We start from the raw sequence: 226,131 nt of genomic DNA on the forward strand, positions 1-226,131 counted from the left end.
CTGCACCGGCCACGGATCGCGCGCGCGGTCAATCTCCTGTTCGCGGCGATCCTGGCCGCCTCCGCGGTGCCCGCCGCGCGCCAGTCATGGCAGGGCCTGCAGGAAGTGCTGGACCGCCGGAGTGCTGCGCTCGACGATCACGTCGACGCCCTGGGCGGTGGGATGCAGCCCGTCCGGCTGGTTCAGCGCCCGGTCTCCGGCCACCCCGTCGAGGAAGAAGGGATAGAGCGGGATGCCGTGCTTGGCCGCGAGATCGGGAAAGATCGCGTCGTAGGCCTTCTGGTAGTCGGGGCCGAGATTGGGCGCCGCCCGCATCCCCATGAGCATCACGGCGATGTTGCGCGCCTGCAGCCGGGTGATGATGGCGTCGAGCGTCGCTCGGGTCGCCGACGGGTCGAGCCCGCGCAGCATGTCGTTGGCACCGAGCTCGAGGAGCACCGCCCGTGTGCCCTCCGGCACGGACCAGTCGAGCCGGGCGAGGCCCGAGGCGGCGGTGTCGCCGGAGACGCCGGCATTGTCGACGACCACTGCCGAGCCCCGCGCCGCCAGGGCTGCCTGCAGCTTGGCCGGATAGGCCTCGGACGCGTTGAGGCCTAGGCCGGCGGTCAGGCTGTCGCCGAGCGCGACCACGCGGAGCGGCTCGGCTGCGGCGGCCGGCGAGGACGCCGGCGCCAGCAGGACCGCGCCGAGCAGGAGCATGCGCGCTTGGCGGATGACGCGGGCCCACCCATATGTCGGCGATCGAGGCATGGCTGGTCCTTTGCAGCGGGCGGAAAAGAGTGGAAGCGGCGATCGAACTGACGGACGTCAATCTGAGCCTCGGCCGCGGCGCGGCACGCGTTCATATCCTCAAGGGTGTTTCGCTCAAAATAAGGCAGGGCGAGGCCGTCGGCCTGGTCGGTCCTTCCGGTTCGGGCAAATCGACCCTGCTGATGACCCTTGCCGGGCTGGAGCGGCCGGACACCGGCACCATTCGCGTCGCCGGCCAGGATCTCGGGGCGCTCGACGAGGACGGGCTGGCGCGTTTCCGCGGCCGGCATGTGGGGATCGTCTTCCAGTCCTTCCACCTCGTGCCGACCATGACCGCACTGGAGAACGTCGCCGTGCCGCTCGAGCTCGCCGGCCGTCGCGACGCCTTCGCCCGGGCCGAAGCCGAGCTCCAGGCGGTCGGCCTCGGCCTGCGCCTGTCGCACTACCCGGCCCAGCTCTCCGGCGGCGAGCAGCAGCGCGTCGCGCTGGCCCGCGCCCTGGCGCCCGACCCGAGGATCCTGGTGGCCGACGAGCCGACAGGCAACCTCGACGAGGCCACCGGATCCTCCATCATCGAGACCATGTTCGCCTTGAAGCGCGAACGCGGCGCCACGCTGGTGCTGGTCACCCACGACATGGCCCTGGCCGCCCGCTGTGACCGGATGATCCGCATCCGCTCCGGCCGTGTCGAGGCCGATACCCCGGCCGCGGCCGCGGCGGAATAGTCGCGGCCTCCCGACAGCCTCCCCGACCTGGAACGCTCCCGCCACGCCGTCGCCGAGGCGGCGCTGGACGGCGCTTGCATGATGCTTGACAATCCGATCGAAACGCAGCAGTTTGTTCTGAACAAAAGATATCAGAAAAATACAAGAGTGCAGAAAGCGCCCGGCGCTTCGGCGCCCGAGGGAGGATAGGCCGTTGTTGGATTCCAGAGGGGGGACCGGAGCTCGATGAGTGTTGCCGCCAGCACTGTACCGAGGGTGACGCGCTTCGCCCTGCCGCGTTTCCTGACATCCGAGCATCCGTTCCCGTGGTTGGCGCCCGTCACCGCCATGCTGCTGGTGTTCGGCGTCTATCCGCTGCTCTATTCGGTCTGGCTGTCGCTGCATAAGCGCAACGTCGTCCTGCGCAAGGACGTGTTCGACCCGCTGTGGAACTGGGGCAAGCTGCTCGCCGACGAGCGGGTCTGGGGGGCGGTCGGCACCACCTTCCTCTACACCTTCGTGGCTATCGTGATCGAACTGGCGCTCGGCCTGCTGATCGCGCTGCTGCTCGACACCGACCGCAAGGGCTATGGGCTCTTGCGCGCGCTGATGACGCTGCCCCTGGTGGTGCCGCCGGCGGTGACCGGCATGATGTTCAAGCTGATGCTCGACGGTTCGTTCGGCGTGCTCAGCCGCGGGCTCTACGCCATCGGGCTGGTGTCCTCGGACCACCCCATCCTGGCGACCCATGCCACCGCGCTCTACGGCGTGCTGCTCGCCGACATCTGGCAATGGACGCCCTTCATGGTGCTGATCATGATGGCGGGCCTGCGCTCGCTGCCGAAGGACCCCTACGAGGCCGCCGCCATCGACGGCGCCACCGCGACCCAGGCCTTCTTCAAGCTGACCCTGCCGCTGCTGTCGAAGGTGATCGCCATCGCGGTGCTGATCCGCGGCGTCGACCTCTTCCGCATCTATGACTACATCGCCGTCATGACCCAGGGCGGCCCCGGCACCGCGACGGAGACGCTCAGCTACTATGCCGGCGTCATCTACTTCAAGAACGGGGATTATCCCTATGCCTCGGCGCTGGCCGTGCTCGCGCTGGTGCTGGTGGTCGTCGTGTCGAACCTCTTCATCAAGCTCTTCAAGGTGAAGCTCTGATGGAACAGTCCCTGTCCAAGCGCGTGGGTCGCGACGTCCTCGCCGTCTTCACCGTCCTGGCCTTCATGTTCCCGCTGCTCTGGTGGGCGCTGGCCTCGATCAAGCCGATGTCGGCGCTGTTCGACAAGGATCGCGTCGTCTTCTTCGACTTCGTGCCCACCCTGATCAACTATGCCGTGACGCTGCTCGGCCGGTCGCGCGCCGATCTGGCGGTGGAGAGCGGCAACACCTTCGGCGTCGGCGGCGCCAGCTCATACGACAGCCGCCAGACCATCTTCGACTCGACGGTGATCGCCATCGGCTCCACGGCGTTGACCGTCGCCATCGCCGTGCTGGCGGCCTACGCGCTGTCGCGCCTCGAATTCCGCGGCCGGCAGGGCTATCTCAACTGGATCCTGTCGCAGCGCTTCATGCCGCCGATCGCCATCGTCGTGCCGGTGGTGTTCATGTTCCACGCCACGGGGCTGCGTGACACCCATCTCGGCATGATCCTGGTCCACAGCCTGATCAACCTGCCGATCGCCGTGCTCCTGCTGAAGTCGTTCTTCGACGACGTGCCCAAGGATGTCGACGAGGCGGCGATGATCGACGGGGCGACGCGGTTCCAGACCTTCCGCAAGGTGGTGCTGCCGATGGTGAAGGGCGGCGTCGCGGCGGCGGCCGTGCTGTGCTTCATCTTCTCCTGGACCGAGTTCCTCCTGTCGCTGTTCCTCACCGTGACGATCCGCACGCTGCCGGTGAAGATCACCACCTTCGTCACTTCGACCGGGTCGGAATGGGGCTTCATCTCGGCGCTCGGCACCTCGGCCATCGTCCCCAGTTTCATCTTCATTCTGCTCGTTCAAAAGCATCTCGTCCGCGGCCTGACCCTCGGCTCGCTCAAGGACTAGGCTGGCCGGACGGATAAAAGCCCGATCCATGGGAGGAACCCAATGAGCTTCAAAGAACACGACAGGAAGACCTTCATCGCCGACACGGCCAAGGCGTTCGGCGAGCGGCGCATCTCCAAGCGCGAGTTCCTGCGCAAGATGAGCCTGGCCGGCCTCGGCTTCTCGGCCTTCGCCGCCGGCATGCTCGGCAACAGCCGGCCCTTCCGCGGCAATGCGGGCCTGATCGGCGATGCCGCCATGGCGGCGCAGACGCCCGACGATGTCGCCAAGTGGCTCAAGGACGTCGGCAGCAAGTTCAAGGGGACCAAGATCCGCTACACCTCCGAATCGACGCCGCCGACGGTGGTGGTGAACCAGCTCAAGGGCGAGTTCACCGGGCTGACCGGCATCGAGGTGGAGGTCGAGATCGTCCCGCTCGAGCAGGTCCTGGCCAAGGCGACGCAGGACGTGCAGGGGCAGCTCGGCACCTACGACCTCTATTATCTCGACCAGTCCTGGGCCGCGACCTTCGCGCCCGACACGGTCGACCCGCTCGAGAAGTACAAGTCCAACGCCGAGCTGGCCATGCCGGGCTTCGACTGGGACGACTTCTCCAAGCCGCTGGTCGAGGGTCTCGCCATGTACAATGGCAAGATGGTCGGCATTCCCTTCGACATCCCGATCTTCATGCTGATGTACCGCAAGGACATCCTGGAGAAGCACAAGATCCAGGTTCCGACCACCTTCGACGAGTACCTGGCCGCCGCCAAGCTGATCACCGAGGCCGAGAAGGCCAACGGCGTCTACGGCGTGGCGCTTCAGGCCAAGTCCGGCCATTACTCGCTGGAGTGCGACTGGACTGCGGCGGTCTGGGGCCATGGCGGCTCGATCTTCAACAAGGACAAGAAGTTCTCCGGCAATGACGAGCAGGGCGTCGCCGGCCTGAAGTGGTACCAGGAGATGCTGAAATACGCGCCGCCGAACGCCACCGCCTCCGACTGGGACGGCCAGTTCCAGGCCATGCAGTCGGGCCAGGCCGCCATGGCGCTGAGCTGGGACGAATTCTTCCCGGGCCTCGACTCCGACGATTCCAAGGTCAAGGGCCTGTGGGAGCCGGCCAAGCCGCTGGTCGCCACGCCCGGCCTGCGCTCGCCGGCCGACGCCGGCTTCGGCGAGATCCCGAATGTCGGCCACCAGGGCGGCTCGGTCATGGGCCTGTCGCAGTACTCCAAGAACCAGGACGCGGCCTGGATCTTCATGCAGTGGGCCTGCTCGAAGGACATCATGACCCGCTGCACCGAGATCGGCGGCTTTGCGCCGATGCGCCTGTCCTCCTTCGAGGATCCGCGCGTCAAGGCCAAGAACCGCGTCGGCCCCGGCACCACGCGCCATCTCGACATGGTCAAGTGGGTGATCGACAACGCCATGGGCTCCGAACCCGACATGCCGCTCTGGGCCGGCTTCTCGACCAACGAGATCCCGACCGAGCTCGGCAAGCTGCTGACCGGCCAGGCCTATGACGGCGATCCGAAGAAGTGCATGGACGCCGTCGCCGTCATGATCGACACCAAGGTCAAGGACGCCGATCTGCTCTGATCGCAGCCCGACCCGCGGCGGAGGCGAGCGATCGCCTCCGCCGTTTCCTCCGGACGCGCCTTCGACTGACAGCGACTGATGCAAAAAGACCTGGTCATCGGCATCGATTCCTCCACCTCCGCCACCAAGGCCATCGCCTGGGACCGCGAGGGGCGCCTCGTCGCGCAGGGACGGGCCCAGATCCCGCTGTCGAATCCGCAGCCCGGCTTCTTCGAGCAGGATCCGGCCGACTGGTGGGGCTCGACCGTCGCAGCGCTGCGGGAATTGACCGCACAGATCGATCCGGCCCGTGTCGCGGCCGTCGGCATCTCCAACCAGCGCGAGACCTTCGGCGTCTTCTCCGGCGACGGCACCGCCCTTCGCCCCGGCATGGTCTGGCTCGACGACCGCGCCCGCCCGCAGCAGCTCCGCTTCGGCGAGAGCTTCGGCGCCGACCGCGTCCACGCCATCTCCGGCAAGCCGCTCGACGTCATCCCCTGTCTCTATCGCTTCATCTGGCTGGCCGAGGTCGAGCCCGAGATCTTCGCCCGCACCGAGCGCATCGCCGATGTGCACGGCTATCTCACCTTCCGCCTGACCGGCGACTGGGTCACCTCGACCGCGTCGGCTGATCCGACCGGCGCGCTCGACATGCGGCGCGGCATCTGGTCGCCGGAGCTGCTCGCGGCGGCCGGCGTCGACCCGGCCAAGATGCTGCGCCTGGTCGTGCCCGGGGAACCGACCGGCGAGGTCTCGGCCGCAGCCGCGGCGCAGACCGGCCTGGTCGCCGGCACCCGCGTCGTCGCCGGCGGCGGCGACGGCCAGTGCGCCGGCACCGGCGCGGGGCTGATCGCGCCCGGTGCCGCCTACATCAATCTCGGCACGGCCGTGGTGTCGGGCAGTTTCGGCTCCGCCTATGCCCATGACCGCGCCTTCCGCACCATGAACGCCATCGCCGACGGCGGCTTCATCTTCGAGACCTGCCTGCGGGCGGGCACCTTCCTGGTCGACTGGCTGGCGCGCGAAATCTTTTCGGTCGATCCGGCGCGGCAGCGCGAGGCCTTCGCCGCCCTGGAGGCGGAGGCAGCGGCCAGCCCGATCGGCGCCGGCGGCGTGGTGCTGGTGCCCTACTGGCAGGGCTGCATGACGCCGCACTGGGACAGCTTCGCCCGCGGCGTCATCGCCGGCCTCTCCGGCTCCACGCGGCGCGGCGACCTCTATCGCGCCCTGCTGGAGGGCATCGCCATGGAGCAGGCCAGCGCCACCAATGCGGCTGCCGCCGCCACGGGCGTCCCGATCAGCTCCTATATCGCCATCGGCGGCGGCGCTTCCTCCGATCTCTGGGCCCAGATCCTGGCCGATGCCTCGGCCCGGCCGGTGCAGCGCTCCACCACGGTGGAGGCCTCCTCGCTCGGCGCCGCCATGGCTGCCGCCAAGGGCGCCGGCTGGTTCGCCTCCATCGCCGAGGCCACCGCCGCCATGGCGAGCCGGCCGGCCCGCGTCTTCGAGCCGGATGCCGGGCGCTCCGCCCGCTATGCCGAGCTCGTCGCCATCCATGCCGATCTCTGGCCGACGCTCTCGGCCTGGAATTCCCGCCTTTCCGCCTTCGTGGAGGCCGCCGATGGCTGAGAGCCCGATACGCTGTCCGATCTCATCCTCCCTTTCCCTTTCCGCCGTTCCTTGGCCTCTTGTCTCCGCCCGGAATGCAAGACCGGCGGCAGTCGCGGAGACGCCTGATGCCTGAAGCCGTCAACTGGAACGAACGTATCGAGGATGTCGTCGCCGGGCGCTGGAAGGACCCGGAGACCGGCAAGCCGGCGACGCTGCCGTTCGAGGCGATCGACCTGTCGGAGACCACCGAGGGGCGCGAGGCCGAGCTGATCGCGCCGCTCAATCTCGGCCGGCGTCTTGCCGTCGTCTCCGACGAGAACACGGTCGAAGTGCTGGGGCGGCGGGTCGCCAAGGCGCTGCGCGGCATCGCCAGCATCGACGAGGTGGTGCTGCAGGGCAGTTTCGATTGCGACGAGGCCACCATCGCCCGGATCGGCGAGCTCACGCGCCACGCCGACGGCGTGGTCGCGGTCGGCTCGGGCGTGCTCAACGACAGCTGCAAGCACGCCACCTTCCTCGACGGCCGGCGCTACGCCGTGTTCGGCACCGCCGCCTCGATGAACGGCTACGGCGCCTCCACCGCCTCGGTGACGCTGGCCTCCGGCCTGAAGACCTCGCTGCCGTCCCACGCCCCGCGGGGCATCTTCCTCGACCTCGGCGTCTCGGCCGCCGCTCCGGCCTGGCTCAGCGCCGCCGGCCTCGGCGACAGCCTGTGCCGGCCGACGGCGCAGATCGACTGGTGGGCCTCGCACCGCCTGTTCGGCACCACCTATTCGGCGACGCCCTATGCCCTGCAGCAGGGCGAGGAGGAGCCGATGATCGCCTCGGCCGCGGGCCTTGCCGCCCACGACGTCAAGGCCGTCGGCGCGCTGCAGCGGGTGCTGACGCTGTGCTCCATGGGCGTCTCCTTCACCGGCGTGTCGCATCATGGCTCGATGGGCGAGCATCAGATCTCGCACTGGGTCGACATGTTCTCCGGCGACCACCACCCCGGCACCACCCACGGCCAGCAGGTCGGCGTCGCTTCGCTGGTGATGGCGCGCATCCAGGACCGGATCCTGGCCATGGAGACGCCGCCCGTGGTCAGGCCCACCGTGGTCGACGAGGCGGCGATGATGCGCCGCTACGGTGCCGAGCTCGGGCCGCTGTGCATCGCCGAAATGAAGAAGACCGCCCTCGACGCCGCCGCAACGCAGGCCTTCAACGGCAGGCTTGCCGAGATGTGGCCGCAGCTGCGCGATGAGCTTCGGCCGATGGCCCTGCCGGTCGAGCGCATGGCCGCGGCCCTCGCCGCGGCCGGCGGCCCGACCAGCGCGGCCGAGCTCGGCCTGCCCCGCCATGTCTGGCACGACGCCATCCGCTATTCCCGCGAGATCCGGGGGCGCTGGTCCTTCGTCAACCTGGCGGCCGACGCCGGGCTGCTGGAGGGCATGCTGGAGGAGGAGTTCTGAATGAAGCCTCTGTCGCAGCTCCCGCCCGCGGCGGCGCGTGATCTCGTCGGCGTGTTCACCGACATCGACGACACGCTGACCACCGAGGGACGCCTGCCCGCCGCCGCCTATGCCGCGCTGGAGCGGCTGCACGAGGCGGGGCTCCTGGTGGTGCCGATCACGGGCCGTCCGGCCGGCTGGTGCGACATGGTCGCCCGCTTCTGGCCGGTCGCCGGCGTGGTGGGCGAGAACGGCGCCTTCTACTTCCGCTACGACGCTCCCGCCCGCAAGATGGTGCGCCGCTTCGTCGCCTCCGACGCCGAGCGCGCCGAGAACCGGCGCCGGCTCGCGGCTCTGTCCGAACGCATCCTGCGCGAGGTGCCGGGCTCGGCCATATCGGCCGACCAGCTCTACCGCGAGGCCGATCTCGCCGTCGATTTCTGCGAGGACGTGCCGGCCCTGCCGCCCGAGGCGGTGGATCGCATCGTGACGCTGTTCGAGGAGGCGGGGGGCGTCGCCAAGGTCTCCTCGATCCATGTCAACGGCTGGTTCGGCGCCTATGACAAGCTGTCGATGACGCGCATCTTCGTGCGCGACGTCCTCGGCCTCGACCTCGACGCGACGCGCGAGCGCTTCGTCTTTTGCGGCGACAGCCCGAACGACGCGCCGATGTTCGGCTTCTTCCCCTATGCCTGCGGCGTTGCCAACGTGCGCGACTTCGAAGGGCGCATGGCCGCCGTGCCGGCTTTCATCGCCCCCTCGCGCGGCGGGGCGGGCTTCGTCGAAATCGCAGATGCAATCCTGTCGGCCCGCTCGCCGGGCGCGTCAATCGTGGAGGGATAGCCCGCATGGCGTCGGTCACTGTCAAGGACGTGCGCAAGGCCTATGGCGACATCGAGGTCGTGCACGGGCTGAACCTTGCCATCGCGGACGGTCAGTTCGTGGTGCTGCTCGGCCCGTCCGGCTGCGGCAAGTCGACCTTGCTGCGGATGATCGCCGGGCTCGAGCCGATCACCTCCGGCGAGGTCCTCATCGGCTCGCAGGTCGTCAACGGCGTCCACCCCAAGGACCGGAACATCGCCATGGTGTTCCAGAACTATGCGCTCTACGCGCATATGACCGTGTTCGACAACATGGCCTTCTCCATGCAGCTCAGGAAGGTCGCCAAGCAGGAGATCCGCAAGAAGGTGGAGTGGGCGGCCTCCATCCTCAACCTGACGCCCTATCTCGACCGCTATCCCCGCCAGCTCTCCGGCGGCCAGCGCCAGCGCGTCGCCATGGGCCGAGCCATCGTCCGCGACCCCGCCGTGTTCCTGTTCGACGAGCCGCTCTCCAACCTCGATGCCAAGCTGCGCGTGCAGATGCGCACCGAGATCAAGGAACTGCACCAGCGCCTGAAGACCACCACGGTCTACGTCACCCACGACCAGATCGAGGCCATGACCATGGCCGACGTCATCGTCATCCTGCGCGACGGCCATATCGAGCAGGTCGGCGCGCCGCTTGCCGTCTACGACAAGCCGGCCAACCTGTTCGTGGCCGAGTTCATCGGCTCGCCGTCGATGAACGTGCTGCGTGGCGAGGTCACGGCCGAGAACGGCCGTCCGGTGGTGCGCGGCCCGGGCGGCGTGGCGCTGCCGCTGCCGTCCGGCATCCGGGTAGACGCGGGACGCAAGGTCGCCTACGGCATCCGGCCGGAGCATCTCAAGCCCTCGACGGACGGGCAGGGCCTGCCGGCCAAGGTCTCGGTGATCGAGCCGACCGGGCCGGAAATCCATATCTATGCCGATGTCGGCGGCCAGGAAGTTGTTTCGGTCACCTCCGAGCGGCTCGATCTCGTGCCCGATGCCGAGGTTCGCCTGGTGCCGAACCTGCAGCGCGTCCATGTCTTCGACCAGGACAGCGGAGCCGCCATCCATGGCTAGGATCGTCATCCTCGGCGCCGGCGTGATGGGCTCCGCCATGAGTCTGCCCGCGGCCCATGGCGGCAACGCGATCGCGCTGGTCGGCACCCATCTCGACGAGGAGATCATCCGCTCCGTTGCCGGCAACGGCCTGCATCCACGCCTGGGCATCACGCTGCCGGCTTCGGTGACGGCCCATTCCCATCGCGAGTTCGGCAAGGTGATCGGCGAGGAAGCCGATCTCCTGGTCCTCGGCGTCTCGTCGGCCGGCGTCGGCTGGGCGATCGACCGCATCGTCGAGAGCGTCAAGGCGCCGCTGCCGGTGCTGATGATCACCAAGGGGCTGGCGCCGCGCGACGGCACCATCGAGGTGCTGCCGCATGTGGTGGCGCGCGAGGTCGAGCGCCGCACCGGCATGGTGCTGCCGGTGATGGCGGTCGGCGGGCCCTGCATCGCCGGCGAGCTTGCCGCCGGGCGCGACACCTCCGTGGTGGTCACCGGGCCGGACGACGCCGGGGTCGCCGGCGTCCTCGGCCTGCTGGAGGCGCCGTTCTACCATGCCCGTCCGTCCGCGGACGTGATCGGCGTCGAGATCTGCGCCGCCTTCAAGAACTTCTACACCCTGGCCGTGGGCACGGCCGCCGGCATGCTGGAGCGTGAGGGCAAGGCGGCGAACGGGGCGCTGATGCACAACCTCTCCGCTTCCCTGTTCACGCAGGCGCTGCAGGAGATGACCGTCCTGGTCGAGGCGCTCGGCGGCCGGCCGCAGACCGTGCTCGGCCTGCCGGGCTCGGGCGACCTCTATGTCACCTGCCAGGCCGGCCGGAACGGTCGTATGGGCCGGCTGCTCGGGCTCGGCCTCAGCTACAGCGCGGCCAAGGCCGATCATATGCCGACGGATACTGTGGAAGGCGCGCAACTTGCCCTCGACCTCGGGCCGACGCTGGAGGACATGATGGCGCGCGGTGCGTTGCCCGCCGCCCGCATGCCGCTGGCGGCGGCGATCGTCGCCGCCATCTGCCGCGATGCGCCGCTCGTCCTCGCCTTCGACCGGTTCCATCGTTGAGCGCAGGCGCATGACGAGGCTGACGAAAGGACGATAGGCATGGGAGCCGGGGCGCGCAAGCAAAGGGACGACCTGCGCGAGCCGGACGAGCCGCTGGACCGGGAAGAGCAACTGCTGGTCCGTGCCGCCTGGCTCTCCTATGTCGGCGGCCTCACCCAGGCGCAGATCGCCAAGCGGCTCGGGTTGAACCGCATCCGCGTCAACCGCATGCTGGCGCAGGCTCGCGACCAGGGCATCGTCCAGATCCGCATCAATTCCAAGATCGCCAGCTGCGTCGCCCTGGAGGAACGCCTGCGCGACCTTTATGGGCTGGATGAGGCGATCGTCGTGCCCTCGCCCCCCGACCCGGCGCTGGTGCCCCAGACCATCGCGGTCGCAGCCGGGCTGGCCCTGTCGGAGCGCATCCGCGACGGCATGTCGATCGGCGTCGGCTGGGGCCAGACGCTGCGCTACACCATGAGGTCGATCCCGGTGCGGCCGGTCGCTGATCTGTCCGTGGTGTCCCTGCTCGGCGGCTTGACCGGCGGCTCCGTGCTCAACGCCTATGAGAGCGCCTCGCGCCTTGCCGACCTGTTCTCCGCCCGCTGCTACTATATCGCCGCGCCGATCTTCGCCGACACCGAGGCCACGCGCGACCTGTTCATGCAGCAGCCGATCCTGCGCGAAGCCTTCGACCATGCCCGCCGGGTCGACATCGCCTTCGTCTCGGCCGGCAATCTCGCTCGCGACACCACGAATTTCCATCTCGGTGTCATCGGCGAGGCCGATCTGGCGTCGCTGAAGCGTGCGGGCGCGGTCGGCGACCTCTGCGCCCACTGGATCGACGCGGAGGGGCGGCTGGTCGACCATTCGTTGAACCGCCGGGTCATCGCCTTGTCGCCGGATGCGCTGCGCGACATCCGGACGGTGGTGCTGGCCTCCGGCGGCGCCGACAAGGCGCCGGTGCTGCGCGGCGCCCTGCGCCTTGGGGTCGTCGACGTGCTCGTCACCGACGAGAACGCCGCGGCGGGCATCCTGGACGGGTAGGGCGCGGACGGGTCAGCCGGCCGCCCGCAGCAGATCGTCGAGGTCGAGGCGCTGGGTGGTCATCGCCAGTTGCCCGCCGGGCGTCACCGGCCATTCCTCCGGCGGACGGTCCCAGTAGAGCTCGACGCCGTTCTGGTCGGGGTCGCGCAGATAGAGCGCTTGGCTGACGCCGTGGTCGCTGGCCCCGTCGAGCGGGATGCCGGCCTCGACCAGCCGCCGCAGCGCATCGGCCAGCGCCGCCCGGGTCGGGTAGAGGATGGCCGTGTGGTAGAGCCCGGTGGTGCCGGGAGGCGGCGGCGAGCCGCCACGGCTTTCCCAGGTGTTGAGGCCGATATGGTGGTGGTAGCCGCCGGCGGAGATGAAGGCGGCCTGCGTGCCGTAGCGCTGCATCAGCTCGAAGCCGAGCACGCCGCAATAGAAGGCGAGGGCGCGGTCGAGATCGGCCACCTTGAGGTGGACGTGACCGATCCTGGTGCCTGCGTCGATCGGGCGGGCCGAAGCTTGGGCCGGCGCCAGGCGGGGCAATGGTCCGGTGCTCATGGTGGTCTCCTTGAGGCGCGACGGTGGATCAGGCAACCTGGCCGCTGCTGCGCGTCAACGCCAGCGCGCCGTTGCCGAGCAGGGCCTGCACCAGCAGCGCCACGGCCCAGAAGGCCGGATATTCCCAGCCGCCGTTCGGGTTGGTGAAGAAGAAGCCGGCCGGGCCGTGTACGGTGACGATGGCACCGAGCAGGATCACGATGAGGCCCAGGGAGACGATGCGGGTCTGGAAGCCGACGATCAGGGAGATGGCGCCGAGCAACTCGGCTGCGATGGTGAGATAGGCGAGAGGGCCGGGCAGGCCGATGCTCTGGAAGAAGCCGGCCGTGCCGGCGGGCGTGAACACGAAGATCTTGAGCCAGGCATGGGCGAGGAACAGGAGGCCCAGCGTCACGCGCAGGACGAGGGCGGCATAGGGGGCGGTCTTGGTGTCGATCATGGTCCGTCTCCGAGAGCTCGCGGCGGAGCCCGGCTCCGGGCCGCGCCGTCATGGCCGCAAGATGGACCGGCGTCCGGCATTTGATAATCGGCGATCCTTAAATATGATCTCACGCTCTGGGTGTGAGGTAGCCTGATGCTCGACCGTGTCGCCGGGATGCAGGTCTTCGCGCGGGTGGCCGCGCTCGGCGGCTTCTCGGCCGCGGCGCGGGCGCTCGGCATGTCGCAGACCATGGCGACCAAGCATGTGGCGGCGCTGGAGGAGCGTCTCGGCGTCAAGCTGTTCCACCGCACCACGCGCAGCGTCACCCTGACCGAGGCCGGGCGGCGCTACCTCGAATCCTGCGAGCGCATCCTGGTGGAGATCGAAGAGGCGGAGGAGGCGGCGGCGGCCGACCGGGTGGAGCCGCGCGGCACGCTGCGCCTGGCCGTGCCGGTCGCCTTCGGAGTGCGGGAGATCGCGCCGCTGATCGCCGACTTCACCCGGCTCCATCCCCGGCTCGGCGTCGAGCTCGGCCTGAACGACCGGGTGGTCGACCTCGTCGACGAAGGCTGGGACCTGGCGGTTCGCATCGGCCAGCTCAGGGATTCCAGCCTCGTCGCCCGCCGCCTCGCGCCCTGCCGCCTCGCCCTGTGCGCGACGCCGGCCTATCTGGAGGCGCATGGCCGGCCGGCCACTGTCGCCGACCTCGCCGGCCATGATTGCCTGGGCTACACCCTGCCGACGCCGGCGACCGCCGAGCGCTGGCTGTTCGGCCTCGACGGCCAGATCGCCGTGCCGGTGTCGACGCGGCTGCGCGCCAACAACGGCGATGCCTTGCTGGCCGCGGCCCTGGCCGGACAGGGGCTGGTCTACCAGCCGACCTTCATCCTTGCCGGTGATATCCGCGCCGGCCGGCTCGTGCCGCTGGCGCTCGACCACCCCCTGCGCGCGGGTCTTGCCGTGCACGCGATGATGCCGCCCGGCCGCAACCCGCCCGCCAAGGTCCGGGCCTTCGTCGAGTTCCTGGCGCTCCGCTTCTGGCCGGAGCCGCCATGGGACAGGGGGCTGGATCTGCCATCCAGCCCCCTGACGTCGTCGGTTTGAGGCGCCGTCCGGCAGCGCCGGGCGCCCGATCCCGTCCTACAGCAGGAAGTCGCTCGCCTGCAGCGAGGCCAGGTGGTTGAGCTGGATCGAGAAGTCGGCGGCGCCGTCGCCGTTGGTGTCGCCGTAGACGTAGACATTGTCGTTCAGCACCTTGTAGCGCAACTCGCCGGCCGTGTGCGAGAACGCGCCGGTGCCGATGAAGGCGAAGGCCTGGTTGCCGCCGAGGGTGCTGTCGGCATCGATCGCGGACACGTCGATCTTGTCGCCCTGGGCGTGGCTGAAGTCGTAGATCACGTCGCGCGCGGCGGCGAGCGGCGTGCTCTCGGCCGTCGTCAGGAAGTGGAACGTGTCGGCGCCGGTGCCGCCGAACAGCTTGTCCGCGCCCGCGCCGCCGGTGAGGTGGTCGTTGCCGGCGCCGCCGTCGAGCCGGTCGTTGCCGGCCCCGCCATAGAGGCCATTGGCGCCGGCGTTGCCGGTGATGGCGTTGGCCAGGACGTTGCCGGTGCCGTCGAGGTTGCCCGATCCGACCAGGACCAGGTTCTCGACATTGCCCTTGGCACGGGCGGCGTCGCTGAGGTCGAACGAGATGGAGGAATAGACCTTGTCGATGCCGGTGCCGCCGAAGGTGAGCTCGTCGACGATGTCGCCGGCATTGTCGACGTAGTAGGTGTCGTTGCCGGTATAGCCGATCATGGTGTCGGCTCCGGTGCCGCCGACCAGGATGTCGTTGCCGGCGCCGCCGTTCAGCTCGTCATTGCCGGCGCCGCCGCTGAGCTTGTCGTCGAAGTTCGAGCCGAGGAAGCTGTCGGCGCGGGAGGTGCCGGTCAGCGTTACCGCCGACGTCGCCAGCGATGCCTCGACATGCAGCGCGATCGGCGAGGCGAACATGTTGGCGAAGTTCACCGTGCCGCCGGCGTTCTGCATGAACACGTAGAAGTCGCTGCCGCCGCCGGTCGGCACGATGCTGGAGAACTGGGCGAGCTGGGCCGCCGTGGCGTAGATGTTGCTCGTCGAGACGTTCAGCGTCTCGACATTGGAGAAGGTCACGGCGCCGAGCTCGTTGCCGTCGAGGAAGACCGTATCCGTGCCGGTGCCGCCGTCGATCGTGCCGGCCTGGGCCGAATCGATGTGGAACTCGTCATTGCCGCCGCCGCCGTCCAGCGCGTCGACCCCGCCGCCGGGGCCGGAGAAGATGTCGGCCCCGGATGTGCCGGTGAAGTTGTTGACGGCGGTGGTCAGCGTGAAATTGGCCATCGTGCCTCCCGAAGGACTGTCTGATGAGGGGGAGGTTGCAGACTGGCATGAGGGGAGGGCAGGCGGCGTGCGCGATCGCACATGGCACCAGGCCGGCGAAGGGGCTTGCGCGTCACGCGGGGGAGCGCAAACTGCCGGGGGCAATCCGGTCCGAACGTCTGTGACTCCGGTGCTTTTGGATTTAGGGTAGGATTCTGCCCGCGAGCGAAGGACGGGAACGATGGATCACTCCCTCGGTTATGAGGTGATATTCATCATCGCAATCGTCGTCGGCATCTATCGCATGGCCTTCGATACGTTCGCAAATCGGGCTGGCTATCCCAGGCCATGGGCTTACCTGAAACCAAGCGCGATCGTCGCTTTCATATCGGTTGCCGGATTCACACTTGCAGCCTTGATTTGGTGGGGTGCATGGGGCGAGTACGCGTTTCCCGCCACGATTGGCGCAGTCGCGATCACCGCCGGGCTGCTGTGGCAATTTCGCTTCAAGCGTCGCCGGTGACATGCGGAGCGACTCGCCGGCTCCATGGGTGAAGCTGGCCTGGCCGATGAAGACGAAGGCCTGATCGCCGGACGCACCGCCATCGGCGTCGACGGCGGAGACGTCGATCCTGTCGCCCTGGACGCTGCCGAACTCATGGACCACGTCACGCACGGCCACGGCCAGCGTGCTCTCGGCCGACCCGCGGTCGGCGCCCGCCCGTCCCGGTCAGAACTCCACGCCCTGCTGCGCCTTCACACCGGCGGCGAAATGGTGCTTCACCAGCGTCATTTCGGTCACCAGGTCCGCCGCGGCGATCAGTTCCGGCTTGGCGTTGCGGCCGGTGACGACGACGTGCAGGTCAGGCCGGCGCGCCGCCAGCGCCGCTACCACCGCCGCCAGCGGCAGATAGTCGTAGCGCAGGGCGATGTTGAGCTCGTCGAGCACGAGGAGACGGATGTCCGGATCGGCCATCATCGCCTGCGCCTCGGTCCAGGCGCGCCCGGCCGCAGCCACGTCGCGCTCGCGGTCCTGCGTCTCCCAGGTGAAGCCCTCGCCCATGGTCTTCCAGGTGACGAGGTCGGAGAAGCGCTCCAGCGCGGCCCGCTCGCCGGTCGACCAGGCGCCCTTGATGAACTGCACCACGCCGACGCGCCAGCCATGGCCGAGGGCGCGCAGCATGAGGCCGAAGGCGGCGGTCGACTTGCCCTTGCCGGCTCCGGTATGGACGATCAGCAGCCCCTTCTCGAGGGTCTTGGAGGCCACTTCCGCGTCCTGCACCGCCTTGCGCTTGGCCATCTTCGCCTTGTGGCGGGCCCCGTCGTCCGCTTCGCTCATTTCACCACCATCGGCAGGCCGGAGACCATGAACAGCACGCGGTCGGCCTGCCGTGCCACCCGCTGGTTGAGCCGCCCGGCCTCGTCGCGGAAGGCGCGGGCCAGGGCGTTGTCCGGCACGACGCCGAGGCCGACCTCGTTCGACACCAGGACCACGGGATGGGCGGCAGCGGCCAGGGCCGCCTCGAGCCCGGAGAAAGCCGGCTCGAGCGCCTGTTCGGCCAGCATCAGGTTGGTGAGCCAGAGCGTCAGGCAGTCGACCAGCACCGGGCCCGGCGCCGCGGCCAGGGCGGCGGCGAGCTCGAGCGGCGCCTCCTCGGTGACCCAGCGCCCGTCGCGCCGGCGCCGGTGCTCGGCGATGCGCTCGTGCATCTCCGCGTCGAAGGCCTGCGCCGTGGCGATATAGGTCCAGGGCGGGGGCAGGCGGCCGATCAGCGCCTCGGCATGCGCGCTCTTGCCGGAACGGGCGCCGCCGATGACCAGGGTGAGGCGATCGGGCAGGGCGGTCACGGCTTGTGCAGCGCGGTGACGTTGAAGCCGAGCACGTCGGCGAAGATGGCGATGCCGACGCCGATCGCCACCAGGATGACGCCGGCCAGGAAGAAGCGGATCAGCCGGTCATAGATCGCAAGATCGAGCGAGCTGACATAGAGCATGCCGGCCAGCGCCCGGATCTGCAGGCCGAGGCCGATGCAGATCAGGATCACGGCCGCGATGTCGAGCCAGTTCCAGTCGCCCGGCTGCGAGGCCCAGTTGCTGAGGAAGCCGAGGGAGAAGCCGACGACCACGCCGATCGCGGTCACCGAGCCGTTCCGGAAGGTGGAATCGATGCGCTCCGGCCTGTCGGCGGCCTCCGGCTTTTCCTCGCCGCTCATGTCCGTTGTCCCGTGCCGTGCATGGCTGCGCCGCCTGCCGGCCGAGGCAAGCCTGCGTCGCCTGTGCGATTGACAAGGCTTGTCGCACAGTCCTTTAGTCCGATCCAGACGGTCTCTCGTCCGAGAGTCAAAAGGGAATGCGGTGCGGGGCTCCGGCCCCCAGTCCGCGGCTGCCCCCGCAACTGTGAGCGGCGAGCGGCGCGCCAGGAGGCCACTGGAGCCATCTCCGGGAAGGCGGCGCGTCGCGGCGACCCGCGAGCCAGGAGACCTGCCGTTGCGCATGCCGGTCCGGGCGGGGCGCCCCGGAAGCAACCGGTGCCGGGCTGCCGCCGTCGCGGCGGCTGCAACCGCGCCCCGTGCCGCGCCGCGGCGCAAGGAAAGGCGCAAGGCCCGGCCGATGCGGGACGTCGTGATTCATGTCTGCGTCACCTGCCGGCGCGAGGGCGACGATCCCACCGCGCCGCGCTCCGGGGCACGGCTGCACCAGGCGCTGGCCGAGACGATACCCGCCGCCATGCAGCTCAACCCGGTCGAGTGCCTCGGCAATTGCCGCCGCGCCTGCACCGTTTCCCTGACCGCGCCCGGCGCCTGGACCTATGTGTTCGGCGACCTCACGCCGGACGCCGGCCCCGACATACTGGCCGCCGCCGGCCTGCTCGCCGCCTCCACCGACGGGCTGATGCCCTGGCGCGGCCGGCCCGAACCGTTCAAGCGCGGCATGGTCGCCCGCATCCCGCCCCATCCCTTCCTCAAGGACGCTGCCGAATGAGCACGCTGCAAAAGGTTCCCTGCACCATCGTCACCGGCTTCCTCGGCGCCGGCAAGACCACGCTGATCCGCCACCTCCTGGAGACGGCGAACGGCCGGCGCCTCGCCCTGATCGTCAACGAGTTCGGCGATGTCGGAGTCGACGGCGAGATCCTCAAGGGCTGCGGCATCGAGAGCTGCCCGGCCGAGAACATCGTCGAACTGTCGAACGGCTGCATCTGCTGCACCGTGGCCGACGATTTCGTGCCGGCGCTGGAGGCGCTGCTCGACCGGCCCGAGCGGCCCGAGCATATCGTCATCGAGACATCGGGATTGGCGCTGCCCAAGCCGCTGGTCAAGGCCTTCAACTGGCCGGCGGTGCGCTCGCGCGTCACCGTCGACGGCGTGGTGGCCGTGGTCGACGGCGCGGCCGTGGCGGCCGGACGTTTCGCCGACGATCCGGAGGAACTGAAGCGTCGGGCCGAGGGCGATGCCGCGCTCGACCACGACAACCCGCTGGAGGAGGTCTACGAGGACCAGCTCCTGTGCGCCGACCTGGTGGTGCTCAACAAGGGCGACCTGCTCAGCGCCGAGGAGGCGGCCACCGTCTCCGCCGATATCGTCCGCACCGTGCCGCGCGCCGTGAAGGTGGTGAAGACCGTCCAGGGGCGCATCGACGCCGCCGTGCTGCTCGGCCTCGCTGCCGCGGCCGAGGACGACCTCGCCGCCCGTCCCTCGCACCACGACGCCGAGCCCGAGCACGACCACGACGATTTCGACACCTTCGTCGTCGACCTGCCGGCCGTGGCCGAGCCGGAGGCGCTGGTGGCCCGGCTCAAGGCCGCGGCGGAAACCCACGACATCCTGCGCATGAAGGGCTTCGTCGCCGTCGACGGCAAGCCGATGCGCCTGCTGGTCCAGGGGGTCGGCGCCCGCTTCTCCCACCATTTCGACCGGGCTTGGGGCCCCGGCGAGCCCCGCGCCGGCCGCATCGTGGTGATCGGCGAGAAGGGGCTCGACCGAGCCGCGATCGAGCGGGCGCTGGCTGCCTAGCGGGTGTATGATCGCGGCATGATCCGCTGCGCAGATCGGACGGACCGGAGGGCGTCGCGACACGTCCGGATTGCCGTCGAAGCCTTGCCCCGACACGGTTGCGGCGCGCCGCCGGGCCGTTTGGGACAGGGCGCGTCGCTTCGGGGCAGGCGCTCGGCACGGCCGGCTGCCCCTTCTCCCCGAAGGCTCTTTTCCCGGGCGGCGCCAGGCCGCGGCTGTGCCGGGGGCCGGCAGGTCGCGCTGGTGCGGTAGGACACGATGCATCTTCTCCCGCAGGACACGCGCTCGCTCGACGCCGCCGAGGCGGCGGTCGATCTCGGCCAGGCGCCGGGCGACGTCGTCTTCCTGTCCTTCACCGACAGCGATCTGGCGCTGGCCGCCGCCGGCGGCCTGGAAGGGCTGCGCGTGGCGCCGCTCGCCAGGCTGCGTCACCCGATGTCGGTCGACCTCTATGTCGAGAGCGTCTGCCGTCATGCGCGCGCCATCCTGGTGCGCCTGCTCGGCGGCGTCGACTATTGGCGCTATGGGGCGGAGGAGCTGGGCGCCGTGGCCCGCCGGCACGGCATCGCCCTGGCGCTGCTGCCGGGCGACGGCCGGGCCGATCCCCGCCTCGCCGAGCTCTCCACCGTGGCCGCGGCCGATCTCGAGCGGCTGGAGGCCTATTGGCGGGAGGGGGGCGGCGCCAATGCGGCGGCCGCGTTGCGCCATATCGCCCGGCTCGGCGGCCTCGACCGGGGCGAGGCGCCGCCGCCCGTCGCCCTGCCCAAGCACGGCATCCATGCCGGCCTCCCCGCCGGCGGCGATGCGGCCGGGACCGCGGCAATCGTCTTCTACCGCTCCATCCTGCTTGCGGCCGACACGGCTCCGATCGATGCCCTGGCCGAGGCGCTCGCCGGGCGCGGGCTGGCGGTCACGGCGCTGTTCGTCGGTTCGCTGAAGGACGAGGAGACGGCCGGCTGGATCGAAGCGGAACTGCGGCGCATCCGCCCGGCGGTGATCCTCAACGCCACCGCCTTTTCCGCCCGGCGCGAGAGGGAAGGCTCGGCGCTCGATGCCGCCGGCTGCCCGGTGCTGCAGGTGGTGACGGCCGGCTCGGGCGAGGAGGCCTGGGAAGGCTCGAGCCGCGGCCTGTCCGCCACGGACCTGGCCATGCACGTCGCCCTGCCGGAGCTCGACGGCCGGCTGCTGGCCGGCGTCGTCTCGTTCAAGGCCGAGGTGGAGGAAGGCGGCATCGTCCGCACCGTGCATCGTCCGCACGAGGAGCGCATCGCCGCGGTCGCCGACCGGGCCGCCGCCTGGGCGCGCCTTGCCGCGACGCCGCGCGACCGGCGCCGGCTCGGGCTGATCCTCTCCAACTATCCCGGCGCCGACGGCCGCACCGCCCACGCCGTCGGCCTCGACGCCCCAGCCTCGACCCTCGCCATCCTCGACCGCCTGGCGGCCGAGGGGTACCGGATCGAGGGGCGGCCGAGGGACGAGCGGGCGCTGATGCGCGGGCTGGTTCAGGATGAGGCGCGTCCCGTTCTCGACGACCCCCACCCTCTATCCCTCCCCGCAAGGGGGAGGGAAGATGCGGACGTCGCGCCACCTGCCGCAACCGTCGGTCGGGGCCCTCCGGGGACATGTCTCCCGTCCCCCGCCCCCATCCTCCCCCTCGCCACCTATCGCGACTGGCTCGCCGGCCGGCCGGCGGCGGTCATCGCCGCTCTCGACGCGGCCTGGGGCGATCCGGCTGGCGACCCTGCCTGCCGGGACGGGGCCTTCCGCTTCGCGGTGCTCCTCGCCGGCAACGTCGCCGTCGCCGTGCAGCCCGACCGCGGCGCGGCGCTCGACCGCAAGGCCGACCACCACTCGCCCGACCTGCCGCCCCGGCATGGCTATCTCGCCTTCTATCTCTGGCTGCGGCAGCGCTTCGGCGCCGATGCCATGATCCATCTCGGCACGCATGGCACGCTGGAATGGCTGCCCGGCAAGGCGGCGGCGCTGTCGGCGTCGTGCTTCCCGGACGTGGCGCTGGGGTCGCTGCCGGTGCTCTATCCCTTCATCGTCAACAATCCCGGCGAGGCGGCGCAGGCCAAGCGCCGGCTCGGGGCCGTCGCCATCGGCCACATGACGCCGCCGCTCGCCGCCGCCGGCCTCAGCGGCGCGGCCGAGGAGGTGGAGCGGCTGATCGACGAATATGCCTCGGCCGACGGGCTCGACCGCCGCCGCATGGCGCATCTGCGCAGGGCGATCGTCGAGCGCGCCCATGAGGGCGGCCTCGCCGCCGAATGCGGCATCGCGCCGGGCGCCGACGAGGACGAGACCCTGGCCCGGCTCGACGCCTTCCTCTGCGACGTCAAGGAGATGCAGATCCGCGACGGCCTGCACGTCTTCGGCCGCGCTCCGCGCGAGCACGGCCTGCTGCTCGACGCGCTCGCCCGCACCGGCGGCGAGGAGCGGCGGCCGGCGCTCGCCGCCGCCCTCGACGCCACGGGCGAGGCGGAGATGGCCGGCCTCCTCGCCGGCCTCGACGGGCGCTTCGTGTCGCCCGGTCCGGCCGGGGCGCCGACCCGCGGCCGCGCCGACGTGCTGCCGACCGGGCGCAACCTGACGACGCTCGACCCCCGCGCCGTGCCGACCCGCGCCGCCGCCGCCATCGGCGCGCGGGCGGCGGAAGAGGTGGTCCGCCGCTATCTCCAGGATTTCGGCCAGCATCCGCGCCGCGTCGTCATGGATCTCTGGGGCTCGGCCGGCATGCGCACCGGCGGCGACGACATCGCCCAGGCCCTGGCGCTGCTCGGCGTGGCGCCGCTGTGGGACGACGCCTCCAACCGCGTCCGCGGCTTCGAGGTGCTGCCGCTCGCCCGGCTCGACCGGCCGCGCGTCGACGTGACCCTGCGGATCTCCGGCCTGTTCCGCGACGTCTTTGCCGGCCAGATCGTCCTGATCGACGAGGCGGTGCGTGCCGTCGCCGCCCTCGACGAGGAGGATGAATGGAATCCGCTCGCCGCCGCCCGCCGGGCCGGGGAAGCGCGGCCGCTGCGCATCTTCGGCGCCGCCCCCGCCGCCTACGGCGCCGGCATCTCCGACCGCCTCGCCCGCGGCGCCTGGCAGGACCGGGCCGATCTCGGCCGCGACTATCTCGCAGCCGGCGGCTATGCCTACGGTGCCGGAATGGACGGGCAGGCGGCCGAGGCGGCCTTCGCCGGCCGCGTCGCCGCCGCCGACGCGCATGTGCACGGCCAGGACCATCGCGAGATCGACATCCTCGACGACGTCACCTTCGCCGCCTTCCAGGGCGGCTTCGGCGCGGCGCTGGCGGCGCTCGGGGCCGAGGCGGCGCTCTACCATGCCGACCTCACCGATCCCGAGACGCCAAAGCTGCGCAGCCTCGCCGAGGAGGTGGCACGCGTCGTCCACGGCCGTGCCGCCAATCCGCGCTGGATCGCCGGCATGATGCGCCACGGCTTCGCCGGCGCGGCCGAGCTTGCCAACGCCACCGACAGCCTGTTCGCCTTCGCCGCCACGGCCGGTGTGGTCGGCAGCGCCGCCTTCGACCGGCTGCACGCCGCCTATGTCGAGGACGAGGCGGTGTGGAGCTTCCTGCAATCCGCCAATCCCGGCGCGGCGCGGGCCATTCGCGAGCGGCTGGCGGAAGCGATCCGCCGCGGCCTGTGGCAGCCGCGCCGCAACTCCGCGGCCCTGCTGCTCGATGCCGGCAGGGAGGCCGCCGAATGAGCGATCGCCGCCGAGGCTGGTGTCCGGGAGCCCTGCGCCCGATGCGTACGGGCGACGGACTGCTGGTGCGCGTGCGCATCACCGGCGGCGTTGTGCCTCCGGCCCTGGCGCAGGCGCTGGCTGCCGCCGCCCGCGACTTCGGCAACGGCCTCATCGACCTGTCCGCCCGCGCCAACCTGCAGCTGCGCGGCGTCGGGGAGGCAACGCTTCTTCCGCTGCAGGCCCGCCTCGCCGCCCTCGGCCTGCTCGACGCCGATGCGGCCGGCGAGACCGTGCGCAACGTGCTGGCGAGCCCGCTGGCCGGGCTCGACCCGGCCGCCCCGATCGATGCCGTGCCGTTTGCCGCGGCGCTGGAGCGCGAGCTCGCGGCCAATCGACGCCTGCACGCCCTGCCGGCAAAATTCCTGTTCCTGATCGACGGCGGCGGCGGCCTGCCGCTCGACGGCGTCGAGGCGGATGTGCGCTTCGTCGCGGCGGGCGGCGAGCATTTCGCCGTGGAGGCCGGCGGCGCGGCGCTCGGCCTCGTCGCCGCCGCCGGCCTCGTACCCGCGGCAGCGATGCTGGCCGAGGCGTTCCTGACCCTGCGCATCGGCGAGGAGCGGCGTTTCCGCGATGTGGTCGGCAGGGTGGGGGCGGGGCCGATCGAGTTTGCTTTCGGCAGTGCGGGACTCGCCGGTTCAGAACCTGCCGCGACGCTCGGGTCTTCCCTCCCCCTTGTGGGGAGGGATAAAGGGTGGGGGTCGTTGACGAAGGGCTCGCCTTGTCCTGAGGGACCCCCACCCCCTTACCCCTCCCCACAAGGGGGAGGGGAGCGGCCGGCGTCGCGCATGCAGCCGTTATCCGCCGCCGCTGTCCCGTCCATCGACCGCCTCGCCGGTTACATCCCCGCCGCCGGCTGCTTCGCCGCCGCCATTCCCTTCGGCCGCCTCACTGCCGCCCAGCTCGACGGGCTCGCCGCGCTCGCGGCCGAGCGAGGCTCCGGCCTGCGCCTGACGCCTTGGCGGGCGATCCTGCTGGCGCCGGTGGCGGAAGCCGACGCTCCCACCCTGGCCGAGGAGGTCGCAGGGCTCGGCCTGGTGGTCGATGCCACCGATGCGCGCCTCGCCGTCGCCGCCTGCCCGGGCCGCCCGGCCTGCGCCTCCGGCGAAGGCGAGACCCAGCGCGACGCCACGCTGTTTGCGCAGGCGCTGGCCCCGCATCTCGGCCCCGGCGTCACGGTCCACGTGTCCGGCTGCCCGAAAGGCTGCGCCCGCCGGGCGCCGGCGACGCTGATGCTCGTCGCCGGCGGCGGACGCTACGGCCTTGCCTTCCATGCCACCGCCATGTCACCCAGCGCCACACCGCTGATGCCGCCCGACGAGATGGCCGCCCATCTCGCCGGGCTCGATCCCTCGACGTTCACGCCCAGAAGCCCGAAGAATGCCAGACCGTGACTATATCCGCGACGGCGCCGAGATTTACCGCCGTTCCTTCGCCATCATCCGCGCCGAAGCCGACCTGTCGCGCTTCACGGCCGAGGAGGCGCCCGTGGTGGTGCGGCTGATCCATGCCTGCGGCATGGTCGAGGTCGCCGCCGACGTGGCGATGGCGCCCGGCTTCGCCGCCGCCGCCCGCGCCGCCCTCAGGGCCGGGGCGCCGGTGCTGTGCGACGCCAAGATGGTGGCGAACGGCGTCACCCGCGCCCGCCTGCCGGCGCAGAACGAGGTGATCTGCACGCTCGACGACCCGCGCACGCCCGGGCTCGCCGCCGGGATCGGCAACACCCGCACCGCCGCCGCCCTCGAACTGTGGCGCGACCGGCTGGCCGGCGCGGTCGTCGCCATCGGCAACGCCCCCACCGCGCTCTATCGCCTGATGGACATGGTCGATGCCGGCGCGCCGCCGCCGGCCGCCATCATCGGCATTCCCGTCGGCTTCGTCGGCGCCGCCGAATCCAAGGATGAGCTCGCCGCCTGGAACCGGGTGCCCTGGCTGATCGTGCGCGGCCGCAAGGGCGGCAGCGCCATGACCGCGGCTGCCGTCAACGCGCTGGCGAGCGACGTCGAATGAGCGGGAAAGGCCGTCTCTACGGCGTCGGCGTCGGTCCCGGCGACCCCGAGCTGATGACGCTGAAGGCCGCCCGGCTGCTGAAGGCCGCGCCGGTGCTCGCCTATTTCTGCAAGCAGGGCCAGCGCGGCCATGGCCGCGCCATCGTCGAGGGCTTTCTCGCCGACGGCGTGATCGAGGAGCAGCTTGCCTATCCGATGACCACGGAGGAGCCGGCCGACGGCGCGACCTATCAGGGTGCGCTCTCCGGTTTCTACGACGCGGCGGCGATCCGGCTCGCCGCCCATCTCGACGCCGGCCGCGACGTGGTGGTGGTGTCGGAGGGCGACCCCTTCTTCTACGGCTCGTTCATGCCGGTGTTCCACCGCCTCTCCGCCGCCTACGACACCGAGATCGTCGCCGGCGTGTCGGGCATGGCCGGCTGCTGGACCCGCGCGCGGACGCCGATCGCCTATGGCGACGACGTGCTGGCGGTGCTGCCGGCGACGCTGCCGCGCGCTGCGCTCAAGGAGCATCTTTCGCGCGCCGACGCCGCCGTGATCATGAAGCTCGGCCGCCACTTCTCCAAGACGCGCGCCGTGCTGGAGGAACTCGGCCTTGCCGGCCGCGCCGTCTATGTCGAACGCGGCACCATGGCCGGCGAAAAGGTGCTGCCGCTGCCGCCGGCGGGCTACGAGGGCGCGCCCTACTTCGCCATGATCCTGGTGCCGGGCCGGGGGCGCTGCCTGTGACGGGAGGATCCGGCCGCCTGATGATCGTCGGCCTCGGGCCCGGCCCCGAGCGTTGGCTGACGGACGAGGCGCGGGCGCTGCTGGCCGAGGCCACCGACATCGTCGGCTATGAGCCCTATGTCGCGCGCGTGCCGCCGTCCGCTGCCCGGCGCCATGCGTCCGACAACCGCGTCGAGATCGACCGGGCCCGCCACGCGCTCGAGCTGGCCGCCGCCGGAGGCCGCGTCGCCGTGGTTTCGGGCGGCGATCCCGGCGTCTTCGCCATGGCCGCGGCGGTGTTCGAGGCGGTCGAAGCCGGCCCGCCGGCCTGGCGCAGCCTCGACATCGCCGTCGCGCCCGGCATCACCGCCATGCTCGCCGCCGCTTCCCGTCTCGGCGCGCCGCTGGGCCATGATTTCTGCGCCATCTCGCTCTCGGACAATCTGAAGCCCTGGAGCCTGGTCGAGAAGCGCCTGGTCGCGGCGGCGCAGGCGGATTTCGTCATCGCCCTCTACAACCCTGCCTCGAAAGCCCGACCGCACCAGATCGCCCGCGCCTTCGACGTGCTGCGCGCCGCGGCGGGAGACCGGATCGTGGTGCTGGCCAAGGCGGTCGGCCGGCCCGACGAGGCGATCGTCCGCACCAGTCTTCTCACGGTCGACCCGGCCGAGGTCGACATGCGCACCCTGGTGATCGTCGGCTCGTCGCGGACGCGGCTGGTCGAGCGCGGTGAGGGCGAGCCCTGGGTCTACACCCCGCGCAACTGGGAGGAGGGGGCGTGAAAGAGCCTGCGCTCCGCAACCGCCGCTACCTCTCGTCCGGCCGTGCGAGACGCCACGCTTCCAGGCTTGCCGCGACGCCCGCGTCTTCCCTCCCCCGGCAAGTCGGATGTTTCCGACTTGCCTTCCTTGTCTGCCCATCTCGGGAACACCCGAGATGGGTGGGGAGGGATAAAGGGTGGGGGTCGTGCAGGATAGGACGAGCCCGACGCCAACGACCCCGACTCCCTTACCCTTCCCCACAGGGGGGAGGGGATCGGCCGGCGTCGCGCCTGAAGCTGTCATCCCCGAACGGGAGCTTCAGGGGCCGCTCGCCCGTAAGCGAGTCAACCTCAGCGTCATGGCCGGGCTTGACGGTCGAGAGGGAGTGCCCCAGGCGTAACGAAGCACGCGTTCCCGAACGAGCCCTTGGATCCTCACCCCGGCCGGGAGAGGCGCGCGCGCGCGACGACGCCCTCGATCCACGCCATCGCCTCCGCCACGGTCTCGACGGCCGCCGCCTCGCTCGCCTCGGGTCGGCGGATCAGCACCACCGGCAGGCCGAGGGCGCGGGCCGCCGCGATCTTGCCGTAGGTGGCGCTGCCGCCGGAGTTCTTGGTCGCCACCACCTCGATGGCCTCGTCGGCCAGCAGCCGGCGCTCCTCGTCCTCGGCGAAGGGGCCGCGCGCCAGGATCAGCCGCGACCGCGGCGGCAGGCTCTCGGGCGGATCGATGGTTCGGATGAGGTAATCGTGCTGTGGCGCAGCCAGGAAGGCGTCGAGTTCCAGGCGGCCGACGGTGAGGAAGACGCGTCGGGGCGCGGTGCCGAGCGCCAGCGCCGCCGCCCCCGCGTCCGCCACCTCGGTCCAGTGGTCGCCCTCGATCGGAGCCCAGGGCCGGCGGCGGAGGGCGAGGAGCGGCGTGCCGGTTTCGCGGCAGGCGGCGAGGGCGTTGGCCGAGATCCGCTCGGCGAAGGGATGGGTGGCGTCGACGACGCCGATGACGGTCCGCGCGGTGAGGAACGCGGCGAGCCCCGCCGCCCCGCCGAAGCCGCCGATGCGATGGGCGATCGGCGGCGTCGCCGGCTGGCGGGTGCGGCCGGCGAGCGAGAGCAGGGCCGCGATCTCCGGCCGTTGCGCCAGCAGGCGCGCCAGCGCCGAGGCTTCGGTGGTGCCGCCGAGGATCAGGATCATGGCCGCCGTGGGGTGTTGCGATGACCGCGTTGAACCATCCCGGCCGCTGGCTGTCCATCGTCGGCATCGGCGAGGACGGCCTTGACGGCCTGTCGCCCGCCGCCCGGGCCGTGGTGGCGGCGGCCGAGCTGCTGGTCGGCGGGGCCCGTCACCTCGCCTTCGTTCCCGCCGGCGCGGCCGAGCGCCTCGCCTGGCCGAGCCCGTTGACCGACGCCATCCCCTTGCTGCTCGCCCGGCGCGGCCGGCGCGTCGTCGTGCTGGCCTCGGGCGACCCGTTCCTGTGGGGCGTCGGCGCCACGCTGGCGCGCCATGTCCCGGCCGACGAGATCGCCTGCCTGCCGGCGCCCTCGGCCTTTTCCCTCGCCGCCGCCCGGCTCGGCTGGGCCCGGCAGGACTGCGCCGCCATCTCGCTGCACGGCCGGCCCTTCGAGGCGATCGCCCCCCACGTGCAGCCCGGCGCCCGCATCCTGGCGCTGACCTGGGACGGGACGACGCCGGCCAAGGTCGCCGGCCGGCTGGTCGAGATGGGCTTCGGCCCCTCCCGGCTGACCGTGCTGGAGGCGCTCGGCGGGCCGCGGGAGGCGATCCGCGCGGCCCGGGCCGACGCCTTCGCGCTCGCGGCGATCGATCCTCTCAACGTCCTCGCCGTCGAGGTCGTCGCCGGGCCGGGGGCGCGGCCGATCCCGCTCGCGCCCGGCCTGCCCGACGACATGTTCGAGCATGACGGCCAGCTCACCAAGCGCGAGATCCGGGCGGTGACGCTCTCGGCCCTGCGTCCGCTGAAGGGCCAGCTGCTGTGGGATATCGGCCTCGGAGCCGGCTCGATCGCCATCGAATGGCTGCTGCGCGACCCGGCCGCCCGGGCCGTCGGCATCGAGGAGAATCCGGACCGCGCCGCCCGGGCCGGCCGCAATGCCGCCGCCCTCGGCGTGTCGCGGCTCGCCATCGTCCAGGGCCGCGCCCCGGCGGCGCTCGCCGGGCTGGAGCCGCCCGACGCGGTGTTCCTCGGCGGCGGAGCCGGCGATGACGGCGTGTTCGAGGCGGCCTGGACGGCGCTGCGGCCGGGCGGGCGCTTCGTCGCCAATGCGGTGTCGCTGGAAACCGAGGCGCTGCTGGGGCATTGGTTCGCACGCCATGGCGGCGATCTCGTGCGCCTGTCGGTCGAGCGGATCGCCTCGATCGGCACGATGCATGGCTGGAAGCCGGCCATGCCGGTGACGCAGTGGAGCACGACCAAGCCATGACCATCGTTGCCGCCGGTTTCGGCTGCCGCAAGGGCTGCGGCGCGCAGGAGATCGTCGAGCTGGCCCGCCTTGCCATGGCGAAGGCGGAGCTGCCGATGGCGCGCCTGTCCGGCCTGTTCGCCCCCGCCTTCAAGCATGGCGAGACCGGCCTGGCCGAGGCGGCCCGGCTCCTCGGCCTGCCGCTTGTGCTGATACCCGAATCGGTGATGAAGCTCGCCGAGCCGCGCGCCATCACGGTCTCGGAGCGCGTGGTGGCGCTGACCGGCCTGGCCAGCGTGGCCGAGACCGCGGCGCTGGCCGGGGCCGGCCCCGTTTCGCGGCTCGTGCAGCCGCGCATCGCCAGCCGCAGCGCCACCTGTGCCATCGCCATGTCGGAGGATCGCCCGTGACCGTCCATTTCATCGGTGCCGGCCCCGGCGCGCCCGATCTCATCACCGTCCGCGGCCGTGATCTGGTGGCGCGCTGCCCGGTCTGTCTCTATGCCGGCTCCCTGGTGCCGCCGGAGATCGTCGCCCTCGCGCCGCCGGATGCGCGCATCGTCGACACCGCGCCGCTGACCCTCGACCTGATCATGGCGGAGATCGCCGCCGCCCATGCCGCCGGCCACGACGTGGCGCGGCTGCACTCCGGCGACCTGTCGATCTGGAGCGCCCTCGGCGAGCAGACCCGACGGCTCGACGCCCTCGGCATCCCCTACACCGTCACGCCGGGCGTACCATCCTTCGCCGCGGCAGCGGCCGTTCTCGGGCGCGAGCTGACCCTGCCGGAGGTGGCGCAGTCGGTGGTGCTGACCCGCACCTCCGGCAGGGCCTCGTCGATGCCGCCGACCGAGACGCTCGATGCCTTCGCGCGGACCAAGGCGACGCTGGCGGTGCATCTGTCGATCCACGCCCTCGCCCGCGTCGTCGCCGAAACCTTGCCGCATTACGGCCCTGCCTGTCCGGTCGTCGTGGTGTTCCGCGCAACCTGGCCGGACGAGCGGGTGCTGCGCGGCACGCTCGGCGACATCGAGGCCAGGGTCGCGGCCGAGCCGATCGAGCGCACGGCGCTGATCCTGATCGGCCCGGCGCTGGCGGCCGAGGACTTTCGCGAGAGCGCCCTCTACGACCCCGATTACCGGCGGCGCTATCGCGGATTCGAGGGCTGAGACGGCCCTGTCCCGGCTCGGTCCGGGCCTGGGAACTCCCGCGGACATCCCGGCGTTATCGCAGGGGCGGACCATCCGGGGCCGCCGTCTGGGGATGCTGCCCGATGCATGGACTCGCCGAGACGGCCGCCGACACGCCTGGGAATGGGGTCGAATTGCCGGCGGATGCGGGCATTCCCATCGCCGACGACTTTCCGCCCCGCATCGACAAGACGTTCGTCATCCTCAGCTGCCTCCTGGCCCTCGCCATATTGACGGTCGCCTATGTCGCCGCCGAGATCATCCTGCCGCTGGTGCTGGCCTTCGTGCTGAAGCTGCTGCTCCAGCCCGGCATGCGCCTGCTGGAGCGCCTGCGCCTCCCGCGGGCTCTCGCCGCACTGATGCTGATCGCCGCCCTGTTCTCCGTGATCGTCGGGCTCGGCGCCGCCGTCGCCGGGCCGGCTTCGAGCTGGGCCGAGAAGCTGCCGACCGGGCTGCCGCGCCTGGAGGAGCATCTGCAGGTGCTCAGTCGTCCGATCGCCACGCTGCAGTCCTTCCTGCGCGAGATCGACGGCGGCGGCGGTGCCCGCATCGGCCTGACCGAGACGCTGTTCAGCGGCACCCAGCATTTCGCCGGCGGCTTCTTCGAGACGATCCTGATCCTGTTCTTCCTGCTCGTCTCCGGCGACACCTTCCTGCGCCGCTTCGTCGAGATCCTGCCGCGCTTCAGCGACAAGCGTCAGGCCGTGGAGCTGTCGCAGCAGGTGGAGGAGAACATCTCCGCCTATCTCGTCACCATCACGCTGATGAACGCCGCGGTCGGCATCGCCGCGGGCCTGGCCATGTGGGCCTGCGGCCTCGGCGATCCCGTGTTCTGGGGCGTGCTGGCCTTCCTGCTCAACTTCGTGCCCATCATGGGCCCGGTGGCCGGCCTGGCGCTGTTCGCCCTGGCCGGGCTCCTGACCTTCGACGGCTTCTGGCCGGCCCTGCTGCCGGCGGCCCTCTATCTCGGCATCCATCTCCTGGAAGGGGAGATGATCACGCCGATGCTGCTGGCGCGCCGCTTCACGCTCAACCCGGTGCTGGTGATCATCTCGCTGATCTTCTGGTTTTGGATGTGGGGCGCACCGGGCGCCATCCTGGCCGTCCCCATGCTGGCCATCGCCAAGATCGTCTGCGACGGCACCCGGCCTCTCAATGCCATCGGGCATTTCCTGGAAGGATGATCCCGTCGCGGGCTCGGTCCATGAGCCTTTGAGATGGCCGACATTTGTGTGCCCGATGTCGCCTGAATCGGACGCGGCCCGTCGCATTTGGGATAGTTTGCGCCGCGTCTTGCGACATGGTGCGGGTTCCCGCCTTGCCTGGTTCGGACCGCGATGGCCCCTGCGAGCACTGCAATCTGGGGGGCGGGCCTGGCGCTCGCCGCCGGCGTGATGTTCTCCTTCGGCAGCATCACCGTGCGGCTGTCGCCGAACCTCGACGCGTTCCAATACCTGCTCTGGCGCTCCTTCGGATTGGTGCCGATGGTGTTCGCCATGGCGGCCTGGGGTCGGCGCTCGCCGCTGCGGCAGATGCTCGACAGCGGCTGGTTCGGCCTCGTCGGCGGCCTGGCGCTGACGGTCTCGGCGCTGTGCTTCATCTTCGCGATGAAGGCGACGACGGTGGCCAACGCCATGCTGTTCAGCGCCAGCGCTCCACTCCTCGGCGCCTTGTTCGCCTGGCTGTTCCTGCGCGAACGCGTCGGCATGGTCACCTGGGCGGCGATCGGTCTGGGCGGCCTCGGCCTGCTGGTGATGACCGGCAGCGAGCTCGGCGCCGGCAATATGGTCGGCAACGTGGCGGCGGTGTGTTCGGCGGTCACCTTCGCGCTCTATTCGATCGTCGCCCGGCTCGGCCGCGGCCGCGACATGTCGGGGGCGGTGGCCGACTATGCGCTCATGACCGCAGGAGCCATGGCCCTCGTGGTCTGGGCGAGCGGCGCGCCGTTCTGGACCTCGGCGTTCGAGAGCGCCATGGCCATGTTGCATGGTGCGGTCTTCATCGGCGTCGGCATCCTGCTCTTCAACATGGCCGCCCGCACCGTGCCGGCCAACCGCCTGACGCTGCTGGCCCAGACCGAGATGATCCTGGGGCCGATCTGGGTGTTCCTGATCTTCGACGAGCGGCCGCGGCCCGCCACAATTCTCGGTGGACTGATCCTCCTGGCCGGCGTGCTGCTCTCGGCCGTCGGGACGGGGCGGTCAGCCGCGGCGCCGCCGGTCGTCGAGGATGTGCCAGACCACGGCCGTGAACACGATGGCGCCGCCGACGATCGCAGGCCCGCCCGGGTTCTCGGCGAATAGCGCGAACACCCAGAGCGGCGACAGCACCACTTCCAGGGTGGTGATCAGCCCGGCCTCCGCCGCGGGAATGCGCCGTGCCCCGGCCAGGAACATGAAGAAGGCGAGGGCGATCGATGTGAAGGCGAAGGCCGCCAGCACCAGAACGTCAATCGGGCCGGCGCCGGCGGGATGGGAGAAGGGGAAGGCGAAGGCGGCCGCGAGCAGGCAGACCAGGAAGTTGACCGGCAGCATCTCCAGCTTCGGCCGCGCCCGGACCAGCACCGCCATGACGGCGAAGGAGGCGGCCATCAGGAAGGCCAGGCTGTCGCCGAGCAGCCGTCCGGCGGCGAAGGAGCCGGAGACCATGATGATCACGCCGACCAGGGCCATGGCGGCCGCGATCATCGTGCGGGCGGGCACCGCTTCGCGGAGCACCAGCCAGCCCAGCGCGGCGGCGATGAACGGTGTCGTGGAATAGATCACCGAGACGTTGGCGACGCTGGTGTAGAAGAAGGCGCCGATGAAGGACACCATCGAGACCGCGCCGAACAGCGCCATGATCAGGCCGATCCGGCCCATGCCGAGCAGGGCCGTGAGCCCGCGCCCGCGATGCACCGCCGCTATGCCGATCGCCATGTAGACGGCGCCGATGGCGGAACGCAGGCACACCGCCGTCCACACGTCGACGCCGGGACCGAGCAGGCGTGCGAACACGCCGCTGAGGCTCCAGGCCACGGCCGAGCCGGCGACCAGGATGACGCCGAGGCGGTGATCGGCGTCGGGCGTCGTCGGATCGGCGGCGGGCCGTTCGGTGGCACAGGTCATGGCGGGGAGACTGGATGAGACGGACCAGCCTTTGCACGAAGCCGGCTGCGCCGCCAGACACAAACCGACGCAGGCATGTCGCCTCGCGCTCTGTGGTGCCGGGTTGCGGGCCGGCGGCCATTCCGGGAAGATGGCTCGGCGATCGCAGGAGAACGTCATGCTGTTCATGGTCATCGAGCGCTTCCGCGACCGCGACGCCAAGGCGGTTTACCGCCGCTTCCGCGAGCGGGGTCGCCAGGCGCCGGCCGAGTTGCGTTATGCCGGCAGTTGGATCGAGCCGAGCTTCGAGCGCTGCTTCCAGCTGATGGAATGCGACGACATCGCCCATCTCCAGGCCTGGATCCTCGAATGGTCCGACCTCGTCGAGTTCGAGGTCGTGCCGGTGCTGCCGTCGCCTGAGACGACGGCTGTGGTCAACGCCGCGCTCGACCGTGAGGGGTGAGCGCCTGCCGTCCGCGCCGGAGCGGTGCGCGTGATGTCGCGCCCGGCCTCCTTCCTGTCGCTTGCCGCCATGGGATCGACCGCGCCAGCGGCTCTATTCGGGCAGGCAAACCGGAGGGACGGGCATGGCGAAGACGGTCGCGATCATCGGAACCGGCGTGATCGGTGCCGGCTGGGCGGCGCGGGCGCTGGCGCACGGCCATGACGTCGTCGCATGGGATCCGGCGCCGGAGGGCGAGGCCCGGCTGCACCAGGCGATCGACAACGCCTGGGGGGCGCTCGAGCGCCAGGGCCTGGCGCCGGGAGCAAGTCGCAGCCGCCTGATGGTGCTGGGCTCGGTCGAGGCGGCGGCCGCGGCGGCCGACTTCATCCAGGAGAACGCACCCGAGCGCGAGGAGCTGAAGCAGGATCTGCTGGCCCGCATCGATGCCGCCGCCCGTCCGGAGGCCTTGATCGCCTCCTCCACGTCCGGCCTGCTGCCGAGCCGGCTGCAGGCCCGGATGAAGCGGCCGGAGCGCTTCGTCGTCGGTCACCCGTTCAATCCGGTCTATCTTCTGCCTCTGGTCGAGGTTCTTGGCGGCGAGAAGACCGCCGCCGCCTCTGTCGCCGCCGCCATGGACTTCTACCGCTCCATCGGCATGCGTCCCTTGCACGTGCGCACCGAGATCGAAGGCTTCGTCGCCGACCGCCTGATGGAGGCGCTCTGGCGCGAGGCGCTCTGGCTGGTCAAGGACGGCGTCGCCACCACCGAGGAGATCGACGCCGCCGTGGTCTATGGCTGCGGCCTGCGCTGGTCGCTGATGGGGACCTTCCTCACGTTCCATCTTGCCGGCGGCGAAGGCGGCATGCGCCACATGCTGCACCAGTTCGGCCCGGCCCTGAAGCTGCCCTGGACCAAGCTGGTGGCGCCGGAGCTGACCGAGGACCTGATCGATCGGGTCGCCGACGGCTGCGAGCACCAGGCCGCCGGCCGCTCGATCAAGGCGCTGGAGCGCCGCCGCGACGATTTCCTGATCGAGCTGCTCGCCCTGGTGAAGAAGTACTGGCCCGAGGCCGAAGGCCTGCAGGGACGGATCTGACATGTCCTCGCCCATGCCGCTGCTGCGCGAGGTGGTGCGCGCCGAATGGATCGACTACAACGGCCATCTCTATGACGGCTACTACGCCGTCATCTTCGCCCGGGCCGTGGACGAGTTCCTGGAGCATGTCGGGCTCGACGCCGAGACGCGGGCCTCGACCCATCGCACTCTCTACACGCTGGAGACCCATGTCCGCTTCCTGCGCGAGGTGAAGCTCGACGCGCCGCTGCTGGTCTCTGCCCAGCTCCTCGAGATCGACGCGAAGCGGGCCCGGGTGTTCCTGACCATGCACGACACGGCGCGCGACATCCTCGCCGCCACATCCGAGCAGTTGCTGATGTCGATCGACCAGTCCGGCGAGCAGCCCCGCTCTGCCCCCTGGCTGGAGAAGACCGCGGCGATCCTCGACGACCTCGCCCGCCAGCACGCCGGCCTGCCGGTGCCGGACGCGGCGGGGCAGGGGATCGCGATCCGGCGATAGGAGCGGCGGGCATCACGGCCGGCGCGTCAGTCCAGCCCTGCGATCCACGGGTTGAACGTGGGTACGCGCGCTCGCTGGTAGTCTCTCGTATCGCGCGTAACGACCGTGAGACCGTGGTGGAGCGCCGTCGCGGCAATGATCAGGTCGGGCTGGGAAAAGGTATGGCCTGCTTTCCGGCTGTCTTCGACCAGCAATCGCCACTTGAGCATGATGTCCTCGCTGATGGCGAGAATGCGTCGATCGAACATCGGCCGCACCTTGTGGGTGAGCCAGTCGTTGAGATCGGCACGGCGATTGGCATCCTCGATGAGCTCGATGCCGAAGCGGATCTCGGCAAATGTCACGTCGCTGACATGGAGGCTGTCGAGAGGCTCGGCTGCGATGAACGCGAGAACGCTGGGCTCCGGCCTGGCGCGACGCAGCTCGGACAGAATATTCGTGTCGAGCAGCCACCCCGTCACAAGTCGACATCGCGCACGGGCAACCGTGGGCGCTCCGGTTCGATATCGAGGTCGTGATGCGGGGAAGCCTGCATGGCAGCGATCAATCCGCTGCCTGTCGGCTCTCCCTTGAGACGACGGAATTCCTCCACCGAGATGACGACGACTTCATCCCGCCCGTGAACGGTCACGAGCTGCGGCCCCTCGCTGTGGACCCGGCGCACAAGCTCGCTGAAACGAGCTTTTGCCTCTTGCAGCAGCCAGCTGCCAGGTCGACGGCCACGCGTCCGGTTCCGAGCCCTCGTGGAATCCGGGGGAGAAGGGGGGGAGATTCTAGTCATGCTGACCAGTTCATCACGTGCCTTGAACGGCTTAAGTGGAGAGCATCGTCGGATCGGCGCACCGGCATCTTGCGCCGCTCGGCCGGGCGCGGCCATGATGCCGCTCGCATCCGCAGGAGCCGGCCTTGATCCTCATCGGCCAGTATGATTCGCCGTTCGTCCGCCGCGTCGCCATCGCCCTTCGCCTCTATGGCCTCGCCTTCGAGCACCGCCCCTGGTCGACCTTCGCCGGCGGCGAGCGGGTCGTGGCCTACAATCCGCTGCGGCGGGTGCCGACCCTGGTGCTCGACGATGGCGAGGTGCTGATCGAGAGCGGGGCGATCCTCGACCATCTCGACGAGGTCGTCGGCGAGGGGAGGGCCCTGATGGCGGCCCGCGGCCCGGCGCGGCGGCAGGCGCTCAAGGTCTGCGCCCTGGCGACGGGCGCGGGCGACAAGGTCGTCTCCCTCGCCTACGAGCGCGCCTTCCATGGAGAGCCGGCACCGGCCCTGGTCGAACGCTGCCGCGCCCAGATCGGCGCGGCCCTCGACGCGCTTGAGGCCGACCGGGCAGCCCGGCCGACGCCCTGGTGGTTCGGCGACAGGCTCGGCCATGCCGACATCGCCGTCGCCTGCGTGTTCCGCTTCCTGCTCGAGGTGCATGCGGGGCTGTTCGACGCGGCGCGCTGGCCGGGCATCGTCGCGCACGCCGCCTGTTGCGAGGCCCAGGTGGCCTTTCGCGAGATCGCCCAGCCCTTCATCCCGCCGGCGTGACCGGCGGGGGCCGGCCTCCCGCCCCTCAGTCCGGCCGGGTGCCCGGCGAGGTCTCTGCCCCGTCGTCGAATTGCGACAGGTAGTCGAGCGCGATCGGCCGCCAGCGGGTCAGGCCCTTGTAGTCGATCAGCTCGGGCGGCAGGTCGCGCAGCACGCGGTGCATGCGCCGGGCCCATTTCGGGACGGTCACCAGCTCTTCCAGCTTGATCAGGTAGCAGCGGATCGGGAAGACGATGGCGTTGGAGCGGGGCAGGCGGAAGAAGGTCTGCAGCTCGACCCGCAGATGCACCTTGTCGCCGACATTCTCCGGCGTCACCGACATGCGGTCGACGCCCCATTTGTGATAGTTCTCCGGGCTGGTGTCGAGCCGAGGGTTGACCGTCATCGTCCAGTTGAAGCGGCGCACCGGCGAGCCCTGGCGCAGGTTCAGCATGAATTTCAGCGCCCGCTCGAACACGCCGATCTGGTGCGCCAGCGGCACGGGCCCGTGCCATTCCATGAAGTTCATGCCGATGTCGAAGTCGAGCGACCAGTCGGCCTGGGTGGTGACGATGCCGGCGTCCATCCACAGATTGCCGTCGCGCTGGTCGAGCAGGCAGAAATCGCCCTGGGACTGGCGGGTGATGTACTCCATCGGCCCATAGGGCAGCGTGGAGACGTCGCCGAAGGTGAAGGTGTCGTCGATGCCGAGCGGCCGGTTGATCCAGCGCCATGTGTCGCCGTCGCGGTGCAGTTCGAAATGCTCGGGATAGCCGAGCGCCTGCTGCTCCATCAGGAGCTCGAGCAGATCCCACCCCGCCAGCGTCATGTGCGGCAGCGACTGGCAGCGCAGCGGGTCTTCCTTCAGCACGATGGCCCGGTCCCGCATCTCCGAGACGTAGTGCTCGTCGACGTCGATCAGGTTCTCGTAGACCGATCCCTTCGGCCCCAGCACATGGGGCTCGATGTTCACGGCATACATGTAGTTGTCCTTGTCGAACGGAAACGGAAACCGGCGGATCGCCGCCGGGCTGTTGCGGAAGGTGAAGTCGTCGCGGAAGGTTTCCTGGCGAAATTCGATGCCCATCCTATCCCATCCTTCTCATCAAGCGTGTCGACGGCGGAGCGCGGGCGCGGTCACAGGTCGAGCACCAGGCTGCGGCCCTCGAAGCGGGAGACGCAGGGCATGATCTTGGTGCCCGACGCCTTCTCCTCCGCCGTGAGGTAGTGGTCGTTGTGCAGGAGCGTGCCGTCGCAGGACAGCACCCTGGCCTCGCATTGGCCGCAGGCGCCGCCGCGGCACATATAGGGCGCGTCGACGCCCGCGGCCTCGATCGCCTCCAGCATGCTCTGGTGCGAACCGACATGCGCCGTGCGGCCGGACAGCGCCAGCGTCACCTCGTAGGGCTGCCCCGAGGCCGGCGCCAGGAACTGCTCGGAATGCAGCGCCTGCTCCGGCCAGCCGCAGGCGCGGGCGGTCGACAGCACCCAGTTGATCATGCCGGCCGGGCCGCAGACATAGAGATGCGTGCCGAGCGGCTGGGTGCCGAGCAGCCGCTGCAGCGGGATCGCCTCGCCCTGGTCGTCGCAATAGACGTGGATGCGCTGGCCGTACCGTGCCGCCAGCTCCTGCAGATAGGCGCCGTGCGCCGTCGAGCGCACGGCGTAGTGCAGCTCGAAGGACCGGTTCTCCGCGGCGAGCTGGGCCATCATCGCCAGGAAGGGGGTGATGCCGATGCCGCCGGCGAAGAGCAGGTGCTTGCGGCCGCGATGGTCGACCGGGAACAGGTTGACGGGATGGCTGATCAGCAGCTCGCTGCCTTCCCGGACCTTGTTGTGCAGGAACAGCGAGCCGCCGCGCCCGACGTCGTCGCGCCGCACGCTGATGGTGTAGCTCTGCGTCTGCTGCGGCGGGCTCATCAGCGAATAAGGGTTGCGGCGCAGCGTGTCGCCGTCGCGCATCTCCACCACCACATGGGCGCCGCCCGAGAAGACCGGCATGCTGGCGCCGTCGCGCGCCTCGAAGCGGAAGCGCTTGATCAGCGGGGTGATGTCGGTGATCTCGGTGACGCGCACCGCGATTTTCGGCGTCTTGTCGCTCACGGGAAGAGCTCCTCGGTCGGCGGGATGACGCCCGGCTCCTCGGCGTCGATGCGCACGCCCTGGAAGGCGGCGATGCGGCGCGAGTAGTGGTCGCGGACCAGGAGCGTCAGGCCGCAATGCGCGCAGACGGCCGGCTGGGTGCGGACATCCTCGGTGATGCCCTTGCAGTGCACGCACTGCACGCGGCGCGCTTCCGAGCCGCGATGCTCGGTCTGGATCGAGGCATGGTCGACGCCGGCCTCGATCGCCAGCCGCATCGCCTGGCCGATCAGGCCCTCGGTGCCGGCGAGGTAGATCTGCGTGCCCATATGGGCGGTGGCCAGCGTCTGGGCGAGGCGCGGCAGCGCCGCCGCGATCGTCGGCCCCTGGTAGAACTGGTTCGGCGTCAGCGCCTGCAGCTTGGCGCCGTAGTCCTTGGGCGCCGCCCCGGCCGGCACGTAGATGATGTGCGCCTTGTCGAAGAAGCCTTCGGGCGCGGTTGCCGCCATGTCGAGGATCGCCTGCGCGCCTTCCGCGTCGGCGATGATCAGGTGCAATGTCCCGACCGGACTGGCCTTCAGCGTGCCGTAGACCGGCCGGCTCTTGATGCCGTGAACGAGCATGGAACTGTCTTCGTCTCCGAATTGCCGGGCGGCGTCGCCGCCGCCCGTGACCTGGCGCCGGCGGGGCGGGCCGGGGCCCGCCGCGCCGCGGGCCTCAGCCCACCGCCGTGCGCTTCTTCTTCTGCGGGTCGTCGAAGTTGATGGGATGGGCGATGGCCGAGCACGCGCCCCCCTTGCCCTTCACCTCCAGCTTGGCGCCCATGCGGGCCACGTCGACCGCCATGCGGGCAATCGCCATGGAGCGCTTGGTCAGGCGCGAATACATGCCGCAGGTGACGATGCCGACCTTCTTGCCGTCGGCCCAGAGCTCGTCGCCGGCGTCGAGCACCTTGTCGGTGTCGGCCAGGACGCCGAAGATCTTGAAGCGCTCCTTGCCCTTCAGGCGGGCATGCTCCTCGGCGCCGCGGAAGCCGGTCTTGCCGGGCGAGACCGTGAAGTCGAGGCCGAGCTCCCACAGCGTGTCGCCGGGGCCTTCGTTCTCGAACGGATACATCTGCGAATTGTCATAGGGGTAGAACAGCAGGTAGCTCTCCACCCGCAGCCAGTCGAGCGCGGTGAAGGAGGCGGGCACGATGCCCATCGCCTTGCCCTCGGCCAGGATCGTGTCCCAGATCTCGACGGCATCCTCGGCCCGGCAGAAGATCTCGTAGCCGCGCTCGCCGGTATAGCCGGTGCGCGAGATCATCACCGGCTTGCCGAACAGCGTCGTCTGCAGATGATGGAAATATTTGAGGTCGCGGATGCCCGGCACGTGCCTGGCGAGGTAGTTCACCGCCTCCGGCCCCTGCAGCGACAGATCCTGCAGGTCGTCGTCGAACAGCACGGCGACGTTCTTGCCGATGGTCTCGCGCCCCATGTCCTCCAGGCCGGTGCCCGAGCCGTAGACCGTCATCCAGGAGTTCGGACCGGTGCGATAGAGGATGCAGTCGTCGGCGAACTTGCCGCCGTCGGTCAGCACGGAGGCATAGACCGACTTGCCCGGGTAGATCTTGCGCACGTCGCGGGTGGTCAGACGCTGCAGCACCTGATGCGAATGCGGCCCGACCAGATGCGCCTTGCGCAGGCCCGACACGTCCATCAGCGCCGCCTTGGTGCGGATCGCCTCGTGCTCGTCGGGGAGATTGCTGGCGGTGTAGGTCCAGGCGGTCTCCATCCCGTTCCAGTCTTCCAGGCTGGAGCCCAGGGCCCTGTGCCGCCCGGCCAGCGGCGAACGCCGCCACGACATCACGCTCATCGATTGTCCCCTCGTTCTGGCGGGGCCCATGCGAGCCCTGCCTTGCTCATCCAAACCGGCGCCGCGACGGCGGCGTCTCCGGCGATTCATCCCCTCTGCCGGAGGGGCCGGCGTCCGGACCTGGGGCCGGATGCGCCGCGGAGGGGCGTTCAGGCCCGCACCCTGGTCTTGTCCGGGTCGTAATGCGACAGGCGCACCACCTTGGCCTTCAACCGCTTCTGGTGGCCGTCGAGCTTGCCGATCTCCAGCTCCGTGCCGATCGCGGCCGAGCCGACGTCGACGCGGGCGAGGGCGATGGTCTGGTCGAGGATCGGCGAACGCATGCCGGAGGTGACGACGCCCACCCGGGCCCGGCCGGCATAGACGTGGTCGCCGTGATGGGCGATCTCGCGTCCTTCCAGCACCAGCCCGACCAGCTTCCGCTGCGGCTCGGCCTTGCGCTTGAGCAGCGCCTCCCTGCCGATGAAGTCGCCTTTCTTCGAGACCAGCGGCACGGCGAAGCCGATGCCGGCCTCGAACGGGTCGGTTTCGTCGGAGAATTCGTAGTTGGCGAAGATCAGGCCGGCCTCGATCCTGAGCATGTCGAGCGCCTCGAGCCCCATGGGCGTGACGCCGAGCGGCTTGCCGGCCTCGAACACCGCGTCCCACAGCGCCACGCCGTCGCGGGGATGGCACCAGATCTCGTAGCCGAGCTCGCCGGTATAGCCGGTGCGCGAGACCACCACCGGCGGGCCGCCGGGATGACCGAGGCGGCCGATGGTCAGGCGGAACCAGCCGAGTTCCCCGACGCTCGGCTGGGCCGGCGGCGTGACGATGATCTTGGCCAGGAGCTCGCGGCTCTTCGGCCCCTGCACCGAGATGTTGTGGAGCTGGTCCGTGGAGGAGCGCACCCAGGCGTTGAAGCCCCTGGTCCGGGCCAGCTCGCGCAGATGCACGCCGACATAGGGATCGCCGCAGACCAAGCGGAACTGCTGCGGTCCGAGGCGGAACACCGTGCCGTCGTCGAGCATGCCGCCATGCGGATAGCAGATGGCGGTGTAGACCACCTGGCCGACCGACAGCTTGGTGATGTCGCGTGTCACGGCGAGGTCGAGCAACGCCTCGGCGTCGGGCCCGAGCACCTCGAACTTGCGCAGGGCGCTGAGGTCGATGACGGCGACCTTCTCGCGGCAGGCCCAGTATTCGGCCACGGCGCCGTCGGCCAGGAAGGAGTTCGCCAGCCAGTAGCCGCGATAGTCCGCCATCCGCCGGGACAGCGGCGCGATGCGGGCGTGGAACGCCGTCTCCTTGGTGAAGACGGGGGGAGAGTCGGGGGTCATGCGCGTCGCGATCGCCTTCGGGAATTCGTGCTTCGCGTCATAGACGCGGACCTGGATGTCGGTCGGGTTCCAGCCATTGGCCGGATCGACGTCGTCGGCGCAGGAGGATGAGGCGCAGACGAGGTCGGTCAGCGCCCGCATCAGCACATAGTCTCCCGGCCGCGACCAGGGCTCGTCCGCCCCGAGCGTGCCGTCATGGTTGACCGTGGTGTTGAAGAAGAAGTTGATCGCCGGCCAGCCCGGCCGCGTCGCGAGGCCGAGCGGCCCCAGCACCTTGTTGAAGTTCTCCGAGCAGGAGTCGTGGCCGGGATAGCCCAGGTCGTCATAGTACTTGGCGGTGCAGGCAAGGGCGAAGGTGTCGTGCCGCCCGCAGGTGTCCTGCACCACCTCCAGCATCGGCCGCATGCGCTGGTCGAAGAACTTCGAGAACAGGCCGGGACCGGGATAGGCCCGGCCCGTCAGGGTGCGGGTGGCGGTGGAATCGAGCCCGCATTCCACGCCCTCTTCCAGCAGGGCGGCGTCGAAGGCCAGGAAATCCGAGCACTGGCGGCCGTCGATATCCATGATCTGGATGTATTGCCCGGCCTTGACCCGGTAGGTCTGGGCGGTGGCCGCCAGGACGCGGATGTCGAGCAGCGGCTCGGCCAGCGGCGCCGCCGGCTCGCCGCCGCTGCGGGCTGCCCCTTCGGCGCGGGCGATCTCGACGGCATATTCGGTGGCCGGCGCCACCTCGTCCGCGGTGGAGGGCCTGGCCGGCACCACCAGGAGGCAGGTCAGGGCGTCGGGCGCGACCAGGGACAGCGCCTCGCCGGGCGCAGCCTGCGGACCGGAGAGGGCGACGCCCGCGGCCCCGGCGAGGTCGTGGCCGGTGAGGCGATGGCGCACGGCCTCGGCGTTCTCGTTGGCGGCGAGCAGATCCGGCAGGGCGCCGGCATGGTCGGCCTTGAGCCCGAGCACCGCCACCCCGTCCCGGCCGTCGGCGGCGAAGGCGTAGAACACGGCGCTCTGGCCGCCTTCGATGTCGATGGCGCGCAGGCGGTCGCCCTTGGCCAGGGCGAACACCTGCGCCGCGCCGCCGCGGACACGCACGACGTCGTCGGCGTTCGAGGGCGCCCTGAGTTCGGCGGAAGGCGGCGGGGTCATGGCGATTCTCCCAGCGAAACGGGCGGCTCAGGCGATTTCGTCGCCCAGCGAACGGTAGCGTCCGCGATAGAACAGCAACGGGTCGCCCTCGACATTGTGCTCCATGCCGACCACCCGGCCAACGATGATGAGATGGTCGCCGCCTTCATATTGCGCGTAGTGCACGCAGTCGAACGCCGCCATGGTGTCGGGCAGGATCGGCGCCCCGAAGCGGCCGGGCGTGAACGACACGCCCGACCATTTGTCCTCGCCCTGCCGGGCGAAGCGGCCGGAGAGCGTCTTCTGGTCTTGCCGGAGCACGTTGACGGCGAAGCTGGGGGCCTCGAGGAACACCGCCAGGCTGCGGGCCGCGTTGGCGACCGAGAACAGCACCAGCGGCGGGTCGAGCGAGACGGAGTTGAAGGAGTTGGCGGTGATGCCGATCAAGCCGGCGGTCGGATGCGACGCGGTGACGATGGTCACGCCCGTGGCGAACAGGCCGAGCGCGCCGCGGAACACCGCGGGATCGACGGTCGCATGGCTGGGAACAGAACCGTTGGTCATGGCGCGTACCGAGGCGAGATGGGTCATGGCGAACCCTCCGATTGGTGAAGCCTCGGGACGGCATCCCTCCCGCCCCGAGCGCCATTTGTCAGTCGTTCATCATCCGCCCGGCGGCGGTCAAGCGCTCTTCTTGGCCGGAGCCGGCGCCGCCTCCGACAGCAGCCGCTCGGCCAGGGCGCGCTTGGTCTCGGCGTCCATCTTCTTGATCTCGTTGTTGAGCACACGCTCGTTGATCGAGGTGTTCCAGTAATCGAGGGATTCGAAGCCGAGCAGCGAGGCCTTGCCGACGAACTGGCGCAGCACCTCGTTGGTCGGGCCCATCACCCAGCCGGCCTTGCCGTCGCGCAGATAGCGCTCGATCTGCAGTTCCGGCTTGTAGCCGGTGCCGCCGCAGGCGTGCAGCATCTTGTCCGAGACATGTGCGACGTTCTTGGCCGCGGCGAACTTGAGCTGCCAGAGCCAGTGCAGCAGGCCCGAGCGCGGCAGCACCATCAGGTCGTCCTTGTGGATCGACCAGTCGCAGTTGCCGGTAGCGTCGTCCAGGGCCTTGGCGATCATGAAGTCCATCGAGCGCACCACGTTGGTGTCGATGATGGCCTCGCCGACATAGTCCTGGATGGTCGGATAGTCGGCAACGCGCATGCCGACGTCCTTGTGGGTCTTGCGGGTGGTGTGCGCCTTGGCGATGTCGATCATGCCGAGCGCGATGCCGCTCCAGCAGGCCGAGGAGCAGAGCAGGAAGAACGGATCGACCACCTCGTCGTTGGAGCGGGCGCCGTCGCCGATCGGGCCGACCAGCCGGTTGCGCGGCACCACCTTGTTGATCTCGAGCGGGCCGGACTGGTTGCCGCGCAGGCCCAGGCCGTTCCAGTTGGCCGGATCGTAGCTCGCCTCGTCGCCCAGGATCAGGAAGCAGGAGAGATCGGCATAGTTGCCGTTGAAGTTCGGGCTGGTCGTCTGGACGATGTACCAGTCGGCGAAGCCGCCGGACGTGGTCCAGGAGGCCTTCTTCTTGACGTGCCAGCCGTCCTTGGTCTCCTCGGCGCCGGAGGAGATCGGGTACCAGAAATGCGAGCCGGTTTCCGGGTCGGAATAGGACAGGGTGCCGATCAGGCAGTCCTTGTCGATACGGCGCATGATGTCCTTGACCGCATCATTGTCGTGGTGGCGCAGCAGCGCGGCGGCGACGGCGCCGGTGTGCATGGTGTAGCACATCGCGGTGGAGGCACAGCCGTAGCGGGCGATGGTCTCGACCACCATCGCGGCGGCGGTGTGGTTCTCGCCCATGCCGCCCAGAGACTTGGGCACGATCAGGCCGAGGAAGCCATGCTTGGCCAGGACCTGGAAGTTCTTGCGCGGATAGATGCGGTTCTTGTCGCTCTCGACCGCATTGATGCGCAGATCGCTCTGGCACAGCTCGATCAGCTTGGCCTGGAGCTCCTTCTGCCGGTCGGTGAGGACCCATTGCGGATCCCACTCGAAGCCCAGACCCGAGAAGGGCTCCCCGCCCCATTGCTTGGTTGCCGACATCGACCAGTTCCCTTTCGATGGAGGTGAACGTCTTCTTGTCCGGAACTTCGTCCGTTTCCAGGTTGGAGAGTTTCCAGTGAAGAAACAAGTTTGTCCAGCAGGAAATTTTCGCAACCGACAGATTCGGCAACTTCCGGTTGTCATATTTCATAGTGCATGCAATGCGTGTGGAGGGGTGCGGCGTCGGCTGCGTGGCCATGTCGGCCCGGATCTGCCGCAGCGTCAGGTGAACAAAGTGTTTGACGGGCCGGATCTCTGTGGCAATCTTCACTCTCAGGAAAAAGACGGGATGGATGGTGAATCGGCGGGCTGTCGTCTCCTGCCGAAATCGGGTCGATCGCAACGATCGGGGGCCGGCCTGCGGGCCGCCGCCGGCGATTTGCGGGACGCCATCGCCCTGGCAAGCAACCAGAAACCGGAGCGACGGGCCACCCAGAAAGTCCCGCGGGGGCCGGAGGGACTGCGCAATCCGGCGAATCGAGATCAATGATCGAGGGGATCGTGAGCAATGACAGCAACAACCATCAGCGGAGAGGCTGACAAGCAGCTTCTCCGCCACATCGACTGGAAGGGCGCCTTCTGGGTGGCGAGCGGCGTGCCCGCACTCGTCCTGTTCTCGATCGGCGGCATCGCCGGCAACGCCGGGACGCTGGCCTTCCTGATCTGGACCTTGTCGATGATGATGGGCTTCATCCAGTCCTTCACCTATGCCGAGATCGCCGGCCTGTTCCCGAACAAGTCCGGCGGCGCCTCGGTCTACGGTGCCACGGCCTGGCTGCGCTATTCCAAATTCATCGCGCCGCTGTCGGTATGGTGCAACTGGATCGCCTGGTCGCCGGTGCTGTCGCTCGGCTGCTCGATCGCCGCCGCCTACATGCTCAACGCGGTGGCGCCGATCCCCGCCTTCACCGAGACCTCGCCGGAGGTGCTGCAATATATCGCGGCCCATGCCGGCACCGCGCCGGCCGATGCAGTGGCGGCGGTGACGGCGGCCGCGACGCCGGCGATCCGGGAGTGGTCGCTGTTCAGCCACACGCTCGGCCCGGTCGGCTTCTCGCTCAACGCCACCTTCTTCATCGGCGCGGTGCTGATGCTGATCACCTTCGCCATCCAGCATCGCGGCATTCTCGGCACGGCCAGCGTGCAGAAGATCATCGGGCTCCTGGTGATCGTCCCGATGCTGATCGTCGGCGTGGTGCCGATCCTCACCGGTCAGATCGACTGGGCCAATTATTCGCCTCTGGTGCCGCTGGCCGCCGCCGGCGTGGCCGAGCCCGGCTCCTGGAACATCACGGGCTGGACGCTCGTGCTCGGCGGCATGTTCATCGCCGCCTGGTCGACCTACGCCTTCGAGACGGCGATCTGCTACACCTCCGAGTTCAAGGATCCCGGCACCGACACCTTCAAGGCCATCTTCTATTCCGGCCTGCTCTGCCTGCTGCTCTATACCCTGGTGCCGTTCACCTTCCAGGGCGTGCTCGGGCTCACCGGCATGCTGGCCCCGACAATCGTCGACGGCTCCGGCGTCGCCGACGCCATGGGCAAGATGGTCGGCGGCACCGGGCTCGCCACCAATCTGATGGTGATGCTGATGATCCTGGCCCTGATGCTGTCGATCATGACCGCCATGGCCGGCTCCTCGCGCACGCTCTACCAGGGGGCGGTCGACGGCTGGCTGCCGCGCTATCTCACCCATGTCAACTCGCATGGCGCGCCGACGCGGGCGATGTGGACCGACCTGATCGTCAACCTGTTCGTCCTGGCGATCGCCAGCTCCGATGCGACGAGCTTCTTCTTCATCCTGGCCATCTCCAACTGCGGCTACATCATCTTCAACTTCCTCAACCTGAACTCCGGCTGGATCCATCGTATCGACAACGGCCATATCCGCCGGCCCTGGCGTGCGCCGACCTGGCTGCTCGGCGTCGGCACGATCTTCGCCTATGTGAATGCGGTGTTCATGGGGGCCGGCGCCAAGATCTGGAACCCGATCGCGCTCTGGGCCGGCCTGATCACGGCCGCCCTGATCATCCCGGTGTTCTGCTTCCGCCACTTCGTCCAGGACGGCGGCAAGTTCCCGGAGCACATGCTGGACGATCTCGGCCTCAAGCAGGAAGATCTCAAGAACAGGAAGGCGGGCGTTCTGCCCTACCTGACGCTGGTGGCCGGCCTGGTCGTGGTGCTGCTCGCCAACTGGTTCTTCGTGCTTTCCTGAGGCAAGACGCCTTGGGCCGGCGGCGCCGCCGCCGGCAGCGACAGGGCTCGGCCAGGCATGGCCGAGCCCTTTTCCGACGTCCCGGCCGCCACCGACCTCGGCCCTTGCCTCACCGGTCGGTCCGGCTCCTCAGGCACTGACGGGCGGCTCGGCTCTCGCCGGATGGTCCCGGGGGACGATGGCGATGTCACGCAGATCCGTGGCGATGATCCGGTCGATCAGCTCGGCGACGCCCGCGCCGTGATGGCCGGCGGTGACGATGTCGACTTCGTTACGCAGCGCCGGGATGGCGTTGGCGACCGCGGCGCTGCAGCCGCAGGCCTTGACGAAGGCATGATCGTTCTCGGCGTCGCCGACGCCGACCACCGCCTGCGCCGGCAGCGCCAGCCGTTCGAGCGCCGCCTTGAGACCGGTCGCCTTGTTGACGGTCGTCGGCAGCACCATGACCGCGCCCTTGTTGAAGATGATCTGCAGCTCCAGCCCGAGATCACGGATGGCCTGCAGCACCACGGCCTCGAAGGGCTCCCAGGTGGCGACGATGCAGCGGCCGACCGAGAGGCCCGGCGCTTCGGCCGCCCTCAGGCGCTCCACCAGCGCCGCGGACGGGGGCTCGGCCAGCGTGGTTTCCGTCTTGCTCGCCGGTTCGTAGAGCAGCGCGCCGTTTTCCGCCACGACCAGATCGAACAGGTCGAGCCGCGGGCAGACCTGCTTGAGGTCGTCGAGCTCGCGGCCGGTCACCAGGAGCAGCCGGCGCCCCGAGGCTCTCAGGCGTTCGAGCGCGGCGACGATCTCGCCGCCGAGGGCGCCGTCGGCGGCGATGGTGCCGTCATAATCCGTGGCGAGGGCCAGGACATGCATGACTTTGCCGCGCGGTTGCACGGCATGTTGTTCCTGCAGTGTCATCGCGTCTCCCTGTTGGTGTAGCAGGCGTTGCCGAGGCCGGTGCCGATGGTCACGATCGCCCAGCGGGGCACGTCTTGCATGAACGGCAGTTCCGACAGGCCCTGCACGACGGCGTCGTTGTGCATCACCACCATGGTCGCCTGTCCGTCGATCGCCGGAACCGCCTTGGTCAGGGCCGCGGGCAGGTTGAAGCTGTCGCTCTCCCAATTGCCGCCCGGCAGGTTCTGGCCGCCGCGGGCGATCGAGCCGTCCGCCTCGATCACGCCCGGACAGCCCATGCCGATCAGCGGCGCCAGGGTCAGCTTCTCGTCGGTGGCGGCCTCGATCAGGCCCTGCAGCATTTCGACCAGGCGATCGATCGCGGCGGTGCGGCTCGGCTCGTCGTCGGCATGCCGCCAGAGCTCGGATTTCCATACGGCGGCCTTGGCGAGATCGTCTGCCTTGCCGAGATTGAGCGTCACCACGCCGGCGCGGATATTGCTGCCGCCGATGTCGACGGCCAGCATGGCGTCGTGGCCGGTCAGCATCCAGCTCGGCATCAGATGCACCGCCCCGATCAGCCCGGCCTCGTCGGGGTGATGGCGGATCGGCACGAGCTCGACCGGATGGCCCCCGGTCTTCAGCAGCCCGGCCGCCCGGGCGATGGCGATCTCGCCGATCCGGCTGTCCCTGAAGCCGCCGCCGACGGCGATGCGCCGAACCTTGGCCCACCCTTCGGTGCGCAGGAAGCGACGGATGACTTCGGCCAGATCCTGCGCGAAGGCCTCGATCGCGCCATGCAGGGCGGCGGCCGCATCGGCATCGCCCTTGGTCAGCAGGGCGTCGAGCTGCTTCTTGCCGAGCGTGTCGGTCGCGGGCTTTCCCAGCGGGTCCGCGCCGGCCTTGCGCAACTGCTTGCGCAGGTCGTCGAGCTTGTCGGCGAAGGCGCCCTTGGTCGCCCGGTCGCCGATGAAGCCGGTCCGGTCGCGGAGCTCCAGATTGTAGCTGTCGATCCGTACCGTGGGCAGTTCCGTCGCGCCATGGACGACGAGATGGTCCGAGCGGGGGATCTTCGGTGCTGTCATCGTCATGCGGGCCTTGATGAGGGAGGGCGGATCGCCCCGGACCGGCACGGCGCACCGGCACCGCAGCGGGTATGGACGTCCATGGCGCAGCAACGTCGGTGCCCGAAGGGAAGTTCCTGAGGCGCTTTGCGATTTGACGGATCGCGCCAAGTCGCAAGGACGCGTCGAAACGAGGCGTTGGAGCAGGGCGTGTTTCCACCGAAACACGCTTTGCTCGAGCCATCTCGACCGGCCCAGCACCGGTTCGCAGCGGGCGCTCATCCGAACCAGGCGAGATAGGCCAGGGCGAGGACCAGCAGGGCGCCGATGGTTCCGGCCGCGACGACGTAAAGCACCCTGCGGCCTGCGGGTCCCTGGCGAGCGGTGTCCGCGGTCACCACGACGGGATCATCGCGGCCGTCACGCGGGGCGGGCTGGACCTTGTCGGGCTCGATGATCGGCGGGTCGACCTTGTCGATGACGGGCATGGCGGTCTCCTCCTTTCGGTCGGAGTGTCGGGATGCGAAAGGCCGTTGCCGGCGCCGACCGGCGTCGGTTGCGGCCGCTCAGCTGCGGATGGTCATTTCGCCTTCGGCAGGGCGCCGCGGGCGGCGATGGCCTTCTTGGCCTCGAGGGTATCGATCAGCCTCGCCGGCTCGCCGCCGCCCATGCCCTCGTCCTCGGCCCGCTGCAGCGCCTGGGCATCGATCTCCCACGTATCGAGAGCCTGTCTTTTCTGGCGCAGCGACAGGGAGGAATCACCCAGCACCTCGCGTGGCTTGGAGAAGTGCCGGATGGGGCTGTCGGTCTTGCCGGGACGGTGCGTGCGTTCCGTCATGGCTGCCCCCGGCGTCAGGCGTGCGCCCGCCGCTCGGCGTTGCGTTTGCGGGTGGCGGCGGCCTTCTTCGCCGCGGCCGACCGCGCCGCCGCCGACCGGCGCGCCGCCGCAGCGCCGCCCAGCTTGCCGCCCTTGCGTGCGGAAACCGTGGTGTCGGGCTTGCCGCGGCCGGAGCCGCTCTTGTTTCCGCCGCCGCTTTCCTTGTTCACGGTCGCCCAGGCCCGGCGCTCGGCCTCTTTCTCCGGCACGCCGCGTTCCTCATAGCTGTCGGCGATGTGGTCGGCCTTGCGGACCTGCTTGTCGGTGTAGCTGGACTTGTCGCCGCGGGACATGGCGGGCCTCCGTTCGTCGGGTCATGACGACGAAACGGCCGCAGGCGCCATAGGTTCCGCGGCGGGCGACCTGCGCGCGCCGGTGAGGTCGGGCGGAAAGCGCCCGACCGCCTATTCGGCGGCGGCCTGCGCCCGCTCCGCGCTTTCCTCGGCCGCGTCCTGCACCTTGAGCGCTTCGGGGTGCGGCATGGAGATGATGTTGTAGCCGGAATCGACGAAATGGATCTCGCCGGTGACGCCGGAGGAGAGGTCGGACAGGAGGTAGAGGGCGGCGCCGCCGACCTCCTCGATGGTCACGGTGCGGCGCAGGGGCGCGTGCCGGCGCTGGTAGTTGAACATCAGCCGCGCATCGGAGATGCCCGCGCCCGCCAGGGTGCGGATCGGCCCGGCCGAGATGGTGTTGACCCTGACGCCCTGCGGGCCGAAATCCGAGGCGAGATAGCGCACCGAGGCTTCCAGCGCAGCCTTGGCGACGCCCATGACGTTGTAGTTCGGCATCACGCGGGTCGAGCCGCCGTAGGTCAGCGTCACGATCGACCCGCCGGCCGGCATCAGCGCTGCCGCGCGCTTGGCGATCTCGGTGAAGGAGAAGCAGGAGATCACCATGGTGCGCGAGAAATTGTCGCGCGTCGTGTCGGCATAGCGGCCCTTGAGCTCGCCCTTGTCGGAATAGGCGATGGCGTGCACCAGGAAGTCGAGCGAGCCCCAGTTGGCGGCGACGCCTTCGAACAGGCGGTCGACCGAGGCGATGTCCTCCACGTCACAGGGGTAGAGCAACGAGGAGCCGACGCTTTCCGCCAGTGGCTGCACGCGCTTCTTCAGGGCTTCGCCCTGGTAGGTGAAGGCGAGCGTCGCGCCGTGACCCGCCAATGTCTTGGCGATGCCCCAGGCGATCGAATGATCATTGGCGACGCCCATGATCAGGCCGCGCTTGCCGTGCATCAGGCCCTGCATCCTGTCCTCGATGGTTCCGGGTTCGATCAGGCGTCGACGTGCTTCATCACCAGCGTCGCATTCGTCCCGCCGAAGCCGAACGAGTTCGACAGCACGCAGCCGAGCCTGGCATCGTCGATGCGGCTGCGCACGATCGGCATGTCCTCGAACGCCGGATCGAGTTCCTCGATGTGGGCGCTCTCGCAAATGAAGCCGTTGTTCATCATCAGCAGTGAATAAATCGCTTCCTGCACACCGGTGGCGCCGAGCGAATGGCCGGTGAGCGATTTCGTCGCCGCGATCGGCGGGCATGCGTCGCCGGAGCCGAACACCTCGCGGATCGCCTCGATCTCCTTCTCGTCGCCCACCGGGGTCGAGGTCGCGTGCGGGTTGATGTAATCGACCTTGGCCTTCACGCCCTGCAGGGCCTGGCGCATGCAGCGCACGGCGCCCTCGCCCGAGGGGGCCACCATGTCGTAGCCGTCCGAGGTCGCGCCATAGCCGGCGATCTCGCCGTAGATGCGCGCGCCGCGCGCCTTGGCGCGTTCGTACTCCTCCAGCACCAGCACGCCGGCGCCCCCGGCGATGACGAAGCCATCGCGATTCCGGTCATAGGCGCGCGAGGCGGTCGAGGGGCGGTCGTTGAACTTGGACGACATCGCGCCCATGGCGTCGAACAGCACCGAGAGCGTCCAGTCCAGTTCCTCGCAGCCGCCGGCGAACATCACGTCCTGCTTGCCGTACTGGATCATCTCGTAGGCGTTGCCGATGCAATGGTTGGAGGTCGCGCAGGCCGAGGAGATCGAATAGTTGACGCCCTTGACCTTGAACCAGGTGGCGAGGGTGGCCGAGGCGGTGGAGGACATCGCCTTGGGCACGGCGAAGGGGCCGACCTTCTTGCTCGATCCGGATTCGCGGGTCTTGTCGGCGCTCTCGACGATCACCCTGGTGGAGGGGCCGCCGGACCCCATGATGATGCCGGTGCGCTCGTTCGAAATGTCGTCCGCCTCGAGGCCGGCATCGCGAATCGCCTGGTCCATCGCGACATGGTTCCAGGCCGTGCCGCCGCCGTGGAAACGCATGGCCCGGCGATCGATCAGGCCGGACGGGTCGAGTGTCGGCGCGCCGTGCACCTGGCAGCGGAAGCCGAGCCTGGCGTAGTCCTCCGCCCGGCCGATGCCGGATTTCGCCTCGCGCAGGCTGGCCAAAACCTCCTGCGTCGAATTGCCGATCGACGACACGATGCCCATGCCGGTGACGACCACGCGTCTCATGACGGCCCCTTCCAAAGTCTACAGTGACGATCCCGGCGGTGCGGGACTTCGAGTAAGCCCGGGCACGGCTTGCGCCGCCATCCGGAAATCCCGCCGCCGGCCGAGGCCCGGCAGGACTGCGCGGACGAGAACCGAGGCCCGCGCCCAGGCAGCTTCCGCCACGATTGATTTTGCATTTTCAACGCAAAATCAATGCTGCTCAGAGTCACAAGCGCGAGCAGGTCCGGAAGTCCCCGCTCACGCCTGGAACAGGCCGACGCGCATGTCCTTGGTCTCGTAAATGGTGCGTCCGTCCGCCTTCAGCCAGCCGTCGGCGATGCCGAGCACCAGCTTGGATTTGAACACGCGTTTGAAATCGACGCCGTACTCCACCAGCTTGACGGTGGGCAGCACCTGGTCGGAGAACTTGACCTCGCCGACGCCGAGCGCCCGGCCGCGGCCGGGCTGGCCGAGCCAGCCGAGGAAGAAGCCGGTCAGCTGCCACAGCGCGTCGAGGCCGAGGCAGCCGGGCATCACCGGATCCCCCTTGAAGTGGCAGCCGAAGAACCAGAGGTCGGGCTTTACGGTCAGCGTGGCGCGCACATGGCCCTTGCCGTTCGCGCCGCCATCCTCGGAAATCTCGGTGATCTCGTCGAACATCAGCATCGGCGGAAGCGGGAGCTGCGCATTGCCGGGGCCGAAGAGCTCGCCGCGCCCACAAGAGAGGAGGGCTTCGTAATCGTAACTGGAGCGGCGATCCGCCATCGCGTCAAAGTCCTTCATCCGCCTGTCATATTCGAGCCGAAGGGTGGGCGCCGGCTGCGAAAACGCGGATCCCTTAACATATGGGACGCCGGGCCGGAAGCACGCAAGGCGCAAGATGGGGTAGGGAGCGCCACCCGCCCCGAATACCATCGGCAAGGGGGAATGCCCGCTTTGACACGCCGTGCGGCGCCCTTATCCTTCGCGCGAAGGAGGCGCCATGCCATTTTCATCGGAACTGCTGCATCCTCGGTCCGCCGAAGCCTCCCGCCTTGCGGCCGCCGCCATCCGCGACGCGGCGGGCGATGAGCCCGTCGCGCTCGGCCTCGTCCTCGGCACCGGCCTCGGCAGCCTGGCTGAGGAAGCGCAGGACGCATGCACCGTCCCCTATGCCGATATCCCGCATTTCCCGGCCGGCGGCGTCACCGGACATGCCGGCCGCCTCGTCGTCGGCCGCCTCGGCGGCCGGCGCGTCGCTATCTTCCAGGGACGTTCGCATTATTACGAGCACGGCGATCCCAACGCCATGCGCGTGCCGCTGGAAGCCTTGGCTCTGCTCGGCGCCTCGGCGGTGCTGCTGACCAATTCCTGCGGTTCGCTGCGGCCCGACATTCCGCCGGCGAGCGTCGTCGCCCTCAGCGACCACATCAACTGGTCGGGCCTCAACCCGCTGATCGGCGACCCCTCGGATACCCGTTTCGTCAACATGGTCGATGCCTATGATCCGGCGCTGCGGGCACGGCTGCGGCAAGCGGCCGCAGCGGCCGGCTTCGACCTGCCGGAGGGCGTCTATGCCTGGTATTCCGGCCCGAGCTTCGAGACACCGGCCGAAATCCGCATGGCGCGGATCCTGGGGGCGGATCTGGTCGGCATGTCGACCGTGCCCGAGGTGATCCTGGCCCGCCGCCTCGGCCTCAGGGTCGCGGCCCTCGCCATGGCCACCAATTTCGGCGCCGGCATGGACGAGCGCGAGACCATCTCCCACGCCCAGACCAAGGCGGTGGCCCTGCGGGGCGCGGCGAGGATGACGGCGCTGATTCGCGGCTTCCTGACGGACTTCCAGCCATGACCCGCCTCCCGCAGGAGATCATCCGCCGCAAGCGCGACGGCCATGTGCTGTCGGATGAGGAGATCGAAGCCTTCGTCGCCGGCCTGGTGTCCGGCGCGGTCACCCACGCCCAGGTCGCCGCCTTTGCCATGGCGGTGTTCTTCCGCGGCATGACCATGGCCGAGCGTGTCGCCTATACCCGCGCCATGACCCATTCCGGCACCGTGCTCGACTGGCGCGACCTCGACCTGCCCGGCCCGGTGCTGGACAAGCATTCGACCGGCGGCGTCGGCGACAATGTCAGCCTGATGCTTGCCCCGGCGGTGGCCGCCTGCGGCGGCTTCGTGCCGATGATCTCCGGCCGCGGCCTCGGCCACACCGGCGGCACCCTCGACAAGCTCGATTCGATCCCCGGCTATGCGACCCAGCCCGACAACACCCTGTTCCGCACGGTGGTGCGGCAGGCGGGCGCCGCCATCATCGGCCAGACCGCCGACCTCGCCCCCGCCGACAAGACCGTATACGCCGTCCGTGACGTCACCGCGACGGTCGAATCGGTGCCGCTGATCACCGCCTCGATCCTGTCCAAGAAACTCGCCGCCGGGCTGCAGGGCCTGGTGATGGACGTCAAGACAGGCTCGGGCGCCTTCATGCCGACGTTGGAGGGCTCGCGCGAGCTCGCCGGATCGATCGCCGGCGTCGCCACCGGCGCCGGCCTGCCGACCACCGCCCTGATCACCGCCATGGACCAGCCGCTGGCCAGCGCCGCCGGCAACGCCGTGGAGGTGCGCAACGCCATCGACTTCCTCACCGGCGCCCGTCGCGATCCACGCCTCCACGACGTCACCGTGGCGCTGGGCGCGGAGATGCTGGCCCTCGGCGGCCTTGCCGCCAGCCTGGAGGAGGGGCGGGACAAGATGGAGAAGGCCTATGCCTCCGGCGCCGCGGCCGAGCGCTTCGCCCGGATGGCGGCGGCGCTCGGCGGCCCGGCCGACATCGTCGAGCACCCCGAGCGCCATCTCGCCGCCGCGCCCGTCGTCCGCCGGGTCTGGCCCGAGACCGGTGGCCGGGTGGCGGCTATCGACGCCCGCGCCGTGGGCCTTGCCGTGGTCGCTCTCGGCGGCGGTCGCACCCGGCCGCAGGACGCTGTGGACCACGGCGTCGGTTTCACCGAGCTGGCGGCGCTTGGCGAGGAGGTCGGGGCCGACCGGCCGCTCGCTCTGGTGCATGCCCGCGGCGAGGCGGCGGCCGAAGCTGCCGCCGCGGCCCTGCGCGCAGCCTACGCGGTCGGCGAGGCTGGGGCGGCCGCTTTGCCTCCCGTCCTCGAACGCATCGAAGGATAGGATCGGCCATGGCGCGTGCCTTCGTTCTGGTGATGGATTCCTTCGGCATCGGCGCTGCGGCCGACGCCGCCGCCTATGGCGATGCCGGCTCCGACACGCTCGGCCATATTGCCGAGGCCTGTGCCGCCGGGCGGGCCGACCGTCCGGGCCTGCGCGCCGGGCCGCTTGCCTTGCCGCACCTGGCCGCTCTCGGCCTCGGCAAGGCGGCGCAAGCCTCCACCGGGCGCCTGCCGCCGGGCCTGGGCGGCGTGGCGACGGCCGGCCGCTGGGGCTATGCCGTCGAGCGCTCCAAGGGCAAGGACACGCCGTCCGGCCACTGGGAGATCGCCGGCTTTCCCGTGCCGTTCGACTGGGGCTATTTCCCCAGCACCGTACCCTGCTTTCCGCCGCAGCTCATCGCCGCGATCAGTGCCGAGGCAGGCCTGCCCGGCGTGCTCGGCCAGAAGCACGCCTCCGGCACCGAGGTCATCGCCGAACTCGGGGCCGAGAGCCGCGCCAGCGGCAAGCCGATCTTCTACACCTCGGCCGACAGCGTGCTGCAGATCGCCGCACATGAAGAGGCCTTCGGCCTCGAGCGCCTCCTCGACCTTTGCCGGATCGCCCGCCGCCACGTCGACGCCCTGAACATCGGCCGCGTCATCGCCCGTCCCTTCCTCGGCGCCGCCGCCGCCGGCTTCGAGCGCACCGCCAATCGCCGCGACTTCGCCGTGCCGCCGCCGGCCGACACCGTGCTCGACATTGCGACACGGGCCGGCCGGCCGGTCATCACCATCGGCAAGATCGGCGATATCTTCGCCCATCGCGGCACCGGCGAGATCGTCAAGGGGCCGAGCAACATGGCGCTCTTCGACAAGACGCTCGCGGCCATGGACCGCCTGCCGGACGGCGGCTTCCTGTTCGCCAATTATGTGGACTTCGACACGCTCTACGGCCACCGCCGCGACGTCGCCGGCTATGCCGCCGCGCTGGAGGCCTTCGACCGGCGCCTGCCCGAGCTTCTCGGCAAGCTGCGGCCGGGCGACATCGCCATCGTCACGGCCGACCATGGCTGCGATCCCACCTGGAGCGGCACGGACCATACCCGTGAGCATGTGCCTGTGCTGATGGCGGGGCCGGGCCTTGCCGCCGGCACGATCGGCCGGCGCGACAGCTTCGCCGACATCGGCGCGACGGTTGCCGCCCATCTCGGCGTGCCGCCGACGTCGGCGGGCCGGGCCTTCCTGTGACGGCCGCCGCGGCCGGACTCAGCTGTCCTTGCAGACGGTGGTCGAAGGGCGCGTCTCGCTGAAGGACGTCACCTCGGCGCTCCGGCGCGGCTTGGTGAAGAAGACCTCGCCCAGCTTGATCGGGAAGAGGTAGGGAACGATGTTGTCCCCGACGATCGGCTTGTAGTCGTATTCGACCTTCGAGCGGATGAGGGAGGAGCTGTAGGCGGAGCTGGAGCGCAGGTCGGCCGGGACGAGGGCGTCCGCGTCGCTGCCGGAAGCCAGCAGCAGGGGGCTCGAGGTGTTGCGGGCCGCCGGCGGAGTGCTGCCCGGCGCGGCATCGTAGCTCAAGGACCACACGACGCAGGCCTTGCCCTTGTTGTTGATGCGGATGCTGGACACGTTCATCCGCAGGATCTTTTTGTCGACGGAGTAGGGAGCCACGACGGCCGTCGCGGCGGCGAAGATTTCCTTTGCGTCGGCCTCGCTCAGGGCCGTGCCGCGGGCCACCAGGTCGGCCAGCGCGCCGCTGAGCAGGATGACCTTGCGGTCGGTCATGATGCCCTGCGTGATCGCGACGCCGCCGATATAGAGCAGCAGCATGACCGGCAGCACCATGGCGAACTCGACCATGGCGACGCCGTCGACGCCCCTGTGGAAGCGGCGGAGGATGCCGGACAGCCGGCTGGAATATCCTGGCCCGGTCATCGCATGCGGCTCACTTGAACGGTTCCGTGCGGAAGACGGCGGTCGCCATCAGCGACAGGGTGCCGTCCTTGAGGTTGGCCAGGCCGGCGCCGTAGAAATTGGTGTAGGTCGGCATGGGATAGACGGCGCGCACCACGACGATGTCGCCGGCATTGCCGGTCTGGAAGCCCGGCGTCCAGGCGACCTGGCCGCCAGTGACCGGCTGCTTCGTATTGCTGCTGCCGAACGTCGTATAGGTCTGCACGTCGATCTGCAGCTTGTCGCAGTTGATCAGAGCACTGCCTGTGTTGGCGCAGACCTGTGTCTTGAACTTCTCCATCTGGATCTTGTTCGCCGCGGTCGACGTTTTGTCGGTGCGCACCTGCCCGGTCATGACCTGCCGGGCAGCCTCCTGCACGGCGGTCTCCAGAACCTGACCGGTGAGGAAGGACAGAGACGTCTCTATGATCGCGAAGATCAGGGCGAAGAATGGCATGGCGATGAAGGCGAACTCGACGGCCGCCGCGCCCGACTCATCGCGGCGGAAACGCCCGGACCAGGCCGTTTTTCGCATTTGGCGACTGCGTTCCGTCATCGTGCCCGCCCCTGCTCGACAATCTGTAGTCAGGATATAGCCTGCGAGCCTGTCGCAGTTATGAGTGGCAAGTTTTGAGAAACGGTTACGTCAACGGCAGGGACCGGGTGCGCCAGGCCTGCCGAGCCGGCGGGACATGAGCCACGGGACGTCGTCGCACCGAACACAGGCTTGTTCCGGGCGCGGTGCGCTCCCAGGTCGCGACATGGCCGATTGCTTTGCCGGCTTTATGTTGCAAGGCAATCGACGCGGAGAAGGAACGTCCTCTGCTGGTTGTTACCCTGGGGGATTTTCGCTATTCCTTAAGGAATGGAGATAGATACACTCGATACATCCCCGTAGGGTTAAATATATTAAATTATTAATCAATATGTTTATCGATAATTATTGTAAATGCAGTGTCAAGGGAAGCTGAATTCTGGGAACGGGTCGTTAACTATCTTCCATATCCTATCGATACCTCAGTTTGACTGCGGTCGAATTAACTTGGTTGCAACGCTTGATACGTATGGTTGCCCTCAGTTCCACTGATCGACGGCACGGGCGGTCGGGCGAACACCGGTACTGTAAAAACAACCAAACTGGAGCACCACCATGACCTCCCTCCTCGCTCGTTTCGTGAAGGACGAGTCCGGCGCCACCGCCATCGAGTATGGCCTGATCGCGGCCCTGATCGCAGTCGTCGCGATCGGCACCATGACGGTCATCGGCACGCAGCTCGACGCCACCTTCAGCAAGATCGGCGAGAACCTCAAGCCGAAGACCTGATGCGGACGGAGGCGGCCGCAACGGTGACGCGGCCGGCCCTGCTTCTACGATCCCGGGGCCTCGCTTTCATGCGAGGCCTCGTCGTTTGTCGGAGCCCTATGCAGCGCAGGAACGCTGCGGCGGGTGGCTCTGCTCTGGGGGGATTGTTCCGAGCGGGAGGCGAGTCAGGGTATCCATAGGTGAAATTTCTCACACGTTTACCGGATGGCAATCGTCAAAATCGATGATTTGAGATTGATGATCCGCCACAAGAGTCAAGACATGACCGAAATCCTGGTCCTCCTCGTGTTTCCGGCGCTGATCGTCTACTCGGCCGTTTCCGATCTTCTGCGGATGACGATCTCCAATCGCGTCACGCTCGGTCTCTCCCTGGCTTTCTTCGTTGTTGCCGCGTTGGTTGGCATGCCACTTGAGCAGATCGGCTGGCATGCGGCTGCCGGAGCCGTTGTCCTGGTCGCGGCGTTCGCCTGCTTCGCCTTCGGCTGGATCGGTGGCGGCGATGCGAAGGTGGCTGCGGCAACGGCGCTATGGTTCGGCTTCGATCACGTCCTGATGTATCTGCTGGTCGGATCGGTCTTCGGCGGCCTGCTGACGGTCGGCCTGCTGCGGCTGCGTTCGATGCCCTTGCCGCAATTCGCCGCAAATCAACCTTGGATTGCACGCCTGCACGACCGCAGGACCGGCGTCCCCTACGGCATCGCGCTCGCCGCAGCGGCGTTGCTGATCTATCCCGAGACCGGATGGATGCAGGGCCTGGCGCACTGACGTTTCCAGATATTGCACGCCGTGGATACAACCTGTTAACCATGAATTGACCTTTGGCTGGTCCAATCGGTTCGACAGCGGCGCGTGCGCCGCCCGCCGACCTGGACCCCGCCGATGAAAACCGCGCAAATCGCCGTTCTGCTCATTGCGCTCGCTGCAAGCGGCGGGGCCGGTTACATCTTCCTGAGCTCGAATCCACCGCCGCGGCCACCGCCGCCCGAGCCCGTCGCCGCGCCTGTCCAGGCCACCAAGGTGCTCGTCGCGGCGAACGACATCAATATCGGCACGGCGCTCGGCGCCGGCGACATGCACTGGCAGGACTGGCCGGAGGCGTCGCTCAACCCGTCCTACATCACCGAAAAGGCCGACCCGAACGCGATCGACACCTGGAAGGGTTCGATCGCCCGCATGCCGTTCATCGCCGGCGAACCGTTGCGGGCCCAGAAGCTGGTCAAGGCCAACAGCGCAGGCTTCCTTTCCGCCATCCTGCCGGCAGGCATGCGGGCGGTCGCCACCAAGATCGCGGTCGACACCGCCGTCGGCGGCTTCATCCTGCCCAACGACCGGGTCGACGTCATCCTGACCCGCCGCGATCCGGAGACCACCAAGCAGACCGGCGTCGATGCCTGGACCAGCGAGATCATCCTGCGCAACGTCCGGGTGCTCGCCATCGACCAGAGCTTCGAGGAGCAGGACGGCCAGAAGGTCATCGCCGGCTCGACGGCGACGCTCGAGCTCACGGCGCCGCAGACCGAGGTGCTGGCCCTCGGCAAGGAGATGGGCTCGATCTCGCTGACGCTGCGTCCGCTGGCCGAGGCCAATCCCAGTGGACTCGAGGGCGCCGTGGTGCCCGAGACCGGACAGGGCGTCATGGGTGCCGGCACCGTCGTGCGCTACGGCATCACCAACGCCGCGCCTCGCTGATCCCCGATGCCCGCCGACAAGGAGAACAACACCATGGGTCCCAAGGGGCTCGACAGCAAAGGCCGAGGCCGCGGGATCGTGGCGCGCCTGTCCCTCCTGCTGGTCGCGGCCGCCCTGGCCGGCGGCGCCGTCGCGGCCTCTGCGGGGCCGGCCGGCGCCCAGACCAACATCCGCATCAGCGCTTCGGAGGGAGACCGCACCCGGCGCATCGACATCGGCCTCGGCAAATCGGTGGCGGTCGACCTGCCGCGCGACGCCAAGGAGGTGTTTGTCGCCAATCCGCAGGTCGCCAACGCGGTGGTGCGGTCGGCGCGCAAGGTGTTCGTCACCGCCGCGGGGGTCGGCCAGACCACCATCATCTTCATGGACGCCGTCGGCGTGCAGATGGCCGCGATGGACATCAACGTCCAGCGCGACATCTCTCCGATCAGCCTGGCGATCCAGGAGGCCATTCCCGGCAGCCAGATCATCGTGCGCCAGCTCAACGAAGGCGTCCTGCTCAGCGGCTATGCCGCGTCGGCGGAGGAGGCGTCACGGGCTGCCGCGATCGCGAGCCAGTTCCTGGGTAAGGACGGCGCCGTCGCCAACTCGATCTCGATCCGTGGTCGCGACCAGGTGATGCTGAAGGTGACGGTGTCCGAGGTCAACCGCGAGGTCCTCAAGCAGCTCGGAGTGAACATCAACGCCTGGGGCGGGAACTACAATCGCTTCGTCAGCGACAATCCGTTCGGGCTGGACGGCCCCATCACCAAGACCATCGGCCAGATCGGCAAGACCTATATCGACCCGATCACCGGAGCCACGACCTTCAGCGGGGTCAGCATGCAGGCCTTCGAGCGCGCCAGCGTCATGCGCACCCTGGCCGAGCCAACGCTGTCGGCCGTCTCGGGCGAGTCCGCCAAGTTTCTCGCCGGTGGCGAGTTTCCGATCCGGGGCAGCTTCAGCTGCATCAGCGGGGTCTGCACCGACGGCATCACGTACAAGCCCTTCGGCGTCGGCCTGACCTTCACGCCGGTCGTCCTGAACGAGGGGCGGATCAGCCTCAAGGTGGCGACGGAGGTGTCCGACATCGACACCAAGAACAGCGTGACCTCGGTCACCGGCATCACCGTGCCGGCCTTCACCGTGCGCCGCGCCGACACCACCGTCGAGCTGGCGTCCGGCGGGTCCTTCGTCATCGCCGGGCTGATCCAGCAGGGCATGCGCCAGGTCATCAACGGCACGCCGGGCCTGATGAACATCCCCATTCTCGGGCAGTTGTTCCGGTCACGCGACTACCAGCGCAACGACACCGAGCTGATGATCCTGGTCACCGCCTATCTGGCCAAGCCGATCGAGCGCAAGGACATGCCGATGCCGACCGACGGCTACGTCGACGCCTCCGATCCGTCGACCTGGCTGCTCGGGCGCTTCAACCGCATCTATGGCGCCGCCGGCGCGCCCGCGCCCACCGGCAAGCTGGTCGGGCACTACGGCTTCAACATCGATTGATCGGCACCCGATCCCGGAGATCCCCATGTCCGCCCCCCCTGCCCAGCGCCGCCCAGCCAAGGCCTGGCGTGCTGTCGTTCCCGGGCTGACGGCCACCCTCGCGGCCCTGGCCCTTTCCGCCTGCGCATCCGCGGACCGTATCGTCGCCGACACAGGTGAGCCGGCTAATTATCGCGAGGCGCATCCGATCGTGCTGACTCACGGCAGCCGTTCCATCGATATCTTCCTGGCGGGCGGCGTCGGGCAGATCGGGGCGCGGCAGACAGCCGACATCCGCGCCTTCGCGGCCGAATATCGCCGCTCCGGCGAGGGGCCGCTGCTGATCGGCCTGCCGACCACCGATCCGCAGGCGCGCCGGGCCCTGCAGGGCATCAGGACCGCATTGGCCGAGTCGGGCGTGCGCACGACCCGCTCCGGGAGCTATCGGCCTGCCGATCCGGAAGCGATCGCGCCGGTCAAGCTGGCTTTCACCATGCTGAAGGCCGAGGTGGACTCCCGTTGCGGACAGTGGCCGTCCGACATCGGCGGCGGCGGCGGCAATCTGGAGAGCTGGCAGAACAAGGGGCAGCCCTGGGAGAATTTCGGCTGCTCCTACCAGAACATGCTGGCCCAGCAGGTCGCCGACCCGCTCGACCTCGTCCGCGGCCGGCCGGAAGGTCCCTCGAGCGGCGCGCGGCGCACCACGGTCATCAACAAGTACAGCAAGGGCGAGGCGACCGTCACGATCTATCCGGACCAGGGCAGGGAGAAGATCTTCAGCGGCGTGGGGCAGTAGGGAATCGCGATGAACGCAAGCTCGCACGCTTCCTCCGAGGCGCAGATCGTCCCGCTGCCGCGGGTGTCGTTGCAGGCCTTCTGCGAGACCGCCGACTTTGCCCAGACGGTCCAGGCCGCCGCGGCCGACCGGCGCATGGACAAGGCGCATGTCAAGGTCCAGATGGGCGGCGTCGAGGCTGCGGCGGAGGCCTATCGCGCCGCGCCCACGCCGAACGTCATCCTGGTCGAATACACCCAAAGCCGCGAACAGCTCGTCGCCGGCCTCGACCGGCTGGCGGAATTTTGCGATCCCGGTACGAAGGTGGTCGTCATCGGCCACATCAACGACGTGCAGCTCTATCGCGAGCTGGTCCGCCGCGGTGTCAGCGAATACGTCATCGCGCCCGTCGCCACGCTCGACCTCGTGCGTTCGCTCTCCGACCTCTTTCGTGCCCCGGGCGCCGATCCTGTCGGACGCACCACGGCCTTCATCGGCGCCAGGGGCGGCGTCGGTGCGTCGACGATCTGCCACAACGTCGCCTGGGCGGTGGCCAAGTCCGTCGGCCTCGATACGGTCATCGTCGACATGGACCTGCCGTTCGGCACGGCCGGTCTCGATTTCAACCAGGATCCGCCCCAGGGCATCGCCGAGATCGTCTTCGCGCCCGACCGCGTCGACTCCGGCCTGGTCGACCGCCTGATGTCGAAATGCACCGACCACCTCAGCCTGCTGGCGGCGCCGGCGATGCTGGAGCGCGCCTATGATTTCGACGAAGGAGCCTTCGACGCCGTCGTCGACATCCTGCGCGGCAATGTGCCCTCGGTCATCCTCGACCTGCCGCATATCTGGACGGGCTGGTCGCGCCGGATCCTGGCAGGGGCGGACCAGATCGTCATCGTTGCAACCCCGGATCTCGCCAGCCTGCGCAATGCCAAGAACCTGATCGACACCATGAAGCAGGCGCGCCAGCAGGATGCTCCGCCCAAGCTGGTGCTCAACATGGTCGGCGTGCCGAAACGGCCGGAGATCAAGCCCGCCGACTTCGCCAAGAATCTCGAGGCGGAGATGGTCGCGGTCGTCCCGTTCGAGCCGGCGATGTTCGGCACCGCCGCCAACAACGGCCAGATGATCGCGGAAGTGAATGCGGGCTCGAAGACGGCGGAGATGTTCGTGTCCATCGCGCAGCTCGTCAACGGGCGCGCCGAGATGCGCCGGGCGCGCCGTGGCCTGCTCGCGCCGATCTTCTCGAAGCTGCAGCGCAAGAAGGCCTGAGCGGGGCCTGCCCGGATTGGCGGAGTGATGTGCGATGTTTGGTAAGCGCGGCAAGAGCGGCTCGACGCCGGCGCCCGGTTTCGCCGGGACGCCCCCGCCGCCCGCGCCGCCACCGAGGATGACGGTGCCCGAGCCGGCCAGGCCTGCGGCGTCGATGGCGAGGGGGGCCGAGCCGGGCTCGGCCCAGCCGGCGGAAATCCGCAAGCCCGACAAGTACTACGAAACCAAGAGCATGATCTTCGGCGCGCTGATCGATGCCATCGATCTGTCGCAGCTCGCCAAGCTCGACGCCGACAGCGCCCGCGAAGAGATCCGCGACATCGTCAACGAGATCATCGGCATCAAGAACATCGTGATGTCGATCGCCGAGCAGGAGGAACTGCTCGACGACATCTGCAACGACGTGCTCGGCTACGGGCCGCTCGAGCCGCTGCTCGCCCGCGACGACATTGCCGACATCATGGTCAACGGCGCCAACCGCACCTACATCGAGGTCGGTGGCAAGATCCAGCTCACCAATGTGCGCTTCCGCGACAACGCGCAGCTGATGAACATCTGCCAGCGCATCGTCAGCCAGGTCGGCCGCCGTGTCGACGAAGCCTCACCCATCTGCGACGCCCGCCTGCCCGACGGCTCGCGCGTCAATGTCATCGCTCCGCCTCTGGCGATCGACGGCCCGGCCCTGACAATCCGCAAGTTCAAGAAGGACAAGCTGACGCTCGACCAGTTGATGAAGTTCGGGGCGATCTCGGCGGAGGGCGGCGAGATCCTCAAGATCATCGGCCGCGTGCGCTGCAATGTCGTCATTTCCGGCGGCACGGGCTCGGGCAAGACCACGCTGCTGAACTGCCTCACCAACTATATCGACAATGACGAGCGCGTCATCACCTGCGAGGACGCGGCGGAGCTGCAACTGCAGCAGCCGCACACAGTGCGCCTCGAAACCCGTCCCCCCAACCTGGAGGGCTCCGGTGCGGTCACGATGCGCGACCTCGTGCGCAACTGCCTGCGTATGCGTCCCGAGCGGATCATCGTCGGCGAGGTCCGCGGACCGGAGGCCTTCGATCTGCTGCAGGCGATGAACACCGGCCATGACGGCTCGATGGGCACGCTGCACGCCAATTCGCCGCGCGAATGCCTGTCGCGCATCGAATCGATGATCACCATGGGCGGCTATGCGCTGCCCTCGCGCACCATCCGGGAGATGATGACGACCTCGGTCGACGTCATCATCCAGGCGGCCCGTCTGCGCGACGGTTCGCGCCGCATCACCCACATCACCGAGGTCCTGGGCATGGAAGGTGACGTCATCATCACCCAGGATCTGTTCGTCTACGACCTCCTCGGCGAGGATGCCAACGGCAAGCTGATCGGCCGCCATCGCTCGACCGGCGTCGGCCGGCCGCGGTTCTGGGAGCGCGCACGCTATTACGGAGAGGAGAAGCGGCTCGCCGCCGCCCTCGACGCCTCGGAAGTCGCCGGAGCGTAACAGGAGCCGGGCGCCCACGGGCCCGAACGATGGAGTGTCCGCCATGGACATGTCGATACCGGCCTTGGGTCTCGACCTGCCGGCGCTGAACATGCAGATGCTCGCCTTCGTCCTCCTGGTCGCGGTGGCGGTAGGGGGAGTCGCCTATGTCTTTCTCTTTCCGATCCTCTCCGGACAGGTTCGGGCCGAGAAACGCCAGAAGGCGATCCAGGGACCGGAGCGCAGCAGGCGCGCCGCCCGCGTCGCCGAGGTTTCGAAGCGCGACCAGGTGCTGCAATCGCTCAAGGAGCTCGAGGCCAAGCAGAAGAAGGCCAAGTCGCCGCCGCTTTCCGTCCAGATCGAGCAGGCGGGCCTCGAATGGTCGAAGCCCTTCTTCTTCACGGTCTCGCTCGTCTGCGCGGCGCTGCTCGGCCTTCTCGCCTTCATCGTGACCCGATCGCTGCCGACGTCGGCGGCCGCTCTCGCGGTCGGCGGGCTCGGCCTGCCGCGCTGGTATCTCAAGTTCCGCTGCCGCAGCCGCCTGAAGGGCTTCGCCGAGCAATTCCCCAACGCCCTCGACGTGATCGTGCGCGGCGTCAAGGCCGGGTTGCCGCTCGGCGATTGCATACGCATCGTCGCCGGCGAGACGGCCGAGCCGGTCAAGGGCGAGTTCCGGCGGGTGGTCGAGACCCAGGCGCTCGGCATTCCGCTCGGCGATGCGGTCCAGCGCATCTATGAGCGCATGCCATGTCCGGAGGCGAATTTCTTCGGCATCGTCATCGCCATCCAGCAGAAGGCCGGCGGCAACCTTTCCGAGGCGCTCGGCAACCTTTCCAAGGTGCTGCGCGAACGCAAGAAGATGCGGGCCAAGATCAAGGCGGTCTCGACGGAAGCGAAGGCCTCGGCGGCCATCATCGGCTCTCTGCCTCTGATCGTCATGCTGCTCGTCTACCTCACCACGCCGAAATATATCGCGCTGCTGTGGCAGACGGATGTCGGCACCATCATGCTGGCCTGCAGCGCCTTCTGGATGACCTGCGGCGTCCTGATCATGAAGAAGATGATCAATTTCGATTTCTGAGGCCGACGAGCATGCTGCACGACCTGATCGACCTCGCCCTGCGGGTGATATACGACCCGCGCCTGCTGGCCACGATCCTGATCGCCATCGCCGCGGGCGCGACGGTGCTGTCGTTCGCCATGCCGTTGCTGCAGAACGACGGCCTGGCACGCCGGATGAACAACGTGGCGCTCGAACGCTCGAAGATCCGGATACGCGAACGCGAGCGCGCCGCCCGCGGCGAGGCCGTGTCGCTGCGGCAGGCGCCGAACGCCATCATGAAGCAGCTGGTCGAGAAATTCGACCTCGGGCGCTGGTTGGGGACCGATGACGCCCGCAGCCGGCTGGTGATGGCGGGTTATCGCTCGCCGGCGGCGATGTTCACCTTCCTGACATTCCGGGCGCTGACGCCGCTGGCGCTGTTCGTGGTGGCCCTGGTCTATGTCTTCCTGGTGCTGAACCTGCACTACCCGCCGATGATCAAGCTCGGCATCTGCATCGGCGTCGCCTATCTCGGCATCAAGGCGCCGGAGCTGTTCCTACGCAACGCCATCCAGAAGCGCCAGCTCTCCATCCGCCGGGCCTGGCCGGATTCGCTGGACCTGTTGCTGATCTGCGTCGAGTCCGGCATGTCGATCGAGCATGCCTTCCGGAAGGTCAGTGCCGAGGTCGCCACTGTCTCCGTGCCGCTGGCCGAGGAGCTGAGCGTCACCACGGCGGAACTGTCCTATCTGCCCGAGCGCCGGGCGGCTTATGAGAACCTGGCCGGACGCACCGGGCTCGACGGCGTCAAGGCCGTCACCACGGCCCTGGTGCAGGCCGAGCGCTACGGTACCTCGCTCGGCCACACCCTGCGTGTTCTCGCCCAGGAGAACCGCGACATGCGCATGATGGAGGCGGAGAAGAAGGCGGCCGCCCTGCCGCCCATGCTGACCGTGCCGATGATCGTCTTCTTCCTGCCCGTCCTGTTCGTCATCATCATGGGGCCGGCCATGATTTCGGTGATGGGATGGAAATGACCGCGGGCGGAGCCGAGGCCCGGCAGGAGCTCAGCCCAGGTTCTCCGGACCGAAGCTCTCCGGCAGCAGTTCCGCGAGCGTGAAGCTGCGCCGAACGCCGTCCGGGCCGGCGACGTGGATCGGTGTCGCCGGCGCTGCGAATTCGCGAATGCGCTGGCGGCAGCCGCCGCAGGGCGTGGTCAGGCCGGGGGCGTCCGGATTGGCGTCGGTCCAGCCCAGCACCAGGATCTCGGCGATGGCCGTGTCGCCGGCGGCGATCATTGCCGAGATCGCGCCGCCCTCGGCGCAGGCTCCGACCGGATAGGCGGCGTTCTCGACATTGCAGCCGGCGTGGATCCGGCCCGAGCGCGCCCGGATGGCCGCTCCGACCTTGAAGCGCGAATAGGGGGCGTGGGCGCGCTCGCGCACCGCTTTCGCCGTCTCGAACAGGTCGTCCAGACCGGTCATCATCGCTCCTTCACATAGGGGATGCCCGATGCCCTCGGCGGGTTGGCCGAGCCGATGAAGCCGGCCAGCAGCACCACGGTGAGGATATAGGGCAGGGCGAGGATGAACTGCACCGGCACCTCGCCGATAAGGGGCATGCTCTTGCCCTGCATCTGGATGGCGAAGGCGTCGAGAAAGCCGAACAGCAGGCAGGCGCCGAGCGCCGGCCAGGGCTTCCACTTGGCGAAGATCAGCGCCGCCAGCGCCATGAAGCCCTTGCCGGCGGTCATGTTGGGCACGAAGGCGGCGGACTGGGCGATCGACAGATAGGCGCCGGCCAGGCCGCAGAGCACGCCGCAGATGATCACGGCGCGGTAGCGCAGCCACGCCACCGAGATGCCAGCCGTGTCGACGGCGGCGGGGTTCTCGCCGACCGCGCGCAGGCGAAGGCCGAAGCGCGTCTTGTACACCACCCAGGCGGTCAGCGGCACGCAGAGCAGCGCGACATAGACCAGGATGCTGTGGCCGGAGAGCGCCTGCGTGTAGACCGCCCCGATCACCGGGACGTCGCGGACGGCATCCGCAAGGGGCAGGTCGATGGGCTGGAAGCGGGCCGCGCCCGAGACGTTCGGCGTGCGTCCGCCCTGGCCGTACCAGACATTGCCGAGCAGCGCCGTCAGCCCCAGGGCCAGCATGTTGATCGCCACGCCCGAGACGATCTGGTTGCCGCGATAGGAGATGGCGGAAATGCCATGGATCAGGGAGAAGGCCACCGAGACGACGACCGCCGCCGCAAGGCCGAGCCAGGCCGAGCCCCAGCTCGCCGCCGCCACCGCGGCTGCGAAGGCGGCGGCCAGCATCTTGCCCTCCAGGCCGATGTCGACGACGCCGGAGCGCTCGGAATAGAGGCCGGCGAGGCAGCACAGGATCAACGGTGCCGACAGCCGCACCGTCGAGGCGAGGATCACCGGGATCTGGTCGAGGAGCTCCATCTCAGGCCCCCGCGGTCTGCAGCTTGCGGGGGCGGGCGAACAGCAGCGCCAGCTGCGGCTTGAACATGTGCTCCAGCGCGCCGGCGAACAGGATCACCATGCCCTGGATCACCACGATCATGTCACGGTTGATCGTCGGCTTCTCGAAGGCGAGCTCCGCGCCGCCCTGGTAGAGCGCGCCGAACAGGATCGAGGCCAGCACGATGCCGAACGGGTGGGAGCGGCCCATCAGCGCCACGGCGATGCCGACGAAGCCGGCGCCGGCGGTGTAGTCGAGCACCAGCCGCTGCTGGTCGCCCATCAGCACGTTGACCGCCATCAGCCCGGCGATCCCGCCCGACAGCAGCATGGCGACGATGGTGATGCGCGCCGGCGAGATGCCGGCATAGACGGCGGCGACCGGGTTCTGGCCGACGGTGCGGATCTCGTAGCCGAGCCGTGTCTTCCAGATCAGGACCCAGACCGCCACGGCGGCGGCGAGGGCCAGCAGGAAGGAAATGTTGAGCCGAGTGAATTCCAGGTCGAAGCCGAACGGCGTCCACAGGTCGTGGATCATCGGCAGGACGGCGTTCGGCGGGAACTGCGCCGATTCCGGGTTCATGCTGCCCGCCGGCTTCAGCACGTCGACCAGGAGATAGACCATCAGCGCCGAGGCGATGAAGTTGAACATGATCGTGGTGATCACGACGTGGCTGCCGCGCCTGGCCTGCAGATAGGCGGGGATGAGGGCCCAGGCCGCGCCGAACAGCATCGAGGCCAGGATCGCCAGCGGCAGCACCACCAGGAACGGCACGCCGGGCAGCGCCAGGCAGACCAGGGTCAGGCCGAAGCCGGCGAAATAGGCCTGGCCGTCACCGCCGATGTTGAACAGGCCGGCGTGGAAGGCCACCGCCACGGCCAGGCCCGTGAAGATGAAGTTGGTGGCGTAGAACAGGGTGAAGCCGATGCCTTCCGCATAGCCGAAGGCGCCCTGGATCAGGATCGACACCGCCTCCAGCGGGTTTTCGCCGATGATCAGCACCACCAGGCCGGATGCGAGGAAGGCGGCGGTGACGTTGAGCAGCGGCAGCAGGATGACGTCGGCCCAGCGCGGCAATTCATTCGGGCCGGTCATGCCGCCTGCTCCGTCACGCCCGCCATCAGCAGTCCGAGCCTCTGCTCGTCGGCCTGCTCGGCCGGGCACTCGCCGGATATCCGGCCGGCGCACATCACCAGGATCCGGTCCGAGAGCGACATCACCTCCTCCAGTTCCACCGAGACGAGCAGGATGGCCTTGCCGGCGTCGCGCATGGCCAGGAGCTGGCGATGGATGAACTCGATGGCGCCGATGTCGACGCCGCGGGTCGGCTGGCCGACGATCAGCAGGCCGGGATCGTGCTCGATCTCCCGGGCCAGCACGATCTTCTGGGCGTTGCCGCCGGAGAAGTTGGCGGTCTTGAGGCGGGGATCCTGCGGCCGGACGTCGTATTTCTGCATCTTGGCGGCGAGGTCGGCGATCATCCGGCCCTGGTCGAGGAAGGGGCCGGGGCCGAAGGCTTCGTCGCGGTGATAGCCCAGGATCGCGCTTTCATAGGCGGCGAAGGGCTTGACCAGGCCCATGCGCAGGCGGTCCTCAGGCACATGCGCCAGGCCCGCCTTGCGCATCTGCGCCGGGTCTGCGGCGCCGACGTCGCGGCCCGCGATCAGGATGCGGCCCCGGGCCGGCTTGCGGATCCCGGCGATCGCCTCCAGCACCTCGGACTGGCCGTTGCCGGCGACGCCGGCGATGCCGACGATCTCGCCGGCCCGCACCGTGAAGCTGACGTCCTCGACCCGGGCCACGCCCTTCTCGTCGCGGATGGTCAGGTTCTCCACGGTCAGCATGGTGCGGCCGGGATTGGGCGGCTTCTTGTCGACCCGCAGCAGCACGCGCCGGCCGACCATCAGCTCCGCCAGTTCGGCCGGATTGGTCCGGGCGGTCTCGACCGTCGCCACCATCTCGCCGCGACGCATGACCGAGACCCGGTCGGTGATCGCCATGATCTCGCGCAGCTTGTGGGTGATCAGCAGGACAGTCTTGCCCTGCGCTTTCAGCACCTTGAGGATCTCGAAGAGCTGGTCGGCCTCGGCGGGGGTCAGCACCCCGGTCGGCTCGTCGAGGATCAGGATGTCGGCGCCGCGATAGAGCGCCTTGAGGATCTCGACGCGCTGCTGGCTGCCGACCGCCAGTTCGCCGACGACCGCGTCCGGGTCGACGTCGAGGTGGTAGGCCGTCTCGAGCCGGGTCAGCTCGGCGCGCGCCTGCGCCTCGCCGCGGGCGAGAAGGGCGCCGCCCTCGGCGCCGAGCATGACGTTCTCGAGCACCGTGAAGGGATCGACCAGCATGAAGTGCTGGTGCACCATGCCGATGCCGGCCGCGATGGCGTCCTGCGAGGTGCGGACGGTCTTCTTCTCGCCGCCGACGAGGATGTCGCCGGAATCGGCCTCGTAGAAGCCGTAGAGGATCGACATCAGCGTCGATTTGCCGGCGCCGTTCTCACCGATGATGCCGTGGATGGTGCCGCGTTCGACGGTGAGGTCGATCGCCTTGTTGGCGTGCACCGGGCCGAAGCGCTTGTCGATGCCGCGAAGTTCAATCGCCGTTGTCATGGGGGCTGGACCCGTCCGGGAAGTTGGCGCCGGCCCGGGGCGCCGGCGAGTCGGGCTCGGCCCGGCCCCCTGGGGGCCACGGGCCCTCGCGGCCGATCGCTGCGCGGGAGCCGCCCGCCCGGAACCGGCTGCCGCGCGCGATGCGGCGGCCTCCTCCTTCGCCCGGACGGGACGGTCCCACCGTCATTGCGTGCTTCGCGCCGTGGCGCGCCTCACTTCTCGGGGCAATTGTTGTCCGTGTTGTAGTTGTGGACGGAGATCTTGCCCGCGATGATGTCGGCCTTCGCGGCCTCCACCGCGGCCTTGGCCTCGGGGCTCACCAGAGCCTTGTTGTTGTCGTCCATGGCATAGTCGACACCGCCTTCCTTCAGGCCGAGATTGTGCAGGCCGGGCTTGAAGGTTCCGGCAATGCCGGTGGTGAAGGCCTGGTAGGTCGCCTCGTCGACGCGCTTGACCATCGAGGTCAGGATCTTGCCGGGATAGAGCCCGTTCTGGTTGGAATCGACGCCGATGCCGAGCTTGTCGGAGTCGGCCGCGGCCTGCAGCACGCCAAGGCCCGTCTGGCCGGCGGCGGCGTAGACGATGTCCGCGCCCTGCGCGATCTGCGCCTTGGCCAGCTCGGAGCCGCGGCCCGGATCGTTCCACGCCGCCGGCGTGGTGCCGGTCATGTTCTGGATCACCTTGATCGACGGATTGCCGGCCTTGGCGCCGAGCACGTAGCCGCAGGCGAAGTTGCGGATCAGCGGGACGTCCATGCCGCCGACGAAGCCGATCGTGCCGCTCTTTGTCGTCTTGGCCGCCAGCAGGCCGACGAGATAGGAGCCTTCCTGCTCCTTGAACAGGTAGGAGGCGACGTTGGGCAGGTCGACCACGGTGTCGACGATGGCGAAGCTGGTCTTGGGATATTTCGCGGCAACCGCCTTCAGCGCGTCCTCATAGGCGAAGCCGACCACGACGATCGGGTTGTTGCCGTCGCGGGCGAAGCGGCTCAGCGCCTGCTCGCGCTGCGAGGCGTTGGTGATCTCGAACTCGCGATAGGTCTTGCCGCTTTCCTTCTTCCAGCGCTCGGCGCCGTTGAAGGCAGCCTCGTTGAAGGATTTGTCGAACTTGCCGCCCATGTCAAAGATCACGGCCGGGCCCTTGTCGGCAGCCAGCGCCGCGGTGGCCAGGCTCAGCGACAGCGCCAAACCCATCAGGATCGATTTCATGGAGCACTCCTGGTCTTGTTCTCGTCTGGATGGCTGGCATCGCCGATGCGCGCCCCACCCGCAGCATGGCACGCCACGCGCTCGCTTGAGAAGGGGGAGTCTCGGCGCCCCATGTGGATTGTCATCCCCTCATGACCGCGAGACCTGCCGGATGCTATCGGTACCGCAACGTTCCAGGGAATCGCAGGCATGACCGCACCCCGCCGTACTCTCGGCCTCGTCGCCCATGATCAGAAGAAGGACGAGATGGTCGACTTCGCCATGCAGCACCGGGCCCGGCTCGCCGGCTTCGACCTCGTCGCCACCGGCACGACCGGCGGGCTGGTGCTGGCGCGCTGCCCCGAGCTCACCCTTACCCGGCTCAAGAGCGGTCCGCTTGGCGGCGACCAGCAGATCGGAGCCATGATCGCCGAGGAGCGGATCGACGGCCTGTTCTTCTTCGTCGATCCGCTCTCGCCCCATCCCCACGACGTCGACGTCAAGGCGCTGATGCGGCTGGCTCTCGTCTACGACATTCCGACGGCCCTCAACCCGGCGACGGCACGGCTGCTGATGCGCTCGCTGGACTGACCGCGTCCCGGCGCGGCTTCGACACCCGGCGCAGCGTCAGGTTGATTCGCCCGCCGTCGCGCAGCAGCGTCGACGTGCCGGGGTAGAGGCGGTCGACGCCGTGGAAGGCGAGGCGGCTGTCGCCGCCCAGCACCAGGACGTCGCCGGACGCGAGGCGGAGGGAGCGGGTGGGGTCGCCGCGCCGAGGGCCGCCGATGCGAAACAGGCAGGTGTCGCCGAGCGAGACCGAGACGACGGGGGCGTCGAAGTCCTCCTCGTCGCGGTCCTGGTGCAGGCCCATGCGGGCCTCAGCCGCATAGAAGTTGACGAGACAGGCCTGCGGGGGATGCGGATAGCCGCCGACCTCCTCCCAGAGGTCGAGCAGGGCCGCGGGAATGGCAGGCCAGGGGACGCCGGTGACGGGATGGAGCGGCTGGTAGCGATAGCCGGCCTCGTCGGACACCCAGCCGAGCGGGCCGCAATTGGTCATCCGCACCGAGAACGGCGTGCCGGTGCGCGGCATGCGCGGCACGTAGAGCGGCGCGATGCGGACGACCTCGCGGATCGCCGCCACCAGCCCCTCCTGGCCGGGGCGGTCGAAACGGGCGGGAAAGAGCTGCATGTGGGCTCGTGCGTGGCGATGACGGGGCGGCAGGCACCGGTGCTTTGCAAGCTCTCGCGAGTAAAGCGCGGGGTCCCGGCGAAAACCATCCACGCATTCCTGCTCGGCGTGCAGATCGTGCCTTGCGGCCCCAAAACCTCCCTCTTATATACCCGCCAGCCCCGCCGAGAACGCGGGAAATTCCGATAGGGACCGGCCGGTTCCTAACGTTGGGTCCGGCTTCGGCGTCGCTGCTTCGGGGCGCGTCGGTCTGCTGACAAGGAAGGAACAGAACGAATGGCAAAAGTTATCGGCATCGACCTCGGCACCACCAATTCCTGTGTCGCGGTCATGGAAGGCGCGAATGCCCGCGTCATCGAGAATTCGGAAGGCATGCGCACCACGCCGTCGATCGTCGCCATCACGGACGACGGCGAGCGTCTCGTCGGCCAGCCGGCCAAGCGCCAGGCGGTGACCAATCCCGAGCGCACCTTCTTCGCGATCAAGCGCCTGATCGGCCGCACCTATGACGACCCGATGACCAAGAAGGACATCGGCCTGGTGCCCTACAAGATCGTGCGGGCTTCGAACGGCGACGCCTGGGTCGAGGCGGACGGCAAGACCTATTCGCCCTCTCAGATTTCGGCCTTCACCTTGCAGAAGATGAAGGAAACGGCGGAGGCCCATCTCGGCCAGCCGGTGACGCAGGCCGTCATCACCGTCCCCGCCTACTTCAACGACGCCCAGCGCCAGGCCACCAAGGACGCCGGCAAGATCGCCGGCCTGGAGGTTCTGCGCATCATCAACGAGCCGACGGCGGCTGCGCTCGCCTATGGCCTCGACAAGAAGAAGGCCGGCACCATCGCGGTCTATGACCTCGGCGGCGGCACCTTCGACGTGTCGATCCTGGAGATCGGCGATGGCGTGTTCGAGGTGAAGTCGACCAACGGCGACACCTTCCTCGGCGGCGAGGACTTCGACATGCGCCTGGTCGAGTACCTGGCGGACGAGTTCAAGCGCGAGCAGGGCATCGACCTGAAGAAGGACAAGCTCGCCCTGCAGCGCCTGAAGGAGGCGGCGGAAAAGGCCAAGATCGAGCTGTCCTCGACGGCTCAGACCGAGATCAACCTGCCTTACATCACGGCGGATGCGACCGGTCCCAAGCATCTGACGCTGAAGCTGTCGCGCGCCAAGCTCGAGAGCCTGGTCGATGACCTGATCCAGCGCACGGTCGAGCCTTGCCGCAAGGCGCTCAAGGATGCGGGCCTGGCGGCCGGCCAGATCGACGAGGTCGTGCTCGTCGGCGGCATGACGCGCATGCCCAAGATCCAGGAGATCGTGAAGCAGTTCTTCGGCAAGGAGCCGCACAAGGGCGTCAACCCCGACGAGGTCGTGGCCATCGGCGCCGCGGTGCAGGCCGGCGTGCTGCAGGGCGACGTCAAGGACGTCCTGCTGCTCGACGTGACCCCGCTGTCGCTGGGCATCGAGACGCTGGGCGGCGTGTTCACGCGCCTGATCGACCGCAACACCACGATACCGACCAAGAAGAGCCAGGTGTTCTCGACGGCCGAGGACAATCAGACGGCGGTGACCATTCGCGTCTTCCAGGGCGAGCGCGAGATGGCGGCGGACAACAAGGCGCTCGGCCAGTTCGACCTGGTCGGCCTGCCGCCGGCGCCGCGCGGCGTGCCGCAGGTGGAGGTGACCTTCGACATCGACGCCAACGGCATCGTCCAGGTCTCGGCCAAGGACAAGGCGACCGGCAAGGAGCAGCAGATCCGCATCCAGGCTTCGGGCGGTCTCAGCGATGCCGACATCGAGAAGATGGTCAAGGATGCGCAGGCCAACGCCGCCGAGGACAAGAAGCGCCGCGAGCTGGTCGAGGCGCGCAACCACGCCGACGCTGCGATCCACCAGGCGGAGAAGTCGCTGAAGGATCTCGGCGACAAGGTCTCCGCCGCGGACAAGTCGACGGTCGAAAGCGCCATCGCCGCGCTGAAGAGCGCGCATGAGGGCGACGACGTCGAGGCGATCCAGGCCCGCACCAACGAGCTGGTGCAGGCTTCGATGAAGCTCGGCGAGGCGCTCTACCAGGCCAATCAGGCCGCCGGCGACGCCGGTGCCGCGGGCGGCGCCAAGCAGGACGACGTGGTCGACGCCGACTTCGAGGAAGTCGACGACGACAAGAAGAAGCGCGCCTGATCAGGCCACGAGGCATGCGGCCCTCGCCGGAAACGGCGAGGGCCTTTGCACATCCCTGCGGGGATGGCGAGCGGGGCTCCTTCCGTCCGGAAGCGGAGCAGGATGAGGGGAATGAGCCTTTGATGACGCTGGCGCATCGAGCATTCCGGGCGGGGGCGTCTCGTCGCCGCGGCCGGAACCCGGTTTCCCGCCCCGGCCGGTCTTCTGCGGGAGACATTGCGGCGCGCCTTTCCATCTGTCCGGTCTGAACCATGGCGAAACGCGACTATTACGAAGTGCTGGGCGTTGTCCGCGAGGCGAGCGACGGGGAGCTGAAGGCAGCATTCCGCAAGCTGGCCATGCAGCACCATCCCGACCGCAATCCGGGCAGCCAGGAGGCCGAGGCCAAGTTCAAGGAGGTGAACGAGGCCTATGACGTCCTCAAGGACGGCCAGAAGCGCGCCGCCTATGATCGCTTCGGCCATGCCGCCTTCGAGAACGGCGGTGGCGGCGGGCGCGGCGGCTTCGAGGGCGGCTTCAGTTCCTTCACCGACATCTTCAACGACATCTTCGAGGATCTGGCCGGGCGCGGCGGTCGCGGGCGCGGCGGTTCGGCCGGGCGCGAGCGCGGGGCGGATCTGCGCTACAACATGGAGATCGAGCTGGAGGACGCCTTCAGGGGCAAGACGGCGACGGTGAAGATCCCGACCTCCGTCACCTGCGAGGCCTGCTCCGGCTCGGGCGCCAAGCCCGGCTCGAAGCCGCGCCAGTGCACCACCTGCGGCGGCCATGGCCGGGTGCGCGCCACCCAGGGCTTCTTCTCGATCGAGCGCACCTGCCCGGTCTGCCACGGCCGCGGCGAGACCATCGACGACCCCTGCAACTCCTGCGCCGGCGCGGGCCGGGTCACGCGCGAGCGCACGCTGTCGGTCAACATTCCGGCCGGCGTCGAGGACGGCACCCGCATCCGCCTGTCCAACGAGGGCGAGGCGGGCACGCGCGGCGGCCCGCCCGGCGATCTCTATATCTTCCTGTCGATCCAGCCGCACCCGTTCTTCCAGCGTGACGGCGCCGACCTGCACTGCCGCGTGCCCGTGTCCATGACCATTGCGGCGTTGGGCGGCGAGTTCACCGTGCCGACGATCGACGGCGGCAAGGCCAAGGTGAAGATCGACGAGGGCACCCAGACCGGCCGCCAGATCCGCCTGCGGGGCAAGGGCATGCCGGTGCTGCGCTCGCGCGACGTCGGCGACATGTATGTCCAGGTCTTCGTCGAGACGCCGAAGAACCTCACCCGGCGCCAGCGCGAGCTCCTGGCCGAGTTCGACACGGAATCCTCCAAGGACACCCAGCCCGAAAGCGCCGGCTTCTTCGCCAAGGTGAAGAATTTCTTCGACGATCTGGGCGGCCAGTGATGCGCCTGCTGGTCTTCGGCCTGGGCTATTCCGCCTCGCGGCTGGTGGCGTTGCACGGCGCCCGCTTCGGCGCGGCTGCCGGTACGGCGCGCAGCTTCGCCGCCGCCGCGGACCGGCAGGCGGAGCTCGGCATCGAGATGCTCGCCTTCGACGGCGAGACGGCCGGGCCGGGCCTGCGCCGGGCCGTGGCCGGCGCCACCCACATCCTCATCTCCATCCCGCCGGATGCGACCGGCGATCCCGTCCTGCGCCTGCTCTCGCAGGACCTCGCCGCGGCGCCGGCCCTGGAATGGATCGGCTATCTCTCCACCGTCGGCGTCTATGGCGGCTTCGACGGGGCCTGGATCGACGAGGACACGCCGATTCGCCCGACCGCCGAGCGCAACCGCCGCCGGGCGGAGGTCGAGCGGGACTGGATCGGGCTGGGCGCGCGCGCCGACAAGGCCGTGCAGGTCTTCCGCCTCGCCGGCATCTACGGGCCGGGCCAGAACGCCGTGCGCAGCCTGCGCGAGGGCACGGCGCGGCGTATCGTCAAGCCCGGCCAGGTGTTCAACCGCATCCATGTCGACGACATCGCCGGTGCGATCATGGCCGGCATCGCCCGGCCGGACGTCGGGCCGCTGATCAACGTCGCCGACGACGAGCCGTCGCCGCCGCAGGACGTGATCACCTATGCGGCCGGGCTGATCGGCCGGGAGCCGCCGGCGGAGATTGCCTTCGACGACGCCGACCTGTCGCCGATGGGCCGCTCCTTCTATGGCGAGAACAAGCGCGTCTCGAACCGCCGGCTGCGCCGGGAGCTGGGTTACGATCTTGCCTATCCCACCTATCGCGAGGGCATCCGCGCCTGCCTTGCCGATAGCTGAGGCCCGCCGCGGGACGCACCCTTAACGAAGCAGTAAGGTTAACCACTTATCACCGGGACAGATGTCCCGGACGCCGTCGCGTCCGGTTTGCCGCCGCCAGGGGGGCCGGAATGCGCCGTTCGAGATTTGCCGTCCTCGCTGCCCTTGCCCTGGCGCTCGGCGGCTGCAAGACATTGAGCGACAATCCGATCACCGGCTCGATCGGCAGGCCGGCCGCCATGCCCACCGCGAGCACCGAGCAGGGCTGGCGCAGCATCGCCGACCAGTGGCGCCCGGCTTATGAGAAGAATCCGTCCGACCCGAAGGCGGCCGTCATCTTCGCCCGGGCGCTGCGCGAGACCGGGCAGAACGCCCAGGCCCTCGCCGTGGTCCAGACGGCCGCGATCGCCAATCCGAAGAACAAGACGCTGCTCGGCGAATATGGCCGCGCCCTCGCCGCCAACGGCAATCTGGAGCAGGCGCTCGACGTCCTGTCGCGCGCCCACACGCCGGACCGGCCGGACTGGCGCGTCCTGATGGCCCAGGGCGCCGTGCTGGACCAGATGGAGCGCGGCGAGCAGGCCCGCGAATATTACGGCACTGCCCTGAAGATCGTGCCCGACGAGCCGGCGGTGCTGTCCAATCTCGGACTGTCCTACGCCCTGTCCAACAACCTGCCCCAGGCGGAACAGGTGCTGCGGCGCGCCTACGCCAATCCGCGCGCGGACATGCGGGCGCGCCAGAACCTGGCGCTGGTGCTGGCGCTCCAGGGCAAGTTCGACGAGGCGCAAAGGGTCGCGAGCCAGGATCTGACGCCGGACCAGGCCGCGCAGAACATCGCCTATATCCGCAGCATGGTCGCCCAGAGCAACAACTGGCAGAAGCTCAAGCAGCTCGATCGCAAGCCGAAGCGGATCGGCTGACCGGGCGGCGTCAGCGGCTGAGGAAGCGGGCCGGCAGCTCGGTCAGGAAGCTCGGCAGATTGTCGGTGACGTGGTGGACATGCGCCTCGCCCTGGCCGTTCAGCTCCCAGTCCTCGCGCTCCACCGCCTGGCTGCCGCGCGGCACCACCAGCACCGTGGTCATGCCCAGGCCGTGCGGCACCTCCAGGTTGCGCGACAGGTCCTCGAACATCGCCGCCTTGCGCGGGTCGACGCCGTGCCGGGCGAGAAAGCGCTCATAGGTGGCCTGTGCCGGCTTGGGCACGAATTCGGCCGAGACGATGTCGAACACGTCCTCGAACTGCGCCTCGCAGCCGAGCCGCCGCGTCACCGCCTCGGCGTGCTTGCGCGACCCGGAGGTGAAGATCAGCTTGCGGCCGGGCAGGGCGGCGAGCGCGTGGCCCAGCGACGGGTCGGGCTCGAGCGGCGAATGATCGATATCGTGGGCGAAGTCGAGGAAATAGTCCGGCGAGATGCCCTCGTCGATCATCAGCCCGCGCAGCGACGTGCCGTAGAGCTTGTAATAGTGCTTCTGCAGCGCACGGGCCGTCAGGCCGTCGACGCCGAAATAATCGGCGATCCAAGTGGTGATGCGGTTGTCGACCTGCTCCCACAGATTGGCATGGTGGGGGTAGAGCGTGTTGTCGAGATCGAACACCCAGGTCTCGACATGTGCGAAGCCGCACACCGTCGAAAGAGTGCCGGGCTGTACCGACTGGTTCATCTGAGGCGAAAGGCTCCCGGGACGTATGAGATCGCAGAGCCAGCTGAAGACGGACTTAAGCTGGGCACGTATGCTGCGCCGAAAGCTCGGCGCAGTCCAGTGCCCAGGGATACACATCGAACGGAAACATCATGACCCGGATTTCGGACTATTTTCTGCGCATCGCGGTTCTCGCCGGCCTCATCGGCATGGGAATGGGCATGGCCATGGGCATGGCCCAGGACTTCAGCCTGGCGCCCGCCCATGCCCATCTCAACCTGCTCGGCTGGGTGTCGATGGCGATCTATGCGCTGTTCTACCGGACTTTCCCGGCTGCCGCGACCGGCCGGCTGCCGCAACTGCACTTCCTGGTGGCCGTGGCGGCGCTGGTGGTGATGATCCCCGGCGTCGCCCTGATCGGCCTCGGCCATGAACTCGGCGAGCCGCTGGCGGCGGCCGGCGGCACCGCGATGCTGCTGGGCTTCGCGCTCTTCGGCGTGATCGTCCTGCGGGCGACGAGCCCGCGTCACGCCTGAGCCTGCACTCTAGCGGCGGATCAGCGTGCCGGCGCCGTGATCCGTCAGCAGTTCCAGCAGCACGGCATGCTGCACCTTGCCGTCGAGGATGACCACCGCCTCGACGCCCTGCTCCAGGGCGTAGATGCAGGTCTCCACCTTCGGGATCATGCCGCCCGAGATCGTGCCGTCGGCGATCAGCCGGCGCACTTCCTCGACATTGAGCTCCTCGATCAGCTGGCCGGACTTGTCGAGCACGCCCGGCACGTCGGTGAGCAGCAGCAGCCGCGTCGCCTTCAGCGCGCCCGCCACCGCCCCGGCGAAAGTATCGGCGTTGACGTTGAAGGTGCCGCCATCGGCCGAGGCCGCCACCGGCGCCAGGACGGGGATGATGTCGGACTTGATCACATGGTCGAGCACGGTGGTGTCGACCGTGTCGGGCTCGCCGACGAAGCCGAGGTCGATCACGCGCTCGATGCTGGAGTCCGGATCGATCACGGTGCGCGTCGCCTTGCGGGCGATGACCATATTGCCGTCCTTGCCGCTGAGGCCGACGGCCCGGCCGCCCTGGGCATTGATGAAGCCGACCAGCTGCTTGTTGATCGAGCCGGCCAGCACCATCTCCACCACCTCGACGCTGGCCGCGTCGGTGATGCGGTGCCCCGCGGCGAATTCCGACTTGATGCCGAGGCGCTTGAGCATCTCCGAGATCTGCGGGCCGCCGCCATGCACCACCACCGGATTGATGCCGGCCTGCTCCAGGAGGACGATGTCGCGGGCGAAGTCGCGCGCCACCTGCTCGTTGCCCATGGCATGGCCGCCATACTTGACCACGATGGTCGCGTCATCGTGCTGCTGCATGTGGGGCAGGGCTTCGGAGAGGATCTGGGCCTTGTCGTGGACGCTGACGGCGGGGCTCATGGCGGTTCTTCCAAACGGTCTGGTGCTTCGGCGGGCGTGTGCGGGCGGCCGGCCCGTGCACGCGGCTTGGAGCCTGCCCCGAAAATCGACGGGTCAGGCTCTTAGCGCATTGCCTGCGGCATGAGAAGCACGGGAATATGACGCAGGTTCCGGCACCCGGGCCTATTCGGCCGCAGCGCTCGCCTCGTGCACGCTGGCCCTGAGCGGGCGCTCCTCCATGGCCAGCAGCCAGCACAGCGACAGGGCGAGGCCGAGCGCCGCGGCGGCGAACACCCAGCGGAAGACGAGGGCGATGTCGAGGCCTCCGGCAGCGAAGCCGGCGCCGAGCGTCTCCATCGACAGGCCGGGCATGGCCGTGGCCGGCAGGCCGCCGAGAACGATGGCGCCGAAGCCCGCCACGATCAGCGCGCCGCCGAGCGAGCGAAAGAAGTTCATCGTTCCGGTGGCCGTGCCCATCTGGTGCGGCATCACCGCGTTCTGGATCGCCACCGTGCTGACCGGCAGCAGCGTGCCGAGGCCGCCGCTGGTCAGGGCCAGCAGGAGCTCGACGACGGCCAGCGGCAGGCCGCGCGGCATGATCGCCATGATCGTGAGGCAGGCGATCGACACGCAGAGCCCGACCGTCGGCAGGCGCTTGTAGTGGGTGATCCGGCCCATCAGCCGCCCGCTGGTCGTGGCGCCGGCGACGGTGCCGATCATCAGCGGGATCAGCGCCAGGCCGGACTCGCTCGCCGTCAGGCCGACGACCGCTTCCAGGTAGATCGGCATGTAGATCGTCAGGCCGATGAACACGCCCATGCCGAAGCAGGCCGAGAGCGTGCCCATGGCCACCACCGGATTGGCCAGCACCTCGGCGGGGATCAGCGGTTCGGGCGCCGTGCGCAGCCGCAGCGCGAACAGGAGCCACAGCATCGCCGACACCGCGAACAGGCCGAGAATCGGCGGCGAGCTCCAGGGATAGCGGATGCCGCCCCAGTTGAGCGCCAGCATCAGCAGCACCGTCGCCGCGGCCATCAGCACGGCGGCCGGGATGTCGAGCCGGTGCGGCCGCTCGTGGCGCGGCAGCTTGCGCAGCAGCGAGTTGGTCATCCACAGGGCGATCGCGCCGAGCGGCAGGTTGATCCAGAAGATCACCGACCAGTGCAGGTGTTCGGCGAAGAAGCCGCCCAGCACCGGCCCGGCCACGCTGGACAAGGCGAAGACGGAGGCGAAATAGGCCTGGTAGCGGGCCCGTTCCCTGGGCGAGACGATGTCGGCGATGATGGTCTGGGCCAAGGATATCAGGCCGCCGCCGCCCAGTCCCTGCAGGGCGCGCGCCAGGATCAGGGTGAGCATGGTCGGCGCCATGGCGCAGGCGACGGAGCCCAGGACGAAGACGCCGATGGCGACCAGCAGCGTCAGCCGCCGCCCGGCAATGTCCGAGACCTTGCCGTAGAGCGGCGTCACGGCTGTCGCGGTCAGCAGATAGGCCGTCACGACCCAGGGCAGGTGTTCCAGGTCGCCGAGGTCGTTTCCGATGGTCGGCATGGCCGTGGCGACGATGGTCTGGTCGAGTGCCGCCAGCAGCATGGCGAGCATGATGCCGATGATGATCGAACGGATCTCGGAATGGCTGAGCGCGGCCGGAACGGCGGCCGCGGATGGCTGATCGGTCATGATATTTGCGCGAAACGCCCGGCACGACGGCAGGGTCGAAGGGATGGCGTGGAATATGAGACGCAGGGGATCATATTCCCGCCCGGAATGGAAGCGCCGCTGCGTCGCGGTCAGCGGATGACGATGCGTCCCTCGATGCCGGTCTTCACCGTGCCCTCCGCCCGCACGAAATTCATCACCTCGCCGGCCATGAGCCGGCCGTCGGTGCCGCCGATCAGCACCTTGCCCTTGCCGAGGGCCGTGTAGCCGTCGCCGCCGGCCAGCATGAAGTCGTTCGAGGCGAGGGTGTAGGATCTGGACGGATCGAGCGGCGCGCCGCCGATCGTCACCGCGCCGATGCGCGACCCCGGCTCGGCCTTCGAGTCGACCTCGACCGTCATGCCCGAGACCTGCGGGAAACGCCCGCCGCGGCTCTCGAGCTGCGAGACGCCGTTCTCCAGGGCGGAGCGGATGTCGGCGCCGGTGATCCTGACCAGAACGCCGGTGTTGCCGAAGGGCAGCTCGGACAGGATGTCGCGCCGTCTCAGCCTGGTGCCGGCGGGATAGACCTTGTTGGCGCGGATGCCGCCGCCGTTGGTGATGGCGCATTCGGCCCCGGTGGCCGCGCGAATCGAGTCGGCGACGAGGTTGCCCATCGCCGTCTCCTGGGAGCGCACGCTGGCGGTGCGGCTGTCGAGCTCGACCGCGGTGACGCCGATCTCGACGTCCAGCTCCTTGGAAAGCTCCGCCTCCAGCCGGTCGACCACCGCCTTGACCTCCGGATCGGGATCGACGGTCATGCTGTCGTGCACGCGGAAGCTCGGCGTCCATGCCACCTTGCGGTCCTTGCCCTCGCCGTTGACGGCGACGGTGAAGTCGATGGCGGTGACGAAATTGCCTTCCTCGTTGGATTCCACCATCACCGTCCGGCCGTCATAGCCGATGGCGAGGTCGTGGTCGTGGCCGGTCAGCAGCACGTCGACCAGGCGCGAGCGCACGATCTGGTAGTCCATGGCCCGGTCGGTGTGGGAGACGCAGACCAGCATGTCGGCGCCGGCCTTGCGCAGGGCCGCCGCCTCGGTCTTCAGCGTGTCGAGTTCCGGCAGGAAGACGAGGTCGCCCGATTGCGACACCTCCGGCGTCGCCGCCAGTGCCAGCCCGACGACGCCGACCTTCACCGGGCCGAGCTCGACCAGCATGCTCGGCTGCATCCCCGGCACCGGCGTGCCGTCGGCCCGGCGCATGTTGGCGGCGAAGAACGGGAAGTTCGCGTGGCCCATATGCTTGAGGAAGACGTCCTTGCCGAAGTCGAACTCGTGGTTGCCGGGCACGAACACGTCCGGCCTGATCAGGTTGGTCAGCTCGATGATGTGGTCGCCCTGGTCGAAGCCGGACATCAGCGAGGGCGAGAAGCAGTCGCCGGCATGGCAGAACAGCATGGGCACGCCGCGCGCCCGCTCCGCCTTCACCACCGCCGCCAGCTTGGGAAAGCCGCCGCGTCCCCGGGTGTCGGACATCTTGTAGATGTCGTTGACCAGCAGCAGCGAGAAGCTCACCTGGGCCGGCGCGGCCTCGGCCGCCTCCTGCCCGCCGGCCAGCATGGTGACGGAAAAACCCGCGCCGAGGCCCAGACCCAGCGTCTGGCGGCGTGAGAACTTCGACATGGTGGTCTCCGTTGCGGTGTCGCCCCATGTTGGTGGACGGACATGGCGGCCGGATGAAGGTTGCGCCGGCCGGCGCGGCAGGGCAAGTCTGCCGCGCCCATCCGTCCGGAGAATGCCCCATCATGGCCGCATCGACGATCGACCCTGCCCACGAACCGGCGCCGCGGCGCGTCCTGGTCTTCGGCGACTCCAACAGCTGGGGCTATATCCCGCGCGGCGACGATCTGCCGTCCGAGCGCTTCCCGAAGGCGCAGCAATGGCCTTATGTCCTGCAGGAGGCCCTGGGTGCGGGGTGCGAGGTGGTGGTCGACGCCCTGTCCGGCCGCACGACCGACCATCCCGACCACCAGGTCCCGCGGCTGACCGGCGCCGGCCTCGACGGCAGCGCCGCCTTGCCGGCGGTGGTCGCGGCGCATCTGCCGCTCGACCTCGTGGTCATCATGCTGGGGACCAACGACACCAAGGCGGCGTTCGGGCGCTCGGCCTTCCGCATCGCGCTGGGGGCCGGCAAGCTCGTCGACATCGTCCAGTCCAGCGGCCAGATGTTCGGCGGCGGCTGGTATGCCTATCCCGCGCCGAAAGTGCTGCTGATGGCGCCGCCGCCCTTGGCAAAGGCCATGACCCCGCCCATGGCCGAGGAGTTCGCCGGCGGCTATGAGCGCTCGCTCGGGCTTGCCGAGGCCTATCGCGCCATCGCCGCGGCCGCGGGCGTCGGCTTCTTCGACGCCGGCAGCGTCATCGCGACGGACGGCGCCGACGGCGTGCATTTCACGGCCGAGACCCAGCGCAGGCTCGGCGCGGCCATGGCCGCGCCGGTCAGGGCGGCGCTGGTATAGGGACCACCGGGCGGACCGCCGGACTCCGGACTCCGGACCGCGGCCCGCGGGCCTCCTGGTATCCGCTTCAGGCCAGGGGGCCGGCGGACCGCCGGCCGTCCGGCTCGCCGCCGCCCGTCGGCGATGTCCGGCCGGGCCTCATTCCGCCGCCTGCTGCGTCTGCTGGGCTCCCAGGTCGAGCGGCAGGCGGCGTTCGGCCTCGGTGATGTAGTCGCGCGTCAGCGGCACGGCATGGAGGGACTTGGCCACCTGGATCTGGAACACCATGTGCCCGCCCCAGCGGAATGCCCCCTCGGAGGCGGCCAGGTAGAACTCCCACATCCGGCAAAAGCGTTCGTCGTAGAGCTTGCGGATGCGGTCGCGGTTCTGGTTGAAGCGGTGGCGCCAGTGACGCAGCGTCTCGGCATAGTGCAGCCGTAGGACCTCGACATCGGTGACGATGAGGCCGGCACGCTCGACGGCCGGCAGCACCTCCGACAGCGCCGGCGAGTAGCCGCCGGGGAAGATATATTTGCGGATCCAGGGGTTGGTGGCGCCGGGGCCGTCCGAGCGGCCGATGGAGTGGATCAGCGCCACCCCGTCATCGGTGAGCAGTTCCGCCACCTTGCGGAAATAGGCGTCGTAATGGTTGACGCCGACATGCTCGAACATGCCGACCGAGACGATGCGGTCGAAGCGCCGCGACTCCTGCCGGTAATCCTCGATCTCGAACCGCGCGCGGTCGGCGAGGCCGGCCGCCGCCGCCCGCTGGTTGGAGACGCGGTGCTGCTCCTGCGACAGCGTGATGCCGGTGACGTCGGCCTTGGACGCGCCGGCCAGGTAGAGGCCGAGACCGCCCCAGCCCGAGCCGATGTCGAGCACCCGGACGCCCGGCTTGAGCAGGAGCTTGGCGGCGATGTGGCGCTTCTTGAGGGCCTGCGCTTCCTCGAGGCTGGCGTCGAATCCCGGGAAATAGGCGCAGGAATATTGCCGGTCCCGGTCAAGGAACAGGTCGAAGAGTTCGTCCTTCAGGTCGTAGTGATGCGCCACGTTCTGGCGCGAGGCGCCGGCCGGGTTGTACTGCGCCAGGCGCCGCAGCCACTTGCGCGCCCGCCAGACGATCCCGCCCAGCGGGCCGACCGCCGGGGTCCAGCCCAGATTGCTCATGAAGATGGCAAGCATGTCGTAGACGTCGCCTTCCTCGATGGTCAGGCGCTCGTCCATGAAGGCTTCGCCGAGATCGAGCTCCCCGTCGATCGCAAGTCGCCAGGCGGTGCTGCGGTCCTTGAGCCGGATCGTCGCGCGCGGAGCGGCGCCGTCGCCGTAACGACGTCGCACGCCGTCGGCGTAGATCACCGTGAGACTGCCGGTTCGAACGAGTCGGTCGAGAAAGGAATGAAGAATGAACATGATGCGATGCCCCGTCACGGGCCGCGGTCGTCAGGAAAAGGCGGGGCTCCATCGGGCGGAGCCATCTCCTTTGGCCTTTGGCTGACGGCCCTTCTTCGCATACGGCCCGTCTTCGAATGGAAGATCAAAACTGTCGACTATGCAACGATTTTCATCGGGACCTGTCCGGACAGCCGTATCTGGCGGCCCTGTTCTGCTGCTGCATTGCAGAAACGGCGCAGCTGGCGCCGCCGTATGGGTTGCGCGGCGGCGGCCGGTGCCTATGATGGGCGAATAATTGTCGGAGGAATGCAGTCGTGTCGTCCCAGCTTCGTCTTGCCCAGCTTCGCGGCGCCGATGGCGCGCGCGCCGTCGCCGCCACCATCGACGGGGTCTGCCGGACCGTTGCCAGTGTCGACAGCGTGCGCGCGCTGGCGCTCGGCGCGATCGAGACGGGCCAGACCCTGCGCCAGCGCGTCGAGGCCCTGGGTCTGGGCGCCGCCGTCGACCTCGGGGCGGCACTGGCGGAGGGGAGGGTGCTGCCGCCGGTCGACCATCCCGACAGCGCGCATCTGCTGGTCACCGGCACCGGCCTCACCCATCTCGGCAGCGCCGAGGGCCGCGACAAGATGCACAAGGATCTGTCCGATCCGTCGAAGCTGACGGATTCGATGAAGATGTTCCGCATGGGCCTGGAAGGCGGTCGGCCGGAGCCCGGCCGGGAGGGCGTGCAGCCCGAATGGTTCTACAAGGGCGACGGCTCGACCATCGCCGCGCCCGGCGCGCCCCTGCAGTCGCCATCCTTTGCCCTGGATGCCGGCGAGGAGCCGGAGATCGCCGGCCTCTATGTCAACGGCCCGGACGGCACGCCCTATCGTATCGGCTTCGCCCTCGGCAACGAGTTCTCCGACCACGTTACCGAGCGCCAGAACTATCTCTACCTCGCCCATTCCAAGCTGCGTGCCTCCGCTTTCGGCCCCGAGCTTCTGGTCGGCGACCTGCCGGCGGATCTGCGCGGCACCTCCAGGATCATCCGCGACGGCCGCGTCGTGTGGGAGAAGCCATTCCTGACCGGCGAGGCGAACATGTCGCACACGCTGGCCAATCTGGAGGGGCATCATTTCAAGTACGCGCTGTTCCGCCGGCCGGGGGACGTCAACGTCCATTATTTCGGCACGGCGACGCTGAGCGTCTCCGACGGCTTCAAGACGCAGCAGGGCGACGTGTTCGAGATCGACGCCGAACCCTTCGGCCTGCCGCTGGCCAATCCGATCGGCCTCACCGCCGCGCCCTGGCCGGCGGTGAGGGTGCTTTGACGGTCGATGGCTTGCGTCGGTGACAGGGCAGCGCAGCCAGCCCTGCGCATTCGGTCGGTCTGCCATGCCGCAAACGATGTCCTTTGCGGCCGTATGCCTATGGCCCGCTGCGATGGTTGGCGCTATATGTCCGACATACCCACCCTGACCGGCTGACCGCCGGCCGTCCGCAGCCAGCCCGGGCGATGTCCGGGGCCGTGAAGGCCTGTCGTTTCCCATGTCGGACGCCATCCTGGACCCCGCCGCGCGGCCGGCGCTCGCGGCCGGACCGAGTTATCGGGCGGTGGCGCTGATCGTGGCGAGCGCCATGTTCATGGAGCAGCTCGACGCGACGGTGCTGGCCACGGCGCTGCCGACGATGGCGCATTCCTTCGGCGTCTCGCCGCAGCATATGAGCATCGCGCTCACGGCCTATCTGCTCAGCCTCGCCGTCCTGATCCCGGCAAGCGGCAAGGTGGCGGACCGGTTCGGTTCGCGCACCGTCTTTGCCTCCGCCATCGGCGTCTTCACCCTCGGCTCGATCCTGTGCGCCCAGGCGCAGAGCCTGCAGATCCTCGTCTTCGCCCGGCTGCTGCAGGGCGCCGGCGGGGCGATGATGCTGCCGGTCGGCCGGCTGGTGCTGCTGCGCAGCGTCGACAAGCGCGACATGGTCTCGGCGATGAGCTGGCTCCTGGTGCCGGCGCTGATCGGCCCGATCCTGGGGCCGCCGGTCGGCGGCTTCATCGTCACCTATCTCGACTGGCGCTGGATCTTCTACATCAACATTCCGATCGGCCTGGTCGGCATCGGCCTCGTGCTGGCCTTCATCGAGAACGGCCGCAGCCGTGATCGCGAACCGTTCGACGGCCTCGGCTTCGTCCTTTCCGGCGTGTCGCTCGCCTGCCTGCTGTTCAGCTTCGAGATGGTTGGCCGCGGCGAGTCGGGACTGCCGGCCCTGGTGCTGGCGGCGGTCGGCCTGGTCAGCGGCGCAGCCTATGTCCTGCATGCGCGCCGCCACGCCGCGCCGATCCTCGACATGTCGCTGATGCGCATCCCGACCTTCCGCATTGCCCTGCTGGCCGGGTCGTTCTCGCGGATCACCCAGGGCGCCCAGCCCTTCCTGCTGCCGCTGATGATGCAGGTCGCCTTCGGCATGTCGGCCGCGGCGAGCGGGATGCTGACCTTCGCCACGGCCTGCGGCGCCATGCTGATGAAGGGGGCGGCGGCGCGCATCCTCCGGCGCTTCGGCTTTCGCACCGCGCTGATCTGGAACAGCCTCCTGTCCAGCGCGCTCTATGCCGCCTGCGCCGCCTTCCGGCCGGAGTGGCCGGTACCGGCGATCTACGCCGTTCTGGTGGCCGCCGGCTTTTCGATGTCGCTGCAGTTCACGGCCTTCAACACCGTGGCCTATGACGATATCCCGGCGAGCCGGACCAGTTCGGCCAACAGCTTCTACACCACGTTCCAGCAGCTGATGCTGACCTTCGGCATCTGCGTCGGCGCGCTCGCCTTGAGCGCCGCCGGCGGCATTGCCGGCCATCTGCAGCCGACGGCCGCCGATTTCTCCGTCGCCTTCCTGGTGGTGACGGCGATCTCGCTGCTCGCCTCGCCGATCTCGGCGCTGCTGCCGCGCGACGCCGGCGCCGCCATGAGCGGCCATGCGGCGGCGCGGCCGGCGGCGTGACGGTGCCTCAGCCTTTGCGGAAATAGGCCTCCAGCACCCGGCCATAGATGCGGGCGAGGGTCTCGATGTCGGCGATGTCGGCCCGCTCGTCGACCTGGTGCATGGTCTTGCCGACCAGGCCGAACTCCACCACCGGGCAGACATCCTTGATGAAGCGCGCGTCCGAGGTGCCGCCCGAGGTGGAGAGTGCCGGCCGCCGGCCGGTCTCGGCCTCGATCGCGGCGACGACGGTCTCGACGAACGGGCTCGGCGGCGTCAGGAAGGCTTCCGAATGGGTGCGCTCGAAGGCGAGCGCGTAGGCGACGTCTCCGCCGGCCCCGGCGTCGAGCCGCGCCTTCACCCACGCCTCCAGCGTGGCACGGGTCCAGCAATCGTTGAAGCGGATGTTGAAGGCGGCCCGCGCCGCGCCGGGGATGACGTTGAAGGCGGTGTTGCCGACGTCGATCGTCACCACCTCGAGGTTGGAGGCATCGAAATGCTCCGTGCCCTCGTCGAGCCGCTCGGCCAGCAGCGCGTCGAGCAGGCGCACCATGCCGCGGACCGGATTCCTGGCCAGGTGCGGATAGGCGACGTGCCCCTGCACGCCCTCGACGGTGATCACGCCGGAGAGCGAGCCGCGTCGCCCGATCTTCACCGCATCGCCCAGCGCTGCCGGATTGGTCGGTTCGCCCAGGAGGCAATGGCCGAGGCGCTCGCCCCGGGCCATGGCCCAGTCGAGCAGCTTGACCGTGCCGTTGACCGCGGGGCCTTCCTCGTCACCGGTGATCAGGAAGGCGACGGGGTGATCCGGATGCGCTTCGGCGTGGCGCAGCGCCGCCGCGACCGAGGCGGCGACGCCACCCTTCATGTCGACCGCGCCGCGCCCCCAGACGGCGCCGTCGGCGATCGCGCCGGAAAACGGCTCCCGGGCCCAGCGGCCCGGATCGCCCGGAGGCACCACGTCGGTATGGCCGGCGAAGACCAGGGCTGGGCGGTCCTGCGGCCCGATCCGGGCGTAGAGGTTGGCCACGTCCGGCGAGTGCGGGTCGGAGAAGGTGACGAGATGGCTGTCGAAGCCGGCGCGCTTCAGCACGGCGTCGAGCAGGGCGAGGGCGCCGCCCTCGGCCGGCGTCACCGAGGGACAGCGGATCAGCGCCTGGGTCAGCGCCACGGGGTCACGGGGGTCAAAGGTGAGATCGGTCATGCCGCCTCGTTGCCACGGTGCGACGCCGGGATCAATGGCGCGCGCGGCTGTCGCCGCCTGGCGTGCCCGTTCGCGCAGCTCAGTCGCGCAGCAGTTCGTTGATGCTGGTCTTGGAGCGGGTCTGCGCGTCGACGGTCTTGACGATCACGGCGCAGTAGAGGTTCGGGCCGGGCCGGCCGTCGGGCAGGGGCTTGCCCGGCAGGGTGCCGGAGACCACGACCGAATAGGGCGGCACGTAGCCCTTGTGAATCTCGCCGGTGGCGCGGTCGATGATCGTGGTGGAGGCGCCGAGATAGACGCCCATGGACAAGACCGAGCCCTGGCCGACGATGACGCCCTCGGCGACCTCGGCGCGCGCGCCGATGAAGCAATCGTCCTCGATGATCACCGGATTGGCCTGCAGCGGCTCCAGCACGCCGCCGATGCCGGCGCCGCCGGAGAGGTGGACGTTGCGGCCGATCTGGGCGCAGGAGCCGACCGTCGCCCAGGTGTCGATCATCGCGCCCGAGGCGACATGCGCGCCCAGATTGATGAAGGAGGGCATCAGCACCACGCCCGGCGCCACATAGGCGGAGCGGCGCACGACGCAATGCGGCACGGCGCGGAAACCGGCCTCGCGAAACTCGGCGTTGGTCCAGTTGGTGAACTTGGAGGGCACCTTGTCCCACCAGGAGGTGCCGCCGGGACCGCCGGGGATCGTCGCCATGTCGTTGAGGCGGAAGGACAGCAGCACGGCCTTCTTCAGCCATTGATGCGTCTTCCAGGAGTCGCGCCCGGTCATGCCCTCGACGCGCTCCGCCACCCGCACCCGGCCGGCATCGAGCAGGCCGAGCGTGTGCATCACCGCCGCCCGCACGTCGCCCTTGGTGTCGAGCCCGATCGAGGCCCGGTCCTCCCAGGCGGCGTCGATGATGGTCTGGAGCTGGTCGAGTTCCATGGTGTCCTCCCTGCCAAGTCCGGCGCACATGCCGGAGCCGGGGGATGCAAGTCAAGCACGCAGGCGAGCAGCGGCATTCCGCCGCGAGAGCCGCCTCGGCGCTTCCTGGCGGCCCTGCCGTCGGCAGGGCCGCCTTCGCAGTCCCTGCCGGCTCCCGCTTCGAGAAGCGTTCCGCCAGCCGGTCAACGCGTCAGCGGCAGGAGCGCGCGCAACCGCGCGTCGCGCAGGTACAATCCACCCCAGGCCACGATGCCGAGATACACCCCGAACAGGGTGTGCGTGAAGATCGGGCTGCCGACGCGCAGATGGGTGGCGACCGCGCCGCCGAGATAGGCCGTCAACAGCACGGCGCCGAGGATCGAGGTCCGCGGCACGGCGTAGAGGATGGTGCAGGCGAGGGTGAGCACGCCGAGCGTGCGGGAGAGATCGCCGGGATAGCCGAGCGTGGCCATGGTCTCGGTCACCACCGCCAGGGGCACGAGCTTGATGGCGGCATCGAAGGCGAGGAACAGGATGACGAGGGCGCTGAGCGCCCATCCGGCGCGACGGGACAGGGGCGGGGTCGGCATGGCAAGGCTCGAAGTGGACATCGGGGGCTCTCCCTTTCCGCCCGCCCGGCGTGCGGGACGGGGCGGGCATGTCCCGAGGACGGATGGCCCGGCGGCGCCCCGACAGGCCCGGCGGACTTTTTTGGGGACGGGGCTCAGGTCCGCTCGTCCTCGCCCGGCCGGCTGTCCTTGAGCAGGCGGTCGAGATGCATGCGGATATGGGCGGCTTCGGCCGGCGTGTTGGCGAGGGCGATCGCGCGGTCGAAGGCGGTGCGCGCCTCGGCATGGCGGCCGAGCTGCAGCAGCAGGCCGCCCTTGACCCCGAAGAAGTGGAAATAGCCCGACAGGGCCGGCGCCAGCGGCTCGACCATGGCGAGCGCCGCGGCCGGGCCGCGGGCCTTGGCGACCGCGACCGCCCGGTTGAGGGTGACGACGGGCGAGGGCTGCAGTGTCTCGAGCGTGGCATAGAGCAGGTCGATCTGCGCCCAGTCCGTCTCCTCGGGACGGGCGGCGCGGGCATGCAGCGCCGCGATCGCCGCCTGCACCAGGTAGGGGCCGGGGCGCCGGTGACGCATCGCCTTGTCGATCAGGGCGATGCCCTCGGCGATCATCGTCCGGTTCCACAGGCTGCGGTCCTGGTCCTCCAGCAGCACGATGGCGCCGTCGGCGTCGAAGCGGGCGGCGATACGGGCATGCTGGAGCAGCAGCAGCGCCGTCAGCCCCATGATCTCCGGCTCGGCCGGGAACAGCCGCAGCAGCAGCCGGGCGAGGCGGATCGCCTCGTCGCAGAGCGAGGCACGCATGTCGTCGGCATCGCTGCGGCCGGCCGAATAGCCCTCGTTGAAGATCAGATAGATCATGGCCGCCACCGCGGCGAGGCGTTCGGTCCGCTGCGGGGCGCTCGGCGCCTCGAACGGCACGTCGGCCCTGGCGATGCGCGCCTTGGCCCGGGTGATGCGCTGCTCCATGGCGCTCTCGCCCACCAGGAAGGCGCGGGCGATCTGCTTGACGCCGAGGCCGGAGACGATGCGCAGCGCCAGCGCGATCTGCTGGGTCGCCGGCAGGTCGGGGTGGCAGCACACGAACAGGAGCCGCAGGATGTCGTCGCGGTAGTGCGAATCGTCGAGCCGCTCGGCGAGGTCGGCCTCGGCATCGTCGAGGTCGGAAATCTGGTCCTCGGCGGGGAGCGGCTGCTGTCGCCGGCGGCGGCGCACCGCGTCGATGGCGATGTTGCGGCCGACGAAGATCAGCCAGGCAGCGGGATCGCGCGGCGGACCGTTCTGCGGCCAGGTCTTCAGCGCCCTGAGGCAGGCTTCCTGGAAGGCTTCCTCGGCGGCGTCGAGGTCATGGAAATAGCGCAGCAGGGCCGAGATCGCCTGGGGGCGGGCCGAGGTCAGGGCCGCGTCGATCCAGGCCATCTCGGTCATGCCCGGCTGCCTTCCGGGTGGAACATGGCGATCGGCCGGATCTCATAGGCGCCGAGGCCGGGATTGGCGCGGGCAAGGTCGCGTGCGACCTCGATCGCCTCCTCGCGGCTCGCGCATTCGACGACGTAGAAGCCCAGGAGCTGCTCCTTCGTCTCGGCAAAGGGGCCGTCGAGCACCAGCGGCTCCGGGCGATCCTTGCGCAGGGTCGTGGCTGCCGTCGTCGGCATCAGCCGCGCCACTGGTCCGAGCCGACCGGCCTCGGCGAGCTTGTTCTGCACGGCTCCGAGCCGGGCCACGACCGCGGCGTCCTCGTCCTTGCTCCAGGCGCCGACGGCATCCTGGTCGTTGTAGCAGAGAATGGCATAGAGCATGAGATCCGGTCCCGATCGAGCCTAGGACGTACCAGCCCCGCTGCCGCCGACGGGGCGGCGGCAAAAGGCTCGGGCTGGCTGGCGCGACGATACACGCCGATTCCCGTCCCGCAAGGTGCCGCAGCGGGAGCCGGCGGCCGGACGGAAAAACCGGCTCGGGCCTTGACGAAGCGCCCGCAACGGCCTTGCTGTTGGCCAACCCTATCGCCGGAGCCTCCGCCATGACCGAACAAGTCCGTCCCGCATCCGCCGTCCGGGCGGCCCACGAAGCGCGTCTCGACCGGCTGGCCGAGGTCGCGGTCAAGGTCGGGCTCGGCCTGGCGCCGGGCCAGGAACTGGTGATGACCGCCTCAGTGGAGGCGCTGCCGCTGGTGCGGCGCATCACCGAGCACGCCTACAAGTCCGGTGCCTCGCTCGTCACCACCCTGTTCTCCGACGAGGAGGCGACGCTGGCGCGCTTCCGCCATGCGCCGGACGAGAGTTTCGACAAGGCGACCAACTGGCTGTTCGACGGCATGGCCCGGGCCTTCGGCGCGGGAGCAGCGCGCCTGGCCATCGCCGGCGAGGATCCGGCCCTGCTCGCCGGGCAGGATCCGGACAAGGTCGCACGCGCCAACCGAGCCCGCTCCGCCGCCTACATGCCGGCCCTGAAGCTGATCGCCGGCTTCGACATCAACTGGAACATCGTCTCCTACGCCTCGGCCGCCTGGGCCCGCGCGGTCTTCCCCGGCGAGCCGGAGGAGGTGGCCGTGGCGCGGCTGTGGGACGCGATCTTCGCCGCTTCCCGCATCGACGCCGACGATCCGGTCTCCGCCTGGCGGGCGCACAACGACGCGCTGCATGCGCGGGCCCGCCATCTCAACACCAAACGCTATCACGCCCTGCGCTTCCGCGGGCCCGGCACCGATCTCACGGTCGGCCTCGCCGACGATCACGAATGGCACGGCGGCTCCTCGCGGGCCAAGAACGGCATCGTCTGCAACCCCAACATCCCGACCGAGGAGGTGTTCACCACGCCGCATCGCGACCGCGTCCACGGCACCGTCGCCTCGACCAAGCCGCTGTCCTATCAGGGCACGCTGATCGATCGCATCGCCGTGCGCTTCGAGGCCGGGCGCATCGTCGAGGCCAGCGCCGCCAGCGGCAAGGACGTGCTTGAGAAGGTGCTCGACACCGACGCCGGCGCCCGGCACCTGGGCGAGGTGGCGCTGGTGCCCTATTCCTCGCCGATCTCGCGCAGCGGCCTCCTGTTCTACAACACGCTGTTCGACGAGAACGCCGCCAGCCACATCGCCCTCGGCCAGTCCTACAGCCAGTGCTTCCTCAACGGCGGCGCGCTGACGCCGGAGGAGCTGGCGGCGCGCGGCGCCAACAACAGCCTGATCCACATCGACTGGATGATCGGCTCGAACGAGATCGACGTCGACGGCCTGACCGCGGGCGGCGAAGCCGACCCGGTGATGCGCCGCGGGGAATGGGTGTGAGGCGGCGGGGCCCGGCGCGCCGGGCCCCAGGCAGTTCCTCGAACCTGGTCGGCCTATTTCGTGCCGTACATCCGGTCGCCGGCGTCGCCGAGGCCGGGCACGATATAGCCGTGGTCGTTGAGGTGGCTGTCGATCGCCGCCGTCCAGATCTTCACGTCCGGATGGGTCTCGCGCAGTCGCTTGATGCCTTCCGGCGCCGCCAGCAGGCAGACGAAGCGGATGTCCTTGGCCCCGCGCGCCTTGATGCGCTCGACCGCGGCCACGGCCGAGTTCGCGGTGGCCAGCATCGGGTCGAGCAGGATGACCAGGCGGTCGGCCACGTCCGGCGGCGCCTTGAAATAATATTCCACCGCCGCCAGCGTCTCCGGGTCGCGGTAGATGCCGATATGGGCGACGCGGGCCGAAGGCACGAGGTCGAGCATGCCTTCCAGGAAGCCCTCGCCGGCCCGCAGGATCGGTGCGAATACCAGCTTCTTGCCGGCGAGGCGCGGCGCCTTCATCGCGGTCAGCGGCGTCTCGATGTCGACGAACTCCAGCGGCAGGTCGCGCGTCACCTCGTAGCAGAGCAGCCGGCCGATCTCGTTGAGCAACTGGCGGAAGCCCTTGGTCGAGCGCTCCTTGTCGCGCATCAGCGTGAGCTTGTGCTGCACCATCGGGTGATCGACGACGGTCACGCCTTCCATCGGAGCCTCCTGTCCAGAATGGGGCCGGCCGCGCCGGCCCTCCCGCTTGTGCCAAGGCCTGCTTAGACGATTTCGCCGGGAGGGAAACCCCCAACCTCGGAACCCGTCCACGACTTTCGACGGAGTCGGGTTGGCGTGATTTTTGCCCCGAAATGTGGCGTGAAACTTGCGTTCGGGCGCCGGCCATGCAGGATGCGGCGCGTTCGCCCCTTCCGTGAGTTGCCGTCCCGCATGGCCCTGTCGCCCAGGCTCGAATTCCGCCAGACCCAGTCGCTGGTGATGACGCCGCAACTGATGCAGGCGATCAAGCTTCTGCAGCTGTCGAACCTGGATCTGGCCGCCTATGTCGACGCCGAGCTCGAGCGCAACCCGCTGCTCGACCGGTCCGACGGCGGCGAGAGCGAGCCTGCCGAAGCCTCCGCCCCGGCGGTCGCGGCCGACCCGGTCGAGGGCGACTGGCTGCAGCCCGACATGGACCCCTCGCGCGGCGCCATCGAGGAGCGGCTCGGCACGGGGCTGGAGAACGTCTTCCCCGACGAGCGGCCGGCCGAGCCGGTGGCGGCGCCGGCGGCGATCGAGCAGCTCGCCGGCAGCGATCCCTATGTCTCAACCTGGTCGAACGTCGGCGCCGGCGGACGCGACGGCGGCGAGGAGACCGACTTCGAGAGCTATGTCGCCGCCGACGCCTCGCTGGCCGACCATCTCGAAGCGCAGCTGATGCTCGCCGTCGCAGACCCTGTTCGGCGGCTGATCGGCCAGTTCCTGATCGATATGATCGACGAGACCGGCTACCTCGTCGGCTCGCTCGACGACGTCGCCGAGAGGCTCTCGGCTCCGGCGGAGGAGGTGGCGGCGGTGCTCGCCATTTTGCAGGGCTTCGAGCCCTCCGGCGTCGGCGCCCGCAGCCTGCAGGAATGCCTGGCCATCCAGCTGCGCGAGCAGAACCGGCTCGATCCTGCGATGGCCGCGCTGCTGGAGCGCCTCGACCTGCTCGCCCGGCGCGATCTCGCGGCGCTGCGGCGCCATTGCGGCGTCGACGACGAGGATCTCGCCGAAATGATCGCCGAGGTGCGGGCTCTGACACCGAAGCCGGGCCTGGCCTTCGGTTCGACGCCGATCCAGCCGGTGGTGCCGGATGTGCTGCTGCGCGCCGGTCCGGACGGGGCCTGGATCATCGAGCTCAATCCCGACACCCTGCCGCGGGTGCTGGTCAATCAGAGCTACTATGCCCGGGTGTCGCGCACGGCCCGCAACGACGCCGACAAGCTGTTCCTGGCCGATGCGCTGCAGACCGCGAACTGGCTCACCCGCAGCCTGGAGCAACGCGCCCGCACCATCCTGAAGGTGGCGACCGAGATCGTGCGCCAGCAGGATGCCTTCTTCGCCCTTGGCGTGCACTATCTCAGGCCGTTGAACCTGAAGACCGTGGCTGATGCGATCGGCATGCACGAATCCACCGTCTCGCGCGTCACCGCCAACAAATACATCGCCACCAGCCGCGGCGTGTTCGAGCTGAAATATTTCTTCACGGCCTCGATCGCCAGCGCCGAGGGCGGCGAGGCCCATTCGGCCGAGGCGGTGCGTCATCGCATCCGCCAGATGATCGACGCCGAGGCACCCGACGACATCCTCTCCGACGACACCATCGTCCAGCGCCTGCGCGAGGCCGGCATCGACATCGCCCGCCGCACCGTGGCCAAGTACCGCGAGGCCATGCGCATTCCCTCCTCCGTCGACCGGCGTCGCCAGAAGGCACGGCGGGCCTGACGGGGCCGAGGAGCAGCAGGTCGCCGCGCCACGGCAGGCCGTCGGTCGGCGCTTCCATAATGCCGCCGACCCGCGTTAATCTCCGCCGGTCGGGGACGCGTCCTGAATCGGCCGATGCGCTCTCGCCAGCCGAGCTTGTCCGATCCGGGGCCTCGAAGGGGTTGCCGCGAACGGGGGAGCCGGGACGGCTCCTGTCGGGAACCGGCGCCCGGCGCGGCCGCAAGCTGACGGCGCCGGTTCTTCGGCGCCTCGTCCGCCACGCCGTCGGGACCTGACCATGGATCTGCCCAACCTGCCCATCGACGGCCGGCAATCGGCCATGGCGCTGGCGATTCGCCGCGGTGCCGGCCGCGCGCTCTATCAGCACGGCTTCGTCGTCGTGCCGGAGCTGGTGCTGCCGGGCGGCCGGCGCGCCGACCTCGCTGCCGTCGGCGCCAAGGGCGGCATCTGGATCGTCGAGGTGAAGTCCTCGGTCGTCGACTTCCAGGTCGACGGCAAATGGCCGGAGTACCGCGCCCATTGCGACCGGCTGTTCTTCGCCGTCTCGCCGGACTTCCCGGCCGAGATCCTGCCGCCGGATACCGGGCTGATCGTCGCCGACGCCTATGGCGGTGCCATGGTGCGCGAGGCGCCGGAGCACCGGCTGAGCACGATCGCCCGCAAGGCCATGACCTTCCTCATCGCCCGCACCGCCGCGGCCCGCCTGCACCAGGCGATGGATCCGGACGGGATCATGGCGGACTTTGTCTGACCGGCTTGACCTCGCCTCCCGGCAGACCGATGACAGTCGGGTCACGGCGAACCGCCGCCGGCCGCCGTCAGAGCAAGGAGAGGACGCACCATGGACATGAACGGTTCGCAGCGTATCGAGGCGTCGCGCGAGAAGGTCTGGGAGGCGTTGAACGACCCGGCGGTGCTGCAGCAGTGCATTCCCGGCTGCGAGTCGATCGAGAAGACCTCGGACACCGAGATGAACGCCAAGGCCGTGCTGAAGATCGGCCCGGTGAAGGCCTCCTTCTCGGGCAAGGTGACGCTGTCCGACCTCGATCCGCCCAACGGCTACACCATCACGGGTGAAGGCCAGGGCGGCGTCGCCGGCTTCGCCAAGGGCGGCGCCAAGGTGCGCCTGGAAGCGGACGGCGAGGCGACGATCCTGCACTACGAGGCCAAGGCCGATGTCGGCGGCAAGATCGCCCAGCTCGGCGCCCGCCTGATCGACGGCACGGCCAAGAAGCTGGCGGGCGAGTTCTTCGAGAAGTTCGGCAATGTCGTCGCGCCGGGGGCGGCGCCGGCCGAGGCGGCCGAGCCGGCGAAGAAGGGCTGGTTCGGCTTGAAAAAATCCTGATCCCCCCGGGGCCGGGGTGGCCCCAATCGACGCCGGGACACGCGATCGTCGGAGACACGGGCTCGCCCGCTCCATCGCGTCATGGCCGGACTTGATCCGGCCATCCACGCGAACACGACAGCTGACCAGTCCTGTGAGGCCACCATCGTATCATTCTGCCAGATCCGTGGTCGCGTGGATGGCCGGATCAAGTCCGGCCATGACGACTGAGAGGGCATCGCCTTTCCCCGGAGCGACATGGTCCGGCCCTATCTTCGCGCCTATGGGGGGCGCCCCGGCTATCGCCGCCGGAACGTGAAATAGCCCGGTGGCCGGCCCTCGCGCAGCGCCTTCTGCTCGTAGCGCGTGCTGCGCCAGCCTGCCCAGGGCGTCAGCCAGTCGGCGGCCCGTTCCGCCGTCCATTCGAAGTCGGCGGAGCGGGCGACGCGAGCCAGCGCATAGGCGGCGTAGTCGTCGATGTCGGTGGCAAAGCACAGCTCCGCGCCCGGCCGCATGATCCGGGCCAGCCGCACCAGCATCTCGGCCTGCAGGAAGCGGCGCTTGCGATGACGCCGCTTCGGCCATGGGTCGGGATAGAGCAGGTAGACGCGGCCGATCGAGGCCGCCGGCAGCCAGTCGATCACCTGTGCGGCGTCGTCGTTCCACAGCCGCACATTGGCGAGCGTCTCGCGCTCGACATGGGCCAGCATCTTGGCGATGCCGTTGACATAGGCTTCGCAGCCGATGAAGCCGACGCTGCGCTGTTCGGCGGCGCGTAGCGCAAGGTGCTCGCCGCCGCCGAAGCCGATCTCCAGATGAACGTCCTGCACCGGGTGAGGGAACAGGCGGCCGAGATCGGCGGGCGGCGGAGCGGCGAGGTCGAGGCGCAGATCCGGCAATTCGTCCTGCATCAGCCCGGCCTGATGGGCCCGCAGGGTCTTGCCCTTGCGGCGGCCGAAGAAGGCGCCGTGGCCGCGCTGCGGCGCGGCCGGGTCGGCATCGGGGGGCAGGTCGGGGTCGATGGCCATGGCGTGCGGCTCTGTCGTTGTCGGCCGGGGCCGCTGCGCAACGGGCGGTCTTGCGCCGCGGCTGGCCGGCGAAGCGAAAAGCCTTCCCCGCGTCAGCGGAGAAGGCCCTTGCGATGGTCCGGATCCGGCTCCCGGCGAGGGGAGCCCGGAGCATGGGTCATGGGCGCGCGCCCACGGGTCAGGCGGCGGCCCTGGTCTCGGCGGCGCCGTTGATCGCCTTCTTGATGGCGTCGACGAGATCGGTCTTCTCCCAGGAGAAGCTGCCGTCGCGGCCGGCCTTGCGGCCGAAATGGCCGTAGGCCGAGGTCTTGGCGTAGATGCCCTTGGTGAGGCCGAGATGCTCGCGGATGCCGCGCGGCGTCAGGCGCATCACCTGGCGCAGGGCCTTCTCCACCTGCTCCTCGCTGACGCGGCCGGTGCCGTGCAGGTCGACATAGATCGCCAGGGGCTCGGAGACGCCGATGGCGTAGGCGAGCTGGATGGTGCAGCGGTCGGCGAGCTTGGCGGCCACGACGTTCTTGGCGAGATAGCGCGCGGCGTAGGCGGCCGAACGGTCGACCTTGGTCGGGTCCTTGCCGGAGAAGGCGCCGCCGCCATGCGGGGCCGCGCCGCCATAGGTGTCGACGATGATCTTGCGGCCGGTCAGGCCGCAGTCACCGTCCGGCCCGCCGATGACGAACTTGCCGGTGGGGTTGACGTGCCAGATTGTGTCGCCGGTGACCCAGCCCTCCGGCAGGGTCTTGCGGATGTGCGGCTCGACCAGCTTGCGGATGTCGGTCGAGCTCAGCGCCTCGTCCAGGTGCTGGGTCGACAGCACGATCTGCGTGACGCCGACCGGCTTGCCGTCTTCGTACTTCACGGTCACCTGGCTCTTGGCGTCCGGGCCGAGCATGCCGAGCTCGCCGGACTTGCGCGCCTTGGTCAGGTCCTCGAGGATCTTGTGGGCGTAGTAGATCGGCGCCGGCATCAGCTCGGGCGTTTCGCGGCAGGCGTAGCCGAACATGATGCCCTGGTCGCCGGCGCCTTCCTCGTTCTTGGCGCCGGTGTCGACGCCCTGGGCGATGTCGGCCGACTGGGCGTGCAGCAGCACGTCGATCTTGGCCTTCTTCCAGTGGAAGCCGTCCTGCTCGTAGCCGATGGCCTTGATGGCGCGGCGGGCGGCGCTCTTCACCTTGCCCTTGGTGACGGTGGCGGGCCCGCGCGTCTCGCCGGCGATCACCACCCGGTTGGTGGTGGCGAGGGTTTCGCAGGCGACGCGGACCTCGGTCGGGTCCATCCCGGTTTTGGCCGCCTCGCGATAGAACAGGTCGACGATCTCGTCGGAGATGCGGTCGCAGACCTTGTCGGGATGACCTTCGGAGACGGATTCGCTGGTGAAGAGATAATCGAGGCGGGACACGAAACGATCTCCTGACGACCGGCTGCGCGCGAGGCGCGAATGACGCTGCTGTTTTTGGCGAGCGTCGCGAGCCAGGTCAAGCGTCAAATCGGACGTTTCGTTCGTTTAAAGAAACGATGTGGCTCCGCGCCGCTGCAGCCGTCCGGCGCGCGAGGCCGAGCCGGAGGCGTGGCCGGCGCTCAGCCGACTTCTTCGGCGTCGCCGAGGCTGGCGATCAGGTCGACCACGCGGCGGCGCACTTTCGCATCCCGGATGCGGACGAAGGCCTTGTTGAGCTGCAGGCCCTCGGTGGTCGACAGGAAGTCCACGACATGGACGGAGGAGGTCGGGTTCGCCGGCCCCTTTGCGCCGCCTTCATCGGCGCTGGGGGAGCCGTCGAAGAAGAAGGAGACGGGCACGCCGAGGATGACGGAAATCTGCTGCAGGCGGCTGGCGCCGATGCGGTTCGTGCCCTTTTCGTATTTCTGCACCTGCTGGAAGGTCAGGCCAAGGGCCTCGCCGAGCTTTTCCTGGCTCATCCCAATCAGCACCCTGCGCATCCGCACCCGGCTGCCCACGTGCTTGTCGATCGGATTCGGGGCTTTCTTGATCATGGACGAATTCCTTGCAGTCGCGTTTTCTTGGAATGACCCGATACTGTTTCCAATGAAACCGAGAGATGTGCGGGCACGCGCAAGGCCGCTTCGGCGAGGGCCGATGAAGGGAAGAAAACCTGACTGCACGGCATGATCGTGCAATTCATCGCATTATACCGCACCTTCACGGCCGAATGCGCCGCCTGATTGCAAATATCAGGAAGCAGAGCAACATTCCCGCGAAGACGGTATCACCGTAACGCGCATAGAGAGTGCTCCGCAACCCCTTTGGCAGGGCCGAGTCGAGAATTCCACGATTGCCGAGCGGCAGGCTGGCGATGACGCGGCCCACCGGATCGATCACGGCGGAGATGCCGTCATTGGCGGCGCGCACCAGCGGCAGGCCTTCCTCGATCGTCCGCGCCCGCGCTTGCAGGAAGTGCTGGTAGGGGCCGGGGGTCAGGCCGAACCAGGCGTCGTTGGTGACGTTCAGGAGCCATTCCGGCCGATTGGCGGGGTCGACGACATTGCCGGGAAAGATCGCCTCGTAGCAGATCAGGATGCCTGCAGGTGGCGCGTTGGGGATGTCGAGGGTGCGCAGCCGCGGGCCGGGGGTGAAACCGCCGCGCAGTTGCGTCAGCTGGCGCAGGCCGATCGCTTCCAGCCAGGACTGGAACGGCAGATACTCGCCGAACGGCACGAGGTGCACCTTGTCGTAGCTATTGAGGATGACGCCGTTGGTGTCGATGACGTGCACGGAGTTGAAGTAGCGTATCTCGCTCTGGTCCGGCCCGCCCTCCTCCGCCCGTCCGGCGCCGGTCAGCAGGGTCGCGCCCGGCGGCAGCAGGTTGGCGATGTCCGCCAGCGCGGCGGCGTCCTGGGAAACCAGGAAGGGGAAGGCCGATTCCGGCCAGATCAGCAGCGTGACCCCGGCCAGGCCCGGGGTCTGCGGGCTCGTCGCCTGGTCGGACAAGGTCAGGTATTTCTGCATGACCTCGTCGCGCAGGTCCGGACGGAACTTGTCGTCCTGCGGGACCGCAGGCTGCATGATGCGCAGCCGCACGTCCGGGACCAGGCCCTCGTCGGTGGCGGCGAGGCGCAGCGCTCCGAACCCGGCCATCAGCACCAGCACCAGCGCGGCGGCGAGCGGCGCCAGGCGCGCCCGCGGATGGATGGCGGGATCGTCGGCCAGCGTCGCCGGGCTGGCGAGGATGGCGATCGCCACCAGCGTCAGCCCGGGAATGCCGATCACCGACAGCACCTGCGCCAGGTGGATCTCGCCGGCCAGGGCATAGCCGAAGGTGTTCCAGGGAAAGCCGGTCAGGACATGGCCGCGCAGCCATTCGGCGATGGCGATGGCCGCGGCAAAGGCCAGGATGCGCGTCGGGCCGGCTGACCAGATCAGCCGTGCCAGGGCGAAGCCGAAGGCGTGGAACAGCGCCAGCCCGGCCGGCAGCAGCACCACGGCGAAGGGCATCAGCCAGGCGAACTGGTCGGCTTCGACCAGGAAGGCCTGCCCGATCCACCACAGGCCTGCCAGGAAATAGCCGAAGCCGAACCACCAGCCGGTCGCGGCCGCGGCCCGCAGCGACGGCAGGATGCGACCCTGGTCGCCGGTGGCGCCGTCGAGCAGCCAGACCGCCAGGGAGAAGCTCACCGCCAGGGCCGGAAACAGGCCGAAGGGCGGCATGGCCAGCGCCCCGACGGCGCCGGCGGCAAAGGCGAGCAAGGCGCGGCGCCAGCCCCAGGCCAGAACGACCCGATGCGACAGTGCCTTGATCACGATTGCCCGTCGGTGCGCACGGCTTCGGCGGTCGGCGCGACCGGGAGCGGCAGCACGGGTGGCGCGTCGGCCGCGCCGGCCTTGGAACCGCCTTCGCCCGCCACGTGGATGCGAACCCGCTTCACCCGGCGCGGGTCGGCGTCGATGATTTCGAACTCAAGCCCGTTCGGTCCCTGGATGATCTCGCCGCGCACCGGCACGCGTCCGGCCAGCGTCACCAGCCAGCCGCCGAGCGTGTCGACGTCCGCCTCGATGTCCTCGGCCTCCATGTCGATGCCGATGGCTTCGGCGACATCCTCCAGGTCGGCCCGCGCGTCGGCGTTGAACAGGCCCGGTCCGGCGGCGACGATCATGTCGCCCTCGTCCTCGTCATGCTCGTCCTCGATGTCGCCGACGACGATCTCGACGATGTCCTCCATGGAGACGAGCCCGTCGGTGCCGCCATATTCGTCGATCACCAGGGCGAGTTGCGTGCGGGTCGTCTGCATCTTCGCCATCAGGTCGATCGCCGGCATCGACGGCGGCACGAACAGCACGCTGCGCACCAGCGACTTGACGGCGCCGAGCGAGGTGGAGAGGTCGATGGTGCCGAGGGCGATCTGTGTCTGGCCGCCGGCCTCGCCCTGGCCCTTGCGGGCGGCGATGGTGGCGCGCGACGCCATCCAGGCCACGAAGTCGCGGATGTGGACCATGCCGCGCGGGTCGTCGAGGGTCTCGCCATAGACCGGCAGGCGGGAATGGCCCGCCGTCTGGAACACGGCGAGCAGGTCGGCCAGGGCGATGTCGAGCGGCACGGCGACGATGTCGGCGCGCGGGACCATGATGTCGTCGACGCGGGTGCCGCGCAGGCTGAGAATGTTCTTGAGCATCGCCCGTTCCTCGGGCGTGAAGCTCGAATCCTGCCGGCCGCGGCCTTCTTCCAGGGCGCCGGCCAGGTCCTCGCGAATGGAGGATGGCGCCCTCAGGCCCAGGGCGGTCTTGAGGCGGTCGAGAAAACTCTCGCCATGGCCTTCGGTCTGCGCCGTCTCGGGCGCGTTGGGACTTCGATCGTTGCTGTCGGACATCTGGTTCTTCCGGCGTCAGCCTGCGGCGCGACGGGCAGGCGCTTCGGCGTAAGGGTCTGCAATGCCGAGCACGGCAAGGATACGGGTTTCCAGCGCTTCCATCGCCTCGGCCTCGGCGTCGTCCTCATGATCATAGCCGAACAGGTGCAGGAAGCCATGCACCATGAGGTGCGTGAAATGGTGCTCCAGCGTCAGGCCCGCCACCGACGCCTCGCGGTCGAGGGTCTCATAGGCCAGGATGACGTCGCCCAGCAGCGGCGAGCGCTCCATCGTCGCGGCCGGAGCCGCCGGGAAGGACAGGACGTTGGTCGGCTTGTCCTTCCCGCGCCATTCGGCGTTGATCGCCGCGATGCCGGCGTCGTCCGTCAGCACCACCGAGAGCTCGGCGCCGGGCGCGTGCCGCAGCCCGCCCACCGCGATCGCCGCGGCCGCAGCCCGCTCGATCAGGGCCGGCGGATCGGCCAGCGCCTGCCAGAGCGGGCTCTCCTGCGCGATGTCGACGGCGATGCCGCTGGCGGCCGTCATGGCGTGGCCTGCCCCTTCGCCTCGTAGGCGCGCACGATCTTGGCGACCAGCTCGTGACGCACCACGTCGCCGGAGGAGAACCGGCATATGGCGATCTCGGGAATGTCCTTCAACAGATCCACCGCCTCCACCAGGCCGGACTTCTGGCCGGGCGGCAGGTCGATCTGCGTCGGGTCGCCGGTGATGATCATGCGCGAGCCCTCGCCCAGGCGCGTCAGGAACATCTTCATCTGCATGGCCGTGCAGTTCTGCGCCTCGTCCAGCAGGACGACGGAGTTGGCCAGGGTGCGGCCGCGCATGAAGGCGAGCGGCGCGATCTCGATCATGCCCGAGGTCAGGCCGCGCTCCACCCGCTCCGGCGGCATCATGTCGTAGAGGGCGTCGTAGAGCGGACGCAGATAGGGGTCGACCTTCTCGCGCATGTCGCCGGGCAGGAAGCCCAGACGCTCGCCCGCCTCGACCGCCGGGCGCGACAGGATCAGGCGGTCGGCCTCGCCCTTCTCGATCAGGGCGGCGGCGTGGGCGACGGCGAGATAGGTCTTGCCGGTGCCGGCGGGGCCGGTGGCGAACACCAGCTCGTGGCGCTGCAGGGCGCGGATATAGCTGTCCTGCGCCGGCGTGCGCGCCGCGATCGTCTTCTTGCGGGTGCCGACCGTCGCTGCGCCGCCGCTCGGCTTCGGGCTGCCCTCGGCCTGGAACAGCACGCCCTGGGCCGCGCCCATGCGCAAGGCCCCGTCGACGTCGCCGAGGCTGATGGCCTGGCCGCCTTTGAGGCGCTGGTAGAGGCTTTCCAGGGCGCGCTTCGCCTGCTCGATGCTGTCGCGCGGTCCGCGCAGCGCCACATGGTTGCCGCGCGCCGTCGCCTCGATGCCGAGCCTGCGCTCGATGAAGGCGAGGTGTTGGTCATGCTGGCCGAACAGCAGCGTCGCCAGCCGGTTGTCCTCGAAAGCGATGACGATCTCGGCCGGGCCCTCCGCCGAAAGCGGGGCCTGCAGGCGCGAACGCCGGTCCTCGTCGGGTCTCACGCCACCGCCTCCCGTCTGCCGGCGCCCGGCAATTCGCCATAGAGCGACCATGTCCCGGTCGCCACCACCGTCACCGACGCCACCGTGCCGATCAGGGCCTCGTCCGCCTCGACCTGCACCGCCTGCAGCCACGGGGAGCGGCCGGCGAGCTGGCCGGGCTTGCGGCCCCGCCGCTCGAGCAGGACATCCATGGTCCTGCCGATGCTGGCCTGGTTGAAGGCCTTTTGCTGGCGCTCCGTGACGGCTTGAAGACGGGCGAGCCGCTCGGCCATCACCGCGTCCGGCACCTGATCGTCCATCGCCGCGCCGGGCGTGCCGGGCCGGGGCGAATATTTGAAGGAATAGGCGCCGACATAGCCGACCTCGTCGATCAGCCGCAGCGTCGCCTCGAAATCGGCGTCGGTCTCGCCGGGAAAGCCGACGATGAAGTCGGACGAGAAGGCGATGTCCGGCCGCGCCGCGCGCACCCGCTCGACCAGCCGCAGATAATGCGCCGCCGTGTGCTTGCGGTTCATGGCCTCGAGGATGCGGTCCGAGCCCGACTGCACCGGCAGGTGCAGGTAGGGCATCAGCTGCGGCAGGTCGCGATGCGCCGCGATCAGCTCCTCGTCCATGTCGCGCGGATGCGACGTGGTGTAGCGCAGCCGCTCGACGCCCTCGACCTCGGCGAGGCGCCGCAGCAGCTCGCCCAGCGACCAGCTGCGCCCGTCCGGTCCTTCGCCGTGATAGGCGTTGACGTTCTGGCCGAGCAGCGAGATCTCGCGCACGCCCGCCTCGGCGAGCCGCCGCGCCTCGGCCAGGATCGCCGTGACCGGCCGCGAAACCTCCGCCCCGCGCGTATAGGGCACGACGCAGAAGGTGCAGAACTTGTCGCAGCCCTCCTGCACGGTGAGGAAGGCCGAGGGACCGCGCGCCAGCGTCTTCTCGCGGGCGGCGGCGGGCAGCACCGCGAACTTGTCCTCGACCGGGAATTCGGTGTCGACGACCTTGCGCCGCTGCCGTGCCGCCTCGACGAGCTGCGGCAGGCGGTGATAGGTCTGCGGCCCGACCACCAGGTCGACCGCCGGGGCGCGGCGCAGGATCTCCTCGCCCTCGGCCTGGGCGACGCAGCCTGCCACCGCGATGGTCATATCGCGCCCGCCCGCCCGCTGCTCGTCGCGGGCGACGCGCACGCGGCCGAGCTCGGAATAGATCTTCTCCGCCGCCTTCTCGCGGATATGGCAGGTGTTGAGGATGACGAGGTCCGCCTCCTCCATCTGCGCCGTCTCGACATAGCCCTCCGGCGCGAGCGCATCGGCCATGCGCTGGCTGTCATAGACGTTCATCTGGCAGCCATAGGACTTGATGAAGACGGTCTTTGCCGGGCTCGGGGCCGGCGACGGAAGGGGCCTCTTGTCGGGTGTCATGGGTCTCGCAATGGCCTTGCGGCCGATGGTTTCAGGGGGAGGGATACCGCTTTTCCGCTCCAAAGAGAAGGGCGCTGCGTCGCCGGCCGGCCGGCGCGCAAGCCGGTTGTGCGGCCCGGGGCCTTGCCGATAGGCTGGCCGCCCCGTCACGCAGTGCCTGCCCCATGCCGACCATCGATCCCGCCGTCTTCTCCCCTGCCGCCATCGACCCGGCGACCGAGGCCCTGAACCGCGACATCATCGCCAGGCTCAAGGCCCTGCCGGACATGTGGGCCTTTCCGGCCGAGAAGATCCGCGAGGCGCGCCGGCGGGGCGTCGGCGCCTTCCCGCTGGCGCCACGGAGCGTGCGAGCGATGACGCAGGCCATCCCCGGGCCGGGCGGCGAGATCGGCCTGCGCATCCTGGCGCCGCCGGAGCCGAAGGGCGTCTACCTGCACATCCATGGCGGGGGCTGGGTCCTCGGCCAGGCGGACTTCCAGGACCCGATGCTGGAACGGCTCGGCGAGGCTTGCGGCCTTGCCTGCGTCTCGGTCGACTACCGCCTCGCCCCCGAGCATCCCTGGCCGGCCGGCCCGGACGATTGCGAGGCGGCGGCGCTCTGGCTGGTGCGCGAGGGGCCGGCGCGCTTCGGCACCGGCCGCTTCTTCATCGGCGGCGAGAGCGCCGGCGCCAACCTGGCGGCGCTGACGCTGCTGCGCCTGCGCGACCGCCACGGCCTGACGCCCTTCGCCGGCGCCAACCTGATCGCCGGCTGCTACGACCTCTCCCTGACGCCGAGCGCCCGGCGCTGGGGCCAGCCGCGGCTGATCCTCGACACGCGCGACATCCGCCTGTTCGTCAGGGCCTATCTCGCTCACGGCGAGGACCCGCTCGACCCCGGCATCTCCCCCCTCCATGCCGACCTCGCCGGCCTGCCGCCGGCGCTGTTCTCGGTCGGGACCCGCGACGCGCTGCTGGACGACAGCCTGTTCATGGCGGCGCGCTGGGAGGCGGCGGGCAACCACGCAGACCTCGCTGTCTGGCCCGGCGGTGCCCATGTGTTCCAGGGCTTCGACTTTCCGCTGGCACACCAGGCCTTCGCGCGGGAGGTCGCCTTCCTGAACGCCTTGTGAGCCGGGCTGCGCCCCAAGGCCTCGGGCGGCCTGCCGGAACCGGGCCCGGGCACGGGGAACCGCCCTCCCGGCCCGGAGGGCGGTTCTTCCAGCCTTTTCAGGGCCGCCGCGGCAAAGGCTCCGGCAGGCGCCGCGGCCCGCCCCGTCCGCGCATGCGTCCTGGCATGGCTCGTCTCCGCGGCACCGTCGCCGTCCGTGCCGTGAGACGCGGCGTCAGGGCACGTCCTTTGCGGGAGGCCGCGATTTTTTCAGGAATGGTCGCGTTCGGCCGCCGGCGCGCTTGCGCCGTCCGCGTCCGATCGGCCTCACACCACCGACGAATAGGCCGGCCGGTTGCTCTTCAGCGCCTCCTCCAGGAAGTCCAGCCGGTCCTGGCCCCAGAACACCTCGCCGTCGAGGACATAGGAGGGCGAGCCGAACACGTCGGCGGCAACGGCGTCGCGGAAGTTCTGCTCGTAGGCCGCCTCCGCCGCTTCCGATTTCGCCACCTTGAGCAGCGCCGGCCCGTCCAGCCCGGCCGCGCCCGCCACGCGCAGGATCACGGCTTCGTCCGCCATGTTCTGGTCCTTCTCCCAGATCGCGGCGAAGGCATGGCTGACGAAGGGGCCGGGATCGCCGCCCGACATGCCGATGGCGGCCACGAACCGGTCGACCGGGTTGACGTCGAAGGGCCAGAATTTCGGGCGGAGGTTGAAGGTGAGGTCGCGCTTGTCGCGCCAGCGCTGCAGCTCGACGAAGCGATAGCGCTGGCGGGCGGGGTGGCGCCTGGGCAGCGGCAGGCCGCCGGTCTCGGCGAAGACGTTGCCGAGGAAGACCGGCTTGTAGGTGACCGACAGCTCGTAGCGATTGGCGAGGTCGAGCAGGAACGGGTGGCCCATATAGGCCCAGGGGCTCGACAGCGACAGGAAATAGTCCAGGTGGCGGGGCATTTCAGGTCCGGCGGAAAAAGCGACGGGCCTGACTTAGCGCACCTGCACTACGACCGGAAGACGGTTCGCCGCGCCTGGGACGATCAGGCGCGCATGGCCCGCCGTTCGCGATCGCGGCGGCGATCCAGCACGGGCTGGTAGGCGATGGTGGCGTGATGGCTGCAATAGGGCGCGCCCGGCATGGAGCGGCCGCCGCAGAAACGGAAATCGTCGCGGCCGGGATCGCCCAGCGGCCAGCGGCACATCTGCTCGCGCAGCTCCATGATGGTGACGCGTTCGGACAGGGCGATCACCACGTCCTGCACCGGCCGCGGCGCGGCCTCGACCTCCGGCTCGGCTTCAGCGACCGGAGCGATCTCGACCGCGAGCGCGGTGTTGCCGCGCACGGCCGGGGTTGCCGTCCGCAGCGGATGGGACGGCGCCCGGGTCGGCTTGGCGCGGCGTTGCGGCTGGGGCGTCGGCGCCTTGGCACGGCCGGACAGTCCGAGACGATGGACCTTGCCGATGACGGCATTGCGCGTGACGCCGCCGAGTTCGGTGGCAATGGCGCTCGCCGACAGACCTTCCGACCAGAGCTTTTTCAGAAGTTCCACCCGCTCGTCGGTCCAGTGCATCGTAATCTCCTGCGTCTCGTCTTGTCGCCGCTCCACATCCCGTGCTCCGAATCCCGGCCTGCTCACCACAATGCCGAAACAGCATCGTTGCGACTCGAGCATCGTAACTGAAAGGGGATCGTGACCAGTGCACGAGATGCCGTGCTTGACGAAATCTTAACTACCGTGTGAGGCGACTCTCATGCAAGAGTCCGCGAATCAACAGTGGGGTTTTCCCCAAGCTTCGCGTCGATGGTGAGTCTTCCGTGCCACAGTGCCTTGGTCGGGCATGCGGCGGGCCGTCCCGTCGCCGCGGGCCGGTCATGAGCCCTCGGTGAAGGGATCGATCGGGAACCAGCGCCGCACCAGATCGGCGTAGACGCCGCGCTCCCACAGCCGGAACAGGGCGTAGTCGATTGCGTTCTTCAGCGCCCTGTCGGTCGGCCGCACCGCCATGGAGACGCCTTCGCCGAAGAAGCGGCTCTCCAGATAGGGGCCTCCGACCAGCCTGCAGCACTCGGCCGAGGATGTGCCGTTGAGCCAGAAGGCCAGGGCGATGCCGTCGCCGAACAGGGCGTCCGCCTCGCCCTGGCGCAGGGCATCGCGGGCCGCGGCGTCGGTGGGCTTGGCGAGGAGCGTCGCCTGCGGAAACAGTGTCTTGAGATAGGCCTCGTGGGCGGTTCCCGCCGTCACTGCGATCTTCCGGCCGGCGAGGCTTGCCGGCGCGAGGTCGGTGACGCCACCCTCCCGCCGCGTCGCGAAGCGGGCCGGCGTGAGATAGTAGGGGGCGGTGAACAGCAACCGCGCGCGCGCCACCGGCGTCGACGCCAGCGAGGCCGCGACCACGTCGCCCTGGCCGGCCTCGATGGCGGCGACGATCGTATCCCAGCGCCGCGCCTGCACCGTGCAGGGCACCTTGAGCTCGGTGCAGACCGCCCGGGCGATGTCGAGGTTGAAGCCTTCGAGGGCGCCGCTCGACCCGGTGAAGTTGAAGGGCGGATAGTCGTCCTCGGTCAGGAAGCGGATCTGGCGCACCGCCCTGAGGTCGGGAGGGTCGGGGCGCCGCCGCGGATCCCACAGGCCCGGGGCGTCCTGGGCCAAGGGCAGGCGCGACTGGGTGTGCTGGGCCGTTGCCGGAGAAAGCAGCGCGAGGGCCGAAAGCGCAGCGCAAGCCGCGAGAGCCGGCAAGATGCACCTCCGGGCCCCGGCGGCGGGCTCGCGTCGGTCCCGGCCTCGATGCGGTCGCATCCCGGAAAGCTGCAGGACGGTGTCCCGGAGCCGCTGCAGGCGCACGCGCCGGCCTGGTCCCGTTCCGGCATTCCCTGTGGTCACGACAAGCGCCTGCTCAACTCGTCGGCCGCTACGTCGGGGCCGGGCGCGAGATCCAGGGTGGCGACGAAGCGCCCGTCGCGACCGATCAGGAAGACGGACGCCGTGTGATCCATGGTGTAGTTCCCGCCGGAGAGGGGCACCTTGCGCGCGACGACGCCGTAGGCCTGCAGCATGGCGTCGACCGCGCGGCGGCTGCCGGTGAGGCCGCGAACATGCGGGAACGCCGACAGGTAGTCCTGCAGGACCTGCGGCGTGTCGCGCTCGGGATCGACGGTGACGAACAGCGCGGCGAGGTCGTCGCCCCGGGGACCGAGGCGATCGAGGATGCCCGAGATCTCGAACAGCGTCGTCGGGCAGATGTCGGGACAATGGGTGAAGCCGAAGAAGAGCAGGACCGGCTTGCCGAGGATATCCCTGTCGGTCACCGGCATTCCCGCCTGATCGACCAGGGAGAAGGGGCCTCCGATCGAGGCCTGGGCCGGCGTGGCCCGCAGATGCGGCGCGAGGAAGGAGGCGCCGAGCACGGCGAGGGCTAGAGCGATGACGCCTGCCAGGGCGCGACGCCGGCGCATCGGCATCAGAAGCACAGCGCGACGGCGGACGACACCATCGCCACGAAGACGTCACGGCCCTGCGTGGCCCACAGCAGGCCCGAGGCCGCGACAAAGGCCATCGCTGCGCCGACAGAAAGGACGACAGGCACGGACGGCATCGGACAGCGCACTCTTGCTGGGGCCGCAGGATCGCATCGCCACTCTAGCACGCCACGGTCGGGCGCAACAGCCGAACGACGGCTGCGCCGCCGGAGAGGCGGCCAACCGACCCGAAGCGGCCGTCCCGCGTCAGCGGGAGCCGCGCGACAGCGTCTCGTAGCTCTTGCGCAACTCGGCGAGGGCTTCGTCGATCTCGGTGCGCTGACGCTCCAGATGCGCGATCTGATCCTTGACGGTCTCGGCGCTCATGCTCAGGGTCGGCGTCTTGCCGTCCTGGTGAGCGATCATGTCGCCGATCTCGACGAGCGTGAATCCGAGCCGCTTGCCCTTGAGGATCAGTTGCAGGTTTTCGCGGTCGCGGGCGCTGTAGAGCCGCGTCAGCCCGTCGCGGGTCGGGTTCAGGAGGCCCTTGTCCTCGTAGAATCGCAGCGCGCGCAACGTCACGCCGAATTCACGGGACAGGTCGCCGATCGCGTAGGCGGCGTGAGCCGGGGAAGACACGCTGTCGGACATTGCCATCATCGAATGACTCTGCGCTTTCGTCGCCATGGCGGTCCTGCCTTTTTGCATCGTTGTTTCTCAATGCCAGCTTCGTGGCGGTTGTGAACGGCACCCGAACTCGCGCCGGGTGTCGCACGATGGCTGCTCTGCTACGACTCGCAGTGGCAGCCCGGAAGTCTGCCGGGCACTCGACCCAGCGTCGCGCCACCACCCGTAAAGGTAATCAGTGATGCGACATTCCGCCAAAAACAAGTCCAGTCTCGCCTGGCCGAACTGAAGGCCGTGGAAATCCCGCAGCGACGATCTTGGAAACTCCGGGGCAGGACGGCCGGCGAGCATCTTTGAAGCGGGGGGCAAAAATCGAATCATTTTCCGACAAAAACGAGAAGATTCTTGCTAGGTTTCTCTCAAAAACGGCCCTCTGGGCCGCCTTGACCGGTTGTCCGAACCACCCCTGACGGACGTCCCACTATCAACGCGCCGTGCGGGCATGCAAGGAAAATATTATTCTTCGTTCACCGATGTTGGATCGTCACCTCCCATATCACGTTGACGCTTGAGTTCACGAATTCGTGATCAGGCCGAATCAGCGGCGGAAGACCGCGCTCGCCGATGTGCCATTTCGACACAGTTAACCGCTTGTTTACCCTAACCGACAAAACTCATGGCGTGGGCCTGCGGTGCCTCGAATCGTCTCCGGCGATGTCGAGGCACCGCAGGCCGCGCCAGCCTCGGGAGGCCGGCGCCCAGGTGGCGAGTCCGGACATGAGACAAAGCGTCCCATGGAGCGTGAAAGGTGTCGGTCCCGATGCGCGGGAGACCGCCAAGGAACTGGCACGCCGGTCCGGCATGACCCTTGGCCAATGGCTTAACGCGATGATCGCCGAGCAGACGTCCGAGCGCGAGGAGCCGCCCGAGGCGGATCTTGACGCGGCCTCGCCGCTTGCCTCCCTCACTGCCCGCATCAACGAATTCAACCGTCGCGCCTCCTCGACGGCGCCGGCCCCGGCCGCACGCGAGGCGGCCAGCGACACCGCGTTCGACCGCCTGCACGCGGCCGAGACCCGCACCGCGGGCCTGATCGAAGCCGTCATGCGCCGCAACGCCGACGCGGAGGCCCGCACCGTCCAGATGATCGAGCAGCTCGCCCGCTCCAGCCGCGAGACCGAGGCCAAGGCCGCGAATGCGCTGGCTGCGGTCACCAGGTGGATCGAGACCGCCGAGCGTGGGCCGGGGGCGGCGGTCGATGCCGCCGGGACGGCCGATCGGGCGGAGGCCGCGGCGGTCCGTCCGGCCGCCAGGCGGCCGGAGCCGGCCGAGGCCAGGCCCGCGAAGATCGGGGGGGGCGGGGCGCAGCCGATCCGCAACGCCATCGAGAAGCTGGACGAGCGCCTGACCGGGCTGATGGAGCAGGCGCCGGCCCCCGTCGCCGCCGAGGATCTGGCCCGCACCGCGACCGACCTGGAGCGGCGGCTGGCCGAGCTCGCCGCGGAGCCGGCCGCCCGGCATGCGGCGACCGAGGACAGGGCGGAGCATGCCGCCCGGATCGAATCCAAGCTGTCCCGCATCCTCGATACGCTCGCCAGCCGTCACGAGGCGGCCGGGGGCGAGCGGCCGGCGCCGAACGGGCAACCCATTTCCCTCGACCGGGCGATCGAGCAGATCAGCAATCGCCAGCGCAGCCTGGAAAGTCCGGCCGCGACACCGACAATGCCGGTGTGGCCGCCGCGCCCGATCCGCCCGCCACGAGATCCCGCCGAGATCGCCTTCGAGACCGGCCTCGACGGCGTCAAGGGCCAGATCGCCGCCCTCACCCTGGAGATCTCCAAGCTGCGGCAGGCCGGCCAGCCGCGGCCTCCGGTCCCCGATCCGGCGATCTCGGCCTTGCGCGACGACATCGGCGCGGTGTCGCGCAACATCGCCACCCTGGCCTCGACCGGCGGGCTCGATGCGATCGAGAGCCGTATCGCCGCCTTGGCGGAACGGATCGACGGGCTGCGCCAGGGCGGCGCCAGCGAGGCGGCGCTGCGCGCGGTCGAAACCCATCTGGAGGAAATCGCCCGCAGCCTGTCGCGCCTGGCTCAGCCGGACGTCGCCCGTCTGGAGAGCGACCTCAAGGCCATGTCCGGCAAGCTCGACCGGATCGCCGCGCAGACTGTCGACGCCGCTGCCTTCGAGCGGCTGCACCGCAGGTTCGACGAGGTCGTGCACCAGCCGCGGCCGGAGCTGGCGCGGCTGGAAGGCAATCTCAAGGGCATCGCCGGCAAGCTGGACCAGCTCGCCGCCGGCGGCGTCGACCCGGCCCTGATCGAGACGCTCAACCGCCGGATCGAGGATCTCGCCCGCTTCGGCGTGACCGTCGCGGCGCCGCAGCCGCTGAACCTGGCCGCCGATCCCGCCATCACCGCCCTGCGCGACGACATTGCCGAAGTGTCGCGCGCCCTGACCGCCTCGGCCTCCTCCAGCGGGTTGGAAGTGCTGGAGAACCGCATCGCCGGCCTCGCCGACCGCGTCGACGATCTGCGCCTGGCCGGGGCGAGCGAGAACGCGCTGCAATCGGTCGAGGGCCAGCTCGTCGAGATCGCCCGGGCGGTGTCGAACCTCGACCTGCCGGACATCGCCGGCATGCAGGGCGACCTGAGGGCCGTCGCCGAAAAGCTCGACCGCCTGATCGCCCGGGGCATCGACAATGGCGCGGTGCAGCGCCTGCAGGCCCAGGCGGAGGAGATTCTCGACCTCGTCGGCCAGGCGGCGCGGCCGGACGCGATCGACGCGCTGGCGCGGCGTGTCGACGAGCTCGGGCTCCGGCTCGACCGCATCAACGCCACCATCGCCCGGCAGGCGCCGCTCGCCCAGGCGGCGATTTCGACTGCGCCGCTCGAGACCATGATCCGGCAGTTGGCCGAGAAGCTCGATCAGGCACAGCGCCCCGGCGCGGACGAACGTTCGCTCGACGCGCTGGAGCAGCAGATCAACCGCATGGCCGAGCGCCTGGAGGCGGCCGGCAGCCCGTCGCCCGACCTCGGCACCATCGAGCGCAGCATCGCCGACCTGTTCGAGCAACTGCAGGAGACCCGTGCCGCCACCCTCGACGTGGCCGACGACGCTGCCGCGCGCGCGGTGCGCCAGGCGGTGGCGCAGTTCCCGTCCTCCGCTGCCGCCGATCCCCTGCCGGACGAGGTGCGCCGCAGCCTGGACGACATCCGCTCCGCCCAGGACGATCTCGGTCGCCGGACCGAGGTGACGCTGGAGGCCGTGCGGGCCACGTTGGAGCGGCTGACCGAGCGCATGGGCGCGTTCGAGCGGGCTGCCGCCCCGGTCGCCCGCCCCGCACCCGAGCCGATGCCGGCCTTCGCCGCGCCGCGCCGCGCCGAGCCCGCAGCGGATGCGGCCGACGATCCGGCCGGACGGCCGGCTGCCGCCGGCTTCGACAGCCTGTCGCCCGCCGCGCCCAGCCGCGAGATTTTCGCCGGGGACCTGTCGCTGGACGTGCCGCTCGAGCCGGGCACGGGCGCGCCGCGCCCGCTGTCCCAGACCGTCGATCCGCGCGCCGGCAAGGCCGCGCTGTCGACGGGCGCCGATGCGCGCCGGGCCGAGTTCATCCAGGCTGCCCGCCGCGCCGCCCAGGCTGCCGCGCTCGAAGCCCAGAGCATGTCGCAGAAGGGCAAGACCGAGCCGGAGCCCGAGGCGGCCGAGCCGGAGCCCGAGACGCCGGTCGAGCTGACGCCGGCGCCGGCAGCGCGCGCCGGCCGGACGAGGCTGCGCGGCGCGCTGAAGAAGAACCGCGTGCCGATCCTGCTCGGGCTCGCCGCCGCGGTCATGATGCTCGGGGCATACCAGGTCTATGAGCGTGCCGGCATTTCGGGCGGCGACGAGACCTCGGCGGTCCTGCCGGCGCCAGCGGCCCCCGAGGGCGGCCCGGCTGCCGAGCCGTCGGCCGTGCCGGCGCCGCAGAGCGAACTGGAGCCGCCGAAGACGCAACCCTCGGCCGAGGCGGAGCCGAAGCCGCAGAGCGCGCTTCCCGAGACCGCGCGCCCGCCGGCTACGGTCGCCGCAGCCATCGCACAGCCGGAGTCGGCTCCGGCCCCCGAGGCGGCGTCGCCGCCCCCGCCGGTCGACCTCGGCGTACCCTCGCTCGGCGCGGCCATGCTGCCGCCGCCGGACGAGCCCGCGCCGGCCGTGGCCAGCGTCGACGTGCCGGAACGCCTGCAGGCGGCGGCCAAGGCCAACGATCCGCGGGCGCTGTTCGATCTTGCCACGCGCCTGGCCGGACAGGGATCGGACGCCGACCTCAAGGCCGCGGCCCAGCTCTACGAGCGGGCTGGCGAAAAGGGGTTCGCGCCGGCGCAATACCGGCTCGGCTCGATGTACGAGAAGGGGTTGGGCGTCACCCAGGACTTCGAGCAGGCCAGGACCCTGTACCAGCGCGCCGCCGGCAAGGGCAACATCAAGGCCATGCACAACCTTGCGGTGCTCTATGCCGAGGGTGCGGTGGGCGGCAAGCCCGACTATGCCACCGCCGCCCAGTGGTTCCGGCAGGCCGCCGAGCACGGGCTGCGCGACAGCGAGTACAACTATGCCATCCTGGCGGCCCGTGGCCTGGGCTCCTCGTCCGACCTGGCGGAAGCCTACAAATGGTTCTCGCTCGCGGCCGCGCAGGGCGATGTCGATGCCGGCAAGAAGCGCGACGACGTGGCGCGGCGCCTCGACGCCGCCACGCTCGCCGCCCAGCAGGCGGCTGTCGCCGCTTTCAGGCCGCAGGATGCGCCGGTGATGGCCAACGAGGCCACGCTGCCGGCCGTCTCCTGGGCCGATCCGGGCGGGCAGGGGGCCTGACCGCCCGGCGCAATCCCAGCCATGATCCGGATTGACAGGGGCGAGCCGAGAGGCTTCCCTGCCGGTCCACCCGGCCGCCGATCAGCGTGTCCGGGCTTTTGCCGTCTGCCTTGCCGGGGCCACGCGTGCTGATCTACCTGCCCATCGCCGAGATCCCCGTGAACATGTTCATGGTGCTCGGCATGGGCGCGGCCGTCGGGTTCATCTCCGGCCTGTTCGGGATCGGCGGCGGCTTCCTGATGACGCCGATGCTGATCTTCTCCGGGATCCCGCCGGCGGTGGCCGTCGCCACCGTGAGCAGCCAGGTCGCGGCCTCCTCCACCACCGGCGTGATCTCCTACTGGCGGCGCCAGGCGGTGGACTTCAAGCTCGGCGGCATGCTGCTGGCGGGCGGCGCCATCGGCACATTGCTGGGCGTGCGCTTCTTCAACCAGATGCAGGCGGTCGGCCAGCTCGACCTGGTCATCCAGCTCTGCTACGTCACGCTGCTCGGCGGTATCGGCGCGGCGATGACGGTGGAGAGCGTGCGCGCCATCCTGCGCTCGCGCTCGAAGACGCCGATGCCCCGCCCGCGCGCCGGCCGGCACGCCTGGTTCCACGGCCTGCCCTGGAAGATGCGCTTTCAGACCTCCGGCATCTATGTCAGCGTCATTCCGGTGATGGTGCTGGGCGTGTTCATCGGCTTCGCCGGCGCACTGCTCGGCATCGGCGGCGGCTTCATCCTGGTGCCGGCTCTGATCTACCTGTTCCGCGTGCCGACGGCGGTGGTGGTCGGCACCTCGCAGTTCCAGATCCTGTTCACCATGCTGGCGGCGGTGATGCTGCATGCCACCACCAACCAGTCGGTGGACGTGGTGCTGGCGCTGCTGCTGATCGTCGGCGGCGTTGTCGGGGCCCAGTTCGGCGCCCGCGCCGGCCACAACATCCGCGGCGAGCATTTCCGCTTCCTGCTGGCGCTGATCGTGCTGGTGGTCGGCGTGCGCTTCGCCGTCGATCTCATGGTGAAGCCGGAGGAGCCGTTCTCCCTCGCGCTGACGAGGGGCAAATGAGCGTCCCGCCCGCCCGCCGGATCGGATGGGGCATGCGTCTGGCCGCGATGCTGGCGCTGCTTGCGGCCGCTCCGGCCGCGGCCGAGAACCTGATCGTCAGCGTGTCGACGCCGCGCGTCGCCATCCGCTCGAATTTCTCGGGCGCCGACATCGTCATCTTCGGCGGCATCGAACCGGGCGACCGCGTCGGCGGCCACGGCCGCTACGACATCGCCATCAGCGTGCGCGGCCCGGCGACGCCACTCGACGTGCGCCTGAAGGAGCGCACGGCCGGCATCTGGATCAACGCCAGCCGGCGCCATTTCGCCGATGCGCCGAGCTACCTCGCCATCGCCTCGACGCGCCCGATCACCGAGATCGCCACGCCCGAGACCGTGGCGCGCTATCAGCTTTCTCTCGCGGCCGAACTCGACAGCGACGGGTTCGATGCCGCCCGCCCGGACATCCTGCCCTTTCGCGACGCGCTGATCCGGCTGAAGTCGCAGGCGCATCTCTATCAGATGCAACCCAAGGGCGTAACATTCCTGAACGACACCCTGTTCCGCGCCACGATCCCGCTGCCCCCGAACGTGCCGCTGGGCATCTACCAGGTCGAGACGCGGCTGCTGATCGACGGCGAGGTCGTGACGGGCCAGCGCGCCTCGCTGGAGGTGATCAAGACCGGCTTCGAGGACCAGGTGGCGCAGTGGGCCGAGGCCCGCGGACCGGTCTACGGCCTCGCCACCTGCCTGATCGCCGTGGCGATGGGCTGGCTGGCGACGGTGATGTTCCGGCGGGACTGACCCGTTTCCAGCTTGCTGCATTCCGTTCCGCCGGCACGGCGGCATCCCATCCGTATCCGCCTTTCGGCGCCCGGCCCGGTCCGGAGGCGTGACAGCATGTCCGTCGTATCGGCCGTGCATGGCCCTTGACAGCCGCATACCGCGATATACGCTACGTCGTATTGTATTTCGATACGGTGAAGTCATGGAATCGTTCGTTCTGTCCGAAGCTCGGGACAAGGTCGGCATCGTCACCCTGAACCGGCCGCAGGTGCTGAACGCCTGGCACAGCTCGATGCGCGACCAGTTGGTCGCGGCTCTCTGCGCATTCGAGGACGATCCGACGATCGGCGCCATCGTCCTGACCGGCGCGGGCGATCGCGCCTTCGGCGCCGGCCAGGACCTCAACGAGACCAAGACCTTCGACCCTGACCGGGCGGAGGAGTGGATCGGTGAATGGGAGCGGCTCTACGACCGCATCCGCAGCCTGACCAAGCCGCTGGTCGTCGCGCTCAACGGCCTTGCCGCCGGCTCCGCCTTCCAGGTGGCGCTGCTCGCCGATTTCCGTATCGGCCATGACGGCAGCGCCATGGGCCAGCCCGAGATCAATTCCGGCATCGCCAGCACCACCGGCCCCTGGATCATGCGCGAGATGATCGGCCTTGCCCGTACCATCGACCTGACGCTGAGCGGGCGGATGATGGAGGCGGCCGAGTGCCACGCGATCGGCCTGATCAACCGCCTCGTGCCGCGCGAGCGGGTGCTCAACGAGGCGCTGGCGCTGGCGGCGGCGCTCGCCGACAAGCCGCGCCTCGCCATGACGCTGAACAAGCAGCGCTTCCGCGAGGTGACGGAAGCCGGCTTCCGCGACGCGCTGGCCTCCGGCGTGCGCAACCAGCGCGTCGCCTATGCCGACGGCGAGCCGCAGCGGATGATGGCGGCCTTTTTGGCCAGGCGTGCCGGCAAGGCCGGCTGAAACGCACTGCGGCGGCGATCTGACGGCAGTTGGTGCGCTCCCGGTGCTCACGGACATCAAGTCCGCTGCGCTCCGGTTCTCGAAAGCACCGCCATCTCGCTCACCGCAGCGAGTTTCGAAATGGGCTCTGACATCGAGGCGGCGAGGACGGGCGCGTGAGCGACGAGGGTTTCATTTCACTGCTGGCGGCGCGGGCCAAGGCGGCGCCGGATGCCATCTATGCCAGCTTCGACGGGCGGCCGATCACCTTCGGCGATCTCGACCGCCGCTCGGATGCCCTGGCGGCCGAGCTGCGGCGCCTCGGCGCCGGACACGGCGAGCGGGTCGCGCTGATGCTGGCCAACAGCCCGGCCAGCATCAGCATGCTGTTCGCCATCGCCAAGGCCGGCTGCGTCTGGGTGCCCGTCAATGTCCAGCAGCGCGGCGAGGGCCTGCGCTACATCCTGGAGCATTCCGACCCGCGGGTGATCGTCGCCGACGTCGAGCTCGTCCCCATGATCGAGGCCTGCGGGGCGGATCTCGCGGGGCGGACGGTGGTGCCGGCCCGCGACCCGGCCGCCGGCATCGATCTGGAGCGCATGCTGATGGGCGGCGAGGTCTTCGCCGAGGCCCCGCCGCAGGCCGAAGACCTCTTCGCCATCAACTACACCTCGGGCACCACGGGGCGGCCGAAGGGCGTGCTGGTCACCCACCGCATGCTGCGCTTCGCCGCGGAAGGCGCCATGCTCTGCGCCGACGCCCGGGACGGCGACGTCTTCTTCGTCTGGGAGCCGCTCTACCATATCGGCGGCGCCCAGCTCGTGCCGATCCCGCTGCTGCGCGAGATCAGGCTGGAGATGGTTCAGCGCTTCAGCGCCAGCCGGTTCTGGGACCAGGTCCGCGCCTGCGGCGCCACCCAGATCCACTATCTCGGCGGCATCCTGCAGATCCTCTTGAAGCAGCCGGAGAGCCCGCGCGACCGGGACCACGCGGTGCGCGTCGCCTGGGGCGGCGGCGCCCCGAAGGAGATCTGGCGCCGGTTCGAGGAGCGCTTCGGCATGCCGCTGCGCGAATGCTACGGCATGACCGAGGCGTCCAGCATCACCAGCTTCAACGCCGAGGGCGTGGTCGGGGCGGTCGGGCGGCCCGTGCCCTGGCTCTCCTTCGAGATCCTCGATCCGGACGGCCTTCCGGTCCCCCCGGGCCGGCGCGGCGAGATCGTGGTGCATCCGCGCCGGCCCGGCGCGGTCTTCGCCGGCTATTTCCGCAATGCCGAGGCCACCGCCCGGGCGCTCCGGCCGAGCGGCTTCCACACCGGCGACGTCGGCAGCGTCGACGAGACCGGATTGCTGTTCTTCCACGGCCGGATGGGCGACAATGTCCGTGTCCGCGGCGAGAACGTCTCGGCGGTCGAGGTCGAGCATGTCGCCGCCGCCCACCCGGCGGTCGAGGATTGCGCGCTCATCGGCGTCGCCGCCGATATCGGCGAGCAGGAGATCAAGCTCTTCGTCAAGCCCAGGGCCGGCGCCGCGCTCGACCTCGCCGAGCTCTCCGGCTGGCTCGGCGCGCGCCTGCCGTCCTTCCAGAATCCCCGCTACCTCGCCGCGGTCGCCGATTTCGAGCGGACGCCGAGCCTGCGGATCATGAAGCACCGGCTGTCGGCCGCCACGGACGATTGCTGGGACAGGCAGGCGGAGCAGGGACGGTGAGCCGCTTCGCCCGGACATTTCGATCGCACAGGAGACGACGGCCATGAAAGCCGCGGTGCTGCACGCCTACAACGAGGATCTCGTCATCGAGGACGTGGCCATCGCCGACCCGAAGGACCGGGAGGTGCTGGTCCGGGTGCGGGCGACGGGCGTCTGCCACAGCGACCTCAACGCCTCCAAGGGCCGCTCGCGCGCGAAGCTGCCCCTGATCCTCGGGCACGAGGCCTCCGGCGTGGTTGAGCGGATCGGCTCCGCCGTCTCGAAGGTGAAGGTCGGCGACCGGGTGATCCTGTCCTGGGCGCCGAACTGCGGCCAGTGCTTCTACTGCCACGAGGCGCAGCCGACCCTGTGCGACGTCTACGGCCATGCCGCCGTGCATGGCGGCCTGTGGGACGGCACCTCGCGCCTCGGCGCCCGCTACGGCCGCATCCACCATTACTCCTGCGTCTCCAGCTTTGCCGAGTTCGCGGTCGTGCCGGAGACAGGCTGCGTGCCGATCGCCGACGACGTGCCCTTCGACGTGGCGGCCCTGGTCGGCTGCGCCGTGACCACGGGATTCGGCGCGGTGGTCAACGACGCCCGCGTCCAGCCCGGCTCGTCCCTCGCGGTGATCGGCATCGGCGGCGTCGGCATCAACGCCATCCAGGCGGCGGCGCTCTCGGGCGCCGAGGCCGTCGTGGCGGTCGACATCAACCCGCAGAAGGAGGCCGTCGCCCGCTCCTTCGGAGCGACCGCCTTCGTCGACGCCAGGACGGAGGGCGTCGCCGAGGCCTTGCGCGCGCTCACCGGCGGCCGCGGCCCGGACGCGATCGTGGAATGCACCGGCCGCCCGGCCGCGATCGCCTCCGCCTTCGAGAGCGTGCGCCCCGGCGGTGTGGTGGTCAGCGTCGGCATTTCCGGCAAGGACGAGACGGTGACGCTGCCCTCCTATGCCCTGCCCAACGCCCAGAAGCGGATCGTCGGCAGCAATTACGGCGGCGGTATCCCCGAGCGCGACTTCGCCCGCATCCTCGGCCTCTATCGCGCCGGCCGGCTCGACCTCGATCGCCAGGTCGGCAAGCGCGTCCGGCTCGAGGCCGTCAACGACGCCTTCCGCTGGCTGGAGCAGGGCGTGATGGCGCGCACCGTCATTGAGTTCGACGCCTGAGGACGGCAGGGCGGGCTCGGCGGCCCGCCCTCTCGCGGATGCGACGGCGGCGGGCGGTATCCATGCAATGATCCCTTGACGCCGTTACATCACCATGATGAATATTGTCTCGAATTTTTTCACGAGACTGCGACCATGGCGACTTCGTCCTACACCGTCCCGCAACGTGCGCCGCTCTATGAGGCGCCGCCCTACGACTACAAGGCCTATCGCAAGCTCAGCGTCTTCTGCCGGGTCGACGAAGCGGCCATCCGCCGGGCGCTGCCCGCGCCCTTCGAGGTGCGCGGCGACGTGATCGAGGCCTTCATCATGGACGTGCCGCACGGCGGCGCGCTCGGGGCCTATCGCGAGGGCGGCATCGTCGTGCCGATGTCCTACCAGGGCCGGCCCGGCGGCCATGTCCTCTACGAGATCGTCACCAACGACGATTCGATGGCGGTCGGCCGCGAGGTCTGGGGCTATCCCAAGAAGATGGGCGAGGTCGGTTGGCGCGAGGACGGCGGGGCGGTCCACGCCACCCTGTCGCGGCGCGGCGCCACGCTGATCGAGATCGACTTCAAGCCCGGCGGTCCCGACTACGACAAGCCGGCGCTGCAGCCGCGCTTCCAGACCCGGGTGATCCCCTCGGTCGCCGATGCCGGCGGCCTGACCCAGATCATCGAGAACAGCCTGAACGGCGCCGCCATCGCCAGCCGTGTCACCGGCACCGCCACCCTCTCTCTCGGCGGCGGCGCCAGCGATCCGTTCTCGGACTTCGCCGTCCGCGAGATCGTCGGGGCCGAGTTCGTGGTCGCCGACTTCGTGCTCGGCTTCGGCCGGATCGTCGGCTGACGCAGGACGCCATGGCCGCCTCCGCTCCCGCCGCCGACGTCTCGACGCTGCTCCGCCTGGACGGCCGCGTCGCGCTGGTCACGGGCGCGGCCGGCGGCATCGGCCGCGCCGCCGCGGAGCTCTTCGCCGGGGCGGGGGCGGCTGTCGGCCTGCTCGACATCGACGGGGCCGCCGCGGACGTGGCGGCCGGCGCGATCGAGGCCGCCGGCGGCACGGCCCGGGCCTACCGGCTCGACGTGACCGACGAAGCCGAGGTCGAGGCCGTGTTCGAGCGCGCCCGCGCCGATCTCGGTTCGCCCGGCATCCTTCTCAACAATGCCGGCATCTCGATCCGCCGCCCGTCGGCCGAGCTGACGCTGGCCGACTGGAACGCCGTCGTCGCGGTCAACCTCACCGGGACGTTCCTGTGCGCCCGTGCCGCCGGCCGCGCCATGATCGCGGCCGGGCAGGGCGGGGCGATCGTCAACACCGCCTCGATCATGAGCTTTTCCGGCGGAGGGCTCCACCCCAACCTGTCCTACCAGGCCACGAAGGCGGCGATCGTCAACCTGACGCGCACCCTCGCGGTGGAATGGGCCGGGCACGGCATCCGCGTCAACGCCGTCGCGCCGACCTGGGTGCGCACGCCGCTGGTCGACCACCTCGCCGCCGATCCCGCCGCCATGGCGCGGGTCCGCGAGCTGACGCCGTTGCGCCGCTTCGCCGAGCCGCACGAGGTCGCCGCCGCCATGCTGTTCCTCGCCGGTCCCGCCGCCGCGATGACCACGGGCCATACGCTCGCGGTCGACGGCGGCTACCTCGCCCGCTAGCGGCCCCCGCATCGGACCGAAGGAGAAGGGATGATGTGACACCGGGTCCGATCTCAAAACGACAAGAAAACCAGAACGCCGTCGCTCCACGCCGCATGCCGCGGCCGGGCGGCGAACATCACCGGAGGTGAGACACCATGAAGTTCGGCACGATCGTTTTCTCTCTCGCCCTGGCCGCCGCCGCCACGCCGGCACTGGCCCAGGACATCGTCATCGGCGGCAGCGCACCGATGTCGGGCGCCCAGGCCGAGTTCGGCCAGTCCCAGATCGACGGGGCCCAGCTCTATTTCGACCAGCTCAACGAGAAGGGCGGCATCAAGGGCCACAAGATCGTCTTCCGTCCGCTCGACGACAGCGCCGACCCGCGCAAGGGCACGCTGGTCGCCCAGCAGTTCTGCGACGCGTCGGAGGTGGTCGGCGTCATCGGCCACATGAACAGCGGCGTCACCCTGCCGGCCCTCGACATCTATTCGGAATGCGGCATGCCGCAGATCGTGCCGGCCACCAATCCCAAGCTCCTGGAGATGGGGTACAAGACCATCGTCCGCCCGGTCGCCAACGACTTCAAGCAGGGCGCCCTGCCCGCCAAGTACGTCGCCGGCACGCTCGGGCTGAAGAAGGCCGTGCTGGTGCACGACAAGACCGTATTCGGCCAGGGCATCGCCGGCGTGTTCCAGGACAACTTCACCGCCGCGGGCGGCACCGTGGCCGGCACCTACGGCGTCAATCCCGAGGACGTTGACTTCTCCGCCCTGATCGCCACCATCAAGCGCGACCAGCCGGACGTCGTCTACATGGGCGCCGGCATGCCCCAGCTCGCCCTGTTCCTCAAGCAGATGCGCGAGCAGCAGATGACCGCCCGCTTCATCGGCCCGGACATCGGCTTCACCGTCGACCTGATCAAGCAGGCCGGCCCCGCCTTCGCCGAGGGAGCGCTGCTGACCTTCCAGCTGCCGCCTTATGATTCCTCGCCCGAGCTGGTCGAGTTCACCAAGCGCCACGAGGCCAGGTTCAAGCGTCCGCCGGGCCCCTATGCCTCGCTCGGCTACGTCAACGCCCAGGTCATGGCCGCGGTGATCGAGAAGGCGCAGAGCTATGACCGCGAGGGCCTGCTCGCCCAGCTGCACGGCGTCAAGGCCGAGACCATGCTCGGGCCGGTGGAGTTCGACGAGAAGGGCGAGAACAAGACCTCTCCCATGTACCTCTACGAGGTCAAGGGCGGCAAGTTCGAGCTGATCAAGCAATAGGCCCGACTCGAGGCTTGGCTCGGGACCGGCCGGCGAGGCCGGTCCCGACGACAAAAGGACGCCGGCGTGCTCGACTTCCTCTGGCAACAGCTCATGTTCGCGCTGGCGATCGGGTCGATCTACGGCCTGATCGCCCTCGGCTACACCATGGTGTACGGCGTGATGCGGCTCATCAACTTCGCCCACGGCGAATTCTTCATGCTCGGGCCCTATCTGTTCACGCTGGCGATGACGGGCCTGCTTGCCGTCGGCGGGCTGCATCCGATGGTCGACGCCGCCATTGCGGCCGTCGCGACCTTCGTGGCCGTGGGCGCGCTGGGCGTGATCATCGAGCGTGTCGCCTACCGGCCGCTGCGCGACTATGGCCGGCTGGCGCCGATGCTCAGCGCGCTGGGCATGTCGATCGTCCTGCAGAACCTGGTGCGCGTCATCGTCGGGCCCCAGCCCGAGCATTTCCCGGCGATCTTCCCCAACATCCCGATTGCGGCCCTCGGCGGCGTGACCGTGACCCAGGTCGGCATCCTCGTGCTGACGCTGGTGCTGATGGCCGGCCTCACCGCCTTCGTCAACGGCACGCGGCTGGGGGTGTGGATCCGTGCCGCGTCCGAGAGCTGGAGCACCTCGGCCCTGCTCGGCATCCGGGTGAACCGGGCCGTCAGCCTGGTCTTCTTCATCGGGCCGGGGCTCGGCGCCATGGCCGGCATCATGTATGCGTCCAACTACGGCATCATGCAGCCGACGATGGGCTCGGTGATCGGCCTCAAGGCCTTCACCGCCGCCATCCTCGGCGGCATCGGCTCGATCCCGGGCGCGATGCTCGGCGGCTTCCTGCTCGGGGCCATCGAGGTGTTCGGCACCGCCTTCCTGCCGATCGTCTCCGGCGGCGCCATCGGCACCGAATACCGCGACGTCTTCGCCTTCGCGGTGCTGATCCTGGTGCTTCTGTTCCGCCCGGCCGGCCTGCTCGGCGCCACCGTCACCGAGGAAACCATCGTGGCGAAGAAGGACTATTGAGCATGGTCAAGTCCGTCCTCGTCCGGCGCGTCGGCCTGCTCCTGCTGCTGGCCATCGCCCTCGTCGCCTTGTCGCGGGTGCCTTCGCTGCCGACCTACTACGTCCGCGTCGTCGACAGCATCCTGATCTACATCATCCTGGCGGTGGGCCTGAACATCGTCGTCGGCTATGCCGGCCTGCTCGATCTCGGCTTCATCGCCTTCTACGCCGTCGGGGCCTATGCCTACGGCCTCCTGGCCAGCGCCCAGTTCGGCATCCACCTGCCGTTCCCGCTGGTGCTGCTGATCGGCGCCGCGGTCGGCGGCCTCGCCGGGCTGCTGCTCGGGTTTCCCGTCCTGAAGCTGCGCGGCGACTATCTGGCGATCGTCACGCTCTCCTTCGGCGAGATCATCCGCATCGTCATCAACAATCTCGACAGCGTCACCAATGGGCCGCAGGGCATCGCGGCCCTGGACCGCGCCAGCCTGTTCGGCCTGCCGATGACCAGCCCGGCGCATTTCTACGGCCTGCTGCTGGGCCTGGCCGTGGCGGTGTGCGCCGGCGTCTACTGGCTGGAGCGCTCGATCCTCGGCAAGGCCTGGCGGGCGCTGCGGGAGGACCAGGACGTCGCCCGCGGCCTCGGCCTCAACACCACCGCCCTCAAGCTCGCCGCCTTCGCCATCAGCGCGGCGATCGGCGGCGCCACCGGCGTGGTGTTCAGCGCCTTCCAGCGCTTCGTCAGCCCCGAGAGCTTCACCTTCCAGGAATCGCTGATGGTGGTGCTGATCATCATCATCGGCGGCGTCGGCAACATCCTCGGCATCATCGCCGGGGCGGCCCTGCTCATCGTCCTGCCGGAAGTGCTGCAGCCCGTCGCCGAGTACCGCATGCTGATCTTCGGCCTCATCCTCGTCGTCGTCATCGTGCTCCGGCCGCAGGGGCTGGTGCCGCCCACGTTCAACCTGTCGCACGTCATCCGGAAGATCCGCGCCCTATGGCTCTCACCCTCGAACACGTGACCAAGTGCTTCGGCGCCCTCACGGCGATCAAGGACGTCTCGCTGTCCTTCGAGCGCGGCGGGATCTATTCGATCATCGGCCCGAACGGCGCCGGCAAGTCGACGATCGTCAACATGATCGCCGGCTCCTACGCCGTGACCTCGGGCGCCATAAGCCTGGACGGCGTCGTCCTCAGCCGGCTGCCCAAGCACAGGATCGCGCGCCAGGGCGTGGCGCGCACCTACCAGAACCTCAGGCTGTTCGACGGCATGTCGGTGATCGACAACCTCGAGGTCTGCTTCTTCCCGGACGCCTGGCCGCGCTTCCTCGGCGGCGGCCACAAGCGCATCGGCCGGGCCGAGCGCCTGGAGCGCTGCCATCAGGCGCTCGGCCGCTTCGGCCTGGAGGACGTCGCCTCGGCCCTGGCCGGCGACCTGCCCTATGGACGGCAGAAAATCCTCGAGCTCGCCCGCGCCTTCGTCACCGAGGCGCCGATCGTCCTGCTCGACGAGCCGGCGGCCGGCCTCAACCACACGGAGACGAAGGACATGACGCGGATGATCGCCGGGCTCAGGCATCCGGGCCGGGCGATCATCCTGGTCGAGCACGACATGGACATGGTGATGTCGATCTCCGACCGCATCGACGTCCTCAACTACGGCGAACTGCTCTTCTCCGGCGTGCCGAGCGCCGTGCGAGAGAACGAGCGGGTACAGGAGGCCTATCTTGGAACCAGCGACGACCTCGACGCCATCAGGCACCTTGCTGAAGGTCGCCGGGCTGCAGGCGGGATACGCACGCACGCAGGTGTTGTTCGGCATTGACCTTGAGGTGCGCGCCGGCGAGATCGTCTCGATCATCGGCGCCAACGGCGCCGGCAAGACCACGACGCTGCGCTCCATCTCTGGCCTGACCCGCATCTATGGCGGCACGATCGAGTATCGCGGCCGCTCGATCCGGGGCATGCCGCCCGAGGAGATCGCCCGGCTCGGCCTCGCCCATTGCCCGGAGGGACGCCAGATCCTGCAGCGCCTCACCGTCGAGGAGAACCTCGTCGCCGGCTACCTGCCGGGGCGCGGCCGCAGCTTCGAGGCGATCCGCGACGAGGTCTACGCTATGTTCCCGGTGCTGAAGGAGCGCCGCCACGGCGCCGCCAGCCGGATGAGCGGCGGCCAGCAGCAGATGCTGGCGATCGGCCGGGCGCTGATGGCGAGCCCGGACCTCCTGCTGCTCGACGAACCCTCGCTCGGCCTTGCCCCGAAGATCATCACCCAGATCTTCGAGATCATCCTGCACCTGGCCAAGTCCGGCATCAGCCTGGTGGTGGTCGAGCAGAATGCCGCGCTCGCCCTCGACATCGCCGACTACGCCTATGTCTTCGATGCCGGCCGCTGCAGCGCCGAAGGCGGCGCGGCCAACATCCTCGCCGACGCCGAGCTCAAGGCCGCCTATCTCGGCGGCTAGGGCCGGCCGGCCAATCCGGAGATTTCCCCTGATGGACTATCGCGTTCAGAACGCCAACAACATGCCGTTGCAGGCGCCGCTGTTTCCCGACCCGCTGGTGCCCTACGAGTGTCCCGGCAACCGCTCGCTCAACGCGATCTGCCGCGCCGACCCGGCCCGCCTGGAGAAATACCTGGCCGGCACGCCGTTCGAACTCGCCGACGACCGCTTCCTGGTCTACGTCTCCGACTTCACCAACTGCGCCAAGATGCCGTTCATGGATGCGGGCATCGTCATTCCCGTCCGCTACGGCGCCCAGGCCGGTGGCTACTTCCTGTTCGAGTACGAGGATGACGACGCCGCCATCGCCGCCGGCCGCGACCTGTGGGGGTACCCGAAGAAGTACGGCGAGATCACGCTGATGGAGACCGGCGAGAGGGTGACGGCCTCGGTGGTCCGGCGCGGCACGACCCTGATCTCGATCACCTGCGACATTGCCGCGCCGCGCGACGTTCCGGCGCTGGCGGTCACGCCCCATCTCAACATCCATGTCCAGCCGGCCCCGGACGGCACCATCCTCGGCAAGCGGCTGATCGCCCGCGACACGTCGCCGGATTTCCGCCCGATCCTCAGCGTATCGGGCAGCGCCACGGTCGAGCTCGCCGGCATCGCCACCGATCCCCTGCACGAGCTGCAGCCGACCGAGGTGCTCGGCGCCAGCTTCGTGGTCGGCGATTTCTACGCCACCGTCGAGAACGGCTGGGGCCGCACGATCGCCAACCTCGCCTGACCGGCGACGCCGAGGGAACCGAGCGATGAGCCTTGAGAACCGCCAGGTCGTCTTCGTCACCGGCGCCTCCTCCGGCATCGGCAGGGCCACGGCGCTCCGCCTCGCCAGCCAGGGCGCGGCCCTCGGCCTGGTAGGCCTCAATCGCGACGACCTCGACGCCGTCGCCCGCGAGGTCGAGGCGCTGGGCGGGGAGGCGCTGGCGGTGATGGCCGACGTCGCGTCCTCCGACCAGGTCGCCGATGCCGTCGCCGTCACCGTCGCCCGTTTCGGCGACCTCTCGGGCGCCGTCTGCGCCGCCGGCGTCGCCCTCAAGGGATCGGCGCTGACCCTGGACGAGGCGGCCTGGCACCGCACGCTCGCCGTCAACCTGACCGGCACCTATCTGGTGGCGCGCCATGCCATGCCCAGCCTGCTGCGCCGCGGCCGGGCGAGCTTCGTGGCCGTCAGCTCCGACGCCGGCATCCGCGGCTCGGCCGGCTATCTCGCCTATTGCGCCTCCAAGCACGGGGTGGTCGGCCTGGTCCGCTGCCTGGCGCTCGACCATGGCCCGGCCGGCGTGCGCAGCAACGTCGTCTGCCCGACCTTCGTCGACACGCCGATGGCGGACGAGCTCCTGCGCGACTCCTACCCCTACGACCGCGCCTTCTACGAGCGCCGCGTCCCGCTCGGGCGCTTCGCCAGGCCCGAGGAGGTGGCGGCGGCCATCGGCCATCTCCTGTCGGAGGAGGCGAGCTATTCGAACGGCATGGTCTACGTCATCGACGGCGGCACCACGGCCGGCACCTTCGGCTGAGGCGGCAGCGTTGACAGTCTCTCAATCGAGATACAGTCTCAATGCCGAACAGTCGATGGAGCCGAGAATGACAGCCCAGACATCGATGCTGCACGTCCGCGTGGACGAAAAGCTCAAGGCGGAAGCAACGGAGAAGCTCGCCGGCGTCGGGCTGACCATATCCGACGCGGTGCGAATCCTTCTGACGCGGATCGCCAGAGAAGGTGGGCTGCCGGCGGGCCTCACCTCCGACCCGGAAGCCTACGATGCCTGGTTCCGGGCAAAGGTCCAGGAAGCGCTCGAGGACACTCGCCCCGCGATCCCGCATCGGCAGGTCATGGACGAGGCACAGGCTCTGATCGAGAAGAAGCGCCGTGCTCGCTCTTGAATGGCGAGAGACTACATATCCGACGACAATCCGGACGCCGCCCAGAGACTGAAGGACGAAATCGAGGCCAAGGCAGCTCAACTGGTCGAACGACCCAAGCTCTATCGATTGGTCGTGTTCCCGGCACTCGGGAAATGGTCGTACGGGCCAGCTACGTTGTGATTTACACCGAGAGTGCCGATGCCGTGGCCATCCTGCGCGTGCTTCACGCCGCGCAACAATGGCCGCCGTCGGGCACGTGAGAACGATCACGGGTACACAGTCCCGGTCACGAATAGCACCCCACCCACACGACGACCACGGGCTCGCTTTCCGACGGGTTTCGGGAGTGATAGCGCGAGGAGCGGTCGAACTTGTAGCTGTCGCCCTCCTGCAGCACGAGCTTGCGGTCGTCGATCCACAGTTCCAGCGTGCCCTTGACGATCAGCCCGTATTCGGAGCCGGCGGTGGCGACGTTCTTGACCTCGGTCTCGGCCAGCGGGTCGAAGGTCGAGAGCATGAACTCCAGCTTGTGGTCGAGCTGCGGCGTCAGGAGCTCGGTCTTGATGCCGTCCTGGACGATGGTGCGCCGGCGCAGCGCCCGCACCACGATGTCGCGCAGGTCGCTGTCGGGATCGGGCTGCTGGCCCATGTCGAGGAACCAGCTCATGGTCACGTTGAAGACCGTGCAGGCGGCGTAGAGGTCCTTCAGCGTCGGCTGGGAGATGCCGCGCTCCACCTGGCTGATATAGCCGGTGGAGCGGTCGAGCGCCTTGGCCAGCGCCTGGATGGTGATGCGCCGCGCCTTCCGCAGTTCGCGGATTGCCGCGCCGACCTGGCCGTGCGGCAATCCGTCGTAGGGAACGTGGAGGTTGGGGCGGCCTGAATCGCTATCCATTTTCATATCCATGATGAAGTCTTGCATTTTCATCATGGATGATGGTTTTTCAAGAGGCTCCGGGCACGTACGTCCGGGACGGCTTCGAGAGATCAGCGACGATGCAGGCATCCATCCCAGGACAATCCATACGGCCGGCGGGGGCGGAGTTCGCCGGCAAGGCCGCGCTTGTGACCGGCGCCGGCTCGGGCATCGGCGCCGAGATCGCCCGTCGGCTCGCCGCAGCCGGCGCCGCGGTGGCCGTCACCGACTTCGACGCCGAGGCCGCCGCACGGGTCGCCGCCGGCATCGGCTCCGCCGGCGGCCGGGCGATCGCCCTCGACCTCGACGTCTGCGATCCCTCCTCGGTCGAGGCCGGCGTCGCCGCCTGCGAAGCGGCCTTCGGCGGCCTGCATCTCGCGGTCAACAATGCCGGGATCGACCTGCCGCGCTGTCCGACCGGCGCCTATCCGCTCGACCGGTGGCACCGCATCATCGACGTCAACCTGAACGGGGTCTTCCATGCCCTGCGCTTCGAGGTCCCGGCCATGATCCGCGCCGGAGGCGGGGCCATCGTCAACATCGCCTCGATCATGGGCCTGCGCGGCATCGCCGGCCAGCCCGCCTACACCGCGGCCAAGCACGGCGTCGTCGGCCTGACCCGCGCGGCGGCCCTCGACTGCGCCGGGGACGGCATCCGCGTCAATGCCGTCGCCCCCGGCTTCGTCGAGACCCCGCTGCTCGACCACCTGCCGCCGGCGGCCAAGGCCGAGGCGGCGGCGCGCCACCCGGTCGGGCGGCTGGGCCGGCCGGCCGAGATCGCCGAGGTCGTGCTCTTCCTCCTGTCGGATCGGGCCTCCTTCGTCGCCGGCGCCTGCTACGAGGCCGATGGCGGCTATCTCGCCCGGTGATCCCGCCCAAGTACACCGCCCTTGTGCGGGGACGGACCGGGCCGCCGAAGTGTTTTGCGATTTGACGGAATCGCGTCAAATCGCAAAGACGCGTCGGACCATGGAGCATAGAGCAAGGCGCGTTTCCATCAAACGCGCCTTGCTCTATGTCTCCCGGACAGGAGGAGCCATGGCAAGGGACAGGGGCGATGACGGGCACGGCAGCGAGGGGGCGGCATCCGATCCCTTGATGGTGCAGTCGGTCGAGAAGGCATTCCGCCTGCTCAACGCCTTCGACCGCAGCCATCGCAGCCTCAGCCTCGCCCAGTTGACCGCTATCGTCGGCCTCGACAAGAGCGCGACGCAGCGCTTCGCCCACACGCTGACCCGGCTCGGCTACCTGGAGAAGGACCCGCAGACCAAGCGCTTCGCCCTGACGGTGAAGACGCTCGACATCGGCAATCATTATATCCGCGCCAATATCCTGGTGGAGCGGGCGATGCCCTATCTCCTGCATCTCAGCCAGGCGACCGAGGAGACCGTCAATCTCACCGTGCTCGACGACACCGACATCGTCTTCGTCGCGCGGTTCCTCTCCCGCCACATCCTCAACGCCGACGTCGTCATCGGCACGCGCATCCCGGCCTTCTGCACGGCGCCGGGCATGGCCATGCTGTCGCGCCTGCCGCGGGACCAGGCGGTCGAGAGGCTGCGCCGCTCGCCGCTGCAGGCCTTCACGCCCCACACCACCCACACCATGGACAGCCTGCTCGCCAAGCTCGACCGGGCTCGCGAAGCCGGCTACGCGACGGCCTGGGAGGAATTCCTGCCCGGCGACCTGTCGGTGGCGACGGCCGTGCTCGACCATCGCGGCCACCCCGTCGCGGCCGTCAACGTGGCGGGGTCGCGCACGCGCTTCACGCCCGACGAGGTCGAGGCCGCCTTCGCGCCCCTGGTGAAGGCGACGGCCGCCTCCGTCTCCGATTTCGCGCCGGCGCCCTGATGCGGCCGCATCGGGTGCCATGCCCTTGGCCGCCGGCTTCGCCGGCATGCAAGCTTCCCGGATCCCGATGAGCCTCGGCGACGTCACCCAGGCGAGCATCGCCTTCATCCGCGACCATGAGGCCTGGGGCGCACCCCTCGTGATGGTCCTCGCCTTCGGAGAATCGCTGGCCTTCATCTCCCTGCTGGTGCCGGCGACGGTGATCCTCGTCGGCGTCGGCTTCCTCATCGGGGAAAGCGGCGTCGCCTTCTGGCCGCTCTGGGCGGCGGCGGCGTTCGGGGCGTTCCTCGGCGACTGGCTCTCCTTCTGGATCGGCAAGCGCTTCAAGGGCGACGTCGCCCGGGTCTGGCCGCTGTCGCGCTATCCCGACCTGCTGCCGCGAGGCCATCGCGTCTTCGAGCGCTGGGGCGTGCTCGGGGTGTTCTTCGGCCGCTTCCTCGGCCCGCTGCGCGCCTCCGTGCCGCTGGTGGCGGGCATCTGCGACATGGCGGCCCTGCCGTTCCAGGCCGCCAACATCGCCTCGGCCCTGGTCTGGGCGACCGGCATCCTTGCGCCGGGAGCCTTCGGCCTCAAATGGCTGCAGCAATGGATGTGACGGCCGCAGCCTGAAGCGTTTTGCGATTTGACGGAATCCCGTCAAGTCGCAAAGACGCGTCTAAACGACGAGTTGGAGCAAAGTGCGTTTCCACCAAAACGCCCTTTGCTCCAGGAGCCTGCCCTGCCGCGGGGGGCAATGCTCTCAGTCGCCCAGGCACCTGGCCCGCGGAAAGGCGAACACCCGCTCGTCGCCCATCAGGTGGGCGGTGAAACCCCTGGGAAACAGCGGGGCGAAGGCGGCATCGCGCACGTTGAGCCCGCCGGCATAGGCGCCGAAGGCCGGCAGCACGGCGCGGCCGCCGTCGCCGGCGAAGCAGCGCCGGCGGATGGAGCGGCCGCGGGTCGCCACCCGCGCCACCGGGTGCAGGTGCCCGGCGATCTCGCCCGGCGCCGGCAGAAGGGAGGGCTCGTGGCGGAACATCACCGGGCCGACCGCCAGGCTGTCGGCAGCCGTGCCGGGCAGGTGCTCGGGCGGGTCGGGGTCGTGGTTGCCGGCGATCCAGAACACCTCGCGCCGCATCAGGAGATGAGCCAGCGTCTCGCGGTCCGACGGCGCGATCCGGCCGGAGGCGCGGCGATCGTGGAAGCTGTCGCCGAGGAACACCAGGCGCCTGGGGGCGAAGCGGGCGAGCAGCCGGGCGAGCCGGGCCAGCGTCGCCGCCGTGTCGTAGGGCGGCAGCAGCACACGCCGTTCGGCGAAGGAGGAACCCTTCTCCAGGTGCAGGTCGGCGACGGCAAGCAGGCTCTCCTCCGGCCAGACCAGCGCGCCCTCGACGCTGGCGATGAAGTCGGCCCCGGCCACGTGCAGCAGGGCTTGCCCGTGCCGCATCGCCTCACTCTCCCGCTCCAGCGCCTGCGCCAAGCCTTGCCTCCGCGATCAGATCGTCCGCCGCCTCGGCCAGCGCCGTGTCGGTCGCCTCGCCGTAGACCGGCTCGCGGCCGATCTCCAGCATGCTGGGCACGGCCAGCGGCGAGATGCGATCGAGCCTCTTATGAATGATTCGGCCCTGGACGCGCGACAGCATCTGCGCCAGGCGGCCGATGTCGAGCAGGCCGGTGGCGGCGTCCGCCCGTGCCGCGCGCAGCAGCACATGGTCCGGTTCGTGCCGGCGCAGCACGTCGTAGACGAGGTCGGTCGACAGGGTGATCTGCCGGCCGGTCTTCTCCTTGCCGGGAAAGCGCCGCTCGATCAGCCCGGAAATCATGGCGCAGGTGCGGAAGGTGCGCTTCATCAGCGCGGATTCCGCCAGCCATTCCTCCAGGTCGTCGCCCAGCATGTCCTCGTCGAACAGGCTGGGCATGTCGGCCCGGCGCATGTCGGACAGCGACCAGACCGCCAGCGCATAGTCGTTGGCGACGAAGCCGAGCGGCTTCAGCCGCGCCCGTTCCAGCCGCCGCGTCAGCAGCATGCCGAGCGTCTGGTGGGCGAGGCGCCCCTCGAACGGATAGGCGACCATGAAATGGCGCGCGCCGCGCGGGAAGGTCTCGACCAGGAGATCGTCCGCCGGCGGCAGGATCGAGATGTCGCGCTGCAGCGCCAGCCAGTCCGCCACCTGGTCGGGCAGGGCGCTCCAGGCGCCGGGATCGGCCAGGATCGCCCGGACCCGGGCGGCAAGGTGGGTCGACAGCGGGAACTTGCCGCCGGCATAGGAGGGGATCTTCGGATCGGACGAGGGTGGCGCCCGCGTCACCAGCACGTCCTCCTCGGCGATGCCCTCGAAGCGCAGCACCTCGCCGGCGAACAGGAACGTGTCGCCGATGGTCAGGGTCTCGGCGAAATATTCCTCGATCTCGCCGAGCACCCGCCCGCCGAAGCCGGCGCGCGCTGCGGTGCCGTCGCGCGGCTGGCGCTTGGGCGGGCCGGTGGCGGCCGGATCCATGAACCAGGGCGTGTATTTCAGCGCTGCCGCCATCGGCTGCGGTGCGCCGCCCCGGCGGCCCCGCGCCAGCCGCACCTTGAGCAGGGCATCCTCGACGATGGTGCCGACATTGAGGCGATAGGCCTGGGCCACGGCGGGATTGGCGATGCGCCAGCGCCCATCCTTGCCCTGGCGGATCTTGGCGAAACGGTCATAGGTCCTGAGCGCGTAGCCGCCGGTGGCGGCGAAGGCGACCACGTCGTCGAAAGTCTTGCGGTCGAGGCCGGCATAGGGCTCGGCCGAGACGATCTCGGCATGGAGTTCGTCGGCGAGGAAGGGCTGGCCGCAGGCGGCGCCGAGCACGTGCTGGGCCAGCACGTCGAGCGCGCCGGTGCGGGCTACCGGCGTGTCCTGGACGCCGGCATGGGCGGCGTCGACGGCGGCGCGGCATTCGAGCACCTCGAAGCGGTTGGTCGGCACCAGCACGGCCTGCGAGGGCTCGTCGAGGCGGTGATTGGCCCGGCCGATCCGCTGCATCAGCCGCGAGGCGCCCTTGGGCGCGCCGACATTGACCACGAGGTCGACGTCGCCCCAGTCGATGCCGAGGTCGAGGGTCGAGGTGCAGACCACCGCCTTCAGCCGCCCGGCCGCCATCGCCTCCTCGACCCGGCGCCGCTGGCCGACGTCGAGCGAGCCGTGGTGCAGGGCGATGGCCAGCGCGTCCTCGTTGATGCGCCACAGCTCCTGGAACACGAACTCGGCCTGCATGCGGGTGTTGACGAACACCAGCGTGGTCTTGTGCGCCTTGATCAGGGTGTAGATCTCGGCCATCGCGTGGCGCGCCGTATGCCCGGCCCAGGGCAGGCGCCGGCTGGTGTCGAGGATGGCGAGCTCAGGCCTGGCGCCGCCCTCGGCCACCACCAGTTCGGCCATGGGCCTGTCCGGCCGGCGCTGCGCCACCAGCCAGCGCCGGAGTTCGTCGGGGTCGCGCACGGTGGCGGACAGCCCGACCGCCTGCAGGCCGGGCGCCAGCTGGCGCAGGCGCGCCAGCCCGAGCGCCAGCAGGTCGCCGCGCTTGGCCGTGACGATCGAGTGCAACTCGTCGAGCACGACGCGCTTGAGCGAGCCGAGCAGCGTCTCGGCCTCGCGGCTGGCGAGGAGCAGCGCCAGCTGCTCAGGCGTGGTGAGCAGGATGTCGGGCGGGTCGAGCTTCTGGCGCGCCCGCTTGGCCTGCGGCGTGTCGCCGGTGCGGGTCTCGACGCGCACCGGGAGGTTCATCTCCTTGACCGGCGTCTCCAGGTTGCGGGCGACGTCGACGGCGAGCGCCTTCAGCGGCGAGATGTAGAGCGTGTGCAGCCGCGAGGGCTGCGCCGGATCGTTGCGGCGCGGCTTGTCGCGGAGCTCGATCAGGGTGGGCAGGAAGCCCGCCAGGGTCTTGCCGGCCCCGGTCGGGGCGATCAGCAGCACCGAGCGGCCGGCCTCGGCCATCTCGACCAGGGCGAGCTGGTGCGGCCGCGGCGCCCAGCCGCGCCCGGCGAACCAGGCGGCGAAGGGCGAGGGGAGGGAGCGAACGGCGGGCACATCGCGCTTTTAGCCCGCATCTTCGCTCTTTTCGAGGACGACGACGAGGCCGGGAACGGGCCGGCCCGCGTCCCGGCGGGCGGAGGCCTGCTCCAGAACCCGGACGGCGAGGCCGGCTTCGCCGGCGCGGCGCGTCAGGGCCTCGGGGTCATGGGCGTAGCGCAGGTCTCCGCCGAGGGCGAAATCGCGGCCGTCCTCGGCCGTCTGCGCGGTGAAGGCGAAGAGGCCGGCCGGACCGAGGACGCGCCCGACCGCGCCGAACAGCGGCCTGAGCTCGCCGATATAGACCAGCACGTCGGCGGCGAGGACGAGATCGGCCGAGGCCGTCGGCTCGGCGGCGAGGTGGGCGACGACGTCCGCCCGGGCCAGGCTGGCATAGAGACCCTTGCCGGCCGCCGCCGCCAGCATGCCGCCGGAGAGGTCGACGCCATCGAGGCGTTCGCACAGGGCGGCGAAGGCCTCGCCCGTGAGGCCCGTGCCGCAGCCCAGATCGATGGCGCGGACGAATCGCGCCGGGCTTCGCACCCGCTCCACCGCCTGGCGCAGCAGCGCCGGGCCGCGATAGCCGAGCGAGCCGACCAGCGCCGCCTCGAAGCGCGGGGCATAGTCGTCGAACAGGGCCGCCACATGCGCCGTCGTCAACGCCCCGTCGTCCGGCAGGGCGCCGAGCCGGGCGAGCCGCGCCCGGGCTCCGACCACGTCGGCGGGATCGAGCGCGGCGGCCTGGCCATAGGCTGATAGGGCGGCCTCTCGGGCTCCGGCCGCCTCGTGGGTCTCGCCGAGCGACAGCCAGCCCGCCGCCCAGCCGGGCGCGATCTCCAGCGCCTGGGCGATCAGCTCGGCGGCGGCGGCGAGCTCACCCGCCGCCCTGTATTGCAGGGCGTAGGCATGACGGCGGTCGGCGACGGCGTCGCCGGAGGAGCGGTGCGAAGACATGGCCGAGGTTGTTTCCATGGCAGCCTCTAGCGCCGCCCGGGCCGGTTCGCCAGTGCGATTCGCTTGGGCAAATCGCGACGCCGGCCTATCCTGCCGCCATGCGCCCCGCCGACCTGCTCGTGCCCACGCCCGCCGGCCTGCATTGCCCGATCGCGGACGTCCATGTCGATCCGATGCGCCCGGTGGCGCGGGCGCTGATTACCCATGGTCATTCCGATCACGCGCGGGCCGGCCACGGCGCGGTGCTGGCGACGCGCGAGACGCTGGCGATCATGGCGGCGCGCTATGGCGAGGAGTTCTGCGGCACCCGGCAGGTGGCCGAGCCGGGACGGCCGATCGACCTCGGCGGCGTCACCGCCACCTTTCATCCTGCCGGACACGTGCTCGGCTCCGCCCAGATCGCCTTCGAGGCCGGAGGGCTGAGGATCGTGGTGTCCGGCGACTACAAGCGCGCGCCCGACCCGACCTGCGCGCCGTTCGAGCCGGTGCGTTGCGACGTGTTCATCTCCGAGGCGACCTTTGCTTTGCCGGTGTTCCGCCATCCCGACGCCGCCGGCGAGATCGGCAAGCTCCTGGGCTCGGTGGCGATGTTCCCCGAGCGCGCCCACCTCGTCGGCGCCTATCCGCTCGGCAAGGCGCAGCGCCTCATCGCCCTGATCCGTGCCGGCGGCCACGACGCGCCGGTCTACCTGCACGGCGCCATGGAGAAGCTGACGCGGCTCTACCAGGCGCAGGGCATCGATCTCGGCGACGTCAGGCTGGTGCGCGACGAGGACCGCAAGGCCCTCGCCGGCGCGATCATCCTCTGCCCGCCCGGCGCGCTCGGCGACCTGTGGTCGCGCAAGCTGCCTGATCCGCTCGCCGCCCATGCCTCGGGCTGGATGCGCATCCGCGCCCGGGCCCGCCAGAGCGGCGCCGAGCTGCCGCTGGTGATCTCCGACCATGCCGACTGGCCGGATCTGCAGCGCACCATTCTGGAGACCGGCTGCTCCGAGCTCTGGGTCACCCACGGCCAGGAGGAGGCGCTGGTGCATTGGGCGAGGGGGCGGGGGATCGACGCCCGGCCCCTGCACATGGTCGGCTACGGCGAAGAGGAGGAAGCGGCGTGAATCGCTTCGCCGAGCTGCTCGATCGCCTGGCCTATGAGCCGCGCCGCAATGCCAAGCTGCGTCTGATGGCCGCCTATTTCCGGCAGACGCCGGACCCGGACCGAGGCTACGCACTGGCGGCCATCACCGGCAAGCTCAGCTTTCGCCACGCCAAGCCCGGCCTGATCCGCGTCCTCGCCGCCGAGCGGACCGACCCGGAGCTGTTCGCGCTCTCCTATGATTTCGTCGGAGACCTGTCCGAGACCGTGGCGCTGATCTGGCCGGGCGAGCCGGGCTCCAACCGGCCGCCTTCGCTGGCCGAGGTGGTCACGGCCCTGGCCGAGACCGGCAAGAGCGACCTGCCGGCCCTCGTCGCCCGCCTGCTCGACGCGCTCGACGAGACCGGGCGCTGGGCCCTGCTGAAGCTGATCACCGGGGCTCTGCGCATCGGCGCCTCGGCACGGCTGGCCAAGACGGCGGTGGCGATGCTGGGGGATGAGACCGCCGACGCGGTCGAGCTGGTCTGGCCCGGCCTCGCGCCGCCCTATGAATCCCTGTTCGCCTGGGTCGAGGGGCGGGCCGGCCGGCCGCAGACGCGCGACCTGGCGCCGTTCCGCCCGGTGATGCTGGCGCATGCGCTGGAAGAGGGCGAGCTTGCCGCCATCGACGCCCAAACCTTCGTCGCCGAATGGAAATGGGACGGCATCCGGGTCCAGGCCGTCGGCGGCCGCGAGGGCGAGCGCACGGCGATGCGGCTCTATTCGCGCACCGGCGAGGACATTTCGGCTGCCTTCCCCGACCTGATGGAGACGCTCGCCTTCGACGGTGCCGTCGATGGCGAGCTCCTGGTGCGTCGCGCCGGCCTGGTGCAGAGCTTCAACGTGCTGCAGCAGAGACTCAACCGCAAGTCCGTCACTCCGAAGCTCCTGGCCGAGTACCCCGCCCATATCCGCGCCTACGACCTCCTGGCCGAGGCGGGCGAGGATCTGCGCGAACGGCCTTTCGCCGAGCGGCGCCGGCGCCTCGAGGCCTTCGTCGCCCGGCTTGCCCGGCCGCAACTGGACCTGTCGCCGCTGCTGCCCTTCGTCGACGGCGAGGCCCTGGCGGCGGCGCGGGCCGATCCGGCGGCCGCGGGGGCGGGGCCCGACGCCGAGGCGGTGGAAGGGGTGATGCTGAAGCGCCGCGACAGCCCCTACCTGCCCGGCCGGCCCAAAGGCTTCTGGTACAAGTGGAAACGCGAGCCGTTCAACGTCGACGCCGTGCTGATGTATGCCCAGCGCGGCCACGGCAAGCGCTCCTCCTATTATTCCGACTACACGTTCGGCGTCTGGACCGACGAGGCGGTGCTGGTGCCGGTCGGCAAGGCCTATTTCGGCTTCACCGACGAGGAGCTTCTGGAGATCGACCGTTTCGTGCGCCGCAACACCCTCAACCGCTTCGGTCCGGTCCGCGAGGTGATGCACGAGCCCGACAAGGGCCTGGTGTTCGAGGTTGCCTTCGAGGGCATCGCGCGCTCGGCCCGCCACAAGTCCGGCGTCGCCATGCGCTTTCCCCGCATCGCCCGCATCCGCTGGAACAAGCCGCCGCGCGAGGCGGACCGGTTGGCGACGCTCATGCGGATGATCGACGGCGCGACGCCGGCCGTCGACGCGGAAGCCGGGCCGTCCGGCGGGCGCTTGGTCTGACCTGGTCCGTCCCGGAGAAAGGCCGGTGGCGGCAAGGCGGCGCCCTCCCAGCCGTCATGGCCGGATCACGTCCCATAGGCGCGAAGATAGGGCCGGACCACGTTGCTGCCGGGGAAAGGTGATGCCCTTTCCGCCGTCATGGCCGGACTTGATCCGGCCATCCACGCGACCACGGATCTGGCAGAATGATACGATGGTGGCCTCACAGGACTGGTCAGCTGTCGTGTTCGCGTGGATGGCCGGATCAAGGCCGGCCATGACGCGATTGAACGGGCGAGCCCATGTCTCGGACAATCGCTTATCTTAGCGCCTATGGGACGTGGTCCGGCCATGACGGAAACGTTGCGCCAGGGATCTTGCGGCCGCGTTGCCCGTCGCGATTTTGTCGGCCTGAGTTCGGAACCCGGAATCTCGGGGACGGCGATTGACCTTCCGGGCGGGCATGACGACATAGAGGCGAGCGATCGGGAGAAGCACATGTCGGCGTTGGAACGGTTTCTGGGCGGATCGCCGCTGGGCGTCGTGGTCAAGCTGGTGGCCCTGTCCATCGCCGTCGGCGTCGTCATGGCCTGGCTGAACGTCTCGCCGTGGGATCTCGTCGACAGCGTCCACCGCTTCTTCACGCGCCTCCTGTCGCGCGGCTTCGAGGCCGTGCGCGACCTCTTCGCCTATTTCCTGCTCGGCGCCGCCGTGGTGGTGCCTGTCTGGCTGGTGGTTCGCCTGATGAAGTCGATGCCCGCCGGCCGGCGGTAGCGGATGTCCGGGACGAGCTCGGGGAAGGGCGGTACGCCGTCTCCTGCTCCCATGCGCGGCCATCGGAGACATGGCAGGAACAGGACCGCCGTCTCATCGCATTCCGGCTGACCGGAGCCATTCGACGAGCTGATCGAGCCAGAGCCCGTCCCGGAAGCGGTGGGATGCGACGAATTCCGCCAGGGTCAATTCCTCGAACCGTCGGCGCAGTTGCGCGATGCAGCCCGGAGCTTCGTCCACGTGGCCATTCGCCGACAGGGCGATGGCGAGGTTGACATAGGCGTAGGGTTCGCCGGGGTCCTGGTCGAGATAGTCCCTGGCTGCGGCCAGTGCGGTCTGGCGATCGCCGGCGGCCAGGCTCGCCGCCGAGAAATTATACGTCACCCACGGCTTGTAGTGGGGGTTGATCCGCATGGCGGCCTTCAAGTTGGAGATGGCGCCGTCATATTGGCCCGCATAGAGGCGCATCACGCCGAGGAAGGCCACCGCGTGAAAATCGCTCGGCGCCAGCGCGACCGCGCGCTCGCAGAACATGATCGCTTCGTCGTGGCGGTCGCGCAGAAAGGCGACGCCGCCGCGCAGCATGAATCCTGCTCCCAGCTCGGGGTCGAGCTGCTGCACCCTGGCGATCTGCTCGTCGGCGCAACGGATCGCATCGTCGCGGTCGATGCCGGGGTTGAAGCGGGCGTCCCACCAATGCGTCATGCCGAGCTGGGCGATCGCGCCCGTATAGGCCGGGTCGAGTGCGATTGCCTCGCGCAGCAGGCGGCGGGCGATCGCGTTGTCGACCTTGTTGAAGCGGCCCCAATATTCCTCGGCCTCGACCATCTTCGCCCAGGCGCTCAGGATCCGTGTCTGCCCCTGCCAGAAGCGTACCGATTCCCCGGCGGTGAGCTTGATCTGGAGGGATAGCGCGACATTGCGGGCGATGTCGTCCTGCATGGCGAAGAGGTCGGCCAGGTCGCCGTCGTGCCGGTCGGCCCAGACCTGCGCTCCGGAGGTCGTGTCCGTCAGCGACGTCAGGACGCGGATGCGCTCTCCCGCGATCCTGATGCTCCCGAAAAGCAGATACCGCACCCCGAGTTCCCGAGCGATGTCGGCGGCGCCGGTGCTGGCGTCCCTGTAGGCGAAGCTCGATCGCCTGGACACGACGAACAGGTCGCTGACACGCGACAGGGCTCCGATGATGTCTTCGGCAATCGCCTCGCCGAGGACGTCATGCTTGCGGTCGCCGCTGAGATTGTCCAGGGCCAGCACGGCAATCGACGCCTTGCCGGGCGGTGCCTGGGCTCTCGCATCGCCGGCGCGCGCCGGGCTTGCCCGCCGGCGCGTGCGGATCGACCGGGCCAGTTCGTCGGTCTGCGCATCCGGCCGGGCTCTCAACCCGTCGAAGAGGTCGCGCCGGCAGCGTTCGTACTGGACCAGCGCCGCCTCGTTGCGTCCCTGCGCAACATGGAGCCGCATGACGGTGCGATGCATCGCTTCCCGCAGCGGATCCATCGCAAGCGCCGCCTGGGCCGCGGCCATCGCCTCCTCGATCCTTCCCCCGTCCTCGTGCAGGCCGGCCAGACGCTCGCTGACGGCGCAGGCGAGAGACCGCAGGCGCTGTCTTTCGGTGAGCAGCCAATGCTCGAATGGAGGCTCCCGCGTCGTGAGGCCTTCCAGGAATTCGCCCCGGACCAGGGTCGCGGCGGCCGAGAGCTCGTCGACGGACGCCTGCGCCGCGAGCCGCTCGAACTCGCCCGTATCCACCCATATCGACGCGCCGGGGAGCGAGATCGTTTCCTTGTCCGCGGCGAGCGGGGCGATCCCGACCACATCGAAGGCGGCCCGGACCTCCGACAGCGTCTGCCTGAGGCTGGCACGGGCCTGTTCCTCGGCGTGATCACCCCAGAGCAGACCGGCCAGATGGCTCCGCGAGACGTCTTGCCCAAGTCGGGACGCGAGATAGCCGAGAAGGGCGCGGCCCTTCCGGGAGGCGATCACGATCGGCTTGTCCCCCGCCGAGACGGCGATAGGCCCGAGCAGGAAGACGCGCAGTCCGGATGCGTCGTCGGCCCAGCGTGAAAGACGTTTTTGCGCTGCCATGACGCTGCCCCCGCCAGATGTCTGACGGTCCGCCGGTAGTCTCGACGCATTCAACACCGGAGACAAGCCATGCACGATCTAAATTCGTTGGCCACCAGGCTTCACGTGGAGAATGCGGCTCACATCGGCGAAGCCGCCCCGACGGCGGTGAGATTTCGTATCAGGGCCGCCGGCACGCGCTCCCGGCCAAGACCTCTCCGGACTATGCTGGAAGCGCTTGCGCGGTGGGTGGAGACGGTGAAGCGCAGCTCAGGCGCAGGCAGGGTGATTGGGCGCCGACATGTCTCGGAGTCATGAAGCCTGCCGACCGAAGAGCGCCCTGATGCCGGCCCGGCATACCGGTGATCAACGCGGCGGGCCGGCTATATTTGGTGAAATCATTCGACTATGCTCCCGCCACCAGGGAGGGACGGGAATGAACGAACGACTTGAATCGGCATCCATCCACGGCGGCGCCGTCGGAGCCAACAAGGGCTTGCGGCTTGGCGTAGGTATTGCTGCAGCCGCGCTGCTGTCTCTGCTGGGAGGCTGCAGCACGTCCATGGCGCCGTCGGCGCCGCCGGTTGCTCAGGTGTCGGTTACCGCGGCGGACCTCGTCGGCAGTTGGGGCTTGGCCGCCTACCGCGTCGAGAAGGACATCGCCCGCACCGAGGCCGAGGCCAGGCGCGCCTGCTCCAACCCCTATGTGATCGGCAGCGGCGCATCCGGCGGCGTGACCATGCATCTTGCCGACCAATCGACACCGCAGGAGGTCTTCCTCAAGACCGCCGGCGACGGACGCGTCTATATCGGCCCGCAGGGCAAGCCCGGCGACCGGCGCGACCGCCAGGTCCTCTCCTACGGCAACGGTATCCTGGTTACGCAGTGGGTTGATCCCGATGCCGCGACCCGCTACGGAACGATGGTGTTCGTGCGCTGCGGGGGCGCCTGATCATGGGAGACAACATGTTCGGACGGTCCCTCGCAACTGCGCTGCTCTCTCTTTCGATGCTGGTTCCCGCCGCCGCGCAGCAACGCACGCTGCCGCCGGCCCTCGACCAGGACCAGCCGGGCGTCGTGCCCGATCCGGCCGAGGAGCAACTCCTGCCGGAGTTCCGGCCGCAGCCGGTCTATTACCGCTCGAACGAAGCGCCGGGCACCATCATCATCCAGACCGAGGAGCGCTTCCTCTACCTCGTCCAGGACAACAAGACGGCGATCCGCTATGGCATCGGCGTCGGGCGCGAGGGCTTCCAGTGGTCGGGCCTGCTCAAGATCAGCCGCAAGCAGGAATGGCCGGACTGGCGTCCGCCGCCGGAGATGATCGAGCGCCAGCCTTACCTGCCGCGCTTCATGGCCGGTGGCCCCGGCAATCCGATGGGCGCCCGGGCTCTCTATCTCGGCTCGACGGTGTACCGCATCCATGGCACCAACCAGCCCAAGACCATCGGCTATGCCGTGTCGTCGGGTTGCATCCGGCTGATCAATCCGGATGTCACGGATCTTTATGACCGGGTGCCGGTCGGCACCAAGGTCATCGTCCGCCAGGCGGCCAAGCTCTGAGCGCGTGTCCGGGCCTGCCCCGGACCGACGCCATGCCACCATTCAGTGAATCGACGGAACGGGAGAGATCCGAATGCGCCACATTGTCATGGGGCTCGCCGGAGCCGCGCTTCTTCAACTTGGCCTTTCGGCGGGCGCCTCGGCGCAGACGCTCGAGGCCGTCAAGGCGCGGGGCGAGCTCGTCTGCGGCGTCAACGAGGGCCTCGCCGGCTTCTCCATCCAGGACGCGTCCGGCGCCTGGACCGGCTTCGACGCCGATTTCTGTCGTGCCGTCGCCGCCGCGGTCTTCGCCGACGCCGGCAAGGTCCGCTTCGTGCCACTCTCGGTGAGCGAGCGCTTCGATGCCCTGAAGTCGGGCAAGATCGACCTGCTCTCGCGCAACTCGACCTGGACGCTGGGCCGGGAGCTCGACTACGGACTGAACTTCGCCGCCGTCACCTATTTCGACGGCCAGGGCTTCATGGTACCGCGCTCGAAGAAGGTGACCTCGGCCCTCGAGCTCGACGGCAGCAAGGTCTGCGTCCAGAAGGACACCACCACTCAGCGCAACCAGGCCGATTATTTCGACGCCAACTCGATGAAGTTCGAGGCTGTGCTGACCGCTTCGAACGCCGAGTCCCTCGATCGCTACCGCAAGGGCGAATGCTCGGTGATCACCAGCGACGTCTCGCAGCTCTATGCCCAGCGCGTGACGCTGCCCGACGCCGCCGAGCATGTCATCCTGCCGGACATCATCTCCAAGGAGCCGCTCGGCCCGGCCGTGCGCCAGGACGATCCGAAATGGCGCGCCCTGGTGCAATGGGTGCATTTCGCCATGCTCTCGGCCGAGGAGCTCGGCGTGTCGAAGGCGACGCTCGACAAGGCCAAGGCCTCCTCGAAACCGGCGGTCAAGCGCCTGCTCGGCGGGGACGGCGATCTGGGCACCCGCATGGGCCTGTCGCCGGACTGGGTGGTGAACATCGTCAACCTGGTCGGGAACTACGGCGAGGTCTATGAGCGCAATCTCGGCGTCGAGTCCCGCCTCTCCATCCCGCGCGGGCTGAACCAGCTCTGGAGCGTCGGCGGGATTCAGTACGCCCCGCCGGTCGAGTGACCGCGGCTCCCGTCCGCCGCCAAGGCGGGACGGACCCCGGCTGAGGCATTCCACAAGCCACGTGGGCCGGTTTCGGGCAATCCGCCCGGGACCGGCCTTTGTCTTGCCGTCCGGCGTCATGATCGCCCGCGGCGACCTGGCGGCGGAGACCGGCTTCGAGCGGCTGGCCGAGATTCAGGAGGAGATCCTCTGGATCTGCGAGGCCGCCGGCGTGCCGGTGATCTGGGCGACGCAGGTTCTTGAGGATCTGGTCCAGCACGGCGTGCCTTCCCGCGGCGAGATGACCGACGCCGCCATGGCCGGCCGCGCCGAGTGCGTCATGCTCGACAAGGGGCCGGAGGTCGGCGCTGCGGTCGAACTGCTCGATCGCCTGCGGCCGCGCATGGACATGCACGTCTTCAAGACGTCGCCGACCCTGCGGGCGCTGAAGTCCTGGTGATGGCCGGCTTTCGGCGCGGATGGCGGCGCGGCCACCCGTGCCGGAGGCTGTGCCGCCACCCGTGCTACCGCTTGCCCGACCGCAACAGGCGGAAGACCGAGGCATACCGCGCCGCCGGCTCGCCGTCGGGGATTGGCGGCAGCGACCAGTAGGGGGCGTCGGCGGGTTTCCAGGCCTTGCGCTGCAGCTCCCAGGACTCATAGATCTCGTACGCCAGCTCGGGATCCGGCTCGTAGCCCAAGGCGAGAAGCGTGTCGTAGGGGCCTGTTGCGGCGTTGCCGCCGATGGCGAGCACGCCGCCAAGGCGCTGCACGGAGCGGGCATTGCGCAGGGCGGCGTCCTGCTTCTCCCGCGGCAGGTGCGGCAGGAGGTTCTGCATCAGGATCACGTCGTAGAGGCCGGGCAGGTCGAGCTGCCCGGTGAGGTCGACCAGGGTGTGATGCACCCGCGCCCGCAGCGGCTCGATCAGGCGGAAGGCGTCCGGTCCGGTCCGCTCGAAGCAGGCTTCGCGCAGCTCCTGGGGAACGCGCAGCAGGTTGCGGAAATCGATCTCCCCGCCCCGGGCCTTCTCCACCAGGTCGGCCTCCACGTCCGAAGCGCTGATGTCCACGGAGCCGAGCAGGCCGCGCCGGTAGAGCTCGATGACCAGGGTGAACACTTCCTCGCCGGTGCTTTCGGCGAAGACATGCAGCCTGATCTGCCCACGCGCACGCACCAGTCCTTCGCAGGCGCGGCACAGCAGCTCCAACTGCGGCGGGTTGCGATAAGTCAGCGTGCTGGTCGGCACCGCCTTGCTGTTGCCATCCGCCTTCGCCGCCTTCGCGGCCGCGGCAGGTGGCTCCACGCTGTTGTCGTGCGTGAACTTGTGGTTGATCCGACCCTGGGTCGTGGACAGGAGGATCGGCAGATCCGGCAGATCCGCGACGGCTTCGCCCGCCTCGCGCCGGTCCCGCAGGTGCGGCAGCACGATACTGGTGTTGTCCGGCTCCAGGATCAGGTGGCGCGCCGAGATCCGGGCCGCGACGGCATTCAGCTCGGCATGGCGAAGCCCGCTGGCCAGCGGGCCGAGAATGGCGGGATCGCGGATGTCGCGGAAGAGCTCGTCCAGGCCCGTGTCCACTGCCGGCCCCTTCGCCTGGGCGGCGCGCAGGTCCTGCACATGGCGCAGGATGGCCGGGAGATTGTCCGGCCTCACCTGCACCAGACGACGCGACACGGCCACCACCTCGGCCAGGAATCCCTTCTGCCGCAGGATGTTGCCGAGCTTGACCAGTGCCGCTTCATCGTCCATGGCCGCGACATGCTCGGCGGCTGCGGCCGTGGAGGCAGGCTCGCCGCCGTCGCGCGCCAGTTCCGCCAGACGGTCGAGGAGGTTGACGGGTCGCCGGGGCTGCACCTCGTCCGCGCCTGCCGGCGGGTCGTCGCCCAGCAAGGCGCCGATGCGGCGGTCGGCCTCGGCGGCCGCGTCGGAGAAGCCGCGCGTCGTCAGCAGCGTTCGGAATTTTCCGAGCTGATCGGGATCGTCGATCCGGTCCAGGACCTCGGCGACGCTGCGGGCCTTGTCGGCATCCGACGCCGGGACCTCGGCCAGGTCCTCCAGGTGGTGGACGAGGTCGATCGGCCGGTGCGGGGCGGCGAGGGCGACCCGGCGCGAGACCATGGCGGCCGGCGCCGTGTATCCCTGCATGCGCAGCTGCGCGGCAAGCTTCTGCAGGTCCAGGGGGGCGCTTGAGCCGTCCACCAGCGCTTCGACGAGCTGTGCCGGGTTGCGAGGGTCTTCGAGACGGCGCAACTCGCCGAGATAGCCGAGGATGGCGCGCGGATCCAGGGGCGCCTGCGCCAGGAGGCAGTCGACGACCGCGACCGCCGCCGGCAGATAGCCCCGGCGCGCCAGGAGGGTCTTGAACCACCGCAGCGAGGCCGCGTCCTGCCGCGGCTGCAGCAGCCGGCGGGTCGCTTCGCCGAGTTCCTCGCCGCTGCGGCCGAGCGTGTGCAGATCGTCCAGATGCCTGAGCAGGAGGCCGAGGTCGTCGGGCCGTTCACGCACCAGCCTGGCGGAGACCGCGGCGGCGGCGGCGTTGAAGTTGCGGCTCCTGAGAGCCTTGGCCAAGGGGGCGAGCATCGACGGAGGATAGGGACCGTCGAGCAGGTCGCCGATCATCTCGGCTTCGCCGGGGGCGCCCGCAATCGCTTTCAGCTCCCCGAACAGCCGGAGGACTTGGCGGAGATCCTCCGGATTCTCGGCCAGGAGCCGCCTGGAGAGCGCCATTGCCCCGGCATAGGCCTCCTCCTGGGCCAGGGCCTTCCGGCAGCGCTCCAGCATCGCCGGATCGGCATCCGCCGGCACGAGCCGAAGCAAGGCGTCGCTCCGTTCGGCGGCATCGAGCCCTGCCTCGCGGAGATCGGCGAGATAGGCCACCAGATCCTGGGGCCGGAAACCTCGAAGCGCCGCCGCCGAGCCGGCGAGCCGCGCTGCGGCCAGGCCGAGGCCCTGGCTTCGGAGCGAGGCGGCCATGCGCGCCAGCGTCGCCGGGTCCATCGCCTCGGCGCTCGCGCGGTCGAGGACTGCGGCATCCAGTTCCTGGGGCAGGCCGGCATCCTGCAGATCCTGAAGATACTGCCGCAGCAACGGCAACTGGGCCGGCTGCTCGGCGGCCAGGCGCCGGGACGCGGCCAGCACTGCCCGGCTGAGGCCTTGCTTGCGCAGCAGTGCCCGGGCGCGCGGCAGGTCGGCGCCGTCCATCCGCTCGACCACCTCGATGGCGAGCGTCTCCCGATCCTGGTCCGGCGCGACGTCGCGCAGGTCCTGCAGATATTGCAGCACCAGCGGCGTCTGGTCCGGCTGATCGAGGATGATGCGCCGCGACGCGGCGAGAGAAGCCCGGCTGAGGCCCTGCTTGCGCAGCAGCGCCCGGGCCCGCGGCAGGTCGGCGCCGTCCATCCGCTCGACCACCTCGATGGCGAGCGTCTCCCGATCCTGGTCCGGCGCGACGTCGCGCAGGTCCTGCAGATATTGCAGCACCAGCGGCGTCTGGTCCGGCTGATCGAGGATGATGCGCCGCGACGCGGCGAGAGAAGCCCGGCTGAGGCCCTGCTTGCGCAGCAGAGCCCGGGCGCGCGGCAGGTCGGCGCCGTCCATCCGCTCGACCGCCTCGGCGGCAAGCGCCTCCCGATCCTGGTCCGGTGCGACGTCGCGCAGGTCCTGCAGATATTGCAGCACCAGCGGCGTCTGGTCCGGCTGATCGAGGACGATGCGCCGTGATGCGGCGAGCGCGGCCCGGTTGAGGCCCTGCTTGCGCAGCAGCGCACGGACCCGCGGCAGGTCGGCGCCGTCCATCCGTTCGACCGCCTCGGCGGCAAGCGCCTCCCGGTCCTGGTCGGGACCGGCGTCGCGCAGATCGTGCAGGTACTGCAGCAGCAGCGGCGTCTGGGCCGGCTGCTCGAAGGCGATGCGGCGCGAAGCGGCGAGGGCGGCCCGGTTCAGGCCCTGCTTGCGCAGCAGGCTGCGGACTCGCGGCAGGTCGGCGCCGTCCATCCGCCTGACCGCCTCGGCGGCGAGTGTCTCCCGGTCCTGGTCCGGACCGGCGTCGCGCAGGTCCTGCAGATACTGCAGCAGCAGCGGCGTCTGGGCCGGCTGCTCGAAGGCGATGCGGCGCGATGCGGCGAGGGCGGCCCGGTTCAGGCCCTGCTTGCGCAGCAGAGCCCGAGCCCGCGGCAGGTCGGCATTGTCCATCCGCTTGACTGCCTCGGCGGCGAGCGCCTCCCGATCCTGATCCGGATCGGCGTCGCGCAGGTCCTGCAGGTATTGCAGCACCAGCGGCGTCTGCATCGGGGGCTCGAAGGCGAGGCGGCGCGAGGCGCTCAAGGCGGCCTGGCCGAAGCCCTGCGCCTTCAGCAAGGCGCGGGCCCGTGGCAGGTAGGGACCTTCGATCCGCTCGGCGACGACCGCGGCGAAGGCCTGCCGCTCCTGGTCCGGAACGCCCTCCCGCAGGTCGTGCAGATGCTGCAGCAGCGGTCCCTTCGGAACCGGTTGGGCGAGGGCCATGCGGCGCGACGCCACCGCCGCCGCCCGGCCGAAGCCCTGCTTCTTCAGGATGCCGCGGACCCGCCGCAGGTCGGCGAGGCCGATGCGTTCGACCACGGCGGCGGCAAGATCATCCCGGTCCTCGCTGGAGACGCCCTCGCGCAGATCCTGGAGATACTGCGACAGCAGGCCCTTCTGTCCCTGCCGCTCGAGCACCATGCGCCCGGATGCCGCCGCCGCTGCGCGGCCGAAGCCTTGCTTCTTCAGGAGCACGCGCATCCGCGGCAGGTCGGCGCCGTCCATGTGCTCGACCAGGGCGGCGGAGAGTTCGTCCCTGTCGCGCTCGGAGGCACCGTCCCGCAGGTCCTGGAGATATTGCAGCACCAGCTTGGCCTGTCCCGGCTGCGCCAGGACCATGCGGCGGGCCGCGGCTGCGGCGGCCGGGCCGAATCCCTGCTTCCTCAGGAGGAGGCGCGCGCGCGGCAGGTCGGCGGGATCCATATGCTCGACCAGCGCAGCGGCCAGCCCCTCCCGGTCATCCTCCGGGGCGCCGTCCCGCAGATCCTGGAGATATTGCAGCAGGAGCTTGGCTTGCCCCGGCTGCTCGACGACCATGCGACGGGTTGCGGCCGCAGCGGCGAGGCCGAATCCCTGCTTTTTCAGGAGCGCCCGTGCCCGCGCCAGGTCGGCGAGGTCCATGTGCGCCACCACGGCGGTGGCCAGTTCCTCCCTGGCCCGTTCCGGGGCGCCGTCCTGCAGATCCTGGAGATATTGCAGCAGGAGCCGGGCTTGTCCCGGCTGTTCGAAGACCATGCGATGCGAGGCGGCCAAGGCGGCCCGGTCGAATCCCTGCCTCTTCAGCAATTTGCGCGCCTGGGGCAGGTCGGCGTTGTCGATGCGCTCGACCGTGGCCAGGGCGAGGCCTTCCCGCTCCTGCTCGGCGCCGCTTTCCCGCAGGTCACGGATATATTGCAGCAGCAGGGGCGTCTGCGCCGGCAGCTCGAAGGCCATGCGGCGCGATGCGGCCAGGGCTGCCCGGCCATGGCCCTGCTTGCGGAGCAGCGAGCGCACGGGATCGAGGTGGGCGGTGCCCAGGCGCTCGACCGCCGCGACGGCGAGATCCTCGCGTTCCTGCTCCGGACTGCCGTCCAGCAGGTCCTGCAGATAGCCGAGCACCGTCTGCTTGTGCGCCGACGGGTCGAAGGCCAGGCGCCGCGACGCGGCCAGGGCGGCCCGGCCATGGCCGCGCTTCTTCAGCAGCAGGCGGGCCGGGCCCAGATGGGCCGCGCCGATCCGCTCGACCGCCGCGACGGCAAGGTCCTCGCGTTCCCTCCTGGGGGCGCCGTCCAGCAGGTCCTGCAGATAGCCGAGCACCGTCTGCTTGTGCGCCGACGGGTCGAAGGCCAGGCGCCGCGACGCGGCCAGGGCGGCCCGGTGCTGGCCGCGCTTCTTCAACAACTGACGGGCCGAGGCCAGATGGGCCGTGCCGATCCTCTCGACCGCTGCGATGGCGAGGTCCTCGCGTTCCCTCCTGGGGGCGCCGTCCAGCAGATCCTGCAGATAGCCGAGCACCGTCTGCTTGTGCGCCGACGTGGCGAGGGCCAGCCGGCGGGACGCAGCCAGGGCGGCCTGCTCGTAGCCCTGTTTCTTCAGAAGCGTCCGCACGCGCGGCAGATAGGCCTCGTCCATGTGCTCGACCGCCGCGACGGCGAGCGTCTCCCGCTCCTGCTCCGCGCCCGTATCGAGCACGGCCTGGACATAGGGAATCGGTGACTGGCCGGGCTGCTCGAAGGTCATGCGCCGTGAAGCGATCAGCGCGGCCCGGTCGAGGCCGTGCTTGCGCAGCAGCGACCGCGCCCGCTTCAGATACGTGCCGTCGATCTGCTCGACCAGCGCCGCGGCGATGTCCTCCCGGCCCTGCTCTGCGCCGGCGTCGAGCAGTTCCTGGAGATATTGGAGTTGTTCCCGCGGCGGTTGCTCGAATGCCAGGCGGCGAGAGGCTGCGAGGGCCGCCCGGGGGCAGCCGCGCGCCCTGAGCAACGCCCGCGCACGCGGCAGGTCGGCGCCGTCGATCTGCTCGATCACCGGCACGGCCAGCGCGTCCCCCTCCCCCTCCGGCGCGGCGTCCAGCAGATCCCGCAGATAGAGCAGCGGCTGAGCCTGTTCCGGCCGTTCGGAGGCCATACGGCGGGAAGCTGCCAGCGCGGCGCCCCTGCAACCCCGTGCCTTCAGCAAGGCGTATGCGCGCGGGAGGTGGTCGCCATCCAGTCCTTCGACCAGGGCGGCGGCGAGCTGGTCGCGGTCCTGGTCCGCTGCTGCGTCCAGCAGATCCCGGAGATGGAGCAGCGGCGGGGTCTGCTGCGGCCGTTCGACGGCCATGCGGCGGGAGGCCGCCAGGGCGGCCCTGTTGCAGCCTCGTGCCTTCAGCAGGGCGTGCGTGCGCGGCAGGGATTCTCCGTCCAGCCGTTCGATCAGGGCGGCGGCGAGCTCGTCCTGGTCCGGCTGAGGGCCGGCATCGAGCAGATCCTGGAGGTAGAGCAGCAGCAACTGCGTCTGTGCCGGCTGCTCGGCGGCCATGCGGCGGGAGGCGAGGAGAGCGGCCCGGTTGCAGCCGTGCTTCTTCAGCAGGAGGCGCGCGCGCGCCAGGTGGCCGCCATCCATCCGTTCGACCAGCGAGACGGCGGAGTCGTCCCGCTCGGTGTCCGGCCCGGCCTCGAGCAGATCCTGGAGATGGAGCAGCAGGAACGGCGACTGGGCGGGCGCCTCGGCGGCCATGCGCCGGGATGCCGCGAAGGCGGCCTGCACGCAGCCGCGTTTCTTCAGCAGGGCATGAGCGCGGGGCAGGGCGGTGATATCCATCCCCGCGATGGCGGCGGCAGCGGACGCATCCCGATCTTGGTCGGGACCGTCCAGCAGATCGCGAAGGTACAGGAACTGCCGCTCCTCTCCCGGCTGCTCGACCGCCATGCGTCGGGATGCGGCCAGGGCGGCCTGATCACAGCCCTTCTTCTTCAGGAGCGCGCGCGCGCGTGGAAGATGGACACCGTCCATCGTCTCGACTGCCGCGGCGGCGAGCGCATCGCGCTCCTGGTCCACGCTGCCGTCCAGCAGATCCTGGAGATACTGCAGCAGCAGCGGCGTCTGTGCCGGTTGCTCGGCGGCCATGCGGCGGGATGCGGCTGCGGCGGCTCGGAAAAAACCCTGCTTCTTCAGCAGCGTGCGCACGCGCGGCAGATCCGTGCTGTCCAGCCAGCCGACCGCGGCCGCCGCAAAGTCCTCGCGCTCGGCCTCGGGCGTGCCGTCCCTCACATCCTGAAGATAGAGCATCAGCAGCCGCAGCAGCGCCGGCTGCTCGGCGGCCATGCGGCGGGATGCGCTCGCCGCCGCCAGCCCGAAGCCCTGCCGCTTCAGCAGCGTGCGCACGCGCGGCAGATCCGCGCTGTCGATCCGCTCGATGGCGGCCGTGGCGAGCTCCTGGCGATCCTGGTCCGAGCATCCGTCCAGCAGGTCCTGGAGATACTGCGCCAGCAGGCGGATCTGGTCGGGCTGGGCGGAAACCATCCGGCCGGATGCGGCCGCGGCGGCCCGGCCATAGCCCTTCTTCTTCAGGAGGACACGCGCACGCGACAGCTGGGTGTCGTCCATCCGTCCCACCACCGCGGCGGCGAGATCCTCCCGTTCCATCTCCGGGGTGCCGCCTGCCTCCGCTTCGCTGAGATAGCGCATGAGGAGGGAAATGCGGTTCGGCGCCAGCAGGGCTATCTGCCGGGACACCTTGGCACCGAGACCGACCTCGTCGCAGCGAACGAACAAATCGTGCAACTGGAAGAGAAGATCGTCGTAGAAGGGGACAGTGAGTTCGACTTCCATCGCTTATCCACGGAGTCGGTAAGGATCGTGCGCTTCAGGTCCGAAGGCGGGCTCAGCAGAAGGAGGGCGTGCAGCCGAGAATTCGTGCTGGTAGCATCATGAGGCTCACCCTTCCTTTCCGTGATGGGTCGAGACAAATCGGTCCGGCGCCGAGAGAACGTTCGGACAAATGCCTGCGCCGGGGCGAGCGAGCCCCTGGCCGTTTGTCTCGCAGCAGTATCTTACTTCTGCGCCGGGCAATAGAGGGGCGGCGGTGGCGGGCGGCGGATTGTTGAGGGCGGAGGTCCCCCGGCGCTCCGGTCCGCCGAAGGCAGCGGAACGGTAGGGCGCGTGCGCCTGCCGCCCGCGGCGAGCCGGGGCGGCGGGGACGCAGGTATGCCGGACCTGGTTGCGGACCCGGCCACGGCGCCGGCTCGCATGGGACGGTGCCGGGCCGGCGGGCGTCGCACGGGGACGTGCCGGACCGTCCGCGCCTGCCCTTCACGCCGCCGAGGCTTCGGCCTGGACCTTGTTCACGGTGGCGAACGGGCTGGTCTGGGCGATCTGGAGGTCGCCGTCATAGGCGATCGGCTTCCAGCGGAAGTCCTGCAGCCGCAGGCAAGTAAAACGCTTCCACAGCGAGCTCTTCATCACGGTCTTGGTGAACTTGACGGTGGCCGTGACCCGGATGCTTTTCATCGCCGTGCCGTAGACACGGATGGTGTTGGCTTCCTTCCAGGCTTCCATGTCGTCGCTGATGACGATCTGGTCGCCGATCCTGATCTCGTAGAACAGCCGGGCGCGGCGAAGCGGCGCCTTGGCCGACTCGGTCGGCCGGCCGTCGCCGGGCAGCACGTCGAAGCTCAGCACGAAGCCACCGTCCCGGCGTACCGGCACGTCCAGCTCCATCGTCACCCAGGTGTCGGGGGCCGGGTTGTCGTCCTCGATCTGGAAGAGGATGCGCTCCTTCGTCACGCGATGGCTGTGGGCGAGCGGCGCGCCGTTGCGGTCGAGCGACTGGGTGACCTGGCGCACGGCCGGGCTCACGACGACCGACGGATCGACCGGCTCCGCCTTGGCCTTCCCCTTGGCCGCGGCGGGCGCCGTCACGGGGGCGCCTTCGGGGATCTCGTAGACAGCGTAGTTCGCCGGGCTCTCGGCGATGCGCCTGGCGGTCCGCTCCAGCTGGGACGAACTCGCCTCCTCCAGCTCGCGCACCTTGCTCGTCGTCTCGCTCGGCAGCGAGCGGCCGCGGTCGAGGCAGTCGAGGGCCGAAGCGACGATGCCCGGGATCGGATCGGTGAGCCGGTGGGCCAGCGCCGCCCGGCCGATCTGGGCGAAGTGATGGGCGACCTTGTCGTCATAGGCCAGGCCGACCACCGGCGTGCCGAGCCGGTGCGCCAGCAGGCAGGCATGCAGGCGCATGCCGATCAGCAGGTCGCACTGCTCGAGGGTCCAGATGAACTGCTCGGCCGTCGCTTCCTGCGGCAGCACCATCCGCGGGCACTCCACCGTCATGGCGGCATAGACCTGCCTGATGATCTGCTGGTCATGCATCTCGCCCAGCTGCATCGGGATGCCGACGATGGCGATCTCGTGCTTGCTCGCGATGGCGTCGAGCGCCTCCGCCATCCGCTGCACCAGGTTCTCGCCGCCCTCGCGGGCCCATTTGCGCAGGCTCAGGCCGACCAGCCGCCGGCCGCCGGCTTTCATCTCGGCGATCTCCAGCACGGGCTCGCGCCGCGTGAGGTCGAGCGCATAGACCAGGTCCGGCGCGAAGACGGTCCGGCTGGGATCGCCGAGGATCTCGTCCAGAAGCGCCTTGGAGTCCTCGTCGCGCACCACGATCTCGGTCGTCTTCTCGCCGACGAAGCGGACCATCCTGCGGGCTTCCGGATTGTCCAGCGGACCGACGCCGAGGCCGGTCACGAAGAAGGGCACGTCGCGCATCGTGCCGAGCAGGGGCAGGATGCTGAAGCCGGCGATGGAGAAGGTCGTGCCCATGAACAGGCCGAGCAGGCCGCCGCTCTGCAGGAAGGTGTAGTCGTGCCACAGGCCGCCGCCGCCGACCACGACCGCGCTCGCGGTCTTGACGTGGTAGGCGGAGTCGGCGTGGTCGCGCCGCGGATAGGCCTGGTAGCCGCGCTGGGCTTCGACCGCGCGCGGATTCTCGGCGCAGACGACGACCTGGGTCGAGGGATCGGCCTTCTCGATCGAGCCGGCGATCGACTGGAGCAGCAACTCGTCGCCGAGATTGGAGGCGCCGTAGAAGCCGCTGACGATCACCCGCTTCGTGCGCGGCACCGGCTCGGCCAGCACCTCGGCGAACGTCGAGGCCCGGTCGGCGAGCCACGCCGGCGGCTTGGCGACGAGCGCCTCGATCTCGGCGAAGAGCGTCAGCCAGCGATGCTCGTAGAGGTGCTCCTTGATCAGGCGGTTGAAGGCCGCCTCGGTCATGGCGCGATAGCGGCCGGGCTCGGTCAGCACCGCCTCGATCTGCGCCGCGAGCTCGTCGTGATCGTTGTAGCCGATGATCTCCCGGCCGTACTCGAAGAAGCGCCCCATCTCCTCGAAGACCGAGGTGCTGAGCAGCGCGCCGCTGCCGATGGTCTCGAACACGCCGCACTTGACGTTGGTATAGCCGGCGCGCGTCGCCGGGAAGTTGACGTGGATGCGGCCCTCGCGGCTGGCCTGGAGCAGGCGGCGGCCGCCGACGATCTCGCTGTTCGGCAGCTCCCAGCCGCTGCCATAGGTCTTGACGTTGAACTTGGCCGCGAGCCTGGTCATCATGCTGTTGCGGTCGGGCCGGTTGGTCGCATGGCCGAGGCAGATGACGTCGGCGACCAGGTCGGGGGCGCGCGGAACGTTCTGGGTGACGAAGCCCCGGTCGATGCCGAAGGGGAAGTAGAGCGTGTTCTCGACGCCGGCGTCATGGTACATGCCCATGGCGTGGCTGGCGTTCGTGGTGTGGAAGTCGAAGTTCTTCGCATAGGTCACCGCGCCCGGGAAGACGTCCGGGTCGCTCAGCGTCAGGCCGACGGTGATGATGCCGCGCTCGCGCAGCCTGGCCGCGTCCTCCGGCGAGAAGGTCAGGCCGCCGGCGCACAGGACGATGATCTGCGGCCGGAACTTCTTCAGGATCGCTTCGATGTAGGGCAGGCTGACATAGATCGGCCCGTTGCCGCCCTGCAGGCGGTGCGGGTTGCTGACCGCGGTGTTGTGCAGCTTGGTGTCGAGGTTGAAGACATGATGCCCCAGGTTCAGCAGGGCGCGATAGAGGCAGGAGACGATGTCGGTCGTGCCGTTGACGGAACGGCCGATGAACAGGACGCGCCGCGGGTCGGGAGCCAGGATCTGGGCCGAGCTCAGTTCAACACGCTTTGCTTCAATATGCGGGTTCATTGTCGATGACCTGATAAAAGAAAGAGCTGCTCACCATCGCGACGGCGGACGCCGTCAGGCAGCGCCGGCGGGAGGCCGGGCAAACAGGGTCTCCAGAAGCGTCACGGTCCGGGCGGCGGAGGTGCCGTCGCCATAGGGGCTGCCGCCCTTCGACATCCGCTCGTACTCGGCCGGATCGTCCAGCAGCGCCGTGGCGGCCGCGACGATGGCTTCGCTGTTGGGGCCGACGAGGCGCGCCACGCCCGCTTCCACCGCTTCCGGCCGCTCGGTGGTGTCGCGGGTGACCAGCACGGGCTTGGAGAGATAGGGCGCTTCCTCCTGCACGCCGCCGGAATCGGTGACGATGAGATAGCTGCGCTGCATCAGCGAGACGAAGGAGAAATAGCCGACCGGATCGATCAGCTTGATGTTCGGGCTGTCGCCCAGCCGCTCCAGCACCGGGCCGCGCACGTTCGGATTGAGGTGGACGGGATAGACCAGCTCGCAGTCGCCGCGCTCGGCCAGCGCCCGCAGCGCCTTGCACAATTCGTCGATGCCCTGCCCGAAATTCTCGCGGCGATGGCCCGTCACCAGGATCAGGCGCTTGGTCGGGTCGAAGGTCGGCAGGTCGGCGCAGGCGCTGGCGGCGAAGGCCGGGTCGCGGTCGAGCTTGTCGACGGCGAACTGCAGGGCGTCGATCACGGTGTTGCCCGTCACCCAGATCCGGTCCGCCGCGGTGTTCTCGCGCAGCAGATTGTCGCGGGACACCGTCGTCGGCGCGAAATGGTAGTCGGCGATCGAGCCGATCAGCCGCCGGTTGCCCTCCTCGGGCCAGGGAGAGCGCAGGTTGCCGGTGCGCAGGCCGGCTTCGATATGCCCGATCGGGCACTTGTTCAGGAAGCCCGACAGGGCCGCGGCAAAGCTCGTGGAGGTGTCGCCCTGCACCAGGATCACGTCGGGCTTGACCTGCTCCAGCACCGGCTTCATCCGGTTGAGCACCCGCTCGACGATGTTCTCCAGCGTCTGGTTGGCGGACATGACGTCGAGGTCGAAATCCGCCTCGACCTCGAAGCCGGTCATGATCTGCTCGAGCATGCTGCGGTGCTGCCCGGTGACGCAGAGGCTGACCGCATGGCCTGCTCGCTTGAGTTGCAGGATCACCGGCACCAGCTTTACAGCTTCCGGCCGTGTTCCCATGACGACGAGGACCCGCACGTCCGCCTCCATATCAGTACATGGCTTTGAGTAGCGCACTCCTGTGCGGGGGCCCCTCGCGAAAGTCAAGTGCTTCTGCCTAATATATGGGCTTTTGGCGGTGCCGCTGCATATTTGTTTCGCGGATTACAGGAGTTCTGAAGAAACCCGGCGCCGGACTGGCACAGTTGGCTTCCCCTTGCCATTCTGCACCATCGTCCACAGCCTCTGACGCAGCGAACCTTGATTGCCGGCAAAAGAAAAACTTCCCCTGTCGCCAGGGTAGGAGATGCCGGGGATTGCCGCGAAACAGGTTCCGTATCGCTGGGCTGTTTCGGCAAGCCGGGGTGGGCGGCCTTGCCGGCGTCCTCCGCGTCCATGACCACGTCGGTCAGCGAGGCACGGACGTCCAGCAGGAGGAGAAGCAGGCTGGAGGTGAAGCAGATCAGGCCACGATGAAGGAGAGGGTGATCCACTTGTTGTTGTTGAAGCCGAACAGGGCGTCCACGAACGACAGGATGATCATCCAGCCCGTGACGATCCCGCTATGGGCGCACAGGTAGAAGGCCCATTTCACCAGCCTGGCGCGCCCCTGCGCGTGCTTCGGGGCTGCTGATCGATCTTCCCGTCTCCTCGGCTCTCAGGCGGCCGACGCGCTCGGCGATGCCGTCGAGGCGGTTCACGAGCAGGGACATCAGGCCCGCGACGGCGCCGAGCAGGAAGGCGGGCGCGGTCGCCTGGCCGATGACCTCGGACAGCTGATCGGGCGGAATGTCCTTCAGCATCCGGCATCCTCACATGATCTGGACAGGCTGCGGTCCGCCCCCTCCATGATGCCGGGTCGCCCCGGGATTTGCTTCGGTTGCCGTCGCGGAGCGGCCTGCCGGCATGGACGGACGGCACGCCCCGGCCGGGAGCGCCCGGGCCGGGGGATCGCACCGTCGCAGCCGGCGGCCGGGCTGCCCAAGCCTATTGTCCCGTTACCGCCGAGGTGCTGCTGGTGACGCCTTCGCCGATCGTGTCGACCTGCCGGTGGAAGGAGCGGCGCGTGTTGGGGTCGATGATGGCGATCGGAGCGCTGACGACGGCGCCCACCGTCGAGCCGACGATGGTGGTGGCGCCGAGGGTGGCCTGTGCGATGCGGTCGCCGACCGAGAGGTTGGCCTCGGTGACGGTCTGGCCGGCGATCAGGCGGTCGCCGATCAGCCGGACCACCTCCGGGCTCTCGGCGAACTTGCCATGGTTCATGCTGTCGCCGGACTTGAGCTTGGTCAGGTCGATGACGACGATGTTGTCCTTGGCCAGTTCCGACTTGTAGGGCTCCTGGTTGGGGTCGATCGCGCCCAGCCGGGTGATGTCGCCGCCGATCCGGCGCGAGAACGCCAGCGCCCGGTCGTCCTGCGAGACGAACACGGTGAAGCGCGGGCGCGGGCCGGTGATGTCGCCGAAGTCGCTGCGGAACACGTCGACGTCGACGTCCGGCGCCGCCATGACCACGTTGTGGATCTTGGGCAGGATGCGCCCGTGCCGGATCGCCATCTGGCGGAGCGCCTCGGTGAGGACCCAGTTGCCCATGGAATGGGCCATCACCGTCACGTCGGACACGTTCGGATCGGTGGCGGCCCGCGTCAGCAGCCTCTCCAGGGCGCTGCGCGAATAGGTTGCGCTCTCCTTGTCGTAGACATAGCCGAAGACGCTGCCGCGCGACGGCCAGGTGAACAGGATCGGCGCGGCGTCGGTGCCGGAATCGTGCACGATCTGGGCGAAGCGATAGACGGCCTCTTCGAAGGTGTTGTTGAAGCCGTGGACGAAGATGAACACCCGCTTGTTCCGGCTGGCGACGCGCCGGAACCACTCGTCGCCGCCGCCTTCCGGCACCAGGGCGATCTTGGTGGTGACGAAGTCGGTGGCGGGATTGGCCGGCAGCGAGCGGGGCCATTGGATGTCGCCGACCTTGCGGACGTTGTCCGGCGGGATCGACACCACGATGTTGGCGACGCTCCAGGCCTTGGCGCGGTCGCCGGAGAAGATCTCGCCCGGATTGGCGGTCCGTTCGCGGGTGGTGACGACGAGCATGTCCACGGACTTGCCCGTCGCGGGCGCGGCGACCGGCGTCATGACGTTCCGGGGGCGGTCGGCGCAGGCCGCCAGGAGGATGGGCAGGGCCAGCAGCGCCAGGGTCAGGCGCCAGCATCGCCCGGACCGGGGCCTCGCGACCGCTTCGGCCCGGCGAGCATTTGCAAGGCTGTACCTCATCGCGATCCCTGTCCCGACAAACTGCATTCCGGGCCAGCGTGCGTGCTCGCCGCCGGAGAGCTTACGGGATTCGTGCATGCCGGGGCAATGTAACCGTTGAGCCGTTGACCCCCGCGGCTTCGCGGCAGGCTGGCGGGCTGCGGGGCCGGATTGTCCATCATCCGGCCAGCACCGAAATCGATCGCAGGGCGAGGTCTGCGATCTCGTTGATCGTACCGGCGCTGGGAAGGGTATCGTCGTTCAGGTCGATATTGTCGATGCCCCGGATTTCGCCGCTTTCGAATTCGGAGATGAGCCAGCTGTATCGTCTCCCTTCCGCGATCTCGTGCACCGTGACCCCCAGCCTGTAGAGGTTGGCGACGTCGCCCAGGCCGGCGAGGCGATCCTTCAGCGTCCGGTTCTGCCGGCCGGACGGGTTGAAGAACGTCCGCGTGCCGGAGGCGACCAACTTCTTGACGATCGCGTCCGCGAGCAGCGCCCCGCGCGCATGGGAGCACCGGTCGGCCGGCGCCGTCAGGTGCCTGACCACGAAGGTGCAGGGGCCGTCACCCGGAACCGGCTGCGGGGCGGGGGCGCCCGCGCTCTCGAAGGCCGGGACGTAGCCTCCCGGCCGCATGACGATCCGGACGGCGTCGTCCCGTCCGGGGCCGCGGTAATAGGCGGCCAGGGCGGCGCGCAGGCGGCTCGCCTCGATACGGACGATGGGATCGTTGTTCGGATCGAAGTCCTCGCCGCGGCCGAAGACGTCGACGCCGATGGAGTAGGCCTTGATGCGGTCCGCGCGCCCGGCGAGGGTTTCGCGGACGACGAATTCGAGAAACCGCCGATTGCGCTCGGACAGACGGACGGTCTCCTCGCAGAGGAGGCGGCGCAGGACGGATTCGATCGGCGCCATGCCGGTGGGATCGGGATCAGGTGTATTTGTGGCTCCTCCGCACAAATACATGACGCCTCCTCACGCTCCCGCAGCCCCCACCCCGGGAGCACGCGGCCAGACCGGGGCCGGCGCAGCGAAAGCATGAGGCCGCCGCGGCATCGCCTGCGGACCCCTCGTCGCACAGCTCCGTCCCCTTCCGCGCCGTGTAGCAACAAAGGCATGGGGGCGACTATGCAGTTTGTGCCAGCCTGCAATGATCGCCCCGCCGGGCCGGGGAGCCGGATGGGATGCCGTGCCGCGCCCTGCGGGCTGCGTCGGAGCCGCCCGACGGCGCTCAGAACTTGTAAGTCGTCGCGATCATCGGGCCGTGCATGCGCACGTCATAGAGGAACGGGCCGTCCTCATAGTCGATGGAGAGCAGGCGATAGCCCGCATGCAAGGCGAAACTGTCGTTCCACTGGTAGTCGACGCTGCCATAGACTTGGTAGGTCAGCCTGGAGCCGACGTCGAATCCGCCGATGTCGAAGGCGACCGTCTCGTCCTGGTAGGCCCGGTAGAGGATGTCGCCCTGCAGCGTCAGGCTGCGCGAGCGCGCGTCGACCGACGGACGTTGCGGATGGTGGCGCCGGGGCTGACCTGCGACCACATCACGTCGGTCAGCACGCCCCGGCGCCCATGCGCAGTTCGCCGGCGGCGGAGATGCCGCCGTTGAAGCCCTTGAGGATGTCGCCGGAGCTTTCGTCGAACTCGGCCGGCGGCAGGGGCGGCAGGGTCGCGTTGCGGCCGTTGATCGCCGTCGCCCAGAAATAGGCCGTCATCGGGAAGGTCGGGCCTTCGACGACCGCCGGCGGCAGCGGCTCCTGCTGCGCCGCGGCGATGTCGGCGGCGAAGGCCGCAGGCGTGACGGCGAGCGCCAGGGCGGCCGCGAATGGGATGGCTCTCATGGTGCCTCTCCATGACTCGAGGCTCCCGGCCTTGCCATTGTCATTGGCCTGGAGCCGCCTGCCGCGACGCGCCTGCGCCGGCCGGTCACGGGCAGCGCCAGTAGACCCGGCCATAGGCGTCCACGGCCTGGACGCAGCCCGGCCTCGGCGCGACCACCACGACCGAGGGCGCCGCGGTCGCGGCTCCGACCGCTGCGCCTGCCACCACGGCGCGCCGCGTCGTCCTGCGGGCGACGCCGGCATAGCTGAGCGGGGTCAGCGGCCGGCCGATGACGGCCTCGGCGCTCCCGACCCAGGCGCCGGTGCGGGCGATCTCGACGGGGGACTGGGCCAGCAGCGCCAAGCCGCCGGCGGCGACGGCGAAGGCGCAGGCGGCGAGCTTGGGAAGAGGGCGGGTCATGGCTTGTCTCCTGCTGCGGACGGAACTTCGTCGATGTCCCCCAGGTCCCGGATCTCGACCTTTTTGGAGCCCGCGGGCGGCTTGAAGGTGAAGGCATCGGGCGCGAAGGCGGCATCCGTCTTCCAGTCCCGGATGGTGATCGCATATTGGGGCGCCGCGCCCACCGCCTTGCTGGTGATCAGATATTTGCGCGGGATCGGCCGGGCGCCGACCTCGACCCACAATTGCCAGTCCGTGTCCGTCGTGCGGAAGGCGAGATGCTCGCATTCGACGCCGTCGACGACACCGCGGCCGATGTGCCGGCCTTCGATCACGCCGTCCATCAGGGCATCGTAGGACTTCTCGATCAGCAGGTCGGCTCCCGGCATGTCCGCGCCGTAGTCGTTGCGCAGCCGGTCGACGACCTGGTCGAGGGAACCGCCGACCTCGGCCTGGGCATAGGCGTTGAGGTGCTTGCCGAGCAGCGTCACCGTCTTGCCGTCGGCGTTGAGCTCCACGTCGGCATAGCCGCCGGTGCGGGTGGCGCGGATCTTGTCCGGTCGGCTGATCGCGACCTTGCCGGAACTGTCGAACTGGATCTTCTGCACCTGCGGCGTGACGATCTCGATCTCCGTGTCGAAGGTGAAGGAGATCGCCTTCTGGCTGCCGACATAGTCGGACATCGCCTTGACGATGGCTGCCGCGTCGTCGGCCCGGGCCACGGCCGGCGCCAGGGCAAGGGATAGGCCGGCGAGGAGGCCCGGCATCCATGCGGCGGGCCTTGTCGATGCTGGCATGCGTGCCTCCTTCGGTGTCGATCGCACCGTTCCTGGTGCTTCGGTCCGCGACCGCCGGGGGCGTCCCCGACGCGGATGCGGCGATCGATGCGGAGCTTCGCATGTTCGCGGGCGCCGCCCAGCCTGTAACAGTTGCAGGCCGGGCGGGCGCGACGCCGGGCTCAGCGCGGCGGGTTCACCACCACATAGGTGACGCGGCTGCCGTAATATTGCGGCTGGTACCAGACATCGCCGCATTGCTCGTAGGTGACGCCGCCGACCACGATGCGCGCGCAGCTCGCCGGGAGCGAGTAGACGATCGAGCCGATCGCCGCGGTGGCGACGGCTGCGCCGACGGCCGCGCCGGCCCAATAGCCGCCATTATAGTAGCCGGGATAGTAGGGGGCCGGCCAGTAGCCGGGATAGTGCGGCGGCGGTGGCGGCAGCGGCCGGGGCCCCGGGGGATGCGGGCCGGGTCCTGGCGGGTGCGGGCCCGGTCCAGGAGGATGCGGCGGGCGGGGGCCGGGATGCGGGCCGGGGAAGGGGCGGGGCCCCACCGGATGGAAGTTGGGCGGCACGTTGTAGCGCGGCCCGAGATTCATGCTGCCGCCGTGATAGGCGAAGCCGCCACCGTGAAACCCGCCACCATGAAGCCGCCGCCGTGGAATCCGCCGCCGTGCACCCTGAAGGCGTTGGCCGGGCTGACCAGGGCGAACGTGGTCGAGGCGAGGAGCGAGGCGGAGAGCAGCGCCGCGCCGACCGCGCGGCCGGCCGTCGTCAGCGGGGAGGTGCGGGTCATCACTTCGCCTCCGTCTTGGTGTCGGCCTTGAGCGCGAAGCCGATCGGCTTCTGGTCGGCCGTCGGCGTGAAGGTGAAGGTGTCGTCGGCGATGCTCGCCGGCTCCTGCCAGGTGATGGTCGCGTGATAGCGCGGCAGCGACGGATCGCGCCGATTGACCATCTGCACCTTCAGCGGCAGCGGCTTGTCGCCGGTGCGGATCCAGACCTCCCAGTCATGGTTCTTCGACCGGAAGGCCCAATGATCGGCCTCGACGCCGTTCACCGTCGCCTTGCCGACGAGGAAGCCGCTGCGCAGGTTCTTGACCGGGCTCTGCGGCGTGCCGAGGTCGAACAGGTCGGCCAGCGGCAGCTCGATGGCGAGCGAGTGGGCGAGGGTCTCGAGGGTCTCCTGGATCGTCGGCTTGGCCTCGGCCTCGGCGTAGTAGCCTTCCTTCGGCGACAGCAGGGTGAAGGTTTTGCCGTCGTAGAAGAATTTCCGCTCCTGCACGTCGGTGACGAGGTCGACGAACAGCTTGTCCGGCCGCTTGGCCGCATAATGGCCCTTCATGCCGATCTCGACGGTCTGGCCGTGCCGGCGACGATGTCGACCGCGGCCACCGTGTCGAAGCTGAGGGCCGGCAGCGAGGCGACATAGTCGCTCATCCGGGCGAGCGCCTCGGCCGCGGCTGGATCCAGCGCCGGCGCGGCCTCGCGCTTGCGCGGCTTGGCGTCGGCGAGCGCCGGGACCAGCGCCGCCAGCAACGCAGCGGCGAGCACCGTCCTCAGGCGCGAAGGCCGGGTGCGGCGCCCCGGCGCCGCGGCGATCGAAGCTCCTTGCATGCGATTCTCCTGACGATCGGGGACTTGGCGGCGGAGAGCGGTCCGCTCACTTGCAGCGATGATAGGTCGTCTCGATCTCGGGGAAGTCCGGGTCGAAACGCAGCAGCGTGTCGGGATCCTGCAACCGCACCGAGACGGTCATCGAGCCGAACATGATGCGGGAGGCGCAGTTCAGCAGCAGGGTCGTGGTGTCGCCCTTGGCCTTGCGGGAAACAAGCTCGCAGGATGCATTGTTGCCCTGGATGCGCTTGCCGTCGACGATGAAGCCGGGCATCGTGTCGTCTTGCTGCTTGGCGAAGCTGGTCTTGCCGTCGCGCGTGACGAAGGTTTCCGCGCAGGCATTCTGGTCGATGGCCCATGCGCCCTGGAAAGGGTCGGACGAGGCGGCCGAGGCCGGGCCTGCCGCCACGGTCGCGACGAAGAGACAGGCGATCTGACGACGGCGATACGGGGTCATGGCTGCTCCTGAGGAGGTGTCGGACGGAACGCTACCGGCGCGTGGGGCGGGAGGCATCTTGTAACGGTAACGAAGCGGCCCGCCGATCACGCCTTCGATCGCGTCGGGCAAGCAGCGCTTCTCCGATCCTGGCGGAAGAGTCCGACGTTACCGTTACGATTACCACCCGCTCGGCCGGCGTGCATCATAACAGCTGAATTGCGGCATTCCAGGAGTGGCATTCCAAGGAACGAGGTGCCCGGATGCGTGGCCAGAAGGCTGCCATGGAACAGGCCCGGAAGCGCGGGCTGGCGCGGCTGATGCTGCGCTGGCCGGGGCGCCGCACCGAGCTGCGACGCCGGGCGGCAGCCGACCCCCAGCTCATGGAGCTGTGCGAGGCCTACGAGACGGCCTGCGAGGCCGAGGCCTATTGGGCGAAGTCGGCGGCGCCGGCCGCGCCCGAGCGGGCGGCGGAGTACCGGGCCCTGGCATCCGAGACCGAACAGGACATCCTGGTCCGGATCTCCTGACCGGTCGGCCGACGATGCGAGGCGCGTGGATCTTCGGCGCGTGGATCTTCGGTTGCCACCCGGATTGCCTCCGGGTAAGGTGAGGAGGTATCCAAATGCCGATATCTCTGGCGCGGAGGTGCGATGGGGACGGATCGCTCCGAATGCTGCAGCGACCCGCCGCCACCGCAGGCGGTTCTTGCGGCCCTGCAGGCCTTGTTGGCGAACAGCGCACTGCGCCTGTCCGAGCGGAACCGCCGCTTCCTGTCCTTCGTCGTCGGCGAAGCTCTGGAGGGGCGCGGCGAGCGCATCAAGGCCTACACCATCGGCGTCGACGTGTTCGGCCGGGACGACGCCTTCAACCCCAGCTCCGATCCGATCGTGCGTATCGAGGCGACACGCCTGCGGGCGGCGCTCGCCGCCTATTACGAAGGCGCCGGTGCCGGTGATCCCGTTCGCATCCTGATGCCGCCGGGCAGTTACCATCCGATCTTCGTGCGCACCGCCGCATCGGGCCGGTTCCGCAACGGGCAGGCGGACGGGGAAGCGAGCCGCAACGCCGTCCCGCTGCATCGGGCAGCCGTCGTGGTCAAGAACCAGACCGATCCGAGAGATCGAAGCGCCGCGGCGCATGGCGGCCTCTTCATCGAGGCGGTCGTCAAGCGGCTGGGTGGTGCCGGCCTGCGCGTGTTCGTCGCGCCGCCGCCGCAGTGGCGCGTCGCCGCCCGCGCTGTCAGGGACCTGCTCCGGCACCCGGATGATGTCTACGCCCTCGACATCGCCGTGCATGTCCTGGCCGAGGGCATGCGGTACTCCTGGTGCGTCACCGACATGAGCGACGGCCGGATCCGCTGCACCGACTTCGCCGACCGCGCGGAGCAGGGCGCCCCCCACGCCGCAGTGATCGACGGGCTCGCCGTGGACGCGGCGCAGTCGATCGCCGGCGCGATCGGATAGCCGGCGTAACGTCCGCCTAAAGCGTTTTGCGATTTGACGGACTCGCGTCAAGTCGCAAAGATGCGTCGAAACAAGGCGTTAGAGCAAAGCGCGTTTCCATCAAAACGCGCCTCCGGCCTGGCTTCCCTCATCTTCCAGGTCGTCTGGATCAAGCAGTTGACCCTGGTCGTCGGCGTCGAAGTACACGCCGTCGCGGCCGGCGTCGCCGCCTTCTTCGCCGGCCTGGCGCTCGGCGGCTTCGCCTGGGGGCGGGTCGCCGACCGGGTGGACCGGCCCTGGCGGCTCTACGGCCTGATCGAACTCGGCGTGGCGCTGCTCGGCATCGGCACGACGCTCGTGCTGGCGCGGTCGGCGCCCCTGTTCGCACGGCTGGAAGATGTCAACGGCCTCCTCGCCTGGCTCCTGCCCGTCGCGGCGGTGGCGGCGCCAGCCTTCCTGATGGGCGGCACGCTTCCCGTCCTGAGCCGGTCCCTGGCTCGCGAGGGCGGGCTCGGCGCGGTCGGCGGGCGGCTCTATGCCGCCAACACCTGCGGTGCCGTCGCCGGGGCGCTGCTGCCCCCCTTCCTGCTCATTCCCCGGCTGGGCGTGCAGGGCACGGCCTTGGCCGCGGCCGGCATCGGCGTCGCCGCCGCGGCGGCGGCCCTGCTGCTCGACCGCGGCCGGCCGGCGGAGGCCGAAGGCGAAGGTTCCGGCCGGCCCGGCGGCCGGCTCGGAGCGGGCGCGGTGGCCGCCCTGGCGCTCTACGGCCCCGCCGGGGCGGTGGCGCTCGGCTACGAGATCGTCTGGACCCAGGCGATCGTCCCCTTCATGAGCACCCGCGCCTTTGCCTTCTCGATCGTGCTCGCCACCTATCTCGTCGGCATCGCCGCCGGCTCGGCGCTCCTTGCCCGCTTCGCCGAGCGGGCGCGCGATCCCTGGGGCCTGTTCGGCCTGCTCGTCGCCTCCGCCGGCCTGGCCGCCCTCCTCGGCGTCGCCGGGCTCGGGCGCTGGCTGGTGGTGGCGCAGACGGCCGCCGAGGCCGCTGCCCTGGCGGCGACGGGCAGTGATCTCGCCGGCATGTCCGCCCGTTTCGCCGTCGCCGCCGCGGCCGTTGTGCTGGCGCCGACCCTGCTGCTCGGCGCGGCCTTCCCGGTCGTCCTCCGTCTTGTCGCCCCGGGATCGGCGCCCGGCGCCGCAGTCGGCGCGACGCTCGCCGTCAACACGCTCGGCGGCATCCTCGGCACGCTGGCCACCGGCTTCGTCCTGGTCCCCGTCCTCGGCCTGCCGCACACGCTCGGCGTGCTCGCGGGCCTCGCCGCGCTGGTCGGCGTCGCGGCGCTGGCCTGGGGCGGCGGGCGCGGCAGGCTGCGCTTGGCCGTGCCGGCCGTCGCGCTCGCGTCGGTCGTCCTGGCGGTCGCGACGCCGGGCGACCGGCTGGCGCGGATCTTCCAGCCGCGCGGCAGCACGCTCGCCTTCTACGAGGAAGGGCGCGGCGGCACCGTCGCCGTGGTCGAGCGCGGGGAGGGCGGCAAGGCCTTCCGCCGCCTCTACATCCAGGGCGTCTCCAATTCCGGCGACGCCATGCCGTCCCTGCGCTACATGCGGCTGCAGGCGCTGCTGCCGCTGATCGTCCACAACGGCGAGCCGCGCTCGGCGCTGGTGATCGGCTATGGCACCGGCATCACCGCCGGGGCGCTGCTGCGCTATCCCGACCTCGACCGCCGCGTCGTCGCCGAGCTGCTGCCGGCGGTGGTCCGGGCCGCGCCGCTGTTCCGGGGCGCCTTCGGCGCCGCCGCCGATCCGCGGCTCGACATCCGCCTGCGCGACGGCCGGCGCGAGCTGCAGCGTTCCGACGAGACCTACGACCTGATCACGCTCGAGCCGCCGCCGCCCTCGGCCGCCGGGGTGGTCAACCTCTATTCCAGCGACTTCTACCGGCTGGCCGCCGCGCGCCTGAACCCGCGCGGCATCGTCGCCCAATGGCTGCCGCTGCCGACCCAGAACGAGGAGGACACGCGCGCGCTGGTCAGCAGCTTCCTCGACGTCTTCCCCCATGCCTCGCTGTGGACGACCGAGCTGCACGAGATGCTCCTGGTCGGCTCGCCGGACCCGGTCGCGCTCGACCTGCGGCGCATCCGCGAGCGCTTCGGCAAGCCCGAGGTGGCCTCGGCCCCCGCCGAGGTCGGCGTCGCCTCGGCCGAAGCCCTCCTGGCGACCTATGTCATGGGCCGCCGGGGCCTCGAGGCCTTCGCCGCCGGCAGCCCGCCGGTCACCGACGACCGGCCGGGCATCGAATACGCCGCCTGGGTCCGCCGCGGCGATTTCGGCTCCGTCCTGCCCGACCTGCTCAACCTGCGTGAGGACGTGCCCCTGCCGGGCGCGGACGCCGCGACCGAGGCGGCGCTGGCGGCGCGCCGGGAGGCGCTCCTGACCTTCTACCACGCCGGCATGAACGCCTTCGCCGGCAACCGGGCGGGATGGGCGGAGGACATGCGGGCCGTGCTCGCGGCTGATGGGGAGAACCCCTATTACCGCTGGTTCTCCGGGCCGTGACGGCCATTCGACCGACGGTTACTGTTACAGCCCCGCCGGTCGGGCCGGGCATGCCATGATCCGGTCTCCCTTCGCACGGCAGCCGCACCCACCGTCTTGCTGCTCGGCGAGGCGCAGGGCCGGATCGTGGTCGACATGAAGAGGGACCGGAAGACGGTTTTCCCTCCGGAGAGGTGAGGATGCTGCCAGGCGAGGTCGTCAAGCGTTTCAAGATCAAGGACGGAAGCAAGTTCCGGCTGGCCGACTTCGATCCCGGCGATACGGCCGGGCTGGACATCGACAAGGCCGAGGCGAAGGACCTCCTGGCGGCCGGGACCAGGCGCCTGCGCGATCTGCAGGAGCGCCTCTACGCCGAGGCGCGCTGGTCGCTCCTCGTCATCTTCCAGGCCATGGACGCGGCCGGCAAGGACAGCGCCATCGAGCACGTCATGTCCGGCGTCAACCCGCAGGGCTGCCAGGTCACGGCCTTCAAGGTGCCGGGACCGGTGGAGCTGCGCCACGACTTCCTGTGGCGCACCACCTGCGCCCTGCCCGAGCGCGGCCGCATCGGCATCTTCAACCGCTCCTACTACGAGGAGCTGCTGGTGGCGCGGGTCCATCCCGAGCTCCTGGACAAGCAGGGGCTGCCGCAGGATCTGGTGACCCGCGACATCTGGCAGGAGCGCTTCGAGAGCATCTGCGACCTTGAGCGCCATCTCGCCCGCAACGGCACGATCGTGCTGAAGTTCTTCCTCAACCTGTCGCGCGACGAGCAGCGCCGCCGCTTCATCGAGCGGATCGACCAGCCGGACAAGCGCTGGAAGTTCTCGCTCGGCGACGTGGCCGAGCGCGAGCGCTGGGACGACTACATGTCCGCCTACGAGGATGCCATCCGCAACACCGCGACCAAGGACGCGCCGTGGTACGCGGTGCCGGCGGACAACAAGTGGTTCACCCGCCTGGTCGTCGCCGCCGCGATCGTCGACCGTCTGGAGAAGCTCGATCCTGCCTTTCCGACGATCGATCCGGCCATGCTGAAGGAGATGGAGCAGGCGCGCGCCCGTCTCGGCGGCGAGGAGAAGGGCGGGAGCAGGAAGGGAGCCGCGAAGGGGGATTGAGCGGGGGGAGCGGCCCGGCGGTCGCTCGCTTGCTCTTGCCAGCGAGCGTGCTGGAGAGTGGAAGACTGGTGCCGCGGAAGGGATTCGAACCCCCGACCCCATCATTACGAATGACGTGCTCTACCAGCTGAGCTACCGCGGCCTGGCATCGGGCGATCGGCGCGGCCGCAGGGGGCCGCGCGACGAGGACATGTCCCCCGACGCGCCGCCCTGATAGCGGCAAGCGGCCGCGATGGCAAGCCTTGTCGAAGCCTCGCCGCCGTTTCCCTTGTCCTTGCGGCGCCCGGGTTTGCAAATCATCGCAGTCCGGGCAGGGTGGCGGCGATGCTCGCCTCCGCCCCAGCCCCCGTCCGTCCGGTCGTCGTCACGCACCGCGCCGTCTTCGCCATCGCCGCGCCGATGACGCTGGCGCATCTGTCGACGCCGCTGCTCGGCATCGCCGACACCACGGTGATGGGCCAGTTCGGCGATGCGGCGCTGTTGGGCGCGGTGGCGCTGTCGGCGGTGCTGTTCGACTTCCTGTTCTGGGGCTTCGGCTTCCTGCGCATGGGCACGGCCGGGCTGACCGCGCAGGCGCTCGGCGCCGACGACCGTGTCGAGCAGCGCGCCGTGTTCCTGCGGGCGCTGGTGCTGGCCGGCATCTGCGGCCTCGCCCTCGTGCTGCTGCAGAGCCTGATCGCCGCCGCGGCCTTCCCGCTGCTCGGCGGCTCGCCGGCGGTGACCGAGGCGGCCAAGGTCTATTTCCATGTCCGCATCTGGTCGGCGCCCTTCGCCTTCGCCGGCTATGCCGTGCTCGGCTGGCTGATCGGCATGGGCCGGACCATGACCGGGCTGATGCTCCAGGTGGGCATCAACGTCGTCAACATCCTGCTGTGCCTCGCGCTGGCGCTGGGCCTCGGCTGGGGCGTCGCCGGCGTCGCCTGGGCGACGACCCTGGCCGAGGCCGGCGGCATGGCGGCGGGCCTGGCGATCGTGGCGCGGCATTTCGGCGGCCGTCTCGGCGTGCCGCGCGCCATCGTCTTCGACCGGGCCAAGCTGGTGCGCATGGTGGCGCTCAACCGCGACATCATGATCCGCACCCTGGCCCTGCTCGCGGCCTGGACCTTCTTCGCCCGGCAGGGCGCGCTCGCCGGCGACGTGACGCTGGCGGCCAACGCGATCCTCAACAATTTCTTCCTGCTCGGCGGCTTCTTCCTCGACGGCGTCGCCACCGCGGCCGAGCAGCTGTGCGGCCGCTCCGTCGGCGCCAACAACCGGCCGGCCTTCGAGCGCTCGGTCCGGCTCTCGATCCTGTGGAGCTTCGCCCTGGCCGGCGCCATGAGCCTGCTGCTGTTCACCGCCGGCGGCCTGTTCATCGACGGCATGGCCAGGAGCCTGCCGGTGCGCGAGGAGGCGCGGACCTTCCTGGCCTACGCCGCCCTGTCGCCGCTGGCCGGCAGCCTCGCCTTCACCTTCGACGGCGTCTATGTCGGCGCGACCTGGAACGCCGCCATGCGCAACCTGATGCTGCTGGCGCTCGGCGCCTTCTTCGTCCTGTGGTGGCTGCTGACGCCCTGGGGCAATCACGGCCTGTGGCTGGCGGTGCTCGGCTTCCTGCTGGCGCGCGGCGCCACCCAGGCTGCGGCCTATCCGCCGCTGCTGCGCCGCGCCTTTGCGTAAGGGCCCGGCTGTTCTAAACAGGTCCGGGCGCTCTCACCGGGACCATTCCATGCATGTCCTCGTCACCGGCACCGCCGGCTTCATCGGCTTCCATCTGGCACGGCGGCTGCTCGCGGACGGACACCTCGTCACCGGCATCGACGGGCTGACGCCCTATTACGACGTGACGCTGAAGCAGGCGCGCCACGCCGTGCTGGCGCGGACCAACGCCTTCCAGCCCCATGTCGCCATGCTGGAGGACCAGGATGCGCTGATGCGCATCGCCGCCGACGCCAGGCCGGACGTGATCATCCATCTCGCCGCCCAGGCGGGGGTGCGCTACAGCCTCGATCACCCGCGCGCCTATGCCGAATCCAACCTGACCGGCACCTTCAACGTGCTCGAGACCGTGCGCGAATTGCGCCCGCGGCATTTCCTCCTGGCCTCGACCAGCTCGGTCTACGGCGCCAACACCGCCATGCCGTTCCGCGAGACCGACCGGACCGACCATCCCATGACCTTCTATGCCGCCACCAAGAAGGCGTCGGAGGACATGGCCCATTCCTATGCGCATCTGTGGGACCTGCCCATCACCGCCTTCCGCTTCTTCACCGTCTACGGGCCTTGGGGCCGGCCCGACATGGCCCTGTTCAAGTTCGTCAAGGCGGCACTGGCCGGCGAGCCGATCGACGTCTACGGCCATGGCCGGATGCAGCGCGACTTCACCTATATCGACGACCTCGTCGACGCGATCGTCCGCCTCATCGATTGCGTGCCGGTGCGCGACCAGCCGGTCGCGGCCTGCGACAGCCTGTCGCCGGCCGCGCCGTACCGGGTGGTCAACATCGCCGGCGGCCAGCCGGTGGGATTGATGGACTATATCGATGCCGTCGAGACCAGCGTCGGCCACACGGTGCAGCGCAACATGCTGCCGATGCAGCCGGGCGACGTGCCGGCGACCTTTGCCGCGCCCGACCTCCTGCTGGCGCTCGTCGGCCGCAAGCCCGAAATCCCCGTCAGGGTCGGCGTGGGCCGTTTCGTCGAGTGGTATCGCGACTATTATCGCGTCTGAACATGCCGTTCCCTCCCGTCAGGTCCGGGCAAATCGCCGCCGTCTGTCAGGAATTGTCACAAAAAGTGAATCCCTCGACGGGTGTCGACGCGCCGGAACGCGGCGGTGCCGATTGCCTGCCGCGGGGGCAATCGTTAGGGTGCTCGCCGGAAAGTGCCGGGAATCATTGTCGATTTGTCCCGGTGTCGGACTGGCGACATGTGCGGCGGCACGTCATGTCGCGACGTCGAGGCGCTTGCGCGGTCCGGCGTTCGGGGGCATGGGAATGGGCGCTGTCAAGCCGGCAGGGCCGGAATGTTGCTATCGCGGGGGGTGGATCAACCAGGGGGAGATCGGCTATTCCTGCTGAACAAGCTGTTAACGCTTGGCTTGGTAAGGTTGATGAACCGTGGAGCGGATGGTCTCTGTTCCCGGCGTGACTGATCCGGATGCAGAGAGTGGGCGACCATCGCCCCAATGTGGTCCGGGGACGTGGGGGATTTCGTAATCTCATGAATTGCAGGACAAGCATTGTCGTCGCATGGGCTGGCCGGGCCGTTGGCTCGCATGCCGGTCAGGAGACGGCTCGGCGGCTGTCCCGAGTGACGTCCGCTCGATGAGTGCGTTGTCTCTCATGCTTGGAGCTGCGAGCGCAGTTAGGGTTGCGGTCTTGAACTACGCGAGCAAAGCAACGCCGTCGGCCGGGGAGAGGATGGGCACGCCCGTGCGCGGCCCGTGGCCGGAGCGGTCGCACTACCTGTTGCTGCAGTTTCCGTCGACCCCCTTCGTCTGGGAGCTCGGCAGCGAGCTGAAGCGGCGCGGGCATGGCGTCAGCCGCATTCGCCTGTGCATGGGCGATCATCTGTTCTGGCCCGGCAAGGCCTTCGACTATCGCGGTTCGCTCGAGGGGTTCGAGGACGAGGTGCGCGACCTCATCGTGCGCGAAGGCGTCACCGGCGTGCTTCTGTTCGGCGATTGCCGCCCCTATCACCAGGCGGCGATGCGCGCTTGCCAGGCGCTGGGCGTGCGGGTCCACGTGTTCGAGGAGGGCTATCTCCGGCCGTTCTGGATCACCATGGAGGAGAACGGCACCAACGGCATGTCCGGGCTGCCGCGCGATCCCGACGAGATCCTCGCCCTGGCGGAACAGCTCGGACCCTACCAGGCGCCGGACGAGACCATCACCGGCGGCAGCCGGCGGCGCTTCGCCTATGAGTTCGTGACCTATGCGCTGTCGCTCTACGGTCCGCGCCGGTACGCGAACTATCAGTTCCATCGGCCCTACCCGCCGATGCAGGAATTGTGGTCGTGGGTGCGCAAGCTGGGGCAGCGGCCGAGGGCGGCGGTGCGGAGCCGGCGCGAGGAAGCGGCGCTCGCCGCATCGGGGCGGCCCTTCTTCCTGCTGCCGCTGCAACTCGACAGCGACTATCAGATCAAGATCCACTCGCATTTCGGCTCCATGCAGGCGGCCCTGCGCCATATGATGGAGGCCTTCGCGGCCGATGCTCCGGCGGAGGTGGCGCTCGTTGTCAAGCGCCATCCGCTCGACAACGCCATCGTCGACATGCGGTCTCTGACCGCCGGGCTGGCGCGCGAGCTCGGCATCGCCGAGCGGGTCTTCTTCATCGACGGCGGCCATCTGCCGACCCTGCTGAAGATGGCGCGTGGCGTGGTGACGGTGAACAGCACCACCGGCCTGCAGGCGCTGCACCATGACTGCCCGACCATCGCGCTTGGCAAGGCCATCTACGACATTCCTGGGCTGACCCACCCCCGCAACGAACTGAAATCGTTCTGGAACGCGCCGAAGCGGCCCGACCACCGGCTCTACGCGGCCTATCGCCGGGTGGTGATGCACCTCACCCAGTGCAACGGCAATTACAACACGGCCCGCGGCATTGCCCTGGGCGTGCGCAACATCGTCGACCGGCTGGAAGGCGAGACGGTCCGGTCGACGGCTGCTGCGAGCCTGCCGATCCTGGTGGAGGCTTCGGCGCTGTCGCTGATCGACGAGGCGCCGGGGCTTTGCGTCGCCGCGTCGCCCGCAGAGTAGATGCCGCCCGACCGTGCTGTCATAACCATCTGATGCGAGTCGGCTGGCCGAAGCCCCCGCCGGGTCGTCGGCGTGGCTTTTGCCTGTCGATGGAACGGCCGGTACGACGGCGACGGCAACGACTGGCGACCTGACAAGGCCCTTGGACTCGGCACTGCCGATGGATGATGACAGCACCGCGGATCTCGGCTTTCGACCGTCCTGGTTGCCGCCGCCGCATGCCCGGCTGGGCGCGCTGGCTTCGGACCGCCGCGCGATTCCCTCGCCCCGCCTGTTCCTTGAAGCGGAAAGCCTGCGTGCGATCCGGTTCGTCGGCGGCGAGTTCGACGGCATCGTCGGCTACGGCCCGGGGCGCAGGCTCGGCGAGGCCAGGACCTATGCGGCGCGGCGCAACCTGCCGTACTGGACGCTCGAGCCCGGCCTGTTCGGCGCGATCGACCTCGGCGCCGGCCGGTCCTTCACCTGCTCGCTGAGTGCCGACGATCTCGGTCGTTTCCGCGATGCGTCGCGGCCTTCGCGGCTCGAGCGCATCCTGCTCGACGAGCCGGTGCAGAGCCTGGCGGCGAGCGGCGCGGCCGTCCGCGACCGGATCCTGCGCGACCGGCTCTCCCGCGACAACGGCCTGCCCGATCGCCCGGTCTTCGTTGCGCGCGACGGTCGGCCGCGCCTGCTCCTGGTGGATGCGGCGCCCGGCGACCTCACGACCGCCGACGCCCTGGCAGGCCCCGGTGACTTCGCCCGCATGGTGGAGGCGGTCCGTCGCGAACGGCCGGACGCTTCCCTCCTGGTGTATCGCCCGGCAGGGGGGCAGGCGGGCCTGCTCGCCGGGGCGATGGCCGCGCTGTCCGCGACCGTCCTCGACGGCACGGTCTCGCCGCATGCCGTCCTCGACGAGGTCGACGAGGTCTGGACCGTGGCGGATGCCGTCGGCTTCGACGCCGCGCTGCGCGGTCTGCCCGTCACCGTCTTCGGCGTACCCTTCTATGCCGGCTACGGATTGACCAGCGATCGGCCCGGCGACCAGGCCCAGGCCGGGGCGCTGGCGCGGCGCGCTCCGGCCCGTCTCACGCCGGATGCCCTGGCCGGCGGTGTCCTGGTGCGCTATGTGCGCTATGTCGATCCGATCCGCGAGCGGCGGGCCAGCTTCGACGAGGTCGCCGACCGGCTGGTGGGGGTGCGCCGGCGCCAGCACAGACTGCCGGCGCGCAGCATCTGCGTCGGCTTCTCGCGCTGGAAGCAGCCGATGGCACGGGCCTTCCTGGGCGGGCCGGGCAAGGTCGTTTCCTTCTCTCAGGCCAAGGACGCCCTGGCGCAGGCGCAGGCGAACGGGGCCACGCTCTGCATCTGGGGGATGCGGCTGCGCGACCGGCTGGAGGCGCCGGCGCGTGCCGCCGGCGTGCCGGTGCTGCGGGTGGAGGACGGCTTCCTGCGTTCGGCCGGCCTCGGCTCCAACTTCGTCTTCCCCGCCTCGCTCTGCCTCGACAGCCGCTCGATCTACTACAATGCGGGCATTCCGAGCGACCTCGAGCACATCCTGGCGACGACCAAGTTCCCGCACGAGCTGATCGCCCGCGCCCGGGCGCTGCGCAAGGCGATCGTCGAGCAGGCCGTGACCAAATACGGCATGGCGCCGTCGCCGGCGCTGCAGCAGCGGCTCGACGACCTGCGCCTCCAGGCAGCGGGCCGCGACATCGTGCTGGTTCCCGGGCAGGTGCCGGGCGACGCCTCGATCACCTTCGGTTGCCCGCGGACCAGGACCAATTTCGCCCTGCTGCAGGCCGTCCGGGCCGAGAAGCCGGGGGCCTTCATCGTGTTCAAGGTGCATCCCGACGTCGTGGCCAAGAACCGTTCGGGCGGCGGCAAGCACCGCTTCGAGGACGTTGCCGACGCCGTGGTGAGCGACGGGCCCATCATCCCCTTCATCGATCTGGCCGACGAGGTCCACGTCATGTCCTCGCTGGCCGGCTTCGAGGCGCTGATGCGGCGCAAGCGCGTGGTCACCTGGGGTGCGCCGTTCTATGCCGGCTGGGGCAACACCGAGGATCGGCTGCGGCATCCGCGCCGCGGCCGCGCCCTCTGGCTCGACGAACTTGTGGCAGGCGCGCTCATCCTCTATCCCGCCTATCTCCACCCGCCGACACTGCTGCCCTGCGAGGCGGAGGACATCGTCGACTTCCTGGCCCGGCGCACGCTGGCGCAGAAGCCGGCCCGGCGCCTGGTCGCGCCCGTGGTCCGTGGCGCCGAATACCTCCTGCGCATGGCCGGCATGGCGCGCCGCAAGTTCTGAAGCAGGCGTCCGGCTGCACGGCTGTTCCCTGCGGGACACCCCGGTGAAGTCGAAGCGGGCATTCGGATGGGCGCCCGACAGGCTTCGGAAGAGGAGCGGAAATATCTGAAAACATTGACGCGAATCGACGGCTCTTCCGGGAAGGTTGCGAGGCTGGCCGGTCGAATATAGATCCGGCTTGCCGGGATCGCCGGCCTTCGCGCTTGCGAAATGTCGTGCGATTTGCCATTGTGCAGTGCGATATATCGCATGGCGCATCCCGCGCGCCGCTGTTTCGGCCTATCGGTCTTATCGTGATTTCAATTGGGATTTTGGCATGACGGTGGAACGGATCGCCCTCGCCTCCATACGGGACGACTTGATGGAGTGGCTGATCGAGAAGGCGCTGCCGATCTGGTGGGAGGTGGGTGCGGATCGTGCGCAGGGCGGCTTTCACGAGCGCCTCGGGCTCGACGGCAACCCGTGCCCCGATCCGCGTCGGGCCCGGGTCCAGGCCAGGCAGGTCTTTGCCTTCGCCATGGCCGGCCGGCTGGGATGGAGCGGGCCGTCGCGCGAGGCGGTCGATCACGGCCTCGCCTTCTTCCGCCGGGCCTATGAGCTGGAGGCGGGCACGTTCCGCACGCTGGTGGCCGCCGACGGCGCGGCGCTCGACGACACGGTCGTGCTGTACGATCAGGCCTTCGCCCTGTTCGCCATGGCGATCGCCAGCACGGTGGTGGCCGATCCGCAGCCGGTGACGGCGGCCGCCTCGCGGCTGCGCCGGCACCTGGCGGCGACGCTCAAGCATCCCTTCGGCGGCTTCGAGGAGACCGCCCCGCCCACCCTGCCGCTCAAGGCCAATCCCCACATGCATCTGCTCGAGGCCTCGCTGGCCTGGCTGGAGGAGGGCAACGGCGCCGATGCGCCGGCCTGGAACGCCCTGGCCGACGAGATCGCCGAACTGGCCCTGTCGCACCTGATCGACCCGGCGACGGGCTATCTGAAGGAGTTCTTCGACGCGCGCTGGCATCCGGTGGCCGGCCGCGACGGCCGCATCGTCGAGCCCGGCCACCTGTTCGAGTGGGCCTGGCTGCTGGTGCGCTGGGGCCGCATGCGCGGGCGGGACGACGCCATCGCCGCCGCCCGACGGCTCGCCGAGGCGGCGGAGGCCCGCGGCGTCGATCCCGTGCGCAATGTGGCCGTCAACGCCATCCTCGACGATGGCAGCCCGCTCGATGCGGGCGCCCGCTGCTGGCCTCAGACCGAGCGCATCAAGGCTGCGATCGTCCTGGCCGGCGTCGCCGCGACGCCGGCGGAACGTGACGTCTGGATCGGCCGGATCAAGGCCGGCGCCGCCGCGCTCCGGGCGTATCTCGATGTGCCGACGCCCGGCCTGTGGCGCGACAAGCTGCAGCCCGACGGCCGCTTCGTCGAGGAGCCGGCGCCTGCCAGCACGTTCTATCACATCATCTGCGCCATCGCGGAGCTCGACAGGGCGCTGGCCGAGGGCGACCTTGCCGAGCCGGCGGTCGCCCCGACCGGCCCTTCGCCGAAAATTGACGCGTGAGATCCAATCGTGACACCATCCAGCGGACCGTTGGGGCGGCCATGACGCAAGCAGCCGCCAAGATCGCCATGACCGAGGCCGAGCCGATACCCTTCTCCTGCGACTGGGGCCCGCCGGCCGGCGCCAGGCTCGCTGCCATGACCGTGACGCTGCGGGCGACGCCGGAGCTGTCGAACTTCTTCCCGGCCAACACGTTCCATCCGCTCGAGCTCGCCGGCCTCTCCGGCTGCGACGGCGTGCTCGGCTGGGGCCAGAAGCCGTGGGCCCGCGGCGCGCGCCGTGTCGCCGGCGTGCTGGGACGGCCCTACTGGACCGTCGAGGACGGCTTCTTCCGCTCGGTCGGGCTGGGCAAGGCCCAGGCGCCGTCGGTTTCGCTGGTCGTCGACGATCTCGGCATCCATTTCGATGCCCGCCGCGAATCGCGCCTGGAGCGGATCATGGTGGAGCACGCTTACATCCCGCATCTGCGCCGGGCCTCGCCGCTGCGGTCGATGATCGTGTCGAAGCGGCTGACCAAGTACAACTCCGCCGCCGACCGGCCGATCTCGCTGCGCCCGCGCGCCGGGCGGCGGATCCTGCTGGCCGACCAGGTCCGCGGCGACAGCTCGGTCGCCGGCGCCTGCGCCGGCGCCGGCGCCTTCTCCCACATGCTGGAGCAGGCCTGGAGCCTGAAGGCGCGCGAAGGGGTCGACATCCTCATCCGGCCGCATCCCGACGTGGTGGCCGGATTCGCCCGCGGCTATTTCGATCTCGAAGCCGACCATGGCGACGTCCAGATCGTCGCCGACGACGTGTCGACCCATGCCGTGCTCGACGAGGTCGACGAGGTCTGGGTGGTGTCGAGCCAGATCGGCTTCGAGGCATTGCTGCGCGGCATTCCCGTGACGTGCTTCGGCGTGCCGTTCTTCGCCGGCTGGGGCCTCACCACCGACACGCCGGCCACGCCGGAGGCGGAGGCGGCCCTGCGCCGGCGTTCCGTCGCGCGCTGCTCGATCGACGATCTGGTCGCGGGCGCGCTGATATCATATTCTCGCTACATTGATCCTGTTACGAAGACGGCGGTCGAGCCGGAGGACGCACTGGCGGGTCTGGCAGCGCGGCGCGACGCCGCTTTGTGATCGGGGGCTGGCGAGAGGATGGATCATATCGCTCTGCACTTGGAGAGCGCGCCTGCCGGCGTGGCGGCGCGGCCTGCGGAAAGGGCTGAATCGTGATCCAGATCCTGCGCGGCATCGAGCGGCAATGCTCCGTCGTGATCGCCCTGATCCGGCGCGAGCTGGATCTGCGCATCGCCCACCGCTCCCTCGGCTGGATCGAGGAGATCGGCACCATCACGGCCCATACCCTCGCCTTCACCTTTATGCGCCTGGTCATGGGCGTGACCACCCACCAGGGCATGGCCGTGATCCCGTTCACCTTCACGGGCGTCATGGTCTACTGGCTGTTCAAGACCGGCATCACCTCGGTCTACAGCGCGCCGGGGGTGTTGCGACGCTATTCCGATTTCCCCCAGGTGACCTTGCTCGACGTTGCCGTCGCGCGCGCCATCGCCAATGCGATCATCTACATCTCCTTCGCGTTCTGCGCCTTCATGCTGCTGACCATCTTCGGCTTCTCGCCGATGATGCGCGACGGCATATCCGTCTTCCTGTGGCTGCTGTCGGCCGCGATCTTCGGTTTCACCTGCGGCCTGTGCCTGATGTGGCCGGTCTACGTGTTCCCGTGGGTCCGGACCGTGGTCATGGCCGTGGTGTTCCGGGCGATCTCCCTCATCGCCGGCACCTTTTTCGTGTATTCCGACCTGCCGCTGATGATCCGGCCCTACGCGGAGTGGTTCCCGCTGATGCACATCAACGACAAGCTGCGCGAGGCCTATTTCAGCACCTTCCGCGCGTCCTGGGCGAGTCCCAACTACGTCACCATGTGGCTGCTCTGCACCTTCGGGCTGGGGCTGATGGGCTGCGACGTCGTGCGGCGGAAGATGAAGAACGATGGCTAGGGGCTGTTGCCGCGGTAACCTTCTCATGGATGCCCAGCGTGCGTATGATGGAGGCTGCGCGGCGGCGGTTCGTGTTCGGCAGGACAATCGGGGTCGCGGACAGGGCATCGGATGATCGCGTTGAACACTGTGACCGTCAGCTATCCGACCAAGGGGGGCAGGCTGTCCGTCCTGTCGGATGTCACGGCCGAGTTCGAGGCAGGGCTCAATATCGGCATTCTCGGCCTGAAGGGCTCCGGCAAGACGACGCTGATGCGCCTGCTCGGAGCCCATATCCGACCTGACGCCGGAACCATCGAAAGAGGCGGCAACAAGGTGTCCTGGCCGCTGACGTCGGTGCGGCCGTTGGCAAAAGCTTTAAGCTTGCGGAGCAATATCAAGTTTCTGGCGTCGATCTACGGCGTTCCGTCCGGCCCGCTGACGCGGCGTGTCGAAGAATTGTCGGAATTGCGTGGCTATCTCGACGTCCGGACGGATCGCCTGCCGCATCACGCTATGGTGCGGGCTGCGTATTCGATATGCCTTGCGATGGAATTCGACTATTATCTGGCGGACGAGTCCATTCTGATCGGTGACGAGGAGTTTCGCAGGAAGGCCGAGTTCCAACTCCAGGAAATGCGTGGGCAAAGAACGTTGATCCTTGCAAGCCGCAATGCGCGTCTTGTGCAGAAGTACTGCGACATTGCTTATGTCTTGCATGAAGGTAAATTGAGCAAATATGACGACACCGGTCAAGCAGCTGCGGCTCTCAAAGCCCTTTGAGATGCTTCGTCGTCGTCCGCGTGAGGACGAGCGCGAAGAGGATCTCGACGAAGACTTTCTCGAGGAAGAGGCCCCGGTACGGCCGCGCCCGACGATCGCCCTGCTCAATCCGATCAGTGCGGCGGCGGCGCGGCGCAAGCACCTGATTTCCCTGGGCATCAACCTGGCGGTTTTCCTGGTGCCGATCCTGGCGACGGCGCTTTATCTGGCCTTCATCGCCAAGCCTCTGTACGAGGTCGAATCGATCATCATGGTCAAGATGCCGCCGAGCATGGGCGGCGGTGGCGGCCCATCCGGCGGCGGCGCCGCGGGCGGCCTCTCGGCGCTGATCGGCAAGGTCACCGGCGGCTCGTCGGTGATGCCGCGCGCCATCGACGAATCCTTCGCGGTCATGCAGTATATCGCGTCGCGCGAAGCGTTCCGCGAGCTGGAGAAGCGCATCGCCGCAGCCAGCGTGCCGGAGGCCGCCGTCACGCGTGCGGCCGCCGCCGCCGTTTCCTCCACGCCCGCCGAGGCCAGCACGGCCGGCGCCATCGCGCCGAAGGCGCCGTCGGAACCGGCCGCGCCGCAGGCGCCCGCGGTTCCCGCCAACGCCATCTTCGGCTCGTGGTACGGGCTGTCGGCCGACACGGACTTCGAGACCCGGTTCTCCTATTATCTCAGCAACGTCAAGCTGGTGTATGACGAGATCACCGGCCAGGTCGACCTGAAGACCTACGCCTATGACGCGGCATCGGCCAATCTCATGAACGAGATTCTGCTGCAGATGTCGGAAGATCTGGTCAACCAGTTCAACCTGCGGTCCGAGAGGGACTTCCTCGACCGGGTGCGCAAGGAAGTCGACAAGACCCGCAACGAATACAATGCTGCGGCTGCAGCCGTGACCCAGTTCCGGCTCAGCAACAACATGATCGACCCCAAGCTCGACGGCGCGGCGCTCGGCGGCATCATTACCGGGCTCCTGACCTCGGCCACCGGCGTCGAAGCCGAGATCTCGAACATGATCGGCCGCGGCGTCACCAACGAGGCGCAACTGCGCCCGCTGCGCACCCGCCTGGCGGCGCTGCAGGACCAGATCGAGGCCCAGAAGGCCCAGCTCACCGGCCAGAACGGTTCGCTCGCCCCGGTCATGGCGCAGTATGCGGTGCTGGACATGAACCAGCAGATCGCCCAGCAGCAATATGTGTCGGCCCTGTCGAACCTGTCGAGCGCGACGTTCCAGGCGAGCGCCCAGAAGCTCTACATCGTCAACATCGTGCCGCCGAAGCCGCCGGAAGAGGCGCAGTACCCGGACACGCAGCGTACGCTGCTGCTTGCCGTGCTGTTCTCGGCGCTCGGCCTGCTCGTGTTCCGCACGGCCGTGTCGGGTGTGCGCGACCACATGATGTAGCCGGCGGTCCGGCGCGGCGGCCCGCCGTTGCGCCGGACGCCCCTTCTCCCGCACAAGCCCGGGCCGGCGGCTCAGCCGCCTTGTCTGCCCGGAGGACCGCCGGTGAGGCGGGCATACAGGTCCGCCAGCCGCTCGCGGTAGCGTTCAGGGGCGAAGGCGCGGGCCTGGACGCGGCCCCGTGCCGTGAGCGTGCCGCGCAGTTCGGCGTCCGCGTCGAGCGCCAGGATCGCCTCGGCGATGGCGCGGGCGTTGTAGGGGTCGACCAGCAGCGCGGCGTCACCGGCGATCTCGGGGATCGAGCCCTGCGTCGAGCTCAGCACCGGCGTGCCGAGCGTCATGGCCTCCAGCACCGGCAGGCCGAAGCCCTCATAGATCGAGGGATAGAGCACGGCTTTCGCCGCCCGGATCAGGCTGACCAGCAGGGGGAAGGGCGCATATTCGAGCAGCATCACGCGGTCGCGGGCAAAGCTGCCGCCCGACGCCGCCTCGAAGGCCTGCAAGGTCTGGTCTTTCAGGAGACGCAACTCGCCCTCGGCCATCCAGGCCTTCTCGCCGACGATCACCAGCGGCGTGCGGGACTGCGAGGCAAGGTAGCCCTCGATCAGCCGGCCGACGTTCTTCTTCGGCTCGATTGCGCCGAAGAACAGGAAATAGCCGCGGCTTTTCAGGTTGAAGACGCCCTCGACCTCCCGCCGTACGGTCTCTTCGGGGGTGGCCATCAACTCGGCCGGGATCTCGACCGACTGGAAGGTGTTGGTGATCTTGTCCGGCGGCGTGCCGAACAGGCTGACGATGTCCCGCTTCGACGTCTCCGACACCGTGACGATATGATCGGCCTGATCGAGCAGGTGGGTGATCAGCCGGAGATAGCGCGCCTTGTCGTTGTCGATCGCGTAGGGCAGGCGCAGCGGCACCAGATCGTGCAGCGTGTAGATGTTGCGGGCTCCGGGCACGCGCAGCGGCAGCGGGTAGGTCCAGTGCATCAGCGTCGGCGCGTGCGGCACGGTGACGTCGAGCCGCGAGCCATAGGTTCTGAAATGCCGCGCGCCCTTGTTGAAGGCGTCGGTGGCGTTGAGGACGCGGTCGAAAAAGGGCAGGTGGTCCTTGCGCGCGCCGGCGACGACCGCGCCGGTCATCGGCACGTCAGCGGCGCGAATCCCCCAGGGTGGCTGCAGCAGGTGCCAGGCGCGGCGCAGGGCGCGCCGGTGCCAGGCCCGGTTGAGCGCCGGCGGATCGAAGAAGCTGATTTCGCGCAGCAGCGGATCGTAGGAGGGGGCGAGCTTCGCGCCATAGAGCACGTCGACGCCATAGCCGAGAGCGTGGAGATGGAAGCTCAGATTGCGGGCATAGGTGGCGACGCCGGTGCCCTTGCGCAGTCCGAGATTGTAGCCGTCGATCATGATCCGCGGCGTGCCGGACATTCTCGTCTCCGATCCCCCGGCCGGTGCAGGACGCGGCTCCCGGATGGGCTGCCGGTTCATCCTAGAGCTAAAGTGTGTTTCGGCAGAAACGCGCTTTGCCCCAACGCCTTGTTTCGACGCGTCTTTGCGACTTGATGCGATTCCGTCAAATCGTAAAACGTTCTAAAGTCGCAGCGACGCCAGGGCGCGGCGAGGCAGGGGCCAGACCGGATCCTCCAGGCGCACGACCGTCGGCACGGGAAAGGATTCGAACAGGCCGCGCGGATCGAACACGGCCGGCCTGAACCGGGTGTCGAGCGCCGCGATCACCGCGCTCCAGTCGGTTTCCTCGTCCCTGGCCTGGCAATAGGCCAGGAAGGTCGGACGGTCGGTGCCGGAATAGAAATCGCGGATCCGGTGATCCATGGCGGCCTGCAGGTCGTCGGCGTCCAGTTCCTGCGCGCCGCCGTCATAGGGCGCGAACCAGGCGCAGGGAATGCCGTAGGCCTCGGCGATCACCATGCCGTGGAAGCTGGTCGTGACGATCCGCCGGCAGCCGACGATCTCGCGCGTCTTGGCTTCCAGCGCCGCGAGCGTCGGGGCGCTGAGCGTGTTGATGATCCGGACGCGGTCGGCGAAGGGCGGCGGAATGCGGTAGCGCAGGTGCTCGGGTTTCGGGCCGCCGTCCGGCGCGCGCCGGTCGAGCTCGTCCAGGTGCAGGATGACGCCGAGGTCGTGCGTCTTCTCCACACCCGCCGGCGGGAAGATCCGGGGCAGGAACCAGACCGGGTCGCCATAGGCTTCCGGCGCGGCGATGCCCTGCGCCCGCAGGATCTCGGCGGTGCGGCGGCCACGGACGGCATGGACGTTGAAGACGGTGTTCGGCGGCCGGGTATAGCGCTTGATGTCGGGGTTCATCGGATTGCGCGTCGCGTCGAGCCCGGTGCCCCACAGATGCACGGTGCCGAATTTCAGCGCATGGGCGATCGTGCCCACCGCGGCCAGCCGCTCGACATCGCGATGAAAGTTGGTGCGGGCGATCGGACGTCCCGACATCACGCAGACGATGACGGCGCTGAGCGCGTCGCCGAGATTGGCGTAGGGCGTGCCCTTCTTGGTCCAGGACCATGCCAGCGGCAGCGGCTGCGGGCCGGCCAGCCAGCGCCGCAGCGGCGAGGCGATCTCGACGGCTTCCAGGCGCGCGCTCGTCCGGGCCCGGCCCGGCCTTGCCGCCCGCCAGGCGGCGGCGAGCGCCTGCGGCACGTTGCGGCCGCCGAGCCAGCCGCGCAGGCCGCGGATGCGGTGGCGCCGGTCGGGCGGCGCCAGGCCGTGCTGCAGCGTGATCCCGGCGAGCAGCGGATGCTCCCAGATGGTCCGGCCCCCGGGGGCGGCGAGCGGCGATACCCGGGCGGGAAAGGCGGCCAGCAGCGCGTCCTCGTCCAGGGTGGACGGCTGCCAGGCGGTATCGACCGCCCGCATCAGCGCGCCCCAGTCGGTTTCCAGGCTGCGGTCCTGCCCGAAGATCGGGATGCGCTGCCGCCCGAGCCCGGTATAGAGGTCGATGATGCGCGGATCGAGCGGGCCGTCGGGGTCGAGCTCGAGCTCGGCCAGCCCCTGCGCCGGTGCGCTGGGAGCGAAGTAGAGGCAGGGAATGCCGTAGCTCTCGGCGATGACCATGCCGTGCAGGCTGGTCGACACCAGCCGCCGGCAGGCCAGCATTTCGTCGAGCTTGTCCTTGAGGGCGCCGATCGAGATCGGCGTCACCGTGCTGATCAGCCTGACATGGTCCCGCAGTTCCGCCGGGATGTGATAGCGCCGGTACTCCTCCCAGACATTGGCGTCGTAGGAGCGGTCCGACAATTCGTCGAGATGCACGATCACCCCGAGATCCCAGCGCTTGGGCGGCTGCGGCCGGTAGAAGCGGGGCAGGAGCCAGACCGGGTCGCCATGGGCGCAGCTTCCGGGCCTGGCGCCGAGCAGGGCGGCCGACAGGCGGCCGCGCGTGGCGGCGACGTGGCTGCTCGTGTCGGCGGGGGGCGTGAAACGCACCCGTTCATGCGCCGGCGCCGAAGGGTTCTTCCATGGGGAGCAGCCGGTGCCCCAGAAGGTGACGTCGCCGCCCCGGAAGTTCTGGGCGATGGTGCCGACGGCGGCCAGACGCGGCCGGCGATTGGCCATCGGGACGCGCTGGATGCCGAGCCCGGAGACCAGGGCGACCATGACCGGGCTGAGGGCGTCGCCGAAATTGAGATAGCTCATCTGCGCGCTGGAACTGGCCCAGCCGAGCGGGATGCGGCCGGTCTCCTCAATGGCGCGGCGCAGTTTTTCCATCAGCCCGCCCGTCCGCCCGGTGCGCCGGGCCCCGCCGCCCGTATCGCGCTCATGCCTGCAACCCGATGCCGGCGACCAGCGGATGCTCGAAGACGCTCGAGCCCGCCGGAGCTTCGATCGGGGCGGGATCGAGCGGGAAGCGTTCGACCATCGGCTCGGGGTCGAACGCCAGCGGCTCCCATGCCTCGTCGATCATGCGCAGGATCGCCCCCCAGTCCGAGACCTTGCGGCGCGGCTGCACCAGCACCGGCAGGAAGCGCCGCCCGAACCCGCGATAGAGGTCGACGATGCGCATGTCCAGCGTCACGTCCGCGTCCTCCAGATCGAGTGCGCACAAGCCCTCACGCGGGCCGGCATGGGCGAAGTACAGGCAGGGAATGCCATAGGCTTCGGGAATCACCAGCCCGTGCAGGCTGTTGGAGACGATGCGCCGGCAGGCGAGGATCTCGTCGATCCGCTCGCGCATCGCCGCGGCCGTCGGCGGCGTGATCGTGTTGATCAGCCGGACGCCGGCGGCGTCGGCCGCCGCCACCTCGTAGCGTCGCAGCACGGGCTTGGGATGGGGCTCGAAGTCGCGGTCGCCCAGATCCGACAGGTGGATGATGACGCCGAGATCCCAGCGCTTCTCGATCTTCGGCCGGTAGAAGCGTTCCAGGAGCCAGACCGGATCGCCATAGACCGGCGATCGGCCGCCGTCGCCGAGGATCTGGCGGGAGATCGGCCCGCGGGTGGAGCGCACGTCGACCCTGGTCCAGAACGGGCGGCGATAGAGCCGGCGTTCCACCCCCTTGGGGGCCGACGGATTGGAATAATAGGACGATCCGGTGCCCCAGAACGTGACGTCGCCGCCGACGAAGGCGTGGCCGACGGTGCCGACGGCGCCGAGCCTCAGTCCGCGCCCCTTCATCGGTTCCCGCACGATCGGCCGGCCGCCCAGCAACGCGACCATCACCGGCGACAGGGCATCGCCGAGATTGACGCGGCTGTCGTCCGGGGCCAGCGACGCCCAGGCGACCGGCACCCGGCCTGTCCGGGCGACGGTTCTTGCGAGAGACGCCATCGCGGCCCGGTCCTCCTCGGCATAAGTGTGGCGACAGGCCCCGCTGATGGCATGAACCGGCAGGGATGACAATGTCGCAGCCCACGCAGCGCCGTTGACGCCCATGCGCGGCCATGCGACTTGTCTCGGCGAGTGGTGCAGGGCGCCTTAGTTTCGGCGCATCTATCCGGAGCATCCCGGTTTCGGCATGCTTCGTCAGACGAGTCCCTTGTTCTTCAAGCGTCAAGTTCAGCATTCGTGAGTCGGGCCGGCCGAGCCGCGGAGCATCGGTGTCGGAACGTGCAATGTCCGGCGGGCGATTGGCCCGGACGGAGCGCTTCCGCTTGAGACGAGAGACCGGCTCAGCCATGAAACCTTCAGAAATCCGCTCCTTGGGCGGTGTGGCTTCATCGCCACTTCAACGGCAAAACGTGGTTAACGTGGAGATCGGGCGTGCCATCCCAGCCCGTTTGCTGTACAGGTCGCGGGCTTTAGTCGATGCGTGAGGTTGTAGTGTTCGCCCTTTCCCCCCTCGTCAGGGCCCTGCCCATTCTGTTCGCGCTGACTGCATGTTCCGCTCTTCCCTCGGCCGGACCGGATGCCGACCAGATCGTTCACGCCAGCCAGGCTCCCACCGATCACGACCTCAAGCGTTTTCTGATCGTCCCGGTCAGTGACAGCATCGTCTCCATCCTGAAGAGCCGGCCGGTCGATTCGATCTATGCCAACTTCGGCGACCGTCGCCGTGCTCCCGACGTCCGAATCGGCGTTGGCGATTCGGTCTCGGTGACGATCTGGGAAGCCGCCGCCGGCGGCCTGTTCAGTCCGCAGCTGGGCGCCGTTTCGACCGGCGCGCCGAGCACCACCATCCCGGAGCAGGCCGTCGGTCGTGACGGCACCATCAACGTTCCCTTCGCCAACCGTATCCGCGTCGCCGGCCTGACGACGTCGCAGGTCGAGCACCAGATCGTCGACAAGCTGTCCGGGCGCGCCATCGAGCCGCAGGTGCTGGTGACGCTGCCGCGCAAGCTGAGCAATTCCGTCACCGTCACCGGCGAATCGACGGCCGGCGCCCGCGTGCCGATCAGCGAGCGCGGCGACCGCATCCTCGACGTCGTCGCCACCGTCGGTGGCGTGAAGGATGCGACCTACGAGACCTGGATCCGCCTGACGCGGGGCGGCCGGACCATGTCCGTGCCGTTCGCCAACCTGCTGAGCAACCCGCGCGAGAACGTCTACGTCCAACCCGACGACATCATCACCGTCGTGCGTCAGCCCCAGACCTTCACGGCCTTCGGAGCCACCGGCCAGAACGCCTCGATCGAGTTCAAGACGACGTCGCTGACCCTGGAGAGCGCCATCGCCAAGGCCGGCGGCCTGCTCGACATGCGCGCCAATCCGGACGGCGTGTTCCTGTTCCGCACCGAATCGATCGACTTCGCCCGGCGTCTGACGAACGAGCCGCTGCCGACGGCGATCGGCAACGCAATCCCGGTGATCTATCGGCTCAACCTGCGCGATCCGCGAGCCTATCTCCTGGCGCGCAACTTCGCCGTTGCCGACAAGGACATCCTCTATGTCGCCAACTCCGCTTCGACTCAGCTGAGCAAGTTCACCCAGCTCATCGCCACGGCGACCTCGCCGGTGATCAGCGGCGTGACCGTTGCCAACAAGCTCGACTGACGTGCCGGCTGCCGCCTTCGCACAAAGGCGGCGCCCGCCAAGTCGCCACCGGTCGACGCCGGCGTTGACCTGGACGTGCTGGGCAGAATTGGCCTGCCTTGCTTATGCCTTGCGCTGCGGGTAGTTTGATCTGCCACGTTCTCAGGAAGCAGGTCTCGATGCGTATATTGTTCTATGGTGGGTGCCATGCAGCAGCGCTACGCCGAATCTTCGAACGCTACGCAACGGGGGCCGAGTTCGTCGATCATCTGACCAATTTTCGGATCATTCGCGACAAGATCCCCGTGCCTTACGAGGATTTTCGACGCTTCGACTGGGTCATCTTCAATCCGATCCTCAACAAGGCCGAATACAACACGACCCATGTCGAGGAGTTTTGTCGGGCCAACAACATCAAGTTCCTGAGGTACCCCTGGTTGCAGTGGGAGGGGTATTTCCCGACCATGAAGAAGGCCACCTGGGATTGGTACAATGGCTGGTGGTTCAACGGCCTGGACGAGCTGGCCGCCAGGAGCACCTCCTTCGAGGCGTTCCGCGAGTCCGTCCTGTACGGCGACGCGTTGCGCGAGGAAACGCTCAGCCACCTGGAGTTGACGACCACCCTCCTCAAGCGCCTGGAGGCGAATGCGGACGTCACCGTGTCGCCGTTCATCGCCGAGCGGTTCCGGGAAGAGCGGCTGTTCCTGACGCCGGATCATGCCGCCACGCCGCTGTACTGGCACCTGACCCGCGAGATCGCCAAGGCGATCTCCTGCGAGATCGACGAGAGCTTCTACTATTCTACCGAGGAAGTGCAGGCGGAAATCCAATATCCGATCCTGCCGAGCATCGCCCGGACACTGGGGCTGAAGTTCGCGTCGGGTGACTTCTTCAACAAGTTCATCTTCGGGGATGGGCGCATGGCGCTCACGGAGTTCCTGAAGATGCACTATTACAAGGGCGATGTCCGCGTTGCGACGGCGAAGACCAAGACCCGTCTGCGCGAGGATGTCGGCGACAAGGCCGAGGGCCGAACCTATCTGTTCCAGCCGACGGACAAGGTGCTGATCCGCAAGGTGGATGCGCCGCTGAAGGCCGGCTTCCAGAGTTATGAGTTGCTGACCGCGATGAAGGCCTCGTCGCAGCTGCACAAGGGCATGCCGCGGGGCAACGCGCTGTATTTCTATCCCAACCACTGGAACTTCTCGCGCCGTGCGGTGACCCGCAAGGACATCGAGGAGAAGACGACGCTCGCGGCCTGACCGGACGGCCCTGTGGGCTTCGGTCGCCGCGGGGCCCTCTTCCCGCGGCGCGGCCGCCGCCTCAGCGCTTGAGGACCTCGGGCGACATCATCAGCAGCACGAGCGATTGGTTGCGGCTTTCCGCCCGCTGCAGCGTCGTCAGCGTCTCGGCCGACAGGGTCGGCCCGTAGAGATCGTTGGCGAAGCCAGGAATGTCGACGCCGGCCTTGTCCGCAATGGCGGCATAGGCCATGGCGAAGTCGAGCCGCGTGGAAATGCCCTCCGGCGCCGCCCAGGTGCTGTCGCCATCGTCATAGCCGATCGGCGCGCGCGGCTCCCACAGCGGCTGGCCGAGCTTGCGGCAGTCGAGCAGGACCCGGGTGAGCGGCAGGCCCTCGCTCATGGCCCGCGAAACCGCGACGATCATGTCATAGGGCGGCAGGATCTTGGCCGGCGGCGCGTCCCAGGAGGCGGGATGGTTGACCAGGGCCCGCACCGTCTCGGCCAGGTTGCCGTCCGTGGCCATGAAGGCCTGCGCAACCCCGGCGGCAATCGCCGGCGGCGCGGTGTCGCCGACGAAGTGGCGTACCAGCTTTCGCGCCAGGTGGCGGGCGGTTTCCGGGCGGCTTGCCAGGTCGTCGAGCACCGCCTGCCCCTGTTCCATCCCGCCTTCGGGATAGGTCCGGCCGAGAACCGTGAAGGCGCCGGGCTCGTGCCGCGCCGGGTCGAAGCGGAAGGCGCCTGGGCTGTTGCCGACCGTGCTCTGCGAGCGCCAGCCGGTCAGCACCTTGGCGAGCGAGGTGACGTCGGCCTGGGTGTAGCCGCCGTCGACGCCGACGGTGTGGAGCTCCAGCAACTCGCGGGCGAAATTCTCGTTCAGGCCACGCTTGCGGGCCAGGCCGACCTTCGAGTTCGGACCGAGCGAAACGTCGTTGTCGAGGTAACCGAGCATGGTCGGATGGGTGGCGACGGCGCCCAGCATGTCGCGGAAGCGACCGAGGATATGCGGCCGGATGGCTTCGCGTTCATAGGCGCCGGCCGTGCAGCGCACCTCCATGCTTCGCCGTACCGAGACGGCGAAATGGTTCGACCAGAACATCACCAGCCGCTCAAGGAAGGGGTGGTCGCTGGCGACGGCGGTGTTGTAGCGATAGCCCACCTCGTTGCGGTAGGCATTGCGCACCTGTTCCTTGATGGCCGGATCCACGGCTCCATCCGGCGCGGGTGCCGCGGCGGCCTTGGTGCCGTCGGCGGGCGGCGCCCCATCCGTCTGCGGCGCCCCTGCCGCATCCATGGCCGGCGTCCCCGCATTCGCGGCCTGCGCCTTGGCGGCGCGGCGAGCCTCGCGGGCCGCCAGGCGCACCGTCCGAACATTGTCGAGGATCTCCACGGATGTCGGCAGGCCGGAGGCTGGGAACGCCTTGTCGGGGGCGACCTCGCATTGGCTGAGGACAAACTGTCGCGGATCCTTGGCCAGGGTGCGCCATTCGCCAGGCCGAGGGCCGAGGCCGAAGCGTCCGAGCGCGATCCGGACATCCAGATCCGCTGTCGCGTCGTCGGTCTTGGTCGAAGATGCCATGGCGAACCTCTAGGGTATGTGGAGAGATGAGGGCGGTGGGAGGCCGGCGATGCCGGTCTCGCGGGGCATGTTGGAGCTTGGTTGCCCGTTTGCCTGCGCCACGATCATCTCGAACGGCGAAGTCCGCCGGTGCTGCTGAAACCGCGCATGATCGCCATCCCCTCGTCCGCGCAACCGTAAGGCAGGCGCGCCCCTTGACGGAAGGCCCGGCGGCATGGCTGCCGAACCTTCGATGTGCGCCGCAATATTCCGGCGAAGTTTGTCATTTCTGGGATCGGCGCGGTCACGTCGGTGAGCGCCCCGGGCGCTATGCGTCGGCCTCGCGCAGCGCCCGCTCGATATAATGCGGCTGCACCGCGAAGGGCGCCACCTGCAGCAGCGCCGCCGCATCGAACCGGCGGGTCGCCCGTTCCGTGCAGGCATCGAGCAGGGAGACGTCCACGGCTTTCTCGGCCGCGAGGTCGAGCGGCTCCTCGGCCTTGATGCCCAGGGTCGCGTAATGGTCGAAGAACTTGGTGCCGTCGCCGGAAATGGACTTCGCCGTGCCGGTGACCGTGCACCAGCGCGTCGGGATGCCATAGGCCTGGGCGACGATCAGGCCGTGCAGGGAGGTGGAGAGGATGGCCTCGCAGGCCAGGACCTCGCGGATGAAGGCCTCGATTCCATCGTAGCCGATGCGTCGCACGTCGATCTCGTGCACCCCATCGATGGCGAGGGGAGCATCGGCATGGGTGAAGTGCCGGATGAGGCCGAGCTTGTGCGTCTTGGGGACGTCGGGTCGGTAGATCAGCGGCAGCAGCAGGGCCGGGTCGCCATAGATCTCGGGCACGACGCCGCCCGAACGCAGCACCAGTTCGCGGGTCAGCGGCCCGCGCACGGCGCGGTAATTGGCGAAGGGCGACAGGGCGTCGGTCATGCGCGGCGTGCCCGTGCCCCAGACCGCCGTGCCGGGCCGCGCGAACTTGATGACCGAGCCGATCGCAAGGATGCCTTCGCCGCGATCGACGAATTTCGGCGGGACGCCCGAGAGCTTCTCCACCACATAGGGGTTGAGGATGTCACCGAAATTGCCGGGGAAGGGGCTCTCCATCCACCACAGCGCCGGCCGCGGCTCTGCCGCGGCGGGCATGCGGGCCGCCCGCTCCTCCAGGTCGAGCCGGAAGCGGCGGCTTGCCAGGAAGCCGGCATCACGGGCGTCGCCGGCAGCCGCGATGCGGTCGAGCAGACGGCGGGTCGTGCCGAGATCGCCGGCGGCCAGGGCGGCTTCGGCGGCGGGGCGCCCGTCCGGGCTGGCCTTGGGGGTCTGCCGCACGACCCGGAGGATCGCACCGTAGAGGCGCTTGGGGCGCCAGCGGCGGGCTCGCACCTTGGCCAGGGCGGCTGCCGTAGCGTCGTCCGGCCCCAGCTCCACCGCCTTGTTCAGGAAGACGCTGGCCTCGCCCAGCCGCCCGGCCCTCATGGCTTCCGAGGCGTATTGGTGCAGCAAGGCGCGCTCGCGCGTCGGCATCCGCAAGGCCGGCGCGTGCTGCTCGACCCGGTTCACGAAGCTGCGAACGTGGCCGCTCCGGCCGAGCACGAGACAGGTCTTGGCGCTGAGGTCCGCTTCTCCCTGGGCCACCAGGTCCCTGGCCAGGAGCGTCACGGTCAGATAGCCCTCGAACGACCGCCAGGCTTCCTCGAGCAGGTAGTCGTCGGTCACTTTCGCGGTCGTGGCCTGGTCCAGGGCCACCATATGGTCGAGGAAGGCCTTGGTCGGCGCGGTGGCGTTGAAGTGCAGGACGTAGGGCTGGAAGGTGCGCGTGTGGATCGCGGCGTCGAAGTCCCGCAGATCCTGGGTGCCGCGCAGGCAGGCTGCGAAGTCGTGGCCGCCGCGAGCGATGCAATCGGGCAGGTGCCGGATGCGCGTGTCGACGTCGATCCACAGGATGCCCGCGGGATGCTTCTCGAACATCTGCCGGTAGAAGGCCACCTTCATCCGGCAGATGTCGGCCCAGTCCTGCCCATCCTGCGTTTCGATCGCCACGATGTCGTGTGGCAGGCCGAGCCTGTTGCAGTCCTCGATCAGCTGGGCGGCCGCATTGCGGTAGTAGGCCTGGCCCGTATAGAAGCTCACGACCGTGACAGCTGAATTCGGCATCAACATCTCCGTCTGCGCCGGACCGGGCGGGGCCGCCGATCCCCTGCCTGCCGGTTGGGGCGTGCGGGCAGGCATGGTCGGAGCGAGATGAGGCCAAAAACGGCTGGATGCAAGGCGCGTGTCGCAAGCTCGCAGCTTGCGACACGCGCCTTGCGCGGCCCAGCTCTGTCGTGTCCTGCCGTGGGCAGCCCCCCTCCATTCCCCCTTGGTCCCAAGCCGCGCGCCTTAGGGAAGCTCCCTCGCGGCTGGGCCGCTTCCTGAACGAGCGGGACGTCATGTCCCGCTCGCGCCGGCCTCTACGCCGACATCAGCGTCAGATCCTTGACGCAGAAGGCGATCTGATGCTTGGCCAGCGGGTGGGTCTTCTGCTCCAGCGACCAGGGGGTGCGGGCGTTGCGGGCCTGGAAGGCCAGCGAAACCGGCGTCACCTTGTCGCGCGCGTCGACCGACAGGCGCAGGGCCAGCTCCGAATCATTGCCCCGCGGCCAGTCGGCCGTGGCGGCATAGGCACCATTGAGCATGATCCGCACGCTCTGCGGGCGCTTGAACCGCTCCGAATTGAACGGGCGCAGCCGCATGGAGACGATGATCTTCCGGCCCGGCCTGGTGTCCTCCACCTTGGCATGGATGGCCGCTTCGTTGCCGAAGGCCCACGCCCCGTCCGTGGAAGCCGGCAGGAAGTTCTCGTACCTGAAGCCGTTGCCCGTTTCCGCCTCGGGCGCCGGCAAGGCGGCGACCGGCGCGACATCGGCCACTGCTGAGACCGGCATGGGCGCTGCCGCGACAGCCGCCGCCGCAGGAGCCAGATCCGGCTTGCGGTCCGACAGGGCCATCATCTGCGCGATCGGGAAGGTGGCGAGATAGCCGTCGAAGTCGAAGGTCGGCAGTTCCATCGGCTCGGTCTTGAGCGCATCGTAGAGCGACTCGAACCGCTTCACGTGGTACCGGTTGGTCCCGTAGTAGTAATCGTAGAACTTCGTCTCGTCCTCGCCGCCGAGCGGCGCATGCCAATAGGCCGGGATGCCCAGGGCCTCGGCGAAGATGATGCCGTGCAGGGAGCTTGAGACCACGATGTCGGCGCCCAGCAATGCCTCGACCATCTGGAGCGGCGTGCAATCGACCGAAACGAAGTTGTCGGCATATTCAGGGTATTCGCGGTAGAAGAGGAGGTCGTCGCGGTAATGCGGCACGACCCGCAGGCCGCCGCGCTTGTACCGGGGCGAGGCCTTGAACGCCGCGATCTCCTTCTCGTAGAGCCGCGGCACGAGACAGCCGGGATCGAACAGGTGCTTGATCTTGGAGATGTCGATGCCCGCACGCAGCAGCACGCCGAGGGTCAGCGGCCCGCGCACGGCATGGACGTCCAGCTGCTTGACCGCGGGGTCGAGCTGCATCTTCGTGCCCTTGGCGCCGCAACCCCAGATGAGGTCTCCGTCCCTGGCCGTGTGCAGCACCGAGCCGATGGACAGGATCTTGCGCTCGTCCTTCACCGGCGGCCGGATCCGCCCGCCGGTCAGCAGCGCCACCACCTCATTGGCGGCGATGTCGCCGAAATTGCCGGTATGGAAGTTCCGGGTGCCATAGGGACCGTCGAATTTCTTGCCCACGGCGTTCCACCAGAATACCGGCAGCGACCAGTCAGCCGCCTGCGGTTCCGGCGCGGACTTGAGCTTGGGCTTGGCCGGCGCAGCCTTGGCCGGCACGGCCTCGGCGCTCGGCTCGGTGACCGGCGCCAGGCTTTCCTGGGCGGCCAGGAGCGGGAACTTGGCGATGGCGCAGATTTCGTCGTTGATGCCGAAGGAGACCAGCAGGTCGTCCTCCGACTTGACCAGCCCGCAGGGATAGACGACCTTGTGGACGTCCTGGTTGAGGCGCGGCAGGTCGAAACGATCGCCGATCGGGTTCGGCATTTCGAAGGGATAGCGCGAGGCCCTCTTGACCCGGAACGGAGACTGGGTGTCGAAGCTGTAGAAGCAGGCCTGATAGACCCGGCCCTTCGTGGTCTTGTAGCTGGAATGGGCGATCGACAGGAATTCATCGCCTTCGAGGATCGGCTGAGCGCTGCCGCGCAGCACGCCGTAGAACTGGCTGTAGTCGCTGCTCCACGGGCTGTCCGAGGACGACCGGCACATGACCACGTCGGGATCGCTCAGGTCGACCTTGAGGATGTGGTGCGGAACGATCGTATAGATGGCCCAGACGCCCTCGGAGTTCTCGAAGAACATCCAGTTCTTCTCGACCGTTCGGCGTTCGAGGTCCGTCAGGACCTGCCTGGCTTTCCCGACCGGATGTAGGCCGTCGTCGGACATTTCCTGCAGGAACTGGTTGTTGCTCGGCTTGTTGGCGCCGTCATTCCACAGGAGATAGGTCTTGCCGCCGAGGTGGAAATATCGGGGATCGGCATGCCAGGTCAGTGCACGCTCGTTCAGTTCCTCCTTCTTGGCGAAGTCGACGATATCCGAAAGCGGCGTGATCGAGCTCTTGATGATCTTCAGGTTCTTCGACAGGCGGCATGTCGCCAGTCGCCGGATGCTGTGATGCTCGTCGACGACGCGATAGGCCATGGCATAGCCCTGCTTGGCCTCCACGAGCGTCGGATTGAACACGCGGAAATTGTTGCGCGTGGCCTTCGCCGAATCCGTCTCGCTGTCCGATGAGCTGCCCTTCCAGGCCGATGGAACCAGATCCCTGCTTCTGAAAAGATGAAAATTGTCCTTCGTGATGGATTCCATCAAGGTCATTCGGAGTCTCCAAAGGTCGATATATCGGCTGGGATCGATCGCACAGGACGAAGCGATCCCTGAAGGGTCATCCCGTCGGCAGCCGTCTTGCGGAAAGGAGCGGGTATCGCCGCCTCTCCTGCGCTGACGCCAACGATGTGAGTTCGGCATGAACTTGCCCGCCGATATGCCGAACGCAGGCCAGTGTCGGATGGATGGTCGCGTGCTTGTCCTTTTGAATGGGGCTCCGAGACCGGTTGCCCGGCCCCGTCTGTCTGTTCAGCGCCCTTCGGCACAGCCTTTCGCCGAACCGCACCGCGTGCCGCCGGACCGTTCTGCCGAACCTGCCCGATGACCACAACCGTCCTCACGGCCCCGATGGGACCATGATACAGAACATGACAGCGGCGGCCCTTATGCCGCAATTGAGAAGAGATCGCTAGACCGGGCGCACGGGTTTCCCGCAATTGTGGATGTCGGCCGCGGTTGCTCCAGGCGGAAGCCATCCACGATTTCGCCATACCGGTGGGATTGATATTGCACCGCATCCTGAGTCGTCGTGTCGACGCGGTCGCCCGTGGCCCGTGACGCGACGTGGGGGCGAATCAGAGGCCGTCCTGCCGAAGGCCTGATGAGGAGAAGAGGGTATGATCGGTCATCATCCCACTCGCCGCGGCGTGCTGATCGGCCTCGGCGCCGTTGCCGCCTGGTCCTGGATGCCGCGCGCCGGCCTCGCCGCGGCCGGGCGTGATCCGCGCTATCTCACCATCATCATGCGCGGCGGCCTCGACGGTCTGGCGGCCGTGGCACCGGCCTTCGACCCGGACTACCAGCGCATTCGGGCCGGTTCGCTGATCGGCGAGGACGGCGGCCGCCAGGGCCTGGCGCTCGACGGCGGCTATGTCCTCAATCCGCATCTGGCTGCCTTCCACGACATGTACAAGAGCGGCGAGGCCCTGGTGGTGCATGCCGTCGCCAGCCCCTACCGCGACCGCTCGCACTTCGATGCGCAGGACATGCTCGAGAGCGGCCTTCCCAGCCTTGGACGCGGCAAGAGCGGCTGGCTCAATCGGGCGATCGCGACGTTGCCGACCGGCCGGCGGGTCAATGCCGAGGGCCTGGGCATCGGCGCGACCGTGCCGCTGATCATGATGGGCGAAGCGCCCGTGGCGACCTGGATGCCGGCCGTCGCCACAGCGGCACCTGACGACACGCGGCTGCGGCTGCTCGATCTCTACGAGAAGAGCGATCAGCGGCTGGCGGACGCGCTGCGCCAGAGCGCCTATATCGACAAGATTTCCGGCGATCTCGACAAGCACGCCGGGCAGAATGCCTTCCTCGTCGGCATGGAAGCGGTCGGCCGTCTGTTCGCGGCCGCGGATGGTCCGCGCATCGGCGCGATCGACCTCAACGGCTTCGACACGCACGTCAACCAGGGGCCGGTGACCGGACAGCTGGGCAACCGCCTGGCCGAACTCGACAAGGGCCTCGCCACCCTGCGTGCCGGGCTCGGCACCGCCTGGAAGGACACGGTCGTCACCGTGGTCACCGAGTTCGGCCGCACGGCGCGCATGAACGGATCGATGGGAACGGATCACGGCACGGCGACGGTGGCCTTCGTGGTCGGAGGGGCGGTACGCGGCGGCCGTGTCCTCGGCGACTGGCCGGGCCTGGCCCAGGCCAACCTCTATCAGGGGCGGGACCTGATGCCGACCACCGATCTGCGGTCCGTGCTCAAGGGCACGCTGCGCGACCATCTCGGGATCGGCGACCAACTCCTGGCCGACCGCGTCTTCCCCGAAAGCGCAAGCCTGCGGCCGGTCTCCGACCTCATCGTCTGACGCCGGCGGCGAGCCGGAACCATCGACGCCGATCCTGGGCAGCGCCGGAACCCGGGCGCGCAAAGCGGTATCCGATCGCAATGCCGGAGAAACGAACCCGCCGTGCGGCGCGCGAGCCTCATGCTCCCGCCGGCCGCGGCAGATGCCGTCCGCCTGCCTCTGAGCTAAAGCGTTTTGCGATTTGACGGAATCGCGTCAAGTCGCAAAGACGCGTCGAAACAAGGAGTTGGAGCAAAGCGCGTTTCCACCAAAACGCGCTTTGCTCTAGACCCGACCGATTTTCGGGGCCGGCTCTCAGCTCGCCTTGGCGTAGCGTTCGCGCTCGAGCGGGCGGATGACGTGCTCGGTGACGAACCGGAAATGGTCGGTCCAGTTGAGCACCGTGGCCGGGCTGGCGGCGACGGTCCGCGGCACGGCTGTGCCGGCCAACTGCCCGATGGCTTCGAGCCAGGCGTCCGGGGCGGCCGGATCGAGCAGCAGCGCCCGGCCTCCGGCGATCTCGCGGTGCGAGGGAATGTCGGAGGCGATGACATGGGCCCCGGCCGCCAGGGCCTCGACCACGGGCATGCCGTAGCCTTCGACCAGGGTGGGGGAGAGCACGGCCCGGGCGCTGCGCATCAGGCTGCACAGGGCCGCATCGCCCAGATCCTCCACATGCACGATGTGGCGGCGCAACGCCGGCTGCCCGTCGAGCTCCCTGAGGACTTCGTCGCCGTTCCAGCCCCGGCGGCCGGCGATGACGAGGGCGGGAATGTCGCGGGCGCCGCTCTCGGCGAGGCGCCGCCATGCCTCGAACAGCAGGCTGTGGTTCTTGCGCGGCTCGACCGTGCCGATGGCGACGAAGAAGGGCCGCCGCGCCGGCGGCATCTCCAGCGCCGGGGATTTGCGGAAGGTCGGCTCGATGCCGGGGCCGATGACGTGCACCGCCGGCAGCGGCGCCCCCTTGGCCAGGGCGTAGTCCCGGATGATCGCGGCGCTGTGCTCGGAATTGGTCAGGATCGCCGCGGCGTGGCGCAGCACCGTGTCGAGACGGCGGCGATGCCGCTCCGCCTCGCCCAGGCGCGCGAAGTTGGGATGGGTGATCGGGATGAGGTCGTGAACATAGAAGATGCCCTTGGCGCCGAGCCGCGCCATCCAGTCGAAGGCGCCGGTACGTTCGAGCCTGGCATGCGACACGTGCACGAACAGGGCGTTGCGGCATTCGTCCTGCAGGGCGTGCCGCTTCGGCGTCATCTTGGAGATGACCTTGCGCAGGGTCGCCCTCAGGCGGCGCTGCTTGTCGCTCACGCTGGAATCGAGCGCGCGCAGGAACCGGCCCTGCGGCGGCGCGGCCTCATGGTCGCTCCGGCCGTCGAGAAAGGCGGCGATCCGTTGGAGCTTGGCCTGTTCGGACAGGTCCGTGCCCACCGTGGCCCAGCGCCGCGAGACATCGGCGATCATGCGCAGGGCCCGGCTGCGCTCGATGATGCGCGGGCCGTCGGGCAGGGTCTCGATGAAGACGCTGGAGCGGTAGGTCTGCGCGATCCAGTCGGCGTAGCGGATTTCGAAACGATCGATTCCGCTCGGGCTGGCGAAATGGGCACGGGACAGCAACCGGGACATGTCGAAGACGATCGGCCGCGTCGTGACGTTGATCATGCTCGGAACTCGACTTGCGAACGAGTAGGGCTTGGCGCACCACGACCGCGGAGCGCCATACCAGAACTATGACAGGCCATTCAACCCGCCTCGTGTGCCCTCACAAGGCCGGCTGCCCCCCGACAGGCCGATGCAACGGCGGCGTACCTAGCACATTGTCGCGCTCAACCGAATGTCAAACATGGCCGGCGGAACGTGAAATTCGACTCTGTGGCAAAACTGCACGGCGGCGCAGCATCGAAGGGCTCCGCCTGCCGCCCTACCGGGGCGGCGGCAGGCGGGCCTCGGCGCGCAGGAGCCGGCCGATCTGGTCGCGCATCACGGCGATCGCCATCGGCGGGACATCGGCCAGCAGCCCGAGGAAGGCGTCCTTCGACAGCGACAGGGCCGTCAGGTCCGAGGCGGCGACCACGGTCGCCGACCGCGCCGCGCCGGTGATGACGCCCATCTCGCCGACGACGGCATGGGCGGGGATGCGCGACAGCAGCCGCCGTCCGGCCGCGGTCTCGGCGAAGACCTCGGCCGTGCCGGACAGGATGACATAGGCGGCATCGGACGGGGCGCCCTGGTCGAACAGCGTCTGCCCGCGCGCGAAGGAGAGGTGCTCGCTGGCCAGCGAGATCAGCTTCAGGCGCGGCGTGTCGATGGCGGCGAACATCGGCACTGCGCGCAGGGCGCGGATTTCCGGCTGCTCGTCGGCGGCTTGCTCCGCCGGCTCGGGCGGGGAGGCGGGGGCCGCACCGGTCGGCGCCGCGGCCGATGTCATCCTGGCGCCGTCGAGCGTCACGGCAAAGTCGAAGCCATCCGCCAGGGCCGGGTCGGAGAGGGCCGCCAGGAGGGTCTTGCCCCCCATTGCGGCGCGGACGCGCGCCAGGATGCGCCGGCCCTCCTCGGCGCCGAAGACCAGCAGGGGCTGGTCGAGGACCAGGAGGTCCGGGCTCTTGACCAGGCACCGCGCCAGACCGACGGCGTTGCGCAGGGCCGGGGACAGCAGCCGTCCCCCCAGGCCGACCTGCTGATCGAGGCCGATCCGGTAGATTTCGGTCTCCAGCCCGTTGTCGCGGACCACCCGGCGCAGGATCGCGAGGATCCGTTCGACCGCGCCGGCGATGCCGTGATTGATCCGGCCGAACAGGAGGTTGTCGCGCAGCGGCGCCGTCGCGTTCAGCCGCTGCGGGTCGTAGAAGTCGATGGCGGCCTTCAGATCCGGCGGCGCCGACCGCATGAAGGTCGCCCGGGCCCGCAGGACGCGCGCGGCCAGATCCGGCGTCACCAGCCCGAGCCTGTGTCGTGTTTCGCAATAGGCGAAGGCGAGGCCGACGAGACGCCGGCGATCGGCGGCGGGCGGTGTCCGCCCGGCTTCGGTCCAGCGGGCGAGAATGTCGCGCAGCAGGGGCAGGTCGCCGGCGGGAACCAGCGCGTATGTCTTGAGCAGGAAGTGGTCGTCCGGCAGGTCCGCCAGGGCTTCGGTCATGGTGCCGGCGATGCGCAGGCCGACCTGGACCAGGGGCTGGGCCAGGTCTTCGGCGTCGAGCACGGCCTGCACGGCCGGATGATCGGCCAGCTCGCCGCCGCCCTGCCGGACGATCCCGAAGACCAGGTTTTCGCCGAGGGTGGCGTTGCGGTTGAACCGGTCGGGATCGAAGGGCTCGATCAGGTCGGCCACATGCTCGGCGGCAAGCGCCCGGCTCAGGGCGCGCCGCGCCGCGACGAAGCGGTCGGCGACTTCGGGATTGCCGTCGGGATCGAGGGTGCGTCCGAGGCCGAAGCGGTAGATGGCGTCGGCCATGCCGACGGCGTGCAAGGCCGCGACGATGGCCGTATCGACATCCTCGGGGCCGGCGGCGCCCGCCGCGGCATAGTCGATCGGGGCTGCCCCGAGAGGGCCGTCCGCCTGCAGCGGCGCCTGCGGCCGCCGCAGGCCGTAGAGGATGTTGTCCCGGATCGAGCCCTGGAACAACACCGCGTCGGGCCCGCAATAGGCCATCCCGGGCCCGGCCAGGGCGGCGAAGTCGTGGCCGGCGATCAGCACGGAGCCGGCATAGGCGGTGAGCCTGCGGCCGATCACCTGGGCGAGCGTGCTGGCGCCGTCCCCCGCCGTCCCGAGCAGCACCGTGTGAGCGCCGAGCGGGATGGAGGCATTGACGCCGTCGAGCAGGACCTCGCCGCCGGCGCCGGTCACGCGCAGGCCTTTGAGCTCGATCGCGCCGCAGGTGAGCGAGATCCCGTCCGGCGCCTGCCCCCCGGCCTCCGGGCGGGCCGAGGCGAATTGCTCGACGATCTGCTGATACTTGACCTCGACGTCGAGCCGCTGCTGGTCCCAGTCGATCAGCTCCTTCACCGGCGGCGGCAGGTCCCGATAGGCGGCGATGACGGCGACCAGCTGGCCGATGTCGAGCGAGCCGCGCAGGGCGTAGTAGCCGCCGATCGAGTAGAACAGGAACGGCGTGACCTGGGCCAGGACGCTGTTGATGAACTTGACCATGAACTTGCGGCCGTAGAGCTCGTAGCGGATCCGGAACAGTCGATCGAGGGCGGCCGAGATCTTGTGGCGCTCATAGGCCGAGGTTCCGTGGTTGCTGACCTCCGCCATGCCGTCGACGATCTCGCCGATGTGGCCGGCGAGGGCCCGCGAGTGGAGCTGGCGCTCCCGGCCGAGGCGACGCTGCTCGCGGCGCAGGCGCGGGATGATGAAGCCCTGCACGCCGACCATGGCGCCGGCCAGGACCCCCAGCGACGGGCTCTGGACGATGATGAACAGGAGGGCGGTCAGGGCCTGGCCGCCCAGGAACACCGGCTGGACGAAGGCGTCGCCGACGAAGCCGCCGATCGGCTCGACCTCGTCCTTGATGATGGTCGCGGCCTCCGACGCCTTGACGTTGCGGATCGCCTCGGGCGTGAAGCGCAGCAGCAGCGAGAACAGGTCCAGCCGCAGACGGCGCAGCACGGCCTCGCCCAGCTTGCCCTTGCGCATGTTCACGACATAGCGGAAGGCGGCGTTGATCAGCACCAGCACCATGAACAGGCCGCTGAGCGCGAACAGGTATTCGTACCGGCCGAACTCGATGCCGGAAAAGGCGAGGTGGCGGCCGCCCAGCCAGCCCGGCAGGGCAGGGTCGATCCGGAACAGGACGGCGTGGTCCTTTCCGCCGGCGAAGGCGCGTCCCTGGATGGCGTCGTTGACGATCGTCTTCGGCAGGTCGAGGGAGGCGAAGTAGAAGGGCAGGGAGGCCAGCACCACCAGGAGGATGAGGATCTGCTCGCGGCGGCTCTGCTGCCAGATGTAGCGGAACAAGGGAGGCAGCGCGGCGTCGGCGCCAGCCGGGTGCCGAGGCACCGGTGCGGGCGATGCGCCGGCCGCGGCTGCAGGTTCGATCCGGACGGACTTGCCCCGGCGGATGGGGCCCTTCATCGCACCTCTCCCGTCGCCCATCGAGGCCGCTCCATGCGAGCATACGCCAGCGGCGAACGGGGGGCCATGGCTTCGCCGGCCCCGGAGGCGGCGCGCCGTTCAGATGTTCTCGGCGATGAGCAGCTCGAAGGGCAGGAAGGTCTGCGCCGGCACGTCGCGCGGCTCCGGTCCGAGGGCTCCGACCATGATGCGCACGAGCTCGGGCACGATCAGGGCCAGCGGCGTCGCCATCGCCATGGTGATGACGTTCTCGGCCAGGGCCGCGCGAGTGTCCGGCGTGTTCTCGTTGCAGATCGAGACGATGTCGCGCGACGCGCCCTCCTCGCGCAGCGCCGCGATCACGCCCTCCGTGCCGCCGCCGGCGACATAGAGGCCGACGAGGTCGGGGTGGCGGTGCAGCAGGTCCAGCGTCGCCTCGTAGGCGATGCGGTGCTCCTCCAGGTTGACGGAGCTGTCGAGCACCTCGAACTGCGGCGCCAGCTCGCGGAAATAGCTGCGCAGGCCCATCTCGCGCAGCTCGTGGCCCTGGAAGCGGTGGCTGCCGACGACGACCGCGACCTTGCCAGGCCGCTTCGCCGCCCGCGCGATCAGCCAGGCGGCGGTGCGGCCGGCCTTGCGGTTGTCGACGCCGACATAGCCGGCCCGCACGTCGGTGGCGAAGTCGGACAGCAGCGAGAACACCGGCACGCCACGGGCGGAGAGCTCGGCGACGACGGCCGTGATCGCAGGATGGTCGACCGCCACCACGGCCACGGCCTGGCAGCGGCCTGCGACTTCGCGCAGCTTGGCGCAGACCGCCGCCGGGGTCTGCTCGGCGACATGGTCGAGGACGACGACCCCGCGAAAGTCGCGCGCCGCCTCCACCGTCCGCACCAGCTGCTCGCCGAAGCTTCGGTAAAAATAGGTCTCGGGACGCTGCAGCACGAAGCCGAGCCGGTATTGCGGGAGCTCGCGCTCGATCCGATGCCGGATCAGGGTGGCGGCGTGATAGCCGATCGCCTCGGCGGCCTCGAAGACGCGCCGGGCGGTCTCCTCGCGGACGGGGTGGCGCGCGTTCAGGACCCGGTCGACGGTTGCGACGCTGACGCCGGCCCGGCGCGACAGATCGGCGATGGTGGGCCGCCGTGTCATGCTCCTCCCTGATGAAATTCCATCACTCATGCGAGGGCACGATGATGGAAAATGATAGAAACTGTCAAGCGACCATTGAGGCCCTTCGCGACTGCCCGTATTCTTCCGACAACAGGGACAGGAGAGCGGCCGGAGCGGGCGAAGACCACGCATCCGGCTTCGGGGAGGTCCGGGATGACGCCGACGCGCCGCGACTACAGCCTGATCGGCCGCGACACCAAGCTGGCGGAGGAGCGGGGACTGGCCGCCGCCGAGTGGTATGCCTGTCCGATCCCGCGCAAGGCGCTGAAGGAATTGATGAAGCGCAGCGACGGCCCGGCCATCCGCGACACGCTGATCTGGTTCGCGGCTTTCGCGGTGTCGGGCGGGCTCGGCTATCTTGCCTGGGGCACCTGGTGGGCGGTGCCCTGCTTCCTCGTCTACGGCGTGCTCTACGGCTCCTCCTCCGACAGCCGCTGGCACGAATGCGGCCACGGCACGGCGTTCCGGACGCGCTGGATGAACGACGTCGTCTATCACATCGCCTGCTTCATGATCCTGCGCGAGCCGACGGTCTGGCGCTGGAGCCACACCCGCCACCACACCGACACGATCATCGTCGGCCGCGACCCGGAGATCGCGGTGCCGCGCCCGCCTGACGTCCTCGGCATTCTGCTCAACCTCTTTGCCCTGAAGAGCGGCGCCGTCGCCCTGCGCAACATCGTCATCCATGCCGCCGGCCGCCTGAACGAGGAGGAGAAGACCTTCATTCCCGACATGGAGCGCTGGAAGGTCTATGCCGTCGCCCGCATCTATCTCGCGATCTTTGCAGCGGTGTTCGCCGCCTGCCTGTGGACGGGCAGCATCCTGCCGGCGATGTATGTCGGCCTGCCGACCTTCTACGGCGGCTTCATGGTGGTGTTCTTCGGCCTCACCCAGCATGCCGGCCTGTCGGAGGATGTGCTCGACCACCGGCTGAACACCCGAACGGTCTACATGAACCCGGTGTTCCGCTTCCTCTATCTCAACATGAACTACCATGTGGAGCACCACATGTTTCCGATGGTGCCCTACCACGCGCTGCCCCGCCTGCACGCCGCCGTCAAGGACGATTGCCCGGCGCCCTATCCCAGCTGCTGGGCTGCCTACAGGGAGATCATCCCGACGATCCTGCGGCAGGTGCGGGAGCCGGCCTATCACGCGGTGCGGCAGCTGCCCGCGACCGCCAGGGCCGTGCCCTGCAACCACGAGACCCGCATCGTCGCCGCCGAGTGACGGCGGAGCGCCATCCGACCCGAGAGAACGAGGACCTGCCATGGCCGATGCCTGGACCGAAGCCTGCGGCGCCGACGAGATCGACGAGGAGGACGTGATCCGTTTCGATCACGAGGGCCGCACCTTCGCCATCTACCGCAGCCCGGACGACGAATATTTCGCAACGGACGGCCTGTGCACCCATGAGCGCATCCATCTCGCCGATGGGCTGGTGATGGACGAGATCATCGAGTGCCCCAAGCACAATGGCCGCTTCAACTACAAGACCGGCCAGGCCAAGGGGGCACCGGTCTGCGTCGACCTCAAGACCTATCCGGTCAAGGTCGACGGCGGCAAGGTGTTCATCCGCATCTGAGCGAGGGCGCGATGCCGCTTGGCATGGTGATCGTCGGCGCCGGCGAGGCCGGCGTGCGCGCCGCCCTGGCGCTGCGCGAGCAGGGCTATGGCGGCCCGGTGACGCTGGTGGGCGAGGAGGCGCACCTGCCTTACGAGCGTCCGCCTTTGTCGAAGGAGGCGCTGGCCGAAGCGGGCGAGCCGCGGCCGCGCATCATCGCCGATGCGGATCGCCTCGCCGCCGCCGACATCGCCTGCCTCGCCGGCCGGAGCGCCGTCGCCATCGACCGGGAGGGCCAGCGCCTCGCCCTGTCGGACGGCACGGCGCTCGCCTATGACCGGCTGCTGCTGGCGACCGGCGCCGCGGCGCGGCAGCCGCGTTTTCCCGGCTCCGGCCCGGACTGCCTGACCCTGCGCGGCTTCGACGACTGCCTGGAGCTGCGCCGGCGCCTGCTGCCGGGCGCCCGCATCCTCGTCATCGGCGGCGGCTTCATCGGCCTGGAGCTGGCGGCGAGCGCCAGCCGGCGCGGCGCCGCGGTGACCGTGGTCGAGGCGCAGCCGCGCATCCTCGCCCGCGGCGTCCCGGCCGCGATCGCCGCGGTCGTCCATGCCCGGCACCGTGCCGCCGGGGTCGACCTCATCTGCGGCACCGGCATTGCCACGATCGACGGTGACGGCGATGGCACGGTCGTCACCCTGTGCGATGGTACGACCATCGCGGCCGATCTGGTGGTCGCCGGCATCGGCTCCGTGCCCCGCACCGCCCTGGCCGAGGCGGCGGGCCTGGCGCTCGACAACGGCATTGCGGTGGACGCCGAACTGCGCAGCTCCGATCCCCGGATCCTCGCCGCCGGCGATTGCTGCTCCTTTCCCCTGGCGCTCTATGGCGGCCGCCGGATCCGGCTCGAATCCTGGCGCAGCGCCCAGGAGCAGGGAGCCCTGGCCGCCCGCAACATGCTCGGCGCCGGGGAGGCTGTGGCGGCGGTGCCCTGGTTCTGGTCCGATCAGCACGACCTCACCCTGCAGGTGGCGGGCCTGGCGGACGAGGGCGCGCGTGTCGTCCGCCGGGACGTCGGCGACGATGCCGTCATCCTGTTCCATCTCGATGCCGACGGCCGTCTCGTCGCCGCCAGCGGCATCGGCCCCGGCAATGCCGTCGCCCGCGACATCCGCCTCGCCGAGATGATGATCGCCCGCCGGGCGAGGCCCGATCCGGCCCTGCTGGCGCGGGCGGACGTCCGGCTCAAGGCGTTGCTGGCGGCATAGGCGAGGCCTTGTCCGGACAGGTGGCCTACAGCCTCAGCCCAAGCTGGATCTGAATGGCCCTCTCGACAGCTACCATGTCTGTCTTGGACAGCGTGCCGAGACAGGTCGTCAGGTGTTCCTTCGCGGCCGTGGTCATTTGATCCGCCAAGGCCTTGCTCTGCTTCCCGTCGATCGTGACCAGGGCTTCGCTGGGATAGACGCGGCCGGTGCTGCTGGTCAGCGGAACCACCTGGACACGGTTCAATGCGGTATTGGCAGCATTGTTGCTGACCGCCGGTCGGACCTTGCGAATCTCCCCGCCGCGCGATGGCTCGAAATCAACCCACCGGACCTCACCGCGCCGCATCGAAGCCGTCGCCGATCAGCGCTTCGCTCCATTCGAGGGCTTCGGCCTCGCGGGCACGGTCGGCGGCCATGGCGGCGTAGGCGCTCTCCAGGCTCTCGCCGACAACATGCGGACGGGCGAGGTCTTCAAGGAAGCGGCTGATCTTGCGTCGGCCGACGACACGCACCAGCCCGTCATAGACGTTTCGTCGATGCTGATGGTCATGCGCTTCTGCATGGGCTCACTCCTGACGCTGAGGGGCGCTCGCAGCAACGGGCACATGCCGTCACTCTTTCGCTGTATGCATAATGTCGAGGAGGCAAGGTCCCGCCAATCGGCATAGGCAGCCGGCTGGCGCCTCACTCCACCGCGGCGCTGTGGTCGACCGCCGGCTTGCTCGCCGGCTTGCGCAGCAGCAGCACCAGCGGCACCGCCAGCAACGACATGATCATCAGCAGCTTGAAGTCGTCGATATAGGCGATGATCGTCGCCTGCATCGTGATCAGGCCGTCCAGGGCGGCGCGGCCGGCGGCGGTGAACGGGTCGAGCTGCTGCACGGCCGCCGGAGCCTGGAAGGCGTGGTTGAACGGCGTGACATAGGTGGTGAGCGCGGCGTGGTTGACCTGCGTGTTCTCCACCAGCAGCGCCGAGACGACCGAGATGCCGACGCTGGAGCCGATGTTGCGCGAGAGATTGTAGAGGCCAGTGCCTTCGCCGCGCAGATGGGCCGGCAGGGTGGCGAAGGCGACCGTGGTCAGCGGCACGAACAGGAAGCCGAGGCCGGCGCCCTGGACGAAGCCGACGGATATGATGGTCCATTGCGACACGTCGGGCGTCCAGCCGGTCATGTCGTACATGGCCCAGGCCGTCAGGCCGAGGCCGGCGGCCAGCAGCCAGCGCGTGTCGACCTTGCCGATCAGGCGGCCGACGATGAACATGCACAGCATGGTCCCCAGGCCGCGCGGTCCCATGACGATGCCGGCGGTGACCACGGGATAGCCCATCAGCGTCTGCAGATAGGGTGTCATCAGCGCCAGCGAGGCGAGATAGGTGACGCCGACGATGAAGATGAAGAACAGGCTCACCGTGAAGTTGCGGTCGAGGAACAGGCGCGGATTGACGAAGGAGCGCTCGGCCGTGAAGGTGTGCACGATCAGCAGGTAGAGGGCGGCCGCCGCCACCACGGCCTCGATGATGATCTCGCCGGAGGAGAACCAGTCGAGCTGCTCGCCGCGGTCGAGGAAGAGCTGCAGCGCGGCGATCGCCACGCTCAGCGTGCCGAAGCCGAACCAGTCGAGCCGGGCGAGCGCGTCGATCCTGGTTTCCGTCACGAAGACGACGATGCCGACGAAGGCGAGCAGGCCGATCGGGACGTTGATGTAGAACACCCAGCGCCAGCTCAGATTGTCGGTCAGCCAGCCGCCGATCACCGGGCCCAGCACCGGCCCGACCATGACCGAGACGCCGAACAGCGCCATGGCCGAGCCGCGCTCCTCCACCGTATAGATGTCGAGCAGGATGCCCTGCGACAGCGGCACCAGCGAAGCGCCGAACACGCCCTGCAGCAGGCGGTAGCCGACGATCTCGACCAGGGACTGGGCGATGCCGCACAGCACCGAGGCGACGACGAAGCCGGCGATAGCGGCCAGAAGCACCCGCTTGCGGCCGAAGCGGGCGGCCAGGAAGCCGGAGGGCGGCGTCATGATCGCCGCGGCGACGATATAGGAGGTGAGCACCCAGTTGATCTGGTCGGCGCTCGCCGAGACGCTGCCCTGGATATAGGGCAGGGCGACATTGGCGATGGTGGTGTCCAGCGCCTGCATGATCACCGCCAGGATGACGCAGGCGGTGATGGCGCCGCGATTGGCGACCGGCGCGGTCGGGATCGGGTCAGCCATGGTCCTTGCCGCCGAAGCGGTCGACCAGCCTCTGGGCGAAGTCGGGCAGGCCGCGGGCCCGGCCGGTGTCGATATCGGCGGTGACGCTCATGCCCACGCGCAGCGGCGGCTTGCCCTGCGTGTCGTCGATGCTGATGCGCAGGGGGATGCGCTGGACCACCTTCACCCAGTTGCCGCTGCTGTTCTGCGCCGGCAGCAGCGAGAAGCTCGAGCTCGAGGCCGGGCTGATGCTGTCGACCCTGCCCCTCCATTCGACGCCGGGATAGGTGTCGACGGTGATGGTGACGGGCTGGCCGGGCCTGACATAGGTGAGCTCGGTCTCCTTCGGATTGGCCGCGATCCACAGCTTCGTGGTCGAGACCAGCGAGAAGCCGGGCTGGGAGGCCTGCAGATAGGTGCCGACCTGCAGGGCGTCGACATTGGTGACGATGCCGTCGAACGGCGCGCGCACCACCGTGTCGTCGAGGTCGCGCTGGGCGTTGTCGACGCCGGACTTGGCCTGGAGATAGAACGGGTTCTGCTCGATCGGCTGGTCTGCGTCGTTGCCGAGCTGGGCCAGCATCGCCTGGGCCTGCGCCTTGGCGACGGTGACCTTCTGCCGGGCCGCCTCCAGGTCGTGCTGGGCCTGGTCGAAGGCGGCGCGGGAGGCTGCCGCGCTGGACGCGAGCTCCTGCTGGCGCTTGAAGGCCGCCTCGTAGAAGGGGATGTCGGCTTCGGCCTGGGTGATCTGGGCGAGCGACTGGTGATAGCTGGCCTGGAGGGTGAGGATCTGGTCGCGCACCGTGCCGAGCTGCGCCTGCGCCCCGGCCAGCGCGATCTGGAAGGAGTCCGGCTTGAGGCGGAACAGCACCTGCCCCTTCTTCACCGCCTCGTTGTCGCGCACCTCGATGGCGGCGACCGTGCCGGAAACGTCGGTGGAGATGCCCACCTTGTCGGCCTGGACATAGGCGTTGTCGGTCGACATGACCTGGCCGCCTGTCACATAGGCGTAGCCGCCGGCGATGAGCGCCAGGGGCAGGAGCGCGAACAGGAGCGGCCGGAGCCTGCTGCGCCGGCGGCGGAGCGGTTCGGCGGCCGGAGGCGGGGGGGCGGGAGCAGGCGCGACGGCTTCCGGCTTGACCCGGATCGTCTCCTGCGCGTCGGCGGTAACGGCGGCCCGCGGGGAGGAACCGTCAGCCATGGCTTGCACTCCTGTCGTCGGCCGGCGTGCGGCAGGCGTAGAGCAGATTCGACTTCATCAGGGTCAGGGTCCGGACGAGATGGGCCCGGTCCTCGTCGGAGATGCCGGTCAGTGCCTCGGCCCGGGTGGCCTCGCCGATCGTCCGCATCTCCGCCAGCAGCGGCTCGGCCGCCTTGCACATGAACAGCTGCCAGGCGCGGCGGTCGGTCGGGTGCTGGCGTCGTTCGATCAGGCCGCGCTCCTCCAGCCGATCGAGGATGCGCACCAGCGTGATGCCCTCGATCTCCAGGATCTCGGCCAGTCCACCCTGGTGGATGCCTTCATTCTTGGAAAGATAGGCGAGGGTCTGCCACTGCGAGCGGGTCAGGCCCAGGCTCTTCGCCCGCTGCTCGAAGCGCTTGCGCAGGAGCCGTGCCGCGTCATGCAGCAGGAACCCGAGCGTCGGCTGATTGTCCATGGAACGGAAGCCTGCTATTCATATGCGTACTTATGATATGGATATCTATATCAAGCGCGCTCTCGTGCCAAGGGGTGGAGGTGTCGCATGGCTGATCGGATCGGGGATGCCGGCGCGTGGCGGAAAGCCGTCCCGGCGGCTGTGCGCCTGGCCGGCGTCGCGGCCATCGGCCTGGCCGCGGTGCTGTCGGAGGGGGCAGCTCCGGCTGCTGCACGCGTGAGTTGCGGCGGCGCCGCCATGCTCGGCGGCGCCCAGCTGATGTGCAGCCAGCCGGATATGAAGGAGCCGCCGCAGCTGTGCACCTTCCGCTGGGCGCTGACGACCGCCGGCAATGCCGGCAGGATCGTCGAAGGGTCCTTCCTGTTGCCGCCCGGCGCCTCGAACGTGCAGGTCTACCAGGGCAGCGGCTTCGACGCCCAGCTGACGCCGCCCATCGTCCTGTGCCAGGGGCGCAAGGGGCGCCCCTGAGGGAGGGGCACGGCGATTCCTGTCGCCCGCCCTTCCCGCCCTTCCCGCCCTTCCCGCCTATCCCTCCATCTCCGCCGCCCGCAGCATGGCCAGGGTCAGGGCGATGGCGGCATTGGCCGGCGGGCTCTCCATGTGGGTGCGGCCGTCGTCGTCCTTCCACGCCGATCCCGAGGCCTCCGGCTCGGCCGGTCCCTTCCAGATCCGCGCATCGATCTCCGGGGCCGCCTCGATGGCCCAGGTCCAGTCGGCAAGGCTGCGCCGGAGATGGGCGACGACGTCGTCGAGCGAGGTCGTGAAGCGCGGCACCGGCGAGCCGTCGCGGCAGCGCGGGTCTCCGCGGCCGCCAGGACCAGCCTCGTCCGCCAGTCCCAGCACATAGGCGATCATCGCGTCGAGGCCGCGGTCGGCGCCCGAAGCAGCCTCGAGCCGGGCGATGATGCCGGGAAAGAGCCGTCGCCGATCCGACCGGCCCCACCGCGGCGCACCGTCACGTCCGGGTGCCGCACGCAGGGCGTCGGCATTGCGCGCCTGATCCAAGGTCATTGATGGGTTCCTTCCAAATGCCGTCGAGCCGAGCCGCCATGCGGTCGGATTGAGTCTTTGTCGAGGCGAGAACGAAACAGGAACATACCCGCCGACGGGTGATCCCGCAAGGGGTTAGGGCCATCTTGGCGGCCGCGCCGTGCGCGATGACACTTTGCTCGCGAGAACGTGTATTGTCCGCTCAGCCGCGTCTCACGGCTGTCGCCATGATTGCTCAAGCTTGCAAGTGCAAGCGGGTTCGAGAGAACCGCTCAGGCGGGAAAAGCTCCGGCCGGCCCGTCAGTCCTGCTTGGTCTTCGCGGTGGAATCGACCACGGCCTCCGCCTCGATCTCGACCCGGTAAGGGCCGACCAGACGCCCGACCTCGAACAGGGTGTTGGCCGGGCGGACCTCGCCGAGATAGCGGCCGTGGACGCGCGAGACCGGCTCCCATTCGTCGGCGTCCTGCAGATAGACGCGGGTGCGCACGATGTCGCCGAGGCCGGCGCCGAGCGCGGCGAGGCTGGCGGCGATCTTGTCGAGGATGAAGACGGCCTGGCCGGCCGGATCGTCCGGGCAGACCACGGCGCCGGACGCGCTGGTGGCGGTGGTGCCGCTGACCAGGACGCGGTCGCCGACCCGCATCGCCCGGCTATAGCCGCAGATGCCTTCCCAGACGCTGCCGCTGTCCACTCTGAGGCGGCCGGGCCGGCCCTCGACCGGTACCGCCGTGTAGACCTTCGGCAACTGTTCCAGGTGATGGCTGAGGTCGCCGGAGGCGGTGAGGAAGGGCGGCTTGCGGTATTCGTCGCCGCAATCGCCGGGCAGGCGGCGCGAGCCGGCGAAGGCTTCGTCGAGCCGGGCGCGATCCTCGTGATCCAGCGCGACGCTGAAAGCGCGTAGATTGTCGGCGCGATGCTCGGCTTCGCCGAGCCGGGCGCCGACAATCACGGCCGCGACCGCCGGCTGCTCCAGCACCCAGCGCGTGGCGACATTGGGAATGGAGACGCCGTGCCGGGTGGCGACGGCGGCCAGGGCCCGCAGGATCGCCTGGAATGCCGCCCAGCCGCCGATGGCGTCGACGAAGCGCTTGTACTTCATCTTGCTCCAGTCGGAGAGGGCGTCCGGTTCGGGCTGCCCGAGCCAGCGCTCGGAGACCAGACCGCCGGCCAGCGTGCCATAGGCGAGCAGTCGGATGCCGTTCGCCAGGCAGAAGCTGCTCATGTCCCCGGCGGCGCGCCGGTCCAGCACGGAGAATGACACCTGGTTGGAGACGAGAGGCACGCCCTCGCCGACGAGGACGCGCAGATGGTCCGTGTCGAAATTGGTGACGCCGACATGGCGGACGAGCCCCTCGTCCTTGAGCTTCGCCAACTCCTTCATCGCCTCGATATAGGCGGGGTGCTCGAAGCTCCACCAGTGGAACTGCATGAGGTCGATGGCGCTGAGGCGCATCCGCTCGAGGGCGCGCTCGACGCCGGCGCGCACCGCCGCCGCCGTCATCGGCCCGGGCGTCGGGCACCATTTGGTGAAGGCCCGCGCCCCTTCGCGGCCGGCCGCGCGTTCCCGCGCCAGGAACTCGCCGGTAATGATCTCGGCACTGCCGTAATGGTCCGCCATGTCGAAGGTGTCGAAGCCGGCGGCGGCATAGCCGGCCATGGCCTCGGCCGCAGCCACGGGATCGAGCGGCGCGCCGCCCCGTTCCATGTCGGCCACCTGCCACAAGCCGGTGACGATACGGCTGATCGAGAGGCCGGGCGCGAGGTCGATGCGGTCGGGGCGGGGAGAGGGCATCGTGCGGGTGCTTCCGAGGGAGGGCGAGGATCCCTCTCGGCCGGGAGAGGGGGGAATGGATTCGATCGCGGCCGGCTTCAGCCGCCGTCAGGAAATAAAGGCACCACCCTGACCGTCATAGCCGGACTTGATCCGGCCATCCACACGAACACGACAGCTGACCAGTCCTGTGAGGCCACCATCGTATCATTCTGCCAGATCCGTGGTCGCGTGGATGGCCGGATCAAGTCCGGCCATGACGGCTGAGAGGGCATCGCCCTTTCCGGCAGCGACGTGATCCGTCTCTGTCTTAGGGCCTGTCAGGAAATAACCGCTTCTGGTATTTGGGTTGATGGGTCGATTGTATAATTCCATTCGCCGTGGAAATCGTGGCGCCGGATGTTGATGTTTTGCCAGTCGGCGTCGGAGACGGCGGTGCCTTTGGGATATGTGTTGGTGTCGAGTTCACACAGGACCGTCAACCCGGTCTTCGTGGTTGTCGAGGCGATCAGATCGACGATGACGCGATAGCTGACGAGAGGGTGCGCGCGCCAATTTTGGGTGATGAACGAGAACAGGCGGTGCTCGATCTTGTTCCACTTGCTTGTTCCCGGCGGGAGGTGGTGCACTTCGATCGAGAGACCCAGTTCATCGGCGAGGCGCTGCAATTCAAGCTTCCAAAGGCGTCCGCGCGAGGAGTTGCTGCCGCCACCATCGGCGGTGATGACCAGGCGCCTGGCCAGGGGATAGCGACAGCAGCCGACCTCCCGCCACCATCGGCGGATGGTCTGCGCGGCGAAAGCCGCGGTGTCATTGTCCATGCCGACACTCACCCAGCCCGCGTTGGCGGCGAGGTCGTAAACGCCATAGGGAATGGCGCGCCCCAGTTCCTGGATGAGAAAGTCGTGCACGCGCACCGTCTCGGGATCGCCTCGGGGCCGCCATTCCCGGCCGGCGTTCTTGAAGTCGCCGACCAGTTCCTTCTTCTTCGTATCGACCGAGATGACCGGCTGCTGGTCCGCCAAAGCGGTCTTGACCGCGGCGTTGACCACTTGGAACTGAGCGTCGCGGTCGGGATGGTCCGCGCCTTCCAGGGTTTTGCGATTGGCCTGCAAGCTGAACTTTTCCGCCTTCAGCAACTCTCCGACCACCGTGTGGCTGACTTTGTGGCCAAGTTCCCCGAGTTGAGCGGCCAAGCGACGGGTGCTCTTGCAGGTCCAGCGCAGCGGCGACATCGGATCCCCGCGCGCGCCCGGCTCGACCAGCCCCAGCAGATCAAGGAGCAACTGGGGGGCTTTCTCAACCAGTGACTTGCGTCCGCCGCCCGGGCGACGAACGCGACCTTCCGCCAGGGACGCAGGAGCCGCGATGTCCTTCAACCCGCGCCCGATCGTACTCGGCGCGATGCCCGTCACACGCGAAACCGCCGCTATGCCGCCATGACCGGCCGCCTTCGCCTCGCTGGCCGCAAACAACCGCCGTTGCCGTTCGTCAAGGTGCCGCAGAAGCGCAGACTGGCGCTTGCGCAGGGAAACTTCGTCAATCATCCCCTACGATACGACACTCTGCCTCCGACAGGAATCCCACGACATCACCAAAAAGCCCAACCGATTCGCCTATTCCCTTCCGGCCCCTTAGCGCCTATGGGATCAAGTCCGGCCATGACGAGCTGGAAGGTCGCACTCAATCGACAACCGGGCGCCCTTCCTGCTCCGTTTCAGCCGCCGATCTTCGCCTTGATGGCGTTGATGTCGTCGGTCGACAGCTCGCCGGTGGTGGTCACCACGCCGTCGGTGATCTTCCACAGCCGGAACGGACCGGTGATGTCGCCGTATTTGTCGAAGGAGACCGGGCCGATCACGCCTTCGTAGCGGATCGGCTTGCCCTCCTTGATCAGGGCCAGCGCCTTGGCGAACTCTTCCTTGCCGGCGTGCACCGGCGTGCCGGCGGGATCGACGACCTTGAAGATCGCGTCGCGGATGGCGAGCGGCTCGGTCGACTGGGCGGCGGCGATGGCGAGGCCGACGATGGCGCCCGCGTCATAGGCGCGATCGGCCGCCGGATTGCTCGGCTCGATGCCGCCGGAGAAGGCCTTGTAGTTGGCGTTGAAATAGTCGGTCGAGGCGGTCGGCTTGGTGCCGGAGGAGGTGCCGTAGGCCTCGTTCAGATATTTGGCGCCGACGCTCTTGATGAAGTCCGGGCTGTTCATGCCGTCGTTGAGCAGGAACCTGGCGGCGCCTCCGCCGGAGATCCAGGCCCGGGCGACGGTGGCCCCGTCCACCGGCGTCGAGACGAGGTAGAGGCCGTCGGGATCGCCTTCCATCGCCGCGGTGGCCTCGGACTGGTAGCTCGCCTGGTTCTCGTTGTACGGCACGATCCTGGTGATCCGGCCGCCCAGAGCCTCGTAGGCCTTCTTGAACTCGGCGACCATGTTGACGCCGAAGTCGTTGTTCACGTGGATGATCGCGATCTTCTTGAAGCCCTGGTCGAGGGCGTATTTCGCCGCCGCCGTGCCCTGCAGCGCGTCGGAGGTGATGGTGCGGAAGAAGATGCCGTTGGTCTTGCCCTCGCGCCCGAGCGCGGTGAGCGTCGGCGAGGAGGAGGCCGGCGAGACCTGCACCACCTTGGCCGGCGCCGTCACCGAGGTCAGGATCGGGATCGTCACCGAGGAGATGATGCCGCCGATCAGCGCCGGCACCTTGCCGACCTGGACCAGCTGGTTGGCCGCATCGACCGCCACGCTGCCGGTGCTCTGGGAGTCGCGCGTGTCGGTCACCAGGGTGCAGCCGCGGGCGCCGCCGGCCTCGTTGATGTCGCGGAACGCCATCTCCACCGACTTGGCGCCGGCCTGGCCGTATTCGCCGGCCGGGCCGGTCAGCTCCATGACCACGCCGACGGTGATCTTGCAGGTCTCGGCTTCGGCCGCGCTCGCGGCCAGGGCCAGGCTCGCGGCGGCGAGCGAAAGCAGCGCTGTCTTCATGGGTCCTCCCGGTGTCCTGCCAGTGTCCTGCCGTCCTCTTCAGGAGGCTTCGGCATTCAGGTTGTATTTCATGATCGAGCCGTGGCGGCCATGCCGGTCGCGCTCGAGCGTGTAGACGTCGCCCTCCGGTCCTTGCCGGCGGGCAAGCACGGCGGCGATCTCCGCCTTGTCCGCGTCGGTCAGACGCAGCGCGCCGATACGGGCATTGGCGGCGAGGTGGGCGCGGTTGCGGGCGCCGACGATCACGGCGGCGACGCCCGGCCGGTCGAGCACGTGGCGGCTTGCCACGCTGGCGATGTCGGTGCCGTGCCGGTCGGCGACCGCCTTGAGCACGCGCAGCAACTCCTGGAACAGGGTCCAGCCGCCGAAATCGTCGATGATCAGCTTGTACTTGGTCAGCGACCGGTTCTCCAGCGGCTCGTGCGGTTCCGCCGCGCCCAGCCAGCGCTCGCCGAGGAAGCCGCCGGCGACCGACCCGTAGCAGAACAGGGCGATGCCGTGGCGCGCCGCCAGCGCGGTCAGGGCCGTCTCGGGCCGGTGGTCGAGCAGGGAGTACTGCACCTGCATGCTGAACAGCGGGATGCCGGCGGCGAGCATGGCCGCCACATGCGGCGTGTCGAAATTGGTGCCGCCGACCCGGTCGATCTTGCCCTCGCGCCGGATCTCGTCGAGCCAGCCGGCGACCTCGAGGTCGCGCGCCACCGCATAGTCCCACCAGTGGAACTGGACGAGGTCGAGCCGCTCCATCTTCAGTCGCCCGAGCGACTGGTCGACGATCGCCGCGATGTCCGCCTTCGCCACCCTGGCGAGGCCGGCGAGGTCCGGCACCAGCTTGGTGTGGATGCGCAGGCGCGCCGGCGCCTCGCGGCCGCGCTCCGCCGCCAGGCGAGCGCGGAAGGCGCCGTAGAGCTCCTCGACGCCGGTGTAGATGTCGGCGCAGTCGAAGGTGGTGATGCCGGCGTCGTAGGCGGCGAGAAGGTCGCCGACCGCAGCGGCGCCGTCGATCGCGCCATGGCCGCCGGCAAGCTGCCAGCCGCCGCGGATGACGCGGGATATCTCATAGCCCGGTGCGAGGCTTCGGCGTTCCGTCATGATCTGACCTCGGGCAGCGGCACGGCCGTCGTCGCCCCATGCGAGAACCGCCTCGTGCCGATGCGGGTGATGCGCAGCCGGCTGCAGCAGTTCGGATCGGGGCAGGCGACCTCCGTGTCGGTGGTCATCCAGTCGTTGGGATGGGTGGGGCGCTGCTTGGCCGCGAGCAGCGGCAGCACGGCGGCGATCGAATAGATCGAAAAACCCTGGCCGGGCGGCAGGGTCAGCATCTCGCCGCGCAGCTCGAAATAGTCCCCGGGCCCGGCCCCGCAATAGACCTTGCCGCCCTCCGGTATCACCGCCTCGACCCTGAGGTCGAACAGATCGAAGCCGTCATCCCCGTCAATGCTCATCCCAGTCCTCACCGGACGGCCCCGCCCGTCACTCCGTCTGAGCCGATTGCGGTGCGGAGTGCGTCCGTCCTTGCGGGCCGCCTTGCCGGAATCTACGTCAGAATCGAAAACCCTGCCGACGAATCGTTGGTTCGCCGACGAAGGTCTGATTAGTGTGCGATTGGAGTTTCACCATAGTTGATCCGGCGACACAATCGTGATGCAGGCACAATCCGGGCCCGTGCCCCCATCCGACCGGGAGGCTCCCGGTGACCCGCAGCCGCTGCTGGCGGCCGAGGCGGTCGTCAAGCGTTTCGGCGGGGTCGCGGCGGTGGACGGCGTCTCCTTCACCTTGGCGCGCGGCGAGATCCTCGGCCTGATCGGCCCCAACGGGGCCGGCAAGACCACGCTGTTCGATTGCCTCGCCGGCAGCCAGGCGCCCACGTCCGGCCGCATCCTGCTCGCCGGCCGGCCGATCGAGCGCCTGCCGGCCCATCGGCGCCTCTCCGCCGGGCTCGGCCGCACCTTCCAGATCCCGCGGCCCTTCCCGCAGATGACGGTCCTGGAGAACGTCCTGCTCGGCTGCCAGGGGCTGGCGGGGGAGCGCATCCTGCCCAACTGGCTCGCGCCCGGCCGCGTCGCCCGCGCCGAGCGCGCCGCCCGCGACAAGGCCATGGCGCTCATCGACTTCGTCGCCCTGGCCCGGCTGGCCGACGAGCCGGCGCGCGTCCTCTCCGGCGGCCAGCGCAAGCTCCTGGAGCTCGCCCGCGTGCTGATGGCCGAGCCCAAGGTGATCCTGCTCGACGAACCGGCGGCCGGCGTCAATCCGAGCCTCCTGGAGGTGATCATCGAGCGGATCGCCGAGCTCAAGCGCCGCGGCACCACGGTGCTGCTGATCGAGCACAACATGGATCTGGTCTCGCGGCTGTGCGGGCGCGTGCTGGTGCTGGCCTCGGGCCGGCTGCTGGCCGAGGGGCCGCCGGCCGTCGTCTCGCGCGACCGGCGGGTCATCGAGGCCTATCTCGGCGGCGTCGCCGCATGACCGCGCCGATCCTCACCGTCGCCGGCCTGGTCGCCGGCTATGACCCGGGCGTGCCGATCCTCAACGGCGTCTCGCTGCAGGTGGCGCGCGGCGAGTTCGTCGCCATCCTCGGGCCGAACGGGGCCGGCAAGTCGACGCTGATCAAGGCGATCGCCGGGCTGGTGCCGGTCAGCGCCGGCTCCGTCGCCCTGCGCGGCGCCGTCATCACCGGCCTGCCGACCCACCGGCTGGCGCGCAGCGGCCTCGGCTTCGTGCCGCAGACCGAGAACGTCTTCGCCGCCATGTCGATCGACGACAATCTGCGCCTGGCCGCGGGCCTGCTGCCGGCCCCGGCCCGCGAGGCGCGCATCCGCGAGATGTACGCCCTGTTCCCGGATTTGGCCGGGCGCGGCGGCCTGTCCGCCGGCCGCCTCTCCGGCGGCCAGCGCCAGATGCTGGCCATCGCCCGCGCGCTGATCGTCTCGCCCGACGTGCTGATGCTCGACGAGCCGTCGGCAGGCCTGTCGCCCAAGCTGGTCGAGATGGTGTTCGCCAAGCTCGCCGAGATCCGCGGCGCCGGGGTGACGGTGGTGCTGGTCGAGCAGAACGCCCGCGCCGCCCTCGCTATCGCCGACCGCGGCGTGATCCTCGCCGAGGGCCGGGAGCGCCACGAGGGGCCGGCCGCGAGCCTCTTCGACGATCCGGCCATCGCCGAGCTCTATCTCGGCGGCCGCCGGGCGGTGCTGGAGGGGCGTCCGTGAGCCTGCAATTCCTCATCGACGGCCTGATGACCGGCCTGATGGTCGGACTCGGCGCCATCGGCGTGACGCTGACCTATTCGATCCTGCGCTTCGCCAATTTCGCCCATGGCGAGCTGATGACCTTCGGCGCCTATGTCGCCTGGACGATCAGCTTCACCGTCGCGGCCCTGGCCGGCGGCAGCCTGCCGGCTCTGGAGCCGTTCTCCTTCTCCTGGGCCGTGCTGGCCGCCGGGGCGCTCGCCATGCTGGTGACGGCGCTGCTGGCGCTCGTCCTCGACGCCCTGCTGTTCCGGCGGCTGCGCGAGAAGAGCAGCGTCATCGTCGTGGTGATGGCCAGCTTCGGCGCCTCGATGGCGCTGCGCAGCCTGATCGAGTTCACCTTCTCCTCCAGCCCGGTCTATTTCAGCCGCGAGCTGCAGATCGCGCTGCGTCTCGGTCACGGCCTGCGCATCACCCCGGACCAGGCGGCCCTGGCCGGCCTCACGCTCGTGCTGCTGGTCGCGGTGCATCTCTTCATCGAGCGCAGCCAGGCCGGGCGCTCGATGCGGGCGGTGAGCGAGAACCCGATGCTGGCGCGCGTCGCCGGCATCGACGTGCAGGGCACGGTGCGGCTGACCTGGATCCTCGGCGGCGCGCTGGCCGCCGCGGCCGGCACCATGACCGGCATCCTCGTGCAGATCCGGCCCTATATGGGCTTCGACCTGCTGCTGCCGCTGTTCTCCGCCGCGATCCTCGGCGGCATCGGCAGCGTGCCGGGCGCCATCGTCGGCGGCATCGTCATCGGCATCGCCGAGGCGGCGACGGTGCAGTTCATCGGGGCCGAATGGCGCGCCGGAGCCGCCTTCGCCCTGCTCATCGCCATGCTGCTGGTCCGCCCGCGCGGCCTGTTCGGAGGCCGGGCATGACGCTCGCCATCATCGCCTACGGCGCCTTCTTCCTGACCACGGCCATGGCCTTCGCCATCGTCTGCCTCGGCCTCAACCTGCAATGGGGCATGACCGGCCTGTTCAATGTCGGCGTCGCCGGCTTCGTCGCCGTCGGCGCCTATGCCTCGGCCATCCTGACGACGCCGGCCTCCGCCACTCATCTCGGCGGCTTCGGCCTGCCGGTCGCCGCCGGCTGGCTCGGCGCCATGCTGGCGGCGGGGGCGATCGCCCTGGCGATCGGCGCCATCACCCTCAGGCTGCGCGCCGACTATCTCGCCATCACCACCTTCGGCGTCGCCGTCATCATCCACCTCGTGGCGCTCAACGTGCAGTGGCTCACCGGCGGCCCGTTCGGCATCGGCTTCATCCCGCGGGCCTTCGAATCCGTCGCCGACCAGCCGCTGCTCTTCGGCGCCGGCAACCTGGCGCTGGCGGTCCTGGCGGTGGCGGCGGTGTACCTGGCGCTGGAACGCCTGGCCCGCAGCCCCTGGGGCCGGGTGCTGCGCGCCATCCGCGAGGACGAGACGGCGGCCCTGTCGCTCGGCAAGGACAGCGTGCGCTACCGCCTGCAGGCTTTT

The 226,131-nt window shown here is 69.3% G+C and carries 202 protein-coding genes, 1 tRNA gene, 3 pseudogenes and 1 riboswitch (2 of these 207 cut by a window edge); of the genes and pseudogenes, 106 read left to right on the forward strand and 100 right to left on the reverse strand.

Annotated features, from left to right (window positions below; all coding sequences use genetic code 11):
• Positions 1 to 18 (forward strand): annotated as a pseudogene (locus AC27L4_RS00270) (LysE family translocator); its annotated part reaches 462 nt to the left of the window's first position; the annotation flags it as partial.
• A gap of 66 nt (positions 19 to 84) precedes the next feature.
• On the opposite strand, the gene AC27L4_RS00275 reads toward AC27L4_RS00270, so the two are convergent.
• On the reverse strand, positions 85 to 750 hold the full coding sequence (locus tag AC27L4_RS00275) for an arylesterase (protein ID WP_487140925.1): 666 nt from the start codon (positions 748 to 750) through the stop codon (positions 85 to 87).
• On the opposite strand from AC27L4_RS00275, the gene AC27L4_RS00280 reads away from it, so the two are divergent.
• The 10 genes from AC27L4_RS00280 to AC27L4_RS00325 all read left to right on the forward strand — a co-directional run bounded on the left by AC27L4_RS00280 (position 732) and on the right by AC27L4_RS00325 (position 12,099).
• Complete coding sequence (locus AC27L4_RS00280) at positions 732 to 1,475, forward strand: ABC transporter ATP-binding protein (protein ID WP_487139947.1); 744 nt, start codon at positions 732 to 734, stop codon at positions 1,473 to 1,475. The two genes, AC27L4_RS00275 and AC27L4_RS00280, sit on opposite strands and share 19 nt — an antisense overlap.
• 225 nt (positions 1,476 to 1,700) lie before the next feature.
• Complete coding sequence (locus tag AC27L4_RS00285; protein ID WP_487139948.1) at positions 1,701 to 2,618, forward strand: carbohydrate ABC transporter permease; 918 nt, start codon at positions 1,701 to 1,703, stop codon at positions 2,616 to 2,618.
• Entirely contained in the window at positions 2,618 to 3,508 is an 891-nt protein-coding gene (locus AC27L4_RS00290) for a carbohydrate ABC transporter permease (RefSeq protein WP_487139949.1), read from the forward strand. Before AC27L4_RS00285 ends, AC27L4_RS00290 begins: the two co-directional genes overlap by 1 nt.
• 42 nt (positions 3,509 to 3,550) lie before the next feature.
• A complete protein-coding gene (locus tag AC27L4_RS00295) occupies positions 3,551 to 5,083 on the forward strand; it encodes an ABC transporter substrate-binding protein (protein ID WP_487139950.1) in 1,533 nt (510 codons plus the stop codon).
• A 78-nt stretch (positions 5,084 to 5,161) separates the two neighbouring features.
• A complete protein-coding gene (locus AC27L4_RS00300) occupies positions 5,162 to 6,691 on the forward strand; it encodes an FGGY-family carbohydrate kinase (protein ID WP_487139951.1) in 1,530 nt (509 codons plus the stop codon).
• 107 nt (positions 6,692 to 6,798) lie between these two features.
• Complete coding sequence (locus AC27L4_RS00305; protein WP_487139952.1) at positions 6,799 to 8,124, forward strand: iron-containing alcohol dehydrogenase; 1,326 nt, start codon at positions 6,799 to 6,801, stop codon at positions 8,122 to 8,124.
• Positions 8,125 to 8,946: an HAD-IIB family hydrolase gene (locus tag AC27L4_RS00310; protein ID WP_487139953.1), complete on the forward strand. Its 822-nt coding sequence runs from the start codon at positions 8,125 to 8,127 to the stop codon at positions 8,944 to 8,946.
• A gap of 5 nt (positions 8,947 to 8,951) precedes the next feature.
• Positions 8,952 to 10,028 (forward strand): ABC transporter ATP-binding protein, encoded by a 1,077-nt coding sequence (locus AC27L4_RS00315; protein WP_487139955.1) that lies wholly within the window; start codon positions 8,952 to 8,954, stop codon positions 10,026 to 10,028.
• A complete protein-coding gene (locus tag AC27L4_RS00320; RefSeq protein ID WP_487139956.1) occupies positions 10,021 to 11,073 on the forward strand; it encodes a glycerol-3-phosphate dehydrogenase in 1,053 nt (350 codons plus the stop codon). Before AC27L4_RS00315 ends, AC27L4_RS00320 begins: the two co-directional genes overlap by 8 nt.
• Before the next feature lie 39 nt (positions 11,074 to 11,112).
• Complete coding sequence (locus tag AC27L4_RS00325) at positions 11,113 to 12,099, forward strand: sugar-binding transcriptional regulator (protein WP_487139957.1); 987 nt, start codon at positions 11,113 to 11,115, stop codon at positions 12,097 to 12,099.
• Positions 12,100 to 12,111: 12 nt separating this feature from the next.
• On the opposite strand, the gene AC27L4_RS00330 is transcribed toward AC27L4_RS00325, so the two are convergent.
• Entirely contained in the window at positions 12,112 to 12,639 is a 528-nt protein-coding gene (locus AC27L4_RS00330; protein ID WP_487139958.1) for a VOC family protein, read from the reverse strand.
• 28 nt (positions 12,640 to 12,667) lie between these two features.
• On the reverse strand, positions 12,668 to 13,078 hold the full coding sequence (locus AC27L4_RS00335) for a DoxX family protein (protein ID WP_487139959.1): 411 nt from the start codon (positions 13,076 to 13,078) through the stop codon (positions 12,668 to 12,670).
• A 135-nt stretch (positions 13,079 to 13,213) separates the two neighbouring features.
• Between AC27L4_RS00335 and AC27L4_RS00340 the strand changes: the two genes are divergently transcribed.
• Complete coding sequence (locus tag AC27L4_RS00340; protein ID WP_487139960.1) at positions 13,214 to 14,164, forward strand: LysR family transcriptional regulator; 951 nt, start codon at positions 13,214 to 13,216, stop codon at positions 14,162 to 14,164.
• A 36-nt stretch (positions 14,165 to 14,200) separates the two neighbouring features.
• On the opposite strand, the gene AC27L4_RS00345 is transcribed toward AC27L4_RS00340, so the two are convergent.
• A complete protein-coding gene (locus AC27L4_RS00345) occupies positions 14,201 to 15,418 on the reverse strand; it encodes a calcium-binding protein (RefSeq protein WP_487139961.1) in 1,218 nt (405 codons plus the stop codon).
• A gap of 220 nt (positions 15,419 to 15,638) precedes the next feature.
• Here AC27L4_RS00345 and AC27L4_RS00350 point away from each other — a divergent pair, with 220 nt between their 5' ends.
• Entirely contained in the window at positions 15,639 to 15,920 is a 282-nt protein-coding gene (locus AC27L4_RS00350) for a hypothetical protein (protein ID WP_487139962.1), read from the forward strand.
• A gap of 207 nt (positions 15,921 to 16,127) precedes the next feature.
• Here the strand turns inward: AC27L4_RS00350 and cobO are convergent, their stop codons facing one another.
• Genes cobO through AC27L4_RS00365 form a run of 3 tightly spaced genes read right to left on the reverse strand, consistent with a single transcriptional unit; the run spans position 16,128 to position 17,610 of the window.
• Complete coding sequence (cobO, locus tag AC27L4_RS00355; protein ID WP_487139963.1) at positions 16,128 to 16,736, reverse strand: cob(I)yrinic acid a,c-diamide adenosyltransferase; 609 nt, start codon at positions 16,734 to 16,736, stop codon at positions 16,128 to 16,130.
• Complete coding sequence (cobU, locus tag AC27L4_RS00360; protein WP_487140926.1) at positions 16,733 to 17,236, reverse strand: bifunctional adenosylcobinamide kinase/adenosylcobinamide-phosphate guanylyltransferase; 504 nt, start codon at positions 17,234 to 17,236, stop codon at positions 16,733 to 16,735. The genes cobO and cobU overlap by 4 nt, the downstream gene beginning before the upstream one ends.
• Positions 17,237 to 17,241: 5 nt before the next feature.
• Positions 17,242 to 17,610 (reverse strand): hypothetical protein, encoded by a 369-nt coding sequence (locus AC27L4_RS00365; protein ID WP_487139964.1) that lies wholly within the window; start codon positions 17,608 to 17,610, stop codon positions 17,242 to 17,244.
• A 92-nt stretch (positions 17,611 to 17,702) separates the two neighbouring features.
• A riboswitch (cobalamin riboswitch) is annotated at positions 17,703 to 17,900 on the forward strand.
• Between the two features lie 107 nt (positions 17,901 to 18,007).
• Between AC27L4_RS00365 and AC27L4_RS00370 the strand changes: the two genes are divergently transcribed.
• From AC27L4_RS00370 to cobJ, 7 genes are all read left to right on the forward strand, one after another.
• Positions 18,008 to 18,379, forward strand: coding sequence for a DUF1636 family protein (locus AC27L4_RS00370; RefSeq protein ID WP_487139965.1), 372 nt, complete (start codon positions 18,008 to 18,010; stop codon positions 18,377 to 18,379).
• Entirely contained in the window at positions 18,376 to 19,410 is a 1,035-nt protein-coding gene (gene cobW / locus AC27L4_RS00375; protein ID WP_487139966.1) for a cobalamin biosynthesis protein CobW, read from the forward strand. Before AC27L4_RS00370 ends, cobW begins: the two co-directional genes overlap by 4 nt.
• A 258-nt stretch (positions 19,411 to 19,668) precedes the next feature.
• The gene (gene cobN, locus AC27L4_RS00380) at positions 19,669 to 23,130 is read left to right on the forward strand and encodes a cobaltochelatase subunit CobN (protein ID WP_487139967.1); all 3,462 of its coding nucleotides are present in this window, start codon (positions 19,669 to 19,671) and stop codon (positions 23,128 to 23,130) included.
• Entirely contained in the window at positions 23,127 to 24,563 is a 1,437-nt protein-coding gene (gene cobG, locus AC27L4_RS00385) for a precorrin-3B synthase (protein WP_487139968.1), read from the forward strand. Before cobN ends, cobG begins: the two co-directional genes overlap by 4 nt.
• Positions 24,550 to 25,179, forward strand: a complete 630-nt coding sequence (locus tag AC27L4_RS00390; protein ID WP_487139969.1) for a precorrin-8X methylmutase — start codon at positions 24,550 to 24,552, stop codon at positions 25,177 to 25,179. The genes cobG and AC27L4_RS00390 overlap by 14 nt, the downstream gene beginning before the upstream one ends.
• Complete coding sequence (locus AC27L4_RS00395) at positions 25,176 to 25,907, forward strand: precorrin-2 C(20)-methyltransferase (protein WP_487139970.1); 732 nt, start codon at positions 25,176 to 25,178, stop codon at positions 25,905 to 25,907. The genes AC27L4_RS00390 and AC27L4_RS00395 overlap by 4 nt, the downstream gene beginning before the upstream one ends.
• Positions 25,908 to 25,927: 20 nt before the next feature.
• Positions 25,928 to 26,668, forward strand: a complete 741-nt coding sequence (gene cobJ / locus AC27L4_RS00400) for a precorrin-3B C(17)-methyltransferase (RefSeq protein WP_487139971.1) — start codon at positions 25,928 to 25,930, stop codon at positions 26,666 to 26,668.
• Between the two features lie 413 nt (positions 26,669 to 27,081).
• Here cobJ and AC27L4_RS00405 read toward each other — a convergent pair whose 3' ends face one another.
• Positions 27,082 to 27,837 carry a cobalt-precorrin-6A reductase gene (locus AC27L4_RS00405; protein ID WP_487139972.1) on the reverse strand — a complete coding sequence of 252 codons (756 nt, stop codon included), beginning with the start codon at positions 27,835 to 27,837 and terminating at the stop codon, positions 27,082 to 27,084.
• Between the two features lie 20 nt (positions 27,838 to 27,857).
• Here AC27L4_RS00405 and cbiE point away from each other — a divergent pair, with 20 nt between their 5' ends.
• The 5 genes from cbiE (at position 27,858) to AC27L4_RS00430 (ending at position 32,552) form a co-directional block, all read left to right on the forward strand.
• Positions 27,858 to 29,081, forward strand: a complete 1,224-nt coding sequence (gene cbiE, locus AC27L4_RS00410; RefSeq protein WP_487139973.1) for a precorrin-6y C5,15-methyltransferase (decarboxylating) subunit CbiE — start codon at positions 27,858 to 27,860, stop codon at positions 29,079 to 29,081.
• Entirely contained in the window at positions 29,078 to 29,470 is a 393-nt protein-coding gene (locus tag AC27L4_RS00415) for a cobalamin biosynthesis protein (RefSeq protein WP_487139974.1), read from the forward strand. Before cbiE ends, AC27L4_RS00415 begins: the two co-directional genes overlap by 4 nt.
• Positions 29,467 to 30,228 (forward strand): precorrin-4 C(11)-methyltransferase, encoded by a 762-nt coding sequence (gene cobM / locus AC27L4_RS00420; protein WP_487139975.1) that lies wholly within the window; start codon positions 29,467 to 29,469, stop codon positions 30,226 to 30,228. The genes AC27L4_RS00415 and cobM overlap by 4 nt, the downstream gene beginning before the upstream one ends.
• Positions 30,229 to 30,332: 104 nt before the next feature.
• Complete coding sequence (locus AC27L4_RS00425) at positions 30,333 to 31,433, forward strand: AI-2E family transporter (RefSeq protein ID WP_487139976.1); 1,101 nt, start codon at positions 30,333 to 30,335, stop codon at positions 31,431 to 31,433.
• Positions 31,434 to 31,586: 153 nt separating this feature from the next.
• Positions 31,587 to 32,552, forward strand: a complete 966-nt coding sequence (locus AC27L4_RS00430) for a DMT family transporter (RefSeq protein WP_487139977.1) — start codon at positions 31,587 to 31,589, stop codon at positions 32,550 to 32,552.
• Here AC27L4_RS00430 and AC27L4_RS00435 read toward each other — a convergent pair.
• Entirely contained in the window at positions 32,451 to 33,356 is a 906-nt protein-coding gene (locus AC27L4_RS00435) for a DMT family transporter (RefSeq protein WP_487139978.1), read from the reverse strand. The genes AC27L4_RS00430 and AC27L4_RS00435 overlap by 102 nt on opposite strands.
• A gap of 157 nt (positions 33,357 to 33,513) precedes the next feature.
• Between AC27L4_RS00435 and AC27L4_RS00440 the strand changes: the two genes are divergently transcribed.
• The 3 genes from AC27L4_RS00440 (at position 33,514) to AC27L4_RS00450 (ending at position 35,357) form a co-directional block, all read left to right on the forward strand.
• On the forward strand, positions 33,514 to 33,798 hold the full coding sequence (locus tag AC27L4_RS00440) for a DUF3303 domain-containing protein (RefSeq protein ID WP_487139979.1): 285 nt from the start codon (positions 33,514 to 33,516) through the stop codon (positions 33,796 to 33,798).
• 124 nt (positions 33,799 to 33,922) lie between these two features.
• Positions 33,923 to 34,876: an L-carnitine dehydrogenase gene (locus AC27L4_RS00445; protein ID WP_487139980.1), complete on the forward strand. Its 954-nt coding sequence runs from the start codon at positions 33,923 to 33,925 to the stop codon at positions 34,874 to 34,876.
• 1 nt (position 34,877) lies between these two features.
• Positions 34,878 to 35,357, forward strand: coding sequence for a thioesterase family protein (locus AC27L4_RS00450; RefSeq protein ID WP_487139981.1), 480 nt, complete (start codon positions 34,878 to 34,880; stop codon positions 35,355 to 35,357).
• Between the two features lie 26 nt (positions 35,358 to 35,383).
• Here AC27L4_RS00450 and AC27L4_RS00455 read toward each other — a convergent pair whose 3' ends face one another.
• Positions 35,384 to 35,818, reverse strand: a complete 435-nt coding sequence (locus tag AC27L4_RS00455; RefSeq protein ID WP_487139982.1) for a PIN domain-containing protein — start codon at positions 35,816 to 35,818, stop codon at positions 35,384 to 35,386.
• Complete coding sequence (locus AC27L4_RS00460; RefSeq protein ID WP_487139983.1) at positions 35,815 to 36,234, reverse strand: type II toxin-antitoxin system Phd/YefM family antitoxin; 420 nt, start codon at positions 36,232 to 36,234, stop codon at positions 35,815 to 35,817. The genes AC27L4_RS00455 and AC27L4_RS00460 overlap by 4 nt, the downstream gene beginning before the upstream one ends.
• A 29-nt stretch (positions 36,235 to 36,263) precedes the next feature.
• On the opposite strand from AC27L4_RS00460, the gene AC27L4_RS00465 reads away from it, so the two are divergent.
• Complete coding sequence (locus AC27L4_RS00465) at positions 36,264 to 36,890, forward strand: glutathione S-transferase family protein (RefSeq protein WP_487139984.1); 627 nt, start codon at positions 36,264 to 36,266, stop codon at positions 36,888 to 36,890.
• 25 nt (positions 36,891 to 36,915) lie between these two features.
• On the opposite strand, the gene AC27L4_RS00470 is transcribed toward AC27L4_RS00465, so the two are convergent.
• The 7 genes from AC27L4_RS00470 to AC27L4_RS00500 form a co-directional block, all read right to left on the reverse strand.
• Positions 36,916 to 37,956 carry a heme-dependent oxidative N-demethylase family protein gene (locus AC27L4_RS00470; protein WP_487139985.1) on the reverse strand — a complete coding sequence of 347 codons (1,041 nt, stop codon included), beginning with the start codon at positions 37,954 to 37,956 and terminating at the stop codon, positions 36,916 to 36,918.
• 50 nt (positions 37,957 to 38,006) lie between these two features.
• Positions 38,007 to 38,972, reverse strand: coding sequence for a PDR/VanB family oxidoreductase (locus AC27L4_RS00475; RefSeq protein ID WP_487139986.1), 966 nt, complete (start codon positions 38,970 to 38,972; stop codon positions 38,007 to 38,009).
• A complete protein-coding gene (locus AC27L4_RS00480) occupies positions 38,969 to 39,574 on the reverse strand; it encodes a dimethylamine monooxygenase subunit DmmA family protein (protein ID WP_487139987.1) in 606 nt (201 codons plus the stop codon). The genes AC27L4_RS00475 and AC27L4_RS00480 overlap by 4 nt, the downstream gene beginning before the upstream one ends.
• Before the next feature lie 94 nt (positions 39,575 to 39,668).
• On the reverse strand, positions 39,669 to 40,799 hold the full coding sequence (locus AC27L4_RS00485) for an aminomethyl transferase family protein (protein ID WP_487140927.1): 1,131 nt from the start codon (positions 40,797 to 40,799) through the stop codon (positions 39,669 to 39,671).
• 158 nt (positions 40,800 to 40,957) lie between these two features.
• Entirely contained in the window at positions 40,958 to 43,270 is a 2,313-nt protein-coding gene (locus AC27L4_RS00490) for a trimethylamine N-oxide demethylase (RefSeq protein WP_487139988.1), read from the reverse strand.
• Between the two features lie 27 nt (positions 43,271 to 43,297).
• Positions 43,298 to 43,840 carry a flavin reductase family protein gene (locus AC27L4_RS00495; RefSeq protein WP_487139989.1) on the reverse strand — a complete coding sequence of 181 codons (543 nt, stop codon included), beginning with the start codon at positions 43,838 to 43,840 and terminating at the stop codon, positions 43,298 to 43,300.
• Between the two features lie 90 nt (positions 43,841 to 43,930).
• Entirely contained in the window at positions 43,931 to 45,343 is a 1,413-nt protein-coding gene (locus tag AC27L4_RS00500; protein ID WP_487139990.1) for an acyl-CoA dehydrogenase family protein, read from the reverse strand.
• A gap of 508 nt (positions 45,344 to 45,851) precedes the next feature.
• Here AC27L4_RS00500 and AC27L4_RS00505 point away from each other — a divergent pair.
• Positions 45,852 to 47,558 (forward strand): trimethylamine N-oxide permease, encoded by a 1,707-nt coding sequence (locus tag AC27L4_RS00505; RefSeq protein ID WP_487139991.1) that lies wholly within the window; start codon positions 45,852 to 45,854, stop codon positions 47,556 to 47,558.
• Positions 47,559 to 47,753: 195 nt separating this feature from the next.
• Here AC27L4_RS00505 and AC27L4_RS00510 read toward each other — a convergent pair.
• The 8 genes and pseudogenes from AC27L4_RS00510 to fabA all read right to left on the reverse strand — a co-directional run.
• A pseudogene (locus tag AC27L4_RS00510) lies at positions 47,754 to 48,416 on the reverse strand (HAD family hydrolase); the annotation flags it as partial.
• A 41-nt stretch (positions 48,417 to 48,457) separates the two neighbouring features.
• Positions 48,458 to 49,531 (reverse strand): ROK family protein, encoded by a 1,074-nt coding sequence (locus tag AC27L4_RS00515; protein ID WP_487139992.1) that lies wholly within the window; start codon positions 49,529 to 49,531, stop codon positions 48,458 to 48,460.
• Between the two features lie 251 nt (positions 49,532 to 49,782).
• Entirely contained in the window at positions 49,783 to 49,992 is a 210-nt protein-coding gene (locus tag AC27L4_RS00520; protein WP_487139993.1) for a hypothetical protein, read from the reverse strand.
• A gap of 92 nt (positions 49,993 to 50,084) precedes the next feature.
• Positions 50,085 to 50,342 carry a hypothetical protein gene (locus AC27L4_RS00525; RefSeq protein ID WP_487139994.1) on the reverse strand — a complete coding sequence of 86 codons (258 nt, stop codon included), beginning with the start codon at positions 50,340 to 50,342 and terminating at the stop codon, positions 50,085 to 50,087.
• A gap of 14 nt (positions 50,343 to 50,356) precedes the next feature.
• Positions 50,357 to 50,674: a plasmid stabilization protein gene (locus AC27L4_RS00530; RefSeq protein ID WP_487139995.1), complete on the reverse strand. Its 318-nt coding sequence runs from the start codon at positions 50,672 to 50,674 to the stop codon at positions 50,357 to 50,359.
• A gap of 111 nt (positions 50,675 to 50,785) precedes the next feature.
• A complete protein-coding gene (fabI, locus tag AC27L4_RS00535; RefSeq protein ID WP_487139996.1) occupies positions 50,786 to 51,628 on the reverse strand; it encodes an enoyl-ACP reductase FabI in 843 nt (280 codons plus the stop codon).
• A 26-nt stretch (positions 51,629 to 51,654) separates the two neighbouring features.
• The gene (gene fabB / locus AC27L4_RS00540) at positions 51,655 to 52,881 is read right to left on the reverse strand and encodes a beta-ketoacyl-ACP synthase I (protein WP_487139997.1); all 1,227 of its coding nucleotides are present in this window, start codon (positions 52,879 to 52,881) and stop codon (positions 51,655 to 51,657) included.
• 237 nt (positions 52,882 to 53,118) lie between these two features.
• Positions 53,119 to 53,625 carry a 3-hydroxyacyl-[acyl-carrier-protein] dehydratase FabA gene (gene fabA / locus AC27L4_RS00545; protein ID WP_487140928.1) on the reverse strand — a complete coding sequence of 169 codons (507 nt, stop codon included), beginning with the start codon at positions 53,623 to 53,625 and terminating at the stop codon, positions 53,119 to 53,121.
• 217 nt (positions 53,626 to 53,842) lie between these two features.
• On the opposite strand from fabA, the gene AC27L4_RS00550 reads away from it, so the two are divergent.
• The 3 genes from AC27L4_RS00550 to AC27L4_RS00560 are packed head-to-tail and all read left to right on the forward strand — an operon-like array spanning position 53,843 to position 57,239.
• Positions 53,843 to 54,691: a purine-nucleoside phosphorylase gene (locus AC27L4_RS00550; RefSeq protein ID WP_487139998.1), complete on the forward strand. Its 849-nt coding sequence runs from the start codon at positions 53,843 to 53,845 to the stop codon at positions 54,689 to 54,691.
• On the forward strand, positions 54,688 to 56,013 hold the full coding sequence (gene deoA / locus AC27L4_RS00555) for a thymidine phosphorylase (protein ID WP_487139999.1): 1,326 nt from the start codon (positions 54,688 to 54,690) through the stop codon (positions 56,011 to 56,013). Before AC27L4_RS00550 ends, deoA begins: the two co-directional genes overlap by 4 nt.
• Positions 56,014 to 56,021: 8 nt before the next feature.
• Positions 56,022 to 57,239: a phosphopentomutase gene (locus tag AC27L4_RS00560; RefSeq protein WP_487140000.1), complete on the forward strand. Its 1,218-nt coding sequence runs from the start codon at positions 56,022 to 56,024 to the stop codon at positions 57,237 to 57,239.
• Between the two features lie 18 nt (positions 57,240 to 57,257).
• On the opposite strand, the gene AC27L4_RS00565 is transcribed toward AC27L4_RS00560, so the two are convergent.
• Positions 57,258 to 57,926, reverse strand: a complete 669-nt coding sequence (locus AC27L4_RS00565) for a TadE/TadG family type IV pilus assembly protein (protein WP_487140001.1) — start codon at positions 57,924 to 57,926, stop codon at positions 57,258 to 57,260.
• A gap of 10 nt (positions 57,927 to 57,936) precedes the next feature.
• Entirely contained in the window at positions 57,937 to 58,479 is a 543-nt protein-coding gene (locus AC27L4_RS00570; RefSeq protein ID WP_487140002.1) for a TadE/TadG family type IV pilus assembly protein, read from the reverse strand.
• A gap of 615 nt (positions 58,480 to 59,094) precedes the next feature.
• Here AC27L4_RS00570 and AC27L4_RS00575 point away from each other — a divergent pair.
• The 9 genes from AC27L4_RS00575 (at position 59,095) to AC27L4_RS00615 (ending at position 68,024) form a co-directional block, all read left to right on the forward strand.
• Positions 59,095 to 59,268 (forward strand): Flp family type IVb pilin, encoded by a 174-nt coding sequence (locus tag AC27L4_RS00575; RefSeq protein WP_487140003.1) that lies wholly within the window; start codon positions 59,095 to 59,097, stop codon positions 59,266 to 59,268.
• 261 nt (positions 59,269 to 59,529) lie between these two features.
• A complete protein-coding gene (locus AC27L4_RS00580) occupies positions 59,530 to 60,033 on the forward strand; it encodes an A24 family peptidase (RefSeq protein WP_487140929.1) in 504 nt (167 codons plus the stop codon).
• Positions 60,034 to 60,147: 114 nt separating this feature from the next.
• On the forward strand, positions 60,148 to 60,957 hold the full coding sequence (gene cpaB, locus AC27L4_RS00585; protein WP_487140004.1) for a Flp pilus assembly protein CpaB: 810 nt from the start codon (positions 60,148 to 60,150) through the stop codon (positions 60,955 to 60,957).
• 6 nt (positions 60,958 to 60,963) lie between these two features.
• The gene (locus tag AC27L4_RS00590) at positions 60,964 to 62,448 is read left to right on the forward strand and encodes a type II and III secretion system protein family protein (protein ID WP_487140005.1); all 1,485 of its coding nucleotides are present in this window, start codon (positions 60,964 to 60,966) and stop codon (positions 62,446 to 62,448) included.
• Between the two features lie 25 nt (positions 62,449 to 62,473).
• Positions 62,474 to 63,223, forward strand: coding sequence for a CpaD family pilus assembly protein (locus AC27L4_RS00595; protein WP_487140006.1), 750 nt, complete (start codon positions 62,474 to 62,476; stop codon positions 63,221 to 63,223).
• 9 nt (positions 63,224 to 63,232) lie between these two features.
• A complete protein-coding gene (locus tag AC27L4_RS00600) occupies positions 63,233 to 64,477 on the forward strand; it encodes a CpaE/TadZ family protein (RefSeq protein ID WP_487140007.1) in 1,245 nt (414 codons plus the stop codon).
• A 34-nt stretch (positions 64,478 to 64,511) separates the two neighbouring features.
• A complete protein-coding gene (locus tag AC27L4_RS00605) occupies positions 64,512 to 65,966 on the forward strand; it encodes a TadA family conjugal transfer-associated ATPase (protein ID WP_487140008.1) in 1,455 nt (484 codons plus the stop codon).
• An 85-nt stretch (positions 65,967 to 66,051) separates the two neighbouring features.
• Complete coding sequence (locus AC27L4_RS00610) at positions 66,052 to 67,026, forward strand: type II secretion system F family protein (RefSeq protein WP_487140930.1); 975 nt, start codon at positions 66,052 to 66,054, stop codon at positions 67,024 to 67,026.
• 23 nt (positions 67,027 to 67,049) lie between these two features.
• A complete protein-coding gene (locus AC27L4_RS00615) occupies positions 67,050 to 68,024 on the forward strand; it encodes a type II secretion system F family protein (protein WP_487140932.1) in 975 nt (324 codons plus the stop codon).
• Between the two features lie 30 nt (positions 68,025 to 68,054).
• Here AC27L4_RS00615 and cdd read toward each other — a convergent pair whose 3' ends face one another.
• The 5 genes from cdd to AC27L4_RS00640 all read right to left on the reverse strand — a co-directional run bounded on the left by cdd (position 68,055) and on the right by AC27L4_RS00640 (position 73,278).
• Positions 68,055 to 68,471, reverse strand: a complete 417-nt coding sequence (gene cdd / locus AC27L4_RS00620; protein ID WP_487140009.1) for a cytidine deaminase — start codon at positions 68,469 to 68,471, stop codon at positions 68,055 to 68,057.
• Positions 68,471 to 69,442 (reverse strand): ABC transporter permease, encoded by a 972-nt coding sequence (locus AC27L4_RS00625; RefSeq protein WP_487140010.1) that lies wholly within the window; start codon positions 69,440 to 69,442, stop codon positions 68,471 to 68,473. Before AC27L4_RS00625 ends, cdd begins: the two co-directional genes overlap by 1 nt.
• Position 69,443: 1 nt before the next feature.
• Positions 69,444 to 70,556, reverse strand: coding sequence for an ABC transporter permease (locus AC27L4_RS00630; protein ID WP_487140011.1), 1,113 nt, complete (start codon positions 70,554 to 70,556; stop codon positions 69,444 to 69,446).
• On the reverse strand, positions 70,553 to 72,070 hold the full coding sequence (locus AC27L4_RS00635; RefSeq protein WP_487140012.1) for an ABC transporter ATP-binding protein: 1,518 nt from the start codon (positions 72,068 to 72,070) through the stop codon (positions 70,553 to 70,555). Before AC27L4_RS00635 ends, AC27L4_RS00630 begins: the two co-directional genes overlap by 4 nt.
• Positions 72,071 to 72,282: 212 nt before the next feature.
• Entirely contained in the window at positions 72,283 to 73,278 is a 996-nt protein-coding gene (locus AC27L4_RS00640) for a BMP family lipoprotein (protein WP_487140013.1), read from the reverse strand.
• Between the two features lie 189 nt (positions 73,279 to 73,467).
• Here AC27L4_RS00640 and AC27L4_RS00645 point away from each other — a divergent pair, with 189 nt between their 5' ends.
• Positions 73,468 to 73,848 carry a methylglyoxal synthase gene (locus tag AC27L4_RS00645; protein ID WP_487140014.1) on the forward strand — a complete coding sequence of 127 codons (381 nt, stop codon included), beginning with the start codon at positions 73,468 to 73,470 and terminating at the stop codon, positions 73,846 to 73,848.
• Here the strand turns inward: AC27L4_RS00645 and AC27L4_RS00650 are convergent.
• A complete protein-coding gene (locus tag AC27L4_RS00650; RefSeq protein ID WP_487140015.1) occupies positions 73,805 to 74,449 on the reverse strand; it encodes an alpha-ketoglutarate-dependent dioxygenase AlkB family protein in 645 nt (214 codons plus the stop codon). The genes AC27L4_RS00645 and AC27L4_RS00650 overlap by 44 nt on opposite strands.
• Positions 74,450 to 74,725: 276 nt before the next feature.
• Between AC27L4_RS00650 and dnaK the strand changes: the two genes are divergently transcribed.
• The 4 genes from dnaK to AC27L4_RS00670 all read left to right on the forward strand — a co-directional run bounded on the left by dnaK (position 74,726) and on the right by AC27L4_RS00670 (position 79,792).
• Complete coding sequence (gene dnaK, locus AC27L4_RS00655; protein ID WP_487140017.1) at positions 74,726 to 76,630, forward strand: molecular chaperone DnaK; 1,905 nt, start codon at positions 74,726 to 74,728, stop codon at positions 76,628 to 76,630.
• Positions 76,631 to 76,881: 251 nt separating this feature from the next.
• Entirely contained in the window at positions 76,882 to 78,024 is a 1,143-nt protein-coding gene (gene dnaJ, locus AC27L4_RS00660) for a molecular chaperone DnaJ (protein ID WP_487140019.1), read from the forward strand.
• Positions 78,024 to 78,890, forward strand: coding sequence for an SDR family oxidoreductase (locus AC27L4_RS00665; RefSeq protein WP_487140020.1), 867 nt, complete (start codon positions 78,024 to 78,026; stop codon positions 78,888 to 78,890). Before dnaJ ends, AC27L4_RS00665 begins: the two co-directional genes overlap by 1 nt.
• Positions 78,891 to 79,000: 110 nt before the next feature.
• Positions 79,001 to 79,792 (forward strand): tetratricopeptide repeat protein, encoded by a 792-nt coding sequence (locus tag AC27L4_RS00670; RefSeq protein ID WP_487140021.1) that lies wholly within the window; start codon positions 79,001 to 79,003, stop codon positions 79,790 to 79,792.
• A 10-nt stretch (positions 79,793 to 79,802) separates the two neighbouring features.
• Here AC27L4_RS00670 and AC27L4_RS00675 read toward each other — a convergent pair whose 3' ends face one another.
• Positions 79,803 to 80,534 (reverse strand): pyrimidine 5'-nucleotidase, encoded by a 732-nt coding sequence (locus tag AC27L4_RS00675; protein ID WP_487140022.1) that lies wholly within the window; start codon positions 80,532 to 80,534, stop codon positions 79,803 to 79,805.
• A 131-nt stretch (positions 80,535 to 80,665) separates the two neighbouring features.
• On the opposite strand from AC27L4_RS00675, the gene AC27L4_RS00680 reads away from it, so the two are divergent.
• Positions 80,666 to 81,049 carry a hypothetical protein gene (locus AC27L4_RS00680; RefSeq protein WP_487140023.1) on the forward strand — a complete coding sequence of 128 codons (384 nt, stop codon included), beginning with the start codon at positions 80,666 to 80,668 and terminating at the stop codon, positions 81,047 to 81,049.
• Positions 81,050 to 81,058: 9 nt separating this feature from the next.
• Here AC27L4_RS00680 and argB read toward each other — a convergent pair whose 3' ends face one another.
• The 3 genes from argB to AC27L4_RS00695 form a co-directional block, all read right to left on the reverse strand.
• The gene (gene argB / locus AC27L4_RS00685; RefSeq protein ID WP_487140024.1) at positions 81,059 to 81,949 is read right to left on the reverse strand and encodes an acetylglutamate kinase; all 891 of its coding nucleotides are present in this window, start codon (positions 81,947 to 81,949) and stop codon (positions 81,059 to 81,061) included.
• Between the two features lie 162 nt (positions 81,950 to 82,111).
• A complete protein-coding gene (locus AC27L4_RS00690; protein WP_487140025.1) occupies positions 82,112 to 83,605 on the reverse strand; it encodes an MDR family MFS transporter in 1,494 nt (497 codons plus the stop codon).
• A gap of 110 nt (positions 83,606 to 83,715) precedes the next feature.
• Entirely contained in the window at positions 83,716 to 85,248 is a 1,533-nt protein-coding gene (locus AC27L4_RS00695) for a bifunctional metallophosphatase/5'-nucleotidase (RefSeq protein WP_487140026.1), read from the reverse strand.
• A gap of 122 nt (positions 85,249 to 85,370) precedes the next feature.
• Here AC27L4_RS00695 and AC27L4_RS00700 point away from each other — a divergent pair, with 122 nt between their 5' ends.
• Positions 85,371 to 86,084 carry an SGNH/GDSL hydrolase family protein gene (locus AC27L4_RS00700; RefSeq protein ID WP_487140027.1) on the forward strand — a complete coding sequence of 238 codons (714 nt, stop codon included), beginning with the start codon at positions 85,371 to 85,373 and terminating at the stop codon, positions 86,082 to 86,084.
• Between the two features lie 138 nt (positions 86,085 to 86,222).
• Here AC27L4_RS00700 and AC27L4_RS00705 read toward each other — a convergent pair whose 3' ends face one another.
• Complete coding sequence (locus AC27L4_RS00705) at positions 86,223 to 87,473, reverse strand: cyclopropane fatty acid synthase (RefSeq protein ID WP_487140028.1); 1,251 nt, start codon at positions 87,471 to 87,473, stop codon at positions 86,223 to 86,225.
• Between the two features lie 296 nt (positions 87,474 to 87,769).
• Between AC27L4_RS00705 and araD1 the strand changes: the two genes are divergently transcribed.
• Positions 87,770 to 88,768: an AraD1 family protein gene (araD1, locus tag AC27L4_RS00710; protein WP_487140029.1), complete on the forward strand. Its 999-nt coding sequence runs from the start codon at positions 87,770 to 87,772 to the stop codon at positions 88,766 to 88,768.
• Between the two features lie 217 nt (positions 88,769 to 88,985).
• Positions 88,986 to 90,431, forward strand: coding sequence for an MFS transporter (locus AC27L4_RS00715; protein WP_487140030.1), 1,446 nt, complete (start codon positions 88,986 to 88,988; stop codon positions 90,429 to 90,431).
• A 7-nt stretch (positions 90,432 to 90,438) separates the two neighbouring features.
• On the opposite strand, the gene dapE is transcribed toward AC27L4_RS00715, so the two are convergent.
• The 5 genes from dapE to AC27L4_RS00740 form a co-directional block, all read right to left on the reverse strand.
• Positions 90,439 to 91,614, reverse strand: a complete 1,176-nt coding sequence (dapE, locus tag AC27L4_RS00720) for a succinyl-diaminopimelate desuccinylase (RefSeq protein WP_487140031.1) — start codon at positions 91,612 to 91,614, stop codon at positions 90,439 to 90,441.
• Between the two features lie 79 nt (positions 91,615 to 91,693).
• Positions 91,694 to 92,551, reverse strand: coding sequence for a 2,3,4,5-tetrahydropyridine-2,6-dicarboxylate N-succinyltransferase (dapD, locus tag AC27L4_RS00725; RefSeq protein WP_487140032.1), 858 nt, complete (start codon positions 92,549 to 92,551; stop codon positions 91,694 to 91,696).
• A 182-nt stretch (positions 92,552 to 92,733) separates the two neighbouring features.
• On the reverse strand, positions 92,734 to 93,141 hold the full coding sequence (locus AC27L4_RS00730; RefSeq protein ID WP_487140033.1) for a DoxX family protein: 408 nt from the start codon (positions 93,139 to 93,141) through the stop codon (positions 92,734 to 92,736).
• Between the two features lie 113 nt (positions 93,142 to 93,254).
• On the reverse strand, positions 93,255 to 94,526 hold the full coding sequence (locus tag AC27L4_RS00735; protein ID WP_487140034.1) for an RNA polymerase sigma factor: 1,272 nt from the start codon (positions 94,524 to 94,526) through the stop codon (positions 93,255 to 93,257).
• Positions 94,523 to 94,897 carry a YciI family protein gene (locus AC27L4_RS00740; RefSeq protein WP_487140035.1) on the reverse strand — a complete coding sequence of 125 codons (375 nt, stop codon included), beginning with the start codon at positions 94,895 to 94,897 and terminating at the stop codon, positions 94,523 to 94,525. The genes AC27L4_RS00735 and AC27L4_RS00740 overlap by 4 nt, the downstream gene beginning before the upstream one ends.
• Positions 94,898 to 95,118: 221 nt before the next feature.
• On the opposite strand from AC27L4_RS00740, the gene AC27L4_RS00745 reads away from it, so the two are divergent.
• Positions 95,119 to 96,381: an aminopeptidase gene (locus AC27L4_RS00745; protein ID WP_487140036.1), complete on the forward strand. Its 1,263-nt coding sequence runs from the start codon at positions 95,119 to 95,121 to the stop codon at positions 96,379 to 96,381.
• 53 nt (positions 96,382 to 96,434) lie between these two features.
• Here the strand turns inward: AC27L4_RS00745 and upp are convergent, their stop codons facing one another.
• Positions 96,435 to 97,064 carry a uracil phosphoribosyltransferase gene (upp, locus tag AC27L4_RS00750; protein ID WP_487140037.1) on the reverse strand — a complete coding sequence of 210 codons (630 nt, stop codon included), beginning with the start codon at positions 97,062 to 97,064 and terminating at the stop codon, positions 96,435 to 96,437.
• Between the two features lie 231 nt (positions 97,065 to 97,295).
• Between upp and rpoN the strand changes: the two genes are divergently transcribed.
• The 3 genes from rpoN to AC27L4_RS00765 all read left to right on the forward strand — a co-directional run bounded on the left by rpoN (position 97,296) and on the right by AC27L4_RS00765 (position 100,176).
• Positions 97,296 to 98,831 carry an RNA polymerase factor sigma-54 gene (gene rpoN, locus AC27L4_RS00755; RefSeq protein ID WP_487140038.1) on the forward strand — a complete coding sequence of 512 codons (1,536 nt, stop codon included), beginning with the start codon at positions 97,296 to 97,298 and terminating at the stop codon, positions 98,829 to 98,831.
• 277 nt (positions 98,832 to 99,108) lie between these two features.
• Positions 99,109 to 99,582, forward strand: coding sequence for an MmcB family DNA repair protein (locus AC27L4_RS00760; RefSeq protein WP_487140039.1), 474 nt, complete (start codon positions 99,109 to 99,111; stop codon positions 99,580 to 99,582).
• 90 nt (positions 99,583 to 99,672) lie between these two features.
• A complete protein-coding gene (locus AC27L4_RS00765; protein ID WP_487140040.1) occupies positions 99,673 to 100,176 on the forward strand; it encodes an SRPBCC family protein in 504 nt (167 codons plus the stop codon).
• 278 nt (positions 100,177 to 100,454) lie between these two features.
• On the opposite strand, the gene trmB is transcribed toward AC27L4_RS00765, so the two are convergent.
• The 8 genes from trmB to miaB all read right to left on the reverse strand — a co-directional run bounded on the left by trmB (position 100,455) and on the right by miaB (position 108,960).
• Complete coding sequence (gene trmB / locus AC27L4_RS00770) at positions 100,455 to 101,183, reverse strand: tRNA (guanine(46)-N(7))-methyltransferase TrmB (RefSeq protein ID WP_487140041.1); 729 nt, start codon at positions 101,181 to 101,183, stop codon at positions 100,455 to 100,457.
• A 178-nt stretch (positions 101,184 to 101,361) separates the two neighbouring features.
• Complete coding sequence (gene metK, locus AC27L4_RS00775; RefSeq protein WP_487140042.1) at positions 101,362 to 102,582, reverse strand: methionine adenosyltransferase; 1,221 nt, start codon at positions 102,580 to 102,582, stop codon at positions 101,362 to 101,364.
• Positions 102,583 to 102,761: 179 nt separating this feature from the next.
• Positions 102,762 to 103,175 (reverse strand): helix-turn-helix domain-containing protein, encoded by a 414-nt coding sequence (locus AC27L4_RS00780; RefSeq protein WP_487140934.1) that lies wholly within the window; start codon positions 103,173 to 103,175, stop codon positions 102,762 to 102,764.
• Positions 103,176 to 103,341: 166 nt separating this feature from the next.
• On the reverse strand, positions 103,342 to 104,940 hold the full coding sequence (gene lnt, locus AC27L4_RS00785) for an apolipoprotein N-acyltransferase (protein WP_487140043.1): 1,599 nt from the start codon (positions 104,938 to 104,940) through the stop codon (positions 103,342 to 103,344).
• Positions 104,937 to 106,004 (reverse strand): hemolysin family protein, encoded by a 1,068-nt coding sequence (locus tag AC27L4_RS00790; protein ID WP_487140044.1) that lies wholly within the window; start codon positions 106,002 to 106,004, stop codon positions 104,937 to 104,939. Before AC27L4_RS00790 ends, lnt begins: the two co-directional genes overlap by 4 nt.
• Positions 106,005 to 106,019: 15 nt before the next feature.
• Positions 106,020 to 106,529, reverse strand: a complete 510-nt coding sequence (ybeY, locus tag AC27L4_RS00795; protein ID WP_487140045.1) for an rRNA maturation RNase YbeY — start codon at positions 106,527 to 106,529, stop codon at positions 106,020 to 106,022.
• A complete protein-coding gene (locus tag AC27L4_RS00800; RefSeq protein WP_487140046.1) occupies positions 106,526 to 107,554 on the reverse strand; it encodes a PhoH family protein in 1,029 nt (342 codons plus the stop codon). Before AC27L4_RS00800 ends, ybeY begins: the two co-directional genes overlap by 4 nt.
• Positions 107,551 to 108,960, reverse strand: a complete 1,410-nt coding sequence (gene miaB / locus AC27L4_RS00805; RefSeq protein WP_487140047.1) for a tRNA (N6-isopentenyl adenosine(37)-C2)-methylthiotransferase MiaB — start codon at positions 108,958 to 108,960, stop codon at positions 107,551 to 107,553. The genes AC27L4_RS00800 and miaB overlap by 4 nt, the downstream gene beginning before the upstream one ends.
• A 164-nt stretch (positions 108,961 to 109,124) precedes the next feature.
• On the opposite strand from miaB, the gene AC27L4_RS00810 reads away from it, so the two are divergent.
• Positions 109,125 to 110,072 (forward strand): alpha/beta hydrolase fold domain-containing protein, encoded by a 948-nt coding sequence (locus AC27L4_RS00810; RefSeq protein ID WP_487140048.1) that lies wholly within the window; start codon positions 109,125 to 109,127, stop codon positions 110,070 to 110,072.
• Between the two features lie 305 nt (positions 110,073 to 110,377).
• Here AC27L4_RS00810 and AC27L4_RS00815 read toward each other — a convergent pair whose 3' ends face one another.
• From AC27L4_RS00815 to AC27L4_RS00835, 5 genes are all read right to left on the reverse strand, one after another.
• Positions 110,378 to 111,001: a DsbA family protein gene (locus AC27L4_RS00815; RefSeq protein WP_487140049.1), complete on the reverse strand. Its 624-nt coding sequence runs from the start codon at positions 110,999 to 111,001 to the stop codon at positions 110,378 to 110,380.
• An 83-nt stretch (positions 111,002 to 111,084) separates the two neighbouring features.
• Entirely contained in the window at positions 111,085 to 111,615 is a 531-nt protein-coding gene (locus tag AC27L4_RS00820) for a GcrA family cell cycle regulator (protein WP_487140935.1), read from the reverse strand.
• Positions 111,616 to 111,915: 300 nt separating this feature from the next.
• Positions 111,916 to 112,782, reverse strand: coding sequence for a transporter substrate-binding domain-containing protein (locus AC27L4_RS00825; protein WP_487140050.1), 867 nt, complete (start codon positions 112,780 to 112,782; stop codon positions 111,916 to 111,918).
• A gap of 140 nt (positions 112,783 to 112,922) precedes the next feature.
• Positions 112,923 to 113,498 carry an SCO family protein gene (locus tag AC27L4_RS00830; protein ID WP_487140051.1) on the reverse strand — a complete coding sequence of 192 codons (576 nt, stop codon included), beginning with the start codon at positions 113,496 to 113,498 and terminating at the stop codon, positions 112,923 to 112,925.
• Between the two features lie 270 nt (positions 113,499 to 113,768).
• Complete coding sequence (locus tag AC27L4_RS00835) at positions 113,769 to 114,188, reverse strand: MerR family transcriptional regulator (RefSeq protein ID WP_487140052.1); 420 nt, start codon at positions 114,186 to 114,188, stop codon at positions 113,769 to 113,771.
• A 717-nt stretch (positions 114,189 to 114,905) separates the two neighbouring features.
• Between AC27L4_RS00835 and AC27L4_RS00840 the strand changes: the two genes are divergently transcribed.
• The 16 genes from AC27L4_RS00840 (at position 114,906) to relB (ending at position 132,868) form a co-directional block, all read left to right on the forward strand.
• A complete protein-coding gene (locus AC27L4_RS00840) occupies positions 114,906 to 118,976 on the forward strand; it encodes a hypothetical protein (RefSeq protein ID WP_487140053.1) in 4,071 nt (1,356 codons plus the stop codon).
• A gap of 125 nt (positions 118,977 to 119,101) precedes the next feature.
• Positions 119,102 to 120,025: a sulfite exporter TauE/SafE family protein gene (locus AC27L4_RS00845; protein ID WP_487140054.1), complete on the forward strand. Its 924-nt coding sequence runs from the start codon at positions 119,102 to 119,104 to the stop codon at positions 120,023 to 120,025.
• On the forward strand, positions 120,022 to 120,807 hold the full coding sequence (locus AC27L4_RS00850) for a TIGR02186 family protein (RefSeq protein WP_487140055.1): 786 nt from the start codon (positions 120,022 to 120,024) through the stop codon (positions 120,805 to 120,807). Before AC27L4_RS00845 ends, AC27L4_RS00850 begins: the two co-directional genes overlap by 4 nt.
• A 184-nt stretch (positions 120,808 to 120,991) precedes the next feature.
• Positions 120,992 to 121,762 carry an enoyl-CoA hydratase/isomerase family protein gene (locus tag AC27L4_RS00855; RefSeq protein WP_487140056.1) on the forward strand — a complete coding sequence of 257 codons (771 nt, stop codon included), beginning with the start codon at positions 120,992 to 120,994 and terminating at the stop codon, positions 121,760 to 121,762.
• Positions 121,763 to 121,917: 155 nt separating this feature from the next.
• Complete coding sequence (locus AC27L4_RS00860; RefSeq protein WP_487140057.1) at positions 121,918 to 123,450, forward strand: AMP-binding protein; 1,533 nt, start codon at positions 121,918 to 121,920, stop codon at positions 123,448 to 123,450.
• A gap of 43 nt (positions 123,451 to 123,493) precedes the next feature.
• Positions 123,494 to 124,597, forward strand: coding sequence for a Zn-dependent alcohol dehydrogenase (locus AC27L4_RS00865; protein WP_487140058.1), 1,104 nt, complete (start codon positions 123,494 to 123,496; stop codon positions 124,595 to 124,597).
• A 135-nt stretch (positions 124,598 to 124,732) separates the two neighbouring features.
• Positions 124,733 to 125,428 carry an acetoacetate decarboxylase family protein gene (locus tag AC27L4_RS00870; RefSeq protein WP_487140059.1) on the forward strand — a complete coding sequence of 232 codons (696 nt, stop codon included), beginning with the start codon at positions 124,733 to 124,735 and terminating at the stop codon, positions 125,426 to 125,428.
• 11 nt (positions 125,429 to 125,439) lie between these two features.
• On the forward strand, positions 125,440 to 126,237 hold the full coding sequence (locus AC27L4_RS00875; RefSeq protein ID WP_487140060.1) for an SDR family NAD(P)-dependent oxidoreductase: 798 nt from the start codon (positions 125,440 to 125,442) through the stop codon (positions 126,235 to 126,237).
• 137 nt (positions 126,238 to 126,374) lie between these two features.
• Positions 126,375 to 127,484 carry a branched-chain amino acid ABC transporter substrate-binding protein gene (locus AC27L4_RS00880; protein WP_487140061.1) on the forward strand — a complete coding sequence of 370 codons (1,110 nt, stop codon included), beginning with the start codon at positions 126,375 to 126,377 and terminating at the stop codon, positions 127,482 to 127,484.
• 66 nt (positions 127,485 to 127,550) lie between these two features.
• Entirely contained in the window at positions 127,551 to 128,498 is a 948-nt protein-coding gene (locus tag AC27L4_RS00885; protein ID WP_487140062.1) for a branched-chain amino acid ABC transporter permease, read from the forward strand.
• A 2-nt stretch (positions 128,499 to 128,500) separates the two neighbouring features.
• Positions 128,501 to 129,496 (forward strand): branched-chain amino acid ABC transporter permease, encoded by a 996-nt coding sequence (locus tag AC27L4_RS00890; RefSeq protein ID WP_487140063.1) that lies wholly within the window; start codon positions 128,501 to 128,503, stop codon positions 129,494 to 129,496.
• Positions 129,472 to 130,299 carry an ABC transporter ATP-binding protein gene (locus tag AC27L4_RS00895; protein ID WP_487140064.1) on the forward strand — a complete coding sequence of 276 codons (828 nt, stop codon included), beginning with the start codon at positions 129,472 to 129,474 and terminating at the stop codon, positions 130,297 to 130,299. Before AC27L4_RS00890 ends, AC27L4_RS00895 begins: the two co-directional genes overlap by 25 nt.
• Positions 130,238 to 130,939, forward strand: a complete 702-nt coding sequence (locus AC27L4_RS00900) for an ABC transporter ATP-binding protein (RefSeq protein WP_487140065.1) — start codon at positions 130,238 to 130,240, stop codon at positions 130,937 to 130,939. The genes AC27L4_RS00895 and AC27L4_RS00900 overlap by 62 nt, the downstream gene beginning before the upstream one ends.
• Positions 130,940 to 130,970: 31 nt before the next feature.
• Positions 130,971 to 131,708 (forward strand): acetoacetate decarboxylase family protein, encoded by a 738-nt coding sequence (locus AC27L4_RS00905; RefSeq protein WP_487140066.1) that lies wholly within the window; start codon positions 130,971 to 130,973, stop codon positions 131,706 to 131,708.
• Between the two features lie 25 nt (positions 131,709 to 131,733).
• Entirely contained in the window at positions 131,734 to 132,501 is a 768-nt protein-coding gene (locus tag AC27L4_RS00910) for an SDR family NAD(P)-dependent oxidoreductase (protein ID WP_487140067.1), read from the forward strand.
• 67 nt (positions 132,502 to 132,568) lie between these two features.
• Entirely contained in the window at positions 132,569 to 132,868 is a 300-nt protein-coding gene (gene relB / locus AC27L4_RS00915) for a type II toxin-antitoxin system RelB family antitoxin (protein ID WP_487140068.1), read from the forward strand.
• Positions 132,869 to 133,136: 268 nt separating this feature from the next.
• Here relB and AC27L4_RS00920 read toward each other — a convergent pair whose 3' ends face one another.
• Positions 133,137 to 133,745 (reverse strand): helix-turn-helix domain-containing protein, encoded by a 609-nt coding sequence (locus tag AC27L4_RS00920; protein ID WP_487140069.1) that lies wholly within the window; start codon positions 133,743 to 133,745, stop codon positions 133,137 to 133,139.
• 101 nt (positions 133,746 to 133,846) lie between these two features.
• Here AC27L4_RS00920 and AC27L4_RS00925 point away from each other — a divergent pair, with 101 nt between their 5' ends.
• The 3 genes from AC27L4_RS00925 to AC27L4_RS00935 all read left to right on the forward strand — a co-directional run bounded on the left by AC27L4_RS00925 (position 133,847) and on the right by AC27L4_RS00935 (position 136,212).
• Positions 133,847 to 134,635 carry an SDR family NAD(P)-dependent oxidoreductase gene (locus AC27L4_RS00925; RefSeq protein WP_487140070.1) on the forward strand — a complete coding sequence of 263 codons (789 nt, stop codon included), beginning with the start codon at positions 133,847 to 133,849 and terminating at the stop codon, positions 134,633 to 134,635.
• Between the two features lie 169 nt (positions 134,636 to 134,804).
• A complete protein-coding gene (locus AC27L4_RS00930; RefSeq protein ID WP_487140071.1) occupies positions 134,805 to 135,617 on the forward strand; it encodes an IclR family transcriptional regulator in 813 nt (270 codons plus the stop codon).
• Positions 135,618 to 135,684: 67 nt separating this feature from the next.
• Positions 135,685 to 136,212 carry a DedA family protein gene (locus AC27L4_RS00935; RefSeq protein WP_487140937.1) on the forward strand — a complete coding sequence of 176 codons (528 nt, stop codon included), beginning with the start codon at positions 135,685 to 135,687 and terminating at the stop codon, positions 136,210 to 136,212.
• A 144-nt stretch (positions 136,213 to 136,356) separates the two neighbouring features.
• On the opposite strand, the gene pdeM is transcribed toward AC27L4_RS00935, so the two are convergent.
• The 3 genes from pdeM to AC27L4_RS00950 are packed head-to-tail and all read right to left on the reverse strand — an operon-like array spanning position 136,357 to position 140,608.
• On the reverse strand, positions 136,357 to 137,043 hold the full coding sequence (pdeM, locus tag AC27L4_RS00940) for a ligase-associated DNA damage response endonuclease PdeM (RefSeq protein ID WP_487140938.1): 687 nt from the start codon (positions 137,041 to 137,043) through the stop codon (positions 136,357 to 136,359).
• A gap of 4 nt (positions 137,044 to 137,047) precedes the next feature.
• Positions 137,048 to 139,654 (reverse strand): ligase-associated DNA damage response DEXH box helicase, encoded by a 2,607-nt coding sequence (locus tag AC27L4_RS00945; protein WP_487140072.1) that lies wholly within the window; start codon positions 139,652 to 139,654, stop codon positions 137,048 to 137,050.
• Between the two features lie 9 nt (positions 139,655 to 139,663).
• Entirely contained in the window at positions 139,664 to 140,608 is a 945-nt protein-coding gene (locus tag AC27L4_RS00950) for a class I SAM-dependent DNA methyltransferase (RefSeq protein WP_487140073.1), read from the reverse strand.
• 80 nt (positions 140,609 to 140,688) lie between these two features.
• On the opposite strand from AC27L4_RS00950, the gene AC27L4_RS00955 reads away from it, so the two are divergent.
• The 3 genes from AC27L4_RS00955 to AC27L4_RS00965 all read left to right on the forward strand — a co-directional run bounded on the left by AC27L4_RS00955 (position 140,689) and on the right by AC27L4_RS00965 (position 144,116).
• Complete coding sequence (locus AC27L4_RS00955; RefSeq protein ID WP_487140074.1) at positions 140,689 to 141,699, forward strand: ligase-associated DNA damage response exonuclease; 1,011 nt, start codon at positions 140,689 to 140,691, stop codon at positions 141,697 to 141,699.
• Positions 141,696 to 143,363, forward strand: coding sequence for a cisplatin damage response ATP-dependent DNA ligase (locus tag AC27L4_RS00960; RefSeq protein ID WP_487140075.1), 1,668 nt, complete (start codon positions 141,696 to 141,698; stop codon positions 143,361 to 143,363). Before AC27L4_RS00955 ends, AC27L4_RS00960 begins: the two co-directional genes overlap by 4 nt.
• Before the next feature lie 477 nt (positions 143,364 to 143,840).
• Complete coding sequence (locus AC27L4_RS00965) at positions 143,841 to 144,116, forward strand: DUF6460 domain-containing protein (protein ID WP_487140076.1); 276 nt, start codon at positions 143,841 to 143,843, stop codon at positions 144,114 to 144,116.
• 93 nt (positions 144,117 to 144,209) lie between these two features.
• Here the strand turns inward: AC27L4_RS00965 and AC27L4_RS00970 are convergent, their stop codons facing one another.
• Complete coding sequence (locus AC27L4_RS00970; RefSeq protein ID WP_487140077.1) at positions 144,210 to 146,204, reverse strand: BTAD domain-containing putative transcriptional regulator; 1,995 nt, start codon at positions 146,202 to 146,204, stop codon at positions 144,210 to 144,212.
• A 415-nt stretch (positions 146,205 to 146,619) separates the two neighbouring features.
• Here AC27L4_RS00970 and AC27L4_RS00975 point away from each other — a divergent pair, with 415 nt between their 5' ends.
• The 4 genes and pseudogenes from AC27L4_RS00975 to AC27L4_RS00990 form a co-directional block, all read left to right on the forward strand.
• Positions 146,620 to 147,135 (forward strand): hypothetical protein, encoded by a 516-nt coding sequence (locus AC27L4_RS00975; protein WP_487140078.1) that lies wholly within the window; start codon positions 146,620 to 146,622, stop codon positions 147,133 to 147,135.
• 14 nt (positions 147,136 to 147,149) lie between these two features.
• Positions 147,150 to 147,746, forward strand: coding sequence for a L,D-transpeptidase (locus tag AC27L4_RS00980; RefSeq protein ID WP_487140079.1), 597 nt, complete (start codon positions 147,150 to 147,152; stop codon positions 147,744 to 147,746).
• 73 nt (positions 147,747 to 147,819) lie between these two features.
• Positions 147,820 to 148,839, forward strand: a complete 1,020-nt coding sequence (locus AC27L4_RS00985) for an amino acid ABC transporter substrate-binding protein (protein ID WP_487140080.1) — start codon at positions 147,820 to 147,822, stop codon at positions 148,837 to 148,839.
• A 106-nt stretch (positions 148,840 to 148,945) separates the two neighbouring features.
• Positions 148,946 to 149,278 (forward strand): annotated as a pseudogene (locus AC27L4_RS00990) (pyruvate kinase); the annotation flags it as partial.
• Between the two features lie 64 nt (positions 149,279 to 149,342).
• Here the strand turns inward: AC27L4_RS00990 and AC27L4_RS00995 are convergent.
• The 16 genes from AC27L4_RS00995 to AC27L4_RS01070 all read right to left on the reverse strand — a co-directional run bounded on the left by AC27L4_RS00995 (position 149,343) and on the right by AC27L4_RS01070 (position 169,145).
• The gene (locus AC27L4_RS00995) at positions 149,343 to 157,172 is read right to left on the reverse strand and encodes a CheR family methyltransferase (RefSeq protein WP_487140081.1); all 7,830 of its coding nucleotides are present in this window, start codon (positions 157,170 to 157,172) and stop codon (positions 149,343 to 149,345) included.
• Between the two features lie 480 nt (positions 157,173 to 157,652).
• On the reverse strand, positions 157,653 to 160,553 hold the full coding sequence (locus AC27L4_RS01000; protein ID WP_487140082.1) for a polysaccharide pyruvyl transferase family protein: 2,901 nt from the start codon (positions 160,551 to 160,553) through the stop codon (positions 157,653 to 157,655).
• A gap of 54 nt (positions 160,554 to 160,607) precedes the next feature.
• The gene (wecB, locus tag AC27L4_RS01005; RefSeq protein ID WP_487140083.1) at positions 160,608 to 161,747 is read right to left on the reverse strand and encodes a non-hydrolyzing UDP-N-acetylglucosamine 2-epimerase; all 1,140 of its coding nucleotides are present in this window, start codon (positions 161,745 to 161,747) and stop codon (positions 160,608 to 160,610) included.
• A 424-nt stretch (positions 161,748 to 162,171) separates the two neighbouring features.
• The gene (locus AC27L4_RS01010; protein WP_487140084.1) at positions 162,172 to 162,303 is read right to left on the reverse strand and encodes a hypothetical protein; all 132 of its coding nucleotides are present in this window, start codon (positions 162,301 to 162,303) and stop codon (positions 162,172 to 162,174) included.
• Entirely contained in the window at positions 162,272 to 162,511 is a 240-nt protein-coding gene (locus AC27L4_RS01015) for a hypothetical protein (RefSeq protein ID WP_487140085.1), read from the reverse strand. Before AC27L4_RS01015 ends, AC27L4_RS01010 begins: the two co-directional genes overlap by 32 nt.
• 184 nt (positions 162,512 to 162,695) lie before the next feature.
• A complete protein-coding gene (locus tag AC27L4_RS01020) occupies positions 162,696 to 163,982 on the reverse strand; it encodes an alpha/beta hydrolase (RefSeq protein ID WP_487140086.1) in 1,287 nt (428 codons plus the stop codon).
• Positions 163,983 to 164,139: 157 nt separating this feature from the next.
• On the reverse strand, positions 164,140 to 164,877 hold the full coding sequence (locus tag AC27L4_RS01025) for a hypothetical protein (protein ID WP_487140087.1): 738 nt from the start codon (positions 164,875 to 164,877) through the stop codon (positions 164,140 to 164,142).
• A 316-nt stretch (positions 164,878 to 165,193) separates the two neighbouring features.
• A complete protein-coding gene (locus AC27L4_RS01030; protein WP_487140089.1) occupies positions 165,194 to 165,505 on the reverse strand; it encodes a hypothetical protein in 312 nt (103 codons plus the stop codon).
• A gap of 10 nt (positions 165,506 to 165,515) precedes the next feature.
• Positions 165,516 to 165,803 (reverse strand): hypothetical protein, encoded by a 288-nt coding sequence (locus tag AC27L4_RS01035; protein WP_487140090.1) that lies wholly within the window; start codon positions 165,801 to 165,803, stop codon positions 165,516 to 165,518.
• Between the two features lie 85 nt (positions 165,804 to 165,888).
• Positions 165,889 to 166,203, reverse strand: a complete 315-nt coding sequence (locus AC27L4_RS01040) for a hypothetical protein (RefSeq protein ID WP_487140091.1) — start codon at positions 166,201 to 166,203, stop codon at positions 165,889 to 165,891.
• Positions 166,200 to 166,979: a DUF2092 domain-containing protein gene (locus AC27L4_RS01045; protein WP_487140092.1), complete on the reverse strand. Its 780-nt coding sequence runs from the start codon at positions 166,977 to 166,979 to the stop codon at positions 166,200 to 166,202. The genes AC27L4_RS01040 and AC27L4_RS01045 overlap by 4 nt, the downstream gene beginning before the upstream one ends.
• 161 nt (positions 166,980 to 167,140) lie before the next feature.
• Positions 167,141 to 167,560 carry a DUF6515 family protein gene (locus AC27L4_RS01050; RefSeq protein ID WP_487140093.1) on the reverse strand — a complete coding sequence of 140 codons (420 nt, stop codon included), beginning with the start codon at positions 167,558 to 167,560 and terminating at the stop codon, positions 167,141 to 167,143.
• The gene (locus AC27L4_RS01055) at positions 167,557 to 167,757 is read right to left on the reverse strand and encodes a hypothetical protein (protein ID WP_487140094.1); all 201 of its coding nucleotides are present in this window, start codon (positions 167,755 to 167,757) and stop codon (positions 167,557 to 167,559) included. Before AC27L4_RS01055 ends, AC27L4_RS01050 begins: the two co-directional genes overlap by 4 nt.
• Positions 167,757 to 168,305 (reverse strand): DUF2092 domain-containing protein, encoded by a 549-nt coding sequence (locus AC27L4_RS01060; RefSeq protein ID WP_487140095.1) that lies wholly within the window; start codon positions 168,303 to 168,305, stop codon positions 167,757 to 167,759. Before AC27L4_RS01060 ends, AC27L4_RS01055 begins: the two co-directional genes overlap by 1 nt.
• Complete coding sequence (locus tag AC27L4_RS01065; protein ID WP_487140096.1) at positions 168,302 to 168,577, reverse strand: hypothetical protein; 276 nt, start codon at positions 168,575 to 168,577, stop codon at positions 168,302 to 168,304. Before AC27L4_RS01065 ends, AC27L4_RS01060 begins: the two co-directional genes overlap by 4 nt.
• Before the next feature lie 46 nt (positions 168,578 to 168,623).
• Positions 168,624 to 169,145: a hypothetical protein gene (locus AC27L4_RS01070; protein WP_487140097.1), complete on the reverse strand. Its 522-nt coding sequence runs from the start codon at positions 169,143 to 169,145 to the stop codon at positions 168,624 to 168,626.
• Positions 169,146 to 169,297: 152 nt separating this feature from the next.
• On the opposite strand from AC27L4_RS01070, the gene AC27L4_RS01075 reads away from it, so the two are divergent.
• The 4 genes from AC27L4_RS01075 (at position 169,298) to AC27L4_RS01090 (ending at position 174,108) form a co-directional block, all read left to right on the forward strand.
• A complete protein-coding gene (locus AC27L4_RS01075; RefSeq protein WP_487140098.1) occupies positions 169,298 to 169,543 on the forward strand; it encodes a hypothetical protein in 246 nt (81 codons plus the stop codon).
• 198 nt (positions 169,544 to 169,741) lie between these two features.
• Entirely contained in the window at positions 169,742 to 170,479 is a 738-nt protein-coding gene (locus AC27L4_RS01080) for a hypothetical protein (RefSeq protein ID WP_487140099.1), read from the forward strand.
• Positions 170,480 to 170,539: 60 nt separating this feature from the next.
• A complete protein-coding gene (locus AC27L4_RS01085) occupies positions 170,540 to 173,011 on the forward strand; it encodes a spermidine synthase (protein WP_487140100.1) in 2,472 nt (823 codons plus the stop codon).
• 179 nt (positions 173,012 to 173,190) lie between these two features.
• Positions 173,191 to 174,108 (forward strand): polyphosphate kinase 2 family protein, encoded by a 918-nt coding sequence (locus AC27L4_RS01090; RefSeq protein ID WP_487140101.1) that lies wholly within the window; start codon positions 173,191 to 173,193, stop codon positions 174,106 to 174,108.
• 66 nt (positions 174,109 to 174,174) lie between these two features.
• Here the strand turns inward: AC27L4_RS01090 and AC27L4_RS01095 are convergent.
• A tRNA-Thr gene (locus tag AC27L4_RS01095) sits at positions 174,175 to 174,250 on the reverse strand.
• A 182-nt stretch (positions 174,251 to 174,432) separates the two neighbouring features.
• Here AC27L4_RS01095 and AC27L4_RS01100 point away from each other — a divergent pair.
• The 9 genes from AC27L4_RS01100 (at position 174,433) to AC27L4_RS01140 (ending at position 186,834) form a co-directional block, all read left to right on the forward strand.
• Positions 174,433 to 175,767 carry an MATE family efflux transporter gene (locus tag AC27L4_RS01100; RefSeq protein WP_487140102.1) on the forward strand — a complete coding sequence of 445 codons (1,335 nt, stop codon included), beginning with the start codon at positions 174,433 to 174,435 and terminating at the stop codon, positions 175,765 to 175,767.
• Between the two features lie 49 nt (positions 175,768 to 175,816).
• A complete protein-coding gene (locus AC27L4_RS01105; RefSeq protein WP_487140103.1) occupies positions 175,817 to 176,818 on the forward strand; it encodes an NAD-dependent epimerase/dehydratase family protein in 1,002 nt (333 codons plus the stop codon).
• 703 nt (positions 176,819 to 177,521) lie between these two features.
• Entirely contained in the window at positions 177,522 to 178,850 is a 1,329-nt protein-coding gene (locus AC27L4_RS01110) for a capsule biosynthesis protein (protein ID WP_487140104.1), read from the forward strand.
• A 160-nt stretch (positions 178,851 to 179,010) separates the two neighbouring features.
• Positions 179,011 to 181,137, forward strand: coding sequence for a capsular polysaccharide biosynthesis protein (locus AC27L4_RS01115; RefSeq protein ID WP_487140105.1), 2,127 nt, complete (start codon positions 179,011 to 179,013; stop codon positions 181,135 to 181,137).
• A 316-nt stretch (positions 181,138 to 181,453) separates the two neighbouring features.
• Positions 181,454 to 182,683: an AGE family epimerase/isomerase gene (locus AC27L4_RS01120; protein WP_487140106.1), complete on the forward strand. Its 1,230-nt coding sequence runs from the start codon at positions 181,454 to 181,456 to the stop codon at positions 182,681 to 182,683.
• A gap of 41 nt (positions 182,684 to 182,724) precedes the next feature.
• Complete coding sequence (locus AC27L4_RS01125) at positions 182,725 to 183,801, forward strand: capsular polysaccharide export protein, LipB/KpsS family (RefSeq protein WP_487140107.1); 1,077 nt, start codon at positions 182,725 to 182,727, stop codon at positions 183,799 to 183,801.
• Between the two features lie 92 nt (positions 183,802 to 183,893).
• The gene (locus AC27L4_RS01130) at positions 183,894 to 184,682 is read left to right on the forward strand and encodes an ABC transporter permease (RefSeq protein WP_487140108.1); all 789 of its coding nucleotides are present in this window, start codon (positions 183,894 to 183,896) and stop codon (positions 184,680 to 184,682) included.
• A gap of 111 nt (positions 184,683 to 184,793) precedes the next feature.
• Positions 184,794 to 185,444 (forward strand): ATP-binding cassette domain-containing protein, encoded by a 651-nt coding sequence (locus tag AC27L4_RS01135; protein ID WP_487140109.1) that lies wholly within the window; start codon positions 184,794 to 184,796, stop codon positions 185,442 to 185,444.
• Between the two features lies 1 nt (position 185,445).
• The gene (locus AC27L4_RS01140; RefSeq protein ID WP_487140110.1) at positions 185,446 to 186,834 is read left to right on the forward strand and encodes a KpsE/RkpR family capsule polysaccharide export protein; all 1,389 of its coding nucleotides are present in this window, start codon (positions 185,446 to 185,448) and stop codon (positions 186,832 to 186,834) included.
• A gap of 71 nt (positions 186,835 to 186,905) precedes the next feature.
• Here AC27L4_RS01140 and AC27L4_RS01145 read toward each other — a convergent pair whose 3' ends face one another.
• The 3 genes from AC27L4_RS01145 to AC27L4_RS01155 all read right to left on the reverse strand — a co-directional run bounded on the left by AC27L4_RS01145 (position 186,906) and on the right by AC27L4_RS01155 (position 191,625).
• A complete protein-coding gene (locus AC27L4_RS01145) occupies positions 186,906 to 188,255 on the reverse strand; it encodes a glycosyltransferase family 4 protein (protein ID WP_487140111.1) in 1,350 nt (449 codons plus the stop codon).
• Between the two features lie 162 nt (positions 188,256 to 188,417).
• Positions 188,418 to 190,565 carry a polysaccharide pyruvyl transferase family protein gene (locus tag AC27L4_RS01150; RefSeq protein ID WP_487140112.1) on the reverse strand — a complete coding sequence of 716 codons (2,148 nt, stop codon included), beginning with the start codon at positions 190,563 to 190,565 and terminating at the stop codon, positions 188,418 to 188,420.
• A 49-nt stretch (positions 190,566 to 190,614) separates the two neighbouring features.
• Positions 190,615 to 191,625, reverse strand: a complete 1,011-nt coding sequence (locus AC27L4_RS01155; protein WP_487140113.1) for a polysaccharide pyruvyl transferase family protein — start codon at positions 191,623 to 191,625, stop codon at positions 190,615 to 190,617.
• Between the two features lie 477 nt (positions 191,626 to 192,102).
• Here AC27L4_RS01155 and AC27L4_RS01160 point away from each other — a divergent pair, with 477 nt between their 5' ends.
• Together AC27L4_RS01160 and AC27L4_RS01165 are read left to right on the forward strand one after the other, a co-directional pair.
• Positions 192,103 to 193,287, forward strand: a complete 1,185-nt coding sequence (locus AC27L4_RS01160; RefSeq protein ID WP_487140114.1) for a polysaccharide biosynthesis/export family protein — start codon at positions 192,103 to 192,105, stop codon at positions 193,285 to 193,287.
• 158 nt (positions 193,288 to 193,445) lie between these two features.
• Complete coding sequence (locus tag AC27L4_RS01165; protein WP_487140115.1) at positions 193,446 to 194,528, forward strand: WcbI family polysaccharide biosynthesis putative acetyltransferase; 1,083 nt, start codon at positions 193,446 to 193,448, stop codon at positions 194,526 to 194,528.
• Between the two features lie 61 nt (positions 194,529 to 194,589).
• Here AC27L4_RS01165 and AC27L4_RS01170 read toward each other — a convergent pair whose 3' ends face one another.
• The 3 genes from AC27L4_RS01170 to AC27L4_RS01180 all read right to left on the reverse strand — a co-directional run bounded on the left by AC27L4_RS01170 (position 194,590) and on the right by AC27L4_RS01180 (position 200,964).
• The gene (locus AC27L4_RS01170) at positions 194,590 to 196,086 is read right to left on the reverse strand and encodes a DUF1800 domain-containing protein (RefSeq protein WP_487140116.1); all 1,497 of its coding nucleotides are present in this window, start codon (positions 196,084 to 196,086) and stop codon (positions 194,590 to 194,592) included.
• Between the two features lie 307 nt (positions 196,087 to 196,393).
• On the reverse strand, positions 196,394 to 198,223 hold the full coding sequence (locus AC27L4_RS01175; protein WP_487140117.1) for a polysaccharide pyruvyl transferase family protein: 1,830 nt from the start codon (positions 198,221 to 198,223) through the stop codon (positions 196,394 to 196,396).
• Positions 198,224 to 198,519: 296 nt separating this feature from the next.
• Positions 198,520 to 200,964, reverse strand: a complete 2,445-nt coding sequence (locus tag AC27L4_RS01180; RefSeq protein WP_487140118.1) for a polysaccharide pyruvyl transferase family protein — start codon at positions 200,962 to 200,964, stop codon at positions 198,520 to 198,522.
• Positions 200,965 to 201,590: 626 nt separating this feature from the next.
• Between AC27L4_RS01180 and AC27L4_RS01185 the strand changes: the two genes are divergently transcribed.
• On the forward strand, positions 201,591 to 202,784 hold the full coding sequence (locus AC27L4_RS01185; protein WP_487140119.1) for a DUF1501 domain-containing protein: 1,194 nt from the start codon (positions 201,591 to 201,593) through the stop codon (positions 202,782 to 202,784).
• Between the two features lie 294 nt (positions 202,785 to 203,078).
• Here AC27L4_RS01185 and AC27L4_RS01190 read toward each other — a convergent pair whose 3' ends face one another.
• The 3 genes from AC27L4_RS01190 to AC27L4_RS01200 form a co-directional block, all read right to left on the reverse strand.
• Positions 203,079 to 204,422, reverse strand: a complete 1,344-nt coding sequence (locus AC27L4_RS01190) for a glycosyltransferase family 4 protein (protein ID WP_487140120.1) — start codon at positions 204,420 to 204,422, stop codon at positions 203,079 to 203,081.
• 259 nt (positions 204,423 to 204,681) lie between these two features.
• A complete protein-coding gene (locus AC27L4_RS01195; protein WP_487140121.1) occupies positions 204,682 to 207,834 on the reverse strand; it encodes a cyclic nucleotide-binding domain-containing protein in 3,153 nt (1,050 codons plus the stop codon).
• A 99-nt stretch (positions 207,835 to 207,933) separates the two neighbouring features.
• Positions 207,934 to 208,965 carry a LacI family DNA-binding transcriptional regulator gene (locus AC27L4_RS01200; protein WP_487140122.1) on the reverse strand — a complete coding sequence of 344 codons (1,032 nt, stop codon included), beginning with the start codon at positions 208,963 to 208,965 and terminating at the stop codon, positions 207,934 to 207,936.
• A 174-nt stretch (positions 208,966 to 209,139) separates the two neighbouring features.
• Between AC27L4_RS01200 and AC27L4_RS01205 the strand changes: the two genes are divergently transcribed.
• The 3 genes from AC27L4_RS01205 to AC27L4_RS01215 are packed head-to-tail and all read left to right on the forward strand — an operon-like array spanning position 209,140 to position 211,818.
• Positions 209,140 to 210,219 carry a fatty acid desaturase family protein gene (locus AC27L4_RS01205; protein ID WP_487140123.1) on the forward strand — a complete coding sequence of 360 codons (1,080 nt, stop codon included), beginning with the start codon at positions 209,140 to 209,142 and terminating at the stop codon, positions 210,217 to 210,219.
• A 40-nt stretch (positions 210,220 to 210,259) separates the two neighbouring features.
• A complete protein-coding gene (locus AC27L4_RS01210) occupies positions 210,260 to 210,574 on the forward strand; it encodes a MocE family 2Fe-2S type ferredoxin (RefSeq protein WP_487140124.1) in 315 nt (104 codons plus the stop codon).
• Positions 210,575 to 210,585: 11 nt separating this feature from the next.
• A complete protein-coding gene (locus AC27L4_RS01215) occupies positions 210,586 to 211,818 on the forward strand; it encodes an NAD(P)/FAD-dependent oxidoreductase (protein ID WP_487140125.1) in 1,233 nt (410 codons plus the stop codon).
• A gap of 25 nt (positions 211,819 to 211,843) precedes the next feature.
• Here the strand turns inward: AC27L4_RS01215 and AC27L4_RS01220 are convergent, their stop codons facing one another.
• The 5 genes from AC27L4_RS01220 to AC27L4_RS01240 all read right to left on the reverse strand — a co-directional run bounded on the left by AC27L4_RS01220 (position 211,844) and on the right by AC27L4_RS01240 (position 215,678).
• The gene (locus AC27L4_RS01220; protein WP_487140126.1) at positions 211,844 to 212,164 is read right to left on the reverse strand and encodes a type II toxin-antitoxin system PemK/MazF family toxin; all 321 of its coding nucleotides are present in this window, start codon (positions 212,162 to 212,164) and stop codon (positions 211,844 to 211,846) included.
• Entirely contained in the window at positions 212,151 to 212,330 is a 180-nt protein-coding gene (locus AC27L4_RS01225) for a hypothetical protein (RefSeq protein WP_487140127.1), read from the reverse strand. Before AC27L4_RS01225 ends, AC27L4_RS01220 begins: the two co-directional genes overlap by 14 nt.
• Positions 212,331 to 212,502: 172 nt before the next feature.
• Positions 212,503 to 214,041: an MDR family MFS transporter gene (locus tag AC27L4_RS01230; protein WP_487140128.1), complete on the reverse strand. Its 1,539-nt coding sequence runs from the start codon at positions 214,039 to 214,041 to the stop codon at positions 212,503 to 212,505.
• Positions 214,034 to 215,221, reverse strand: coding sequence for an HlyD family secretion protein (locus tag AC27L4_RS01235; protein ID WP_487140129.1), 1,188 nt, complete (start codon positions 215,219 to 215,221; stop codon positions 214,034 to 214,036). The genes AC27L4_RS01230 and AC27L4_RS01235 overlap by 8 nt, the downstream gene beginning before the upstream one ends.
• The gene (locus AC27L4_RS01240; protein WP_487140130.1) at positions 215,214 to 215,678 is read right to left on the reverse strand and encodes a MarR family winged helix-turn-helix transcriptional regulator; all 465 of its coding nucleotides are present in this window, start codon (positions 215,676 to 215,678) and stop codon (positions 215,214 to 215,216) included. The genes AC27L4_RS01235 and AC27L4_RS01240 overlap by 8 nt, the downstream gene beginning before the upstream one ends.
• 87 nt (positions 215,679 to 215,765) lie before the next feature.
• On the opposite strand from AC27L4_RS01240, the gene AC27L4_RS01245 reads away from it, so the two are divergent.
• Positions 215,766 to 216,146, forward strand: coding sequence for a hypothetical protein (locus AC27L4_RS01245; protein WP_487140131.1), 381 nt, complete (start codon positions 215,766 to 215,768; stop codon positions 216,144 to 216,146).
• A 57-nt stretch (positions 216,147 to 216,203) separates the two neighbouring features.
• Here AC27L4_RS01245 and AC27L4_RS01250 read toward each other — a convergent pair whose 3' ends face one another.
• From AC27L4_RS01250 to AC27L4_RS01275, 6 genes are all read right to left on the reverse strand, one after another.
• Positions 216,204 to 216,689, reverse strand: a complete 486-nt coding sequence (locus AC27L4_RS01250; protein WP_487140132.1) for a hypothetical protein — start codon at positions 216,687 to 216,689, stop codon at positions 216,204 to 216,206.
• A 279-nt stretch (positions 216,690 to 216,968) separates the two neighbouring features.
• Positions 216,969 to 218,462 (reverse strand): aldo/keto reductase, encoded by a 1,494-nt coding sequence (locus AC27L4_RS01255; RefSeq protein ID WP_487140133.1) that lies wholly within the window; start codon positions 218,460 to 218,462, stop codon positions 216,969 to 216,971.
• Positions 218,463 to 218,761: 299 nt separating this feature from the next.
• On the reverse strand, positions 218,762 to 219,988 hold the full coding sequence (locus AC27L4_RS01260) for an ISAzo13 family transposase (RefSeq protein ID WP_487140134.1): 1,227 nt from the start codon (positions 219,986 to 219,988) through the stop codon (positions 218,762 to 218,764).
• A gap of 170 nt (positions 219,989 to 220,158) precedes the next feature.
• Complete coding sequence (locus AC27L4_RS01265) at positions 220,159 to 221,421, reverse strand: ABC transporter substrate-binding protein (RefSeq protein ID WP_487140135.1); 1,263 nt, start codon at positions 221,419 to 221,421, stop codon at positions 220,159 to 220,161.
• Between the two features lie 39 nt (positions 221,422 to 221,460).
• Positions 221,461 to 222,513, reverse strand: a complete 1,053-nt coding sequence (locus tag AC27L4_RS01270) for an aldo/keto reductase (protein WP_487140136.1) — start codon at positions 222,511 to 222,513, stop codon at positions 221,461 to 221,463.
• Entirely contained in the window at positions 222,510 to 222,866 is a 357-nt protein-coding gene (locus AC27L4_RS01275) for a TIGR04076 family protein (RefSeq protein WP_487140137.1), read from the reverse strand. The genes AC27L4_RS01270 and AC27L4_RS01275 overlap by 4 nt, the downstream gene beginning before the upstream one ends.
• 199 nt (positions 222,867 to 223,065) lie before the next feature.
• On the opposite strand from AC27L4_RS01275, the gene AC27L4_RS01280 reads away from it, so the two are divergent.
• The 4 genes in view from AC27L4_RS01280 to AC27L4_RS01295 are tightly spaced (each overlapping or abutting the next) and all read left to right on the forward strand, a layout consistent with a single transcriptional unit that may run on beyond the window.
• A complete protein-coding gene (locus AC27L4_RS01280) occupies positions 223,066 to 223,887 on the forward strand; it encodes an ABC transporter ATP-binding protein (protein ID WP_487140138.1) in 822 nt (273 codons plus the stop codon).
• On the forward strand, positions 223,884 to 224,627 hold the full coding sequence (locus tag AC27L4_RS01285; RefSeq protein ID WP_487140139.1) for an ABC transporter ATP-binding protein: 744 nt from the start codon (positions 223,884 to 223,886) through the stop codon (positions 224,625 to 224,627). The genes AC27L4_RS01280 and AC27L4_RS01285 overlap by 4 nt, the downstream gene beginning before the upstream one ends.
• On the forward strand, positions 224,624 to 225,532 hold the full coding sequence (locus tag AC27L4_RS01290) for a branched-chain amino acid ABC transporter permease (RefSeq protein ID WP_487140140.1): 909 nt from the start codon (positions 224,624 to 224,626) through the stop codon (positions 225,530 to 225,532). Before AC27L4_RS01285 ends, AC27L4_RS01290 begins: the two co-directional genes overlap by 4 nt.
• Positions 225,529 to 226,131, forward strand: partial view of a branched-chain amino acid ABC transporter permease gene (locus AC27L4_RS01295; RefSeq protein ID WP_487140141.1) — the 5' portion only. 348 nt of this gene lie beyond the right edge of the window; 603 of the gene's 951 nt are visible here — the first part of the coding sequence; the start codon lies at positions 225,529 to 225,531; its stop codon lies beyond the right edge, outside the window. Before AC27L4_RS01290 ends, AC27L4_RS01295 begins: the two co-directional genes overlap by 4 nt.

It is taken from the genome of Labrys sp. Lb11 (genome assembly GCF_057554225.1).

Coding starts and splice junctions, on each gene's coding strand:
- AC27L4_RS00875 (WP_487140060.1), top strand. CDS start 125,440: ATGGCCGCCTCCGCTCCCGCCGCCGACGTCTCGACGCTGCTCCGCCTG.
- argB (WP_487140024.1), bottom strand. CDS start 81,949: ATGAGCCCCGCCGTCAGCGTCCACGACAAGGCCCAGATCCTCTCCGAA.
- AC27L4_RS00810 (WP_487140048.1), top strand. CDS start 109,125: ATGCCGACCATCGATCCCGCCGTCTTCTCCCCTGCCGCCATCGACCCG.
- AC27L4_RS00490 (WP_487139988.1), bottom strand. CDS start 43,270: ATGACCCCGCCGCCTTCCGCCGAACTCAGGGCGCCCTCGAACGCCGAC.
- AC27L4_RS00835 (WP_487140052.1), bottom strand. CDS start 114,188: ATGGCGACGAAAGCGCAGAGTCATTCGATGATGGCAATGTCCGACAGC.
- AC27L4_RS01235 (WP_487140129.1), bottom strand. CDS start 215,221: ATGGCTGACGGTTCCTCCCCGCGGGCCGCCGTTACCGCCGACGCGCAG.
- AC27L4_RS00440 (WP_487139979.1), top strand. CDS start 33,514: ATGCTGTTCATGGTCATCGAGCGCTTCCGCGACCGCGACGCCAAGGCG.
- AC27L4_RS00880 (WP_487140061.1), top strand. CDS start 126,375: ATGAAGTTCGGCACGATCGTTTTCTCTCTCGCCCTGGCCGCCGCCGCC.
- AC27L4_RS00935 (WP_487140937.1), top strand. CDS start 135,685: ATGAGCCTCGGCGACGTCACCCAGGCGAGCATCGCCTTCATCCGCGAC.
- AC27L4_RS00365 (WP_487139964.1), bottom strand. CDS start 17,610: ATGAGCGGCGAGGAAAAGCCGGAGGCCGCCGACAGGCCGGAGCGCATC.
- AC27L4_RS01085 (WP_487140100.1), top strand. CDS start 170,540: ATGCGTCGAAACAAGGCGTTAGAGCAAAGCGCGTTTCCATCAAAACGC.
- AC27L4_RS00310 (WP_487139953.1), top strand. CDS start 8,125: ATGAAGCCTCTGTCGCAGCTCCCGCCCGCGGCGGCGCGTGATCTCGTC.
- AC27L4_RS01195 (WP_487140121.1), bottom strand. CDS start 207,834: ATGAAGGGCCCCATCCGCCGGGGCAAGTCCGTCCGGATCGAACCTGCA.
- AC27L4_RS00565 (WP_487140001.1), bottom strand. CDS start 57,926: ATGACCGGGCCAGGATATTCCAGCCGGCTGTCCGGCATCCTCCGCCGC.
- AC27L4_RS01065 (WP_487140096.1), bottom strand. CDS start 168,577: ATGCAAGGAGCTTCGATCGCCGCGGCGCCGGGGCGCCGCACCCGGCCT.
- AC27L4_RS00850 (WP_487140055.1), top strand. CDS start 120,022: ATGAGCGTCCCGCCCGCCCGCCGGATCGGATGGGGCATGCGTCTGGCC.
- AC27L4_RS00520 (WP_487139993.1), bottom strand. CDS start 49,992: ATGCCCGTCATCGACAAGGTCGACCCGCCGATCATCGAGCCCGACAAG.
- AC27L4_RS01215 (WP_487140125.1), top strand. CDS start 210,586: ATGCCGCTTGGCATGGTGATCGTCGGCGCCGGCGAGGCCGGCGTGCGC.
- AC27L4_RS01025 (WP_487140087.1), bottom strand. CDS start 164,877: ATGGCGCCGATCGAATCCGTCCTGCGCCGCCTCCTCTGCGAGGAGACC.
- AC27L4_RS01100 (WP_487140102.1), top strand. CDS start 174,433: ATGCTCGCCTCCGCCCCAGCCCCCGTCCGTCCGGTCGTCGTCACGCAC.
- AC27L4_RS00595 (WP_487140006.1), top strand. CDS start 62,474: ATGTCCGCCCCCCCTGCCCAGCGCCGCCCAGCCAAGGCCTGGCGTGCT.
- AC27L4_RS00550 (WP_487139998.1), top strand. CDS start 53,843: ATGCCATTTTCATCGGAACTGCTGCATCCTCGGTCCGCCGAAGCCTCC.
- AC27L4_RS01155 (WP_487140113.1), bottom strand. CDS start 191,625: ATGGCGTCTCTCGCAAGAACCGTCGCCCGGACAGGCCGGGTGCCGGTC.
- AC27L4_RS00760 (WP_487140039.1), top strand. CDS start 99,109: ATGGATCTGCCCAACCTGCCCATCGACGGCCGGCAATCGGCCATGGCG.
- AC27L4_RS01185 (WP_487140119.1), top strand. CDS start 201,591: ATGATCGGTCATCATCCCACTCGCCGCGGCGTGCTGATCGGCCTCGGC.
- AC27L4_RS00470 (WP_487139985.1), bottom strand. CDS start 37,956: ATGGGCATCGAATTTCGCCAGGAAACCTTCCGCGACGACTTCACCTTC.
- AC27L4_RS00695 (WP_487140026.1), bottom strand. CDS start 85,248: ATGTCGAAGTTCTCACGCCGCCAGACGCTGGGTCTGGGCCTCGGCGCG.
- AC27L4_RS01045 (WP_487140092.1), bottom strand. CDS start 166,979: ATGCCAGCATCGACAAGGCCCGCCGCATGGATGCCGGGCCTCCTCGCC.
- AC27L4_RS00820 (WP_487140935.1), bottom strand. CDS start 111,615: ATGCACTGGACCGACGAGCGGGTGGAACTTCTGAAAAAGCTCTGGTCG.
- cobW (WP_487139966.1), top strand. CDS start 18,376: ATGAGCACGCTGCAAAAGGTTCCCTGCACCATCGTCACCGGCTTCCTC.
- AC27L4_RS00735 (WP_487140034.1), bottom strand. CDS start 94,526: ATGACCGAGATGGCCTGGATCGACGCGGCCCTGACCTCGGCCCGCCCC.
- AC27L4_RS00645 (WP_487140014.1), top strand. CDS start 73,468: ATGACCGCACCCCGCCGTACTCTCGGCCTCGTCGCCCATGATCAGAAG.
- trmB (WP_487140041.1), bottom strand. CDS start 101,183: ATGGCCATCGACCCCGACCTGCCCCCCGATGCCGACCCGGCCGCGCCG.
- AC27L4_RS00635 (WP_487140012.1), bottom strand. CDS start 72,070: ATGACAACGGCGATTGAACTTCGCGGCATCGACAAGCGCTTCGGCCCG.
- AC27L4_RS00285 (WP_487139948.1), top strand. CDS start 1,701: ATGAGTGTTGCCGCCAGCACTGTACCGAGGGTGACGCGCTTCGCCCTG.
- AC27L4_RS00575 (WP_487140003.1), top strand. CDS start 59,095: ATGACCTCCCTCCTCGCTCGTTTCGTGAAGGACGAGTCCGGCGCCACC.
- AC27L4_RS01150 (WP_487140112.1), bottom strand. CDS start 190,565: ATGGAAAAACTGCGCCGCGCCATTGAGGAGACCGGCCGCATCCCGCTC.
- miaB (WP_487140047.1), bottom strand. CDS start 108,960: ATGACACCCGACAAGAGGCCCCTTCCGTCGCCGGCCCCGAGCCCGGCA.
- AC27L4_RS00435 (WP_487139978.1), bottom strand. CDS start 33,356: ATGACCTGTGCCACCGAACGGCCCGCCGCCGATCCGACGACGCCCGAC.
- AC27L4_RS00905 (WP_487140066.1), top strand. CDS start 130,971: ATGGACTATCGCGTTCAGAACGCCAACAACATGCCGTTGCAGGCGCCG.
- AC27L4_RS00430 (WP_487139977.1), top strand. CDS start 31,587: ATGGCCCCTGCGAGCACTGCAATCTGGGGGGCGGGCCTGGCGCTCGCC.
- AC27L4_RS00485 (WP_487140927.1), bottom strand. CDS start 40,799: ATGTCGTGGCGGCGTTCGCCGCTGGCCGGGCGGCACAGGGCCCTGGGC.
- AC27L4_RS00730 (WP_487140033.1), bottom strand. CDS start 93,141: ATGTCCACTTCGAGCCTTGCCATGCCGACCCCGCCCCTGTCCCGTCGC.
- AC27L4_RS00965 (WP_487140076.1), top strand. CDS start 143,841: ATGTCGGCGTTGGAACGGTTTCTGGGCGGATCGCCGCTGGGCGTCGTG.
- cpaB (WP_487140004.1), top strand. CDS start 60,148: ATGAAAACCGCGCAAATCGCCGTTCTGCTCATTGCGCTCGCTGCAAGC.
- dnaJ (WP_487140019.1), top strand. CDS start 76,882: ATGGCGAAACGCGACTATTACGAAGTGCTGGGCGTTGTCCGCGAGGCG.
- AC27L4_RS00630 (WP_487140011.1), bottom strand. CDS start 70,556: ATGACCGGCCCGAATGAATTGCCGCGCTGGGCCGACGTCATCCTGCTG.
- AC27L4_RS00580 (WP_487140929.1), top strand. CDS start 59,530: ATGACCGAAATCCTGGTCCTCCTCGTGTTTCCGGCGCTGATCGTCTAC.
- cbiE (WP_487139973.1), top strand. CDS start 27,858: ATGACCGCGTTGAACCATCCCGGCCGCTGGCTGTCCATCGTCGGCATC.
- AC27L4_RS00345 (WP_487139961.1), bottom strand. CDS start 15,418: ATGGCCAATTTCACGCTGACCACCGCCGTCAACAACTTCACCGGCACA.
- relB (WP_487140068.1), top strand. CDS start 132,569: ATGACAGCCCAGACATCGATGCTGCACGTCCGCGTGGACGAAAAGCTC.
- AC27L4_RS00690 (WP_487140025.1), bottom strand. CDS start 83,605: ATGACCGATCAGCCATCCGCGGCCGCCGTTCCGGCCGCGCTCAGCCAT.
- AC27L4_RS00305 (WP_487139952.1), top strand. CDS start 6,799: ATGCCTGAAGCCGTCAACTGGAACGAACGTATCGAGGATGTCGTCGCC.
- rpoN (WP_487140038.1), top strand. CDS start 97,296: ATGGCCCTGTCGCCCAGGCTCGAATTCCGCCAGACCCAGTCGCTGGTG.
- AC27L4_RS00925 (WP_487140070.1), top strand. CDS start 133,847: ATGCAGGCATCCATCCCAGGACAATCCATACGGCCGGCGGGGGCGGAG.
- fabA (WP_487140928.1), bottom strand. CDS start 53,625: ATGGCGGATCGCCGCTCCAGTTACGATTACGAAGCCCTCCTCTCTTGT.
- AC27L4_RS01220 (WP_487140126.1), bottom strand. CDS start 212,164: ATGCGGCGCGGTGAGGTCCGGTGGGTTGATTTCGAGCCATCGCGCGGC.
- AC27L4_RS01260 (WP_487140134.1), bottom strand. CDS start 219,988: ATGATTGACGAAGTTTCCCTGCGCAAGCGCCAGTCTGCGCTTCTGCGG.
- deoA (WP_487139999.1), top strand. CDS start 54,688: ATGACCCGCCTCCCGCAGGAGATCATCCGCCGCAAGCGCGACGGCCAT.
- AC27L4_RS00815 (WP_487140049.1), bottom strand. CDS start 111,001: ATGCCCCGCCACCTGGACTATTTCCTGTCGCTGTCGAGCCCCTGGGCC.
- AC27L4_RS00330 (WP_487139958.1), bottom strand. CDS start 12,639: ATGAGCACCGGACCATTGCCCCGCCTGGCGCCGGCCCAAGCTTCGGCC.
- AC27L4_RS00895 (WP_487140064.1), top strand. CDS start 129,472: ATGGCTCTCACCCTCGAACACGTGACCAAGTGCTTCGGCGCCCTCACG.
- AC27L4_RS01160 (WP_487140114.1), top strand. CDS start 192,103: ATGCGTGAGGTTGTAGTGTTCGCCCTTTCCCCCCTCGTCAGGGCCCTG.
- AC27L4_RS00840 (WP_487140053.1), top strand. CDS start 114,906: ATGAGACAAAGCGTCCCATGGAGCGTGAAAGGTGTCGGTCCCGATGCG.
- AC27L4_RS00315 (WP_487139955.1), top strand. CDS start 8,952: ATGGCGTCGGTCACTGTCAAGGACGTGCGCAAGGCCTATGGCGACATC.
- AC27L4_RS00415 (WP_487139974.1), top strand. CDS start 29,078: ATGACCATCGTTGCCGCCGGTTTCGGCTGCCGCAAGGGCTGCGGCGCG.
- AC27L4_RS01205 (WP_487140123.1), top strand. CDS start 209,140: ATGACGCCGACGCGCCGCGACTACAGCCTGATCGGCCGCGACACCAAG.
- AC27L4_RS00995 (WP_487140081.1), bottom strand. CDS start 157,172: ATGGAAGTCGAACTCACTGTCCCCTTCTACGACGATCTTCTCTTCCAG.
- AC27L4_RS00910 (WP_487140067.1), top strand. CDS start 131,734: ATGAGCCTTGAGAACCGCCAGGTCGTCTTCGTCACCGGCGCCTCCTCC.
- AC27L4_RS00675 (WP_487140022.1), bottom strand. CDS start 80,534: ATGAACCAGTCGGTACAGCCCGGCACTCTTTCGACGGTGTGCGGCTTC.
- AC27L4_RS00640 (WP_487140013.1), bottom strand. CDS start 73,278: ATGAAATCGATCCTGATGGGTTTGGCGCTGTCGCTGAGCCTGGCCACC.
- AC27L4_RS00505 (WP_487139991.1), top strand. CDS start 45,852: ATGACAGCAACAACCATCAGCGGAGAGGCTGACAAGCAGCTTCTCCGC.
- AC27L4_RS01285 (WP_487140139.1), top strand. CDS start 223,884: ATGACCGCGCCGATCCTCACCGTCGCCGGCCTGGTCGCCGGCTATGAC.
- AC27L4_RS00955 (WP_487140074.1), top strand. CDS start 140,689: ATGCGCCCCGCCGACCTGCTCGTGCCCACGCCCGCCGGCCTGCATTGC.
- AC27L4_RS01055 (WP_487140094.1), bottom strand. CDS start 167,757: ATGACCCGCACCTCCCCGCTGACGACGGCCGGCCGCGCGGTCGGCGCG.
- AC27L4_RS00335 (WP_487139959.1), bottom strand. CDS start 13,078: ATGATCGACACCAAGACCGCCCCCTATGCCGCCCTCGTCCTGCGCGTG.
- AC27L4_RS00600 (WP_487140007.1), top strand. CDS start 63,233: ATGAACGCAAGCTCGCACGCTTCCTCCGAGGCGCAGATCGTCCCGCTG.
- AC27L4_RS00865 (WP_487140058.1), top strand. CDS start 123,494: ATGAAAGCCGCGGTGCTGCACGCCTACAACGAGGATCTCGTCATCGAG.
- AC27L4_RS00950 (WP_487140073.1), bottom strand. CDS start 140,608: ATGGAAACAACCTCGGCCATGTCTTCGCACCGCTCCTCCGGCGACGCC.
- AC27L4_RS00705 (WP_487140028.1), bottom strand. CDS start 87,473: ATGTTCATTCTTCATTCCTTTCTCGACCGACTCGTTCGAACCGGCAGT.
- AC27L4_RS00405 (WP_487139972.1), bottom strand. CDS start 27,837: ATGATCCTGATCCTCGGCGGCACCACCGAAGCCTCGGCGCTGGCGCGC.
- AC27L4_RS01105 (WP_487140103.1), top strand. CDS start 175,817: ATGCATGTCCTCGTCACCGGCACCGCCGGCTTCATCGGCTTCCATCTG.
- AC27L4_RS01240 (WP_487140130.1), bottom strand. CDS start 215,678: ATGGACAATCAGCCGACGCTCGGGTTCCTGCTGCATGACGCGGCACGG.
- AC27L4_RS00300 (WP_487139951.1), top strand. CDS start 5,162: ATGCAAAAAGACCTGGTCATCGGCATCGATTCCTCCACCTCCGCCACC.
- AC27L4_RS00495 (WP_487139989.1), bottom strand. CDS start 43,840: ATGACCCATCTCGCCTCGGTACGCGCCATGACCAACGGTTCTGTTCCC.
- AC27L4_RS00350 (WP_487139962.1), top strand. CDS start 15,639: ATGGATCACTCCCTCGGTTATGAGGTGATATTCATCATCGCAATCGTC.
- AC27L4_RS01000 (WP_487140082.1), bottom strand. CDS start 160,553: ATGAACCCGCATATTGAAGCAAAGCGTGTTGAACTGAGCTCGGCCCAG.
- AC27L4_RS01015 (WP_487140085.1), bottom strand. CDS start 162,511: ATGCTGAAGGACATTCCGCCCGATCAGCTGTCCGAGGTCATCGGCCAG.
- AC27L4_RS00275 (WP_487140925.1), bottom strand. CDS start 750: ATGCCTCGATCGCCGACATATGGGTGGGCCCGCGTCATCCGCCAAGCG.
- cobN (WP_487139967.1), top strand. CDS start 19,669: ATGCATCTTCTCCCGCAGGACACGCGCTCGCTCGACGCCGCCGAGGCG.
- AC27L4_RS00370 (WP_487139965.1), top strand. CDS start 18,008: ATGCGGGACGTCGTGATTCATGTCTGCGTCACCTGCCGGCGCGAGGGC.
- dnaK (WP_487140017.1), top strand. CDS start 74,726: ATGGCAAAAGTTATCGGCATCGACCTCGGCACCACCAATTCCTGTGTC.
- AC27L4_RS01170 (WP_487140116.1), bottom strand. CDS start 196,086: ATGGCATCTTCGACCAAGACCGACGACGCGACAGCGGATCTGGATGTC.
- AC27L4_RS00665 (WP_487140020.1), top strand. CDS start 78,024: ATGCGCCTGCTGGTCTTCGGCCTGGGCTATTCCGCCTCGCGGCTGGTG.
- AC27L4_RS00320 (WP_487139956.1), top strand. CDS start 10,021: ATGGCTAGGATCGTCATCCTCGGCGCCGGCGTGATGGGCTCCGCCATG.
- AC27L4_RS01120 (WP_487140106.1), top strand. CDS start 181,454: ATGACGGTGGAACGGATCGCCCTCGCCTCCATACGGGACGACTTGATG.
- AC27L4_RS01040 (WP_487140091.1), bottom strand. CDS start 166,203: ATGACCCGCCCTCTTCCCAAGCTCGCCGCCTGCGCCTTCGCCGTCGCC.
- AC27L4_RS01165 (WP_487140115.1), top strand. CDS start 193,446: ATGCGTATATTGTTCTATGGTGGGTGCCATGCAGCAGCGCTACGCCGA.
- AC27L4_RS00460 (WP_487139983.1), bottom strand. CDS start 36,234: ATGGCCGCGCCCGGCCGAGCGGCGCAAGATGCCGGTGCGCCGATCCGA.
- AC27L4_RS00445 (WP_487139980.1), top strand. CDS start 33,923: ATGGCGAAGACGGTCGCGATCATCGGAACCGGCGTGATCGGTGCCGGC.
- AC27L4_RS00605 (WP_487140008.1), top strand. CDS start 64,512: ATGTTTGGTAAGCGCGGCAAGAGCGGCTCGACGCCGGCGCCCGGTTTC.
- AC27L4_RS01020 (WP_487140086.1), bottom strand. CDS start 163,982: ATGAGGTACAGCCTTGCAAATGCTCGCCGGGCCGAAGCGGTCGCGAGG.
- AC27L4_RS01255 (WP_487140133.1), bottom strand. CDS start 218,462: ATGCCCTCTCCCCGCCCCGACCGCATCGACCTCGCGCCCGGCCTCTCG.
- pdeM (WP_487140938.1), bottom strand. CDS start 137,043: ATGCGGCACGGGCAAGCCCTGCTGCACGTGGCCGGGGCCGACTTCATC.
- AC27L4_RS00780 (WP_487140934.1), bottom strand. CDS start 103,175: ATGATCAAGAAAGCCCCGAATCCGATCGACAAGCACGTGGGCAGCCGG.
- AC27L4_RS01190 (WP_487140120.1), bottom strand. CDS start 204,422: ATGATCAACGTCACGACGCGGCCGATCGTCTTCGACATGTCCCGGTTG.
- AC27L4_RS00930 (WP_487140071.1), top strand. CDS start 134,805: ATGGCAAGGGACAGGGGCGATGACGGGCACGGCAGCGAGGGGGCGGCA.
- AC27L4_RS00830 (WP_487140051.1), bottom strand. CDS start 113,498: ATGCGCCGGCGTCGCGCCCTGGCAGGCGTCATCGCTCTAGCCCTCGCC.
- AC27L4_RS00295 (WP_487139950.1), top strand. CDS start 3,551: ATGAGCTTCAAAGAACACGACAGGAAGACCTTCATCGCCGACACGGCC.
- AC27L4_RS00975 (WP_487140078.1), top strand. CDS start 146,620: ATGAACGAACGACTTGAATCGGCATCCATCCACGGCGGCGCCGTCGGA.
- AC27L4_RS00390 (WP_487139969.1), top strand. CDS start 24,550: ATGCCAGACCGTGACTATATCCGCGACGGCGCCGAGATTTACCGCCGT.
- AC27L4_RS00890 (WP_487140063.1), top strand. CDS start 128,501: ATGGTCAAGTCCGTCCTCGTCCGGCGCGTCGGCCTGCTCCTGCTGCTG.
- fabI (WP_487139996.1), bottom strand. CDS start 51,628: ATGCAGGGCCTGATGCACGGCAAGCGCGGCCTGATCATGGGCGTCGCC.
- AC27L4_RS00590 (WP_487140005.1), top strand. CDS start 60,964: ATGCCCGCCGACAAGGAGAACAACACCATGGGTCCCAAGGGGCTCGAC.
- AC27L4_RS00670 (WP_487140021.1), top strand. CDS start 79,001: ATGCGCCGTTCGAGATTTGCCGTCCTCGCTGCCCTTGCCCTGGCGCTC.
- AC27L4_RS00985 (WP_487140080.1), top strand. CDS start 147,820: ATGCGCCACATTGTCATGGGGCTCGCCGGAGCCGCGCTTCTTCAACTT.
- AC27L4_RS01035 (WP_487140090.1), bottom strand. CDS start 165,803: ATGAGAGCCATCCCATTCGCGGCCGCCCTGGCGCTCGCCGTCACGCCT.
- AC27L4_RS00560 (WP_487140000.1), top strand. CDS start 56,022: ATGGCGCGTGCCTTCGTTCTGGTGATGGATTCCTTCGGCATCGGCGCT.
- dapE (WP_487140031.1), bottom strand. CDS start 91,614: ATGACCGATCTCACCTTTGACCCCCGTGACCCCGTGGCGCTGACCCAG.
- AC27L4_RS01275 (WP_487140137.1), bottom strand. CDS start 222,866: ATGAGCATTGACGGGGATGACGGCTTCGATCTGTTCGACCTCAGGGTC.
- AC27L4_RS00870 (WP_487140059.1), top strand. CDS start 124,733: ATGGCGACTTCGTCCTACACCGTCCCGCAACGTGCGCCGCTCTATGAG.
- AC27L4_RS00515 (WP_487139992.1), bottom strand. CDS start 49,531: ATGACGATGACAGCACCGAAGATCCCCCGCTCGGACCATCTCGTCGTC.
- AC27L4_RS00650 (WP_487140015.1), bottom strand. CDS start 74,449: ATGCAGCTCTTTCCCGCCCGTTTCGACCGCCCCGGCCAGGAGGGGCTG.
- AC27L4_RS01210 (WP_487140124.1), top strand. CDS start 210,260: ATGGCCGATGCCTGGACCGAAGCCTGCGGCGCCGACGAGATCGACGAG.
- AC27L4_RS00325 (WP_487139957.1), top strand. CDS start 11,113: ATGGGAGCCGGGGCGCGCAAGCAAAGGGACGACCTGCGCGAGCCGGAC.
- ybeY (WP_487140045.1), bottom strand. CDS start 106,529: ATGACGGCCGCCAGCGGCATCGCCGTCGACATCGCGCAGGAGAGCCCG.
- AC27L4_RS01280 (WP_487140138.1), top strand. CDS start 223,066: ATGCAGGCACAATCCGGGCCCGTGCCCCCATCCGACCGGGAGGCTCCC.
- AC27L4_RS00970 (WP_487140077.1), bottom strand. CDS start 146,204: ATGGCAGCGCAAAAACGTCTTTCACGCTGGGCCGACGACGCATCCGGA.
- upp (WP_487140037.1), bottom strand. CDS start 97,064: ATGGAAGGCGTGACCGTCGTCGATCACCCGATGGTGCAGCACAAGCTC.
- AC27L4_RS01060 (WP_487140095.1), bottom strand. CDS start 168,305: ATGAAGGGCCATTATGCGGCCAAGCGGCCGGACAAGCTGTTCGTCGAC.
- AC27L4_RS01075 (WP_487140098.1), top strand. CDS start 169,298: ATGGAACAGGCCCGGAAGCGCGGGCTGGCGCGGCTGATGCTGCGCTGG.
- AC27L4_RS00395 (WP_487139970.1), top strand. CDS start 25,176: ATGAGCGGGAAAGGCCGTCTCTACGGCGTCGGCGTCGGTCCCGGCGAC.
- AC27L4_RS00980 (WP_487140079.1), top strand. CDS start 147,150: ATGTTCGGACGGTCCCTCGCAACTGCGCTGCTCTCTCTTTCGATGCTG.
- AC27L4_RS01270 (WP_487140136.1), bottom strand. CDS start 222,513: ATGACGGAACGCCGAAGCCTCGCACCGGGCTATGAGATATCCCGCGTC.
- AC27L4_RS01175 (WP_487140117.1), bottom strand. CDS start 198,223: ATGCCGAATTCAGCTGTCACGGTCGTGAGCTTCTATACGGGCCAGGCC.
- AC27L4_RS00700 (WP_487140027.1), top strand. CDS start 85,371: ATGGCCGCATCGACGATCGACCCTGCCCACGAACCGGCGCCGCGGCGC.
- AC27L4_RS00680 (WP_487140023.1), top strand. CDS start 80,666: ATGACCCGGATTTCGGACTATTTTCTGCGCATCGCGGTTCTCGCCGGC.
- AC27L4_RS00855 (WP_487140056.1), top strand. CDS start 120,992: ATGGAATCGTTCGTTCTGTCCGAAGCTCGGGACAAGGTCGGCATCGTC.
- AC27L4_RS01245 (WP_487140131.1), top strand. CDS start 215,766: ATGGCTGATCGGATCGGGGATGCCGGCGCGTGGCGGAAAGCCGTCCCG.
- AC27L4_RS00790 (WP_487140044.1), bottom strand. CDS start 106,004: ATGTCCGACAGCAACGATCGAAGTCCCAACGCGCCCGAGACGGCGCAG.
- AC27L4_RS00765 (WP_487140040.1), top strand. CDS start 99,673: ATGGACATGAACGGTTCGCAGCGTATCGAGGCGTCGCGCGAGAAGGTC.
- AC27L4_RS00745 (WP_487140036.1), top strand. CDS start 95,119: ATGACCGAACAAGTCCGTCCCGCATCCGCCGTCCGGGCGGCCCACGAA.
- cobG (WP_487139968.1), top strand. CDS start 23,127: ATGAGCGATCGCCGCCGAGGCTGGTGTCCGGGAGCCCTGCGCCCGATG.
- cobJ (WP_487139971.1), top strand. CDS start 25,928: ATGATCGTCGGCCTCGGGCCCGGCCCCGAGCGTTGGCTGACGGACGAG.
- AC27L4_RS00450 (WP_487139981.1), top strand. CDS start 34,878: ATGTCCTCGCCCATGCCGCTGCTGCGCGAGGTGGTGCGCGCCGAATGG.
- AC27L4_RS01230 (WP_487140128.1), bottom strand. CDS start 214,041: ATGGCTGACCCGATCCCGACCGCGCCGGTCGCCAATCGCGGCGCCATC.
- AC27L4_RS00570 (WP_487140002.1), bottom strand. CDS start 58,479: ATGCGAAAAACGGCCTGGTCCGGGCGTTTCCGCCGCGATGAGTCGGGC.
- AC27L4_RS00480 (WP_487139987.1), bottom strand. CDS start 39,574: ATGCTCGTTCACGGCATCAAGAGCCGGCCGGTCTACGGCACGCTGAAG.
- AC27L4_RS01115 (WP_487140105.1), top strand. CDS start 179,011: ATGGATGATGACAGCACCGCGGATCTCGGCTTTCGACCGTCCTGGTTG.
- AC27L4_RS01145 (WP_487140111.1), bottom strand. CDS start 188,255: ATGTCCGGCACGCCGCGGATCATGATCGACGGCTACAATCTCGGACTG.
- AC27L4_RS00530 (WP_487139995.1), bottom strand. CDS start 50,674: ATGTCCCGCGGCGACAAGTCCAGCTACACCGACAAGCAGGTCCGCAAG.
- AC27L4_RS00290 (WP_487139949.1), top strand. CDS start 2,618: ATGGAACAGTCCCTGTCCAAGCGCGTGGGTCGCGACGTCCTCGCCGTC.
- AC27L4_RS00625 (WP_487140010.1), bottom strand. CDS start 69,442: ATGGAGCTCCTCGACCAGATCCCGGTGATCCTCGCCTCGACGGTGCGG.
- AC27L4_RS01125 (WP_487140107.1), top strand. CDS start 182,725: ATGACGCAAGCAGCCGCCAAGATCGCCATGACCGAGGCCGAGCCGATA.
- AC27L4_RS01200 (WP_487140122.1), bottom strand. CDS start 208,965: ATGACACGGCGGCCCACCATCGCCGATCTGTCGCGCCGGGCCGGCGTC.
- AC27L4_RS00425 (WP_487139976.1), top strand. CDS start 30,333: ATGCATGGACTCGCCGAGACGGCCGCCGACACGCCTGGGAATGGGGTC.
- AC27L4_RS01250 (WP_487140132.1), bottom strand. CDS start 216,689: ATGACCTTGGATCAGGCGCGCAATGCCGACGCCCTGCGTGCGGCACCC.
- AC27L4_RS00920 (WP_487140069.1), bottom strand. CDS start 133,745: ATGGATAGCGATTCAGGCCGCCCCAACCTCCACGTTCCCTACGACGGA.
- AC27L4_RS01090 (WP_487140101.1), top strand. CDS start 173,191: ATGCTGCCAGGCGAGGTCGTCAAGCGTTTCAAGATCAAGGACGGAAGC.
- AC27L4_RS00715 (WP_487140030.1), top strand. CDS start 88,986: ATGTCGGACGCCATCCTGGACCCCGCCGCGCGGCCGGCGCTCGCGGCC.
- dapD (WP_487140032.1), bottom strand. CDS start 92,551: ATGGAACTCGACCAGCTCCAGACCATCATCGACGCCGCCTGGGAGGAC.
- AC27L4_RS01135 (WP_487140109.1), top strand. CDS start 184,794: ATGATCGCGTTGAACACTGTGACCGTCAGCTATCCGACCAAGGGGGGC.
- cdd (WP_487140009.1), bottom strand. CDS start 68,471: ATGACCGGTCTGGACGACCTGTTCGAGACGGCGAAAGCGGTGCGCGAG.
- AC27L4_RS00340 (WP_487139960.1), top strand. CDS start 13,214: ATGCTCGACCGTGTCGCCGGGATGCAGGTCTTCGCGCGGGTGGCCGCG.
- fabB (WP_487139997.1), bottom strand. CDS start 52,881: ATGAGACGCGTGGTCGTCACCGGCATGGGCATCGTGTCGTCGATCGGC.
- AC27L4_RS00280 (WP_487139947.1), top strand. CDS start 732: ATGTCGGCGATCGAGGCATGGCTGGTCCTTTGCAGCGGGCGGAAAAGA.
- AC27L4_RS00740 (WP_487140035.1), bottom strand. CDS start 94,897: ATGCTCTATGCCATTCTCTGCTACAACGACCAGGATGCCGTCGGCGCC.
- cobO (WP_487139963.1), bottom strand. CDS start 16,736: ATGAGCGAAGCGGACGACGGGGCCCGCCACAAGGCGAAGATGGCCAAG.
- AC27L4_RS01140 (WP_487140110.1), top strand. CDS start 185,446: ATGCTTCGTCGTCGTCCGCGTGAGGACGAGCGCGAAGAGGATCTCGAC.
- AC27L4_RS01265 (WP_487140135.1), bottom strand. CDS start 221,421: ATGAAGACAGCGCTGCTTTCGCTCGCCGCCGCGAGCCTGGCCCTGGCC.
- AC27L4_RS01050 (WP_487140093.1), bottom strand. CDS start 167,560: ATGAATCTCGGGCCGCGCTACAACGTGCCGCCCAACTTCCATCCGGTG.
- AC27L4_RS01180 (WP_487140118.1), bottom strand. CDS start 200,964: ATGACCTTGATGGAATCCATCACGAAGGACAATTTTCATCTTTTCAGA.
- AC27L4_RS00525 (WP_487139994.1), bottom strand. CDS start 50,342: ATGACGGAACGCACGCACCGTCCCGGCAAGACCGACAGCCCCATCCGG.
- AC27L4_RS00500 (WP_487139990.1), bottom strand. CDS start 45,343: ATGTCGGCAACCAAGCAATGGGGCGGGGAGCCCTTCTCGGGTCTGGGC.